The sequence below is a fragment of the Veillonellaceae bacterium genome, from assembly GCA_025992895.1.
Taxonomy (GTDB): Bacteria; Bacillota; Negativicutes; order Veillonellales; family Dialisteraceae; genus Dialister.
The window spans coordinates 1,187,843-1,418,528 of record DAJPGA010000001.1; the positions used below are offsets into that span (position 1 = coordinate 1,187,843).

Genomic DNA, 230,686 nt, shown 5'->3' on the forward strand with positions numbered 1-230,686 from the left:
ATTCAAGGTCATGGAAAATGTCCGTAAGGGCAAGGGGCTTGAAAAGGGCGGCTCCAATAACAAGGCAGAGCTTGATGCTGCCCATGTGCCGCAGTGGTTTATTGATTCCTGCCTGAAGATCGGCTACCTCTTCCCGAGAGCCCATGCCGTCGCTTACGTTATGATGGCATTCCGTATCGCATGGTTCAAAGTGTACCAGCCGCTTGCTTATTATGCGGCATACTTTACCATCCGCGCAGAAGGGTCTTTCAATGCACCGGTCATCCTGAAAGGGCTTGAATCGCAGAAGGCGGAACTCGCCCGCATTGCAGCGCTTGAACATCCGACCGCCGTCGAGAAGGGCAATGCCACTGTTATTGAAGTCGCTGCGGAAATGTATCTTCGCGGCATGGAATTCCTTCCCATCGATCTTGACCGCTCGGATGCATCCGAATTCAAGATGGTGGACGGAAAGCTCCTTCCTCCTTTCAACTGCATTCCTGCTTTAGGGGATGCCGTGGCAAAGGAAATCGTACGCGCCAGGGATGAGCATCTTTTCACATCGAAGGAAGATTTGAAGAAACGCGGCAAGGTCAGCCAGAGTATCATCGACACCATGGATTCCATGGGCATTCTGAAAAATATGCCTGATGAGGAACAGATCAGCCTGTTCTCCTTCTAAAACAGAGTACACAAAAGGGGCTTTAGCAAAATGAACAGTCATTCTGCTAAAGCCCTTTTCTGTTGAATTATTTTCCGGAATCTTTTTCTGTAAGATCCAGATTTCTAAGAAGCACTTTTCTTCCTCTCCATGCAAAAGCATATTCCCTCATTTCCTTGTCAAAGGAACGATTGGAATAGGATTCCAGTTTCTCACGGGTAAGGAAGGGAAGCCTGTTTTCCCTGATTTCGGGAAGAGGGGAGACGGCAGCGTTCTTATTGAACGGGCAGCAGAGCTGGCATTCGTCACAGCCGAAAATAAGAGGCGTCCTTGCAATGATTTTTTCCTCCTCTTCTGTCAGCGCTTCCTTTTTCTGCGTCAGGTAGGATTTGCAGTGCCATACATCGAAGGAATCCTCGCGGATGACATGGCCCGGGCAGTGATAGAGGCACTCCCTGCATTCGCCGCAGGAAAGGTCAAGCGGGGAATCAGGAGGAAGTTCAAGCGTCGTCAGTATGGATCCGATGGTGAAGAAGGAGCCGTACTTTGGATTGATGATGCAGTGATTCTTCCCGAAAAATCCAAGCCCTGCCGCATAGGCAAGCCAGCGGTCGACCATGGGGGAAGTATCGGCAAGTCCCCTGAATCTTGCTTCCGGATATGCATTTCTCATCACGCCGATGATACGGTCAAGGTAGGACTGGATCATTTTGTGATAATCAAGCCCTCTTGCATACAGCGCAATATTTCCTTCCTCCTTGTGGGATGGACGGTAGGGGAAAAGGATGACAAAAAAGGAGCGGCTCCCCGGAAGGAGGGCTTCCGTATCTATCCGTTCCTTTATGTCATCGGGCGCAAATGGTATGGTTCCCGCTTCAGTAAGCCTTTCTGAAAGTTTTTCAGAAAAATTCACCGATGCTGCGCCGCAGGCATCGAGCTGCAAAGACGCAGCCGTTTTGACTAAAAGTTCTTTTGCATTCATTCATAACCTCATGAAAAAGGGACGAAATACAATCATGCTGCCTGCCTTTTTTCAGGCCTTCAGCAATACAGGGACGTTCCCTTCTTCGTGTCATTCAATAAAAAGAAGGCTGTGAATAAATGATTGCACATTTTGTCACAGCCTCTGTGTTTATTTAACCATGCGCTTGGAAAGAAGCTCGCTGACTTTTTCCGTCGGCATGTCGTCACTGTCGTAAAGGAGCCCTTTCGGACTTTTTATGATGAGCCTGTCCATCAGATTCTGGGCAACAAGATCATTCGTTGCAGAAAGGAAGGAGAGGCATGCTTTATCATGGAATTCCTTGGTGATCAGGCGGGAGAGTCCAGGTGCTTTGAGTCTCTGCTGGAGGAAGAGCTGATGGATGGCCTTCCAGCTTTCCTTCTTGGGGCAGGCCCTTAGAAGAACGCAGATGGTATAGCCTTTTTCCTTCAGGTAGCTGATGTAATTCATCGTGTGCGATACATTTTCCAGCGATCCTTCCTGAAGGATGTTGTAGCCTTCTTCTGCCGCTTTCTTCATCGTAAGGTCAGACAGGTACTGGCCCTGGGCCATGGAGAAGCAGGCAGCGTACTGGCCGTATTTCTTCAGAAGCTGTTTGTAGCGCGGATGGAAACCGCGGAAGTTGTCGCTCATGGACTGGATGATATCGCCGTCATAGTCTTCAATGACCATGGATGACATGCGTGTTTTTCCTGATCCGGGCTGGCCTGCGATGATAAAGGCAGTGGGATGTTTTTTATGGCCCGTCTTTCCTTCAATGACAGAAGGCCAGACCGTCTTTTCAAAAAAATCATCCATTTCAGCAGGATCGAACCTGCTTTCCTTTTCAATGGCCTGACGCGTCAGCTTGGCGCTTGTCACAGGACGGAAAATCTGATCCTGCACGTATTTCGTTTCGATGGCATAAGCTTCCCTGAGCATGCCGACTTGCGCAGACATAGCAAGACCATGTCCCTTGCGGAGTTCGATCAGAGACATTTCATGGATGGTCATACGCCAGAGCTTATAAAGGCGCGCCTCATCTGCCGGCTGTATGGCCTTCTCACCTTTCAGAGTGCAGAGCAGGTTGTGAATGGTCTGGAATATTTCCGCATTCACCTCAAGCTGTATCCCCATAGGGGTAATTTCTGCCGATTCACTTAGTTCTTCGATGGTCCGCTCGTCATAGGGCATAGCCTTACCAACTCCTTTTATTCATTACATGGAATCATCTTTTCCAATCATAGCAAAGCATGGTGCTTTTGTCTAATATTACTTATGCTCTGTAAATGGAAGCCTGCCGGCTCAGCTTTTTTCAGAGAGTTTTCTCAAGCGGTCAATGTCCTGGGCAGGGGGCGTTCTTAGCAGAGGAGAAGCATTCCATGGATGGTCATATGTTTCTATGCAGTCTCTGACCGACTCATAGGCGGCCTTTGAAAGAAGAGAGCCCAGGAGGGAAAAAGATCCGGCATCCGTGTATTTTTTCCCTTTTGGATCACAGATGAGGGTAATGCCGTCCGTGCATGTTCCTGTTGCAGGAAGGCCGTTATTGACATCGGCGATCCCAAGGTCCTGAAGGGCTGCGGATTTTCCTTCTGTCAGTGTAATCAGGGCTCTTGCCATGACACCTTCAGGAAGGAAGCCGCTGGCAATGATCATCATGTTGATTGTTCCGACGGGGAAGAAACGCTCGTCTTCTTCCCGGTAAAGGGCAGGGGAAGAGGCGCGGCAGGCTGTCTTTTCAACACCGCCCGTTGTAATGGCCTCTATGGTCATGCCGCCTTTTGAAAGTACTTTATGGGAATAAAGACGGACTCGGGCAGCGGTCAGAAGGGAAGGACATTTCTCAGGGCTTTCTGCGACTTCTTCTGCGCAGATCTTGAGGTATGACTCAACCGACCCGCCAGGGAAATCCTGAAGGGATTCATAATACCCTGTCAGCTTTTGATTAAGAGCCGACCGGATGCTTCTGTATCCGCCTGCCCATAGGGCGGTGGAAAGGGAATTCATGTCCCTGTCAAATTCTATAAGCAGTTTCTCATCCGAGACAGAAAGGCTCGCGCCTTTGGAAACAAGAGTGATTTTATCCATAATGGGTCCTTTCTATTTTCTACCTTATATAATTTAATTATACCATTGAAAAAAGAATGAAAAGTCGTGACAGGTTTTCCTGATTTTCATCCCTTATTTGAAGTCAATGAAAAAGTATGATACCATGTAACTGAATTTTGTGTAATCGAATGTAATGGAAAATCAGGTGAATTCATGTTTATAATCCCGTATCTCGTACTGGCAGCTGTCGCGCTGCTTTTCTTCTTTATTTGCTACATGATGTTTTTCGGCGTGCCAGGCAGGAAGAAAATGGCTGATCACCGTGAAATAGAAAAGAAGGCATCCGAAGTTCCTCCGCGGGAAGGCATTGTAAAGAAGGCGCCTCTCCCCAAGAGTGAACCGCATAAGGAAAAGAAGCTCTATACGGATGAGAAGACGCAGATCCTTCCGCCAAGACTTGGAAAGACAAAGAAGGCAGAAGTTGATGAGGAGAAGACGAAAATTTTCTCCAGAGAAGAACTGGAAAAAACGGCAGAAAGAGATCCCGTGCCGCATGCCAAGGGACCGTTCCCGCCAGAACCCAATCCTGTCATTCTTAATGAAGAACCGGATGTGGATTCTCTCGAAGAATACTTTGTCAAACATTTCCTGAACCGCTACGGCGCCGTTTCCCGTACGGTTGAGCAGGATACAAGGAAAGTGACGCACCGCCTGATTGACGGGCTCCATATGAGAAGAAAAGAAGCAGTGGATACGCTGACGCATATCATGGTGCAGGAAGCACTCCAGAATGCACAGCGTACCTATGTCATGATGCCGACCGATACCGTTCTTGAAATGGTGAATGACGCATTCTTTGATGTAGCGCATGGCAGCCGTTCCGAAACGAAGACCATTCTTGCCTATGATGCTCTCCGTGCCATGCCGCGCATGGATGAGAGCGAATTCCATGCCCTTGCACTCCTTCTTCTTTTCCATTACTCCAGAAATACAGACAATTACGATGCAGGGCACCTCAAGTCCTACACAGAAAAGTATGTCGTTCCGTTTGTCGGAAAGCTTCCTGATGAATACAGCGGCTATCAGCAGCTTGAATACCTGCACTGCGTATCCCTTGAAAACAAGGATATCGCATTCGGACAGGTGCTGCATGATTCCTATCCGCTCATTTTCGCGTTCAGGGGCTGCATGAAGGCAGAGCTCCTTTCCGTATATCCGTCATGGCCGGAAGGATCCATCGTCTCCAGCTTGTATAATTCTTACTACAAGCCGGCTGCTGTTGATGAATCCATGCTTTCCGAACTGATGAATGATATGGGAATCGAAGATACGGGCCGCAGGGAAGGCATCCTGGCCATCGTGGAATCAAGACCGGTTCCTTATGACAAGAAAGAAATGGAATACACGCTTGGCAAAATTTCTCCTGAACTGGAAAAAATGCGCGAGGCCTGGGACAACAGCATGCTGAGACGCTCATCCCTGACACTCATGGGCATGTATATCGCAAAGATCTGCATCCGGGAAACCATCGGCGAAGATTTCGATTTAAGTCACTGGATGTAAATACCAAATGGAAATGAGAATATGTCATTTTCAGAAGAATATCGATGTAGTGAACAAGATCTATAACTTATATAGACAATTCAATGATAAAAATATATAATAGTGACAGCCTTAAACGATTTATGGTCGATGCAGGATCCCATAGAGGGCAGACTGTCATGAGGTCAAGGGAGATCTGCTGGAAACGGCAGATTTTTTCTTTTTAAAAAAGGGGGAAACATGGGTATTTTTGATATTATCGGACCAATTATGGTTGGTCCTTCGAGTTCTCACACGGCAGGGGCAGCGCGCATAGGCCTGATTGCCAGCCGCATCCTGGGAGAACCATTGAAGAAAGCGCACATTACTTTGTATGGCTCTTTTGCAAAGACAGGCAAGGGCCACGGTACGAACCGCGCTCTGGCGGCCGGCCTTATGGGCTATGCGCCTGATAGTGAAATAATAAGGACTGCGCTTGAAACAGCGAAGGAGAAGGGAATCGATATTGTATTCTCTCTTTCCAATGAGGATGCAGGGCATCCCAATGTAGCAAAAATTGACGCGGAAGGCGTGAACGGCACAAAGGTTTCCGTCGTGGGAAGATCTCTTGGCGGCGGCCGCGTCATGATTACTGAAATAGACGGTTATGATGTGGAAATCAACGGCGAGGAATATACATTCCTTACCCGCCACCATGATGTGCCGGGCATTGTAGCAGATGTATCCGCCATCATGGCTCAAGAAAACATCAATATTTCAACTATGCGCCTTTTCCGCAAGGGAAAGGGAACGGAAGCTGTCATGATCATTCATACCGACCAGTATGTACCAAAAGAGCTGGCCGCACGTATTGAAAAGGCAAATCCGAATATATCCTGCGCAATGACGCTTGAAATTATATAGAGGAGGTTATTGTGTATACTTATCATTCTCTGAAAGAATTGTTTGATTTGGCAGATAAAGCGGAATGCTCCCCGGGCATCATTGCCTGCCGGGCAGAAGCAGAAGAAAGCGGAAAAAGCTGTGAGGAAGTCTGGAACCGTATGAAAAAGACGATTCCTGTATTCAGGAATGCAATTCGTCAGGGACTGTCTGATACAGGAAAATCGGCAAGCGGCCTCGTAGGAGGAGATGCGAACCGTCTCTATCACGGGAAAATGCGTTTCTTAAGCCCGATCTGCCAGAGGGCTGCTTCTTATGCGCTGGCAACCGCGGAATCGAATGCGAAGATGCACAGAGTCGTTGCCTGCCCGACAGCAGGTGCCTGCGGCATACTCCCGGCTGTCATTGCTGCAGTTTCTGAAGAAGAAAACTCCGGTGAGGAAGATATTACAAGAGCCCTCTTTACGGCAGGCGCCGTGGGAAGGATCGTTGCCGAGAAAGCATCGATAGCCGGCGCTGTCGGTGGATGTCAGGCAGAGTGCGGAACGGCCTGCGGAATGGCGGCGGCGGCCGCTGTCGATCTGATCGGCGGTACGACTGAGGAAATGGGGCATGCCTTTGCCCTTGCTGTCAAGAACATTTTAGGCCTTGTCTGCGATCCGGTGGGCGGCCTTGTCGAAGTTCCCTGCGTGAAGAGGAATGCATTCCATGCCGTACATGCCTTGACATCGGTTGAAATGGTCATGAGCGGCATCAGGAGCGTCATACCTCCCGACGAAGTCATTGAAGCTTTGAATGATGTGGGAAGGAGACTTCCTGTTGAACTTCGTGAAACGAGTCTGGCGGGCCTTGCCATGACGCCGACCGGCAGAAGAATCAATAAGAAACTGGAAGAATGCGCCCGCAAGGTGTGATTATATAGTAATAAAAAGAAGCTGCGGAAAACGAACTAGCGTGGATCCGCAGCTTTTTTTCTGAAAATAGACGTTTTCTTTTACAAATCGCCAAAACTGTGCCAAAATAAGTGAAGAATATATTCCTCTTTGGAGGCTCACATGGACTTTTTAATGATATTTCTTGCTATAGGATTTCTGGAGACCATCTGGCTGTGGTCTGCTTCCAGGAAAAAATCACCGACTGTCATTTATCCGGCCTGGTACCGTCCTCTCCGGTTCGTTCTGATGGCGATTATTTTCCTGCCGTGCTTTCTGATTGCTTTCGATCTTTTTCCTTCCGAAGAATCTTTGCGCATGGCCGTTGCCGTTGAACTGGCTGCGCTTGTCCTCCTTTTCATGCTTGGCCGCGTGAAGGGGAAGAGGGTGGAAACGAGACCTGAAACGGAAGAAGAAAAAAGAGCCCGGTGGAGGGCGCAGCGCTCGCAGGCAGGAAGCCTCTGGCTCATTACTTTTGTCGCATCGCTTGCAGCAGTCTATTTCATTTATTTCCGATAAATCAATGGTGCAATCGATATTTCACTATTGGTTTCATCCATGCTAAAATAAAAGAGTCAATCTAATTTATTCGTTTACTATTGCATACAGCTTAAAAGGAGTTTTTATGCTGAGTCAGATTCAAGGCTTGTTCATGACGATGCGCCTGTGGGATGTCCTGGATATCCTGGTCGTTGCATTTTTCTTATACCGTATATATATCCTCATCCGCGATACGCGCGCGACAGCTCTTCTGAAAGGGCTCATTTTCCTGGGGATTTTCACTGTCCTGGCTGGATGGCTGCAGCTCCATGTCGTCAGCTGGATTCTGGACAAACTCATGACGGTCCTTATTGTCGCTCTTCCAGTCGTATTCCAGCCGGAACTCCGCCGTGCCCTTGAACAGATCGGCCGCGGCAAGTTCTACGTTTCCTCACGCATGATGAATGATGTAGAATGGGATCATGTTATCGGGGATGTCGTAGAAGCAGCCATGATCATGTCGGCCAATAAGATCGGTGCTCTTATCGTTTTTGAAAGAAGCGTCGGCCTTGATGACAGGATTGATACGGGCATCCGTATCGAGGGCCTTGTCTCCAAGGAACTTCTCGGAAATATTTTCATCGTCAATACACCGCTTCATGACGGAGCGGTCATCATCAGGGAAAACAGGGTCATGGCAGCAGGATGTCTTCTTCCTCTGACAAGAGATCACAGCCTTTCTTCCGAACTGGGCACGCGCCACCGCGCGGCTATCGGTATGTCCGAGCAGGCAGACTGCGTTGTCGTCGTCGTCAGTGAAGAAACAGGGATCGTTTCCTACACCTATGGCGGCAATATCCATCGCGGCCAGGATGCAGAGAGCCTCAGGAATGTCCTTAGAAATTACCTGATGCGCAGCAAGCCGAAGGGCGTCAGTGATGTGCTGCAGAAATGGAGTCCGCTTAAATGAAATATACAAGAACGCAGTGGTGGCTGCCTAAGCTTCTTTGTTTAATAGCAGCCTGTGCTTTTTGGGTTTATGTCATGAATGAACAGAACCCTGTCATGGAAAACACATATACGATTCCTGTCGAGGTCAGAAATCTGGACCGTTCGCTTGTTGCAACGAATGTGCCTTCGAAGGTACGCGTAAAAATCAGGATGTCCAGAAGCGACATGATATCTCTCCGTACGGATGATATCAAAGCGTACGTAGATCTTTCCGGCGTGACGGACGGCGATCATCCCAATACGCAGATCCATGTTTCCGTTCCGGGCGATGAGACGGTCCTCTCCGTATCCCCGCAGTTCTTCAATCTGAATGTGGATACGTACGCAGTGAAATCCCTGCCGGCTACGGTTGAGATCTTCGGCAATCCTGACCCGAACTTTACTGTGGGGGACAATAAGGTAACGCCTGGGTCCATTACGATTGCAGGCAGCTCTTCCAAGATTTCTGAAGCAAACAGAGCCGTTGTTTCTGTCAATATTGCAGGAAAAGACAAGAATTTCACTGAATTTGATTCCGTCAATATTCTGGATGCTGACGGAAATACCGTGACCGGCCTTGAAATCATGCCAAGCCAGGTCAAGGTTTCTGTGAACGTCAAGGAAAACCAGAAGGTCGGGAACCTTCAGGTAAAGGCATCAACGAAGGGTGAAGTGGCTAAAGGCTACCGTATTACGGATGTCATCGTTACGCCTCCGGTTGCAACGGTAACGGCTCCTATCAGTTACTTCGACAAGAACAAGGCCATCGAGCTCGACCCCATCGACGTGACGGGAGCAAGCAAGGATGTCGTGCAGACGGTGAATGTACCGGCTCCTCTGGGAGGAAGCGTGGCCGTACCGCAGGTCACTGTTACTATCAAGATAGAGAAGGATTGACAGGCAGTACCTTTCGGGCAGGTTTACCCTCCTTTACTGCAAAATAAAGTATGAATCGTACATCTTGACGAAATGATACTTTAGGGGTATGCTTGTTAGGTTATTTGTATGATTTTGGGAGGAACTTAAATGGTTACTTTATTTGGGACGGACGGCGTCCGCGGACTGGTCAATTCTACACTCATGCCGGAACTGGCATACCAGCTGGGACGCGCGGCTGGCGCTTATTTCTGTAAATCAGGCAAAAGTCATCGTTTCCTGATCGGCATGGACACACGTGTTTCCGGTCCGATGCTGACCGCTGCCATTTCTGCCGGATTATGCGCATCCGGAATCGATGTTGATATCGTCGGCGTGATTCCTACGCCTGGTGTTGCTTATCTGACAAAAACGGAAGGCTATGATGCAGGCGTCGTTATTTCTGCTTCACACAATCCGTTCCCGGATAATGGGATCAAGTTCTTTGACAAGAGAGGATACAAGCTGCCGGACCGTACGGAAGAAGAAATTGAAAATATTCTCCGTCATGATGAAGAAATCATCCGCCCGACAGGCGACGGCATCGGAACAATCCGCCAGAGACCTGAACTGGCTGCCAAGTACAGGGATTATGTCAAATCTACTGTCACCTGCAGCTTTGAAGGAATGAAGATCGTAACAGATTCCGCCAATGGCGCGGCCAGCGATTTCCTGCCGGAAATCTTAAGAGAGCTCGGCGCTGATGTGACTGCCATTTTCCGTGAACCCAACGGCGTGAATATCAATAACGGCTGCGGTTCCACGCATATGGAAACATTGCAGAAGACAGTCGTTGAACTCGGTGCTGACTGCGGCATTGCCAATGACGGCGATGCTGACCGCTGCCTTTTCGTTGATGAAAAGGGCGAAGTCCTGGACGGCGATCATCTGATGCTGATCAATGCCCTCGAGATGAAGGAAGAAGGAAGACTCAATGATTCCATGGTTGTCGGAACCGTCATGAGCAACCTTGGATTTGGCAAAGCGCTCAGAGAGCATGGATGCAGAACCGTATCCACACAGGTTGGCGACCGTTATGTTCTTGAAGAAATGATGAAGCATAATTACTCCATCGGCGGAGAACAGTCCGGCCACATCATTCTCCCGGAATTCAATACGACAGGCGACGGTCTCATTACGGCTGTACAGACACTTAAAGTCATGAAGAAGTGGAACAAGCCGCTTTCTGAAATGAATCATCTGATGGTGACCTATCCGCAGATCCTGAAAAATGTCAGGGTGTACAGCAAGAACGGCTGGCAGGATAATGAACTGATCAGCGATTCCATCAAGGCCGGCGAAGAGGAACTGGGAAGCGACGGACGCATCCTTGTCCGCGCATCCGGCACGGAACCATTGATCCGCGTCATGGGCGAAGGGAAAGAAATCAACCAGCTCGAAAGAATCATTGATGATATCGCATCCGTGATTGAACACGAACTCGGCGTTGAAAATAATTAATGGGGAAAGCTGCTTCGGCAGCTTTTTCTAATGGAATCCCCGATTTGCTTTTAGGAAACGAAATATCTTTGTCGCGCATAATGGGGATGTGGTATACTTTCAATGTGTATGGAAATGATTTTTCCGGCAGGTGCCGGCACATTGACGGAGGGGATTTATGGAATCGAATGCATTATTGCTGCCATTGTGTTTCTTTGGACTATATATGATATTGGAGGCAGCGGACTGGGGCCTTTGCCTTGCGGCTCCGATTGTCAGCAGGAACCGTGAAGAGAATAAAGCCATCATTGGTCTTTTAAGGCCTGGCCTTGATGGGAATGAACTTTGGTTTTTCCTTGGATTATTCATGCTGAGCGCCGCCATTCCGACGGCTTCGGAAACGCCGATCCATTCGGGAAATATCGTGCTCTGCGTGTTCGTCGTACTGGGGGCTTTGCTCCGCCTGGCTGCATCGTTCCTTCAGGATGCATTTTCGTCTCCCATTGTTGTGAAGGCATTCAGCATCTTCTCATTTCTGGGACTCGGCCTCATGGGGCTTTCCGGCTCATCCTTCATCATGGATGACGGATCCTTTGTGACAGTCCTTGGTATTTTCTGCGCATTGTGGATGATCCTTGCCGCTTTCCAGCTTGGATGCCTCTACGGCGCTGTCAAAGTGGTGAATCCTTTGGGCGAACGCTTCCGGGCTGCATTCCTTGTGGCAAGCATTCTGACAGTTGTCGTTTACATCATTCTGGCGATACTTCTCAAGTCTAACGTGGGAAGCTCCCATATGTACGGAAGCTTCTTCTGGATGGGCCTTGTTGCAACAGCCATCCTCTTCCTGGTTGCCTTCTTCTTTACAAGAAGCAGGCATGTGAAGGTAGGGCTTGCTGCTGCTTATTTATCTTCCTTCTTTGCTATTTCCATTTACCTTTCTGCGTATGCAGTGAAGATTCCGCTTCTTTATAAAGTAGAAGTGGGATCCCTGAAGAGTGCGATGGCGGCAGCACCTGGAACGGCACTGCTTGTTCTTGCCATCGTCTGGTCGCTTGGCGCATTTGTCTGGAGGCAGATCAGGAAAAAACAGGAATATGAATGGCGTGACCATATTTAAAGGGGAATCCCTGGAGGCATATTATGGGCGAATTATACAAAACACAGCATACCATCGATGAAATGCTTGACCACATGGGAGTCAAGATCGTTCTTGATTCGGAACATTTATCGGAAGAAGACAAGTTTGAGGCTGAGAAAAACGGGGCATCCGTCGTTCTGAAGAAAGTTTCAGACAAAGAGGACAAAAAAGACGGAAATAACGAGTAAGCATGAGGCTGCGGGGAAACCTGCAGCTTTTTCATGTCTTCTTTGAGGCGGCCTGCCTTTATGCATATGGTACAATGATAAAAACAGCTTTTTAAATTACCGAAAGTGAAGTGAAGAAATTGGATCCTTTCGTACATCTGCATTCGCATACTGAATACAGCCTCTTTGACGGAATCAGCCGTATCGGAGAGCTTGTTTCCCATGTGAAGGAAATGGGACAGACTGCGCTTGCCATTACCGATCACGGCGTGATGTACGGCGCCGTTTACTTATATAAGGAATGCATCAAGCAGGGAATCAAGCCGATTATCGGCTGCGAGATCTATGTCACGAGGGGAAGCCGCTTTGACAAGTCCGGAAACGGGAAGGAAAAACTGGCCCACCTGATTCTGCTTGCTGAAAATAATGAGGGATATCAGAATCTGATCAAGATATGCTCGAAGGCATGGACGGAAGGATATTACCACCGCCCGCGCGCCGATCATGAGCTCCTTGAAAAGTATCATGAAGGCCTTATCGTGACATCTGCCTGCGTAGGCGGGGAAGTGCCGCAGGCCATCCTGAACGGCGATATGGACGAAGCAAGGAAGGTCATTGAATTCTACATCAATACATTTGGCAAGGAGAACTACTTCCTTGAAATCCAGAATCATGGCCTTCCTGAAGAAGCGGCTGTCCGTCCCGTACTGGCAAATCTTGCCAAAGAATACGGGCTTGGGCTGGTTGCGACAAACGATTTCCATTATACAAAAAAGGAAGATGCAAGAAGTCAGGAAATCAAACTTTGCATTTCCACAGGAAAAACACTGGATGATCCGTATCATTTCCATTTTGCCAATGATGAATTCTACTGCAAGAGCGGAGATGAGATGCGCGCCATTTTGGGCAGTTTCCCCGGCGCTATTGAAAATACGAGGGTCATTGCGGACCGCTGCAATGTGGAGCTTACTTTCGGGGAACACAAACTCCCTTCCTTTGACGTGCCTGAAGGAGAGACTGCTGCATCGTATTTAAGGAAACTCTGTGAAAAAGCACTTCCCGAGCGGTACGCTGTCGTTACAGACAAGGAAAGAAGCCGCATGGATTATGAGCTTGGCGTCATTGACAAGATGGGATTTTCCGATTACTTCCTGATTGTCATGGATTTCATCCACTATGCAAAATCCCATGGCATTCCGATAGGCCCTGGAAGGGGAAGTGCGGCAGGAAGCATTGTTTCCTACCTCCTTCATATTACGGAAGTCGATCCGCTGCGTTTCGATCTCCTGTTTGAACGATTCCTGAATCCGGCCCGCGTTTCCATGCCTGATATTGATACGGACCTCTGCTACAGGAGAAGGGGCGAGGTCATTGAGTATCTTGCAAGGAAGTACGGCTCCGCTCAGGTGGCGCAGATCATTACATTCGGCACTCTGGCGGCAAGGGCCGTCATCAGGGATGTAGGCCGCGTAACGAATATGCCGCTTCGCGAAGTGGACAGGATTGCAAAGATGGTGCCGGTCGGCCCGGGTGTCACTTTAAAGAAGACGATGGAAGGATCCCGCGAGTTCAGGGATCTCTATGATTCTGATACGACAGTCCATCGCCTGATCGATCACTGCCTTGACCTGGAAGGGATTTCAAGGAACTCCGGCACGCATGCAGCCGGCGTCGTCATCTGTTCCAAGCCTGTAGAAGAATACGTGCCGATCCAGCTGACGCAGGACGGGTTCATCCAGACGCAGTATGAAAAGGACCAGGTCGAACAGCTGGGGCTTTTGAAAATGGATCTTCTGGGCCTCAGGAACCTGACAGTCATCCATGATGCACTCGAGATGATCAAGGAAAACAGGGGCATTGATCTTGATATCAACAAAATACCGAGCGAAGATGAAGCAACATGCAAAATGCTCTGCGACGGTGATACGATCGGCGTATTCCAGTCAGAATCCTCCGGTTTTACAAGTCTTCTCATGCAGCTTCATCCGGAGCGTTTCGAAGACTTGATCCCGATGGTTGCGCTTTACCGCCCGGGGCCTCTTGGAAGCGGCATGGCCGAAGATTTCATCAAGAGAAAACACGGCAAGATTCCTGTCGAATATCCGCATCCTTCACTGGAACCGATTCTGAAGGAAACGTACGGTGTCATCCTTTATCAGGAACAGGTCATGCAGATTGCATCCGTCATGGGCGGGTTCAGTCTTGGACAGGCAGATATGCTCCGCCGTGCCATGGGCCATAAGGAACCTGAAATCCTGCAGCAGAACAGGGAAACGTTCGTCGACGGCGCCGTTGCCAATGGCGTCGATGACCGCACAGCCAACTATGTCTTCGACCTCATGGTTCACTTTGCCGGTTACGGTTTCAATAAATCTCACAGTGTGTGCTATGGATGGATTGCCTGGCAGACCGCTTACCTGAAAGCGCTTTACCGTCCAGAATTCATGGCGGCCATGATGACCTGCTACAACGGAGACCGCGACAAGGTCAGCCGCTATATTTCAGACACCCGCCGTGCAGGCGTCGTGATTGCTGCGCCTGATGTCAATTTGTCAGAGGCTTATTTCTCCGTCAAAGGCGATAAGATTCTCTTTGGCCTTGACGGAATACAGAATGTGGGCGAAGGCGCTGTCCGTTCCATCATTGAGGCAAGGAAGCAGGGAGGCCCGTTCAAATCGCTTTCTGATTTCGTGGAAAGGGCAGACAACAGGGGACTTAACAGCCGCGCCTGTGAAAGCCTTATCCGCTGCGGGGCACTGGATTCTCTGGGAGCCAACCGCTCACAGCTTCTGGCGGCGCTTCCTGAAGCGCTTGGAGACGCGCAGTCGATCAGGAATGAACGCGCATCCGGGCAGCTCAACTTATTCGGCGGAGAAGAAACGCCGGAGACAATCGTCTATCCGGATCTACCTGACATGGATCCGAAAGAGAAAATCGAATGGGAAAGAAAACTCCTGGGATTTTATGTCAGCGGCCATCCGCTGGATTCCTATAAGGAACAGCTTAAATCCTGCACACCTCTTTACCACCTGACGACAGAGGGAAATCAGTACGACGGCAGGATGGTGACGATAGGCGGAACAATTTCCCGCATCAAAGGCACGATGACTAAGAAAGGCCAGCCTATGGGCTATGTCACGATTGAAGATTATGACGGCGAAGTGGAAACCGTCGTCTTCCCGTCGGTTTGGGAAACGGTAAGACCGATCCTCGCCGAAGATGCCGCTGTCGCTATCCGCGGGCGCGTGCAGGCCAATGAAAGAGATGTCAGGGTGCTGGCTGAAGAAATCATCCCGCTTGACAAGCTGCAGTCATCCGCACCGTCTTCGGCCGGAGTGCTTCATCTTTACATCGATGCCGCCCATGATTCCAATGAGGTCAGCCAGAGACTGGCAGGGCTCTTCCAGAAACACCATGGCAAAACGCCCGTCATCATGCATATGATGCGGACCGGTCAGGAAATCCATGCCGCTCCGAAGTTCTATGTGAACTATTCATCGGAGGCTGAAAGAGACTTCAAAATGCTTCTGGGGGAAAGGGCCGTTGTCCTTAGGACTTCCAGCGCAGGGAATATTTGAACGAAACTATAATTTCATGCGGATTTATGCGCCGTATGGTATACTAAGACGAATGATTATTTACAGATATAAGCTTGTTAAAGGGGGCTATTATGAGGTTTCTGGTTTGCGTAAAACAGGTTGTGGACACCTCCAAAATGGAAGTTGACCCGAATACGGGTCGTTTGAACAGGAATAATGCAAACAGCATTATCAACCCGCTGGACCTTCATGCATTGGAAGCGGCTCTCGCTCTTCGCGATCAGGTTGGCGGCACAGTAACGGTTCTGACGATGGGACCGCCGCAGGCTGAACATGTACTCCAGTATGCAGTTTCCATGGGTGCTGATGACGTATATCTGGCAACAGACCGCGCATTTGGCGGCGCTGATACGCTGGCTACGAGCTATACTCTTGCAGCAGCCATCCGCAAGTTGGGCAGCTTTGACCTGATTTTTTGCGGACAGGAGTCCCTGGACAGCAATACGGCCCAGATTGGACCGGAAGTTGCTGCAACACTTGGCATGCCCGATGTGAGCGGCGCTGTGGATATTTCTTATGAAAGAGAAGGATATATCACAGTCAGAAGGCAGCTGTCCGATGAGGATGAAGTGCTCGAAATGAAACTGCCGGCTCTCATTACCACATCTGAATCGCTGAATCGTCCCCGCTATCCAAGCGTTTTGGGAATCCTGAAGAAAGATCATGTCGAAATCCATAAACTGACATCTGCCGATCTGGACGTCGATCCTTCCCGTATCGGCCTTACAGGTTCTCCGACACGCGTAAAGCAGGTCCGCCCTGTTGTCCCGCCGAAGAAGGAAAACCTCCGTATTGAAGGAAAAACGACGGATGAAGCAGTTGATTTGCTCTGCACAGCTATGCAGAAAATACATGTTATTTAAGGAGGGCAGCTATGGATTTTTCTGATTATAAGGGCATTTATGTCGTTGGCGCCCTCTTTGATGGTCATATCCGCAAGTTTACCGGCGAATTCACCGGCGAAGCCAGAGTACTGGCAGACAAGAGCGGAGAAGAAGTATCCGTTGTTCTTCTGGGAAGCGATTTGAAAGATGATCCACAGTCTCTCATCGCATTAGGCGCTGATCATGTGTACGTGATGGACGATCCGCTCCTTGCACATTATGACGGACAGGCTTACCAGAAAGTTCTTGTAAAATTTTTCAGGGAAAAGAAACCAAGCACAGTCATTTTCGGTGCAACACCGAAAGGACGCGATCTGGCACCGCGTATTGCCGCTGATCTTGTCTGCGGTGTAACCGCTGATGTCACTGAGCTTGACATCGATCAGGATACGGGCCTTGTCATCTGCTCAAGACCGGCGATGTCCGGAAATATTCTGGCTGATATCATCAGCCCGGATTACCGTCCGCAGGTTTGCACAGTACGCCCCGGCATTTTCCGCTCACCGGCTCCCGATGCTTCCAGAAAAGGTGAAGTTGTCCATGTCAAAGTGGAACTTGAACAATCTGACATCGGAACCATTCTCAAGGAAATCCTTAAAGGCGAAAAGGATGAACATCCGATTGAAACGGCAAAGGTCATCGTAGCCGGAGGACGCGGTTTCCACAGCAAAGAAGAATGGGACAGACTCTATGAGCTTTCTGAACTTCTCGGCGGAAGTGTTGGATGCAGCCGCCCGATCTGCGAACTCGGCTGGGAGCCTAAATCCCACCAGATTGGACAGACAGGTAAGGGCGTAGCTCCAAAAGTATACTTTGCCTTCGGTATTTCCGGTGCCATGCAGCATATGTGCGCAGTCAATGCGGATATCATCATTGCTGTCAACAAAGACCCGAATGCGCCGATCATGGCTATGGCAGATTATGCCGTTGTAGCCGATATCAAGGAATTTATCCCGCGCTTCATCGATAAAATCAAGGAATTGAAAGCAGAAAAAGAATAATTGATGTTATAATAATAAAGAAACCAGTAATTATTTCTGTATGGAGGTGAAACGTATGGCAGATACCAAGACTACCATATACTACAACCACAATTTCTATTATGATTTTTCCAAAATTATCAGCGCTGACGACAGAGGACTCCAGTTCGGCGACGGCTGCTATGAATGGATCCGTATTTTCAACGGGCATCCATTTGCTCTGTCCTATCATACCGACCGCCTGTACCGTTCGATGAGACTCTTAGACATCCGTCCTGTTACAGCACCGGATGAATTTACTGAAATTGCCGAAGTTGTCATTGATGAATCCGGAATCAAGGAAGGATTCATGAAAATTATCGTAACGAGAGGCACTGGTGAACATGATTTCACCATTCCGGCCAGAAACAAACTTCAGCCGAATGTTCTTGTATACGCAAGACCGCTTGATGAAGCATCCATTGCAAAAGTTCAGGACGGCATCACCTGCATTACTGCGGAGGATGACCGCGGACATCACTGCGATATCCTTTCCCTGAACCAGCTGGATAATATGATGGCAAGAGCAGAAGCACAGAAAAAAGGATCTTATGATACGATTTTCATTAAGAACGGACTTCTGACTGAAGCATCCCATTCCAATGTCTGCATCGTCAAGGCAGGCGTCATATGGACACCGGCTACCAATGAGCATATGATCCGCGGAATTACACGCTCCCTTGTCCTGACAAGGGTTGCTCCTACCGCGGGCGTAACATCCATTGATGATGCAGCCGATCCGGTCAAGCTCGAAGATATGATGAATGCGGAAGAAGTATTCCTGACCAATACACAGGACGGCATCGTTCCCGTTCTTTCCATTGACGGCAAGAAGATCGGCAGAGGCGAAGTAGGACCTGTTACCAGAAAGATTCAGGAACACTACGCACATCTGATGAAAGACGGACTCGCATAAAGGCTTGTTGATAAGAACCGCGCGGCAATTAGGGCCGTGCGGTTTTTCATTGCAGAGTCCTTTCAGGGAAATCATGCGGCTTTGGAATCTATGTTCTTAAAAACTATGAATCATCTGGCAGTTTAGTATATAATAAGAAGAACTGTCATTTGATTCGCGAAGGATGAATCTGTCCAGGAGAAAGAAACGGGGGACCATGAGGGTACTTGGCATTGATCCCGGAACCGGAAGATGCGGTTTCGGAGTCGTTGAGAAACGGGGAAACCAGATTATTCCCATTAACTACGGAGTCATTGAAACGTACAAGGATCAAAGCGATCTGGAACGTCTGAATATCGTTTATGAAGGAATAGGCGAGCTCATCGCTGCATACCGTCCTGAATTCATGGGCGTGGAAACTCTTTATTTCAATACGAATATCACGACCGGTATCAAGGTAGCGCAGGCAAGGGGCGTCATCCTTCTTGCAGGATACCGGCAGAATGTGCCGATCATTCCCGTGACACCGCTGCAGGTCAAGCAGCAGATGGCGGGATACGGCAGGGCGACAAAGAAGCAGGTCATTGAAATGGTCATGCGGATGATGAATATTACTAAGAAAATCGATCCTGATGATGCTGCCGATGCGCTTGCCATCGGACTTACAGCCATTTATCATGTGGAACACCGCAGTTTGTTTGAGAGGGAAAAATGATCGGATATATAAAAGGAATTGTTTCCGGATTTCCAAAAGATGCATGCTTTCTTGAAACCGGAGGGATTGGATACAGGATTTTCATCTCGGAAAGAACAAGATCTCTTCTCCATATCGGGGAAGAGGCAAGACTTCTGACATACATGGCCGTCCGCGAGGATGCTATACTCTTATATGGATTTCCAGAGCAGGATGAATATGATTTGTTCCTGATCCTGATTTCCGTTTCCAAGATAGGCCCCAAGGTGGCAATAGGCATCCTTTCTTCCATGACGCCGGATGCATTTGTCCGCGCAATCGTATCGAGAAATGTGACAGCTCTTACGAAGCTTCCGGGAATCGGAAAGAAAACAGCAGAGCGCCTGGTTGTCGAGCTGAAGGACAAGGTGGCAAATCTTGAAACGGAAGGCGTTTCAATGGAAGGCGAAGATATCGCGGCAGCCGACAGCGGACTTATAGGACAGGCATCCCTGGCGCTTTCCGGTCTCGGTTATTCCAGTGAGGAAGTGCTGCCTCTTCTCAAGAAACTGGCGCCTGATCACCCGGCGCTTTCAGATTTGATCGGCGCTGTGCTTCGTGAATTTGGCAAAGCACAGGGGTAGGGGAGATGAATCATGAAGAATAAATACATTAAAAGCCTGGGCGGAGAAAAGGATGAAGAGGTGCTTGGAAGCACAGGACGCATCGTTTCTACAGAAGAATCTTCCAAAGATGCCTGGCAGACATCTCTCCGCCCTCAGCGTCTCGACGATTATATCGGACAGACTGCCTTCAAGAACAATTTGAAGGTTTATATTGAAGCAGCCAAAGGGAGAGGCGAATCCCTGGACCATGTTCTTCTCTACGGGCCTCCGGGGCTCGGGAAGACGACAATGGCCAAAATCATTGCCAATGAGCTGGGGTCCCAGTTCAAGGTGACAAGCGGCCCGGCGATTGCGCGTCCTGGCGAGCTTGCTGCCATTCTTACCACGCTGCAGGAACATGATGTCCTTTTCATTGACGAAATCCACCGCTTGAACAGGAGCGTCGAAGAAATCCTCTATTCTGCGATGGAAGACTTCGCGCTCGATCTGGTCATGGGAAAGGGAACAGGTGCGACTTCTGTCCGTATCAATCTGGCTCCGTTCACGCTGATCGGTGCTACGACGAGACCGGGGTCCCTTTCAGCACCTTTGCGGGACCGTTTCCTGATCAATCATCATATGGAATTCTATGAACCGGATGAATTGAAGCACATCATCACCCGCGCTGCCGGGATTCTTAATATCGAGATTGAAGAGAGCGGGGCAGCAGAGATTGCCCGCCGCTCAAGGGGTACGCCGCGTATCGCCAACAGGCTTCTGAAGAGAATCCGCGATTTTGCACAGATAAAAAACAGCGCCATTACAGCGGAAATCGCATCAGAAGCCATGGAAGCGCTCCATGTGGACGATATCGGCCTTGATGATCTGGACAATGAAATCCTGAAGTGCATCATTTACAAGTTCAATGGCGGTCCGGTCGGAGTGGATACGATTTCAGCCGCTGTCAGCGAGGAACGCAATACGATTGAAGATGTGTGCGAACCATACCTTATGCAGATCGGATTTATTTCCCGCACGCCCCGCGGCAGGATTGCCATGAAAGCGGCTTACGACCATATCGGAGCCGTCTGGGATAAGAAACCGGAAGAGGTTCTCAGGGAGGAAGCAGATGGGGATCGGTAAGACACTTGTTATCTTTGGAATTATTTGTATTGCAGCCGGGCTGTTTTTCATGGCAGGCGGAAAACTTTCTTTTCTGGGGCACCTTCCCGGCGATATTCATTTTTCCAAGGGCAATACGGATGTTTACTTCCCATGGGTATCCTGCCTTGTCGTCAGCATTGTTGGTACGGTTCTGTTGAACCTGTTTTTCAGAAGGTGAACGCTATGAGACGAAAAATCATTACGATTGCCCTGGCAGCGCTTATGGCAGCAAGTGCCGGTATAAGCGCAAAAGCCGAGTCTATTCCCATTCAGAGACGTCCTGTAACGATTACGCATATGTCAGTCCCGGCAGTGCCGGCTTCTCCTTCCGTGAAGAAAACGGCTTCCCAAAATGAAAAGACCATTTCAAAAGCCGGATCGAAAACGGAAAAGGAAGAGAGAAAGGACGAGAAGCCTAAAAGCACGAGTCCTCTGATTGAAGTAGGGCTCATTTCCGGCTCAGAACTTCGTCTGGCCGGTGCCTCCGACTTTAATGCAAAGGCCGGGGGAAAGACTATCGGAAAGTACAAGACAGGCTCTGTCGTAGTTCTTACGAGAAAAGGCAGCAATGTGTATGTGAACGGCAAAAAAGCAGGCCGGGAAGTTATTTTCATGCCCGGTCGTAATGTGCCCGGTTTTCTTGTCAAGGGAAACAAGTACAGGGGAGATATGAAAGCCATTCCCTCAAGCTGGGGAAATGGAATCACGCTCATCAATGTGCTTCCCATGGAAGATTACCTGAAAGGCGTCGTACCAAGTGAAATCGTTCCATCCTGGAGAATGGATGCGATTAAAGCACAGGCAGTTGCCGCGCGCACGTACGCCACTTATCACAGGAATGGATACCGGTCATCCGGCTACGATGTGACTGATGATACAAGGACCCAGGTCTACCGCGGCTTTTCAGCGGAAACAGCAGCTACAAACCGTGCAGTTTCTGAAACGGCCGGGGAAGTGATCACTTACGCAGGAAAACCGATTGATGCGCTTTTCCATTCAAGCGGCGGCGGTTTTACAGAAAACAGCGAAAATGTGTGGGGCTCCGTCATTCCTTACTTAAGGGGCGTCAAGGAGGAATCAAGCACTTATCTCATGACACCGTGGAAGAAAACGATGACGAAGGCATCTTTTACCAGGAGCCTCGAAAATGCCGGATACAAGATCGGTGACCTGAAGAGCATCAAATTATCCCATCTGAAAAAAGGCGAGGCCAATCATTCTTCTGACAGGGGAATTTCCGGCCGCGTCAAGTCAGTTGTTTTTGTCGGCAAGAAAGGGCGCGCGACAGTTTCAGGAGAAAGGCTGCAGAGGCTTTACGGCCTGGACAGCACGCTTTTCGATATTTCTGCCAAAGGAAAAGAACTGACGATTACAGGGTATGGATACGGCCACGGGCTCGGCCTTTCCCAGTGGGGAGCCGAGGCGATGGCTGAAAAGCATGGAGACGGGAAAAATTATTATAAAACAATTTTGTCCCATTATTTTACAGGCACAAAAATAGAGAAGATTTATTAATCGTGCCTTCAGCAGAAAAATGCTGAAACAATCAATTATAAAGAAACGGGAGTTAGATTAAGCAATGAAATTAGAAGAATTCAATTACGATCTGCCAAAAGAATTAATTGCACAGGAACCGGCTGAACCAAGAGATTCCTGCCGTCTGATGATGCTCGACAAGAATACAGGAGAGTGGGAGCATCATGGATTCAGGGATATTCTGAATGAAATCCGCGAAGGCGATATTTTCGTATTCAACAACACAAAGGTCATTCCGGCCAGACTCTATGGCAAGAAAAAAGATACCGGCGGAAAAGTGGAAATGCTTCTCCTGACTCCTAAGGGAAATGATGTATGGGAAGTCCTTGTCAACCCGGGAAGAAAAGCACTTCCGAGAACGGAAATTGAATTTTCCGATGACTGTTACTGCAAGGTCCTTGACAAGACAGAATTCGGCGGACGCCTTGTAGAATTTCATTACAACGGCAATTTTGACAGCCTTCTTGACCGGATCGGTGAAATGCCGACTCCTCCTTACATCCATAAGAAGCTGGATAACAATGATGAATACCAGACCGTTTATGCTAAGTACAAGGGATCAGCCGCAGCTCCTACAGCAGGACTTCATTTTACTCCGGAACTGATGGAAGAAATGAAGAAAAAGGGAGCAGAACTTCTCTTTGTAACACTTCATGTCGGCATCGGTACTTTCCGTCCGGTATCGGAAGAGAATATTGAAGACCATGAGATGCATAAGGAATGGTACACCGTCAGCGAAGAAACAGCTGAGAAGATCAATAAAGCCAAAGAAGAAGGCAGAAGGATCATTGCCGTAGGCACGACGTCAGTCCGCACACTGGAATCTGCCGGCCAGAGCGGAAAGCTCAAGAGCGGCAGCAACTGGACGCAGCTCTATATCTATCCGGGATACCAGTGGAAAATGGTCGATGCCATCGTCACCAACTTCCATCTCCCTGAATCCACACTCATTATGATGATGGCTTCCTTTGCAGGAAGAGAACATATCCTGGCCGCTTATGAAGAGGCCGTACGCCAGAAATACCGTTTCTTCAGCTTTGGCGATGCCATGTTTATCAGATAAGGAACGATTCCATGGTAATTAATTACGAACTGATTGCAGAAGACAAGAAGACAGGGGCGCGCGCAGGGCTCCTGCATACGCCGCACGGGACGTTCAAGACACCGATGTTCATGCCGGTAGGAACGCAGGCGACGGTCAAGACAGTGACGCCTGAAGAACTGGAAGATATGGGAGCGCAGATTATTTTATCCAATACCTACCATCTTTTCCTCCGCCCGGGAACAGACCTTATCAGGGAAGCCGGCGGCCTTCATTCCTTCATGAACTGGCCGAAGGGCATCCTGACGGACAGCGGCGGATTCCAGGTATTCAGCCTTGGCGCTATGAGAAAAATCACAGAGGAAGGCGTCCATTTCCGTTCCTTCCTTGACGGCTCCAAACAGTTCCTGTCTCCTGAAGTATCCATTCATGCGCAGGAAGATCTCGGAAGTGATATCGCAATGGCATTTGACGAATGCATCCCTTATCCGGCCGATTACAAGTATGCGGACCAGTCCACAGCAAGAACGACCCGCTGGGCAGAAAGGTGCATCAAGGCGCACACAAGAGAAGACCGCGGCATGTTCGGCATTGTGCAGGGCGGCATGTACAAGGATTTAAGAAAGAGAAGCGCACTGGAAATTTCCTCCATGCCCTTTGACGGCATAGCCATCGGCGGACTTTCCGTAGGAGAGCCGCATGATATTATGTACGATATCCTTGAATATACGACGCAGTGGCTTCCGACAGATAAAGCAAGATACCTGATGGGCGTAGGAACGCCGGACTGCCTTGTGGAAGGTGTGGCAAGAGGCATCGACATGTTCGACTGCGTATTCCCGACACGCGTGGCAAGAAACGGGATGGCCATGGTTCACAGCGGCCGCATGAACATGAAGAACAAGAAGTACGAAAGAGACTGGGCACCGCTTGAGGAAGGATGCCATTGCTATACATGCACGCATTACAGCCGTGCGTATATCCGCCATTTATACAAGTCCGAAGAGCTTCTGGCCTTCCGTCTGGTCACGATTCACAACCTGTACTTCCTTCTGCAGTTCATGGGAGATATGCGCCAGTCGATCATTGACGGGAATTTCAGCGAATTCCGTGAAAATTTCATGAGCGGCTACAAAAGATAAAGAAATTAAAGACAGAGCCCATTTTGTTGTGGTAAAATAAACGATATGAGTTTACGGAGGTGAATGAATTGGAACAAGCGATGAACTTTTTGAGTTTAGTATGGCCTTTCCTGATCCTGATTGCCATTTTCTACTTTTTCATGTATCGTCCGCAGAAGAAACTGCGTCTTGAAAGAGGAAGATTTTTGCTGTCCTTGAAGAGGGGAGATCATGTAGTTACTTCCGGCGGCGTGCACGGCGTGATCAAAGTTCTGTGTGATAAGTATGTAGAACTGGAAATTGCACCGAAGGTCGTCATCAAAGTTGAAAAATCTGCCATCCAGCATGGAGATGTCAAGCTGATTGATGAAGAAGCTGCCAAGAAGGCAGTTGCCGACGGCACAGTAAAGACCGTACAGAATCCTGACGGCAGCGAAACTCAGATCGTTGAAGAAGTCGTTGAAGTAGATGATCCGAAAGATGCGGGCACAGAGGTCATTGAGGAAGTTGTCGAAGAAGACGCTAAATCTACTGAAAAGACACCGGCGAAAGAGGAAAAGAAATGACAGAATCGAATCCTTCAATTTCCGAAAGGAAAAAGGGGCTTCGGCAGAAGATGCTCGCCATGAGGCGGGCTCTTTCTGCTAATGAAACGGAGAGCAGGAGTTCCTCTCTTAAAGAGAATATCCTTTTACTTCCGGAATATAAGAACGCGAAGAAGATCATGGCTTTCCTTGCCATGAAAGGGGAATCCAATCTGGATGAATTCATCAGGCAGGCTCTTCTTGATGGAAAAGAAGTCTACATTCCTGTGTGCCTTCCAAAGCGCCAGATGGAAGCAGGACGCCTGATTGATATGGAACACTTTGAAAAGGGCCCGCTGGGTCTTAGGAATCTTCCTTCCGGGTATGAAGTGACCGAACCTGAGTCGCTCGATCTCGTATTGGTCCCGGGACTTGCTGTCAGCAGGGAAGGAGTCCGTCTCGGTATGGGAGCCGGATATTATGACAGATACCTTTCCCGTGTCCCATTTGAGAAAAGGGTGGCTGCCCTGTGGGATTTCCAGGTGATTCCGGATATTCCGTCTGAACCGTTTGATCAGAAGATAGCGAAGATTGTAACCGACAAATTTGTCATCGTTACGAAAAGAGGTTGAAGTTTTGGAAAAGAAAAGTAAAAGCCCCGTGAGGAAGGGCGCTCTGCTTCGATTTTTCGTAGTCATTTTTGCGATTATCGGCATATTTGCATGTACTGTCGGATGGCTTGCCGGACATATCCGTCAGGGCCTTGACCTTCAGGGCGGGACCCATATTGTCATGCAGGCAGAAGATACAGATCAGAACAAGGTTACGCCGGAGGCCATTACCCAGGTCATCAATATCATGCAGAAGCGTGTCAATGAAATGGGTCTGACTGAACCAATCATCCAGCGTGAAGGCAGCAACCGTATCATCATTGAACTTCCGGGCGAGAAAGATCCGCAGAAGGCTATTGAAACGATCGGCAAGACGGCCGTCCTGCAGTTCAAGGATGAAGAGGGCAATGTCCGCCTGACCGGCGAAGATTTGAAAGATGCCAAGGAACAGCTCGGCCAGAACAAGCAGCCGCTCGTATCCCTGAAATTCAGTGATGAAGGCGGAAAGAAGTTTGCTGACCTGACTGCTGCCAATGTCGGAAGACATATCGGCATTTATCTTGATGGCGAAATGCTGACCAATCCGGTCGTCAATGAAGCCATTACGGGCGGCGCAGCCGTCATTACGGGCCAGAGAACACTTGAAGAAGCCAAAGATCTGGCTATCCTTCTTCGAAGCGGCGCACTGCCGGTCAAGATGTCTGTCCTTGAAGTAAGAACAGTAGGACCGTCTCTGGGACAGGATTCCAAAGACAAGTCCATTGTTGCGTTTACTCTCGGTCTCTCGCTTGTCGTACTGTTCATGCTGGCAGTTTACCGCGTATCCGGATTCGTGGCTGATATAGCGCTTCTGGTATATGTACTGATTCTTTTAGGCGTTTTGTACCTGCTCCATGCGACACTGACGCTTCCAAGCATAGCGGGCGTCATATTGTCCATAGGTATGGCGGTGGACGCGAACGTCCTCATATTTGAACGATTCAAGGAGGAAATACAGGAAGGCAAGATTCTCCGCCTTGCTGTACAGGCCGGTTTCAAGAGAGCTTTCGTAACGATTTTCGATGCGAACATGACAGTCATCATTACGTCTGCCATCCTCTTCTTCCTGGGGAGCGCAACAGTCAAGGGCTTTGCATTGACACTTGGTCTTGGCGTTGCCGTATCCATGTTTACAGCCATTACAGTCAGCCGCACGCTCCTGATGCTCCTGATTGATGCCAACTGGATCCATAACCCCTGGTGGTTTGGCGGGAAAAGGGGGTATGACAGATAATGTTTAATAACTTTGATTTCATTTCCAAAAGAAAGATCTGGTTCTCTTTCTCAGGGATTCTGATCGTACTCTCCATCATTTCCATCATTACCTTCGACTTTAACTGGGGCATTGATTTTACCGGCGGCACTATCCTTGAACTTGGATTTGGCAAACCGGTCACTGTCGAACAGGTCAGAGACGGTCTCCGCAAGGATGGTCTTGAGACAGCTGTCATTCAGCTTTCCGGCAAGAATGTCCAGGGCGAATCCGGTGATGATGTCATCATCAGGACAAAGAACCTGAGCCCGGAAGAAGCACAGACGGTCGTTTCTGATGTCAGCAGCGAAGTCGGACAGACAGACCTCAAGCGTATGGAAACTGTCGGCGCTGTCATTGGTTCCGAAGTAACGAAGAATACACTGCTCAACGTACTCATTTCCTTCGGCGCAATGATCCTTTACATGTCGATCCGTTTCGAACACAGAATTGCACTTTCAGCGATTGTCGCCATTACGCACGATATCCTGATGGTTCTGGGTATTTTTGCATTCTTCCATCTGGAAGTGGATGCATCGTTCCTGGCAGCTATCCTGACAGTTCTTGGCTATTCCATGAACGAATCTGTTGTCATATTCGACCGAATCCGCGAAGCGATGCATACGCATAAGCGTACGGACAGTTATGCTGTCCTGGCGAATGATTCCATTCACCAGACAATCCGCCGTTCGCTTTACACACTGACCACGACACTCTTCTGTGTAGCCTCCCTTTATTTCTTCGGCGGGGATACGACAAAGAACTTTGCTCTGGTTATGCTGATCGGCTTCATTTCCGGCGCTTATTCCTCTGTCTGCGTGGCTACGTCCATCTGGGTTACCTGGAATGAACATATTTCAAGCGACAGAAACCGCAAGGCCAAGGAAACGAAAGAAGCAAAAACAGGAAAGAAACTTAAGGCAGCCAAGGCCTAGAGCTTACTGTATGAAAAGAAGGGCGGAAGCCGGGCGCTTCCGCTTTTTTCTTACCTATCTGAATTTATATGCCTGATGAGATTGGATCAGACGCTCATCAGGGATTGACTCGTGATATAATAAAACCATGGAAAATAAAATTATGAACACAGAGAAAACCGTATCATTCATTACTCTTGGCTGCAAGGTCAACCAGTATGACAGTGATGCCATGAGAACCCTCTTTGTTGACGGGGGATACAGCCAGGTAGAAGACGATAAGGATGCAGATGTATATGTTATCAACACCTGCTCCGTCACAAGCATCGGCGACAGGAAATCAAGGCAGATGGTGCGCCGTATCAGACGACAGCACCCGGATGCCGTCATTGCCGTAGCCGGATGCTATGCGCAGCTTGCACCGGAAGTCTTTGAAAAAATGGGAGACGTCGATGTCATCGTAGGCCTTCATAACCGTTCCCACATTGTGGAATATGTGGAAGAGGCCAGAGGCGCAGGCAAGCCTTTGAATGAAGTCGTCGACATCATGAAAGTCAACACGTTTGAAAACATGTTTGTCCGTCCTGAAGGGGAAGTCAAGACCAGAGCTTTTATCAAGGTACAGGAAGGCTGTGACAATTACTGCACATTCTGCATCATTCCCTATGCAAGAGGAAGGTTGAAATCCAGAAAACAGGAAGACGCAGTCAAGGAAATCAGGAACCTGGTCGATACAGGCTACAGGGAAGTCGTCCTGACGGGAATCCACCTTGGAAACTACGGCAAGGATCTCCATGACGGCACGTCTCTTTCCAGTCTTGTATCAGAAATGGTCAAGATCCCGGACCTTCTCCGCATCCGTCTCGGTTCTATTGAATCCGTTGAACTTTCAGAAGAATTGATCGATATCATCAGGAATGAGCCGAAGGTATGCCGTCATCTTCATCTTCCTATCCAGTCCGGGTCAGACAGCGTCCTTCGCGGCATGAACCGTCATTACCGCCTGCCTGAATACAAGAGGCTCATTGCAGAACTACGTGAAAAAATTCCGGGTCTTGCGCTCACGACCGATCTCATTGTCGGTTTCCCGGGCGAGACGGAGGAACTGTTCCAGGAGACACTGGAAACGCTGAAGGAACTTAAATTCTCCGGAATCCATGTATTCCCGTATTCCAAGAGAACCGGAACACCGGCAGCCGGATACCCGAATCAGGTTCCGAATGAAATAAAGAAGCAGAGAGTTCACAGGGTACAGGAACTCGAAAAGGAAATTTCGCGTGAATACAGAGCCCGTTTTATGGGCAAAACTGTTTGCGTCTTGGCCGAAGAGGTCAAGGATGGATATTTTGAAGGGCTGACAGAAGAATACATCCGCGTATCAATCAGAAGCCAGGGAGTCGAAAGAGGCGGAATGTACAACGTACTCATTGATACGATGACGGATGACGGCCTTTCAGGGGTATTAGCGAAGGAGGAGTAAAATGGCTGACTGTATTTTCTGTAAAATTGCTGCCGGAGAAATTCCGAGCACAAAAGTGTATGAGGATGACCACTGGTTCGCATTCAGGGATATTGAACCCTGCGCACCTGTTCATATTCTGGTGATCCCCAAGAAGCATGTGGATAATATTCTTGCATTTGATGAAGAATACAATAAAAACTTTGCTGACTTTTTCCTTGTCATCAAAAAGATTGCCGAAGCAGAAGGACTGAAGGAAAACGGCTTCCGCCTTGTCATCAATACCGGTGAAAAGGCAGGCCAGTCCGTATTCCATTTCCACGCGCACATTATCGGTGGCAGAGAAATGGGATGGCCTCCATTCCCGGCAAATGATTGATTTCCTGCAGTAAATGAAACGCGCGATTGATAAATTAGAAAATAGGAATTGACATATAGTGGGTTCTAATTTATAATTTATAAGTGTGCAATAGCACCCCATCAGTCTTATTGGGAGGGAGGGATATAGATGTCTGAAATCAAAGTTCAAAAGGGCGAATCTCTTGATAGTGCTCTTCGCAGATTTAAACGTTCCTGCCAAAAAGCCGGGGTTCTTTCTGAAGTAAGAAAACGTGAACATTATGAAAAGCCCAGCGTTAGACGTAAACTGAAATCTGAAGCAGCAAGAAAACGTAAGTTTAAATAACAGGTTGCAAGGTGATACGTTTTGTCAATTAAGGAACAGCTGATGGCCGACATGAAAACGGCCATGAAAGCAAAAGAAGAAGGAAAGCTTGCTCTGAATACGATCCGTATGGCTCGTGCCCATATCAGACAGGCTGAGATCGATGACGGACACGCTGACTTCAATGATGATCAGGTTCTTGCTGTTCTCCGGAAAGAAGTCAAACAGAGAAAGGAAACTCTCGCTGAAATTGACGGATCCGGAAGAGAAGACCTGGTTGAGCAGACCAAAGCTGAGATTGCTGTACTGGAGAAATATCTGCCGGCGGAAATGCCTGAAGCAGAAATTGAATCCGTAGTAAAGGCAGTCGTAGATGCGATGGATCCAGAGCAGAGAAGCATGGGCCTTGTGATGAAGGCCGTCATGGCAAAGCTTAAAGGCAAGGCGGACGGTAAGGTAATTAACCAGATCGTGCGCAAGATTCTTGCTTGACTGTGCTTGACAGAAGCAGGATGCGTGGTGTATCCTTAGAACATAAGTTAATATGCTGCGTCAAAGGAGACTCATTCCGAAAGGGATGAGTCTCTTTATTTTATTTTTATCAAGGCGCAGTCTGGGAAAACAAAAATGGTGGATAGTCTTTCAGGAGGGCTAAGATGAACAAAGAATTGCTGTACTGCATCCCCGCTGGTCAATATGGAAAAGAAGGGGTTCTGTCTCTGTTAACACAGCATCCGGAAATCAGATTCGTATCTCTGGTAGGAATCGATCTGGCAGGCAACGATACCGATGAGAAAATTCCGATTGAAATTTTTATGAAAGATTATGAGGACTTCTTCGCAGGAAAAGCTGTGCAGACCGATGGATCTTCCGTTGTATTCATGAACATTGCAACACTCAATGATGCCAGAGTCGACATGGTAGCTGACAGCACCGTCAACTGGTACGTAGATTACAATGATGAAAATATTTCCGATGAAAACGGCCGCCCGGTCGGAACGCTGCGTATTCCATGCTTCCTGATCCATAACGGCAAGTTCATTGATTCCAGATCCGTATTGAAGAAATCCTGTGAATATGTATCTGAAAAGCTCAAGAAGCTTCTTTCCGATGCACAGGTTAAGGGAATGGAAAACTTCCCGTTCTCTGAAATTCAGGATATCGTATTTACAACCGGCACTGAACTTGAATTCTGGGTAAAGACGCCGAGCGAAAAAGAAACCGTTCAGCACCTTTCCATTTCTCAGAGACTGCAGGAACAGTATTGGCAGCGTATGCGCGGCAATGTCCGTACCGCTATGGAACAGGCCATTGAAGAACTGGATGCCCGCGGAATGCGTGTTGAAATGGGTCATAAGGAAGTCGGAGGCATCAAGCCGAAAATCGATGATGACGGTCACATTTTCGACGTATGCGAACAGCTTGAACTTGACTGGCTCTTCTCGACAAACCCGCTGCAGGCTGCAGATAACGAACTGGAAGCCCGCATCGTCATCCGTGAAGTATTCCGCAGAAACGGCCTTGACGTTTCCTTCCGTGCAAAGCCGATCATCGGTGTAGCAGGAAGCGGCGAACATACCCATGTAGGTATCGCAGCTCTTCTTAAGAACGGAAAGACCATCAACCTTCTTGCTCCGGAAGATATGAGCGCTGACTTCCTTTCTACCGTCGGCTATGGCTTCATCATGGGCATTCTCAACAACTATGAAGCAACCAATCCGTTTGTTTCTTCAACAACAGATGCGTTCAACAGACTGAAACCAGGCTTTGAAGCGCCGGTCTGCATCGTTACGTCCCTCGGACATTCTCCGGAAGTTCCGTCCAGAAACAGATCCATCCTGATGGGCCTGATTCGTGATACCGAAAACCCGAAGGCAACACGCTTCGAACTTCGTGCCCCGAACCCGTTCACCAATACATACATGGCTGTTTCCTGCCTTTACATGACAGCTCTCGACGGCATTGAATATGCAGTGAACTCCGGAAAAGGCCCGGATGAACTCCTGGCTGAACTTTCCAAGACAGCAGGAGAGGATGCTGATTACCTTTCCAAGGACAGAGAATATCGCTGTGAAAAGAACGTATTCGAAGATTACGATCAGGAACAGAGAGATGCTGTATTTGGCAAACCGCCGGCTACCGTCTGGGAAAATGTCCGCATCATGAGAGCAAATCCTGATAAAGTAGCATCCATTACAAGAGATGATGTCATTTCCAAGGATATTGTTGAATCCTTCATCGCTTCCATCCTTTACCGCTGGAAGAATGAACTGATCGATCGTATCATTCCTGGAACGGAAGCTGCCGTCAAAGGTTACAAGAAACTTGATAACGATGACAAACTTGACGAGAAGAGATGGAAAGCCATCAAAGCTGCCCGCATCGAACTTGCCAAGGATACTGAAGAAGAAAAGTGCATCTGCACCCGCCTGAAGGAAGCCCTTGAAGATGGAGATTATGATACTGCATCTGATCTCCAGATCGAAATGGCTAAAAAGTCACAGGCACTTGAAAAAGAATACCGTATTTACGCGTTGAATATTCTGGACTAAGGAATTCACCCCAGTAAATATACAATCAGGCCAAGGATGACCCATTCCATTACTAAGGATGGGTCATCCTTCTTTTTATATAAAGAACAGATAAAGAAGGGGATACTGTATCAGAAGTGAAATCCGGAATTTCAATCAAAGTTGAAATGTATCAAGTGGAATAAATTTTATTGATCTGGAGGAAAAAATTATGAACAAGGAATTACTGTATTACATCCCGTCTGGCGAATTTGGCAAGGAAGGCGTGCTTTCTCTTTTAAGGACACATCCTGAAATCCGCTTTGTTTCCCTTGTCGGTATCGATCTTGCCGGCAATGACACCGATGAAAAGATTCCGATTGAGATTTTCATGAAAGACTACGATGATTTCTTTGAAGGCAAGGCCGTGCAGACCGATGGCTCTTCTGTTGTCCTGATGGACATTGCGACACTGAATGATGCAAGGGTGGATATGGTCGCTGATGCAGGCGTAAACTGGTATGTCGATTACAATGAAGAAAATCTGTATACGAACGGACGCCCGGTTGGAACGCTCCGCATTCCGTGCTTCCTTCTGCATAATGGCAAATTCATTGATTCCCGTTCCATTTTGAGGGACTCCTGCAAGTATGTCGCTTCTGAGCTGAAGAAGCTTCTTGCTTCCGGTAAAAACGTCAGGGGCATGGAAGATATTCCTTTTGCCGATATTGATGATATCGGTTTCACCATTGGCACTGAACTTGAATTCTGGGTCAAGACACCAAGCGAAAATGAAACGATCCAGCACCTTTCCATTTCCCAGAGACTCCAGGAACAGTACTGGCAGCGCATGAGAGGCAATGTACGCACTGCCATGGAAGAAACCATTGAAGAACTCGATGCACGCGGCATGCATGTGGAAATGGGCCATAAGGAAGTCGGCGGCATAAAGCCGAAAGTCGATGATTCCGGCAAGACGACCGATGTCTGTGAACAGCTTGAACTCGACTGGCTATTCTCTTCCAGCCCGCTGCAGGCTGCGGATAATGAACTGGAAGCAAGAATTGTTGTCCGTGAAGTGTTCCGCAAGCACGGCCTTGACGTTTCCTTCAAAGCAAAGCCGATCATCGGGGTTGCCGGAAGCGGTGAACATACCCATGTCGGAATCTGCGCCAAATTGAAGAACGGGAAGACAATCAATCTTCTGGCACCGTCCGATATGAAGGCAGATTTCCTTTCTACCATCGGCTATGGATTCATCATGGGAATCCTTAAGAACTATGAAGCAACGAATCCGTTCGTTTCTTCTACAACGGATGCCTTCAACCGCCTGAAACCAGGTTTTGAAGCACCGGTCTGCATTGTTACATCCCTTGGACATGCGCCGGAGGTTCCTTCCAGAAACAGAACCATCCTGATCGGCCTTGTCAGGGATATCGATAATCCGAAGGCTACACGTTTTGAACTCCGTGCACCGAATCCGTTTACGAACACATACCTGGCAGCATCCTGCCTCTTCCTGACCTCTCTTGACGGTATTCTCTACGCAGTGCATTCCGGAAAGACGCCGGCTGAGCTCTTGGCCGAACTGTCCAAGAAGCCTGGCGATGATGCAGATTACCTTGAAAAGGGAAGAGCATACCGCTGCGAAGAAAACGTATTTGAGGACTTCACGCAGAAAGAAAGGGATGCAGCATTTGGCAAACCGCCGGCTACTGTCTGGGAAAATGTAAAGACCATGAGAGCCAATGCCGGCAAGGCCGCTGTCATCACTGCAGGCGGCAGCCTCAACAAGACAATTGTCGATTCCTTCCTGGCATCCATCGTATACCGCTGGAAGAATGAACTGATCGACAGGATCATCCCGACCACTGAAATGCTCGTCAAGGGTTTCAAAAAACTGCAGAGCGAGGATGACCTGGATGAAGAACGCTGGGATGATATCAGCGAAAAACGTTTTGCCTTGATCAAGGACACCAAGAGCGGAAAGTGCCTCTGCACGCTTCTCAAGGAAGCACTTGAAGCAGGGGATTATGATACAGCTTCCGACCTCCAGATTGAAATTTCCAGGAAGGGTGAAGCTCTCGAAAAAGAGTACTATGAATACGCTCTGAATATTGTTGGATGATCTCTGCATTATCCAAAATAAAAAACCCGTGCTAATGCACGGGTTTTTTATTTTTGGAATGGGGGGGAAGCAAAAAGCCAAAACCATCAAGGTTTCGGCTTTGTTTCATGGAGCCGGCAACAAGATTTGAACTTGCGACCTACGCATTACGAATGCGCCGCTCTACCAGCTGAGCTATACCGGCATCAATAATTGAACAAATATAATTTTACAGATAAAGCGCATATTTGTCAATATGTAAAAGGTTTCAATTGAAACAGTAAAGAAGGAAATAAAAAAGCCGCTGAAACTCAGCGGTTTTTGTCGTGGAGCGGGTGAAGGGAATCGAACCCTCGTAACCAGCTTGGAAGGCTGGCGCTCTACCATTGAGCTACACCCGCATGGTCGGAGCAGCAGGATTTGAACCTGCGACCCCTTGGTCCCGAACCAAGTGCGCTACCAAACTGCGCTATGCCCCGTCAACGTTGATTATTGTAACAGATGAAGTTATGTATGTCAATGGATTTTTTAGAAAATAAAATAGTTTTTTACAAAGTCTTTTCCTTAGGCCCGGACGGCTGTGATAATATAGGGAAAGGAGGATATCCATATGGAAGAGTATACAGAAAAACAAGTGCTGGAGCAAGTGGAGAAGGATCTTTCAGGCGGGGTCTTTTCTACTGAAAGCATATATATGAGGAAAGACCTTCTTGCGAAGGATACGGGACGCTCACTGGAGGACATAACAGCATCCTGTCTTCTTGCCCATAGCGAAATCCTGAAAAACAGCAGTTTTCTTACCTTACCGGAGACCTGCACGGCTGAAAGCCAAAGCGCTTCAGGCGGAACAAACAGGAATGTAGACCAGATCATCAGGCAGGGATACTTCTATCATAAGCATGTCATTGGGAGGAAAATTACGATTTCCTTCCCGGAAGAGAGGAAGGAGACCTTTGCTTTTGCCGCAGAGGATGATGATGGGAAGATGGCATCGCTTTTTTACATGATGCCCGCATCCGGCAAAGAGGGAATGCTTGCCGAAATTCTTAAGGTGCATGCGATGCTTTCGGTGGTAAGGAAAAGAGGCGCGCATGAGCTTATTCCGGAAATTCCATCTGATGCAGGCATCTCGGCGGTCATTCTGCTTCACGCAGGAGCTGGAGATACTTCCAGGGAGTGCCGCATGCTGGCCATAAAACTTGGCATATCCATTCTCCGCCTGTATCATGGCATTTATGCAGTTCCTATAAGCTCATCCCTTGCAATCGAAGGACAGTATACAAGGGACGGCCTCCTCTCAATGATCGAAAGGGACAGCAATGAGCCATGGTCACTCTTCCAAAGGGAATATATCAATCATGGGGGCGTTACAACGGATACGGGAGAGCCCTGCGTGAAGGTTCTATCTGAATGGCTCCTTGAAAGAAGGGAAATCTGGCTTAATGTGCCGCAGGGGCGGTATCGTCTTCTTGAAGGCAGCAGGATGGAGTATGAATCAAAAAGCAATGTTCTGCAGATGATCAGGCGGCAAAAGATCCTTCCTCCTTTTGGTGAAGTGCTTCCTTCAGGCATCGTATTTCTGGGAACAAGGGCGCAGCAGGTGGGCCGCCCGTCTCTTCTTCTTGAAACGAAGCTGAATTCACCCAAGGGAAGCTGCCATCTGATCCGTGCACTGGAGACGGCAGATCCCTCTGATATGCTTCTCAGGTGCGTATTAAGGGCTTTTACGCATATTTTATCTGTGGATACAGGAAAACTTGCCAGAGACCTCCATCTCGAAGGCAGTGCAGTATTTGAAGCAAAAATCCTGGTACCAAAGGGAAGCTCTCAGGAAGACCTCTTCCTCCGTGATCTCCCTTATGTGGAGCAGCTGATGAATGATATGGGCGTCGGCCTTGCGTTTCTCGAGGAAGGGTATCAGGCCGTGCTTTAATAAATTGGATGAAACTTTTGCCATAGCGTAAAAAATCATCTATAATAAAGAGCAATAATCAAGGCGGAATTCCGGAAGCGGTTATCCGGCATAGAGTATAAGGAGATACAATATTCATGGGTTTTTTCGATCATAAGCATGAAAAGGAAAGTCCAATCGGAAATCTGAGGGCGCATATCGGAACCTTCATGTATTTCGTGAAGGTGGGCAAATCCAAATTCAAAAACAAGGGAAGAGTTGGAGAAATTTTTGCTGATATGGACAATACACAGTATCTTTTCCAGCAGGCTACATCAGGAACGATGTACGATATGAAAAAGAAACTGGATTATGCCTTGTGGGACGCAGCTGTCCATAAATATACAGAAGACCTCGGCGAGCTCAAGAAGGAGCTTTTAAAAGCTGTCGATGAAGGCGCCGAAGCAGATACGGATGTCTTTGAAGAAAAAGAAGAAGAAGTCGTCGAGCAGCCTGTCCAGGAAGAGGAAGAGAGCGACTGGAAAGCCCATATCAAGGGCCAGATGGAAGAAGCGGAAGAAAAAGCCCGCCAGGAAGCTGAACGCAAGCGCCATGAAGAATCCACTCCTGCGTCGAATAAGTCCGATGACGATGAGCACATGACGGAAGCAGACTGCCGCGAGCTTTGGAGAATCATCCAGGGACTTGAAAGAGAGTTTAGAGAAATGAACGAAATTGCCGAAGACTGGTTCTCCGTTCACGGAAAAAAGGACGGCTGTCTGGGCGCTCTTGCTGCACTGGCACTGATTCCGGCAGGATTTGCATACGGGCTTTTCCATATTTTCTAAAGTATTTGTTTTTTATCGAAAGAAATTATCAGAGACGAACGAAATAAGATTTTTGTACGTTCCTTGTAAAATTTTCCATATGGCCTAAGGAAATGTACATGAAAACTTGTCATTTCCCTCTCCTGTATGGTATGATTAATGCAAGAAAGCATTCAGGGAGGTGACGTCATGTCCAGACATATCGTTACAATCAATCAGTCTTCTCTGCAGAACTCCATTAAATTTGAAGGATGCAGCGAATGCCAGACTTCCTGCCAGTCCGCTTGCAAGACAAGCTGCACTATCGGAAATCTGATCTGCACGGAACAGGAAGAGGCTGTAGAAGCCAAGAGAGCGTAAGCTTTTGAGCACGGCCAAGCCCCCGGCAAGCGCCGGGGGCTTTTAAATTCCCGTATCATAGAAGGATATGCCTGATCAGGACGGAGGAATCCGTTCTTTGAGTTTTCTAAAAAGGATAAAGGAGAAATTTTTCATGGATTATAATGTAAAGCCCATGATTCATCGTTTTCGTCAGAATAATATGAACATCGTCATGGATGTAAACAGCGGCATTGTTCATGTTGTCGATGATGTGACATATAAAGTTCTGGAATACTATAATGGAACGAACCGCGAGATGGTTCTTGCCAATATGGGCAGCGAATATGAAGAAAGTGAACTCAATGAGGTCATGGATGATCTTGACGAGCTGATCAAGAAGGAAGTTCTCTTTGCTCCGATGGATCCGAATTATAAAATGGCGATCGAAGACCGCCCGATCATCAAGGCTCTCTGCATCAATATCGCTCATGACTGCAACCTTCGCTGCAAGTACTGCTTTGCGGGCCAGGGCGGATACGGCCAGTGGCGCATGCTGATGAGCTTTGATGTAGCCAGAAGAGCTGTCGATTTCCTGATCGCCCACAGCGGTCCGAGAGAACACTGCGAACTTGATTTCTTTGGCGGAGAACCGCTGATGAACTGGCATGTCGTACAGCAGACCGTAGACTATGTCCATAACCAGGAAAAGAAGCATCATAAGAAGATCAAGATGTCTCTTACAACAAACGGCATGCTGCTTGATGAAGAAAAGACCAAGTATCTTACTGATAATCACATCAGCCTGATTCTTTCCCTCGACGGAAGAAAAGAAATGCATGACCGTATGAGACCTGACGTCAATAATGAAGGTACTTATGACCAGATCGTCAAGAATCTGCAGTACTGCATCGCTCACAGAAATGGCGAAGAATACTATGTACGCGGCACTTTCACCAGACATAACCTTGATTTCACGACCGATGTGGAAGATATGCTCGATCATGGATTCCCGGCTGTTTCCATGGAACCGGTTGTAGGCGATGACGACGCTGAATATTCCATTAAGGAATCCGATCTCCCGAGAGTCAAGGAAGAATACGACCGCCTCGCACAGCTCTTCATCCAGCGTGAAGAGGAAGGAAGACCGTTCTTCTTCTTCCACTTCAATATGGATCTCTGGAAAGGCCCGTGCCTGCCGAAGAGACTCAGAGGATGCGGGGCAGGCCACGAATACCTGGCCGTTGTTCCGAATGGCGACATTTACCCATGCCACCAGTTCGTAGGCCGTGAAGGCTATGTGGTAGGCAATGTATATGAAGGCTTGAAGAACATGAAGATGATGCATGATTTCCGTATGAATCATGTATTCAGCAAGCCGGAATGCGTTGACTGCTGGGCCAAGTTCTTCTGCTCTGGCGGATGCCATGCCAACAATGAGGCATATGCAGGAGATATTCACAAGCCGTACCAGATCACCTGCGAAATCCAGAAGAAGCGCGTGGAATGCGCAATGATGATCCAGGCATATAACAGCCTGCGCAAGCCGAAAGTTATGGCGCAGCCAGGAACAAGAGCTGCAAAGGCGGCTGCAGCCGCTCTCAGAAAAGAAGGCTGAGACGCGGAAATGACCGTATAAACCGGATTAAAAGAGGGTTTCTGTTTGCACAGAACCCTCTTTTAATTTATAATAATTGTTAAGTGTAATATATTCTGGAGTATTAGTTCATGCTGGTGATTTTCTGTTGATTTATAGCAGTGGCGCAAATGATTCAGCATGGCGTTTGGAATCGAATTGCTATCAGAAAAGTTTTCAAAAAGGAGGAATTTCTTATGAAAATGAAAAGATTGGCAGTATGCGCTCTTGCATCGGCAATGCTGTTTGCAGGTTCTGTAACAAATATATCCGCATTCAATCTCGGGAGCATTCTTGGCGGTGTCGTCAAGGTCGGCGGTATCGGCTTCCTCGTTGACAAGTATGGCGAATCCATCAATAGTGCCATCAACTCCGTCATGATGAAAGAAGGAGCAGGCACGAATTATGCTACGAAAGTTGTTCCTATCGTAAGTATTGGAAACAGCGGCTATATCGGTGCGGCCCAGGTTATCGGCGACGCTGATCAGGTTGCGAAGGTAGAAGCAGTAGGACAGCTTGAGATCAGCTGGAACGACAAGCTGTTCAGAATCAAGGGGCTCATTCCAATGGACAGCAAGAACCCCACTTCATTCAGCCGAGTTCAGGGCGTTGGCGTTTCCGCTGTCATTGATGTCAGAGTATAACGGGGGAATTGACTTATGAAAAAAACAGCTGTACTGGCCGCAGGAATCGCATTGATTCTTTCCGGCACGGCATTGGCGGCAGAACCGGTCACTTTATCAGACAGAATTGACCGTGTTGATGAAGTCATCTATGGAAGTGTGCAGACAGGATCCCTGATCGGACGTCTGGACAATGCAGATAATGTCATTTACGGAAATGGGAATACAACGGCAAGCGGTCTTGATGACAGAATTGATAACCTGTATACCGACGTCGTTAAGGGAAGCACAGATGCTGCTCCTTCCATGTCCACCAGGATCAATGCCATGGAGTATTACCTGACGGATGAAATTAAGAAGGGATCCCTTGAAAAGCGTGTCGGCGAACTTGAAACAAAGGTATTTGGCCAGGAACGCAAGGGGGCTCTCGACCAGAGAATTGCTGATCTTGAAAAAGCTGTATACGGTGACCAGCATGTGGAAATGAGAGACGTGGATCTTCCGGCCAATACTGTTTTCAAGATTTCCCTGAACGATGATGTCAACAGCAAGGTGAATAAGGTAGGCGACCCTGTGACATTTACCGTGCAGGAAGATGTCAAGGTCGGAGATGTTCTTGTCCTTCCGAGAGGTTCCCAGGGAAGCGGCCAGGTCACAAAGGTAACGAGGCCGAAGAGCTTTGGCAGAAGCGGATCTCTTGATATTTCCTTTGATCAGGTATTTTCTATCGATGATGAGGAAATTCCAACGGTACTCGGACCTGAAGCAAAAGACAAGCTTAAGATGGAAGCTGCTGCAGTCGGTGCTTCTGCCATAGGCGCACTGGCACTGGGGCCGATCGGGCTTGTCGGAGGCTTCTTTGTCAAAGGGAAAGACGTTGATCTTCCTGCTGGGACAGAGCTTTACATCCAGACACAGGAAACGGTTACAACCAAGGGTCTTGTCCTGACAAACGGAGCTCCGTCTGAAACATTAAGGAAGCACGTATCGCGCACAGCTGTTGCCGGAGAGAATACAGAAAGCGCAAAAACGGCTGAAACTTCCGCAGCTGCTGCAAGTGCAGAAACATCAGCTGTAAAGGAAACAGAAAAAACAGCGCAGGAAACAGTTCAGAACACAAATTCAAATACAAAGGAAACTGCGGAGAAAGCTGCAACATCAGCAAAAGATGAACCAAGCGCATCCGTAGTGATCGTGAGAAATGACTAATAAACGAACCTATGCTTTACTGCTTGCAGCCATACTTGCAGGAATGGCGGTTCCTGCCGCCGCAGAGGACGTGGAGGATACCACATCCACCCAGGCTGATGCAGAGGCAGCTGACAAGCTTCAGGATAATATGATGACAGACCTGCCGCCGGCAGACCGCGCAGGCACCATAGCTCTGGCGGATGAAGGGATTTTGTACCCTCCGTCTTCCGGAAGCTCGATCATCAGGGATACTACTGCGAAAAAAGCAGAAGAAAAGCCCAAAACAAAAACAAAAATGAAAGACGGAAAGCCGGTTCAGGACACGGGAATTTCAAAAGAGAACCCGATGTATGTAACGGCTGACTACATGCGTTATAACGATACGACTGGTGATGTCGATGCACTCGGCAAAGTCGATATCAGGCACATGATGGATACGTATCAGACAGAGTATCTCTACGGAAACATGATTACGAAGAAGTATGTCATTCCGGGAGAGCTTACTTGGACAAACCCTCAGACGAACCTCAAGGCCCAGCGCGGCGAATACGACGCTGAAAAGGGCATCGGCAAGTTCGAAGGCCTTACCGGCTGGCAGCAGGGGACGTATTACTACCAGGGCTCTGACGGCATCTATGACAGAAATGCCAATAAGATGATCGTCAACAATGGTTACTTCACCACGCGCCATGCCGTTGCAAAAGTGCCGGATTACCGTATTGAAGCTGATTCCATTGACATTTACCCGGGCGATCATTATACGGCTCATGATGTGAAGCTGATGGCGAAGAATACCATCCTTCTTACCTTGTCCAGCTATACCGGATCCCTTAAGGACAATTCGGGAGAAATCGGTCTCTGGTCATTGATTCCAAGGCCTGTTTTTGATAGTGATAACGGCATGGGTCTTCACAATTCGCTCGTTATTCCGATCAATGAGGATCCTGATTCCACTGTTTACATGGAAAACCGCTGGTATACGAAATCCGGATACAAGCCGGATATCGGTATCAAGTACTGTGTTCCTGTCGGCACATTCCGCCTCCATTATGCAGAAGAGGAAAGTACGACGAATGATGACGGCGGCATCTGGGTCAAGAAAAAGCCATCACTTGAATTTGATACGAATCATTTCTACCTGTTCAAGTCAAGGTTCTATGTAGGAGCCAGCGGCGAAATAGGAAAATGGGACGAAGAGCGCAATGGCCGTGATGTTGACGGGAACTACAAAGGATATGAACTTTATATTTCCGGCGACCCATGGCACTTAGGAAAGTTCATGAACTTTGGCTGGAAAGCCGGTTATGCCAAGGATTACTACGGCTACAGCAATAATATTCGCAGGAATTCCTACTACTCGATGGGTCTTTCCGGACATTACAAGATTTTTGACGGCTGGATCGGTTACACAGATCGTGATTTGAAGGGATACACTCCGTATTATTACGATTCTTACAGCAGCGAGAAGCCTGTTGATGCAGGATTCCGTATTCAGGCGACAAGCATGGATGCATTCAGTCTTTCCTGGTCTGTTGATACAGTCAATGGCATCCTGAATCACAGGTACTGGACATACTACAGGGATATGCACTCCTTCTATGCCTGGATCCGTTATGATGACATTGAAAAAGAAACAAAGTTCATGATTATGCCAAAAGACTTCAAATTCTGACATTTTCGGCAGGTCAATTGGGGGATTGGACCGGAAATCGTCTTTCTGATAAGTGGTTGGGGGATTTTCTATGTGTTTGACAATTCAAGACGCATTGTCGCTTGATATTGATTACTTGTATGGCCAGAGCTGGAGTGTCCGTGAAGATGACCTGAAAGCTCATGAAGAGGAGATCAATCGCGCTGCCAAAGAGGTAAGCGAAATCCGCAGGAATGGAACGGGACCGGATGGAAGCCATGTCTTCTTTCCACACCTCCCTTATTTATACGAAGAGAATCTGCTGATCGGCGATGATGAAAAGCAGCGGATCAAAACTCTTTCCGAAAAGGCGAAAGAGACAGACGCTGTCGTATCCATCGGGATTGGCGGTTCCTACCTTGGCAACCAGGTGCTTTTTGATCTTTTCTGCGGCCCTTACTGGAACATGAAAAGCAAAGAAGAAAGGCATGGGTTTCCAGCCGTATTCTTTGCCGGACAGAATGTAGATCCGGTCAGCCTTTTGAAACTGACGGAAGAACTGAAGAGAAGAAGCGGGGAAAAAGACAATTATAAAGTGACGCTTCTTGTGATTTCCAAGTCAGGAACAACGATTGAACCGACAACAGCCTTTCATGTGCTGATGAAAGAACTTTCTGGCTTCTGCGATGTATCTGTCATTGCAGTGACTGATGCGGAAAAAGGAGAACTTCACCGCCTTGCGTTGGAAAACAACTGGGAGACATTTACAGTTCCTGAGGGTATCGGCGGGAGGTTCAGCATATTCTCTCCGGTCGGTCTTGTTTTTGGAAGTCTGATCGGGTTTGATACCGAAGAATTCCTTCACGGCGCAAAGACTGTCGAAGAATTCTGCCAGTCAGAGAAATGGGATGAGAATCCTGCGCTTCTTCTGGCATCTTTAAAATATATCGGAACCAGCGAGTACGGGCTTGTTTCGGAGGTAATCATGCCATATGGAGATGCACTCCGCTCCCTTGGCTGGTGGTATGCGCAGCTTCTTGGCGAATCTCTTGGCAAGAAGTACAACAACGACGGGCAGATCGTGCATGCAGGAAGGACACCTGTTGCAGCCGTTGGAACGACGGATATGCATTCACTGACGCAGGAACATCAGCAGGGAAAGAAGAACAAGCTTTTCCAGTTCATTTCTGTTGACAGCCCTTCTCTGGATACAAAAGCATACTGCAGGGAAGGGGAAAGTGAAGGCTTTGTACAGATGAGCCGGATGCTGACAGCAGCGATGAAGTCTAATGCGGAAGCGCTGGCATCCGAGCAGCGTATGAGCTGCCGTATTTCTGTCAGCCGGATGACGCCTTACCATCTGGGCGCTCTCATGTATTTCTTCTTTTTGACGATTGCTTATGAAGGCTCCCTGCTTCAAATCAATGCTTTTGATCAGCCGGGTGTTGAAGCATATAAGAAAATACTTCATCAGTATTTAAGGAGTTTCTTGCAGTAATACAGGGGATTGCTATGGCTGTAAAAAAGAAATGGGCAATTCTTTTTGCAGGTATTGCGGGGATTCTTTCTGCCTGGGGATACTGGGGCGGAGGAACCGCAGCAGGCCTGCTTCCTGAAAAGAACAAGAATATCGAGGTTTCTTCCACCAGGGGAGAGGCCTCTGATGGATTCTCCGAGGGAAGAACGGACGGCGGGAGCCGCAAGGTCTATGATGCCGCGCTTCACCGGCGTGAAGGACCGATGAAGGATCCCTTCCATGCGGCCGGAATTGAGGCGGTCGCCGCAGAAACAGCAGCATCAGCGGCAGGGAAAACTCATGCAGCGCCTTTGGGGAATACAGCACCTTCAGCGAAGACTGATTCTGAATCAATTAAACAAACTCCGCTTTTGCCGGAATTAAAGGGAATCATCCATTTTGGCGAAGAGAAACGGGCAATTGCTGAACTTGGCGGAGTCGTTAAGACACTCAAAGAAGGAGAACAGATCGGAATATGGACGGTTTCCTCCATTCGAGAAAAGACGGTAAGCTTTTCAAGTGCCTCTGGAACGTTGGAAGTAAGCGCTCGCTAGTGAAAACGATGAGCGCTGCTTTTTGCTGTCTGGCCCTGCTTTCACTGCCGCTTCCTTCAAGTGCTGACAGCGGAATGGATAAGGAGGCAGCATCGGAAAAGATGCTTTCCCTTCATGTCAATAAGGCGCCGTGTACTGAAATTCTGAGATCCCTTGCGGAAATGACAGGAAAGAATATCGTATTTTCCGGAACGATTACAGAAACTGTTACAGCCGATCTTGACAAAGTAACGCCTGAAGAAGCGATTTCCTCTATTCTTGCCTCCTGCGGCCTTGCCGGAAGGACAGAAGGGAGTACCCTCATTGTCTTCAACAGCAAGATGGAAAAGAATGCAGGCGTCATGATGCGCCCGTTCCGGTTATCCTATGCTGATGCCAGGGAAGTGGCTGAAGGCATGAAGGCTGTGGCAGGCGATCACGTGACATATAATAAATCTGCCAATACAGTGATTGTGAAGGGGACTCCTTTCGAGCTGATGCAGGCTGAAAGCTTGATCCGCGAGCTCGATGTTCCTGAAAAGCAGGTCAAGGTAGAAGCAGAAGTCGTAGCCGTCAATAAAACGTACGCCAAAGAGCTTGGCATCGATTGGGACTTCAAGAGTCTGACAGGAAGCGCTTCTTATGACAGGACGAGCTGGACAGAACAGCATTATGTCACAGATTCTTCAGGCAATGTCCTTTATGATAGTGATGGCAACCCAAGAATCCGCAATGTAGAGCATGACGGATGGGATGTAAGCACACCAGAAGGCTATGCAGGAATCTCGTACGGGAAATCCCTCTCAGGGCATCCTTATACATTTTTCTTCCAGGCAAAACTGAATGCACTGATTTCTGAAGGAAAAGCCAAGGTCCTTGCAAAGCCGAATGTCGTCACGATGAATGGCAGAAAGGCAGAAATACTGATCGGAAGCAAGATTCCTGTCATTGTCGAGCATTTGGAAAACGGCGTCCAGACGACAGCGACTGAATATAAGGATGCAGGCATTAAATTGACTTATACTCCGCTGATCAGCCGGAAAAACGAAATAACCGCTGACGTGAACGCAGAAGTTTCAACTCCCTATCTTGTTCCCGAAATGAGGGCATACAGGATTATTACGCGCTCAGCCAATACGATGGTCAGGCTGAAATCAGGAGACATGATTACGATCGGCGGGCTCATTGACAAGGAGGAATCCCGTACCTTCAGAAAGGTACCGATTCTGGGAGATATCCCGATTCTGGGAAAACTTTTCCAGATCCGCGGAAAGTCGATCGACGAATCGGAAATCGTTGTTATGATCCGGGCTGAAATTCTTGAGTAACATTATTGATTCAAAATGGGCGGCTTCTGGAAACAGATCCGCTCATATTTCTTGATTTTTCATCAGAGGCAGGGAAATGGCAACTTTAAAAATTAACGGCTTATCAAAAGCATTCGGAATAAATACGGTATTTGAAAATGTAACATTTGATGTAAAATCAGGAGAAAGAATCGGACTTGTCGGTGCTAACGGGGCAGGGAAGACCACCCTTTTAAAATGCATCATGGGAACGGAAGAGTATGACAAGGGGTCAGTCAAAGCAAGTGATGGAGCCATTATCGGCTATCTTCGTCAGGATTTTGACTATGACAGCCATACGATCCGTGAAGAGATGGAACATGCATGGAAGGATGTCCTTTACTATAAGGATAAGATTGCTGAATATGCAAAGCTGCTGGAGGAAGGAAATCCTGATGAAGCGCTGATTGAACGGTACGGGAAACTGGAAGAGCGTTTTGAGTTCCTTGGCGGATACGATTATGAATCAAAAACAAGGAAGATCCTGACAGGACTGGGCTTCAAGGATGAAGACTGGGACCGCGATATCCATTCCTTCTCCGGCGGACAGAAGGTACGTATCAACCTGGCAGCGGCTTTTGTCCGTCATCCTGATTTCCTTCTTCTGGATGAACCGACGAACCATCTGGACATGGACATGCTGGAATGGCTCGAAGATTACCTTCGCTCCTACAAGGGCGGCATTCTGATGATTTCCCATGACCGCTACTTCCTTGATGCGGCTGCCACAGGGATCATCGATCTTGAAAATCACAAGATCCGTACATTCCGCGGCGGATATTCCAGATACCTTGAGACAAAGACGAACCAGGATGCTGCTTATGAAAAAGCATATAACAAGCAGCAGGAACATATCAAAGAGACAGAAGAATACATCAGGCGCTATAAGGCAGGCATCAAGGCCAAGCAGGCAAGGGGACGTCAGTCACAGCTGAACCGCCTTGAAAGACTGGACAAGCCGGTCCATCAGGCAACGCTTCGTTTCCATTTTGATCCGCCGGAAGACTGCGCAGAAAAAGTCCTTGATATTCTTCATGTTTCTGCTTCCTATGGGCCCCATGATATTTTCAAAGACCTGACGATGCATATCAAGAAGGGAGAAACAGTCGGCCTCATCGGACCAAACGGTGCCGGGAAAACAACGCTCCTGAAGCTTATTACCGGGGAGAAGCAGCCCGACAGCGGCATCGTGCAGATTGGGAATAATGTCAAAATCGGATATTATTCACAGGAGCAGGAAATGCTTCATCCCGAGTACCAGGTTATCGATGAAGTCCGAAACATGTTCAATTATGGGGAAGGAGAAGCCAGAAATATCTTAGGCATGTTCCTTTTCCGCGGAGATGATGTATTCAAGCAGGTCGGTATGCTTTCAGGGGGAGAAAAGGCAAGACTTTCCCTTCTCTGCCTTTTCCTTGAAAGGCCCAATTTCCTCATCCTGGATGAACCGACGAACCATCTGGATATACCGACGAGAGAAATCATGGAAGATGCCATCCTTGCCTTTGGCGGAACGTGCCTTGTCGTATCCCATGACCGTTACTTCCTCGATAAAACTGCGGGAAGAATCCTTGATATGGAAGGCGGAAAGCTGACTGAATATCTGGGCAACTACAGCTACTACCGCGAGAAGAAGAAGGATCTGGAAGAATACGAAAAGGACAGGAATGGAGCGGAAGACCATACTCCAAAGACTGAAGTGAAGAAGGAAGAGGAAGCAAAGCCGGCGCCGAAGAAACAAGAACTCTCTGCAGGGGATGAAGCCAAGATGGAACATCTCGAGATGGAAATAGGCCGACAGGAAGCCACTCTTGCCATGTATACAGCCCAGATGTCCATGAATCCGGATGATTACGAAAATCTTGCCCGTGAATATGAAGAAGCCAAGAGCAAACTGGACGAACTCTATGAAAAGTGGTCGGAAATTGCAGCAAAAGCAGAAGATTGAGCTTTTCAGAAGATGCAAAGTCAGAATTTATGCAGCAAAAAAGGACTGCGGATACGAGAAATCGTATTCACGGTCCTTTTTAATTTCCTTATTTCTTATTTAAGAATATCCAGGATGGCCAGGATCAATGTTCCTAAGGTGCCAAAGAGGGCAACGATGATGCCGTTCATGGTATCCCAGTTCATGTGGGTAATTCCCAGTGTATTCAGGAGCCAGAAGAGGACACCGCCCATAATGATATTTCCTATGATTTTCTTTGCAAACTTGGCGAAAAGCATAAAAGCAATGAAAATAACGATGATGCTTGTTATGCCGTATCCTCCAAGTCCTCCGAGTGTTTCCATCATTTTGGCCTCCTTAAAGCTCTTTACGATTCTGGACGGCGCCTGCCAGAGTCATTCCGTCAGTATAGCCGATGTCTCCGCCGGCAGGAATGCCGCGGCCGATACGGGTTACTTTGATGCCGGCCGGTTTGATGAGCCTTGACAAGTAGAAGGCAGTAGCTTCGCCTTCTGCATCAGGATCGGTGGCAAGGATGACTTCCTTGACCTCATCGCTTTCCAGACGATTCAGAAGTTCCTTGATCTTCAGCTGGTCAGGGCCGATTCCGTCGAGAGGGGAGAGCGCGCCGTGGAGTACATGGTAGAGGCCATGGTACTCATGGCTCTGTTCCATGGCCATGACATCCTGCGGCTGTTCTACGACACAGATGACAGAATGGTCCCTTCTTGTATCGTCGCAGATATCACAAGGATCCGAGGTTGCCAGATTGCAGCAGACTGAACAGTAGCAGATCTTTTCCCGCGCCGTTTTGATTGTGTCAAGAAATGCCTTGACTTCGCTTTCGGGACGCTCGAGCATGAAATAAGCAAGACGGCGGGCGCTTTTGACGCCTATGCCTGGGAGTTTTCTGAATTGTTCAGTGACATTCTCTAATTCCTGATTCATTAGAACATGCCGCCGGGAAGGCCGAGGCCGCCGGTTACTTCGCTCATGCTCTTCTGGACCATTTCATCGGCTTTCTTTCCAGCTTCGTTGACAGCAGTGGTAATCAGATCTTCCAGGATTTCCGGATCTTCCGGATCAATGGCATCCTTTGCGATTTTCAGGGCAACAATCTGCTTTTCGCCGTTCATGGTGAGGGAAACAGCGCCGCCGCCGACAGAAACGTCAACGGTCTGCTTCTTTAATTCTTCCTGCTTCTTCTGAAGATCTTCCTGCATTTTGCGTGCTTTTTTCAGCATGTTCTGCATCTGTGCTTTATTTCCAAACATAAGTAATTCCTCCTAAATGAATGTAAATGGATGGTCAGGCAAAACTATTAGAAGTTAGTCTTTTTCATATATATCATAGTCAGGGAGCATTTTCAAGGCTTCCTTGAAAGATGGGTCTTCCAGATCAGACTGGTCGATCTCGTCCTTATTGACAAGTTTGTAGCCGCCTTCGTTCTTAGCAGGTTCCTCTTTACCTGAAGGGGCCGGCGCAGCAGAAGATTCCATTTCCTTGGCAAGGAGAGCTTTTGTCTCTGCTTCTTCTCCGCTTCCTTCAAGAACGACATGAAGGAGTATTGGGGAGCCGACTATTTTCTGGAACGCTTCAGCGGCAATTGTCTGATAGGACTTGTTGTTTCCCATGATGACAAGGAACTGCTGCGGTGCCGTAATGACAGCTCTGGCATTATTGGCATAAATCAGGGTTCCTTTTCTGTAACAGGTGTAGATTTCCACCCTGTGGATTGCCTTGAAATAGGAAAGGACCTTTTCCCAGATGTCGCTGTAGGATGCAGGATTGATTAATGAAGACGGCGCATTTGCCGCGGGCGTACTTGGTGCCTTTGCCGGCTCGATGGAAGAAGACTTCCTTTTTGCTGCGCTCCTTGGCTTTTTCGTTTCCTTTGGCGTGGAAGCAGGCATGGCAGGCTTTGCTTTTGGCATTATGATTTCTTCCGGTTTTTCTTCTGCGGAAGGCGGAGAATATGGCGGGATTTCTGGAGGCGGGCCAAAGGATGGCTCTAAGGGAGCTGCCGGAGCAGGTGCGGAGGCGGGGGAAGGAGCAGGGGCAGGGAATGCATTCTTGAGGGAAATGATTTTCTTCAAGCTTTCCACTTCTTTCTCAAGCTGGCTGACTCTTTCCGCAAGGCTGTCCAACGCGCGGCTTCCCTTTACGCGGCAGAGACGGAGAATCCCCATTTCTGCGCTCATTTTAGGGAATGTGTTCCATTTAAGATCCTGCAGAGATTCATGCAGCGCTTCAAAGAGAGCATCCAGATAGGGCTCTGAGAGACTTTCCGCATCTTTCTTTATTTCATCAGCAAGTTTGCCATAAGCCAGAAGCTCGGGCGTATCAGGATCGATCCGGCAGACCATCAGATTTCTGAAATGCTCGAGGAGGTCTCTTAATATGGATGCCGGTTCCCTGCCGCTCTGAAGGATATCATAAAATACAGAAAGAGCTTCTCCGCTTTCTCCTTTGAAAATATGGCGTGACAGGGAAATCAGCTGCTCTTTTCCTGTAAGGCCCAGGAGGTCCTGGACGGACTCGGCATCAAGCGTGCTTCCTTCACAGGAAGAAACGCACTGGTCGAGAAGGGAAAGCGCATCTCTTAAGCCGCCGTCTGAGCGGACTGCTATAAGATCGGCTGCTTCTTTTGTAAGAGGGAATTTTGCCTGGCCGGCTATGTACATCAGGTGGTCGGAAATATCTTCCGTGGAGATTCTCCTGAAATCGTATGTCTGGCATCTGGAAAGGATTGTGAGGGGAATCTTACCCGGTTCCGTCGTTGCCAGGATGAAAAGGACATAGGACGGAGGTTCTTCGAGTGTTTTTAAAAGTGCATTGAATGCTTCATTGGAAAGCATGTGAACTTCGTCGATAATATAGACTTTCTTCCTGCAGGCAGAGGGAAGTGTCCTGACAGATTCCTTCAGCGCCCTGATTTCTTCAATACCGCGGTTGGAGGCGGCATCGATTTCATACACATCAAGAGAAGATCCGGAACTGATTTCAAGACAGTTCCTGCATTCATTACAGGGGTTGCCGTCATGGGGATGCTCGCAGTTTACCGCCTTGGCAAGGATTCTTGCCATACTCGTCTTTCCTGTGCCCCTCGGGCCGGAGAAGAGATAAGCGTGTGCGAGGCGGCCCTGCTCAAGCGCGCGCTGCAGTGTCGTCGAGACATGCTTCTGCCCGACGACATCTGAAAAAGTCTGTGGTCTCCATTGTCTATAAAGTGCTTGATAAGCCATTGCAGTCACCGTACCAGTAATATGAATTCAACTTTTGAACGTAGTCTAAGAGTATTATACCAAAAAAAATAAGCCGCGATAGAGATTGCGGCATCTGTATAATGAAACGCAGCAAAAAAGCCTTGCAATCCTCATTTATGACAGTCTCCAGGATGCACCGTGGCACATGGAAAGGACCACTTACTGCTGCTTCCTCTCGGACCTGACAGGGTTCATGGGATTCCATTGCACGGGGCCCGGAGGCTGCCATAAATCAACATTGCAAAGCTACGTGAATTATCATACATCATTTGCCCGGTTTTGTAAAATCCTTTTTGTAAATTTCAGCGGGAATCCATTTTGAAGTGTTTCCATATAACATATAAAAATGATAAAATAAGATAGTATTATTATATAGAAAATAGTTAGTATAGAAAGGGCTGTGGAATGATGGAATACCGTATTGAACATGATTCACTTGGCGAAGTCCGCGTACCGGCGGATCATATGTGGGGTGCTCAGACGCAGCGCTCCTTCGAAAATTTCAAAATCGGCAGAAAAATGCCGGAAGAAATTATTCATGCTTTTGCTGTATTGAAAAAATGTGCAGCAAAGGTCAATGAAGAAAATGGTGATCTCGATCCTGAAAAGGGTGCGGCAATCCGTGAAGCCTGCGATGAAATCATGGCAGGAAAATGGCCTGATGAATTCCCGCTCGTTGTGTACCAAACCGGTTCAGGCACACAGAGCAATATGAATATGAATGAAGTGGTTGCTCACATTGCCAATTTGAAACTGGCAGAAGCAAAGAGCGAAAAGAGAGTTCATCCGAATGATGATGTGAATATGTCGCAGTCATCCAATGATACATTCCCCACAGCCATGCATATAGCAGCTGTAACTGTCCTTCATAAATACCTCTATGACTCTATTGATGAACTGACAGCTACTTTTACTGCAAAGAGTGAAGAATACATGCATACCGTCAAAATCGGACGCACCCACGTGCAGGATGCAGTTCCGCTGACATTCGGCCAGGAAGTATCCGGCTGGACACAGATGCTGATCCAGAGCAAGAAAATGATTCAGGATGGGGAAAAGTATCTCCATGAACTTGCCATCGGCGGCACGGCCGTAGGAACCGGCCTTAACAGCCCGAAGGGATTCGGTGAACAGGTCTCCAGGGCAATTGCTGATGAAACAGGAATTCCGTTCACTTCAGCTCCCAATAAATTCTATGCCCTGACAGCCAGAGATGATATCGTCTTTACGCACGGTGCTTTGGATGCGCTGGCCGGCGACTGCATGAAATTTGCTGACGACCTCCGCCTTCTGGCAGGCGGCCCCAGAGCAGGACTTGGAGAACTGACAATCCCTGCCAATGAACCGGGTTCCTCCATCATGCCGGGCAAGGTGAATCCGACACAGTGCGAAGCGCTGACAATGGTTGCATGCCGCGTTCATGGCAATCAGGCAGCAGTTTCCATGGCATCCTCGCAGGGACGCTTTGAGCTTAACGTCTATGCCCCGATTCTTGCTGACAGCTTCATTGAATCCGTCAAACTCTTAGGCGAAGCCATCCATTCCTTTGATATTCACTGCGCACAGGGAATCCAGGTCAATGAAGACCGCATGGAAGAACTCGTAGAAAAATCCCTGATGCTCGTTACTGCATTATCCCCGCATATCGGCTATGAAAAGTCCGCTAAGATCGCAAAGAAGGCATTTGCTGACAACAGCTCCCTCAAGGAAGCGGCTCTTGATCTTGGCTACGTAACCGAAGAAGAATATGACCGCTGGGTTGATGCCAGAGAAATGACAAACGTTGACCGCTGATTGTTTCAGGTAATCATTAAGACTGGAGATTCCTCATCAGGGATCTCCGTTTTTTTGTTGGGCACAAGCTGCAGGAAATCCTTTTGAAAAGAAATCCAGGAATGCATAATGTCCTTAACGGGACAGGGAATTTCATATATAATAAGGAAAATACTATGCCTGCATAAAGGAAAATGAGATATGGATGCTGTTTTTACAGGCATAACAGCGCCGATTTAAGAGAATTTGCAAATAGGAGAGTTTTATTTCCTAAGAATTCTTTTTTCTCGGGTTCTTTTATGATAGAATAGTAGCGTTGACTTTACATTAAGTATATACATATCAGGGAGGTTATATGGGTCATATTTCTGTGATAGGCAGCTGTAACATGGATCTCATGATCGAGGCCGACAGAAGACCACAAGCCGGCGAAACAGTTATGGGAAAGAGACTGATCGTTTCTCCTGGAGGAAAAGGGGCCAATCAGGCAGTAGCAGCAGCCCGACTTGGGGAAAAGGTATATATGATTGGCTGTGTTGGCAATGACGCTTATGGCAGCATGATGCTCGATACGCTCAAAGAGAACGGCGTGAATACGGATTATGTGTCTGTCCTGGACAATGAAGCGACCGGCACGGCGCACATCATTCTGGCAGAAGGCGATAACAGCATCATCGTATTGAAGGGTGCCAATGACAAAGTGGATAAAAATGTAGTTGATTCTGCTTTTGATATTATCAAGACATCTTCGCTTGTCATGCTCCAGCATGAGATTCCCATGGATACTATTGGATATATCATTGACAGGTGCTATGAAGAAGGGATTCCGGTCATGCTGAATCCTGCACCTTACATGGATATCCCTGAAGAATGGATTGAAAAAGTTACATACCTGACTCCTAATGAACATGAAGCAGCGCTGATGTTTGAAGGAATGGACCGTGATGAAATTCTGAAAGCCCATGCCGGAAAGGTCATCATGACCGTAGGAAAAGAAGGCGTTGTTTACGGGGATGGCGATGATGTGGTTCATGTTTCCGGATTTACTGTCTCTGCAGTAGATACGACCGGGGCAGGGGATACATTCAACGGTGCTTTCGCAGCTGCAAGATGCGACGGGCTTCCGCTTAAGGAAGCAGTACGTTTTGCCAATGCGGCAGCGGCTTTGTCAGTTCAGAAGATTGGCGCTCAGGGCGGCATGCCTTGGCGCAGTGAAGTGGAGGAGATGCTTTCATGAACAAGTATGGAATCTTAAACAGCAGCATTGCTAAAGTTCTGGCAGATCTGGGCCATACAGATAAAATCTGCATTGGCGACTGCGGACTTCCTGTGCCAAGCGGCGTAGAGAAAATCGATCTGGCGCTTCGTTTCGGTGAACCGCTCTTTATCGAAGTTGTCAAAGAAGTGGCAAAGAACATGCAGATAGAGAAAATTTATCTGGCACCGGAAACAGCATCCAAGAATCCAAAGCAGTGGGAAGCACTGAAAGAAGTATTCCCGGAAGACAAAGTCGAATGGGTCATGCTGAAGGACCACGAACAGCTGAAAGCAATGGAGAAGGATTGCAAGACTGTCATCAGGACAGGAGAAGTTACTCCTTTCTCCAATATTATTCTCCAGTCCGGAGTCATCTTCTAAGAGAGGAATCTGAAGTACATGGATATAAATATGGTAGGGATTTGCAAATCCTTCGGTACGAACAAAGTACTCGGGGGAGTCAATCTCCATATTCGTCCCGGCGAAGTGCATGCTTTGATGGGCGAAAACGGGGCAGGCAAATCTACATTGATGAATATTTTAACAGGGATTCATAAAGCGGATGCCGGAACGATTCTTGTCGATGGAAAGGAAGTCACATTCCAGAACAATAAGGATGCAGAAGAGCATGGCATTGCTTTTATTCATCAGGAACTCAATATATGGCCGAACTTGTCAGTGCTTGAAAATCTCTTCCCGACAAACCAGCCCAGAACACGTCTGGGATTGATTGATTTCAAGGAAATGAGAAGACGCGCTGAAGCAAAGTGCAAGGAAATCGGAATTGAACTTCCTCTTGATGCAATTGCAGGAGAGTGCTCCGTAGGCCAGCAGCAGATGACTGAAATTACACGAAACCTGATGCTGGATGCCAAGACGGTCATCATGGACGAACCGACAGCTGCCTTGACAGAACGTGAAACCGACAGCCTTTTTGCCGTCATGAAGACATTGAAGAACAACGGCGTATCTGTCATTTATATTTCCCACCGCATGGAAGAAGTATTCAATAACTGTGATACGATCACCGTCATGCGTGACGGACAGACAATCAGCACGCGTCCTACGGAAGAAACAGGAATGGACCAGATCGTCAATGATATGGTTGGCCGTGTCATGAGCGAATATTATCCGGTTCGTACGAACGTTCCGGGCGATGAAGTATTCCGCGTGGAAAACTTCACACAGCCCGGCGTGTTCCGTGATGTTTCCTTCTCCGTCAGGAAGGGCGAGATCCTTGGCGTGGCAGGGCTCATGGGCGCAGGACGTACGGAAATCATGAGAGCCATTTTTGGCGTCGATCCGCATGAATCCGGCAAGCTGTACCTGGAAGGAAAGGAAATCACAATCAAGAAGCCGCTTGATGCAATCAATCATGGTTTCGGGTTCATTACAGAAAACAGAAAATCCGAAGGTCTGATCCTTGACTTCTCAATCGGAAAGAATATTGCGCTTCCCAGTGAAGAAAGACTGGCCAAGGGCCATGTCATCAATGCCAAAGCTGAACGGGATTTTTCCGAAGAACTTTCCCACCGTTTGGGGGTTAAAGCACAGAGCATTGATTTGGCAGCAAGCACACTCTCTGGCGGCAATCAGCAGAAGGTCGTCATTGCCAAGTGGGTAGGCATGCACCCCAAGCTTCTGATCCTCGACGAACCGACAAGAGGCATCGATATCGGTGCGAAGAAGGATATTTATGATTTGATGAATGAACTGACCGCCAAAGGCGTGTCCATCATCATGGTTTCTTCCGAACTTCCGGAAGTCATCGGGATGAGTGACAGAATCATGGTTATCCATGAAGGCCGTGTGGCTGGAATCGTTGATCATAAAGATGCAACACAGACAAGAATTATGACGCTTGCAACCGGAGGAGAGTAAAAAGAATGAATTCCGCTAAAGTAAAAAACATTGTAAGAGAAATGGGTCCGCTGATTGGGCTGATTCTTCTCTTTATTGTCATTTCTGTATTGAATGACAGTTTCATCGATCCATCTAACTTAAGAAACCTGGCCAGACAGATTTCCATCAATGCACTGATCGCCTTTGGCATGACCTTCGTCATCCTGACGGGCGGCATTGACCTGTCTGTCGGTTCCATTCTGGCTCTTTCCAGTGCACTTATGGCAAGCATGATTGCCAAAGGCACGAATCCGGAAATGGCAATCGTATTCTCTGCTTTCATCGGCATCCTTCTGGGAGCCGTGAACGGCATCATCATTTCTTATGGCAAGGTCGCACCTTTTATTGCTACACTGGCTACCATGACTATTTACCGCGGTGCTACCCTTGTTTATACAAACGGCAACCCGATCAGCGAATTGACAGATGATCCTCTCTTCACAGGTTGTGGTCAGGGATTTGTCCTTGGAATTCCGGTTCCTGCGATTGTCATGCTGATTGCATTCTTCATCCTGTACTTCATCCTGAAGAAGACTCCTCTTGGACGTCAGACTTATGCAGTAGGCGGCAATGAAAAGGTCTCCTACATTTCCGGGATTAAGATTGACAGAATCAAGATTTTTGCGTATGCTTTGACTGGATGCCTTTGTGCGGTGGCAGGCGCTATCCTGACTGCTCGTCTGAACAGTGCCCAGCCTACAGCCGGCATGGGTTATGAACTTGATGCTATCGCTGCAGTAGTACTTGGCGGTACATCTCTGGCCGGCGGTAAAGGCCGTATTTCCGGTACTTTGATCGGTGCTCTGATCATTGGTACATTGAATAACGGTCTTAACATACTGAACGTATCCAGCTTCTACCAGCAGGTTGTCAAAGGTATAGTTATTTTGCTCGCAGTACTTATGGATCGCAAGAAAAACTAAGGAGGAAGACAATTGTTAAAGAAAATCGCTTTGGCTGCAATGATCGGTGCAGCACTTATTTCTGTCGCAGGCTGCGGCTCTTCTGATAAGAAGTCCAACGGAGCAGCTTCTGGCTCCAAGAATGTTACGATCGGCTTCTCTGTTTCCACACAGAACAACCCGTTCTTCGTAACCATGGCTAACAGCGTAAAAGCCGCTGCTGATAAAGCCGGTGTCAATGTTAAAATCGTTGATGCTCAGAATGACCCTGCAAAGCAGGCTAATGATATCGCAGATCTGCTCCAGGGCAACATCAGCGTACTCATCGTAAACCCGGTTGACTCCGCTGCCATCTCCAACTCTGTCATCGCAGCAAATAAGGCAAAGATTCCGGTTATCACCATTGACCGCTCTTCCGATAAGGGCGAAGTTGCAGCTCATATCGCTTCCAACAACGTCAAAGGCGGCGAAATGGCAGCTAACTTCATCGTTTCTAAACTTGGCGAAGGTGTTCCGGTTGCTGAACTGGAAGGTATTCCAGGCGCATCTGCTACACGTGAACGCGGCCAGGGCTTCCATAACATTGCCGACAATAAACTGAAGGTTGTTGCAAAGCAGAGCGCAGACTTTGACAGAAGCAAGGGCCTGACAGTTACTGAAAATATTCTTCAGGCAAATCCTGAAATCAAGGCTATTTTCGCTCAGAATGACGAAATGGCTCTTGGCGCAGTCAGCGCAGCAAAAGCTGCTAACAAGCAGCTCCTGATTATCGGCTTCGACGGCACTGCTGACGGCATCAAAGCTGTCAACGACGGCGAAATGGCAGCTACCATTGCTCAGCAGCCAGATAAGATGGGCGAAATCGGCGTTGATACCGCTATTAAGCTCGCTAAGCATGAAAACGTAGAAAAGAATATTGCTGTTGACCTGAAACTGGTTGAAAAGAAATAATCTTTTCTAAAATGACAACCTGAATTAAAAACCGCGGCCTTCGTGCCGCGGTTTTTCTTTTTGATTTGATATCGGTAAGCTTTTTACGTGCATTTATTGAATATATTATTCGTTATTATTCATTGACGATGATGCCTGCTAAATTTATAATAGGAGAAGCATAAAAATTAATGGAAAAGGAATCTATATGAATTTAAATGACGCAAATCTTTTCTCCGGCGTTTTAGGAGAAAATCAAATAAAAGTGAACGAACCTATGAGCAGGCATACGACATTTGGTATTGGCGGGCCCGCTGATTTTTTTCTGCTGCCTGAAACGACAGAAGAATTATGCATCATTACCAAACTGGTCAGAAAGAATAATCTGCCGCTCTTCATCCTTGGCGGCGGCGCGAACCTTCTTGTCAGGGACAAGGGAATACGCGGTGTTGTCATCTGCACATCCCGTCTTCAGGGCATTGAAAAAATAGGAAATATGCTTAAAGTATCAAGCGGCATTCCGACAGCCGCTGTTGCCAGGAAGGCTCTTTCATACGGCCTCTCCGGGATGGAATTTGCAAGCGGCATCCCGGGTTCTATCGGCGGAGCTGCATTCATGAATGCGGGTGCTTATGGCGGGGAAATGTCAAAAATCATTTCCCAGGCGACGGTCTGCGATACGAGCGGCGACCTTGTTGTTTATGACAAGAAGGATCTCGGATATTCTTACCGCCAAAGCCGTTTCATGCAGAAAGGCGAGGTCATTGTAGATATTACACTCTCCCTCAAGGAAGGCAATGAAAACGATATCAAGGCGCTTATGGATGATTTGAACGGAAGACGCAGATCCAAGCAGCCGCTGGACAAGAAGAGCGCAGGAAGCACCTTTAAACGCCCTGAGGGCCATTTCGTAGGCCAGATGATAGAAGAATTAGGGCTTAAGGGATTTTCTGTCGGAGATGCCCAGGTGAGCGAAATGCATGCCGGATTCCTGATCAATAACGGCAACGCCAGCTGCGAAGATATGCTCCAGCTGATTCATGTAGTACAGGGAAAAGTGAAGGAAGCCTATGGAGTCGATCTGCATACGGAAGTACAGATTGTCGGAGAAGAATAATCCAGTAAATGCTCTTTTTATGAATTGATTGACTGTTTTTAAGAAAGAAGGCAGGCTGCAATGGAAGTCATAGCATTTTTTGGTCCACCCGGAACAGGAAAAAGTGACAGGGCTCTTGTTGTAGCCTATGAAAATAAAGCGTCCTGTATTATTGACGACGGAATCCTTATTTACCACAGCAGAATCGTGGCCGGCAAATCAGCCAAGCGCGAAGAAAGCCGCCTGAAGGCTGTCAGGCGAGCTATTTTCTGGGATGCGGAGCAGAGGGAAGAAGTCAGGCAGGCTCTTGAGAAAATCAATCCGAAGCGTGTCCTAATCCTTGGTACGTCGGACCGCATGGTAGAGACGATCTGCGAGGCACTGGGACTTCCAAAGCCATCCAAGTATATCAGGATTCAGGATGTCGCCCGTCCGGATGAGATGCTTAAGGCAAAAGAAGCAAGGAACAAGGAAGGAAAGCACGTTATTCCTGTCCCTACCATGGAACTGAAGCCTTACTTCAAAGGGTACCTCATTGATCCGCTCCGTTTCTTCCGTAACAGGAAGAAGGAAATGCCGAAGCGTTTCAGCGAGAATGAGGAAAGATCTGTGGTAAGGCCGGTTTTCAGCTATTACGGGAAGCTCTCGTTTTCTGACCGTGTCATTGAGTCGCTGGTGTATTATGCAGTCAGGGATATGAAAAAAATCCGCATTACGCATGTCAGAAGCGAGAAAAGCACGGGCCAGATGAATGGGATCATCCTTTTCATTGATGTCTCCGTAAAGCCCGGAACACCGCAGGAAATCAAGAAAATCATCCATACGATGAGAGACCGCATCCAAAGGGAAATCGAGCATACGACTGGCATGTCGCTCGATACGATCAAGGTCAATGTGACGACCGGAGTGACGCGGTAAAGAAAATCGTCAAATAATTTTCTTGACAGAGATTTGTCCATATGGTAAGTTAGATGCAACTCTAAACGATGAGGAAAAGAGTAAACAGATGGCGGCAGCCAAGCGAGTCCGGATAGTGGAAGCGGATATGTCAAAACTGTTGAAGTGCATTTCTGAGTTTGAAAGGCTGAAACCAAGTAGGCTTTCCCGGGTCCTCCCGATACAGAGGCACGGTATGCGGCACAGGCCAAGTACCTGTTAAGGCATGTATGGCGACATATATGCAAAATTAGGTGGAATCACGTAGCTCTCGTCCTAAACGGATGGGGGCTTTTTTGATTACATGAAGAGCAGTGCCTCTTCATGATCCGTTTTGAGTAAGCGCAAAGGAGAAGTCATTATGATGGAAAGGCGATGTCGTAGTTAAGAGACTGGGAAGCATAGAAGAAGCGTATTAAAAATGAGTGCAGAATGACCTGCACGTATAAACGGATTTCCAAGGGAGGAAAATAAGATGAGCGAAAAGAAACTTCATTTTGAAACATTACAACAGCATGCAGGCCAGGTGCCGGATCCGGTAACAGGGGCAAGAGCCGTTCCGATTTATCAGACGACATCCTATGTATTCAAGGATGCACAGGAAGCAGAAGACCGCTTCGCACTCCGCAATCCGGGTTACATTTATGGCCGCCTGACCAATCCGACGCAGGATGTACTGGAAAAGAGACTGGCAGCCCTTGAAGGCGGCACAGCAGGCCTTGCTGTAGCAAGCGGCGCAGCAGCAGTTACGTATTCCATTTTGAATATTGCAGGAGCCGGCGATGAAATCGTTGCCGCATCCACCCTTTACGGCGGCACCTATGAGCTCTTTACCGATACACTGCCGCAGCTCGGCATTACGACCCATTTCGTAGATCCTGATCATCCGGAAGAAATTGAAAAGGCGATTACTCCAAAGACAAAAGCAGTCTATATCGAAACATTGGGAAATCCGGCCATCAACATCCCGGACTTTGATCTGATCAGGGATATCGCTCATGCCAGGAATCTTCCTGTACTTGTTGATAATACATTTGCTACACCTTACTTATTCCGTCCTCTGGAACACGGGCTTGACGTATCCATCCATTCCACGACAAAATTCATCGGCGGACACGGCACGACACTGGGTGGTGCTATCATTGAAAACGGAGCATTCAACTGGAACCAGCCGGAAAGATATCCTCATTTCGCAAAACCGGATGCATCCTATCATGGAATCAATTTTGCAACAGACATCCCGGGAGCCGGCTTCGTAACAAGAATCCGTGCCAAAGTACTCAGAGATACCGGCGCAGCCATTTCCCCGATTTCCGCATGGTTCTTTATTCAGGGACTTGAAACACTGTCCCTCCGTGTAGAAAGACATGTTTACAACGCAACGAAAGTGGCTGAATACCTGGAAGCTCATCCGAAGGTAGCAAAGGTCAACTATCCGGGCCTCAAATCTTCTCCATATCATAAACTGCAGGAAAAATACCTGCCGAAGGGCGCGGGTTCCATTTTCTCCATCGAGCTGAAAGACGGGTTTGAAGCAGCCAGAAAATTCATTGACAACCTCGAAATCTTCTCCGACCTTGCCAATGTAGGCGACTCCAAATCTCTCGTCGTTCATCCGGCCTCCACTACCCATCAGCAGCTTGATGAAGCAGCACAGAAGGCAGCAGGAATCACACCGGGAACCGTACGTATTTCTGTAGGCATTGAAAATGTCGACGATCTCCTGAATGATCTGGAACAGGCTCTTGCCAAAATTTGATGAATAAAATCAGATATCTTCTGAATGCAGGGGAGATCCTGTTCTCTGGTGAAGATTGAAAATGAAAAGGCAGTGTGCGGTAATTTTGCACACTGCCTTTTATAGTGATGATTAAAAAATTCTAGCCGTTCCAGTGGTGGGGGATTTCAGGAAATTCTCCGATGACCATCATGTTGGCAAGGATATTGGACATAAGGCGTCCTTCCTCGTCGCGCATTTCAGCGGTAATGGCGATGGTAGAGCGGCCGCGGTGAGTGACCTTGCTCGTGACGCGGATTGTTTCTCCAGGCGTTACCGTACGGATGAAATTCATCGTCAGTGTAACTGTTGCAACGACGGCGCCTACGGTTGCGCTCGTCACACCTGTAACGGAATCAGCAAGCGCGGCAAAAACGCCTCCATGAATGACGCCTCTCTGGTTGTTATGCTTTTCGGGGTCGGTCTTAAGGCTGACCGTTGCGCTTCCGCAGTGAATTTCTTCAATGTTGATATGGAAGTAATCCATCATGAAATGATTGGGCTTGTATATATCTCTGATGTGCTGCCTGATTTGTTCTGGGTCTGTTAAAATTTCCATAAATAACCTCCCGCTGAAATAAGGAACTATATAAACAATCATAATCACGCACCGGGGGGAATTGCAAGAATGAATCATCCTGACAGGAGAAATCCGTTCCACTTTACGATGAGTTTCCAAACAACGTATAATAATTATATATAGTATAATAATTATATATACTCAATTGGATTTAAAAGGTATAAGGAGGTCATATGTTTCACGCAACGACAATATTGGCAGTCAAGAAAGATGGACATACAGCAGTAGCTGGTGACGGGCAGGTCACTATGGGCAATGCCGTCATCATGAAAAATACGGCGCGTAAAGTAAGACGCCTTTATCACGGCAAGGTAATAGCAGGCTTTGCAGGTTCAGTGGCAGATGCCTTTGCTCTTTTTGATAAATTCGAATCAAAACTGGTCGACTGCAACGGCAACCTGGTCAGGGCGGCTGTCGAGTTTGCCAAGGAATGGAGAAGCGACAGAGTTCTCCAGAAACTGGAAGCGCTCCTGATCATGACAGACGGGGAGCATCTTTTCCTTGTATCCGGAAGCGGGGAAGTCATAGAACCTGACGACGGAATCCTTGCTATCGGAAGCGGCGGGAATTATGCGCTCGCAGCTGCCAGGGCACTGGTATCCGTAACAGATCTTTCTGCCCGTGAAATTGCAGAGAAATCACTTCATATAGCGGCAGATATCTGTGTTTATACAAATCACAACGTCATCGTGGAGGAAATATAATGAATGATGAATTAACGCCAAGACGTATTGTAGAATACCTGAATCAGTATATCATCGGCCAGCAGGATGCCAAGAAATCCGTGGCCGTTGCCCTTCGGAACCGCTGGCGCGCCAGCAAACTTTCTCCTGAAATCGCAAAGGAAGTCAGCCCGAAGAATATTCTCCTGATCGGGCCTACCGGCGTAGGCAAGACGGAAATCGCAAGAAGGATTGCTTCCCTTACCAATGCGCCTTTTGTAAAAGTGGAAGCGACAAAGTACACGGAAGTCGGCTATGTCGGCAGAGATGTAGAATCCATGGTCCGTGATCTGGCGGAAGAATCGGTACGCCTTGTCAAGAAGACAGAAGCAGACCGCCACAAGAAGGATGCCGAAGAGGCTGCCCTGAAGAAAATTCAGGAAGCTATGTGGCCGTCAAAGAAAACGGAAACCAGAAGCCCGATGGATATCATCTTCGGAGAAAAGAAAGCAGAACCTGCCATTGATCAGGGAGAAAAGGAAAGAAGAAAGGACCTTCTGGAAAGAATCAGAAGCGGGGAACTTGATGACCGCATGATTGAAATCGAGGTTGAAGATAAATCAGGAACATCCGGAGATTCAGACAATGAGCAGGCCAACCAGATTTCCATGATGCTTTCCAACATGATGCCCAAGAAAACACGCAAGAAGAGAGTGACTGTCCGCCAGGCCAAGAGTATCCTGGCAGAAGAAGCCGCTGAAGAGATGGTCGACATGGAAGTCGTCAAAGAAAAGGCAATCCGTCTGGCTGAAGAGCGGGGCATTATCTTTATTGATGAAATTGATAAAATTGCCGGAAGAAACAATACGAGCGGGGCAGATGTATCAAGGGAAGGCGTGCAGAGAGATATTCTTCCAATCGTAGAAGGAGCGACCGTAAAGACGAAGTATGGCCAGATGAAAACAGACCATATTCTGTTCATTGCTGCCGGTGCCTTCCATGTGTCCAAGCCAAGTGACCTGATTCCTGAGCTTCAGGGCCGCTTCCCTGTCCGCGTGGAACTCTCGAGCCTGACGAAGGAAGATTTAAGGAAGATATTGACAGAACCGCGCCAGGCCCTGATCCGCCAGTATGAATCGCTTCTTGAGACAGAAGGTGTGACGATTACGTTTACGGAAAGCTCTCTTGATGCCATTGCCGAGATTGCCACTCACGTCAATGAGGAAACCGAGGATATCGGGGCCAGAAGGCTTTATACCATCCTGGAAAGAGTGCTCGAGGATATTTCCTTTGAGGCGCCTGACCTGGAGGACAAGAACGTGACGATTGACGGCGATTACATAAGAGAAAAAATGGGAAGGATTACGCAGGATATTGACGTATCCAACTATATCCTTTAATACAGATTTGTCATAACAAACCGGGATCTCAAACAGGGATCCCGGTTTTTCGCGCAGAGTATAATGAATAATGTCAATCGGGGAAATCTTATTGGTTGACCGATGGTTTACAACTGATTATAATGTAAGGAAATAAAATAGTCTTGAATAAAGTCCGTTTTATCTATAAAAATAAGGATATAAAGTACTTCACAGGATCGGAGGTTTATTATGCGAAATGAAATTCTGGATTATTTTCGCAAGGCGGATGGCAATTTCGTTTCCGGACAGCAGATTTCAAAAGACCTGCATGTCTCGCGTACAGCAATCTGGAAGCATATTAACGTCTTGAAAGAAAGAGGCTATATTTTTGAATCCAGTACAAGAAAGGGATACAGATTGATTTACGCACCGAATTTGCTGACACCGCTTGAAATTGACAGCGCACTCCATACAGAGACATTTGGAAGACATGTCGTCTATCTGGAATCCACACAGTCTACGAATGAAGAAGCAAAGAAGATAGCACGCGAAGGTGCTGAAGAAGGAACCATCGTCGTCGCTGAAGAACAGATTACAGGACACGGAAGACTCACGAGAGGATTTTTCAGTCCTTTTGCTAAGGGCATCTGGTTTTCTCTGATCCTCCGTCCTAAATTCTTCCCGATGGAAGCATCCAAGTGCACACTTCTGGCGGCAGTAGGCGTTTGCCGCGGCATCAGAAGGCTGGGGCTTGCTGATGCAGGCATCAAATGGCCAAATGATATCCTCGTCCATGGCAAGAAACTTGTCGGCATCCTGACACTGATGTCTGCATCCATGGAAAAGATCGACTATATTATCATGGGCATCGGCATCAATACAGGAATCAAGAAGAATGAATTCCCGGAAGATTTCCGTGAAGGCGCGACGTCCTTCCTTAATGAGGGCATCAACGTTTCACGAAAGGACCTCCTTGCAGCTATCCTTGGCGAGCTGGAAAAAGAATACAGCATCGCGCAGAATGAAGGCTTTGACAAAGTGCTTGATGACTGGAGAGCGCTTTCTGTTACTTTGGGACAGGAAGTCCGCGTAATCTTCGGCGATGACAGCTATACAGGGAAAGCAGTCGATATTGACCGCGATGGCTGCCTCCTGGTCAATACAGGAAGCGAAGTCAAGCGCGTCATTGCAGGGGACGTATCCATACGCCCTGTAGATGCGCCGATTCCCAAACGCTGATTCAATCTGGTTGACTTAAAGAACGGCAATGATAAAAATGAAATTTCAGAAAAGAGGAAAAGTATGAAAAATCATAATTTTATCAGTGCTGCATTATTTGCCGGTATCATGGCAATATTATCACAGTTTGCATTTCCGATAGGCGCCGTTCCGATTACGCTGCAGAGCTTTGTCTGTGCGCTGGCAGGGGGCGTCCTTGGCAAGAAATGGGGTGCCATTTCCATCGGGCTTTGGCTGATTCTTGGCATGATCGGGATTCCGGTCCTTACCATGGGGAAAGCCGGCATCGGCATATTCCTCTCCCCGGTAGGCGGTTATTATCTGGGATTCGTCCTGATGGCCTTTATCAGCGGATTCAGATCGGAAGAAAAGGTCAATATTTTCTGCTATATCGGATTTGCCATCCTTGGACTTATTTCCTGTTATGCATTGGGAACCATCTGGTTCATGGGATACTTCCAGTACGGCCTTGGAAAGGACATGCCTCTCTGGACAGCTTTGACCATGACGGTATTCCCGTTTGTTGTATTTGACCTGATCAAGGTGACTTTAGGTGTATTGAGCGGTGTCAGGATCAGAAGGGCATTGATTCAGGCAGGTTTCCGTCCGACGACACATTAAGGTACCATAAAGAGTTCCGGGGCTTCGGCCGGCTTCCGGGACTCTTTATTTATTGCAAAAATACGGTAAAACCGTTATTTTATCGATGACAGCAGAAAAGAAAATAGTTTGCAAGTCTTGACATTACGTTAACTTTGTTGCATTATACACTTGATATTAAATTTAGTCATAACCATAGGTTATCATTTGGAGGGGTATTCGAATGCTTCTTGCCTTTGATGTAGGTAATACGAATATTGTATGCGGTGTCTATAAGGACCGTAAGTTAATAAAGAATTGGCGCATAGCGACGGATACACTGCAGACAGCCGATGGTTATGCAGCACTTCTCGGCACGCTTTTCCATCTGAATCAGCTGGAATTTGATGATGTGGAAGATATCATTATTTCCACAGTCGTTCCGCCGATTATTCCTATTCTGGAAACGATGTCTCACCGCTATTTCCATGTAAAGCCGATTCTGGTCGGCCCCGGGATCAAGACGGGACTGAATATCCTGTATGACAATCCAAAAGAACTGGGCGCGGACAGGATTGTCAATGCGGTAGCAGCCATTGCTGAGTATGACTGTCCCCTGATCATCATTGATATGGGAACAGCAACGACATTCTGCGTGGTTGATACAAAGGGGAATTACCTTGGCGGCGCTGTTGCACCGGGCATCGGTATTTCTATGGAAGCTCTGTTCCAGAGAGCATCCAAACTCCCTCGCATCGAACTCGTCAAGACGCCGAACATCATTTGCCGCAATACTGTATCCGCCATGCAGGCAGGCATCTATTACGGATTTGTCGGACAGATTGATGAAATCGTAAAACGGATTAAAGAAGAACTGAATGAACAGAATGTCAAGGTCATTGCGACCGGCGGACTGGCAACCCTGATTGCCAAGTCATCCAGCACGATCGATATCGTTGATCCGATGCTGACATTGAAAGGCCTTCTGATCCTATATGAAAAGAATAAAAACGAAGGCGGACGCAAGTAAATAGAGAGGCGGATGGATGCCATCCGCCTTTTTGATTGGCTTGATAGACTTAAAAGGTCTTGAAATTTAACTGTACATCAGTTATAATTACAAGCACATGGCCGGTTAGTCAAACGGTTAAGACGCTGCGTTCTCAGCGCAGAGAGTATGGGTTCGAATCCCATACCGGTCACCAAAAAAAGAGGGAGATGCTGCTGCATCTCCTTTTTTGCTGTGGTTGAAATTGATTCGGTGTTTAAATGAAGACAAACTGGACGAGCCCCATGTAGCATAATGTACCGGCAGCCATGGACAGGAGCATCTGCCCCTTCCATAGATGAACGGCCGCAGTTACGGCAAGCCCTGCAATTTCAGGAATGCCGTAATTTCCACCTGTCCACTGGACATCCTTCAGGCAGTAAATGACAAGAAGCGCAAAGACGGCAGAGGGGAGGGCCTTTCCCAGAAAATTGACATAGGCGGGAAGCCGGCTTCCCGGTTTGAAGATGAGGAAGGGAAGAAGGCGGGTCAGGATTGTTGCTCCTGCGCAGATGGCTATAATGAGGACTTGTTCATAAAAGGGAAGTGAAGTCATAAGAGGCCTCCTGCTTTTTCAATACGTCTCCTGAATAAAGTAATGATGCCCAGCATGAGTGCCATGGACGGGATGATGAAGGAATTGCTGCCGAAAAAATAGAGGCAGATGGTGCTTGAGAAAAGACCGATCAATGCCGTATAATGTTTTTCCTCACGCTTCCATTGTTCAAGGAAAATGACAAGGAACATGGAAGTCATGACAAAGCTCAGTCCTTTTGTATTGAAGGTAACGATGTTTCCCAGAAGGCCTCCGATAGCCGCGCCGCTTACCCAGTATACATAATTCAAGAATGATACCCAGAACATGAACCAGTTTCTGTCGATGCCGCGGGGAATCGTTGCTGAGTAATTGAGAGCAAAGGTTTCATCGCACATCCAGTAAATAAGGAAAGGTTTCTTCCAACCGGTTCCTGCGTATTTTTCAAGCATGGCAAGGCCGTAGAAAAGATGCCTTGCCTGAACGGTGAAGGCGATGACGAATGTCTGCCACGGGGCAAATGGGGAAAGCAGCATAGTGACTGTGATGAATTCAAGCGATCCGCCAAATATGAACATGGCCATGAATAAAGGATACAGGAAACTGAATCCAAGGGTATACATATAAAATCCGTAGGCAAAGGCGATGAACCAGAAGCCGGCAAAAACCGGCAGCGTATAGGGAAGCGCTTCTTTGAAAGCAGAAAGCGCTGCATTTCTCTCTGTCATATTGAGTCCCTCCATATAAGAGATTTACATCCTATCGTATCAAAAATGATGGCGCAATGGAATATGAAGAGTATCCTTTTTTCTAAGATGATAATCATGAATGTGCTATAATTTAATTAAATGGAAATCAGGGAGGCAAATTATGGATACAAGCACCAAGAGAAAATGGGTCATAGCTGCAGTCATACTGCTTGTTGCAGCTGCTCTGGCGGCCGCCTGCATGAATGTCTGGCAGGACAGGAGCTTCCAGAACAAGGGAAAGGGATATGTGGCAGTTATCCGCATCGATGGTCCTATTTACGGCGGTGCCGGATCAGAATCCGTGCTGAATAGTTCCGAAGGCGTTTCCAGCGAGGATCTGATGAGACAATTCCAGGCCGCGCGCAAAGACCTGCAGGCCAAGGCCATTCTTGTAAGAATCAACAGCCCCGGTGGTTCAACCGGCGCGACACAGGAAATTGCCGAGGAAATGGACAAGGTCAGGAGCAGCGGCAAGCCGATTATCATATCCATGGGTGATATGTGCGCATCGGCAGGGTACTGGCTGGCAAGCAAGGGGAATTATATATTTGCTTCCCCTGCAACGATTACAGGCAGCATCGGCGTCTATATGGACTATAATAACATCGAGGATTTAATGAATAAGATCGGCGTCAAGAATGAAAAGATCAAAAGCGGCGCGCATAAGGATATCCTTTCCATGTACCGCCCGATGACGGGAGAGGAAAGACAGATGCTGCAGTCGATGGTAGATGATATCTACAACCAGTTCGTACAGACCGTTGCTGACGGCCGCAAAATGGATGAAAACAAGGTCAGAAGCATTGCGGACGGAAGAATCCTGACGGGCAAGGAAGCACAGGATTTAGGACTGGTCGATGCTATGGGAAATTACTATGATGCCCTGAACTATGCAGCAAGCAGCGGGGGAATTCCCGGGGAAAATGTACCTGTCAAAACGTATACGAATGGAATGTCACTTAAAGGCATCCTTGCCGGCGAGGCAGAGAATGTCAGCAGAATCATGGCCAGAGAAATGGCTGAAAATATGACTAAAGCGCTTTCGGAATCTTCTGTTCCGTCTGTTAAGTAAGGAGGAACTATGAATTCTTTTCTCGATCTTGCATTTTCATTGATTACATCACCCAGAAAAGCGATGGCAGTCATTACGAACAGCGAAAAGTTGAAGGAAGGGTTCTTCTTCTGGATTTTCGTCGTACTGCTGATGGCGATTTCTGCATTCAGGGAAGGGCCGGGACTCATCCTTCAGTTTGCACTCCTTTTCCTGGGGATGGGTATAGCCCTATTGTGCCACAGTGCCGTGATTGACTACATTTCAGGCTTGTGGGGAGGAATGGGGACCGCAAAGGGGATCACAGCCGGTTTCATGGCTTCCTCGCTGCCTCTGGGCTTTTCAGTATTCTTTATGCTGATCGGCGCCTCCGGCGTCAATGAAATCAGCAGCGCCGGTACCTTTATACTTTCACTGTGGGCTTTTTATCTCGACGTTCTGGCAATCAGTGAGAATTACCGTTTCAGCACGGCAAAAGCCTTTGTGGTAGCAATCATGCCATATGCGCTTCTTGTCCTTGTATTCGTGCTCCTTGCCGTTCTTGCCGTCCTGACGGCTGCTGCAGGGATCAGCTCCCTTGAGAGTATGGAAGGCATGGAGAATGTGCTGAGCCAGCTTTAAATGCAGAGTGGAAAAGATGCTGCCTTTCAGCGTCTTTTCTTTTTGTTTATTAATGTTAAAATGAATTGGAACCTGCCCGGACGGGTAATGTAAAAACTTATTTTGACAGTCTATGCGATTTAGTTTGCATAAATTTTAAAATCTTTGCTTTTGTGATATAATAAGCAGAATATGAGCATCTTTAGGGATGCATATAAAAACAAATAACAGTAAAATAAAATAGACATTAATAAGAAACTTGTAAGGAGGAATACCATTTATGTGCGGTATTGTAGGTTATGTCGGCAGCGGCGAAGCTTCTGAATTTTTAATTGACGGGCTCCGTCGTCTTGAATACAGAGGCTATGACTCTGCTGGTATCGCTGTGTATGAAAACGGAAAGATTCAGATCGAAAAGAAAAAGGGCGGTCTGGCTAATTTGGAAGCTGTTCTTAAGGAACATCCTCTCCATGGACATATCGGGATCGGACATACACGCTGGGCTACACATGGCCAGCCGTCTGATGTGAATGCCCATCCTCACGGCGACTGCCATAATCACTTTGTCATTGTCCACAACGGCATCATTGAAAATTACATGACGCTGAAAAAGGAATTGATTGAAAAAGGTCATGTTTTCAAGTCAGAAACGGATACCGAAGTTGTTGCACATCTCGCAGAAGAACTTGATGATGGCAATTTCCTTTCCACCGTCAGAAAAGTACTGGCAAAAATTGAAGGCTCCTACAGTCTGGTATTCATGGATGATTCTGATCCGGATACCATCATCTGCACGAAAAAGGACAACCCTCTGATTATCGGGCTGGGCAAGGGCGAAAACTTCATCGCTTCTGATATCCCGGCTGTCATCAACCGTACACGCCAGATTTACATCATGAATGATTATGAACTTGCTGTTGTCAAGAAAGACAGCATCACTTTCTATGACCATGATGATAAAGAAATCACAAAAGATATCCATGAAGTAACATGGAGCGCTGAAGCGGCAGAAAAGGGCGGCTATCCGCATTTCATGCTGAAGGAAATTTATGAACAGCCCAAGGCCATTCATGATACAGTCCAGATTTATCTGAATAAAGACGGATCCGTAAACTTTAAGGATCTCGGCTGGACAGAAGACTGCTTTGATGATATCGACCACATCCTGATTACAGCATGCGGAACTGCGTATCATGCAGGCCTTGTAGCAAAGCATTACATTGAACGCTTTGTCAGAATCCCGGTCTCCGTCGAAATTGCATCTGAATACAGATACAGCAATCCTCTGACGACAAACAAGACACTCTGTATCGTAGTCAGCCAGTCCGGTGAAACGATCGATACACTGGCAGCCCTGAAGGAAGCAAAACGTCTTGGCGCAAAGAGCCTTGCTGTTACCAACTCCATCAGCTCTTCCATTGCAAGAGAATCCGATAATGTCATTTACACGATGGCAGGCCCAGAAATTGCAGTCGCATCCACCAAGGCCTATACGACCCAGCTCGTAGCGCTCCTTCTCCTTGCTTTGTACATGGGACAGCTCAGGAAGACCATAAAGCCGGAACTTGTCAAGGAAATCACTGATGCCCTGAAAGATCTGCCGAAACAGATCGAAAAGGTACTGCAGGAAAATGATTACATGGCAGAAGTAGCTGAACGTCTGATCAAAGCTCACGATATCTTCTATCTGGGACGTTCCATCGACTATGCGATTGCCATGGAAGGCGCATTAAAACTGAAGGAAGTATCTTATATCCATGCAGAGGCTTATGCAGCCGGAGAATTAAAGCACGGCACTCTTGCCCTGATTACCGAAGATACACCTGTCATTGCTGTAGCTACACAGGATAATGTCAGCTCGAAGATGTACAGCAACATCGAAGAAGTCCGCGCCCGCGGAGCTGAAGTTCTTGGCATCGGCTATGAAGATGATGCAGAAATCGGTAAGTACACGACGGAAACTGTCAGAATCCCGAGAGTGGATCCTTTCATTGCGCCGATCCTTTCCGTTATCCCCATGCAGCTTCTGGCTTACTACACCAGCATCAAGAGAGGCAACAATGTAGATAAGCCCCGCAACCTTGCTAAGTCTGTAACGGTTGAATAATTGAAAATATGACTGGATTGCAAAGAGGCAGGCGAGTAACCCTGCTTCTGGCAATCTTTTCATTTATGGATCATTTTGTCAGTCACCCATTATAACCAAGTCGATCATCAAATATTATAAGGAGGCATCGTTATGGATGTTATTTTTTCTGGAATTCAGCCCAGCGGCGATCTTACACTGGGAAATTATCTTGGGGCATTGAAGAATTTTATTCCGTTCCAGGATAAGGCAGAATGCTTCTACTGCATTGTGAATCAGCATGCAATCACAGTGCCGCAGGACCCAAAGCTTCTTCATGAAAGAACAAGAAACCTGGCAGCATTATATATTGCAGCAGGACTGGATCCGAAAAAAGCAACGATTTTTGTTCAGTCTGAAGTGCCGGAACATGCCCTTCTCGGATGGATGATGATCTGCAGCGCCTATGTAGGCGAAATGGAAAGAATGACCCAGTATAAGTCCAAAGCGCAGAAACAGGAAAAGAAGAACGGCTTTATTCCTCTTGGCCTTTTGACCTATCCTCCGCTGATGGCAGCTGATATCCTGCTCTATCAGGCAACACTTGTCCCGGTAGGTGATGACCAGCGTCAGCATATGGAAATCACAAGAGACCTGGCAGAAAGATTCAACCGTAAATACGGTGAGGTCTTCACACTGCCGGAAATGTGGGCTCCTGAAGGAGGAGCACGCGTCATGAGCCTTCAGGAACCTACCAAGAAGATGAGCAAATCGGATGACAATGAATGGGCTACCATTCATATGCTTGATGAACCGGACGTTATCACAAAGAAAATCAAGAGAGCAGTGACCGACTCTATCGGACACGTTCATTATGATAAGGAAAACCAGCCCGGCGTTTCCAACCTGATGAGCATTCATTCTGCTTTCTCGGGCAAAAACTTCGAAGAAATAGAGAAGATGTATGAGGGACAGGGCTACGGTGTGTTCAAGAAAGACCTGATCGATCTGATTATCGATCAGATGAGCCCGATCCTGAGCCGCTATAAAGAACTGATGGGAAGCCCGGAACTGGATTCTATTCTTGATGAAGGCGCAGCCAAAGCGCATGCAAGAGCAAGCATTACCTATAACAAGGCCATTCATGCTATGGGCCTGTACCGCAAATAAGAAAAAAGGGTCTGTGACGAAATGAGCAATCATTTCGCCACAGACCCTTTTGCATATGCAGACCATCATATGAAAAAAGGAAGCATGCCGCCTGGTATGCTTCCTTTTTCTGTTATTTTGAAAGATCGATGGAACGGATCTGCTGGCGGAGCGGGAGGACAGAGTAGGGGGCAACAGAGAATTCATCGATGCCCATTCTGAGGAATGTTTCCGTGATGGAAAGGTCAGAACTCAATTCACCGCACATGCCTACCCAGATGCCTGCTTTATGGCCATTATCGATGGTCATCTGAATCAGCTTGAGGACAGCCGGATGATGGGGGTTGAAGAAATCAGAAAGGACACGGCTTGAACGGTCTACAACGAGCGTGTACTGGGAAAGGTCGTTAGTACCGATCGAGAAGAAGTCGACTTCCTTGGCCAGCTTGTCGCTGATGAGAGCAGCCGCCGGAGTTTCTATCATGATGCCGATCTGGATCTGATGGTCATAGGCAATGCCTTTCTTATCCAGGTCCAGTTTGACTTCATCCAGGATTTCCTTTGCCTTCCATACTTCCCATACCGAAGTGATGAGCGGGAACATGATTGCAATCTTGCCGAATGCGCTGGCACGGAGAATAGCGCGAAGCTGCGTCTTGAATATTTCCGGTCTTTTGAGGGAAATACGGATAGCTCTCATGCCCAGAGCCGGGTTTTCTTCTTTAGGAAGATGGAAGGCAGAGGCGTCCTTGTCGCCGCCGATATCAAGAGTACGGATAATGACGCGCTTACCGGTCATTGTTTCAACAGCAAGCTTGTAAACGTTGAACTGTTCTTCTTCACTTGGAAGGGTATCTCTTCCCATGTAAATGAATTCACTGCGGAAAAGACCGATGCCTTCAGCGTCGTTTTTAAGGACAGCAGCCAGATCGGCGGCAGAGGAGACGTTGGCAGCGACTTCAATCCTGCGTCCGTCTTTCGTTTCACTCGGGACGCCTTTGAGCTCCTGCAGGAGCTGTTTGAGTCTTATGCTCTGATCCTGCTTTTCTTTCATGACAGAAAGCACACCCGGTGTCGGTTCAAGATAAACAGTCCCGGAGAAGCCATCTATAACAGCGGTCTTTCCATCATAAGCATAGTCTACATCTTCGCCGGTAGCTACAATGGCAGGAACACCCAGAGCGCGGGCAAGGATGGCCGTATGAGATGTCGGTGTGCCTTCTTTTGTGACGAAGCCTAAGATCTTGCTGGTATCCATCTGTATGGTTTCACTTGGTGTCAGGTCGTCAGCATAGAGAATGCATGGTTCATCGGTGGAGAAAAGGACCTTCTTCTGGCGGAGCACGCGCAGAAGAATACGGGAAACTTCCTTCATGTCAGAAACATGAGCCTGCATGTAGGTGTCTGAGCCTGCGCTGTAAATCTGGATGAAGTTCTGCTCAGCCTGTCCGATCGCATATTCTGCGTTGACGCTCTGGTTTCTGATAATAGAGCGGATGGAATCAATAAAGGAAGAACTTGTCAGCATATGCTGATAGACCTTGAAAATGGAGGCGTTGTCCAGACCTACATGGGATACGGCTTCCTGATAGAACTGCTCCATTTTGGCACATGCTGTGTTTCTTGCAGAATCAAAACGAGCCACTTCAGTTTCAGGGCGGTCTACCGTGGTCTGAACGATATCAAATTCCTGATGACGGAAAATTTTCAAAGGTCCGATGGTTACCATTCCCGAAATACTTTTACCACTAATTTTTAACATACTTTTCAATCCTTTCTTTGGCAGAGCTGTTGTCAGTCCTCTATGCCTTCGCGTCCTATAACACCTTTATCGTAGTAATGCCTGATTTTTTTCATTTCAGTAATCAGGTCAGCAGAGTCCAGAATCAGTTTCGGAGCATTCCTTCCGGTAAAGACAAGCTCGACATTTGGCTTTCGTGCAGAAAGAATCCGCTTTGTATCTTCATCTGTGGCCAGGTCATACCAGCATGCCATATTGTATTCATCGAGGATGACAAGATCATAGCCATCAGAGACAGCTTTCACTGCTTCGTCAATGCCTTTCAGAATGAGCGCACGGTATTCAGCGGGCGGATTTCCTGCCGGATAAATCGTGACCTTGTCTCCCCATGCTTTAATTTCTTCTTCAGTCAGCATGCCTTCTTTTGCAATGAAATAAGGTTTGCCGAGAGTGATCAGTGTAATTCCGGGAAGCGATTTCAGAATTTTCTGTTCTGAATAGGCCAATGACTTCATGAACTGAATAATGCATACACGATGCCCGGCTCCGATGGAGCGGATTGCCAGGCCAATGGCAGCTGTCGTTTTTCCCTTGCCATCACCTGTATATACTTGAATGTAGCCTTTCATGAGAAGCCCTCCTTTTCAAGCAAATCTGGAAATCAGCCGTGCTTAGGCCAATCTGGCAGAGTAATATGATTCAACTATGATTTAAGCTTCTTGATCAAGCTTAATCCTATAAGTCTGATATGAATCTATGAATATTATACAATACCTATGAAAATTTTTCGTCTAATTTCTGAAAGATGCATTTTTATCCTTATCAGTAATTGGAGTGAAATATTTCATCGTCTAAAAAAAGGCCCGCAAAAAACAGCAGGCCTTTTTAATTAAACTTCGTCACAATGTCTTTTCTTATGCCAGCGGTGTACAGCACAAATACCGATAACAAGAAGCAGCATGAGTACAAATCTGACGCCATGTTTGGAGAAATAAATCAAGTCATGTCCCAGGAGAACTTCAATGAGGACAGAAGGAATCTTCCCGATCAGGGTTGCCTTTAAATGTTCTTTGATGGAGAGCTTGCTGAGAACAGCAAGCGCAGTAATCAGAATATTAGGAGAGTAAGGAATGGATCTTGCCAGAGCCATATTCTTCACGCTGCCGTATTTGTCCAGCTTGGTAAGCATATGCTTCTGTTCGATAAATTCACGTGCTTCTTTCCTGAAGAATACGCGTCCTATGTGGTAGCTCAGCTCTATTCCGATAACCTCGCCAAGATAAGAGACAAGAAGTCCTGGAATTAGTCCGAATAATGCACCGTTAATTGTCAAAAATGGGATGGTTGGGATGCAAAAAATGTTGCAAAAAACAAGCAGCCCCAGACTTACGGCAAATGCTCCGTAGCCAAAGGATGATATATATTCTGACAGGCCATTAATGTCACCAGCCATCGTTAGAGATACCGTATGATAGTAAAATTCGGGGTAGTAGGTTTTCACAATGAAAAACGATACCGCGCAGATTAGGATCAGTCCGATAAGTCCAAGAACCTTCTTAAGTTTATCGATCATGGTTTATCCTTATGCTGTATTTGTAGAGGACAGTTCTGATTTGCCAGTCTGATAAAATAAGGCGAATGCCATTTTGCCTGAAGCTTAACTTGAAAGCAGGGGGCTGTGATGCACCGGCATATGACTGGCAAGATATATAAAAACTTGTATTATTATTTTTAGCAGGAATAGTCAGTTATAGAAAAAGACTCTGCAAAACTATTACACCATTTATATATTATATTACATCTAAGACAGAGTTTCCAATTTACATAGATATCTATGTAAATGATTTTAAGCAGTATTTTTCTGATGATGCGGAAACATATCAATTGTCTTATCCCGCTTCTCATGGTAAGAATATTCTTGCATAAAGAAATAAATCCTGCTATTATATACCATATATAAAAGCTGTGAAGGGAAGAAGTCGTGGATTTCTTTACAGAGAGCCATTGGTGCTGGAAAATGGCAGGAAAGAATCGATAAGTCACCCCGGAGCTGACTCTAAGTCCGCCGCGCACGTTACGCGCTAATGAGAGATCATTTTTTAATGATTATTTAGGTGGTACCGCGGAAGCACTCTTTCGTCCTATAGATGGATGGAAGAGCTTTTTTATTTTAACAGGAGTTGAAAAACATGGCCGATTTAAAAGATCAAAAGCTGGACAAGTATGATCCAAGCGAAATTGAACAGGGTTGGTATCAGTATTGGGAAGATCATGGCGTTTTTCATGATGAACCGGATCCGGAGAAAGAACCGTACAGCATCGTTCTTCCGCCGCCGAACGTTACCGGCCAGCTTCACATGGGACATGCCCTTGATAACACACTGCAGGATATTCTTATCCGTTACAAGAGAATGCAGGGATATAACGTACTCTGGCTGCCGGGCAAGGATCATGCAGGCATAGCAACTCAGGTTAAGGTCGAAAAGCAGATCGCTGAAGAAGGCCTCAACAAGTATGATCTCGGCCGTGAAAAATTCCTGGAACGCGTCTGGCAGTGGAAAGAGAAGTTTGGAAACCGTATCGGCCTTCAGATCAGAAGACTGGGTTCTTCCTGCGACTGGCAGAGAGAACGTTTCACGATGGATGATGTCTGTGCGCGTGCAGTAAGGGAAGTTTTCGTATCCTTGTATGAAAAGGGCCTGATTTATCAGGGATTCAGGATTACCAACTGGTGCCCGAGATGCCAGACTGCCCTTTCTGATATCGAAGTAGAACATGAGGATGAAGTCGGACATCTCTGGTATTTCAATTACCCGATCGTCGGTGAAGACGGATATGTCCAGATTGCAACGACACGTCCTGAAACAATCCCGGGAGATACAGCCGTTGCTGTCAATCCAAGCGATGAAAGATATGCCCATCTTGTAGGCAAGAAGGTAAAACTTCCGACAACAGACCGTGAAATTCCGATCATTGCTGATGATTATGTAGATATGGCATACGGCACAGGCTGCGTCAAGATTACTCCGGCGCATGACCCGAACGACTTCGAAGTGGGAAGCCGCCACAATCTTGAGACCATCGTCATCATGAACAAAGACGGCACGATGAACGAGAAGTCCGGCAAGTACAACGGCATGGACCGTTATGAAGCAAGAAAAGCCATCGTTCAGGATCTGAAGGATGCCGGCCTCCTGGTAAAGATTGAAGAAACAAAGCATGCTGTCGGACACTGCTCCCGCTGCAAGACGATCGTAGAACCGATGACAACCAAGCAGTGGTTCGTCAAGATGAAACCGCTTGCCGGCCCGGCCATGGAAGCTGTTACATCCGGCAAGACTAAGTTTGTTCCGGAACGTTTCTCCAAAACATACATCCAGTGGCTTGAAAATATCCATGACTGGTGCATTTCCAGACAGCTCTGGTGGGGCCACAGAATTCCGGTATGGTACTGCGACGACTGCGGCGAAGTAAGCGCATCCCGCACGGATCTGACAAAGTGCCCGAAATGCGGAAGCGAACATATTCATCAGGACCCGGATGTCCTTGATACCTGGTTCTCCTCTGCACTCTGGCCGTTCTCGACAATGGGCTGGCCGGAACAGACACCGGTTCTCAAGCAGTGGTATCCGACATCCACAATGGTTACCGGCTATGACATCATTTTCTTCTGGGTTGCCAGAATGATGTTCATGTCTATGGAATTCATGCATGAGATTCCGTTCAAGTACGTATTCATTCACGGCCTCGTCAGGGATTCCCAGGGCAGAAAGATGTCCAAGTCCCTTGGCAACGGCATCGATCCGCTTGAAGTCATTGAAAAATACGGCGCTGATGCACTGCGCTTCACCCTCGTTACCGGAAACACACCGGGCAACGATATGCGCTTCTACTATGAGAGAGTAGAAGGAAACAGAAACTTTGCCAATAAGCTCTGGAACGCTACGAAGTTCACACTGATGAACCTGGATGACTATGACAAGGATTTCGTTCCGTCCAAAGATCAGCTGACACTGGCAGACAAGTGGATTCTTGACCGCCTTGCTTATACAGAAGATTATGTAAGCAATAACCTCGATAAATTCGAACTGGGTGAAGCTGCAGACAGCATTTACAATTTCGCATGGAACTATTTCTGCGACTGGTACATTGAAACCGCAAAAGCCCGTCTCTATGGCGAACACAATGATGACAGAAAAGTCACGCAGTATGTCCTTGTTTACACACTGACACGCATGCTCGCCCTGCTGCATCCGTTCATGCCGTTCATTACAGAACACCTCTGGCAGCATCTGCCGCATGAAGGAGAAACACTGGCAAGAGCTCCATGGCCGAAGGCTGATGAAAACTTAAGATTCCCGGTTGAATCTGAACAGTTTGACCGCATCATGGATGCCATCAAAGCAATCCGCAATATGCGTGCAGAAGCCAATGTAGCGCCAAACAAGCAGTGCCATATCCAGAATGTTGTTCTTCGTGATGACCTGAAGAAGTGCCTTGAAGAAAATAAGGGATACTTCGAAAAGCTGGCTCATGTTGAAAAGATGGATATCCTGCCGGCAGATGCAAACAAGCCTGAAAATGCGCTGACTGCAGTCGTTACAGGCATGGAAATCTATCTGGAACTGAAGGGCCTGATTGATACTGCCAAGGAAAAGGAAAGAATCGAGAAGAGCAAAGCCTCTCTTGAAAAGGAAATTGCCAGAACATCCGGCAAACTCAATAACAAGGGATTCCTTGCCAAAGCTCCGGAAGATGTTGTAAAGAAGGAACAGGACAAACTGGCAGAATTCGAAGAAAAGATGAAATCTTTGAATGAACGCCTTGCCTTCCTTGAAAACCTTTAATCAATGATTGACACTAACACTGCCTCTTGGGAATACCGACTGGCAGTGTTATGGTGTCTTATTCAGAGAGTATAAAGCATTACAGCAGGCAATGATTTTCTTTCGACTTTATTTATTTCAATCCGGAAGGGATGATTCAGATCCACGGCCGGAAAAGGAGAATCGATGAATTATCAGGAATCAGTAACTTACTTGGAACAGGCTGCTTCTTTCGGCATTAAGCCGGGCCTTGAGCGCATTCAGGCAATTCTGGAAAAGCTTGGACATCCGGAAACAGCTTACAGGACAATCCATGTAACAGGAACAAATGGCAAGGGCAGCGTTGTTGCCATGATTACCAGCGTTCTGGAAAACGCACAGCTGAAAATAGGAAGATATGTATCACCGCACCTGATCGACTACACGGAACGCATCTATGTAGGCGGCCACGACGTGACGAGGGAAACTTTTGCAAAAGCGGCGACTGTTGTCAAAGAAGCGGCCGATCAGGTTATTGCTGAAGGCGTTGAAACTCCGACTGAGTTTGAACTGCTGACAGCTATGGCCTTCTGGATCTTCCGTGAAGAAAAGGTAGATTATGCGGTTGTCGAAGTGGGTATGGGAGGACTTTATGACTCCACCAATGTCATTCTTCCCGTCGTCTCAATCATTACGAATGTGGCAATGGATCACATGAAATATCTGGGAAATACCTTGGAAGAAATCGCCCATCAGAAAGCCGGCATCATCAAGACGGGAATCCCCGTAGTCACTGCTGCGCAGCATGTTGCCTTGAAGAAACTCAAGAAAGAAGCTCATGAAAAAGGCTCCAGAATCTACTTCTACGGGAGAGACTTTGAAATTGATTCCAGAAGCAAATGGAAAAACGGACAGGTTGTTGTCGTCAAGAGAAAAGACATGCCGAAGGAACTGGAAAAGAGTCTGCTTTTCGTTCCTTTTGTCGGTGCGCATCAGGCCGTCAATGCAGCCGTTGCCACGATGGCACTTTCTGTTGTCATGAAGCAGGATGACCGCATCAATGAAAATGATTTGAGAGAAGGCCTGGCAAGAAGCCAGTGGAAGGGACGCTTTGAAATCCATGATGTCAATGGTGTTACCTATGTCATGGACGGTGCCCATAACCCGGCAGGCGCGGAAGCTCTTGGTGAAGCTTTGGATGAACAGTATCCTGGAAAACGCAGGATTTTCGTATTTGCCTCCCTGGCAGATAAAGATACGGAAACCGTTCTCCAGCTCCTGGTACGCAAGGGTGATATGGTATTTGCATGTGAAGCACCAACACCGAGAACACGCAAGGCAGAAGAAATCGGAACCATGCTTGAAGCACAGAAAATCAAAGCTGAGTTCAAGGCAGAACACAGTGTAAATGAAGCACTTTCCGATGCTGCCGCTGCCGCTGGCGAAAACGATATCGTCATGATCTGCGGATCCCTGTATATCCTGGGAGATGCAATCCGCTTTATTGAGGAAAAAGAAGCATCCGCGGCCGAAGAGACTAAATAACGACCGCAATAAAAAGCTGTGAATATGAACAATCATTTTTCACAGCTTTTTTATTGCATATCCATCAAAATACACATATTTGATTTAGTAATCATCAAATGATAAATAATCATCATTATTTTGCCGCTGATTCCCTTATGTGCTATAATACTTATATAAAAATAGTAAATAGTATACTCTTGTTATGATATGTCGAGTATTATTTCAAATAAAGGAGCTGTCAAATGATTACAGAACGTGAAATCTTCTTAACGAATCCAGATGAAAAGGCTGCAGTCATAGAATTTTTAAATGGATTTGGACTTACCTTTACAGGCAATATCGATTATACAATGGGACTTTTTGAGGACGGAAAGCTGATCGGGACAGGCTCACTCGGCGGCAGAGTCATGCGTGATATTGCCATCAGCAAAGATTACCAGAAGAAGGGGCTGACAAGAAGAATCATCCGCAACCTTCAGGGGGAATCATACCGCCGTGGAATTACAGGAAATCAGATTTTCACAAAACCTGCCAATGTACCGGTCTTTGAGCATATGGGATTCAAATGCGTCGCTGTCGCTGAACCATATGCAGCGCTTCTTGAACATGGCACGGATACACTGGAGGATTACCTGGGAAGAGTACGCGCTATCCTTGGCTCTGGCGAAGGCAAGAACCGCGGCGCTATTGTCATGAACTGCAATCCTTTCACATTAGGCCACAGGAGCCTTGTCGAATATGCTCATAACAACTGCGATGAAGTCATCATCTTTGCTGTCAGGGAAGACAGGAGCGTATTCCCGTTCTCCGACAGATTTTCCCTTCTTAAGCAGGGCGTAAGGGATATGAAGGGCGTAGAAGTCATCAGCGGCGGAGACTATATTATTTCCAATGCTACATTCCCGACATACTTCATTAAAGGTACCGATGAACTTGCTGCCCAGACAAAGCTGGATGCAACAGTCTTTGCAACCAGGATTGCCCCGGCCCTCAACATCAGCGTCAGATTTGTCGGGGAAGAACCTACAGATAAAACAACACTTGCTTATAATAAGGCAATGAAAGAAGTGTTCAACGAAAGCGGCATCGAGCTGAAGGAAATCCCCAGAGAGCAGAAGGGAAATCAGATCGTATCTGCTTCAACCGTCAGAAAGGCACTTGCTGAAGATGACTGGGAAACGGTATACCGCATGGTTCCGAAGACGACACTTGTTTACCTGAAGAGTGATGCAGGACAGGAAGTCATCCGCCGCATCAAGATGATGGACAAGATCAAGAAGATGGAAGCAGAAGAGGCGGCAAAGAAGACAGAACCGGAAAAAGAAAAGTAATATTGGTCAATAAAAAAGGAGGGCTCTTTCGGGCTCTCCTTTTTATTATTCATTCAGATTATTTCAATCCGAGTTCATCCTTGTGCTCAGTCATGCCGTCAATGCAGGCCTGCATGACAACATTCTGGTCAAGACCCAGCATCTCAAAGCCTTTCTTGATGACGTCACGATTGCATCCGGCAGCAAATCTTTTATCCTTGAATTTTTTCTTCAGGCCTTTGACATCCATGCCTGTAATGCCTTCAGGACGCATAAGGGCATATGCATGAACGACACCTGTCAATTCATCGACCGTAAAGAGACTTTTTTCAATGTCAGTCGTCGGAATGACTTCATCCGTGCATAATCCATATCCATGAGAAATGATTGTCTTGATATCATCCTCATCGACACCTTCGGGGGCCAGGAATTCTCTGACATGATGGCAGTGCTCATTCGGGTATTTTTCATAGTCTACGTCGTGAAGATAACCGATTGCTTCCCAGTGATCCTTGTCACCGCCGTAAATGGCAGCCATAGCGCCCATAGCAGCGCTGACGGCAGCTGCATGAGTGAAAAGATGATCCTCTGTCGTGTATTTCGGCAGTATTTCCTTTGCTTTTGCTAACGTTAACTGACCCATAAAGAACCCTCCTTAAAATGCAGGCTTTAAAATTTTGAATTATAATAAACAATAGAACAAAGAACGCTGTGTGTCAATGCTTTGAGACGTATAATCCAGGGGAAAGGCTGCCCGGATAAGACTTTCAAAATTATCATGTAAGAGAGGAGAGAGGAGAAATGGCTGAAGAGAATAGCAGTATTGAAAAGCTGGCGGAGATGATAAAAGATCACCAGCATATTGTCTTCTTTGGCGGAGCAGGTGTTTCTACGGAATCTGCAATCCCGGATTTTCGCGGCAAGAACGGATTGTATCATCAGAAGGTAAGCGAGAAATGGTCTCCGGAAGAAATGCTTTCCCACTATTTTTACAGGGAGCATCCGGAATTGTTTTTCACTATGTACAAGAAAATGGCGGAAACGATCAGCCGGGCAAAGCCTAATGCGGCGCACAGGGCATTGGCAGAGCTTGAGAAGATGGGAAAACTCTCCGGTGTCGTTACTCAGAATATTGACGGGCTCCATCAGAAAGCGGGGAGCAGGAATGTAGTGGAACTTCATGGCTCCACGCTTTACAATACCTGCGAAAAATGCAGAAAGCAGTATGATCTTCCTGAATTCATCTCCCGCTCAAATCCAGTGCCGCATTGTGACTGCGGCGGCATCATAAAGCCGGATATAGTGCTTTATGATGCCGCCGCTTGATATCAATGCCATCGATGATGCAGTATGGCTCATACGCGGCGCAGATATGCTGATCATCGGGGGAACCAGTCTTGCCGTCTATCCTGCTGCAGGATTTATCAATGAGTTCAGTGGGGATGCACTGGTCATTATCAACAGGGATGCTACATCCAAAGATAACGCTGCTGATCTTGTCTTCCGGGATAATATAGGGGAAGTCCTGGGAAATGCTGTCAGGATTCTCAAGGGAGAATGATTGCGGAAAGATATTGAATTTATGATATGGGCTTGTTTTTTGAAAAAAGGCAGGCTATAATAAGAAACATAATTTTACATATGGTGATGGGGCCCGCATACGATACGTATGCGGGCTTTTCGCTTTTGGGAGGTGGGAATTGTGATAACATTCATTTTGGGCGGAATTGGTTCTAAGAATGGAAGAAATTATAAAGCGTATGTGCATACGGGATATCGACAGTGAGTAAAATCCGGATAATGAATAATTTTATAGATGGCAAAGATGTCATGACGAAGACTGCGTCATGATTTTTTTATTGGAGGGAATCTATATATGAAAAAGTATCTTATACCCCTGGCACTTCTTTTAATGACACCAGGGGCTGCCCTGGCAGCAGATGGAGAAAGCGCCCTGAACGGGGCGGACACTGCTTACGTAGCAATAGCTGCGCTTCTGGTCCTGATCATGACGCCGGCGCTGGGATTTTTTTATGGCGGCCTCGTAAGAAGAAAGAATACAATCAATACAATCATGATGCCCATGATATGCCTGGCAATCTTCACAGTGCAGTGGTTCCTCTACGGGTATTCCCTGTCTTTCGGACCGGATGTTGGTGGCATTATCGGAAATCTTGACTGGGCATTCTTCAAGAATGTGGGCATGGCAGCCGAACCGGAGTATTCTGAAACGATTCCGCATATACTCTTCGCTTTGTTCCAGATGGCATTTGCTATCCTGACACCGGCAATCATAAGCGGCGGAATTGCTGAAAGAATGAGATTCCCTGCTTACTGCCTGTTCGTTCTTCTTTGGGGGACTCTGGTTTATGATCCGATGGCCCACATGGTCTGGGGCGTGGGCGGCCTGATCCGCAATATGGGAGGACTTGATTTTGCAGGTGGAACGGTTATCCATGTAACTTCCGGATTCTCCGCACTGGCTGCTGCTGTTATCATTGGAAAAAGAAGAGGATACGGAATCCTGACCATGCATCCCCATAATATCCCCTATGTATGCCTTGGAGGCAGTTTCTTATGGCTTGGCTGGTTTGGGTTCAACTCCGGTGCAGCTCTCAATGCTTCAGATGTCATGGCGCAAGCTCTGGCTAACACGGGCATTGCTTCCTGTTCGGCTGGATTGGTCTGGGTGCTGATTGAACAGATCCTTCATAAAAAGATGACGGCACTGGGTCTCATGACGGGCATCCTGACCGGGCTGGTAGGCATTACACCGGCAGCCGGATTCGTCGATGCTTCCGCCTCTTTCCTGATCGGTATAACAACTCCTCTTGTCTGCTACTTCTTTGTTTCCTATGTAAAGGCAAAACTTGGATATGATGATACGCTTGATGCATTTGGCTGCCATGGCGCAGGCGGCGTATGGGGTGCATTGATGACTGGCGTATTCTGCACGAAGGCAGTCAATCCTGCCGGGGCTGACGGACTTCTTTACGGAAATCCGGCCCAGATGATTCCGCAGATTACAGGAATTGTTACAGGTATTATCGTTGCCGTTGTCATGACTGTATTGATTCTGAAGATTCTTGGCGCATTCATGCAAATCCGCGCAACTGCTTCTGAAGAAGCACAGGGGCTTGACCTGATCGACCATGGTGAACGCGCTTATTTCAAGTTATAAGGAGCATGCTATGAGTGAAGAAAAGAAAATATACAAGGTGGATGCAGTGATTCGTCCGGAAAAACTGGAGGAATTAAAAGATAAACTTTACGAAATTGGTGTTACGGGAATTACAGTGACCGAAGTCTATGGGTGCGGCCTGACCAGAGGGCAGGAGGAAATTTACAGAGGAAGCGTACTCTATGTGAATCTTCTTCCCAAAATCAAAGTGGAAATCGTCATCTATGAAACGCCGCTTGATACATTGATCGATACCATCCGCGGCGTCTGCAATACAGGGCATGTTGGGGATGGAAAGATTTTCGTCTCTGAATTGTATACAGCGGTCAAAATACGTACAGGAGAAAGAGGCGGCGCAGCCATTATCGATGATAAGGCCTAGGAACGCGGACAAATTTATTTATTCCTCAACTGGCATATTTGATGTCATTTTCAGCACGGAAAAAGGGAATTGACGATTCGGCTGTATTGCCGTATCTTATCCCTCTTTTGCTGTTGACAGCTTTGGCGTATTGCATCTATAATGATAAATAAGCATCACAGGTCTGTGGCTGAAAATCGATGGCAGTCGCAGCCAAAACGATCCACGTAACGCAGAAAAAATTTCTGCTGAGCATGGTGCGGTTTAGAAGTAAGTCCTGCCGGTAAACCGAGAGGGTTAGTAGTGAGAGGGAACACCGGGTAGCGAAAGCTCCAGCAGGCGAGTGTGGGGTCAAAAGCCAGGTCAGCTGTGGATGCTTATTTAAAAAAGTCATATGGGCGATGAACAAAAGAAGTACCTCAGGTTTGTCATACAGAGAGGGCAGGAATCGGTGAAACTGTCTTGATTAAACGGAGCGAAATGCATTTGTGAGCTGAAAAGGGGAAACGTAGTATCCTTTTCCGTATGTTTGCGATAAAAACATTTTGAGCGGCTTATGCCGACAGAGTGGATAACGGGCTACCGTCTCTGTGAGGCGGTGGTTTTTTAATGGAAGCTGGCAGACAGTTCAATTAAAAGAAAGCAGTGTCTCACTGGTATTAAGGGCTGCGGATCCCAAATAGTCATTGGAGGAATTTTTATGGAAGAAATCAAAGTTTATAACACACTGACAAAGGAGAAAGAAGTTTTCAAGCCGATCACTCCTGGTGAAGTCAAGATTTATGTCTGCGGAGTAACGCCATACAATCATCCGCATATCGGAAATGCGCGTCCGGCAGTTACATGGGATATCATCCGCCGTTATCTTGAATACATCGGCTACAAAGTAAAATTCGTACAGAATTTCACGGATGTCGATGATAAGATCATCAATAAAGCGAATGCAGAAGGCACCGACTGGAAGACAATTTCCGACCGTTACATTGATGCATATTTCAAGGTCATGGATGCGCTGCATGTACGTCGTGCAGACGTTTATCCGAGAGTTTCCGATCATATGGATGATATCATTCATATGGTGGAAGAACTGATCAAGAACGGACATGCCTATGTTTTAGGCGGCGATGTTTATTATGACATTTCCACATTCAAGGACTATGGCAAATTGTCCGGAAGAAAAGTGGAAGATATGCTCGCCGGTGCCCGCATTGAAGTCAACGATGAAAAGAGAAACCCGGGCGACTTTGCCCTGTGGAAAGCAGCAAAACCGGGTGAACCGTTCTGGGAAAGCCCGTGGGGTAAGGGAAGACCGGGCTGGCATATTGAATGCTCTGCCATGTCTACCCACTATCTGGGAAACACCATCGACTTCCATGGCGGCGGATCCGATCTTATTTTCCCGCATCATGAAAATGAAATCGCCCAGTCCGAAGGATGCACAGGCTGCCATTTCGTCAATTACTGGCTGCACAATGGATTTATTACTATTAACTCTGAAAAGATGAGCAAGTCTCTCAATAACTTCTTCCTTGTGAAGGATGTCCTTGAAAAGTATTCCGGAGATGCCCTCCGTTTCTTCCTCCTGTCTACTCATTACAGAAGCCCGCTTGACTTCTCCGATGACCGTCTGGAAGAAGCAGAAAAGAACATGGACAAGCTGAAAGATGTCATTGCCCGCATCAAGGAAATGTCCTCCATGGAAGGCAGCGAAGAAACAGAAGCTTCCAGGAAACTTGCTGAAGCAGCAGATCATGCCATGAAGGTATTCCATGAAGCCATGGATGATGATTTCAATACAGGCCTCACAACCGGTGCCATGTTTGAACTGGCAAAGGCAATCAATGTATATTACAACGAAGTACATGCAGGCACTGCATTCAACAAGGAAGCTGCTGATAAAGCAGGACAGACATTCAAGACAATTCTCGACGTCCTTGGCATTCTGGAAAAGGAATGGAAGAAAGAAGAAGCCTATGACGACAAAGACTATAATGATCTCATGAATGTCCTTCTTGAAATCAGACAGTCGGCAAGAAAAGCCAAACAGTATCAGATTGCTGATGAAATCCGCGACAAGCTTGGCGAAATCGGTATTGTGATTGAAGATACTCCGACGGGAGCAAGGTGGAAAAAACGTGGAGTTTAAAAGAGTCCTCTTTTTAAAAAAACAGATGACGCGCAAAATAGGAAAGGCATCTCCTGCTCTTAGTGAGCAGGAGGTTTTTTCCATGGATGCGCTGACACTGGCCTATATCGGCGACGTATGCTGGTCTTTCTTCATCAGGAAAGCTTTGATTGATACAGGAATTTATAATGTTCAAATTTTAAACAGCCTGGCTTCTGAAATGGTATCGGCCAAATGGCAGAGCCGTATTCTCTTTGATATCATGGAACTTCTGTCAGACAGGGAGCTCAAGGTCTGCAAACGTGCAAGAAATACACATTCCAATGTGCCGAAGAGTGCAACTGTCGAGGAATATCGCGAATCGACAGCTTTTGAAGCTCTGATCGGTTATCTGTATCTTTCAGGCCAGACGGATCGACAGAATTTTATCATGGACAGGGGACTGCGCTTTTTAGCGGAGGAAATGAATGATGAAGGATAAAAGAGCATCTCATACAACCAGGGAAAAGAATTCCTCGTATAAGCAGAACAAAGACACCGGCAGAAACGAAAAGCGTCCGAAGAGCATGCAGGCTAAAAGGAGAAATCCCGTTCAGCACAGGGGAGAAAGGAAGCCTGATATTGATACTTCCCTTATGACATACGGAAGAAACAGTGTCATGGAATTTCTGCGTGCCGGAAAGGTCAGGCAGATTTATCTTAAAAGCGGCAGACATGATGAAAGGCTTCAGGAAATCCTTGAAGAAGCCAAGTTGCGTGCTGTCCCGATAAAGGAAGTGGAGGAAGAAGAACTTGACTCCATGTCCAGCGGTGTTGTCCATCAGGGAATCGCTGCACTTCTCTTCCCCTATGAGTATCAGGATATGAACGCTGTCATTAAGAAATGGGAAGGAAAAGATCCGATTTTCATTCTTCTTGACGGAGTGGAGGATGTCAGGAATTTAGGCGCCATTGTCCGCACGGCTGAATGCGCCGGTGCTGCCTGCGTGCTTCTGCCGAATCATAAAAGCTCTCCTGTCACAGCGGCCGCTATGAAAACAGCGGCAGGCGCTTTTGCCTATCTTCCTGTCTGCAGGATCGGAAACATACAGCAGACGCTGAAGTATCTGAAAGAACAGGGCTTCTGGGTTGTGGGAACAGACATGGACGGGGAAAGCTTGTATTACGAAGCCAACCTCAAAGGGCCTCTTGTCATTGTCATGGGTGCGGAAGGAAAAGGGATGAGCCCTCTTACACGCAGGATGTGTGATTTCTGTGTCCGTATCCCTATGAGAGGAAAGGTCTCGTCACTGAACGTTTCCGTGGCGGCGGCTTTATTGCTGTATGAGGCGGTAAAACAGAGGAATTAAATCATGAGAGATCTCTATCTGGTTGATGGATATAATGTGATATTCTGGGTGCCGGATGTATTTGGCAGAGATGATCTGGAATCCAGCCGGAAAAAGCTGATCGACCTTCTTCAGGATTACGGAGCCCATAACAATATAGAAATGATTGTTGTGTTTGATGGCATGGGCACATCGACAAAAGTGAAGAAGGAAGTATTGTCGGATTCTTTTACCATTATCTTTACTCCGAGCAGGATGACGGCAGACAGCTATATAGAAAAGGAATCGTATATCAGGCGGAATGAATACAGGTCTATTTACGTTGTCACTTCTGACGGGCCTGAACAAAGCCAGGTCCTGGGAAACGGATCCTACCGCGTGGCTGTTGATGACTTGATGTGGTCCTTGAAGCATGACAAGAAGGACCAGCATACATTCATCAAAAAGAATAATCAGACAAACCAAAGAAGCGAAATAGGACATTCACTTCCTCCATCCGTTCAGGAAAAACTTGATAAACTCAGAGGCAAAAAATAGACGGAAGTGCTTCCGGCTATGATCATGCACTATGGGAAACAATACGTTGTATTTTTAACCGGGATTATAGTGTTGGTATTGACCCGCATGCAAGAGTAGTATAAAATAAAAGTTAATGTTAGGTTTATTATCTTAAGAAGGGCCATGTCTGCTTTTAGGCAATGAAAAGCGGATATAGAGGAGGATTTACAGTGAAGTACTTTTTAATCGGAACTACATTATTGGTATCCATTTTATTGATTGTCGTTGTTGTTGCCCAGGAGTCCAAACAGCCGGGCATGGGTTCAGCTATCGGCGGCGGTGCTGAAGCAGTAGCAGGCGGCAAGACCAGAGGCAAGGATGCAGTTCTCTCTAAGTTTACTGTGGTATTTGGCATTATCTTTGCGGTGCTCTGCCTCGTACTTGGGAGATATATGAATACTTTCTGATTGATGAAAAGAGGCTTGCATAAACTGCAGGCCTTCTTTTTATTCACAGGAAAATATTCCGGCCTGGATAACGGATAAGCGAAGTATAAAGTGCGGTTTGGATAATTGGAGAGAAGAATGGAAAAGACAGAGAAATTAGTTTATAAGCCAGGTGTAACGCTTGAGGGGATTTATAAGGCATATAGTCCGCGTTTTGGTTTTCTCATTACAGATGATGAGCATGAAGACATTTATATCGGTGAAGATAATCATCTGAACGCTGTCAATAACGACAAAGTCGAAGTGAAGACGATCAAGGGCGAGACCGGAAGGCATAATACGGAAGGCCGCATTACCCGTGTCATTGAAAGAGCAAATGATACATTTGTATGCACGTATGAAATGCTGAAAGACGGCGGAGAGGCTGTACCGATTGATGAAAAGGTCGATATGGTCATTGAAATTCCAGAAGGCCAGGAAATGGAAGCAACAACTGGCGCAAGGGTCATCGTTGAAGTAACGGAATGGCCGGGAAAATGGACAGATGCAAAAGGCCATGTCACAGAAGTTATCGGCTATGAAGGGGACAAGGGCCTTGATATCGATATCATCATTGCCCAGCACAGGCTGCCGCATGTATTCTCCGATGAACTCATGAAGGAAGCCGATGCGCTGCCGCGTGAAGTTGTTCCGGAAAATGGCGTAGCAGATTTCAGGGACCTTCCTATCGTTACCATCGACGGACCAGATTCCAAGGATCTTGACGATGCGGTATACTGTATCCGCAAGGAAAACGGTCATTTTGAACTGGGCGTTCATATTGCCGATGTATCGCGGTACGTAAAAAAGGGAATGCTCCTTGATGAGGAAGCTTACAGACGCGGAAACAGCGTGTATCTGGCAGACCGCGTGATTCCTATGCTCCCGTTCCAGCTGTCCAATGATCTTTGCAGTCTGAATCATGACGAAGACCGCTATGCGATGTCCTGCGTCATGGATGTGGATCAGAACGGAAATGTTCACACAGAGAAAATCACGCCATCCATGGTCCGCGTGGCACGCCGCTGCAATTATCCTGAAATAAACAAAGCGTTTGAGGAAGGAATTGAACCGGATGATCTGAAACCGTTCCTTCCGATGCTGAAGGATCTTAAAGCCTGTGCTGACTGCCTGCGCAAAAACAGATCCGAGCGCGGCGCATTGAATTTTGACTTTCCTGAATACAAGGTAGTGCTCGATCTTGACGGAACGCCCCTGCGTATCGAAAAACGCATCAGAGGCGCTGCCAAGATGATGATTGAAGATGCTATGATTGCGGCTAACGAAGCTGTTGCGCGTTTCCTTGAAAAGACAGGAAACACATCAGTATACAGAGTCCATGACCATCCGGATGAAGAAAAGCTTAATGCACTGAAACGGCTGGTATCCATTATGGGACTTCCCATTCATATCCCGGAAGATCCCACGCCAAAGGATATACAGAAGCTTCTTGAAAGTGTAGAAGGCGAAGACATCGAGCCTGTCGTACAGGTAATGACGCTCCGCTCACTGCCGCAGGCATGCTATAAGACGGAGAATGCCGGCCATTTCGGTATCGCAAGCAAGTGCTATACCCATTTCACTTCACCGATCCGCAGATATCCTGACCTCATGGTTCACAGGCTGATCCGTCAGGCACTGAGCGAGCAGCTCAAGAAAAATCAGCTCAAAGCGCAGACAGATTTCCTGGTAAGAGCCTGCGATCACTGTTCTGAAACAGAGCAGAATGCAACACAGACCGAAAGAGATGTCGATGATCTGAAGATGACAGAATATATGATTCCTTTCGTAGGGGAACCATTCGATGCCCATATCACAGGCATTACACATTTCGGCATATTTGTAGGACTTGATAATGGTGTTGAAGGACTGATCCATATCGATACCATGGAAGATGATGAATACGTCTATCAGGAAGACAGCATGACGCTCAAAGGCCGTTTCTCCGGAAAGACATATTCCATGGGCATGCCCGTCAGGGTAACGCTGGTCAAGGCGGACAAGGAAAGAAAAGAAGTCGACTTCTTCATGGGAGAAATCCATTCACCGCTGAACCTTGAGAAAAAAGTCAGATCATCCTCAAAATCACATTCCAAAAAGGGAAAGAAAAACAAGAAATCCAAAGGAAGAAGGTAATCTCATAAGGATTGCCAGATAAAATATCCAGGAGGCGAGTATGGACGGAAGCAAGAATGCACCGCCTATTGTGAGTAATCGGCAGGCGTATCATAATTATTTCATTCATGATACTTATGAATGCGGAATCGCGTTGACTGGGACAGAAGTAAAATCGATCCGGGCCGGAAAAGTAAACCTGAGGGACAGTTTTGCAAGAATCCAGAATGATGAAGTATATTTATGGAATGCGCATATCAGTCCGTATGAACAGGGAAATATATTTAACCATGATCCGCTCAGGACCAGGAAGCTGCTTCTGCATAAGAAGGAAATCATGAAAATTGAAATGCAGCTTAAGACAAAGGGATATACACTGATACCGCTTAAAATGTACTTCAGGCATGGAAAGGTCAAAGTGGAGATCGGAACTGCTACAGGCAAAAAGCTGTATGACAAGCGGCAGGATATGGCGGCAAAAGCTGCAAAGCGGGATTTAGACAGAAGAATTAAAGAACAGAGATATGACTAGAAGGGATTAGAAAATGGACGAAAACAATAACCGCAAAGGACATTCCTATACATCGAAAGGCCCTCGCGGGAAGCGCGATTTTTCCAAGCGCGGCCATGGGAAGCCAGGATTCTCCGGCGGCAGGGGAGCAGGACACGGCAAGGACTTCAAGGACGGGAAACGGGAATTCCGCAGGAAACTGGAACCCGGTGTTGAATTCATAGACAGAAAACTTGGGGTCGGCATTGTACGCAAGGTTTCCGAGGATGGAATCACCGTAGTCTTTGGCGATCTTGAAAAAGTCATTCCCCGCAGAAAACCTGAAGACAGGAAGCCGGGAGGAAGATTTGCCGATAAGGACAGAAGAGGCGCTAGATTCGAAAAGAGCGGCAGACCTCAGCTGAAGAGAACAAATGCGAAGGGTGAACCGATTGAGAAGAAAATATTCTCATTCGATCCGGGCGAAATGAAGCCTGCTCCGGTGAAAAAGGAAGAAAAAGACCAGCAGCTTATTGGTCTCGTTGTCATTGACGATGTCCTGGGAAAGGGAACGGTCAGCCGTATTACTGAAAGAGGTACTTATGTGACCTATGAAGCCACGGGCGAACACGTTATGTATCCGACCGGACTTCCTCAGAAGCTCCTGCACTCTGCTTCTCCTTCCACTAAAAAATCGAAGAAAGATACAGTGCCCAAGGGCAAGGGAAGAACGTATACAGTACCGGAAGGGGAAACAAGGAAAGAGAAAGCTGCACCAAGCACAGGCTCTCCCAAGGAAACCAGACATGGAAATACCGTATACTTCGAACTTGGAATCGGAACACTTGTCCATTCTCCTGTTTATGGAAACGGAAAGATCTCTGAAATAGGAAGCGGCCGCCTGACTGTTGCCTTTGACAGCGGGGATCAGGAATTCAGATATCCGCAGGCATTTGCAGACGGTGAGATAGCAGTAATCACAGAAGAATAATAAAAAACTGGCGCCAGATCCGGACGCCAGTTTTTTTGCGAATTAGTAAAGGTTGTGAAGGCACTTAAAAATCAGGGCATCGATTAGAGATGCCCTGATTTTTAAGTCTTGGTCTGCTGGATGTAACTTTCGTCTCTCATGAACTGCTTGGTCATATCCATCTGGAACTGGAGCGGTTTTCCTTCTGCCCGGAATTCCACGCGTTTTATATTGGGGAATTCAGTCAGCGTATCAACCGTCATTGCAATGAAAAGGGATTCCGATGTTCCGCCTTTGATCTGGTTGACCTCACCCGTGAAGTTGGCGATAGCCGTTCCGTCCTGAATGGAGAGGTCTTTCAGATGAGTTCCGGCAGGGATGAACGGATACTTGGCTTTCCTGTCATACCTGATCATCTCCTCGACTGCATTCTTGGCTGTATGATCTTCCGCTTTCACTTTGATGGAAACAGGGAGGATATGAAGAGCATCTTCTGTCGGCCTGTAAAATACGAGTGTCGAAGATTCCTTGGCCGGAATAGATGACGAATTGGCCGATGCGGAAAGAGCTGATGCATTGGAAGCTGGTTTCGATCCGCTGTCAGGGGAACATCCGGCAAGAACCATGGATAAAATGAGCGCTGAAGCTAAGGCTATTTTTTTTCTCATGGGACCTCCTTTATTCTATAGCAGAGAAATAACTTACAAGGCCGTCAAACAGGCTCTGGGCAATGCTCTTTGGCGCCCAGCTCGAAGTCAGCATCTGGACTCTGTGATTGTTTGTAATGAAACCGACTTCCATCAGGACAGACGGCATGGCGGTATGGACATTGACATAAAAGTCATTGGAACGTACGCCTCTGTCCGGGATGGATAAAGAGTTGATGGTTGCCTGATGCATCATTTGCGCCAGAAGCAGATCGTTGGCGCTTTTTCCATTGTAGTAAGCAGTGATTCCGTCAATGCTGGAATTGGCAAAAGAATCAATGTGGATGGATACGAAGGCGTCTGCATGGGCTTCATTAGCGACATCGCAGCGAGCCTGAAGTTCTGTCGTTGCATCAGCCCATGGACCGTAGACATCTTTGTCTGTAGAACGTGTCATGACAACCTTGGCGCCAGCGGATGTCAGAAGATCTCTGAGCGGAAGGGCGATGGAAAGTGTGATGTCCTTCTCATAAATGTCCTTTTTGCCAAGGTGTCCGATAGCACCGGTATCTGTTCCGCCGTGTCCCGGGTCAAGACAAATAATTTTACCCTTCAGGACGCTTTTCGCTTTGTCAGAGACATCATATGTCTTGGCAGAAGGAGCAGCCACGGCAGGTGCTGAAATACCCTTGGCCGGTTTTGTGTAAGTCTGTTTTGCTCCCGGAATCGGTATATCTACGACTAAACGATGAGGCTTGTTCAATTTGCTGTCTGGACGAAGCGCAAACACACGGATGTCATCCATTTTCTGTGATTTGGATAAGGCGACATCCAGGTATGTGTCTCCATCCTTTTCGGACAATGTAGCAAAATCTACTGCCCTTTTATCCATATTGTCAAATTGGGAAGCCGTACCGCCTTTATTGGTATTTCTTAAGATGACCTCTAAGTTTTTGCCGGAATCATCCATTGCGGCTTCTGCATGAACCGCTTTGGATAAATCCATGACGATCCGGACGAATGGCGGATTTCCGTCATTCCTGGATGTCCAGCGGAAATCAGTCAATTGCGCATCCTTTGCCAAAGATGTGGATCCGAACGGTATCAGAAGAAGTACCAAGAGAGGAATAAGTAACTTAAACAGATTCTTCATATTTAATCCTTTCTGGTAATAAACCACGTTCCCGTCATCCGGGATTCATTACTTTCATTTGCGTGACATAATTTATTATAGCACGATTGATGTTGATTCCCAAAAACCAATCTTTAAAAAGAGCCCACGGCATATAGTATTTTACGATTAAATAAGAGTATCCAATATAAAAATATTTCCTGCAGAATCATGCAATTTAGGGAACCTGTTCTGGATTGATAAGGCTGAATATGCAGAGTTTATGGAAAATTTCATGAAAGAATTTTGTTTTATTATTGAATTCGTAGTAAAATGTACTATGTATTGTCAAAATAGGTGTAATGTAAGTTTCAATACCAGAAGGAGACTTAGAAATTGAAGATATCTTTGAAAAGCTGGCAAAAGGCAGCGCTCGTTGCCGCAGCAGCTTTGCTGTCTGTATCCTGTTTTGCTCTGGATGGTTTTAGTGGAAATGCTGCAGGAAAACCTGAAGCTGTCGCAGCATCTACAGTGCCGGCTGCTGCATCTAAAAGTACGGCGGCTTTAAAGCCTGGAGAAGCGGTTGTCCACAGAGGACCTGATGTCAAGTATACGGTTCCCGAAGGCGTCTCTATCCTGATGTACCATATGATCGGGAACCAGTCGGGAAACGCGGCCATTATGAGTGAAGCAAACCTGAGAATTCAAATGAATTATCTTCGTGATCATGGATATCACCCGATTACCATGCAGGAACTGTATGACTATGTCACAAAGGGCGCTCCGCTTCCGGAAAAACCGGTCTGCATCACTTTTGATGATGGATATCTGGACAGTTATACGGTTGTTTATCCTCTGATGAAAGAGTATGGATTCCCATGGACACTCTTCCTTGTTACTGATGACGTGGGCAAGCCTTATAACCGCATGACCTGGGATCAGCTTCGCGAAATGGCAAACAGCCACACCGTTACGATTGCCAACCATACGCTTTCTCATCCAAAACTGCATAATCTTAAGACAAGAGCAGAAAAGGAACGCGAAATCGTAGGTGCCAACCAGGCCCTGAAGTATCAGCTTGGGATAGATAATGTCTGGTTTGCGTATCCGTATGGCGATTATGATGATGAAGTCATTGATGTATGCAAGAAGGCAGGCATCAAGATGGCGGTTACTACAGATGCAGGGCGCGCACATGTAGGCAGCTACCCGTATGAATTAAAACGCGCTTATATCGGAAATGACATTTCACTGGCACGCTTCTCGGAACGCTTGAGTAAGGATAATTATTCTACTGTTTAATGGTTGCAGAAACGTTTAGGAGAGAGAATGAAACGTATTTTTAATAATATTGTTGTAAAGTTCGTCGTAATCACACTTCTGTTTTTCCTGATCACATCGCCGATCGTCGTACTGTTCGGTCCTTTCCCGAATCTGAAGAGAGCCGTAGTCGGTGCGATTATGCGTTCCCGTCATCCGCAGTATATTACCTGGCTGTATAACAAGGATGAACTGAACCAGATTCTCGGGACTGTGACAACGACAGACACGCAGAAGGTTTTCTCGTTCAAGCTTCGTACAGATCCCACTTTGAATTTGAAGAAAATTGAAACGTCAAGATTTGTCGGATACCTTCTTGAAATTCCGAATCCGACGCGCGTTCAGGTGGCGATGGCGGAAGATATCAACGAGAAGGGGGATACGACAAGCAATATTGCAAAGAAGAACAATGCCGTAGCAGCCATTAACGGCGGCGGATTCTATGATCCGAACGGCACGGGGACAGGCAGACTTCCTTACGGATTTATCCTTCATGAAGGAAAGTACCTTTTAGGTCAGCAGGTCGACGATAAGGAAAAGGTCGACTTTGTGGGCCTGACCAAGAGTGGAAACCTGATAGCCGGAAATTACAATAAGAAGCAGCTGCGTGATCTGGGAGCCGTTGAAGGGCTGACCTTCGGACCGCCGCTCATCATCAACGGCGAAAAAGTAATTAAGAATGGCGATGGCGGATGGGGTATTTCACCACGATCTGCTATCGGGCAGAAGAAAGACGGAACCATCATGTTCCTCGTCATTGATGGAAGACAGCCCGGATACAGCATTGGGGCAACACTCGTGGATGCGCAGAATATCATGTACGAAAACGGCGCTTATATTGCTGCCAACCTTGATGGTGGTTCTTCTACCACGCTTTACTATAATGGTAAGGTAGTCAATAAACCTGCCGATCTTTTAGGCGAAAGAATGATTCCTACTGCGTTTATCGTTAAATAAGGAGGAGCAGATTGAAAAATAAAATTACGAAATTCATGATTTGCTTTGCTCTTGGATTAACGGTTCAGGCAGGCGCCTATCTTTATATGGACAGGGTCTTATTTGCACCGCTTGCAAGCGGAGACTACGACATGTCCGATGTAAAGGATAAAGTAGCAGAAGCAGCAGAAAAAGAAGGGAAAAAGACTTTCTCCAAAGTAAACGTCAAGGGGAAAGCATATTATTCTTACGATTACAAGTGCATGGCTGATGTAACAGCTGACTCGGTAACTATTTATAAGGCTGAAGACCTCAGCAATCCACAGAAAGTGGACCTGAAGAATCAGGGAGTATCCTTCTTCGAATGGATGCCTGACCGCAATCTGGCGCTGATGGCATTGTATCCCATTCATTGGAATGGCGGACGATGGGACGTGACGCTGGCCCGTTACAATCCTGAGGGCACGACTCATGAGTCGGATGCACCGATCAGGGATCTTCCGCGTGACGCAAAAATCGTATCCGTTGCTTATTCTACGGCGACCAATGCCGTTTACATGAAGATGGAAGTCGGGAAAGGGCTGTACCGTATTTACCGTACGGATGCCAACTATGATACACGCCGTATTTACGTGCAGACCTCCCATATCGGAAAGATTGCTGTATTCTATGATGAAGACAGACTTTTCTACGACGACAGCCAGAAGGGGATTATGTATACGTTCAACGGCGATGACAGTTCCTGGCGCGTTATTTCTCCTCCGGGCGCCTTCCGCCTCGTAGGTCTTGGTGATGACAAGACAATTTACGCCGCCAAGATCAATTCAAAGGGAGAAGTCATTGCGTATTATACGGGCAAGCTCGGAGTTGGCTTCAAAGAAGTAAAGGCACTCCCGGCACCTGTTGATTTCAACTCTGTCACAGTGCATATGATCCATGAAGCAGCTCTCCAGGCGGCTTCCGCTTCAACAAAATAGTGAAATATGGGCCTCTCTCAGGCAGCAAAAACCGTACCGGCAAAAGTCAAAGCCGGTACGGTTTTTTATTGAGATCTTGTGAGGCAGTATGTGCGGAGAAAGAAAATATCAAAAGAAAATGAATTTATTTTATCAAGATTAAAAATGTGTGCAAAAGAAAATATCCGGAGAAAATTAAGTGTCATTACCGGGTTTAAATGGTATAATGAATCGGATATATATTTATAGTCAGGAAGGGAGAGCGAGCATGGAAGAAGAAAAGGAAATCTATAAAGCGGATGATCGTCTGATCGTAGCGCTTGACGTAGATTCTTTTGACAGTATGAAAGCGCTTGTTGATGAGTTAGGTGATCTGGTTTCCTATTATAAGGTAGGAATGGAACTCTATTACAGTGCCGGCAGCGCAACGATCCATTATTTGAAGGAACACGGGAAAAAGGTGTTCCTGGATCTGAAACTGCATGACATTCCGAATACGGTGGGACACAGCGTCGCTTCCGTTACCAGATTAGGCGTAAATCTTATTACGGTCCATGCTGGAGGCGGAAGAGCTATGATGCAGGCTGCTGCACGCTATGCCAAGATAACCGCCGATGAGTTAGGAGTGGAAAGACCAAAAATTCTGGCAGTAACAGTTCTTACCAGCTTTGATGATAAAGGCTGGCAGGAAATCGGAGGACATTTTCCGATCCAGGATCATGTACTTGAGCTGGCATCCCTTGCCAAAGAGGCAGGCGTTGACGGTGTCGTAGCATCCCCGATGGAAGCAACTTCCATCCGTGAGATGGCCGGAGATGATTTTCTCATCGTTACGCCGGGCATACGTCCTGCATTTGCCCAGACAGATGACCAGAAGCGTATAGCAACGCCATCCCAGGCATTTAAGGACGGAGCTTCAATGCTTGTCATTGGCCGTCCTATTACACAGGCAATTGATCCGAAGGCAGCAACCCGCCTGATTTTAAAAGAGATAAAGGAGAATGCATGATGAACGAGAAGGAAGTAGAAACTTTACTGAAGGAAACCAAAGCTATTTTAGAGGGACATTTTCTTCTGACCAGCGGCCTCCACAGCCCGCTTTATGTAGAAAAATTCAACGTTCTCCAGCATCCTGAATACACAGAAAAACTTTGCAGGGAAATTGCAGAACATTTCAAGGACAAGGGAATCGAAACAGTTATCGGACCGGCTACCGGCGGAATTATCCTCTCGCAGGTCACTGCAAGAATCCTTGGAGTCAGATCCATCTTTACAGAACGTGAAAATGGCAAGATGACACTCAGACGCGGATTTACCATTGCGCCAGGTGAAAAAGTGCTGATTGTTGAAGATATCGTTACCACCGGCAGCTCCATCAAGGAAGTCGTGGATGTAGTCAATAAGGCAGGCGGAGATATCGTAGGCATCGGCCTTCTGGTCAACCGTTCCGGCGGCAAGGCAGACTTTGGAGTTCCGCAGGAAAAAGTATTCCCGCTCCTGAATCTGACAGTTCCGACCTATGATCCAAAAGACTGCCCGCTGTGCAGGGCCGGAGTTCCTCTGACTGAACGCGGAAGCCATCATTTGAAAAAATAATCAGGACAGAAAATCAAAGCAATAAAAAAGCGCCCGGCTCATACCGGGCGTTTTTTATTTTCATTATGCTTGTTTCTTTACCTGTTCAACAGGGATTGTCTTATCAGAAGAATCCTTCGGGATTGTTTCATCAACCGGATCCTGGGTGAGTTCCTGGATCAGATCGTGGACGGTTGTGATTTTGTCAATCTTCCACGAATTAGCACCGGAAAATACCAGACCGTGATCGACATCTCCGCGGACGGCACGAATCAGCGCCATGGAGATGCAGTAGGGGGTAGTAGCCGGATCGCAGGTCTTCAGGCAGTGGAAGCAGTTGGTGACCGGAATTCTGTGCTGGCGGAAAGCTTTGACAAAAGGATTCAGCAGAGCGCGTCCCGGCATATGGACCGGACTCTGAACGATGGTAACATCGCCTTCCTTTGCTTTGACGTACATATTCTTAAAAGCATCAGAAGCATCGCATTCCTTTGTAGCGACAAAGCGTGTAGCCATCTGTACGCCGGAAAGACCCAGCGAGAGGTAGTGTTCGATGTCTTTCTTATCGAAAATGCCGCCGCCGAAAACAACGGGGATTTTCTTGTTGAATTTTTCTTCAAATTCCTTGACTACATCGAGAATTTCTTTGATTTCCTTTTCGTAGCCGTCACTCTCATGCATTTTCACCTGTTCGCGGGTATAGCCGAGATGGCCGCCGGCCTTAGGTCCTTCAATAACAATCATATCGGCTGTGCGATGATGATGTCTTTCCCAAAGACGGAGAATGACGCGTGCTGCCTTCGGGGAACCGATAATCGGTGCGATTTTGGTGGAAGTTCCTTCTACGTAGTCCGGAAGGTCAGATGGAAGGCCTGCACCGGAGAAAATGATATTGGCGCCGTTTTCAACAGCGCAGCGTGCATAGTCTTCGTAATGCTGTCCGCGCCACATGATGTTGACACCGATGATGCCGTCTCCGGCAATCTCGCGTGCTTTTTTCAGCTGCTTGGCGAGAGCTCTCTTGTTGGCCTCGACAGTATTGGTCATGAAGTCTGGTTCATTAAAACCGACCTGGGCAGCGGAAATGACACCAACGCCGCCTTCACGTGCGACTGCCCCGGCGAGACCGGAAAGGCTTACGCCGATTCCCATACCACCCTGGACGATCGGGACTCTGGCGGTTAATTCGCCAATGTGTAATGCGGGTAATTGCATATTATCACTCCTAAAAGATGCAAAAATACTTTCGAAATATATATACAATTAATAGAAATTGTTTAACTTGGTTCAGCGATTAAAACTTGTGTTTTATATTCCGTGTTTATTGTAGTTTATGATAAGAAACGAAATAAGTCAATCATGATATTGAGAAAGAGACTGACATAAAATTAAAACAAAATCAAATATTAGTTTTAATTATTAAAATAAAATTTTCCCTTGAACCGCAGTGGGGCAAGGGAATCTTCTTCCTCCGCTAAGGATGGCATGTCCTCTATATTCAGGAAATCCAGGCAGATGAAAAGCATGCTGCCTGATGACTGTATATCTATTATACAATGAACCCGTTAAAAATTCATCGCGTTATAGCGAGACTTTCTTTAATTCGGAAAAAGGATTTTTCAAGTCATGCAAAAACTATTGTAAAAATATGGATCAGAGGATAAAATCACCAGAGTATATCTTTGAGAAATGAGAGCGCATAGAGACGAAGAAAGCAGGATTTACGGGATTTGATGAGTGCAGATGCACGCTTGTTTTCAAAATAAGTTATACAGGGCTTGCGTGATTGTGGTATAGTATTATCGGCAGGTGATATAAGGTGGGTGAAAAACGTAAAATGGATAAAAATGCCAGAAGAGAAGAAATGCAGAAAATACTGCGTCAAAATCCGTGCCTGACAGATGAAGATCTGGCAAAGCATTTTTCTGTATCCTCAGCGACGATCCGTCTGGACCGGCAGACTCTGGGGATTCCGCAAATGCGCGAACGGATGGAACAGCTCGTTTTCGGACATCCTTCCGAGTACGTTGAAGGTGTTCACGTATTGGATCTCGATGTCGGTGTAAAGGGTGTAGGCCTTTTCCGGACAACATCTGAAATGGCAGATTCAACAGGAGCAGTGGCAGGTGACAAACTTTATGGTGCAGCCTCAAATTTTGCAGAGAAGCTGGCTGGTGTCCCTTTTGCACCCACACAGGTCGGAAATATTAAATACAAAGTTCCGGTAAAGCCGAATACCGTTCTGGCCGTCAAGGGCAGAATCGTAGTGATGAGAGGCAAGAAAAAGTACATATATATTGGATTTTTTGACGGCGACATAGAAGTTTACCGCGCAAAATTCATTATGGAGATTTTAAACTGATGGAGGCATTCCATGGAAAAAATAGCCGTTGACGCAATGGGCGGCGATTTTGCGCCGCTTGAAATTGTATTGGGCTCCATACAAGCCGTTAGAGAATTCAAGATTCCGGTTGTGCTTGTAGGGGACAAAGAACAGATTTTAACGATTCTGAAAAATAATCATGAAGAAAACAATCCTCTGATAGAAATTCACCATGCGTCTGAAGTCATTGAGATGGGAGAACATCCCGGACTGGCTTATCGTAAGAAGAAGGATGCGTCTGTATCAGTCGGAGCCCGTCTTGTGAGAGCCAAGGAATGCGGAGCCCTCGTTGCTCCGGGATCTACTGGTGCAGCTGTCACTGCCGGACTTCTTGGAATCGGACGAATCAAGGGAATTGAACGTCCTGCCATACTGACTCCAATTCCAAATGAAAAGGGAAGGTACACTTACCTGATTGATTCAGGCGCAAGTGCCCAGCCCAAGGTAGAAACGTATGTACAGAATGCAATATTGGGATACATTTATGCTTCTAAAGTGGCAGGCATCAAAAATCCGCGTATCGGTCTTTTGAATATCGGTGAAGAAGATACGAAGGGAAGCCCGCTTGTAACAGAAGCAAATAAAGTTCTTCAGAACCAGTCTATTATTCCTTTCTCGGGAAATGCAGAAGGAAGAGACATCATGACTGGAGAGTTTGATGTTGTCGTTACTGATGGTTTCACAGGAAATGTTGTCCTTAAATTCGGCGAAGGTGCAGGCAAGCTTGTCAAGACATTGCTGAAAGACGCTGTGACTAAAGGCGGGATCCGGGCAAAGATCGGAGCACTGCTTCTTGCTCCGGCTCTGAAGAAATATCTTGCCAAACCTATGGATTACGCTGAATATGGCGGAGCTCCACTTCTTGGCATCAACGGCGGACTGATTATCTGCCATGGTGCATCCAAAGCGAAGGCAATCAAAAATGCTATCCGCATGGCTGAAGATGTCTGCAAAGAGAATTTGGACAAGGTAGTCACTGAAACGCTGGCACAGCTGAACGAAAGCACAAGGACAGAAAGTGAAGAGGAAAAGTCAGTAACGGATAAGGAGATTTAATATATGGCTGAGCTACGATTTGCCGGTATTCTGGGAACCGGCCACTACGCGCCAGAGAAAATCCTGTCAAATGCCGACTTGGAAAAGATGGTAGACACATCTGACGAATGGATCCGGACGCGGACAGGGATCGCAACGAGGCACATTGCTTCTGCATCAGAAACCACATCGGATCTTTGCGTAAAAGCAGCTGAAAAAGCGTTGGAGGCTGCGGGAAAAACAATTGATGATATTGATTTTATACTGGTCGCAACAGCTTCTCCAGACTATGTCGTGCCATCTACAGCCTGTATGGTTCAGGACAAGATGGGTGCAGCACATGCAGGGGCCATGGATATCTCTGCAGGCTGCTCCGGATATATTTATGCGGTAGCATGCGCTTCCAACATGGTCAAGGCAGGCATGTATGATAATGTACTGGTCATAGGTGCTGAAATTCTTTCCAGGCTTGTTGACTGGCAGGACCGTTCTACATGTATTCTCTTCGGCGATGGTGCAGGAGCGGCGGTCATTGGACAGGTGGATGAAGGCTACGGCCTTCTGGCATCTGAACTTGGATCCGACGGAAGCCTTGGCAAAATTCTGAACATCCCGGCAAGCGGCGTGGCAGAACCTGCTACGCACAGAGCTATTGATTCGAAACGTATTTATATCCATATGGAAGGCTCGGAAGTGTTCAAGGCGGCTGTCCGTCATATGGGGCAGACGACACTCAGCACTTTGGAAAAAGCAGGCATTACCAAGGAAGATATCAATATGTTCATTGCCCATCAGGCCAATGACAGGATCATCCAGTCTCTTGCCAAGAAACTCTCGATCCCGTCTGACCGGATGTATGTCAATGTTGACCGCTACGGCAATACATCTGCAGCATCGGTCGGTATCGCTTTGGATGAGGCTGTCAGGGCAGGTCTGGTAAAACACGGAGACTATGTTGTTTTGACCGGCTTTGGAGCAGGCTTGACATGGGGCTGTGATGTCCTTCGCTGGATGTAACAGGGTTCATAGATCCATTCGCTGGACTGGTTGTCACGATAATAAGACAATATTATTTCTATATAATATATAGTATATAGTATATAGTAAAAAGTAAGCTGTATTTACATGAGGTGATACGATGAAAATTGCATTTCTTTTCCCAGGACAAGGTTCACAGAAGGTAGGAATGGTGCATGATCTTTATGAAAAGTACGATTCTGTAAAATCGCTGATTCATGAAGCTGATGATACCCTTGGATTCTCTATTTCCAAAATGATGTTTGAAGGTCCGGACACAGAACTGATGAAGACAGAATTTACACAGCCGGCCATTCTTACTGCCAGTGTCGCAGTATGGCAGGTACTTAAGGAAAACGGGATCAAAGCAGATATTGCTGCCGGACACAGTCTTGGCGAATACTCTGCCCTGGTAGCAGCAGGCGCACTTTCCTTTGCTGATGCCGTTCATACCGTTCATCTGCGCGGAAAATTCATGCAGGAAGCTGTACCGCTCGGAAAGGGCGCTATGGCAGCTGTCATCGGACTTACACCTGATGAAATCGTTAAGATCTGCGGAGATGTTTCTACCGAGGATGCTCCTGTGCAGGCGGTTAATTTCAACTGCCCGGGGCAGGTTGTTATTGCAGGCGAAGCAGGTGCCGTAGAAAAAGCCTGCGGGGCACTCAAGGAAGCCGGTGCAAGAAGAGCAGTCATGCTTAAAGTCAGCGCTCCATTCCATTCTACTTTGATGGAACCGGCTGCAAAACGTCTGAAGGAAGTACTTGACACAATCTCAATTCATGATACACTGATTCCTGTCTTTGCAAATGTAAATGCAAAGGAAGAAACAAAGGCAGATGAGATCAGAAAGAATCTGGTAGATCAAGCTGCTCATGCAGTACACTGGGAAGAATCTGTGAGAAATATGATTGCCGGCGGTGTTGACTGCACTGTTGAAGTAGGACCTGGCACTGTGCTGTCCGGATTCATGAGAAAAATTGACCGCTCCGTCACCAATCTGCATGCTGAAGATATAGATACAATAAATGAAGTCGTTTCAACATTGAAGGGAGAATAATGATGGAGAATCTGGGAAAGACAGCACTTGTAACAGGTGCATCACGCGGTATCGGCAGAGCAATTGCTCTTATGCTCGCATCAAGAGGATATGCAGTAGCTCTTAACTATGCGGGAAGCCGCGAAGCTGCAGAAGCAGTAAAGACTGAAATCGAAAACGCCGGCGGAAAAGCATTCACCATTCAGGGAGATGTTTCAGTCAGCGAAGATGTCGATCGTATTTTCAAAACGATCAAGACAGAATTCGGCGGTCTTGATGTTCTTGTAAACAATGCAGGCATCAACAGAGATGCTCTTTTGATCCGCATGAAGGAAGAAAACTGGGATGCAGTTATTGCAACAGACTTGAAGAGCGTATTCCTTACGACTAAAGCTGCTGCTGCAATGATGATGCGCAAGAAAAATGGTGCTATCGTAAATATTTCTTCCGTCGTTGGTCTGACAGGAAATATCGGCCAGGCCAACTACGCCGCAGCCAAAGCAGGCATTGTAGGATTTACGAAAGCCTGCGCAAAGGAACTGGCAGCAAGAAATATCCGTGTAAATGCTGTGGCTCCAGGCTTCATCGGTACAGATATGACCGACAAGATTCCTGAAGATCTCAAGGCTAATATGCTTCAGTCCATTCCACTGGGCCGTATGGGTCAGGCTGAAGACGTTGCAAAAGCGGTATGTTTCCTTGCATCTGATGAAGCAAGTTATATTACCGGACAAGTTTTGAATGTAGACGGCGGAATGGTTATGTAATATAATCTAAAAGATACGAATACTTTGAAAGGTGGTGAAATCTCAATGAGCACATTTGACAGAGTCAAGAAAATCGTAGTTGATCAGCTCGGCGTTAACGAAGCTGACGTTACTATCGATTCCACTTTTATTGACGACCTGGGCGCTGATTCCCTCGATATTGTTGAATTGATCATGGCATTCGAAGAAGAATTCGATATTGAAATTCCGGATGATGCTGCTGAAAAGATCAAGACAGTAAAGAACGCTGTAGACTATATCGACAGCCAGATTCAGTAATAAGTAGTGAATTTGATATTCATAATGGGGCCGGGGAAGTGTTTTGCTTCCCCGGTAAACCAATATGATAGGGAAATTGGGGAAAATGCCTCAAAAAAGCGGATTACGTATCTGCTGTCATCCGTTTTTTTGAGGTTTTGTCCTGGGATCGAATACATAATAATCATATTTTTTTAGTGAGGTGCTCCTTTATGGAAAAGAGAAGAGTCGTTATTACAGGGATGGGTGCAGTAACCCCTGTTGGTATTGGAACAGAAGAATTCTGGAATGCATTGCTGGCAGGAAAATCCGGCATCGCTCCGATTACCGAATTTGATGCTACAGATTTCCCTGTAAAGATCGCAGGCGAAGTCAAAGGCTTTGATCCTGAAAAATATGTTGGGGATAAAAAAGCTGTACGCCACATGGACAGAAATGCCCAGTTCGCTGTAGCAGCAGCTAAGATGGCAGTTAGCGATGCAAAGCTGGATATGGCCAACGAAGATCCAAACCGTGTAGGAACTATTATCGGAACGGGTATCGGCGGTATCAAGACGATGGAAGATACCGTACACCGCATCGATACCCGCGGTTCTGCAAAGGTCAACCCGTTTGCTGTACCGATGATGATTGCAAACATGGCTTCCGGCCAGATTTCCATTACCTTCGGCCTGATGGGACCGGTGCTTGCTGATGTAACAGCATGCGCTTCCGGCAACAATGCAATCGGAAGAGCAACAAGAATGATCCAGTACGGTGATGCTGACGTCATGTTTGCCGGCGGCACCGAAGCTGCAGTAGCAAAGACACCGATGGCTGGATTTGCTGCCATGAAAGCACTCTCTTCAAGAGACTGCCCTCCGGAAGAAGCATCCTGCCCGTTTGATATCAGACGTGACGGATTTGTTCTCAGTGAAGGCAGCGGCGTCCTGATTCTTGAAGAACTGGAACACGCTAAAAACAGAGGCGCACATATTTATGCTGAAGTTATCGGCTACGGCACAAATGGTGACGCATACCATATTACAGCTCCAAGACCGGATGGCGAACTTGCAGCACGCTGCATGCAGAAAGCTATCGATGATGCAGGAATTTCTCCAGAAGACATCGATTACATCAACGCACATGGCACATCCACAGGCCTTAACGACAAGAATGAAACCAAGGCAATCAAGAAAGTACTTGGAAAACATGCATATGATATCGTTGTCAATTCAACAAAATCCATGACAGGACATCTTCTTGGCGCTGCTGGCGCAGTTGAAGCAATCGTCTGCGTCATGTCCATTATGAACAATAAAGTTCATCAGACACTGAACCTGGTTACTCCGGATCCGGAATGTGATCTTGACTATGCTCCGGAAGGCCCGAGAGATATGAAGGTCGATGTAACCATGTCCAATGCATTTGGCTTTGGCGGACATAATGCTGTTGTTATACTGAGGCGCTATGAAGAATGAATCATTCGGAAATAAGACGGAAGGAACGTCTGGCAGAAGTGAGGGAATTTGCTGAAGAGAATCAGATTCCTGTGCAGAACATTCAGCTGCTAAATACTGCATTGACACATACGTCTTATGCGAATGAACATAAGAATGAAGTGATCCATGACAATGAGAGACTTGAGTTTTTAGGCGATGCAGTCCTGGATCTTGTTGTCGGTGAATATCTTTTTCTGCGTTTCCCCTCATGGCCGGAAGGCGAACTGACGAGAGCTAAAGCCAGTGCAGTATGCAAGCCGGCTTGTGCAGAATGTGCTGCCAAGTTTCAGGTAGGGAAGTACATGCGTCTTGGAAAGGGCGAAGAACTTTCCGGCGGGCGTACAAGGATTTCGATTCTTGGAGATGCCTTTGAAGCTGTTATCGGTGCCATTTATCTGGATAATAATTATGAGGTCGCTGCCCGCTTTATTCTGGGGCATCTGAAAAAATTCCTTGACCTGATTGATCAGGGTGATTATGACCATGATTACAAATCCGATCTTCAGGAACTGGCGCAGAAGCACGGAGACGTGGATATCCGCTATGACGTTGTCAGAGATGAAGGCCCCGATCATGACAAGACCATTTGGATGAAGATCATGATTAATGGCAAAGACTTCGGTACGGGCGTTGGAAAAAATAAAAAAGAAGCAGCGCAGAAAGCTGCTAAGGAAGCAATAGAGCGTATCCATAAGGGAGAACGCTTTTAACGAAAATAAAAAGCTGTGAAAACGAATCATCATTTTCACAGCTTTTTTGTTACATTAAACAACATTCATAAGAAACCGGAAGCAGATGGAATTTTAATAATTCTCAGCTTTGATTTCGAAGAAGGATCTTGGGTGACCGCAGACAGGACATTCAATAGGAGCTTCTACGGATTCAACCGTGTAACCGCAGTTAGAGCAAATCCAGAGCTTCTTTTCGCCTCTCTTGAACAGCTTTTCGTTTTCTACATTGGCAAGCAGAAGCTTGTAACGGGTTTCATGGGTCTTTTCAATCTCGCCGACCTTGGAGAAAAGGAATGCAATCTGCGGAAATCCTTCTTTTTTAGCGGTTTCAGCAAATTCAGGATACATGGAGGTCCATTCATCATGTTCGCCTTCGGCAGCCATCTTCAAATGTTCAGCGGTCGATTTTTTCAGATCTCCGACAAGCCAGAACCAGATCTTGGCATGTGCTCTTTCATTATTGGCTGTTTCTCTGAATAAGTCAGCAATCTGACGGGAGCAGTCCGGATCCTTTTCAGCTTCATTGGCAAAAAGATTATATTTCACGTGAGCCTGTGATTCACCGGCATATGCTGCACGCAGATTCTTTTCTGTCTCTGTACCCTTCAGGCGCGCCATTTCTTCCGCAATCTTTTCTCTGTTCATAATATACACTCCTTTACCCTAAAAAACGAGCGGCTTTGCATATCCGCTTCTTTTATTTTCAGTATAGTTTCATTAGATATTTATGTCAATTCGTATATGACTTGCAGCCGATTTGACAGGTTCATCGGCTATAAATTTACACTTTGGTGCTTTTAATTGAGACTTGATTACCACTATAGCTAAAAGGAATGGATGTATTGGTTCGTGATACAAAAAATATATAAAAACTTGACTTTGAAAGCACAAAATTTACATACATTTTACACAGGTAAGGTAACATTGGAAATAGGGTAAATTTTTCATAAAATTAAAAATTAATAATAATATTAAAAAATGGAGGATATCAGATATCATGTTTAGTCTGGTTAACAAGCATGAAGAGTTCTTTGATTTTCTTGTGACAAATGCGGAATATTTCCACAAGGGAACTGTCATGGCAAAAGAGGTTCTTCAGGATCCTTCCAAGCTGGAACGTTATTCCAAAGAAGTAAAGAATCTGGAGCATTCTGCAGATCGTGTAACTCATGAAATTACTACTAAGATGCGTCATGTTTTCATTACTCCGATTGACAGGGAAGACTTCTTCCTCCTGACCAGTACACTTGATGACTGCGTTGATGATGTACAGGATGTCGTATTGAGCCTGAAGCTTTATCATGCAGGAATTGGCTGGGAACTTCCGCTGCGTATGTCGGAAATTCTTATTGAAATATCCAATGAACTGATTATCCTCTTCCGTCTTCTGAAAGATATAGATAAGAATGAAACAGAAATAGGGGAACGTACAAGAAAGATCAATTCGCTGGAAAGTGAAGGCGATGCTGTTTACAGAAATGCGATTTCAGATCTTTTTGACGGCACTCATGAAGTCATGGAAATCATACGGTGGAAAGAGATCATGGAAGCAATGGAAGACACTGCCAATCGTGCAGAGAAGGTGGGGAACCTGATTAAAGAGGTGGTCATGAAATATGCCTGATATCTACATGATCGGAGTCGTTATTGTATTGGCACTGTGTTTCGATTTCATCAACGGATTTCATGATACGGCCAATGCAATTGCCACCTGTGTTGCAACGCGCGCGTTAAGCCCTCGTGTTGCAATCATCATGTCGGCTGTATTGAACTTTGTTGGTGCAATGATTTCAACGGGCGTCGCTAAAACTATTGGCGGAGAAATTGTTACATCTCCTCACATGGTCGATTCTGTTGTTCTGGCAGCTGCTCTGGCATCTGCCATTCTCTGGAATCTCTTTACCTGGAGAATCGGGATGCCTTCGAGCTCCTCTCACGCACTGATCGGCGGCGTTATAGGTGCAGTCATCATTTCTTATGGAACAGGTGCTATTCATCTGGCCGGCGTTCTGACCATCGTGCTTGGCCTCGTCTGCTCGCCTGTAGTAGCCTTGGTCATGGGTTATATCTTAATGACTCTCTTATACCTTATTTTCCGCAATGTAGGAAAGTCCAGAGTCAACTATGTCTCCACCCATATTCAGATCCTTTCTGCCGCACTTATGGCATTCTCCCATGGATCCAATGATGCACAGAAATCCATGGGCATCATCACACTGGCGCTTCTTTCTGGAGGCTATATCGGAGCACTTGAAGTTCCGTGGGAAGTAAAAGTTGCCTGTGCTCTTGCCATGTGCTTTGGAACGAGTATTGGCGGCTGGAAAATCATCCGTACTGTCGGCAATAAGATTTTCCGTATGCAGCCCGTCAACGGCCTCGCGGCGGACTTGAACTCTGCAACAATCATTTTCACAGCAACGATGCTTCATCTCCCGGTTTCTACAACTCATGTTGTTACCGGTTCCATTATGGGTGTCGGCTGGGCTAAAAGATTCCGTGCTGTTCATTGGAGCGTTGCTTACCAGATGGTATCTGCCTGGGTAATGACGATTCCATGTACGGCAGCAGTCGGGGCATTTGTTTATCTTGTAATCAGACATATTTATTAATGATAAAAGCGCTGATAATCAAAGCACCGGGGCATTCAAGCCACGGTGCTTTTTGTTTTCATTTTAGTTACAGAAACCTGATGGATATATTGCCATTATAATAGTGCTGTTTATGATAAAATAAGTATAAAAGTAAAATACGCAGGAGGAGATAAAGTGCTTATTCAGTGGTTCCCTGGTCATATGACCAAAACGAAGAGAATGATAGAAGAGCATTTGAAAGCAGTGGATGTCGTCGCCGAATTGCTCGATGCCAGAATCCCTATTTCAAGTGCCAATCCCATGGTAGAAGAGCTTGTAGCAGGAAAGCCCAGAATCATTATTTTAAACAAGGCGGATCTTGCCAACCCAAGAGCCACTGACCAGTGGATTTCATATTATGAAAAAAAGGGCATTCCCGTTTTGCCCATGAGTGTAGGAAACAGCAAGAATAAGAAAAAACTGCTGCAGGTTATCCGTGATACAGCGGAACCAATTCTTGCAAAATGGAAGAGGAGAGGAATGAAAAGCCGCTCTGTCCGTCTGATGATTTTGGGGATACCGAACGTAGGCAAGTCCTCATTGATTAATTTTCTTGCAGGAACAGCAGCGACAAGAACAGCCAATACACCAGGCCATACGAGAGGAAAGCAGTGGGTGCGCCTTTCTGAAGGGCTGGATCTCCTTGATACACCAGGCGTGCTCTGGCCAAAGTTTGATGATCAGACTGCTGCACTGAGGCTGGCAGCTACAGGAGCGATTGCCGGGGATGTGTTCAATGCCAGCGAAGTTGTGGCTGAACTCATGTCATCTCTGGCCAAGACTTCTCCGGAAATATTAAAGGAACAATATAATATAGAAAATCCGGATCAGGATCCGCAGGTTCTTCTTGAGCAGGCCGGACGAAGGAGAGGCTGCCTGCTCCCCGGAGGGAATATAGATTTTGACCGGGCAGAAATGGTCATTTTAAGAGATTTCCGAAATGGCAAGCTTGGAAGAATTACATTAGATCCAATACCGGAAGGGAAAGACGAATGACAATTCAGGAAATCAGGAACATCCTGAAAAATGATGATGTGCCGGCGTCATTGATGGAAGAAATTCTGTCTGATGAACGCAAAGGTGTCAAACAAGCCGTGGTTTCTTACATGAACAGGCTGAGACGCGAAAGCGAAGAACGCCTGCGCGTGGAATCCATGTATGAGAAGGAAAGCGAATTCTACAAAAAAGGAATCAACCTTATTGCAGGGATTGACGAAGTGGGAAGAGGCCCGCTTGCCGGGCCCGTTACCGTGGCAGCCGTCATATTGCCGGCGCACTGGTTTGCAGCCGGTCTCAATGATTCCAAAAAAGTAACGCCCAGGCACAGGGAAGAATTGTCCCGGAAAATCAGGGATGCAGCTGTTGACTATGCCATTGTAAGCATGTCTCCGGAAGAAATTGATTCGCTGAATATCTATGAAGCAACCATGCTTTGCATGTACCGTGCAGTCAAAGAACTCAAGGTAAAACCGGAAGCTGTCATCGTAGATGCCATGCCGCTCCACTTTTCAGTTCCTACGATTTCTTTGATTCATGGTGATGCCATCAGCGCCTCTGTTGCTGCGGCTTCGATTGTTGCCAAAGTATACAGGGATTCATTGATGGATGAATATGATGCCAGGTATCCGGGATATGGATTCAAGCAAAATAAGGGATATGGCACAGCCGATCATATTTCAGCAATCCATCAGCTTGGCATTACTCCGATTCATAGAAAGAGCTTTGAACCCATAAAAAGCATGATTTTAGAAGGCACTTGCATTGAGCAGAAGTAATAGGAACACATTGTTCATTATTTCGCGTAATATTGATAAGTTATCCATGCATCTTTGTTGTCATGAATGGCATTCAGTGTTACAATTTTAAAGATAGAATAATTATAATCAGCTTAATAAATAAAAAGTTCTCAATGAGCTTTTATCCTACTTATATTGAGGTGTATTTGTTTGTATCCTGTCAATCTAAAAGTGGAAGGTATTCCGTGTCTCGTAATCGGAGGAGGGCATATTGCACTTCGAAAGATTAGGAAACTGTTGAAGGAAAAAGCATTGATTACTGTACTGGCACCTGAAGTCTGCAGTGAAATTGGCGATATGGCCGTGAATAAAGATATTCAATGGAAAAAACGGAGCTATGCTGCCAATGACTGGAACGGGTATCAGATTGTAATCACTGCGGCAGGCCGGCGGGATGTAGCGGAAGACATAAGAAAGGAATCCATCGCGCATGGATTCCTTTATAATGCGGCAGACTTTCCAGAGCTTGGAAATTATACGATTCCAGCAAGCTTTAGGACGGGAGGAATACAGATAGCCGTTTCCACCGACGGCAGATCACCAGCTATGTCCAGGTATGTAAAAAAATGGCTTGAAAACAAAATACCTTCGGACTTTCCCCGATGGCTGGACAGGGTGGAGGCAATAAGGCTTGAAGTCCGGGCCGGCATTGCCGACAGCAAGGTACGCGAGGAATTTTGGCATGCTGCCTTTAACGATCAGATTATGGATCTCGTATTACAGGGAAATTTAGACGAAGCAGAGGAGTGTGTACGTCATGCGATTGGTAGTTTTGGGGTTAAATCATAAGACTGTGCCCGTAACTATTCGCGAGCAGTTTGCCGTTTCAGAGGAAAGCGCCAGAAGCGGCCTGCGTCATTTAGATGAGCAGTCAGGAATCAATGAGGCTGTTATCACTTCTACATGCAATAGAACTGAAATTTATGCAGTTCTCGGTGATGCAGGATCCAGGGAAGGATTAATGAAGTTTTTCCTGGCGTTGTCTGGAAATAGTGAATCTAAAGATGAATATTTCTTCTATTATGAAGGAGAGGAATGCATCCGTCATTTGTTTGAAGTTGCTTCCGGCCTTGATTCCATGGTCATTGGAGAAGGCGGAATATTAAATCAGATCAAGACTGCTTATACGCTGGCGTTGGCTGAAAAAGCAACAAAAACAATTCTGAATACTTTGTTCCACCGCGCAATTACAACCGGGAAGCGTGTAAGAACAGAGACACAGATTGCATACAGCGCTGTTTCAGTCAGTTATGCAGCGGTAAAACTCGCAGAGAAAATTTTAGGCGGCCTGGATGGCAGGAGCGCTATGGTATTTGGCGCAGGTGAAGCAGCTGAACTTCTGGTTAAGAACCTTCAGGGAAAGGGGCTCAGCCGCCTTGTCATCACAAATCGTCATTACGACAAAGCACTGGAACTTGCCGGCAAGTTCGACGGGGAAGCCGTTCCGTTTGCCAATGCGCTTTCGCATGCAGATGATATTGATATCATTGTAACTGCTACCGGTGCATCCCAGTATATTGTAAAAGCCTGGGATGTCAGGAACCTGATGATGAGAAGAAGCGTTAAGCCGCTCGTTGCTATCGATATTGCAGTACCAAGCGATATAGAACCTGAGGTTGGGAATATCCGTAATGTTTCCTTGTATAACATGGATGACCTTCAGGAAATCGTTGAAAAAAATATACGTTTCAGAGAGGGTGAAGCGGAAAGGGCGGAAATTATCGTTGAGGAAGAAATCCGTTCCATTGAAGAGAGATTTACTTATCTCAGCACCCGGCCTGTCATGGTTTCCCTGTCAGATAAGGCAGAGGAAATCAGGCAGAGGGAATTGAGAAAAGGAATGGCCAAAATTGATGGCCTTACCGATGAGGATAGAAGAGTACTGAATCATATGACTCATATGATCGTACGCAAAATACTAAGGGAACCAATGATCCATTTGAACGAGCATGCAGGGACAGAATGGGAAACTCCGGATAAAGTCGCTTTGACCCGCTTATTCAAACTGGACGTCAGAAAGGGGCAGGAACTTGAAAAATAGGATCGTCATTGCAACCCGTGAAAGTTTATTGGCACTTTGGCAGGCTCGTTATGTGGCTGGAAAAATTAAGGAAGCACATCCGGAAATCGATGTGGAGCTTCTTCCTGTAACGACCAAGGGGGATCAGATCCTCGACCGGCCGCTCGTTGAAATCGGAGGGAAAGGGCTCTTTATTAAAGAACTCGAAGTGATGCTTCTGGAGGGGCAGGCGGATCTGGCTGTTCATTCTTTGAAAGACATGACGGCAGAACTGGCTGATGGATTGACTCTGGCAGCTGTGACTGCCCGGGAAGACCCAAGAGATGCATTTGTATCAGGAAAGTATGCATCACTGGATGAACTTCCGCAGCACGCTGTTGTCGGTACATCAAGCTTGAGGAGACAAGCTCAGCTTCTTCATTACAGACCGGATCTCACTGTTAAATCCCTTCGCGGCAATGTTCAGACGAGACTGCGTCATCTTGATGAAGGAGAATATGATGCAGTCATACTGGCTGCCGCAGGCTTAAAGAGGCTGGGGCTGGATAGAAGGATCAAATCGTATATTGATACGAATGACAGCATACCGGCTGCCGGACAGGGCGTTATGGCCATAGAGGCAAGGACAGATGATACAGATACGCTGGAAGCAGTTTCTTTCCTGCATAATGCGAATATTGCCTCCTGTATTAAAGCGGAGAGAGCTTTTCTTGCCAAAGTTGGCGGCGACTGCAAAGTTCCGGCCGGAATATTCGTAGTTCCTGATGGAAGAAAGAAAATTGCAGCCAAGGCCTTTATCGCTTCGCCGGATGGAAAAGAATTGTACAGGGGCGAGGATGGAGCCTCAGATGCAGAAGCGGAAGCTCTTGGTGAAAGACTGGCCGAAAGACTGCTCAATGCTGGCGGCCGTGAAATTTTGAAAAATCTTCAGAAAATATAACAATACAAGTGAGGAGACATACATGAATAAGGGAAAAGTTTATCTGATCGGAGCTGGCCCAGGAGATCCGGAACTGCTGACTTTAAAAGGGAAACGGTGCCTGGGAGAGGCGGATGTCATTGTCGGTGATTACCTGGCAGATAAGAGAATACTGAAATTTGCCAAGCCTGGTGCTGAATATATTTATGTCGGCAAAAAAGTAGGCTGCCACACGATGAAACAGCATGAAATCAGTGAACTTCTGGCGGAAAAAGGAAAGGAAGGCAAAATAGTTGCCCGTTTAAAGGGCGGCGATCCCTTCGTTTTTGGGCGCGGCGGAGAAGAAATCGAAGTACTGCGCAAGGCGGGAGTTGTCTTTGAGGAAATTCCGGGCGTAACTAGTGCAATAGCTGCACTGGCTTATGCAGGCATTCCTGTAACTCACAGAGGCGTTGCAGCTTCTTTTACTGTTATTACCGGTCATGAAGATCCGACAAAAGACAAGTCTTCCATCCACTGGGACAAGCTTGCCTGCGGCTCTGATACATTGATTTTCCTGATGAGTGTCGGTCACACAGAACTGATTGCTTCCCAGCTGATGAAGTACGGAAGAAGCCCTGATACACCTGCAGCTTTTGTAAGATGGGGCACAAGGCCGTATCAGGAAACATATACAACGACACTGGAAAATGCAGCCAAAGATGTTGTCGAAAAAGGCATTGAACCACCGGTTGTATTTGTTGTCGGGAATGTTGTAAAACTGAGAGAAGAGATGCGCTGGTTCGATAACCGCCCGTTATTTGGCAAGCGTATCATTATTACAAGATCACGTACACAGGCATCCCGTCTTGCCAATGCATTGGAAGAAAGAAGCGCATGCTGCATTGAAATTCCTACCATTTCAATTGAGGCTCCTTCTGATGATTATGCAGGCATGGACGATGGCATTGAACATTTAGACGAATATAACTGGCTGATATTCACAAGCCAGAATGGCGTCAACTATTTCTTCAACCGCCTGTTTGAAAAAGGGAAGGATCTCAGATCTGTCGGTCATGTTAAACTGGCAGCCATTGGACCGGCTACTGCAAAAGAACTTAAAAAGTACAGGTTGGGCACTGATTTCGTTCCTAAACAGTATAAAGCAGAAGACCTCGTTGAGGGACTGAGGCCGCTTGTCAAAGCAGGAGATAAGATTTTGATTCCCCGTGCCAAAGTGGCAAGAAGCATCCTCCCGGAAGGACTAGAATCAATGGGCTGCGATGTGAACGTTGTGGAAGCGTATACAACGCATCCTGACCTGGGAGGGAAGGAAAAGCTTCTTGAAATACTTGAGAACAAGAAAGCAGACATTGTCACTTTCACAAGCTCATCAACGGTCTATAATTTCATGGATCAGCTTGATGGCCGCACCGAACTCCTGAAAGGGGTCCAGCTTGCATGCATTGGGCCTATTACAGCTGATACATGCAGAAAATATCATTTGGAGCCTGATATTGTCTCTGATGTTTACACAATTGACGGCCTTGTAGATGCTATTGAGAAGGGAGTTCATTAATATGAAATTAAATACACTTCGTCCGCGTCGTTTGAGAAGAACAAATGCAATTCGCAGCATGGTCAGAGAAAATTCTCTGGAAATCAATGATTTCGTATATCCGATTTTCGTTGTTCCCGGTACGAATGTTAAGGAAGAAATTCCAAGCATGCCCGGACAGTATCATCTGTCCGTAGACAATGCAGTCAAAATGGCTGAAGAAGTCTATAAACTCGGAATTCCGGCCGTTGAAGTATTCGGTCTTCCTGAATATAAGGATGAAATCGGTTCTTCTGCATGGGACATGACAAGCCCTGTACAGCGCGCAATCAAAGCTATCAAGGCGGCTGTCCCGGATCTTGTTATCGTTGGGGATGTCTGCCTTTGCCAGTACACATTAAGCGGCCACTGCGGAGTTCTTAAAGGACATGAAGTAGACAATGACCCGACACTGGAACTGATTGCGAAAGTTGCTCTTTCCCAGGCAGAAGCAGGTGCTGATATTGTAGCACCTTCCGATATGATGGACGGACGTATTGCGACCATTCGTGAAACACTGGACAAGAACGATCTCCAGAATGTAATCATCATGTCTTACGCTGTTAAATATGCATCCGGCTATTATGGCCCCTTCCGTGATGCTGCTGATTCTGCACCGCAGTTCGGTGACAGAAGAGGATACCAGATGGATCCGGCAAACAGCAGGGAAGCGATGAAGGAAGTGGATTTGGATATGGAAGAAGGCGCAGATATTATCATGGTAAAACCTGCACTCGCATATCTTGATATCGTCCGTCAGGTTCGCGACCGCGTAGACAGACCGGTTGCTGTGTACAATGTATCCGGCGAATATGCCATGGTGAAGGCTGCCGCAGCCAAGGGCTGGATTGATGAGAAGAGAATCGTTATGGAATCACTCCTCAGCATGAAACGCGCAGGATCGGATATCATCATTTCCTATCATGCTCCGGATGTAGCAAAATGGCTCAAGGAGGAATCCGGAAGATGATTGACCTTCAGAAATCCAAGGCTGCATTTGAAGAAGCAAGGAAGTTTATGCCTGGCGGCGTAAACAGCCCGGTCAGATCTTATCCGCATATGGGCTGCCCGCCTCCCTTCATTGCAAGCGCTAAAGGATCCCATATTACAGATATCGATGGAAATACATATATAGATTATGTCGGATCCTGGGGTCCGATGATTCTTGGCCACGCTCATCCGGCTGTCATTTCTGCTATCTGCAAGGCAGCGGAGAAGAGCACCAGTTATGGCGCACCGACACTTAAGGAAACTGAAATTGCAGAATTGATTCATTCCGTATATCCTTCCATTGAAAAAATGAGAATGGTCAATTCCGGAACGGAGGCAACCATGAGCGCCTTAAGGGCAGCAAGAGGCTACACGGGAAGAGATAAGATCCTCAAGTTCGAGGGATGCTACCACGGACATGGAGACAGCCTTCTTGTAAAGGCAGGTTCCGGTGCAGCTACCTTCGGAAAGCCTGACAGTGCAGGCGTTACAAAGGGGACTGCCCAAGATACCCTCGTTACGCCATACAATGATATCCCGGCGTTTAAAGCCATAATGGATGCTGAAGGTGACGAGATTGCAGCTGTCATTGTTGAACCGGTAGCAGGAAATATGGGATGTGTACTGCCGGTTCCCGGTTTCCTGGAAGCACTGAGAGAAGAGACGGCAAAACATGGCACAGTCCTGATTTTTGACGAAGTCATGTGCGGGTTCCGCACTTCATCAGACGGAGCGCAGAGCTTCTATCATATCCATCCGGATATGACCTGCCTTGGAAAGATCATCGGTGGGGGCCTTCCGGCTGCTGCTTATGGTGGCAGGAAGGAAATCATGGCCTGCATTGCTCCGGACGGATCTGTTTATCAGGCAGGAACCCTGTCCGGCAATCCACTCGCTGTCACAGCAGGGATTGAAACAATCAGGCAGATGATGAACATTCCGGATCTCGACAAGATGCTGGCCGAAAAGACACGTGCTCTTCTGGAAGGATGGAAGGAATCTGCAGACAAGGCAGGCGTTCCTCTCATCTGCCATCAGTCCGGGTCCATGTTCGGTATTTTCTTCTCCGAAAAGGATGTCCTTAATTATCAGGACTCCTGTGAAGCAAATGCAGATCAGTTCAAGGCATGGTTCCTTTCCATGCTTGACCAGCATGTTTACCTGGCACCGTCCCCGTTCGAAACATTGTTCATGTCCTGGGCACATACCGATGAAGATATCGAACGCTCCATTGCAGCATCCCGCAAGGCGATGGAGGAAGCTGCAAAAGCGTAGCCGGTACCTGCAAAGGGGTTTATTCAGGATGCTGTGAGAATGATAAAATAGTTTATAAACTATAGATATTTATAAATGAATAAGCGTATTTTCTCTTTACACTTTCAGCGTCCGGCGTTATAATATATATATCTATAAGGCTCGATAATGAGTCTTACCATTGGTTATTGGATACAAAGGAGAATGCCTTATGAAATTATCTGAAAAGCTTCTGAAGGCCCTTGTTGCACAGGTCAACATGGAATTCGCATCTGGCTATCTGTACCGCTCCATGTCTCATGACATGAAAAACCTGGCTCTGAACGGCTATGCTAAATGGCTCGACAAACAGTATGAAGAAGAAAGAACACATGCACTGAAACTGATCGGCTACATTGAAGACAGAGACGGCGTTGTTGATTTCACCGATATTGCCGGCGTAAAGAAACACTACACCAATCCTCTTGATGTTGCTAAAGATTCTCTTGCACATGAAGAAGCAGTATCTGCTTCCATCCGCAGCATTTTCAAACTTGCCCGCGAAGAAGGGGATCTGGAAACAGAAGTATTCCTGCAGTGGTATCTGACAGAACAGGTTGAAGAAGAAGTCAACGCCAGAGACAATGTTGCAGGCTTCGAAAAAGCAAAAGACTGCGATGGACTGCTCTACATGTTCGACGCTCATCTTGCTGATCGTTAATCGTATTATAGAAGAACGGCACCTTATTGGTGCCGTTTTTTTGTTTTTCAAAAAGGATAAATCTCCTTCAATCGTTTTATTTGCCGTGTCATCCTTCTTTACAGAATTTTTATACTTTGGCATTGACTATTATCCAAATGGGAATTTAAAATGAAAGATAAAGTATGTTCGTTATATACAGGACGGTATATAAATTTAAAATAAGTATAACAGAGCATGCGATTCTTCCTGCTCCCCTGCGCTTGTTCTTACGCGGTCATAAAATTGCAAATATTGTATTTTCATGTCATGGAGGACTCATGGGAACGACAACTTTTGGCCGGGAAGGTGAAACTTTAGCCAAGGTGTATCTGGAGAAAAAAGGGTACAAATTTCTGGAACGCAATTTTAAGCGGACACATGGCGAAATAGATTTAATTATGATGGATGGAGATGTTATTGTTTTTATAGAGGTGAAAAGCAGGCATAACAGAAAATATGGTGATCCGATTGAGGCGGTTAACAAATATAAGCAAAAGCATATCCGCTATTGCGCAAACTTATATCTGTCATCACATCGTATCAGTGATCAAAGTGTAAGATTTGATGTTGTGGAGGTACTGGCTTCAGCAGGAAGAGCAGTCCGGTACAGGCATACTCGAAACGCATTCTAGAACTTGGTATGGAAATTTAATTGTTGAGGGAGACAATTATGTATGCAGAAGTCTTAGGAACGACAACGTATGGGCTCAATGGGCATGTAATCGGTGTGGAAGTAGATATCAGGAGAGCGGCGGAAGCATTGGAAATAGTCGGACTTCCGGCTGCATCTGTCAAAGAATCTAAGGAAAGGGTCAATTCGGCAATCAGAAATTCCGGGTACCGCTTTCCTGGAAATAAAGTCATTGTCAATCTGGCACCGGCAGACTTGAAAAAGGACAGCTCGGGGCTTGACCTTCCGATTGCGATCGGACTTTTGGCTGCCAACGGGGGCATTCCGCTGGATCGTTTGAAAAACATGATTTTCATCGGGGAACTTTCTCTTCAGGGGGAAATAAGGCCTGTTCCCGGTGTACTTTCCATGGTATTGACCGGCAAGGCCGCAGGGATAACCAGATATTTCATGGCACCTGAAGTGACGAACGAAGCGTTGCTCTGTGATGATATTGAAGTGTATGGTCCGAAGACGCTGCGGGAACTGGTTGAATTTCTGGTTGGAGAAAGAGATCTCCCTCAGGCAGTGAGAAAAGAAGATACGGGGGTAAGAGCCAGTGATGTTGATTTTTCTGAAGTGCAGGGCCAGGTCATCGCTAAACGCGCGCTTGAGATTGCGGCCGCAGGTGCCCATAATGTTCTGATGACAGGTGCACCGGGATCGGGCAAGACGATGCTTGCCAGAAGGATTACGACCATTCTTCCTCCCATGACGAGGGAAGAAGCACTCGAAGTAACGAAGATTTATAGCGTGGCCGGACTGTATAAGGCGGATGACATTATCAGGGAAAGACCATTCAGAAGCCCGCATCATACGATTTCCATGGCAGGACTGATCGGAGGGGGAACAATTCCACGTCCGGGCGAAGTAACTCTTTCGCACAGGGGCGTCCTGTTTCTTGATGAACTTCCTGAATTTCCGCGTTCTGTCCTGGAGGTTTTAAGACAGCCGCTTGAGGACCGGGAAGTGCATATTTCAAGAGTGAATGCATCCTTTGTCTATCCCTCTGATTTCATTCTGATTGCGGCCATGAACCCCTGTCCCTGTGGGTATCTTGGGGATCCGCAGCATCAGTGTACCTGCACGGATGGGGAAATCAGGAGCTACGGGAGAAAGATATCGGGCCCGCTGCTTGACAGAATCGATCTTCATGTAACGGTACAGCGCCCTAAGTATAAAGAGCTCATTGCAACGACAAAGGGAGAGTCCTCTGCCGAAATTGCGGCCCGTGTCTCCGCGGCCAGAGCCATCCAAACATCAAGACTGTCCAAATGGCATATGCAGAACAATGCACAGATGGGGCATAGGCAGCTGAAGGAAACCTGCCAGCTTGATAAGGAAGGCACTGAACTGCTTCATGAAATATTCGAAAAGCTGCACCTGTCTGCCAGGAGCTACGACAGGATTATCAAAGTTTCCCGTACGATTGCCGATCTTGACGGGCAGCCGCAGATTCTTGCCAAGCATGTTGCTGAAGCGATAAGTTACAGGAATATGATTCCGCAGAGGTGATTATGGATATTTATGCTGCTGCTCTTCCCGGATGTCCGGGATTAGGTGCCAAAAATATCAGGGAACTGATTGACCACTTCAACACGCCTGAAGATGTATGGGATGCCTCTGAAAAAGATATCATCGATCTTCATGTGTTGACTCCTGCCAGAGAAAAGGCCTTCCTTAAGTACAGGCGCGAAACGGATCTGGAAAAACTGGAGAAAAAACTGCTGGGACTTGGAATCCGCTGGTGTACATGGGAAGACAGCACGTACCCTTCTCTTCTGGCAGAAACGTCCAACCCGCCGGCCGTGCTCTATTATATGGGAAATTCTCCGGTTTTTGAAAAGACGATAGGGATTGTGGGATCGAGAAAGGCAACCGCATACGGAATAGAAACAGCCGGACAATTTGCCAGAGTCCTTTCAAAGGAAGGCGTTACAGTTGTCTCTGGCGGGGCAAGAGGGATTGACAGTGCTGCGCACAGCGGCGTCTTGCAGGAAAAAGGGAGTACGGTTGTCGTGATGGCATGCGGACTTGATAAAGTCTATCCGCCGGAAAACAGGAATTTGTTCCAGCAGGTCATTGATAACGGAGGTACGCTGCTTTCTGAATACCCGCCGGGAACGCCGCCTCTTGGACGGCAGTTTCCCGCCAGAAACAGGATTATTGCCGGAATGAGCCGGGGAGTTATCGTAGTGGAGGCTGCTGAGCGCAGCGGTTCATTGATTACTTCTGATTTCGCATTGGAAGAAGGAAGGGATGTCTTCTCCGTACCGGGAAGCATCTGGATAGATTCCTGCAAAGGAACCAATCAATTGATCAGGAATGGCGCTATATGCTGCACCTCGGCAGAAGATGTACTTTCTGAATACAATTGGAAGGAAGAAAAAGGGAAGCCTGAGAGCAAGTACTTGGAGCCTTTAACGATTGAAGAGGAGTATGTATTCCATTTCTGCCAGACTGAAGGAGAAGTCAATTCTGAAGATATATTGCAGCATTCTGGATTTTCTGTGGTAAAATTGACTATGATTTTGCTCCAGCTCCAGCTGAAAGGATATATCCAGGAGACTGAACAGGGCAGATATATAATAAAAACAGGATTGTAACATTCTTTCATCAGCCCTTTAAATCGGCGGATCTTCGCATCATTTTAGAGCAGTTCGATTTTATTCTTTTTAGAAACTGTTCTGAAAGTGTATAATAAAAGAATTGATAAAAGTATTTAAATCATGTATCATTCTTGTTCATAGATCTGAAAGATGAAAGAACTTGTACTTTAATTAAGTAAGTGGAGGAAGATTTTGCCAATTACAAGAACAATCACAATAGGAAGCAAACGCAAGACAAGAACAAAGGCTCCTGCTGAACCATCTTTTAAACGTAAACCAAATCCCAAGGGAAAGCATCTTGTTGTCGTAGAATCTCCGGCTAAAGCAAAAACCATAGAGAAAATTCTCGGACCGGATTACAAGGTCCTTGCTTCGAAGGGGCATTTGAGAGATCTGCCGCAAAAGACACTTGGCGTTGATATCGATGATAATTTCAAGCCTGAATACGTCAATTCCAAGGACAAAGAAGACGTTATCAAGACACTCCAGAAGGAAGCAAACCATTGCAGGGATATTTATCTGGCAACGGACCCTGATCGCGAAGGGGAAGCCATTTCCTGGCATTTAGCGAAGCTTCTTGATGTGAATCCGGAAGATAATGTAAGAATCGCGTTCCATGAAATCACGGCTCCTGCCATCAAAGAAGCCATTAAGCATCCGGGACCGATCGATTTGAACCGTGTCGATGCACAGCAGGCACGCCGCGTCCTTGACAGGCTGGTCGGCTACAAGCTTTCTCCCTGGCTCTGGAAACAGGTGTACCGCGGCCTTTCTGCAGGACGAGTGCAGTCTGTGGCAACGCGTCTGATCTGCGAACGCGAGGAAGAAATACGCGCCTTCAAACAGGAAGAATACTGGACAATCGAATGTGTCTATACGACTCCGGAAGGGAATGCGTTTAACGCAAAGCTGTCACAGATCAGCGGAAAACCTGCAGAGCTTCACAATGAAGAAGAAGCAGAAAAAGCAGCAGCAGGCGTCAGGAATAAGAATGCAGATGTAGTTTCCGTAACAAAGACAAAGAAGCAGCGCAAGACGAAGCCGCCTTATACGACGTCCACGATGCAGCGGGATGCTGTCAATAAATTGAACTTCGGATCCAAGAAAACCATGCTTCTTGCGCAGGAACTCTATGAAGGCATCGAGCTTCCTGAACAGGGGCATGTAGGTCTGATCACTTATATGCGTACGGACTCCACGCGTATTTCCGATGAAATGGTCAAGCAGGCCAGAGAATATATTGGAAGGCTTTACGGAGATAAGTACCTGCCGGAAAAGCCGAATGTTTTTGCCAAGTCCAAAGAAGCACAGGATGCCCACGAAGCCATAAGACCGACAAGTCTTGCACTTCCGCCGTCCGCATTGAAAGGTGTTCTGAAAAGAGACCAGCTGCGTCTTTACACACTGATCTGGAACCGTTTCATTGCATCACAAATGGCACCGCAAATTGCCCAGAGCACGAATGTCACCCTTCAGTGCGGTGAATTCACTTTGAAGGCAAGCGGACTGCACATTCTCTTTGATGGTTTTACAATCATGCAGCCAGCTAAGGACGAGAAGAAAGATGAAGAAGAAGCAGCAATTATTCCGCCGCTTAAAAAGGGTGATTCTGTCCTCAATGTCAAAGCAGACGGGAATCAGCATTTTACTTCTCCACCCCCAAGATATACAGAAGCAAGTCTGATCAAAGTACTTGAAGAAAAGGGAATCGGCCGCCCGTCCACGTACGCTCCGATCCTTGATACCATACAGAAACGCCGCTACGTGACAAAGGAAGGCAAGCAGTTTGTTCCAACGGAAATCGGTTTCAAGGTAACAGATCTTCTTAAAAAGTATTTTGATGGAGTCATCAATGTAGACTTTACGGCCAACCTTGAAAACTGGCTGGATAAGATTGCTGACGGCCATGCGACTTATACAAAAGTCATCACTGACTTCTACAAGGTCTTTTCAGAGGAGCTGAACGCAGCCAATGTGGAAGCTGCCAAAAGCAAGAAGGAAGAGGCAGAGGTCTCTGATGTCGTTTGCGAAAAATGCGGCGCAAAGATGATTGTAAAGTTCGGGCGCTACGGAAAGTATCTTGCCTGCCCGAACTATCCGGACTGCAAGAACATCAAGCCGTACAGCCTGGTCAACGGGCCTGAAGAGGTTTCTGATGTCCACTGCGATAAGTGCGGTACACTGATGGTATACCGTATGGGACCGTATGGAAGGTATTTGAAATGTCCCAACTGCAATGCGAATAAGGCCATTGTCATTGATACTTCCATCGTCTGCCCGAAGTGCCATGAAGGACATATGATCCAGAGAAGAACCAAGAGGGGGCGTACCTTCTACGGATGCAGCAGGTATCCGGCATGTGATATGGCACTCTGGAACGAGCCGGTAGACCAGTTCTGCAAAGTCTGCGGATCAATCATGGTCAAGAAGGTATCCAGAGACGGGACAGAGAAGATTGTCTGCTCGAACCCGGAATGTCCGACAGCTCCCAAGAAGAGCACCACTAAAGGAAGAAGGACGACAAAGAGAAAAACAACATCGAAAGATGAAACATGACAGGAGAAATAAATTGACTGATAAAGTAACCGTAATAGGAGCCGGACTTGCAGGCAGCGAGGCTGCGTTTCAGCTTGCTGAACTTGGAATCCCGGTAGAATTGGTAGAGATGCGTCCTCTTAAGCAGACACCGGCGCACCATACCGGCTATTTTGCTGAACTTGTCTGCAGTAATTCGCTTCGCGCCGCTTCCGTGACAAATGCAGTAGGCCTGCTGAAGGAAGAGATGCGCCGCCTTCATTCAGTCATCATGGATGCTGCCGATCATCACTCTGTACCAGCTGGCGGAGCTTTGGCCGTCGATCGCATGGGATACGCAGAAGCCGTGACTGAAATCGTAAAGAACCATCCGCTGATTACATTTACGGAAAAAGAAGTGACTGAAATCCCGGAAGATGGCATTACGATCATTGCTACTGGTCCTCTGACAGAGGGAAAACTGGCAGAAGCGATTGAAGATTTCTGCGGCGGAGAGGGCTTTCATTTCTATGACGCAGCAGCCCCGATCGTAACGAAAGAATCACTGGATCTGGACGTAGTTTATGCGATGTCACGCTACGGAAAAGGGGAAGCAGCTTATCTGAACTGCCCTATGAATGAAGAAGAGTATGCGGCATTCCAGGAAGCGCTCTGTCATGCAGAAATGGCTCCGGTCCATGGGTTTGAAAACAAGAAGGTTTTTGAAGGATGCATGCCGATTGAAGTCATGGCGCAGCGCGGAGTAGATACCATGCGCTTCGGCCCGTTAAAACCGGTCGGGCTTCCTGATCCGAGAACCGGGGAAACTCCATATGCAGTCGTCCAGCTTCGAAGAGACAATGGTATGATTCAACAAGAAAGACAGAATAATATCATAAATATATTAGGAGGTCATTCTTATGCCATGTAAAACCAAAGCGTCCCCGGAGGAAATGTTAGACCAGATTGCTTCATATCTCTATCAGGGTGTTACGATTACCCAGGCAGCTGAAAATCTTCATATGAGCCGCATAACATTCAGGAAATGGGTCCTCCGGTATAAAGAGGAGGGCTTTAAGGGATTGCGGCCCAGGCAGCATTTGTCTTACTACTCCAATCAGATGAAGATCCAGGCCGTAAAGGAATATCTTAAAGGCGGTGTTTCCATGCTTTCCGTCTGTGCCAAATACAGAATTTCCGGCACACTCTCCCTTAAAACATGGATTGAGGCGTATAATGAGCATAAGTTGACAGACCTCGTTTCTGAAGGAGGAGATCTTATGGGCAAACGCCAGCAATCGGTCAAGGAAGAGCGAGTCAGAATCGTTCAGGAGTGCATCGCCAGTGGATGCGATTATAACAAGATAGCCAAGAAGTACAACATGTCCTACCAAACGCTCTACACATGGGTAAAAAAGTTCAAGGAAATGGGCGAAGTTGGTCTTGAGGATTACAGAGGAAAGCCGATCAGGCTCCAAACACCCCGGACCGAAGAAGAACAGCTGCGTCAGGAGAATGCCAGACTTCTTGAAGAACAGAAGGATCTTATAGCAGAGATTGCCCTGCTAAAAAAAAAGATGGAGATAGAGGAAAGGTTGCGTTCCTCGAAGGATTCAGCCTTACTCACCTTCTCAGAGATTTTAAAGCCATAAAAGAAGTCCATGAAGAAACCAACATCTCCATAGAAAGTCTCTGCCGACTCTCAAAGGTCTCCCGGGCAGCTTATTACGGATGGCTGAATCATATTAAGAGCGGCCGTGAACTGCTGAGAGAAAAGGTCGCACAGGAGGTCATGAAAACCCATCAGGAATATCCGGATATGGGATACCGCCGGATTAACGATTGGATCAAGAAGGATGACAACATCAATATAAATGTAAGCGACAGTCTGGTTCTTCGTATCATGCGGATACTTAATATTAAGTCCGTGATCAAGTACAAGACCGATGGTTGCACTCGTAACGCAAAGGATCCAAAGTACATTTTTGAAAACCTGCTGAACCGTGACTTTGATGCCGGCGTGTCCAATGCAAGATGGATGACGGATGTCACTGAATTCAAGTACACAACTGCTGATGGAGTTTTGCACAAGTTATATTTAAGCGCGATTATTGACGGCCATGATCGCCGGATTGTCTCTTATGTCATCGGCGACAGGAACAATACTGCACTGGCTTTTGAGACAATGGAAAAGGCACTTAAAGAGAATCCTGGAGAACATCCAATGATTCATACCGACCGCGGATTCCAGTATACAAGCAACGGATTCCATAAGATTGTTGAAAAAGCAGGACTGGTTCACAGCATGTCCCGTGTAGGCTGCTGTGCAGACAACGGTCTGATGGAAGGGTTCTGGGGAATGCTGAAGCGCGAACGTTACTACACACGTAAATTCACCAGCCGTAAAGCAGTGGTAAGCATGATCAACGGCTACATCTACTTCTACAACAACAAACGCATTCAGCGCAAATTACATCTTTTAGCTCCAATGGAAGTATTCAACGCAGCTCCAATGGCTGCATGATTAAGATTAAAGTACGATTAGATTTTTTATGATATTTATTTGTCTGTATTAACAAATCCGCACCACAATGAAGACGATACGATGTACAATATTGTCGGCTTCCAGACTCATCTGAAGTGGGGTGAACAAAAGCGGGTCTTTGGCATGATTCCTGGCTTATCGCATGCGGAATTTGTCCGTTATGGCGTTATGCACAGGAATACATACATCGATTCACCCGATCTTTTGAACGAAACCATGGAAACGAGAAAAAGGAAAGGGCTCTTCTTTGCAGGACAAATGACCGGCGTCGAAGGGTATGTCGAATCCGCTGCATCAGGGATTGTTGCCGCTTACAGCGCAGCTGCAAGATTCCGCGGTGAAGAACCGGAAGCATTTCCGAGAGAAACCGCCATTGGCTCTCTTTGCTACTACATCGCTCACTTTGATGGCAAGAATTTCCAGCCGATGAATGTAAATTTCGGGCTTATGCCGCAGCTGGAGAAAAGGGTACCCAAGAAAGAAAAGAACCAGCACATTGCTGACCGTGCATTAGAAGCAATAGACAAATTTATAGAAAACCACTAAGAGGACTGGGCAGTCATATATGGCTGCTCTTTTCTTTTGCTGAAATGAAAACCTTTTGGTACATTGATTCATTAATGGAATGTGAATATGATAAAATAAGGGTAAATTATGAAAATGTTCCATTTCATGGAGGAAAAATGAAAAAAGTCATATTTGACGTCGATGGCGTACTTCTTAGTGAAGAAAGATATTTTGATATAGCGGCACTGACTGTCTGGGAAATTTTATACAGCCCAAAGTATATGGGCATGCCGGCAGAAAAGGATAATTTTATTGCAGGCACAGTCAATGAAGGACGCATTGCAGAATGCAGGAAAAGCGTGTGGGGAAATGGCACGCTCATATCCTGGCTGAAGGCAAGAGGGATCAACTCGAACTGGGATATGGTTCATGCTGCGCTGATTACGATTTTCTGGGTCATGGCGGAAGTTTATTCTGCCCGCTCCGGCGGAGAAAAAGTGGCATTCCGCCTGGAATCAGAGAAAGATGTACAGGAGACAGGGAAAATATTGATGGGGATTCCTGTCCCGCCTGCGGATAAGATATTAGAGAAATGGGAGGAGACAGTGCCGGAGGGAATTTACGGAGAAGATGTCATTCATACACTGGCAGCAGCAATGGCTCCGTCTTTTGCCAATCCGGATGCATGGGCAGAATTGAGATCTCCCTTTTGGAAAATCCATACGTCAGCTTTTCAGGAATGGTACCTGGGGGATGATAATTATATCCGTTACCTCCATAAAGCGCCATACAGCGGCGGAAAGCCGGGATTTCTGGACAGGGAAACACCGCTTGCTCCGCCCTCTGGCATAAAGAATATGTTTAAAAGATTAAAAGAAAGCGGTTATGAGCTCGGGGTTGCGACAGGACGTGCCCGGATTGAAATGGAAGTCCCTTTTAAAACCTATGGCTGGTATGAAGAGTTTGAATCAAACTATTTAGCGACTGCATCTGATGCGGTAGATGAATCAAAAATGTACGGAGGAAGTGTTCCTGATAAACCGCATCCTTTTATCTATTTGTGCGCTGCTTACGGCAGAAATAAGGAAAATTATCCTGCATATATGGCAGGAACGAACATGCGCAGCAGCGAAGATGAGATTTATGTCTGCGGGGATTCCTTCTCAGACCTGCTGGGAAGCAGAGCTGCAGGCTTCAGGTTCATAGGAGTGCTGTACGGAGCAGAGAAAGATAAGACTGCCAGCCTTTTTGAAAAAGAAGGCGTTCCTTACGTGCAGAACGTACTCGAAATCCCGGATTTATTATCCGGAATCTGACATGCATTTTGGCGGAAGTGCCAACTTTTGCAGTCATTCTTCATGCATGGTAGAATTAAAGTGTATTACTTAACTAACAGCGTATATGGAGGTACCAGGTGTCACTCTTTCTTCCGCATATTTATGGACAGGAAAAAGTTCAGAAGGAATGGAAATCCCTGCTGAAAAACAACAGGTTTCCTCATACCCTGATCCTATATGGGGATGACGGGCTGGGCAAGACAACAGCAGCATTTGATCTGGCGGGAATTCTTACAGGAGAATCTGAAAAGATTTCCGGAGAGTTTGATGAATTGCACATATCATCCGCCAGAGAAGAGATGACGCTCCCGATGGCTGGAAACCAGCTGTGGTATCTTCGCCCCGGAAAGATGGAATTGAAAGTAGAGCAGTTCCGTACATTTCTTGAAAGCATGGCGTCCTTTGATGAAAAGGCTCATGTCTGCATTATCGATGAATGCCAGTTCATGAGAGCGGCTGCTGCAAATATTATGCTCAAAACCTTTGAGGAGCCTCAAAGCAATGTTTATTTTATTCTGATTTCTACTGATCTGAATTCCATTCTTCCGACAGTTATTTCCAGAAGCGAGAAATTTGCCTTTACGCCGCTTGGAAGGAAAGAATATCTTGCACTTCTCCAAAGGGAAAGCAGCAAATATACAGTGCCGGTGAATATGACTCCTGATGTACTTTACCAGCTTTCAGAAGGAAACCCGGGCATTACTTTGGAGATCTGCAGTGAAAAAGATAATGCACAACCTGATGCAGCCATGTCGTTCTGGGAAACCGTTACGGATAATCCCCGTTCATTTTCTGCATTAAGCGGGCATAAATGGAAAGACAGAGATGAATTTCATCAAATGCTTCGCTGGATCATCCTCGTCGGGCGGGATATACTCGTGCTGGCGGAAACCGGTGACCAGGACCGGGCAAGGTGCATGTCAGTCATGGGACGTGAGATGGCTGTTTCCCGGAAGTGGAATGGCAAAGTCATGCAGGTGATGGAAGTTTTCCGCGATGCGGAGCTGGCATATACGCATTATATTAATATAAAAAATATTTGGGATATGATTCTTATCCAATTGAAGAATATACAGAGAGGCAGAAAAGAATGAATCAAGTTATAGGTGTCAGATTTAAGCCTGCGGGTAAAATATATTACTTTGATTCCAACAATCTTGATTTGCATATAGATGATGGAGTTATTGTCGAAACATCCAGGGGACTGGAATACGGTTATGTTGTCCTTATGCCTGATAAAGTCAGTGAAGAGGATATGCCGCAGAAACCGGTCATCCGCAAAGCTACGATTAAAGATATGGCGCAGCTGGAAAGAAACAAAGAGCGCGAGCAGTCAGCTTACGAAATCTGTCTGAAGAAAATAGAGAAATTCAAGTGTCCTATGAAGCTTCTCCGTGCTGAATATACGTTTGACAGAAATAAGATCGTTTTCTTCTTTACGTCGGATGGACGAGTCGACTTCAGGGATCTTGTCAAAGAGCTGGCGTCTGTGTTCCATACGAGAATTGAGCTGAGGCAGGTAGGCGTAAGGGATGAGGCTAAACAGGTGTCCGGGATCGGCCCCTGCGGGAGACCTTTATGCTGCGCAACATTTCTGGGGGATTTTGCACCGGTTTCCATTAAGATGGCAAAGAATCAGGGGCTCTCCCTGAATCCGACGAAAATATCTGGTGTATGCGGACGCCTGATGTGCTGCCTGCGTTATGAAAACGACCAGTATGTACATGACGGATGCAAGAAGAAGGGCTGCTGCCATAGAGATAAAGGGAACGAGAAAATGTTCCGGGTCGGCATGAAGGCGATTACGGAAGAAGGTGCGGGACAGATTCTCTATGTCAATACACAAAAACATACAGTTAAAGTGCAGTTGGAGGGGCAGAAGACAAAGACTTTCCCCTGGGACGAGGTAGAGCAGGCTGAAAATGGCTGATGAATGGGTATTGAATGAGGGAGAAAGACTTGACGACTTAGTCAGGGATGATATGAAGCTCATCCAGAGGCCGGATCATTTCTGCTTCTCTGTAGATTCTGTATTACTGGCTCACTATGTAGAGCCTAAGAAAAATGATGTCATCGCAGATCTTGGAACAGGCACCGGTGTTATCGCACTGCTTGTTTCTTCATTGGGCGGCAATCATATTGCGGCTTTTGAACTGGATCCTGTGATGGCGGATCTGGCGAGAAGAAATATAGAAGGAAATCATAAAGAAGCGCAGATCAAAGTCATTGAAGGAGATTATAGGGAATCTTCCCGGCAGTTCCATTCCGGAAAATTCTCTCTGGTACTGGCTAATCCTCCCTATCGGGAAGTGGGGACAGGAAGGATGAGTGCCAAAAGCGGGGTGGCCAGCGCCAGTTATGAAATGAATGCGACGATGGATGACGTATTCAAGACAGCGCAGTATCTTCTGAAATACGGCGGACGTCTGGCTATGGTACACAGAGCGGACAGGACGGCTGATCTTATCACTATAGGAAGAAAGTATCATATGGAGCCCAAGCGCATGCGCTTTGTCTATGCAAGAAAGGGCCATACGGCGGTCAGGGTCCTGATAGAATGGAGATACGGAGGGCATGCAGAGCTTGTCGTAGAACCGCCGCTTCTTCTTCATAATGATGATGGTTCTTACACAGATGAAGTCTGTGAGATATATGGGAGGAAAAGTCATGAGTGAAGTGGAGAAGGGGACACTTTATCTGGTACCGACGCCAATCGGCAATCTGCAGGATATAACCTATCGTGCCGTTGATATACTGAAGAATGCAGATATCATAGCGGCTGAAGATACAAGGCATACACGGATTCTTTTAGAACATCTGGGGATACAGGGACACCCGGTATCCTATCATGAACATAATAAAAAAGAAGCCGGTCCCAAACTGATTGAGGCTTTGAAGGAAGGACACTCCGTTGCACAGGTCAGCGATGCGGGGATGCCTGTCATATCCGATCCGGGAGCTGATTTAGTCCGCCTGGCGCTGGACGAGGGGATTCCCGTTGTCCCGCTTCCAGGTCCCAATGCTGCTTTGACAGCCCTTGTTGCATCCGGACTTGATGCCCGTCAGTTTGCTTTTATTGGGTTTCTGCCTAAAATTACGGCCAAACGTAAAAAGCTTCTGGCAGACATTTCAAAAGTGCCGCTGACGCTCATTTTCTATGAAGCGCCTCACCGTATTAAAGAGACCATGGACGTACTCATTCAGTCTCTCGGAGACAGAAATGCGGTAACAGCGAGGGAACTGACGAAAAAATTCGAAACATTTGAACGAGGGACTCTCGCGGAACTCAGAAGCGGGATGAACGAGAATGATCCCCGCGGCGAGTATGTCATTCTGGTCGAAGGCTGGAATGAATCCATGGAAAAAGAGGATGAAGAAGAGACATCCTGGCAGGATGCCGCCGTGACTTTGGCCGAAGGGATGCCGCTCAAGGAAGCTGCACGCAAAGTCTCCGGCCGCTACAATGTTTCGCGAAGAGAGGTTTACCAGTATCTTCTGAAGCATAACGATCATTAATCTAATCAGATGCCTGCATTTACCTTTTTTTGACTTTTATCTTTTTAGTAGAATGGTATAATAAAAAGACATTAATAGAATATGAATAAGATTTCCCAGCCAATATAAATTATAAAAAGAGGGATCGGGAGGAAACATTTATGAGTGAAAAACCGAAATATTATATTACGACACCGATTTATTATCCTAGTGCAAAACTCCATATCGGGCACACGTACTGCACATCGATAGCCGATGCTGTAGCACGTTTCAAGCGCCTTGACGGGTATGATGTGTTCTTTTTGACCGGTTCTGACGAACATGGACAGAAAATTGAACAGAAAGCAGAAGAAGCCGGAGTAACGCCTATCCAGTACGTTGACGGCATTGTTGCTTTATTCAAACAGCTTTGGAAAGAACTCAATATTACCAATGATGACTTCATCAGGACAACCGAGGAAAGACATAAGAAGGTCGTACAGATGCTTTTCCAGCGCGCTTACGACAAGGGTGACATCTATTTGGGCAAGTATGAAGGATGGTACTGCATTCCTGATGAAACATTCTGGCCTGAAAACAAATTGACGCCGGAACACATTTGTCCTGACTGCGGCCGCCCGCTGCAGAGAGTAAGCGAAGATGCTTACTTCTTTAAGATGTCAAAATATGCTGATCAGTGGCTTAAATACATTGATGAACATCCGGACTTCATTCAGCCGGAATCCCGCAAGAATGAAATGGTGCAGTTTGTTAAAAGTGGACTAGAAGATCTCTGCGTGTCCCGTACAAGCTTTACGTGGGGCATCCCTGTTCCCTTTGATCCCAAGCATGTCGTATATGTCTGGTTTGATGCACTCGTCAATTACTTGACAGCGGCAGGCATTGTTGACGATCCTGAAAAATTCCACAAATTCTGGCCGGCAGATGTTCACCTGGTCGGGAAAGAAATTGTCCGCTTCCACAGTATTATCTGGCCGATCATGCTGATGAGCCTTGGCATTGAAATTCCGAAAAAGATTTACGGGCATGGATGGCTCATTGTCGATGGCGAAAAGATGTCCAAATCCAAGGGCAATGTCATCGATCCGATTCCTCTTCTTCAGGAATTTGGTTCAGATGCGATCCGCTATTATCTCCTCAATGATATCCAGCTTGGACAGGATGGCAACTTCAGCCGTGACCGCTTAATTGGAAGAATCAATTCCGACCTGTCGAATGATTTGGGAAATCTCTTGTACAGAACGCTTTCCATGGTTGAAAAATACAGAGGCGGCGTCCTGACAAATGGTGATGCCTCCGGTGATCAGGCTGTTGCTGATGCATCTGCAGACATCGAAGAAAAAGCTAAGCAGACACTGGAGGAATTCCGCAGCGGAATGAGCAACTGGAAAATCAATGATGCAATCAAGGCAGTATGGACTTTTATCCGTGCCCTGAATAAATACATTGACGTAACCGCACCCTGGATTCTGGCAAAGGATGAATCCAAAGCGGGGGCACTCGATGCTGTACTTTATCATCTCTGCGAAGGACTCCGTTTTGTTTCCCTTATGGCAGAACCGGTGATTCCGATTGCGTCTGAAAAGATCTGGAATCAGCTCGGGCTGAAAGATTTCAAGGGTGCTGATTACAAAGATCTCGTATGGGGCGGAATTGCTGACGGTACCGTGGTTCACAAAGGCGACCAGATCTTCCCGAGAATTGAAATAGAAGAAGACGAAGAAGAAAAGGCTGAACCAGTCAAGAAATCCAAGAATAACAAGAAAGCAGAAAAATCATCTTCTTCCAAAAAAGAAGCAGAAGAGAAAACTGAAGAAATTGATATTTCCGAATTCTTTAAGACCGACCTTAGAGTAGCGGAAATTATGACAGCGGAAAAGGTTGAAAAATCCAACAAGTTGATCAAGATGACAGTATCGCTTGGCGGCGATGATACAAGAACAGTGGTCAGCGGAATTTCCCAGTACTACAAACCGGAAGATCTTGTTGGCAAACATGTCATTTTTGTTTCCAACCTCAAGCCTGCCAAACTGATGGGAATCGAATCGCAGGGAATGATTCTGGCAGCTTCCAAGGACGGAGAGCTGCAGGTGCCTTTTGTGGACATGCCTGCTGGAAGCAAAGTCAAATGACCGGACTTTTTGATACGCACGCCCATCTCTACGACAAAGCGTTTGACCAGGATCGTGAAGACGTCATTGCCCGGATTTTCAAGACACTGGATTATGTCGTCGTTCCATCAGAGGACCTGGAGACAAGCCGGAAGGCAGTCCGTCTCGCGGATACGCATGAAGGAATTTATGCCGCTGTCGGCATTCACCCTCAGGTGACAAACGGCGCATCAGACGAAGTGCTCGCTGAGATTGCCCGCCTGGCAAAGATTCATGATAAGGTCAGGGCAATCGGGGAAATCGGCCTCGATTATCACTATCTCTATACGGATAAGGATACCCAGAAGTATTGGTTTGAGAAACAGATCCAGATGGCAAAGGAACTGGATCTTCCTATCCTCATTCATGACAGGGAAGCTCACGGAGATGTTCTGGAAATATTGAAGCGCAATGCGGACAGCCGCCTTCGCGGCATTCTGCACTGTTTTTCAGGAAGCATAGAAACGGCAAGGGAACTGATGAAGCTTGGCTTCTACATCTCTTTTGCGGGGCCTGTGGTCTTTCCAAAGAGCATAAAGCTCAAAGAAGTTGCTGCAGATATTCCCCTGGACAGGCTGCTGATTGAAACTGACAGCCCGTACCTGACACCGCCTCCTTATAGGGGAAAGAGAAATGATCCGTCCAACGTACTCCTGGTTGCTGAGGAGCTGGCAAGGATCAAGAATATGGACGTTCAGGAACTGATTGATATTACGCGTGAAAATGCCATGAAAATTTATCAGATTCATCAATAAAAAGGGTGCACCGTTTGAGGTGCATCCTTTTCACTTATAGAATATTCGCGAAGATTGATGCATTTATTTTATTCTCTTCGATGAACATGATAGAATAAAGAAAATCAAGTTGATAACTTGCCCGAGTGCTGTCCATAAAGCACTCAAAAAAAGGTTTAAATCGCAGTTTCCCGCATTTAGAGGTATATAGATGAAAATTAGTACAGCTTTAGACTTATTGATGGATAAAGGCTTGCTGTCGGAGGAAGATACATTCACCATTGTACGAGATAATGAGGCCGGGAGTGTATCACTTCAGCTCAAGCATCCCTTGATTGTATTATTTTCAAATGCTCAGAATCTTAAATCATTTTCTGCCAGATTAAAAAGATTGTACACAAAAGATTCTTCTGTATTGGCAATTGATCCGTTTGGAACCATTTTAAGGCTTTCCGTGGAAGAATTTTCCAATCATACAATGGATTCTGATTTTATTTTCTTCTTCGACAGCAGGAAGGCCAAAACGCAGCCGCTTCATCCCTTTTCGTTGAAACGGATTGATGATGTTGTTGGACGGCTTCTTGCTCCTGGAGGATGCCCATGGGACAGGAGCCAGGATCATATGTCCCTCAGGACGTACTTCCTTCAGGAAGTGTATGAAGTCATCGATGCAATCGATAAAAACGATATCCCTAATTTAAAAGAGGAGCTTGGGGATGTACTGTTTCAGGTCGTCATTCATGCAAAGCTTTGTGAAGAAGAAGGCCAGTTTTCCATGCAGGATGTAGTCGATGGCATATCCGAGAAAATGATAAGAAGACATCCCTTCGTTTTCGGAAATTCATCCTCTGAAGAGCTCGATCAGGCTTTTGAAACATGGGAAAAACGTAAGAGAATTGAAAAAAACAGGCAATATCTGTTATCCGGAGTGCCTAGGAGCTTGCCAAGTCTGCTTCTAGCGTGTATAATTCAAAAGAAAGTTAGTTCCAACGGACTGGAAGAAGTGTTCTTTTCAGAAAGTTTCCCAGAGGATGTACGAAGGAAAATCTGCGATATTCTTGACGCAGAAGACCAACGAACCGGAGAATTCAGCGCGGGTGCTTTTCTTTTCGCTTTAGACCGTGTACTTTGCGAAAGAGGGATCGATCCGGAGCTGGCATTACACAGTTATACTGTGAATTTTATGGATCGGTTGAGATCATTTGAGTCGGATCTTCAGAAATCCGGCAAAACCCTTGCTGACATGACTCCTGAGGATGCTCAGAAATCCTGGAAAAAATTCAACGGAAATAGTTGATTACTTCTGTCCGAAAGAACTAAGGGCGAGGATTTCGCCAATTATTAAAGGAGGATGTTTAGTTATGAACAAAACAGAACTCATCGCAGCAGTTGCCGAAGAAGCAGAAATGACTAAGAAAGATGCGGAAAAGGCAGTCAAAGCCGTTATTGATGTCATCTCTGACGCTCTTGTTCAGGGAGATAAGGTTCAGCTCATCGGTTTTGGTACTTTCGAAGTTCGTGAACGTGGTGCACGTGTTGGTCACAATCCTTCCACTCAGAAGGAAATCAAGATTCCTGCATCCAAAGCTCCGGCTTTCCGCGTATCCAAACAGCTGAAAGAAAAAGTAAACGTAGTAAAAGCAAAAAAAGCAAAGAAAGCAAAGAAATAAGAATGAATTAAAGGGCCACCTCAGAAATGAGGTGGTTTTTTAATTTATCATACTTCCTGACTATGTTATAATTTGAACAAGACGAATGAAAAGGGGAAGTATAATGGCGAATCAAGGGCGAAAGCTTTTTATTTTAACAGCAAGTATAGGAACCGGACACAGCCAGGCGGCCCGGGCTATCGCAGAGGCTGTTAAACGACTTCATCCGGAAGACTCTGTCAGTGTTCTGGATTTTGTTTCGAGCAATATGTTCTCTATTGACCATATCATCAAGGATACATATCTGAAAATGATTGATGTATTCCCCGAATTATATGATCATCTGTACAGTGATTCCCAGAGCAGCAAGTTTGGGCAGCTCTCGCAGAAAATGCTTTCACTTACTTTCAAGCGCAGGATGAAGAGCCTGATAGAAACTCTAAAACCGGATGCCATGATCTTCACGCATCCATTTCCTGCTGGTGCGGCAGATCTTCTAAAACAGGACCAGGATATTTCGTTTCCCATGCTTGGCGTAATCACGGATTTTGATATTCATCAGCTTTGGGTAGACCATTACCTGGACGGCTATTGTGTTGCAACCCCGGATTTGAAAACTCTTTTGGAAAGCTACCATATTCCGCCGGAAATCATTCATGTGACAGGAATTCCTGTGCGCCGTGCCTTCTATGAAAAGGCCGCAGAGGGAAAGCCTTTCGAAAAGGGCACGGTTCTTGTTATGGGCGGAGGCCTCGGGCTTGGAAATGTCATCGATAATATAACCCGCCTGGATGAAGTGAAGGAAATTTCAAAATTTATCGTCATTACAGGGAAAAATATTAACTTGTATGAGAAAGTTGCCATGCTTTCTGAAAAGCTTCATCATCCAGTAGAACTCCACAGCTATACCAACAAGGTTGCAGAAATTATGGCAAGAAGCGAACTGCTGGTTACGAAGCCAGGAGCACTGACCTGCACGGAAGCATTGGTTATGCATCTTCCGATGGTTCTGGTAAATACACTTCCCGGACAGGAACGGGCCAATGCGATGCATATGAAAAATCAGGGATGCGCTGAATGGGTCAAGAGGGATGAACTGCCGTCTACGGTTAAACATATTCTTACCAACCCTGATTTGAGACTCCGCATGTCTAAAGCATGCGGTGAATCGCTTCCTGACAGCGCAAGTGATGTTGTCAGGATTCTCTATGATATGATGAACAAATAATGTCCTGTCGACGGATCAATAGCATGATGTGATAAAACCGGTTTAATAAGCTGCATGGAGAGCTTATTGGACCGGTTTTATCCATAAGTCATATTTGCATAAGATATGAATATGGCAAAGAGCTTTTTCATGTACAAAACAAATATTCTTTTACGTGATATAATATAGAAATAGAGAATATTCGATTATTGAACTGGATACGAGGAAACTTATGGATAGATCAAGAATAGAACGAGAATATATCGAGCCGATGATTCCATTCAAGCTGAAAGCACCCTTTCAGCCGACGGGGGATCAGCCGAAGGCAGTGAAGTCACTGGTCAATGGATTGAATGAAGGGCAATGGGCTCAGGTACTGCTTGGTGCAACAGGCACAGGCAAGACTTTTACCATGGCCAAGGTCATTGAAGAAGTACAGCGGCCTACATTGATTATTTCTCCTAATAAGACACTTGCGGCCCAGACGGCCAGCGAGTTCAAGGATTTCTTCCCGGATAATGCTGTCTACTATTTCGTATCCTATTACGATTATTATCAGCCGGAATCCTATGTGCCGCAGACGGATACCTATATTGAAAAGGACTCGTCTCGAAACGAGGAAATCGACCGTTTGCGCCATTCTGCGACTATGGCGCTTTTTGAGAGAAGGGATGTCATTATCGTGGCGTCTGTCTCCTGCATCTACGGCCTCGGCGATCCGGAAGACTACAGCACGATGGGATTGTCACTCCGTCCGGGTGAAGAAATAGAGCGCGATAAGATTATCGAAAAATTAGTGAACATGCAGTATATGCGCAATGATATGAATTTTACGCGCGATACGTTCAGGGTGAGAGGGGATACGATTGATGTATTTCCTGCATCTGAAAACAATATAGCTGTCCGTATTGAGATGTTTGGCGATGAAATCGATTCATTAACCGAATTTGACGTGCTGACAGGCGAAACAGTGGCAGAGAGAAACCATATAGGCATATTCCCTGCGTCGCACTATGTAACAAGCTCGGACAAGCTCAGGAAGGCAATTACTTCTATTGAAGCCGAGCTGGATCAAAGACTGAAAGAATTAAGATCGCAGGATAAACTTCTGGAAGCACAGCGTCTCGAGCAGAGGACAAATTATGACTTGGAAATGATGCAGGAAGTCGGCTATTGCTCCGGAATAGAAAATTACTCCAGGCATATGTCCAACAGGAAACCCGGAGAACCGCCATTTACCCTGCTTGATTATTTCCCTGAAGATTTTCTGATCATGATTGATGAATCTCACGTAACCGTTCCTCAGCTGCGTGCTATGTACAATGGCGACCAGTCACGCAAAAAGACATTGGTGGACTATGGTTTCCGTCTTCCAAGCGCACTGGATAACCGCCCGCTTACTTTTGATGAATTCACAGAAAGAATTAATCAGATCATTTATGTATCGGCAACTCCCGGTCCTTATGAAATGGGGGTTCAGACAAATCTGGCGGAGCAGATCATAAGACCGACCGGACTTTTGGATCCAAGCATCGAAGTGCGGCCTATAGAGGGGCAGATGGATGATCTCCTTGGGGAAATACACAAGAGGGAAGAAGTCCATGAAAGAGTCCTGATCACTACATTGACTAAAAAGATGGCAGAGGATCTGACGGATTTTCTGACAGAAGCCGGCGTAAAAGTCAGGTACCTCCATTCTGATGTCGCCACAATTGAAAGAGCCGAGATTATCAGAGATCTTCGTGCCGGTGTGTTTGATGTGCTTGTTGGCATCAATCTTCTCCGCGAGGGCCTTGATATGCCTGAAGTATCGCTGGTTGCCATTCTGGATGCTGATAAGGAAGGATTCCTTCGCTCAGAGACCTCAATGATCCAGGTCATCGGACGCGCTGCCCGAAACGAACACGGGCATGTCATCATGTATGCAGACAGAATTACCAAGTCGATGAAATATGCTATCGATGAAACCAACAGGAGAAGGCAGATACAGGATGCGTATAATAAGGAGCATCATATTACGCCGCATACAGTACAGAAAAGAGTCAAGGACCTGATTGATTTGACGAAGGTCGAAGAAAAGCCGTCTGATTATGGCAGTGAAAATACTAAGACAGAAAAGACGACAGATGAAGAGTTATACGCCCAGATGAAGGAAACTGAGAAAAACATGAAGAAAGCTGCCAAGTCACTGGAGTTCGAAGAGGCAGCCATGCTTCGTGACCGTTTAAGCAAGCTTCGCCAGGAATGGACGAATAGATATGGTTCAAGGGCAGATGCCGCATTAAAAAGACAGGAATCTGCTAAGAAACGTATCAACAGGCCTATGAAAAAGAGAATCTAACCTGATGACAGCCTGATACGCATCTGCGGATCAGCGCACTGGAAAATCTTGTCATGTTATGAGGAGAATGTATGGAAAAAGGAATTGTTATACAAGGGGCCCGTCAGAATAACCTGAAGAATATTAATCTGACACTCCCCAGAAATCAATTGATAGTATTTACCGGACTTTCCGGATCCGGGAAGTCTTCACTTGCTTTTGATACGATTTATGCGGAAGGACAGAGAAAATATGTAGAATCTCTCTCTGCCTATGCCCGTCAGTTTCTCGGACAGATGAATAAGCCGGATATTGATAAGATTTCCGGCCTGTCTCCTGCCATATCCATCGATCAGAAATCAACGAGCCATAATCCAAGATCCACTGTAGGCACGGTTACCGAGATTCATGATTATCTGCGTATGCTGTATGCGCACGCCAGCAGAGCTTTCTGCCCGAATTGCGGAAAGCCGATACAGCGCCAGACCATCGACCAGATCGTGGATGCACTGGAGGCATTGGGCGACCGCACAAAGCTTCTTATTTTAGGGCCGGTAGCTGTCGGGAAAAAGGGGACACATAAGAAGCTGCTGGAAGAGCTCAGGAAAGAAGGGTATGTCAGGGTACGAATCGACGGCGAAGTCGTCGTCCTGAATGATGACATTGATCTGGAGAAGAATAAGAAGCATACCATTGAAGTGGTAGTAGACAGGATCATCATCAAAGAGGGAATTACACAGCGCCTGACTGATTCTGTTGAGGCAGCTCTTAAGCTGGGAGACGGAATGATGGTTGCCGGGGTGATTGGCGGTAAAGACCACATTTTCAGTACGCATTTTGCATGTCCGGAATGCAGGATTTCACTGCCTAAGCCTGAACCCAGGATTTTCTCATTCAACAATCCTCTTGGCGCATGTCCTGCATGCACGGGACTCGGAGCTTCCCTGGAAGCTGATTTCAGCCGTATTCTTCCAGAACACGGTCTGTCATTCCGTCTGGGTGCCATCAAGCCATTTCCATACAATAAGGAAAGCTGGCTCTATAAGCAGCTGGATGCATTCCTTAAATCGTATGGGCTGGGGATGGACAACTGCTTTGATGATCTGCCGGAAAAGGCACAGATGGAATTTGAGTTCGGCGGTACAGAGCTCCTGACATTCCAATATACGAATCAGGACGGTGAAACGAAGACATATCAGCGGACATTTGAAGGAATTGTCCCCATGACGAAACGGCGCTATGAGGAAGCATGGACGGAGAAGATGAAGGAAACTCTGTCCAACTATCTCATTGAAAAACCGTGTCCTGTCTGCCATGGCGCACGTCTCAGGCCTGAAAGCCTTGCGTTCCGTGTCGGAAATAAGAATATTGCCGAACTGTCCGCTATGCCGGTTGCCGATTTGATTCCTTTCCTAGAAAATCTTGATTTGACGGAAAAGGAGAAGGTCATTGCAGATCAGATCCTCCGGGAGGTAAAAGGCCGCTTAAGCTTCTTATCCAATGTCGGTCTGGAATACCTCACGCTCTCAAGAAATGCGATGACACTTTCCGGCGGGGAAGCGCAGCGCATCCGTCTTGCTACGCAGATAGGGTCCGGACTTGTGGGTGTCCTGTATATATTGGATGAACCGTCCATCGGACTCCATCAAAGGGATAACGACCGGCTTCTTGCTACTCTTAAAGGAATGCGTGACCTGGGAAATACCCTGATCGTAGTAGAGCATGATGAGGATACGATCCGTACGGCAGACTGGGTCGTTGATATCGGGCCTGGGGCAGGAGAAAAAGGCGGATATGTTGTTGCTGAGGGCACGCCAGAAGATGTAAAGAATACACCTGGTTCCATAACCGGGGCTTATCTGAGAGGCGAAAAATATATACCGCTTCCTGAAAGCAGGAGGAAGGGAAACGGACTGTACCTTACAATTCGCGGGGCAACAGAACACAACCTGAAAAATATAGATGTAAAAATCCCGCTTGGAGAGATGACGGTTGTCACAGGCGAATCAGGATCAGGCAAAAGTACCCTGATCAACGAGATCCTCTACCAGGGACTGTCAAATATCAAAAACCATACATCATATGGAACCGGTGCCTACAAGAGTATGGAGGGAACCGAATATATTGATAAAGTCATTGACATAGATCAGCAGCCGATCGGGCGTACACCCCGGTCGAATCCGGCAACTTATACGGGAATCTTTACAGATATCAGGGAACTATTCAGCCAGACTTCAGAAGCCAAAATGAGAGGGTATAAGCCTGGAAGATTCAGCTTCAACATCAAGGGCGGACGATGCGAAGCTTGTCATGGCGACGGCATCATCAAAATTGAAATGCAGTTCCTTTCGGATGTCTATGTTCCCTGTGAAGTCTGTCACGGGGCAAGGTATAACAGAGAAACTCTTGAAGTACGGTATAAAGGGAAAAATATCTCAGACGTACTGAACATGACAGTTGATGAAGCCATTCCGTTTTTTGAGAATCATGACAAGATTCTTCGCAAGCTCTTAACGCTGCAGGAAGTCGGACTGGGTTATATCCGTCTTGGACAGCCGGCTACCACGATGTCCGGCGGCGAGGCGCAGCGTGTAAAGCTGGCTACGGAACTGATGAGAAGAGGAACGGGTGATACCCTTTACATCCTCGATGAGCCGACTACAGGACTTCATAGTGAAGATATACGCAAACTGCTTATCGTACTGCAGAAGCTGGTCGATCAGGGGAATACGGTTGTCATTATCGAACATAATCTCGATGTGGCAAAGGTAGCTGACTATATTATCGATCTCGGCCCTGAGGGTGGCGATAAAGGCGGTGAAGTTGTTGCAGAAGGAACTCCTGAGGAAATCTGTCAGGTTCCCAGATCTTATACCGGCCAATATTTGAAGCCTGTCATCGACCGGACCATAGAAATAATGAAGGGGCATAAGGATGATAGAAGTCAATGATAAAATCCGGGCTAAAGTCGAAGCACTTCCTGACTCGCCCGGTGTATATAGATGGAAAGATAAGGACGGCCGTATCATCTATGTCGGGAAAGCAAAGAACTTAAAGAACAGGGTTCGTTCCTATGTCAGAGAGGACAAGAACCGTTCGCCTAAAGTTGCAGCGATGATACGGCATGCTGATGATCTGGATATCACCATGACTGGATCTGAAATGGAAGCACTGATCCTGGAATGCAATCTGATCAAGGAAATACATCCTAAATATAATATTTCCTTGAGAGATGACAAGTCATATCCATACGTCAAAATCACGACGGGGGATGAATGGCCGCGTGTCTTCGTAACAAGGAATATACGAAGAGATGATCATGCTAAATATTACGGTCCGTTTACGGATGTAGGCAGCCTTCGAAAGACGCTGAGTGTTTTGCGGAGATACTATCCTATCCGTACATGCCGTTCTATGAAGGTGCCGCGCCCCTGCCTTCAGTACCACCTGCATCTTTGCTGCGCTCCGTGCTTCAATTACTGCACGAAGGAAGAATATCAGAGGTACGTAAAGACCATCTGTGACCTGTTTGAAGGCAAGAGCACAGAACTGGTAAAGGAATTGCAGCAGAAGATGGAGCAGGCATCCGAATCACTGGAATATGAGAAAGCTGCAGAATTCAGGAATCAGATCAGAGCAATTCAGAGCGTTCAGCAGAGACAGAACATCATCTCCAACGAAGGTGACTTTGATGTTGTCGGAATGGCAAGAGATGGAAGCCATACCGGTCTTGAAGTCTTTTATATCCGCTATGGCAGAATGGTTGGAAAAGAAAATTTCAGTATTCCGGAAAGTGCTGATGAGCAGGATCAGGACATTATTACAGCTTTTATCAAAGATTTCTATGCCGGGAATCCGATGTCCGTTCCAAAGGAAATTATTCTTCCCATGATGCCTAAGGACTCTGAGCTTCTGCTGGAATGGCTGAAGCAGATCAAAGGGACAGAAGTGAAGATGATTGTTCCTGAAAGAGGCTTCAAGAGGAAGCTGAAAGACATGGCTATGGCAAATGCCAAAAAATATCTTTCTGATAAGAAACTGCAGTGGGAATATCAGGATGCCAGAGAACAGGGCGCTGTTAAGAAGCTGAAGGAACTGCTGAATCTGCCTCGTCTTCCTGAGCGAATGGAATGTTTTGATATATCTCATAATCAGGGGGCCGAAACAACCGGCTCAATGGCTGTTTTCGAGCATGGACGTCCCGCAAAAAGTGAGTATCGCAAATTCAAACTGGTAACCACGCAGGGACATGCAGATGATTTCAAATCCATGGCAGAAGTGATGCAGCGAAGATATGGAAATAGAAAAGACTGGCCTGAACCGGATCTCATTGTTCTCGACGGCGGTCTTGGCCAGCTGCATGCGGCCCTTCCTGTAATCAGAAATGCAGGCTGCAATGCACCGGTCATCGGACTTGCGAAAAGAATAGAGGAAATCTATGTGGAAGGCAGTGATGTTCCTGTTGTGCTTGATCATCACGAACCTGCGCTGCAGCTTCTTCAGTTCATCCGCGATGAAGCGCACCGCTTCGTAATTACATATCATAGAAACTGGACGAATAAACGCAATACAGAGTCTATCCTTGATCATGTGGAGGGAATCGGACCAACACGAAGGAATGCCCTTTGGCATGCTTTTCGTTCCCTGGATGAGATGAAAAAGGCGACAGAAGAAGAACTGGCAAGCGTTCCCGGAATGAATAAGAAAGCAGCGGCCAACCTGTATCGCTTTTTCCGCTTGAGAAAAGATGAGAAGCAGATGGTGATTGCGGGGATACAGGCGGATCCTTCCGGGGCCAATCAGCCATGAGGAATATTCTGCTAGCCTGAAGCAAAAGGATTGTTATGCTTTTCATTGATATGGTATACTGATAAACAGCATTACAACGGAATTCTTTGTATGAAGATTTCTTCTCAGGACGCCTTGTTGGCGTTCCGCAATATGTCATGGAAAATACCGTATAGAATGAATGTTATCCTTGACAAATGACATAACTCTTCGTATAATGATGAAGTTGATAATTTACTCTAAGTTGATTAGAGCAGTGCACCGAAATCGTAATTGAAGTGCAGCGAAGACGAATAAAACGGCATAACGGCCGATAGGTAAGGAGGTGCTAGAAATGCCGGTTCCGAAGACAAAAAGTTCTAGATCCCGTCGTGATAAAAGACGTGCTAATTGGAAGCTGACTGTTCCGGGTCTTGTGGAATGCCCACAGTGCCACGCAATGAAAAAACCTCATCATGTATGCCCGGTATGCGGTTTCTATAAAGGCAAACAAGTCATTACAAAAACTGTAGAAGGTTAATAAGAAGACGTCTCTCCTGTAGAGGCGTTTTTTATTGTGTTATTTTGTATATTACATGGTGAAAAATGCCTTTATATGCTATAATTATCGAAAGTCATCACTAAAACAGCATATCGGTTCCATAATTGTTCTTATTGATTGTGGAAATCTGATTTGTTTTAGATTTAAGAATGGAGGAATAGTAGAATGGTAGGAAAAAGTTGGAAGAAAATCTTAGCTGTCGGGATTTGCGGATTAATGGCAGCAGGTGTAATCGCAGGCTGTGGAAACAACTCCGGGAGCTCTGGAAACAGCGGTAAAATGAAGGTTGGCGTTGTACAGATCGTGCAGCATCCTGCACTGGATGAATCCAACAAGGGCTTTGTCGATGCATTAAATGAAAGCGGACTGAAGGACAAAATCGAAATAGACCAGCAGAATGCGCAGGGAGATCAGTCGAACCTCAGATCGATTGCTAACAGATTTGTATCTGGCGACTACAAGCTTATTGCGGCCATTTCAACGCCTGCAGCACAGGCTATGGCCAATGCAACAAATAAAATTCCGATCATCTGCACCGCAATTGCAGATTTTGAAAATGCAAAACTGATGAAGTCTGAAAAACAGCCTGACAGCAATGTGACCGGGACTCATGACAGAGGTCCGCTCGATAAGCAGGTTGCTTTGATCAAGGAAATTCAGCCGAATATCAAGAAATTAGGAATCATCTATAATTCAAGTGAAATCAATTCAGTGATTCAGGCTCAGAAACTTAAAGATGCCTGCAAGCCATTAGGCATTGATGTTGTTGAACTGACCGTAAATAGTGTCAATGATGTGCAGCAGGTTGCCGAAGGCTTCCTGGGCGGAAAAGTAGATGCAATTTTCGTGCCAACGGATAATATTATTGCTTCTTCTATTCCGACACTCATGTCAGTTGCCAATAAGGAAAAGATTCCGGTATACGGCGCTGAGCAGGGACATGTAAAATCTGGTGTTCTGGCTTCTGAATCAATCAGCTTCTATGATATCGGGCACCGTGCCGGTGAAATGGCTGCTGAAATCCTCAAGGGAAACAAGACGGTGAAAGACTTCCCTGTTGAAGGTGCCGACAAATCTAAGTTATACATCAATAAGAATGAAATGGACACGCTCGGGATCAAGATTCCTCAATCGGTTCTTGACAGAGCTGAAATGGTCTGATTTAAGAAGGGATTCAGGAAGTGGCCTCGAAACTTAAAAAGCTCTGGTGGCTTATGCTTGTTTTTGCACTTTGCAATATAGCAATAGCCTTAATTCTATTTTTGGGCAATAAGCAAAAATCTCCGGAGGAAAGTATAAAAACTATACCGCAGAAAAGCGTATACAGTATTGGTATTCTTCAATCCGAAAACCTGCCTGAACAGGATAAAATGGTAGCCGGGGCTTTAGCAGGATTGGAATCCAGCGGTTACGCGAACGGGGAGAGACTTCATATCGAAGTAATCAATGCCAATGGGGACGACAAGAAGCTTGAACGGGGCGCCAAGAAATTTTCCTCGAATAAAAAAGATCTTATTATAGCTGTCGGTACGGATTCGGCCAAGGCTCTTGCCAAAGTGACCAAAAACATACCGGTTGTAGGTGTTGGCGTATATCTTTTCAAAAGTGACGAGGTTTTCAAATCCCACGAAAACTTTACAGGCATATCGGATACCCCGCTGGTACTGACGCAAATAAGAACGGCAGCGCAGTGTTTTCCTGTGAATAAGCTTGGAATCCTGTACGATCCCACAGATGAGGATTCAGTGCTCCAGCTTAAGATTTTGAGGGCAGTTTCGGAACAGAAAAATATCAGTCTCTTTGAGGTTGCTTTTAACCCGGACCAGAGACCGGATATCCAGATCCGTAAATTTTTGGGCAATGTGAATGCTGTTTATATTCCGGAGGATCCTGCCGTACTTAAGAATTTTGATGCAGTTGTAAAAATTTTGACACCCGCGGGAATTCCTATTATCGGGGAACAGATAGAAATGGTGAAGGAAGGTGCTCTGATATCGGTCTCACCGTCCTATTACCGCATGGGATTCAGCGGGGGCAGAATTGCTGCCAGACTCTTAAGCGGGAATTTCCTGCCCGAGAACATTCCGATTACCCGTCAAATTGATCCTGATATGGTTATCAATATGAAACAGGCGGATCTGCTCCATATCAAGCTGCCCAGCGACGTATGGCAGCGGGCAAGAAAACTGTACTTGTATGATAACCAGCCAGCAAGACCTTGATTTAAATCCGGAGACTGCTGTTCTCGCATTTTACAGGTGATTAACAGGCGGCAGCGGTAGAACAGCGCTTGCCGCCTTTATTGATTGACAGGCAATTCGCTTGATTAAAGGAGATTGTTTCTATGGTAGATTTAGCAATATCCACAGTGGCACAAGGGCTCATGTGGTCAATTCTGGCAATCGGTGTATTTCTTTCCTTCAGGGTGCTTGATGTGCCTGATATGACTTGCGAAGGCAGTTTCCCTTTGGGCGGAGCCATTGCGGCTTCAATGATTGCAGCAGGTGTTTCACCCTGGGCCGGACTGGCCGCAGGTGCATTGGGCGGACTCATCGCAGGTGTTGTTACCGGCGTTCTTTACACGAAGCTTAAGATTCCTGCCATTCTGGCCGGGATCCTGACAATGATTGCTTTATATTCCATTAACCTTCACGTGATGGGGAAAGCAAATATTTCGCTGCTCCGTGCCGATACGGTATTCTCGACAACCTCTGAAATGCTTCACATCAGCATGTCTGCAGCTGCTTTTGTTGTCCCGCTTATTATGATGGCCGTGATTATCGGTTTTATTTACTGGTTCTTCGGAACAGAACTTGGCATGTGCATTCGTGCTACAGGTTTTAATCCGCAGATGGTTCGTGCACAGGGCGTCAATACGGACACGATGACAATCATCGGATTATTCATCAGCAACGCGCTCATCGGACTCTGCGGTGCAGTTGTTGCGCAGAATAATGGATTCGCTGATGTCGGGATGGGGATTGGTACAATCGTTATAGGCCTTGCATCCGTTATCATCGGCGAAGTTATTTTAGGCGCTGACAGCTTCTCTGCTTCACTTGCTGCTGTCGTTCTGGGGTCCGTTCTTTACAGAGTAGTTATTGCAGGTGTACTCTACCTTGGAATGCCGCCAAATGATTTGAAACTGTTTACTGCGATTATTGTCATGCTGGCACTTGCAGCACCGATGATCAAAGATAAAGTGAATATGGGAAAGGCAGGCTGAAAAGATGTTAAACGTTTCTCATATTAGCAAGACCTTTTTTAAGGGAACCATTAACGAGAAGAAAGCTTTGAACGATCTTTCTCTGACACTCAATGACGGGGATTTCTGTACTGTCATTGGAGGCAACGGAGCCGGCAAGAGCACGCTCCTGAACTCTATTGCAGGTGCGTATCTTCCAGATTCGGGAACCATTGAAATCAATGGCAAAGATGTCACGAAAATGAGTGAATATAAAAGGGCCAAGTTCATCGGCCGCGTATTCCAGGATCCGCTGAAAGGAACAGCGGCAGGAATGCAGGTGGAAGAAAATCTTCTGCTGGCATCCAGGCGAGGGGAAAGCCGCCGTCTGCGCTGGGCATTCTCTGCGGGTGATCATGACAAGTACAAGGCAATGGTAGCCCGGCTTGATCTGGGACTGGAAGATCGTCTCTCTACGCGCATCGGACTGCTTTCAGGCGGGCAAAGACAGGCACTGACACTTCTCATGGCTACGATTAAAAGGCCGGAAGTACTGCTTCTTGATGAGCCGACCGCCGCACTTGACCCGAAAACAGCAGCGAAGGTTTTGAAAATTACGGATGAAATCGTGCATGAACAGCACTTAACGACCTTGATGATCACTCATAATATGAAAGATGCCCTGAAGTATGGCAACAGGCTTATCATGATGAACAATGGCAGTATTATTGCGGATTATTCTGAAGATGAGAAGAAAAATCTGACCATTGATGATCTTCTCAAGAAGTTTGAGGAAACGGCAGATGCTGTAAGCGATCGTATCGTTTTAGGCTGACGAATCATCAATTCATTTGCTTATTCTCTTGCAAAATTCACGCATGGCAGGTATAATAACTAGCGTGTGAACTGTATCCCGGTTTTTCGCATCTCCGGCGATGACTTAGATACAGCAATTTATATTTTTTAGGAGGCTATTATGCTTACAAACGAAGTAAAGAAAGAAATTATCGAACAGTATGCTGTTCATGAAGGCGACACCGGATCTCCGGAAGTACAGATCGCAATTCTCTCCAAGAGAATCGCTCTTCTGACCGAACATCTGAAGATGCACAAGAAAGATCATCATTCCCGCCGCGGACTGCTGAAAATGGTTGGTCAGCGTAGAAACATGCTTGACTACCTCCGCCGCAAGGATATTGAACGTTACAGAACTCTTGGACAGAAACTCGGATTACGTCTGAAATGAGAAATGAAAGAAATCCCTCCTGCTGTATCCAGCAGAAGGGATTTTTCTATATGTGTAAAAATTTTTCATAGAACTTCTAAAAGATTAATCATTATGCTGTCTTAAAACTGTTTCAGCAGACTTGTTAAAATTTTAGATTTTATTATATAATAAAGAGTACATAAAATTATTCGTATAACAGGAGGAATAGGGATGTTTAAGACATTTCAAATGGAACTTGCCGGCCGACAGTTAGTTGTTGAAACTGGTAAAATGGCAAAACAAGCAAATGGAGCTGCGTTAATTCGCTATGGTGATACAGTCGTACTCGTAACTTCTACAGGAAGCAAAGAAGCACGTGAAGGAACAGATTTCTTCCCTCTGACCGTAGACTATGAAGAAAAGATGTATGCTGTAGGTAAAATGCCGGGAGGATTCCTGCGCAGAGAAGGAAGACCAGGAAATTCTGCGATTTTGAACGCACGCCTGATCGACCGCCCTATTCGTCCGCTTTTTGATAAAAGATGCCGCAATGATGTGCATGTAGTTGCGACTGTACTCTCTGTTGATTATGACAATGCGCCGGAGCTTTGCGGTATGCTTGGCGCATCCGTTTCCCTGGGAATTTCTGATATTCCGTGGGATGGACCTATTGCAGGTGTCAGAGTTGGCAAAGTTAACGGTGAATATGTCATCAACCCGACTCAGGAACAGATGGAAGCATCTACTATGAATGTAACTGTTGCCGGTTCCGAAGAAGCTATCATGATGGTTGAAGGCGGCGCTAAGGAAGCTCCGGAAGAAGAAGTTCTGGATGCCATCATGTTCGGACATGAAAGCATAAAGGAACTTTGCCGCTTCCAGAAGCAGATTATTGCTGAAGTCGGCAAACCGAAACGTACTCTTGTATTTGCTGATATCCCGGCAGAAATTGAAGAAGCAGTAGAAGCTTATGCAGCTGATGCTCTCAAAAAGGCTGTTTTTGATGCAGATAAATTGAGACGTGATGGCAATATCGATGCTGTCAAGAAAGATGCAAAGGAACACTTTGCTGAAATTTATCCGGACAATGGCGCAGACGTTGCAGAAAGTCTCGATCATTTGACAAAGAAGATCGTCCGCAAGATGATTTCCAACGAACATATCCGTCCGGATGGAAGAAAGCTGGATGAAATCCGTCATATTACCTGCGAAGTAGGACTTCTTCCACGTGTTCATGGCTCTGCACTCTTTACCCGCGGCCAGACACAGGCCCTGTCCATTACCACACTGGCTCCTATGTCTGAAACACAGACTATTGATGATCTGACACCTGTTACAGAAAAGAGATATATTCATCAGTATAACTTCCCGTCTTACAGCGTAGGCGAGACAAAGGGCTCCCGCGGTCCTGGCCGTCGTGAAATCGGTCATGGCGCTCTTGCTGAAAGAGCTCTGCTTCCGGTTATTCCTTCTGTAGATGAATTCCCATATGCAATCCGTGTCGTTTCTGAAATTCTTGAATCCAACGGCTCCTCTTCCCAGGCTTCCGTCTGCGGAAGCACCATGTCCCTGCTGAATGCAGGCGTACCGCTGAAAGCTCCGGTTGCAGGCATTGCTATGGGTCTGATCGAAGATGGCGGCAACTTCAGCATCCTTTCCGATATCCAGGGCATGGAAGATGCTCTTGGTGATATGGACTTCAAGGTAGCAGGAACAGCAAAGGGCATTACCGCTATTCAGATGGATATCAAGGTACATGGCCTGTCCCGCGACATTCTTCTGGCAGCATTGAAGCAGGCTCATGAAGGACGTCTCTTTATCCTTGGCAAGATTGCTGAATGCATTGATAAGCCTGCAGAACATCTTTCTGCATATGCTCCCAAAATTATTACTATCACAATTCCAGTTGAAAAGATTCGTGATGTTATCGGAAGCGGCGGAAAGACAATCAACAAAATCATCGCTGAAACCGGTGTCAAGATGGATGTTGAAGAAGATGGAAGAATTTACATCGCTTCTCCGGATGAGGACGCTGCCAACAAGGCGAGAAAGATCGTTGAATCCCTGACCAAGGAAGTCCAGGTGGGAGAAACATACCTGGGCAAAGTAACAAAGCTGATGAAATTTGGCGCATTTGTTGAAATTCTTCCGGGCAAAGAGGGCCTGGTTCATGTTTCCCAGCTCGCACTGCATCGTGTAGAGAAGCCGGAAGACGTCGTTAAAGAAGGCGATGAAATTATGGTTAAGGTAACTGAAATTGATGACAAAGGACGCATCAACCTTTCCAGAAAAGCACTCCTTCTGGAGAAAAAACAATGAGCCGTATCCGCGGATTTGAAATTGTAAAAGCTTGGGAAATGAAGGGAATCCACCTCCCTGAAAGAAAAACAAGCAAATCTTCCGGGTATGATTTGGAAAGTGCCGAGGACGTGATCCTTCCCTCGCACAAAACCACTGTTTTGTCTACCGGCCTGAAGGCATATATGCAGGAGGATGAATATCTCGCTGTCCATATCAGATCAAGCCTGGCTATCAAGCACGGAATTGTTCTTATTAACAGTACAGGAATTATAGACGCAGATTATTATAATAACCCTGACAATGAAGGGCATATTATGATTGCCGTATATAATACGACGGATAATGCGTTTACCGTCAATAAAGGCGATCGTATAGCGCAGGGAATATTTGTAAAGTATTATAAAGCAGACAATGACAGCGCAGATGGAACAAGAACTGGTGGAGTAGGAAGCACTGGAACTTAAAAGGAAGCTGGTCAATGGTGGTATTTTATACCACCATTGATTTTTTATAGGGGAGGAAATCTTATGAGTGTGGAAATAGAAAAACAGCTCTCACGTAAAGAAATTTATGATGGACATATCATCCACGTATGTGTGGATGAAATCGATTTAGCCGGGAAGAAGAAAATCCGGGAGGTTGTCCTCCACTCAGGCGCATCTGCCATTGTTCCTGTAACACAAAATGGCGGAATTATTTTTGTTAAACAATACCGCTACCCGGTGCAGCAGGCGCTTCTGGAAATTCCTGCAGGCAAAATGGATCCCGGTGAAACCCCGGAGGACTGTGCTTCCCGTGAAATGGAAGAAGAAATAGGATATCAGGGATCGTTGACAAAGCTTGGAATGGTATATACGACACCTGGTTTCAGTAATGAGGCTATACATCTTTACTTGGCGAGAGATCTTGTTAAAACACATCAGCATCTCGATGAAGGCGAATATCTTGATATTATTGAAATTCCGGTCAAAACCGTCTGGGAATATGTAAACAAGGGATTGATACAGGATGCCAAAACGCTTTCTGCTTTGGCAATTGCCTGCCAATATCTGAAGTAAAAAAAGCTGTGAAAAATGAGAAATCGTTTTTCACAGCTTTTTTATTTTTATAATGACATTCTGCTAATAAAATAATGATGAGATAAAATATAATAGCACCAAAATATCATATAAAAATTGAATAAGATGATGATATCTTATCTAATAATATACCGAATAACATTTTAATATGTTTAAAGTAAGATTGGAATAGTATAATAAAAAAGATAAAAATCGAATCATTTGATTTTTTTTAGTCATATAGAATGATATATTTATATAATATTAATGAGGGATGAAAGATGAGAAGCGGCGTTATATATGTAACTAACCATGATCGTAAGTATTCATCAATGAAGAATGCTTGTGATGAACTAAAGACCGAAGGCCAAATATCAGAAAACTGCCAGGCATTATTTATTGGAGACGGAGAGGAATGGAATTTCTCACTGGCTGCTAAACTGCAAAACGCTGGTTTAGTTATAGTCCATTTGATGAAAAATGCCATGAATACGCCTCTATGGAGTGAATGCAAGAATTTTTTATGTGATAATAAGATTCCTTTTTTTATTGATGCTAATGATGGAGACGTACAGGACAGCCAGTTTATAGATGAAGATAAGCTGGAACGGTTTAAACTCTATTGCATGTATGGCGGTCATGAAAACTATAAGAATCTTTGGCTTTATGCAGAATCATATAATGATAAAAGTAAAAAGGATCCACCTGCACCTAAAATATCTCCGGAATCAGGTATCTATGCACCTTTTAACGAAGATGGTTTTATAGCGAAAACAGAAGATTACTTAAAAGCATGTGTCAAACCAGATCAGGTTGTTATAGGTCTCTTATTTTACAGGGACGAATGGATTGGTGATGATTTAAAGTACCAGAATGATTTCATCGAGGAAGCAATGAGACAGGGATGTTCTGTAATTCCTGTTTTTGCTAACAGCCAGATGGGGGCCTCTAAAAATGAAAAATCCTTATCAAAGGCGATTCATACTTTCTTCATGAAAGACGGGAAACCATTAATTGACGTTTTAGTGAGCACAATGAAGTTTTCTTTGACTGGAACTGGGAAGACAGATGTAAGTACATTAAAGGAACTGAATGTTCCTATTATTGATGCTTATACACTCCTAACACCTGAAGCGGATTGGAAATCAAATCCGGAAGGAATGAATGCTGTCGAAGTATCTATTTCGGCTGCTCTGCCTGAACTTGATGGCATTATCCACGGAGTGCCTATTGCAGGAAGAATCAAGGAAAATGGACTTATCGAATATCGCCCAATTGGTGAACGCATAAAGAAAATCGTATCAAAGGTATACAAATGGGGTCATCTTCACAGGATGAAGAACAGCGATAAAAAAGTCGCTTTGATTTTTCATAATTTCCCTGCGGGTAATGCGAATATCGGCAGTGCTTCCGGGCTGGATACTATGGAAAGTGCCGTCCTTCTGCTTCAGAAAATGCAAAGCGAGGGATATTGTGTGCAACAGGTTCCCCGCTCGGGCGCAGATCTTCTGAAGTTAGTAAACGCTCATGTAACGAATGATATTTCGATGATGACGGATAAGCAGTATGAAAATTCTTTGAAACTTTCCGGTGAAAATTATCGTGCTTTTTTCTCTAAACTTCCAGATGCAGTACAGAAGGACATGGAACATATATGGGGAAAAGCACCCGGGGACGTCATGCTGGATGATGAAGGTAATTTCCTGATTCCCGGATTTGAAAATGGAAATATATTCATAACAGTCCAGCCATCGAGGCAGTATGGGATGGATGCGGTCAAACTGTATCATGATCCTAAAATACCCCCGACGCATCAGTATCTGGCATTTTATCATTGGTTAAGTGAAGTTTGGAAGGCTGATGCGGTCATTCATTTGGGAACTCATGGAAATCTTGAGTGGCTTCCAGGGAAGAGTGTAGGTTTGGATGATGAAAGTTATCCTGATATTGCGCAGAATGATCTTCCTAATGTATATCCTTACTTAATGACCATTACTGGTGAAGGAATTATTGCCAAAAGGCGTTCCTCAGCATGCTTGATTGGACATCTCCCTGCTCCTATTGCAGAAGCAGGAACTTATGATGAATTGTCCGAATTGGAAAAGGCTTTAGATGAATATGCTCAGCTTAAAAAAGGAAATTCGGATTTAAGTGGTATTGAATCTCGAATAAGAAAACTGTCTGCAGCCGCTAAACTTGATGAAGAGGTATCCTATAACGAAACCGAACCATTCTCTGATTATGCTGCCCGTTTGCATGCGTATATTGAGGATCTGAAAGACAGCGAAATCCACGTGGGACTCCATGTGCTTGGGAAAGCTCCGGAGGGAGATTTACTAGTTGACTGCGTATTGCAGATATTGAGATTGTCTAACGGAGAGATTCCATCTATTTTTGACTTATGGGCAGAAAAATATGATTTGACGCTGGATGAGATTCAGGTACATCCAAATGAAATTTACAAACCTCTGAACATTACTCAAAGCCAGTTAATGGAGAAAATCCGCCTGGAAACAAGAAAAGTCATTTCCTGTGTAATAGAATCCATAGATCAAGAGAAATGCATTGAAAAAGCTATGAGCCTGCCAGGTGCACAAGGCAGCGATGTATGGATGCAGAAACTCGAGAAGCTGCTTAAGTTTGTCATCAATGAGCTTATTCCGGCAATTCGCAGGACTTCAGATGAAATGACGAATACGATTTCCGCATTATCCGGAAAATATATTAATCCAGGACCTTCCGGCTCGCCTAATACAGGAGGAGCAGGACTGCTCCCTTCAGGAAGAAATTTCTATGGCGCTGATCCGCAGACGCTCCCTTCTCCTTCCGGATGGAATTTAGGCGTGAAGCTCGGGGATAGGACCATTGCAAAGTATATTGCAGAAAAAGGACATTATCCGGAAAACATAGGGATGGTTTTGTGGTCCGGTCCAAATATGAGAACATTCGGTCAGGATATTGCTGAATTCTTGTACTTGTTGGGGATTAAGCCCGTCTGGCAGAAAGGCAGCTTAACGGTTACAGGTTTAGAGGTTATACCTATTGCTGATTTGAAGAGACCTAGAATAGATGTTACTGCGAGAATCAGTGGTCTTTTCCGGGATACGCTTCCACAAATTTCAAAACTGCTTGATCAGGCAGTTATGATGGCAGCAGAACAAAATGAAGGAAATGATGAAAATTTCGTAAGAAAGCATATAAGTAATGATGCCGGGATTCTTAAAGAGAAAGGGGAAAACGAGACTGACGCATGGAGAGCGGCATCCTATAGAATATTCGGAAATGCTCCGGGTACGTATGGTGCAGGCGTTAATGTAATTCTTGATACCCGTGAATGGGAAAATACAAAAGATCTCGCAGATGTATATGTCAGGTGGGGAGGACATGCTTTCGGAAAAGGAGCTGACGGCTGTTTTGAGCCTGAACTTTTTAAAAAGCAGCTTGCACGGATAGATCTGACTGTTAAAAATGAAGAGAATCCTGACAGCAATATTATGAGTTCAGACGATTACAATGCGTTCCATGGAGGTATGATTGCTGCCGTGAAAAATCTTTCCGGCGCAGCACCAGAGTCATATGTGGGCGACAGTACCAATCGCGGCAATGTCAAGATCCGTACAGTCAATGAAGAGGTCAAACGTATTTTCAGAAGTGAATCCATGAATCCTAAGTATATCAAGGGACTCATGGAACATGGATATAAAGGTGCATCGGACCTTGCCAACAGAATGGCAATCAGCTTCCAGTGGGATGCTACCAGTGATGTAATGGATGACTGGATGTATGAGGAATATGCCGAAAAGTATGCTTTAGATCCAGAAATGAAAAAGTGGATGGAACAGGTAAATCCCTGGGCATTGAAAAACATAGCAGAGACACTTTTAGAGGCAGAAAAACGTAAAATGTGGAACGCTAAAGATAGTACGAAAAAAGAGCTGGAAAAATTGTACTTGTCAATTGAAGGAACTCTTGAAGAAGATGACGATGATGAGGATTAATATTAGGAATTTCATGTAAAGAAAATGGAAATTATTATTTACCTAAAGGAGTTAATATGAAAAGAAGAGATGTATTTCCTTTTACTGCCATTATCGGGCAGGATATGATGAAGCTGGCTTTGGAACTGAACGTGATTAATCCAAGACTGGGAGGCGTATTGGTTCAGGGGGAAAAAGGGACAGCAAAATCCACAGCTGTCAGAGCTTTGGCGGATTTGCTTCCACCCAGGAAGTGCATAGATGGATGCCGATACAATGATGATCCTGACGATAGATCCAATTGGTGTGATGATTGCACTGAAAAATATGCGGATATGGAACCACCGGTGAAAATGCAGTCAATGAAAGTCATTGAACTTCCTGTGAGTGCCACAGAAGACAGAGTTGTAGGTACTTTGGATATTGAAGCTGCTATTAAAACAGGAAATAAATCATTCGAACCGGGGATTCTTGCCGATGCAAACCGTAATATTTTATATGTTGATGAAATTAATTTGCTGGATGACCATGTAGTTGATGTTCTTCTTGATTCTGCAGCTATGGGAATTAATACAATTGAAAGAGAAGGCATTTCCTATTCTCATCCTGCACGTTTCTCTTTAGTTGGTACGATGAATCCGGAAGAAGGCGATATTCGTCCACAGCTCCTTGACCGTTTTGCGCTATCTGTAAAAGTTGCTGGTGAACAGGATCCGGAGAAGAGAGCTGAAATTATAAAACGACGTCTTTCTTACGAGAACAATCCGGAAGAATTCGTTAACAATTGGAAAGAAGAGCAGGAAAAAGAAGTAAATCGTATTGAACGAGCTATGGATCTTCTTCCGCGTATTTCAACCCCGGATGACATGCTGCTGGTTGCAGCGAAAATAGCCATTATCTTAAAGGTAGATGGACACAGAGCTGACATTACGTTAATTAAAACTGCAGAGACCATAGCTGCTTTAGAAGGGCATCTAGAAGTTACAAAGGATGATATAAGAAAAGCATCACGTCTGGCATTGCCGCACCGCATGAGGAGACGTCCATTTGAGGAACAAGAGCTTGATTGGTCAGAAGTAGATAAGGTTATAGATGATGAAGCGTAATGTATATCCTTTTTCTGCCATAATCGGTATGGAAAAGGCTAAGAAAGCTATTTTGATTACCCTGGTAAATCCTCATGCCGGAGGACTTATTATATCTGGGAAAAGTGGATCAGGGAAATCCACTTTGATGCGCGGGGCAAGAGATCTGATTGATGATCCCTGGGTTGAACTGCCTGTCAGCGCAACGGAAGACCGTATTCTGGGGTCTGTAGATACAGAAAAGGCGGTTAAAACAGGAGACCGGGTTCTTCTCCCCGGCTTGATTGATGAAGCGGATCAGGGAATTCTTTATATAGATGATGTAAATCTCCTGCAATCGGATTTATTGTCAATTGTTTTGGATATTCAACAAAATGGCAGTTATAAACTGGAACGGGATGGATTGTCTATAGAGAGGAGATCCCGCTTTACTATCTTGTCAGTCATGAATCCTGATGGGGGATCCATCGCTTCATCAGCTTTAGATCGTTTTGGGCTTTTCGTAAGCATTGAAGAGACTGAAGAAATCAAGGAACGGGAAGAGATTATACGCCGTGTCTTGGAGTTTGAAAATAATGGAATTGAATTTAGAAATAAATGGTCTGATGAAAACGATGAGCGGAGAGAAAGAATAAAGCATGCAAGGGTAATTTTGCCAGAGGTTGAGTGTCCGGATGCTATGATTCAGCTTGCTGCCGTATATTCCTTGAAAGCGAATGTGTCCGGCCATAGAGCTGATATCTATTTGATTGAAGCGGCTAAAGCAATTGCCGCTATGTATGGCCGTAAATTTATTATTCCTAAGGATATTGAAGAAGCCGCCGAATTTGTTTTGCCTCATAGAATGAGAAAAAGTACAGATCCAGAAAAAGACAGCACCCCGGAGACAAAGCAAAATGAGAACCAAACACAGGACGAGCCAGATAAACCTAAGAATAATGAACCGCTTCCCCCAAAAGAAAATGATATAAATCCAGATCAGTTAAGTGACATGCGGGATGAACTAAATAGTGATGATAGTGAATCAGAAGATAATACAGCAAATGCCCCTGCACCTCAGGATGATCAGGTTGACCAGGCAGATCTGAGTGTGGCACTGCCTCCTATATGGATTCAGCCCCAGAGGTTGAAGCTTAAGAAAAGCGGGGATGGGAAACGCGAATTTGTATTAACGGATAAGAAACAAGGAAGATACGTAAGATCGAAACTCCCCAGAGGGAAAGTCTCTGACATCGCTTTTGACGCCACCCTTAGAGCAGCGGCACCCTATCAAAAGGCGCGGCATCTGTCAAATAAGGATCTGGCATTTGTCATCACTGGAAAAGATCTTAGAGATAAGGTAAGAGAAAAACGTACGGGACATGTATTTTTATTCGTTGTTGACGCCAGTGGTTCAATGGGTGCCAAAAAGCGGATGAGCATCGTTAAGGGTGTTATCTTCAAGATGCTGCTTGAGGCATATCAGAAGAGAGACAGAGTGGGCATGATCGCTTTCCGGAAACGCAAAGCTGAAGTCCTGCTTCCCATAACCAGAAGTGTTGAATTCGCACAGAAAAAATTAGCCGATCTTCCTACAGGCGGGAAAACTCCCCTGGCAAGCGGTATTCAGAAAGCAGAAGATGTATTGGACCTGCTCTACCGTCAGGAACCTTCACAGGAGCCTGTAGTGATTTTTATAACAGATGGAAGGGCGACAGTTGGTTTGAACGCTGATTCAGATCCTGTAGCAGATGCATTGAAGGAAGGAGCACGTTTAAGAAAGAGAAATTTGCCAATTGCTGTCATAGATACAGAAAGTGGTTATATCAGGCTTGGGCTGGCTGAAAAATTAGCAGATATCATGGGAGCCACTTATTTTCATGTAGATAAGCTGTCTGAAGATTCCCTGCTGCATATCTGGAGAACGACAACAGAGGATTGATTATTTAAAGATTTTCTAATATAATGATATAATTTTAGAAATAAGAGATTTGTCTTATCCTTTACCTACAGAATACATGAAATTCTTCTCTAAAATTGTATGAAGCTCCAGAGGTATATTTTTATGGTAAAAAGTTTCTTGAAGTATTATAAGCCTTATATGACAATACTTATTGGTGTCATTATAGGGACATTTGTCATGGCCGGTCTTGACCTTATCTTTCCTATTGTTGTCAGACATCTGATAAATGAGATACTGCCGACAAAGGACATGTATCAGCTTTTTATAGGATCAGGAGTGCTGCTATTCTTATATATCGTCAATTTCATCGTGCAGTACGCAGTACAGTATTATGGGCATATTATGAGTGCTTCTATAGAACACGATATGCGGTCAGCGTTGTTCAAACATATAGAGAAACTGTCTTTCCATTATTTTGATAATGAGAAGACAGGGCAGCTCCTTTCCAGAATTACGAGCGATATAACAGAGATTAGTGACTTGGCATTTAGAGGCCCTAATGATGTGCTTCTTTGCGGCGTTATTATGGCAGGTACTTTGGTTGTTATGCTGCTCATGAACTGGAGACTGGCGATTATCATAGGCACATTGTTGATTGCTAAAAGCATTCATACAGTTAAAGTGAATCGCGCCATGAAACAATCATTCCGCAAGAATCGTGTGAAAGCGGGAGAAGTAAGTGCCCGTGCAGAGGAGAGTCTTTCCGGGATCCGTCTGGTTAAAGCCTTCGCGCAAGAAGCATTTGAGCTCAAGCGTTTCACTGAAAAGAGCCGGGAATTAAGAGATACAAAATTTGAATCATACCGACTCGTTGCCTATTTTTCCAGCGGTATTAATTTCTTTACCAATATAATTAATGTCGTCGTCTTGTTAGTCGGCGGAATGATGATTGCCGGCGGTACATTGACAGTCAGCGACTTCGTTGCTTTTTTGCTTTATGTTAATATTTTTATGCGCCCTGTATTCCGCTTAACAATTCTGGCTGAAGTTTATCAGCGAGGAATGGCGGGTTTTCATCGTTTTGAGGAAATTATGCATACAGAGCCGCTGATTAAGGACAGCATTAAGCCAGCCAGTGTGAAGGACATCCGGGGGGATATACTGTTTGAAGATCTATCATTTGGCTACGATCCGAATCATCTGGTTCTGCATGATCTCAATCTTTCGATTCCTGCGGGTCAGACAGTGGCTTTTGTCGGAGAGACCGGGGCAGGAAAGAGTACGCTGGTCAACTTGCTCCTTAGGTTTTATGAACCGACAAAAGGTCGGATTACTTTGGATGGCAGGGATCTGAAGGATTTCAGTCAGCAGGATTTACGAAGGCAGATTGGCATTGTGCAGCAAGACGTCTTTCTGTTTAGTGATACAATCGCCGATAATATCAGCTATGGCAAGGAAAATGCAAATAGTTGGGAAATCGAAGAGGCTGCTAAACTTGCGGCGGCAGATGGTTTTATTAATAATCTTCCTGAAGGCTACGATACCAAAGTCGGCGAACGAGGAGTCAAACTCTCGGGCGGCCAGAAGCAGAGAATTGCAATCGCACGTGTTTTCTTGAAGAATCCACCCGTCGTTGTTCTTGACGAAGCAACATCCGCACTGGACACACAGACCGAAAAAGTAATTCAGGAAGCACTTGACAGGCTTGCCGCTGACAGAACGACAATTATTATTGCACACCGTCTTTCTACGGTAAGGAATGCAGACTGCATTTGCGTTCTTGATCATGGAAAAATTATAGAAAAGGGAACACATGACGAATTGATTGCTAATAAAGGCAAATACTTTGAGCTTTATCAAGCCCAGCAGAAGAAAATACGTCATGAGGAACCCTTTGAGGAGACATAATCATTTATGGTATTTCATAACAAAGAGGAGCCGGTTAATCCGGCTCCTCTTTGTTGTTAAATGTTAAATTTTATTGTCCAAGAGCAATGACTTCAGATATTGACGGAATTCAGGACCGATATCGTCCCTTCTCAGGGCAAATTCCACGGTTGCCTTTAGATATCCAAGCTTATTCCCGGTATCGTAGCGCTTTCCTTTAAAGTTATAGGCATAGACGTTTCCGTTTTTTGCCATGACACGCAGGGCATCTGTCAATTGAATTTCCCCGCCTTTTCCAGGTTTGGTCTGTTCCAGTATTTTGAAAACCTCAGGGGTGATGACATAACGGCCCAGTGCTGCAAATCTGCTGGGCGCTTCTTCAATGGAAGGCTTTTCAATCATATCCTTAACTTTGAGGAGATCGGGATTGTCCGTTGGTGTTCCGTTAATAATGCCATAAGAAGATACCTGCTCCGGACGTACGAGCTGGCAGCCGATGATTGTTCCGCCTGTTTTGTCATATTGGGAAATCAATTGTTTAAGCGCAGGCTCACCGGATCCGCTATAGACAACATCGTCACCTAAAATGACACCAAATGGTTCTCCATCCATAAATTCCTTAGCGCAGAGAATCGCGTCCCCAAGACCTCGCATATATTGCTGGCGTGTGTAATGAATTTTGACAGAAGCAACCTGACGGACTTCTTTCAATAAGTCCATCTTTCCGGATTCATAGAGATGCTGTTCAAGTTCAGGGGAAGAATCAAAATGATCCTCAATAGCTCTTTTGGCATGTCCTGAAATGATTAAAATCTGTTCAATGCCGCTGGCCTTTATTTCTTCAACGATATATTGAATGGTAGGCTTATCAACGATAGGAAGCATTTCTTTAGGCATGGCTTTCGTTTCCGGAAGGAAGCGTGTCCCGAATCCTGCTGCCGGAATGACAGCTTTTCTGATTTTTTGCATAACTTTTCACCTCAAATAGTTTAGAGACTCCTGCTGCTTGAAGAGTCTGGAACCTGAAACTATATTTATGTCTTATTCAATTAGTATAGCATAATCGGTTTTATTTTGAATTTCTGGATTTGATACATGTCTCTCTTAAACATCCAGTTCATGAAAACCTTGGGTCTAGAAGATGAAAAATAATAATTTATACGATTTATGCAGAATTTAATTGACTTAATTGTATAATTATGCTATATTCAGATGCATAGAAAGGCGTGAGAATAATGACTGATAAAAAGCAGATTATATACGAAGTCAAGCACCTGCAAAAATCTTTCGGCAATGTCGAAGTACTTAAGGATATAAATATGAAAATAGAGAACGGGGAAGTTTGTACGATCATAGGACCATCCGGATCCGGAAAAAGTACACTTCTTCGCTGCCTGAATTTACTTGAAAAGCCGACGGGCGGTGAGCTTTGGTTTGAAGGCAAGAGGGTCAATGAAAAGACGGATGTAAAAATGCTGAGAAGAGATGTCGGCATGGTATTCCAGTCATTCAATCTTTTTCCTATGTTTACAGCGCTTGAGAATGTTATGTATGCGCCAATCCATATAAAAAAGATGTCCAAAAGCCAGGCTCGTGAAGAGGGAATGGAACTGTTGGCCAAGGTCGGTCTGGAAAACAGAGCTGATTATTACCCGGGAGAGCTTTCCGGAGGCCAGCAGCAGCGTGTCGCTATTGCACGCGCTCTCGCAATGAAACCGAAGATGCTTTTATTTGATGAACCGACATCCGCATTGGATCCTGAATTGGTAGGGGACGTCCTTTCGGTCATGAAAGAGGTTGCCCTGGCTGGAATGACGATGGCAGTCGTTACCCATGAAATGCAGTTTGCAAGATCCGTTTCCAGCCATGTTGTGTTTATGGATCAGGGGTATATCGTAGAAGAAGGGAATCCGGAGGATATATTTACTCATCCGAAGGAAGAAAGAACGCAGACATTCCTTAAACGGTTGCTGCATGCAGATATATAGGAGATGACATTATTATGGATTTGGTAATTGATACAGCGGTTAAATATAATGACATCTTTATGTCCGGCGCTAAAATTACGATTATTATTTCATTGCTTTCCTGCTTTTTCGGCCTTTTGCTGGGTATTATTCTTGCATTCATGAAAATCTCCGGCATTAAAATTCTGCAGGCAATTGCTACTGTTTATGTTGAAATTATCAGAGGTACTCCAGTACTCGTACAGATTTCACTCGTGTTCTTCGGGCTTCCGTTCCTTGGGATCCATTTCCCGAGTTTCCAGATCCTGGGTGTTGATTTTGAACGCTTATCGGCGGGTGTATTGGCACTTATTATCAATTCCGGTGCTTATGAATGTGAAATTGTAAGATCAGGAATTCAGTCCATTCCAAAGGGGCAGCTCGAAGGTGCAATGTCACTCGGGTTTTCCAAATGGGAATCAATGATCCGGATTATCATTCCGCAGGCGATTCGTAATATTCTGCCGGTCATCGGAAACGAATTTGTTACACTGATCAAGGAATCCTCCCAGGTTTCCGTCATCGGTATGGCAGATCTGATGTATACGGCAACCACGATTCAGGGAATCAGCTTCCAGCCGTTCCCGCCGCTGGTTATTGTTGCAGTATATTACTTCATCATGACATTCTTCGTATCTATGTGTCTTAAGGTTCTTGAAAGACGTTTAAAGGTTAAGAGCGTCAGATAATTGAGTTTAAAGCTTCTATCTGGAAGGATTCATATTCCGGATAGAGGCTTTTTGATTAGGATGAAATTTTCAGGCATATGCAAAAGGCACCAGGTATTAAGGGAAATAAATAAAAAATGTAATATTCTAAAACGTTTTCATGAAGTTGGGTGGTATTATATTTATAGGGAAAAGAATTGGAATTTGTATTTCGATGTGAGTTGAGGTGGTGACTTTGGATACATTAGATGCCCTTTTTAAAGAATGGAGTATTTGGGGAATAGGCTTCCGCCTGCTGATGGCAACCGTGGCTGGCGTTATCATAGGAATGGACAGAGAATATAAAAACAAGGGCGCCGGTGTAAAAACTCATGCGCTTGTCTGTATCGGAGCCGCTATGGCAATGATATTAAATGAGTATGTCTTGAGAAATTATCCTGCGTCCAATACGGATTTGACACGTCTTGGAGCGCAGGTTATCAGCGGTATCGGCTTTCTTGGTGTAGGTACGATTATTGTTACGGGCAGAAATGAAGTCAAAGGGCTGACAACGGCAGCCGGATTGTGGGCATGTGCTATCATAGGACTCTCGGCAGGGATCGGTTTTTTTGAAGGGACTATTATTGCACAGATTTTTGTTATCTTTGTATTAAGAGTGCTGGAGCCCGTAGATAAGCATCTGCGGCGGCAGGCTAAGGATTTTGACCTTTATGTGGAGTTCAGCGATATCCAGTCAATCAAAGCATTTCTGATGGATGTAAGAAAGAAGGGCGTGGAGATCACAAACTTCAATGTATTTAAAGAAAAGCATGGAGCGGCTGCTCTTGCTGCAACTATGACTATGAAGGTGCCGCATCATGGCGAGAAGGTGAAGTATATTTCTTATTTGCAGACCGTTGAGGGAATCTCTTATGTTCATGAAATTTGAAATATTTTAAATCTTTGCCTTGATTGCAATTAAGTTCTGATAATTTCTTGACAAACTAATTTTATAAGGTTATAGTGTTTATATTAAATGTAGTGCAAGAGACATGACATTTCAGACAGGCATGCCAAGAGAGTCTATGGCTGGTGTGAATAGACGATGCGGTTGAACTGTTACCACTCTTAAACAGAAAGATCCGAAATCTTTCCGGTGAACACCGTTATATGTCAGAGAGAAGCTTAGGCTTTAATTTGGGTGGAACCACGGAATAAAACTTTCGTCCCTTACGGGACGGAAGTTTTTTATTTTGATGGATGTATCCCGAAACAAATTTTATAGAAAGGGTGAAATTGTTATGGTTACAATTCATTTGAAAGATGGAAAGGAAAAGCAGTTTGAAAGCAATGTTGCACTTTCCGAAGCTGCAAAAGCTATTTCCAACAGTTTGGGAAAAGAGGCCATTGTAGCTAAAGTTGATGGCGAATTGACAGATCTTCGTGATCCGATTGTAGATGGAACCACTGTAGAATTCTTCACAAAAAAGGATCCGGAAGGACTTTTCACACTCAGACATACTGCAGCACATGTAATGGCTCAGGCAATTCAGCATTTATATCCAGGCGTAAAATTTGCAATTGGCCCGGCTATTGATGATGGATTCTATTATGATATCGACTCTGAACATGTTTTCAGCCAGGAAGACTTTGATGCCATCGAAAGAGAAATGGCAAAGATCAGCAAGGAAAATATTCCGCTGGTTAAAAAGGTTTTGCCGAGAGCAGAAGCATTGGAATTCTTCAAAGAAAAGAATCAGGACTATAAAGTCATGCTGATTGAAGATCTTCCGGAGGATGCTGTTATTTCCTTGTACGAACAGGGAGATTTCACAGACCTTTGCGCAGGCCCGCATATGAAAGCAACTGGCAAAGTTAAGGTATTTAAGCTGATGACCGTTGCAGGTGCTTACTGGCGAGGCGATGAACATAACAAGATGCTTCAGCGTATTTACGCAACTGCATTCTTCAACAAAGAAGATCTTGAACATTTCCTCTTTGTACGTGCAGAAGCAGAAAAACGTGATCACAGAAAACTCGGAAAACAGCTTGACCTCTTTTCCTTCCACGAAGAAGGTCCTGGTTTCCCGTTCTTCCATCCAAAGGGAATGGTTCTCCGCAATCAGCTGATGGAATATGAAAGACAGCTGTTCAAGGAATTCGGCTATGTTGAAATCATGACACCAGTCATCCTCTCCAAGAAGCTGTGGATCCAGTCCGGCCATTGGGATCATTATAAGGAAAATATGTACTTCACCAAGATTGATGATGAAGACTATGCAATTAAGCCGATGAACTGCCCGGGAGGAATTCTTTACTTCAAGAGCCAGCAGCGTTCCTATCGCGATCTTCCGATGCGCGTCGGTGAATTCGGCCTTGTACACAGACATGAGCTGCACGGAGCCCTTCATGGATTATTCCGCGTCCGCTGCTTCACACAGGATGATGCGCATATCTTCATGACTCAGGATCAGATGAAGGACGAAGTTATCAAGTGCATGTCCATGTATAAGAAGATGTATGGAGTTTTCGGTCTTGAATATCATGTAGAACTGTCCACCCGTCCTGAAAACTCAATGGGCAGTGATGAACTTTGGGAAATTTCGACAAATGCACTTCGTGAAGCCATTGAAATTGCCGGCGTTCCGTATCAGATCAATGAGGGCGACGGTGCATTCTATGGACCTAAGCTGGATTTCCATGTACAGGATTCCCTGGGAAGAACATGGCAGTGCGGCACGATTCAGATGGATATGCAGCTGCCGGAAAGATTTGACGTCAATTATGTCGGCGAAGATGGAAACAAGCATCGCGCTGTCATGCTGCATCGTGCAGGATACGGTTCTCTTGAACGTTTCATCGGCATCCTGATTGAACATTATGCCGGCGCCTTTCCGACCTGGATTGCTCCTGTACAGGTTAAGGTTATCCCGGTAACTGAAAAGAATCTGGAATATGCAAAGGCTGTTGCAGACGCTATGTCCGAATCTGATATCCGTGTAGAAGTCGAAGAAGCCAATGAAACACTCGGATACAAGATCCGCAAGGCACAGATGGAAAAGGTTCCTTATATGCTGATTGTCGGCGACAAGGAAATGAAGACGCATACGGTTTCTATCAGAAGCAGAAAAAATGGTGATGAAGGTTCAACACCAGTTGCGATGTTCGTTGCCAACCTGATTCGTGAAATTAAAACCAGAGAAGGTTGATTATGTATAAAGAATTCCAGAGCGCTGATGTAGCCAGAGCAGCCATCAGGATGGCACTCTCTGAAAACAGAAGCGATGAAAACGAGCTTCGTGAAAAACTGGCAAAAAGTGGAATTCGTGCTGTTGCAGTCAACTTTGGCGGCAAGTTCCTGGATATCATTCCTAAAATTTATGAGTCTGCCATTGTTGCAGCCCAGCGCCAGCATGTTATTTCTGATACACATGTTGGTGATGGATCCGTTGTCGGGGCTATGGAATCCGCTATCGAACAGATCAAACTTATGGCGATGGGGATGAATGTAGGCGGCAAGATCGGAATTGCCAGATGGAAGGAACATCTTTGCGTTGCTGTATTTGTTGAAGTAGGTGTTTTACATTTCAACGAAGTAACTTTAGGAATGGCACATCGAGTTCTTAGAAATGACTTGACAGATGAAGATGATTGAGGTATTATAGCAAAAGTGATTTATTAAAGCAGAAGTGATCCGCTTCTCACCTTACAAGGCTATGAGCTACTAGGGTTTAAACAATGATTTAAAAGCGGACAGCTCATGCTGCCCGCTTTTATTATTAAATGATTTCATTTCGGGGGTGAAAAGAATAGGTAAGGAACTCAGTATCAATGAAGAAATACGGGCCAGAGAGGTTCGTGTTGTCAGCGATGCAAACGAACAGTTGGGGATCATGACGCTTCATGAAGCGATCAGTCTGGCTGAAGAAAAAGGCCTTGATCTCGTGGAAGTTGCTCCAAACGGGCATCCTCCAGTATGCCGTATCATGAATTACGGCAAATACAGATATGAACAGCAGAAACGTGATAAGGAAGCAAAAAAGAAACAGAAAGTTTTCCAGATAAAGGAAGTTAAGCTTCGTCCGAATATCGAAGACCATGATTTCTTTGTCAAATTAAAAAATGCACAACGCTTTTTGTTGGATGGTAATAAGGTTAAAGTTACCATTATGTTTCGGGGTAGAGAAATGACTCATCCTGAATTAGGTCAGGATGTTCTCGATCGCTTTGCAAAAGAGTTGGGAGACTCAATTGTTCGAGAAAAACCACCGAAAATGGAAGGGCGCAATATGACTATGATTATCGCCCCGAAAGCATAATAAAGGAGAGAATAAAATGCCGAAAATGAAAACCCGTCGCGCTGCGGCAAAACGTTTTACAGAAACCGGATCCGGTCAGTTCAAGAGAAATAAAGCTTTCAAGAGCCACATTCTCGAAAAGAAGTCCCCGAAGAGAAAGAGAAATTTCAGAAAAGCAGCACTGGTTTCTAAGTCTGATTACAAACGTGTAGCAAAACTGCTGCCGAACGGCTAATAAGGAGGATTTAAGAGAATGGCAAGAGTAAAAAGCGGCGTTACCGCACATGCAAGACATAAGAAAATTCTGAAACTGGCTAAGGGTTATAGAGGTGCACGTCATACTCAGTTCAGAAAAGCAAATGAACTAGTTATGAAGGCTCTCTACTACGCAAGAAGAGACCGCAGATCCAAGAAGAGAGAATTCCGTAAGCTTTGGATCGTTCGTATCAATGCAGCAGCTCGTCTTAACGGCCTGACCTACAGCAAACTGATTGCCGGACTTACAAAAGCTGGCATTGAAGTAAACCGCAAGATGCTGTCTGAACTCGCTATCAATGATCCTGCAGGCTTTGCAAAGATCTGCGATGCAGCTAAGAATGCTTAATAAGGACTGATTCAAAACTGTGGACTAAAAAATCAGTTATCAATATCCGGGAAAATCCTGGTATTGATAACTGATTTTTCATTATAGTATAAAAAAGGCGATATAATTATCACATTGATAACTATACCGCTTTTTTATTTGCAAACAGTGATTAAATCGTATTTGCGGAACCGAGGACAGCTTCAATCTTATGCATGACCATCTGCTTGACAGCTTCACGTGCTGGCTTCAGGTATCCGCGCGGGTCAAAGTTAGACGGGTCTTCGGCAAGTGCTTTCCTGATGGCACTTGTCATCGCAAGACGAATGTCTGTGTCGATATTAATTTTGCATACAGCCATAGTAGCAGCTTTTCTCAGCATATCTTCAGGAACACCCTTAGCGCCAAGCACTTTTCCGCCGTAAGCATTGCACTGTTCAACAAATTCTGGAATAACTGTGGATGCACCGTGAAGAACGATCGGATAATTCGGCAGAAGTTTTCCAACCTTTTCCAGGCGGTCATAATCCAGATAGGGGTCGCCCTTGTATTTATACGCGCCATGGCTTGTACCGATTGCAATAGCAAGGGAATCACATCCGGTCAGTTCAACGAATTCAGCTGCCTGATCCGGATCAGTGAAAATTGCATCTTTGGCATCTACACTTACCAGGTCTTCTACGCCTGCCAGTCTTCCTAATTCTGCTTCAACAACAACACCTTTATCGTGAGCATATTCCACGATTTGTTTTGTGATTTTAACATTTTCCTCATATGGATGTTTTGAACCATCATACATGACAGAAGAGAATCCGCCATCAATGCAAGCTTTGCAAATTTCAAAGGAAGAACCATGATCCAGATGAAGTGCAGTCGGGATCTCAGGATAATCCTGAAGGGCAATTTTTACAAGGCCGACAATATATTCCTGGCCAGCATAATTACGTGCTCCTTCAGAAGCCTGAAGAATGACTGGTGAATTCTCCGCTTTAGCGGCTTCCATAATTCCCTGGATGATTTCCATGTTGTTGACGTTAAAAGCGCCTATTGCATAGTGTCCTTCATATGCTTTTTTGAACATTTCAGTTGTTCCTACGAGCGGCATATTTTTTCCTCCATTTCAAATAATGTAAGAATAATTCTATCAGTACATGGCTTTCGGAAAAGTCATGTAATCATTCTTCTTTATTATACTGAAAGAATCAATATATTTCCATGGTATTTAAATAAAGATCTAACTATTAAGAGGATTGAATCAGTCTTCTTTTCGGTCATCTCAATAGGATTGCTATTGATTAAAATATCGGAAATACTTCAGGAAATGTGATTTTGTATTTTATCTAACGTCATAAAGATAATAAATTTTAGTATATTAAAATAGATAAGAAAAATATTTTATACAAATGAGATGAAATATTAAAAGTTGCCAACGCATGAGAAAGGGTTTAAAATTTAATTAAAACCTCTATTTTCAATTGAAGCATATGGAAAAAAGAAGTATGCCAAAATTAATTGCATTTTAGCTAAAAATATAAATACCGATGACGTTGGATATGGTAAAATAAAAAGGTATGGTTTTCTTTTATTATAAGGCAAACTTTACAAGCGTAACAAACTTTCACAATATACAGACAGGAGGTTGCTATGGCAAAGGATTATTCATTCGATGTTGTTTGCCGCACAGATATGCAGGAAGTTGCTAATGCGGTCAATCAGGCATCCAAGGAAATAGGTACAAGGTACGATTTCAAGGGGAGCAAAAGCTCAGTCACTTTAGATGACGGCCATATTACTTTGATCGGTGATGATGATTTCAAGTTGAGATTAGTCAGGGAAATCATTAATGGCAAACTTGTTAAGAGAGGCATTTCTCTGAAAAATTTAAAGGAACAGAAAAAGGAAGCTGCTGCCGGGGGAACTGTACGTCAAGTACTTGAACTCCAAAATGGAATCTCATCAGAGCTTGCGAAAGAAATCGTCAAAGAGGTCAAAGGTTCTAAAATTAAAGTCGCTGCTAAAATTAACGGTGATGAAGTACGTGTAACCGGGAAGGATAAAGACGATCTCCAGGCATGCATTGCCTTTTTGAAGAAGCTGGATCTTCCGGCTGATTTGCAGTTTGTTAACTATAGATAATCGAGGAATTTATAATGACGCCAGAGGAAATGATAGGTAGAACGTTAAGGGAAGGCCATACGACAGGAGCTACAGCTGCTGGAGCGATGAAGGCCGCGATTCTTGCCATCAGAGGAGAATTTCCGAAGCAAGTATCAGTATTATCCCCACAAAGGAAAGAAATAGTAATTCCTGTTGAATCTGCATCCGCAGAGGGAACTGTCGGCACGGCTACTTGTCTCAAGGATGCCGGAGATGATCTGGACTGCACGAATGGCACTCCCATTGTTGTTACTGTTGAACTGACTGACACCAAGGGTATGGAACTGAAGGCAGGAAAAGGAGTCGGTATAGTAACAAGACCTGGTCTCCAGGTAAAGATAGGAAAGCCTGCAATCAATCCGGGCCCCCAGATCATGCTCCGCTATGTTTTCGAAGAATTAATCGGAAAAGATAAGGGATGCATAGTTACTGTATCTATCCCGAAAGGGGAAGAACTGGCAAAGCAGACTTTAAACCCTGCCATCGGCATTAAGGGTGGAATCTCTGTGCTCGGAACAACAGGGATTGTAAAACCGATGAGTGAAGATGCGTATAAGAGATCTTTAGCTCCGCAAATACCTGTTGTCTGGGCAGATGGATACAGGACGGCTGTGCTCTGTCCGGGACGCATTGGTGAAAATGCTGCTAAAATAATGGGGATTCCGGAAGGTGCTATTGTTGAAACCAGCAACTTCATTGGATTTATGATGGAGCAGTGCATTGCACGAGGCTTTGAAAAGATGATCCTTGTGGGTCATATGGGAAAATTGGTCAAGGTCGCATCAGGCAGTTTCCACACATATAATCGAAACAGTGACGGAAGAATGGAAACGATGGCTGCATATGCAGCTGCAAACGGGGCATCAAAAGAAGTCGTACGTGAAATTTTAGACTGCAATACAACGGATGGTGCAGCAATTATTATTCACAGAGAACATCTTGATATGATTTATTCACAGATGGCAGAAAGAGCTCAGGTAAGATCCGAACGCTATATTTTTGGGAAATCAAGAGTGGGTGTCATATTCGCCGCGATGGATGGAACCATTCAGGCAGTCAGCTCGCATGCTAAAGATATATTGGAGGAAGAGGGATGGAACATACATTGATTGTTGCAGGTATAGGGCCGGGGGGAAAAGATTTTATTCTTCCCAAAGCTTTGACTGCAATAAAACGTGCTCATTACCTCGTCGGAGGTCACAGGGCACTTTCTGATTATGCATCTGCCAATCAGGAAACTTATGCTGTTACGGGTAAACTCGCGCCTCTTGCGCAGTGGATTAAAAATGCCCTTAGCAAGGATGATGTAGTTGTTATGGTCAGTGGTGATCCGGGATACTATAGTCTCCTGCCCTGGCTGAAGAAACAGTTTCCGGATTGCCCGGTAACTGTTATTCCTGGAATATCTTCTGTGCAGGCTGCCTATTGCGCCTTGGCGCAGTCTTGGCAGGGGGGTGAATGGCTGAGCTTTCATGGCCGTGTTCCGGATGATGACAAGCTGGTGTTCTCGAAAGGTAAAAAATTATCCTTTTTGACGGATGGGGTACATAATCCTGCTTTTATAGCCAGGTACCTTATGGATAAAGGCTGGCCGGGTGACACGCCCTCGTCTGCCTGCGAACATCTATCTTATGATAATCAGCACATTGTTACATCAACTTTGTCTGAAATTGCAAAGCTTGATGGATTTGAAGAATCTGTAATGGTGGTGGGATAATGGCGACTTTTGGAATTGATGATTCAGAATTTATACGTGGGAAAGTACCTATGACAAAAGCTGAAATCAGGGCAATGGTCATGGTTAAAGCTGCTATTCAGAATGAGGATATTGTTGCTGATATTGGAGCAGGAACCGGCTCACTTACCATAGAAGCAGCTTTATGCGCAAAGTCCGGCAAGGTCTTTGCGATTGAAAAGAATCCTGAAGGAATTCAGTTAATTAAGCAGAATGCAGAAAAATTCGGCTGCTCAAATATCGTCGCGATTGAAGGCAGCGCACCTGATGCGATGGATGGACTTCCAGCTCTTGATGTAATTATCATAGGCGGAACCAGCGGAAACATGCATAAAATATTGGATAATGCGGAAGCCCTGTTGAAAAAGAGTGGAAGAATTGTACTGACCGCGGTCACAGCTGAAACTACGGGTGAAGTTGTCAGAGAGTTCAAAGACCGCCCCTTTAAGTTTGAAGGGTTCCAGATGCAGATTAATCGTCTGCGCAAGTTAGGGAGATATCATCTGTTTGATCCGCAGAGTCCAGTTTTTATATTTACAGCAACTAAAATTTGAGGAGGATTTATGTTAGGGAAACTTTACTTTATCGGTGCCGGTCCGGGAGATCCGGAATTAATTACGGTTAAGGGAAAAAGAATCATTTCTGAAGCAGATGTTATCATCTATGCAGGTTCTCTGGTTAATCCGGAAGTATTGAACTGCAGGAAAAATGATGCTGCTGTTTATAACAGTGCAGAAATGAATCTGGACGAAGTATTGAAAGTTGAATTGGAATCTTTGGCTAAGGGACTCGAAGTAGCTCGTGTCCATACAGGTGATCCGGCTATTTATGGCGCAATCCAGGAGCAGATGGATGGTCTTCGTGCTGCCGGTATCAAAGAAGAGCAGTTTGAAGTCATTCCCGGAGTCAGCTCCTTCCTTGCAACGGCAGCTGCCTTAAAGCAGGAATATACACTGCCTTCCATTTCCCAGACGGTTATTATTACCCGTATGGAAGGAAGAACACCAGTGCCGCCAAAGGAGAAATTAGCTTCTTTGGCGGCCCATCAGGCAACAATGTGCATTTTCCTTTCTGTTCAGGCAATTGATAAAGTAATGAGTACTCTTAAAGAAGGCGGCTACCCGGGAGATACACCTGTGGCTATCGTATCCAGAGCCAGCTGGCCTGACCAGAGAATTTTCCGTGGTACGATTGATACAATTGCTGATATCCTTCATAAAGCAGGGGTTGTCAGACAGGCAATGATTGTCGTTGGCAAAGTTCTCGACACGGACTATGAACTTTCCAAATTGTATGACAGCAAATTTACCACGATGTTCCGCAAAGGGACTGAAGACTAATGAAATATGCAATTGTTTCTGTTTCACGGACTGGTGCCCAATTAGGTGTAAAAGTCAAAGCAGGGATCTCCGGTGATGGAACTCTGTACGAAAGAGCAGGATCAGAAAGCGGCCAGGAAGCTGTTTATTTCAAGAGGACAATGGATCTCATTACTGAAATATTCGCGCTTTATGATGGCATCATTTTCATCATGGCATCTGGGATTGCAGTGAGAGCCATAGCGCCCCATGTGGTCAGCAAAGCGAGTGACCCTGCAGTCCTGGTTATGGATGAGTGTGGAATTCACTGCATTTCATTATTGTCCGGTCATTTAGGCGGAGCCAATGAGTGGGCAAGAGAAATAGCTGCAGCAACTGGTGCTGAAGCTGTCATAACTACGGCAACTGATGTTCACGGACATAAGGCTCCAGATGATATTTCCCGCGAATTAATGATGAGAGTCGAGCCATTGCAGGCATTAAAGCCTGTGAATAGTTTAATTGCCGAAGGGAAAGAATTTGCATGGTTCCTGGGCACAGAAATAACGAATGCAGATATTATTCAGGATAAATTAGCAAAGCTTGGAATAAAGTGCTCAAGTACAAATAGTCTCTCTGAAACAAACTATGAAGGCTGTGCGGTTATATCTGAGCAAAATTTCGATATATCCAAGCCGCATGTTTATTTGCGCCCCAAGAACTTATTCATTGGGATAGGGTGTAAACGCGGTACGCCTGAGAAGAATATATACGATGCCTATCAAGATTGCTTGAAAAAGATAGGAGCTTGTGAATATCAGGTGGTTTCTCTTGCCAGTGTAGATGTAAAATCAGACGAAAAGGGACTGCTTGACTTTGCCGGGCACATGAATTTACCTATACATTTTTATAGACCAGAAGAATTAAAAATAATCGCAGATGAATATCAGTTAGAAAAATCATCATTCGTAGAAAAAACAATAGGAGTTGGAAACGTATGTCAATCAGCAGCACTAATGGAATCAGCAAGGGGCCGAACAATTCTTCCGAAAACAAAGTATGCGGGAGTAACAATGGCAGTGGCCATGGGATTATCTACGTTATCGGAATAGGTCCCGGGCATAAGGATGAAATGACACCAAGAGCTGTCGAAGCACTTGAGCAGTCGGACATCATTGTCGGGTACAATACTTATATTGCTCTTATAAAAGATCTCATCGGTGACAAAGAAGTAGTTGGCAATGGCATGCGCCAGGAAGTAGACCGCTGCCAGAAAGCTGTTGATCTGGCCGTTGAAGGTAATAAAGTTGCAGTTGTTTCTTCCGGAGATCCGGGCGTTTATGGTATGGCCGGACTGGTTTTGGAACTTATTCAGAAAGTAGATGCACAGAAGAGACCAGAGTGCATTGTCATTCCAGGCCTTACTGCTGCGAATACTTCTGCAGCTGCCTTAGGTGCTCCTCTCATGCACGATTATGCTGTTATCAGTCTTTCTGATCTTATGACACCATGGGAACAGATTAAAAAGAGAGCTGATTTAGCTGCTCAGGGTGATTTTGTTATTGCCCTTTACAATCCTAAGAGCCGTGGCCGTGCGACCTACCTGGATCAGATCAGAGATATTGTTATGAAATATCGCAAACCTGAAACTCCTGTAGGTATTGTCCGCAAGGCAGGCCGTCCGGGAATGAATTGGACAATTACGAATCTTGAGAAGCTTCCCAATGAAGATGTAGATATGCAGTCGACTGTTATTATTGGAAACAGCAATACCTACGTAGCTGATGGCAAAATGATTACTCCAAGGGGGTATAAGCTTTGATTTGGATTATTTCCGGAACTCAGGACGGACGAGAGATTGGCGCCGAACTTGCGGATCGCGAAAATTTAAAGAAACCAGATGAACGAAAGGGTATCCTTATGACGGTTGTAAGCCAGTATGGTAAAGTTCTGGCCGAACATACCGGAATCGATATAGAAGTTGGACGTTTCACGAAGCCTGATATGATCCGTATTATTCATGATAAAGATATCGAATTGATTATAGATGCCAGCCATCCTTATGCAGCCATTGTCTCTGAAACTGCTTTCAACGCATGCAAGGAAACTGGTATCCAGTATGTTCGTTACGAAAGACCTGAAATTCCTCTGCCGGATTACGATAAACTTTATGTAGTAAAAGACGAAAATGAGGCAGCCGAACTGGCCGGACGTTTGGGAAACAGCATTCTTCTTACGACAGGTTCCAAGACACTCAGCACATTTATTAAATCCAAAGCCCTTGAAGGCAAAGAAATATGGGCGAGAGTACTTCCTACTTCCGGTGTAGTCAAAATGTGCGAAGAACTCGGAATGAAAGCTAAAAATATCCTGGCTGTGCAGGGGCCTTTCTCCTACGAAATGAACATGGCAATGATTCATGATTATAAAGCGGATGTTCTGATTACCAAGAATAGCGGATTGGTGGGTGGCAGTGATAAAAAACTTGAAGCTGCTATGAGTGCAGGCATTGCCGTTATTGTTATCGAAAAACCGAAATCTGTGCTGACAGGGGTGCCTGTTTTTAACAATGCACAGGATGTGTTAAGTTATATGGAGGATCACTATGGATTTTATAAAGAACCCAAGAGCAATTGAAGAAAAGAGTATGGATTTGATTGATCCGTTTATCTCTGATATTGATTTAACCGAGGAAGAGGTTACTGTTTATTCCCGTATGATTCATGCATCTGGAGATGTAGACTACGGCCATCTTATTCGTACAAGCGAAAATGCTGTAGAAGAGGGGATCAAAGCTTTAGCTAAAGGATGCAATATCTATTGCGATGTTAATATGGTCAAAGCAGGTATTAATAAGAATGCGCTGAAAGTTTTGGGTAGTGAAGTTTTCTGCCGCATTTCAGATCCGGAAATCGCTAAAATCGCAAAAGAAAAGAACATTGCCCGCTCCATGGCTGCAATGAATTCTTTCGGAACTGATTTGAATGGTGCTATTATTGCTGTTGGCAATGCTCCGACGGCACTTTATGAAGCAATCCGAATGACACTGGAAGATGGAATTAAACCAGCGCTGATTATCGGCATCCCGGTTGGCTTTGTGGGAGCTGCTGATTCCAAGGAACAGTTAATCAGGAAAGCTCCGTGTCCCTATATTACAGTAAGAGGCACAAAAGGCGGAAGTTCTATCGTAGCTTCCTGCGTCAATGCTCTTATGTACAATCTGGTAAAACGCGATAATATGCTTTATGTAGAAGGCAAAAAGAAATAATTCTGGAGAAGCACTGATGCATATTGCAGAATCAGTGCTTCTTTATATAACTGTACTAATGCCTTCTAAATCATGTGGTTCAATATAATGATTTGTCCTACTTTTGTATCTAAGAGCCAATAGCTTTTTAGGAGGAAAATTATTTGAGCGAAATTCAAAGCGTTGAAACTACCAAAAGTAAAAGCCTCAAAATTCTAATCATTCTTTTTTTTACAGGGTTTACCGTATTTGCGATGATAGCAAGCCTTGCATGGGGTTCGGTAGATATTTCTTTCTCAACCATTGTTCACACTCTTTTGGGAAACGTTCAGACTACTGACGAAATGGTAATATGGAATATCCGATTTCCTCGGAATATTGTCGGAGCTCTTGTTGGTGCAAATTTAGCTGTCTCCGGGGCGATATTACAGGCTGTTATGAAAAACCCCCTTGCTGACCCTGGTATTGTCGGTGTTTCAAGCGGCGCTGGGTTAGCAGGTGTCATCATGCTGATATTTATGCCAGAGGCCTCTATGCTTTTAACCCCGGTCGCTTTTGTCGGAGCGATGCTTTCAGCTGCTGCCGTGTATGCACTGGCCTGGAAAAATGGAATCCGTCCGACACGAATTATATTGGCTGGTGTTGCGGTTAGTGCTTTCTTGGGAAGTGGAATATCTGCATTATTAGTTTTTTATTCTGATAAAGTACAGGGAGCGCTTCTATGGATGGTTGGCGGTTTATCTGCAAGAAGCTGGCCTCAGGTGGAGACACTCTTCCCTTACACGATACTAGGTCTTGTTCTTGCCTTGGCAGGATGCAAAGCTTTGACAATCCTGAGCCTCGGTGATGAAACAGCCAGAGGACTTGGAGTGCCTGTAGAGCGTGTGCGTTTTTCTATGACTGCGGTTGCAGCCCTTCTGGCAGCAGGTGCGGTCAGTGTAGCCGGCCTGATTGGCTTTGTTGGTCTGGTGGTTCCGCACATTGTCAGATTAATCATCGGGACTGATTATAAGTATGTTATTCTAGGCTCGGCAATCTTAGGAGCCGGTGTCTTAGTATTCTGTGATACTCTTGGACGTGTTGCCTTCTCTCCGATAGAGATACCCGCCGGAATTATTATGGCCTTTTTGGGAGCTCCATTTTTCCTGTACCTGCTTAGGAGGAGTTCATGATGAGTGAAGATACTGCAATTAAGATATCCGATGTGCATGTGTCATTCGGAAATCATCATGTACTGAAAGGGGCAAGCGGTGAGATAAAAAAGGGAAGCATTGTTACCTTTTTGGGAAGAAATGGCTGCGGCAAATCTACATTATTGAAAGTTGTAACTGGCAACTTGAAGCCAGACCAGGGCATGATAGAGATTGAGAACAGAGCGTTATCCAGTTTCTCTACATCTGAAATGGCACAGAAAGTTGCCTTCCTCCCGCAAGTCCATGAAATCCCCCGGGATATGACAACGGAAGAATTAGTGGCATGCGGCAGATATCCTTATCAGCATTGGTGGACCGGAGTCTCAGCGCATGATCGTGAGATCATTGAACTTGCCATGGAAAAGACAAATACAATACATTTAAAGAATCGTATTGCAGCCAATCTTTCCGGTGGTGAAAGGCAGAGGGTCTGGATTGCCATGGCTCTGGCGCAGGAACCTGAAATTTTAATTCTGGATGAACCTACAACATATCTGGATATCTGCCACCAGCTTGAAGTACTGGAACTGATAGAAAAACTGAATCAGGATGAGAAATTGACTGTGGTTATGGTTCTTCATGATATTAACCAGGCAATACGTTATTCGCAGGACATACTCGTACTTGAAGATGGTATTATCAAATATCATGGAAACCCTGTGGAAATTATGACTCATCAGACGATTGGGGAAATATTTCAAGTGGACGCTGATGTAGAAATCAGGCAAGGCCGGCCCAGCGTTATTGTCAACGGACTGCTTTGATAATTATTCTGTTTAAATGAAAAGTCCGGAAGCTTCTGCATTAATAAATGCGGAAACTTCCGGACTTTCTTTATTATGAAGCCGGACGCAGCCCTTTAGCTGTTATAGGCCAGATCATACAGCTTCTCCATGGCTTCAGGAGTTCTTACCCCAGGATTTAACAGAAAGAGATCCGAGGGGAGGAAAAAGACTTTATGATTTTCTACAGCTTTCAAGTGATTCCATGCAGGATTTGAACGCATGTCTTCATCCATCTTCTTGTTGATTTCGTCAGCATTTCCCATCGTCACAACAAAGATGACATCCGGGTCGTCTGCAGTCAGCTGTTCAAGAGAATAAGGAACGGTTTTCCCAGTCAGATTAATATTCTTATGGGAAACGACGACATTGTTCATTTTCAGCAACTCTACCATAGATGCACAAATCGATTCAGGAGTTTCGGCAGTAATTGATTTGCCGGTAGCTCTTAATACGGTGACTCTGGCTGGTGTCTTTTCAGATGCCTTTTTTTCTATCTCGGACATTTTGTTATTATAATCAGCAACAATCTTTTTCGCTGCATCTTCCTTGCCATAAACCTGTCCCATAAATTCCAGCAAAGGAACGTTATCCTTGATTCCATCATAATTAATGAGGATATAGGGAATTTTGTTGCTTTGAAGCAGCGATTCAAGTTTTGCATCATGACTCTTTTCACCAATAACAAAATCAGGCTTTAGTCCAACCAGAGCTTCCATATTGATATGCTGAACTGTACCAATAAGTGGAAGGGATTTTGTTTCGGCCGGAATAGGACTTGTTGTTACAGGTCGCCCAACAGATGTGCCGCCAACACTATAAGCCATATTCAGAAGGGGAGCAGTCAGTGTGACAACTCTCTTCGGGTGAGCTTTCATTGTGATAGTCTGTTCTTCGTATTTGTATTGAATAGAACCTTTTTCGGCATTTGTGCCTGACGTTCCACATCCCGCCAATGTAAAGCATAGTGCAGCTGATACGAGAAGTGTACAAATTTTTTTTGGAGACATTTTTCCTCTTTCCGCGATCCAATAAATGGTCTGCCAGTAGAATAAGTTTAAGTCTGAATATCTATTATCAGATTGTTAAAAGAACCTCCTCGGCATAAAATGACGGAGAGGTTCTTCTAATCATATCACAAATAAAATTATTTCTGCAGTGCAGAAAGGGCTTCGTTAGCTCTGTTTACATAAATCTGGCGAACATTTTTGTTTTCACCAAGTCCATGGATATAAGTCTTTACAGTAAATCCATCTTTTTCAAGGATGCTCTTATGAGAATCCGGATCACTGCCAGCCATATCATTATTTGCATGATCACCAGCGACCATCATGATAGGCATCAGAGTAACTGTCGTATAACCGCCAGCTTTCAGTTTTGGAATGACATCTTCAAGATTCGGACGGCCTTCTACGGAATATACGAATACATTATTCATACCGAGCTGCTGCAGACGATCCTGAATAACAGAATAGTAAGCATTGCCCGGATGCGGGGTGCCATGAGCCATAATCAGAGTAGCTTCATGCGGGCCCATCTTCGGAATCTGGCTCTTGAGAGCATTTAAGAATTCTACGATCTGATCTGGTTCACCTTCGGTGCCCTGGAAATACATAAGAGGCATTGCAAGAGAAAGTTTCTTGAAGTTGTTAGCCTGCATCTTTGTAATGATAGAGTCATAGCTGTATTCCATGCCAGGGATTACATCCAGAGAAACAACAGCAACACGTGTATAACCGTCTGCTTTCAGCTTAGCGAATGCTTCTTCTGGTGTTAATTTCTGGACACCTTCTTTTGCCTTTACTCGATCGATAATGATATGTGAGGTATAGGCTTCATAAACAGGTACTCCGGGATTGGCTTCCTGAATAGCTTTTTCAACAGCATCAATTGTCTTTGCACGTGTGTCCTTGAATGTTGTTCCAAAGGTCATTACGAGGATAGCATCTTTGTTTGGCGCATTCTTCATTGCTGGGTTTTCAGATGTCCAAACACCTACGGTAGAAGCTTCGCGCAGAGCTGGTGTAACGTCTTTGACTTCTGGATTCAACTCATAGGCACTTGTCGAAAAACTGGCACCAAATGCACAAAGTGCAGCTACAGAGGCAACCACCATACGTCTAACTCCTTTTTTCATTAGAAAATCACTCCTTTTGCTAAAATTCTGGCTAAAATAGAATTATAAGCAACTCGAGAGGGAATCTGAGTATTTCCCAAGTACTTGATTACAGTCTTGAGTTGTTTTCTACACTAACTTTAATACATGATTATTCTAAAGTCAATAAAAAACGTTGAAATAATTAACATAGAAATAGAAATGCATTAAAAGAGTTTCTACATTTGAGAATATGTGAGAATATGATTAAACCTGGATTTAAGTCACGACGGGAAATACTAAGAAATAAAATAAAGATTAAAATAAAAATGCCTTTTTGGAGAAATAACAGTCCGGCCTTTATAAAAATTAATTCCATGAGTCCGGACTTGCAGGATGAATTGTAAGGTATGTGTATTTTACATCGGTCAAGTTTGTTTTGGGTGATAGTTATACCACAAACATGATATAATAAATTGTATTACTATAGAAAGGTATAAAAATGTATGAAAGCATTTTCCGCATTAACGAATAAATTAGGAATCGATCTGGGCTCCTCTCAAGTTCGTATTTTTCGTGATGACAGAGTGGTATTAGAAGAATCCAGTGTCGCCGTAGTGGATAATATCAATGGCAGAGTTCTGGGATTTGGTACAGATGCATTGATCCGATACCATAAAGAGCCAGAAAATCATTACTTGGCATGGCCGGTAAAAAACGGTTCTATTGCTGATTATAACATTGCCAAATCAATGCTTCGCTACTTTATCAATAAGGCTCTTCATCATTCGGTTAGCCGTCCGTCTGTCATGATAGCGGTTCCCTGTGAGACAAGTTCAGTAGCGCGGCATGCATTAGTGGACGCCTTGATGCATGCAGGCGCGAGGCAGGTTTATTTAATTGCCTCTCCGGCTGCAGCAGCTATCGGGGCTGATTTCAATCTTGAGAATTCCTCAACGATTTTATCCATGGTCATAGGCCGGGATGTAACAAATGTCGGATTATATTGCTGCGGCGGCATCGTCTCGCAGGTGGGAGATGCCTTTGGCGGACATAATATTGATGTTGGAATCTGTCAGTATCTTCAGGATAAATATAATGTCCTGATAGGAATAGAGCAGGCTGAAAAATTAAAGAGTGAAGTGATTTCTTTAACCCGTGGCGGGAATCAGGATACTTTTACTATTCGAGGCAGAAGAATTAGTGACGGAGTAGAAGTTGTCATTGAACTGTCCCTCGAAGAACTGAGCCCTGTTATGAAAAAAATCATGAAGCCTGTCTTATCGTCTGTTAAAAGGGCTATAGCAGAAGCAACACCAGATATGGCAGGTGATCTGCTGAAGAATGGACTGCTCCTCTCTGGCGGCAGTGCACTATTGTCCGGATTAAAGGACTGGCTTTCTTTTGAATTGGGAATTCCTGTGCTCGTTCCGGATAACCCGGCAGATATTATTTCAGAAGGCTGCCTGAAAGCTTTTGACAAGCAGAAGCATCTTTCTCTCTTGGTAGAGAATGGTGAAAAATATTATGGAGGCGCTTAATCGTGATATTTTTTGATAGGAAGAAGATAGTATTTGCCATTCTTCTTTTTATATTTGCAGGAGCTTGCGGCTGGTTCTGGAGACACAGAGAATATATTCCCTTTGTTTCTCAGCCTCTTTCCACAGGAGCAGCACCCTTTGAATACGGGGTAAGCCGCGCGGCCTGGGATACAAGGGATGGATTAGGAATCATTTCTCAGGTTCTGAATAACTGGAAAGAATTGGATTCTCTCAAAAAAGAAAATGAGAGCCTGAAAGCTGAGCAGTCAGGTTATAGTGAAATATTGGCTGAAAATATAAGGCTCAGGAGTCTCTTGCAATTCAAGCAGGGCTATAAGCAGTACAATATGCTTGGAACATCAGTTATTACGAGAGATTATGGCGGATGGACACAGACCATGGTGATTGACCGCGGCGAAGACAGCGGTTTAAAGAAGTATATGCCGGTTATTGTCCCGTCCGGCCTTGTTGGATTCATCAGCGAAGTCTATGCAAATTCAGCCCGTGTTCAGCTTCTTCTTGATCCAAGGACTACAGTTGGCGGAATCGTAGAAAGGCCGGCTTCCCGTGTTGTTTCTATGGTATCGGGAAACAGCGGCAGTCCTGACAAGCTTGCTTTTATAAATCTTGCAAGAGAGGCTGACGTCTTAAAGGGAGATGTTATCATCACTTCGGGCTATGGCGGAGTTTATCCGAAGGGTCTGGTTATTGGAACAGTTTCTAATGTTGATGTGGATACGATAGGCGGGAGTCAGGTCGCATATATAACGCCGGCTGCTGATTTTTCTCATTTAGAAGAGGTATTCGTTATTACGGATCAGGTACAAAAAACAGCACCCGGGAGTGTTACGGCTAATGCACCAAAGCGTGAACCGCCAATGAACCCCAACAAGGTGCAGGCAGGTGAGAAATAATGAGTTCTTTTTCGATAACGATTTTCATACTCGTCGTTATTTTTGTTCAGGCTTCATTTGCCCCAATGCTTTTTCATGGATTGGTCCAGCCAGATTTGATTCTGACCAGTATTGCCATTGCAGCACTTCTTTTTGATAAGAGAAAGGCGTTTGCCCTGGCAATGGCCGGAGGACTCGTTCAGGATATTATCATTGGCAACTTTTTTGGTCTACATTTACTGCCATACTTATTGATAACAGCGCTTTTGGTTAGATTTGGAAGAGGAAGATATACGCGTCACTGGTATATATCTTTGCTTGCTGTTGTTATGGCAACGATTGTGTACTTGTTATTCTCCAGTTTGATTCTGTGGTGGAGTTTGATTCTGTGGTGGGGAGGAAGTCATTATCCCTCCTATTCCTACTTCTTGAGTCTAGGTATTCCGCTGACTTTCTTAAATGGTCTTTCGTCTATAGTCCTTTATAATTTATTGTGGAGGATGAAGCGTGAAAGTGAGCCCAAATGGTGAAAAGAAAAAATATACCAACTTTTTTGACAAGCTTATTGAAAAATAAAGAAGAATCCAGATATGCCCGGATGATTTATGCTGCCATCATTCTCTTGTTCATATTGTCAGCCAGATTATTCTATATGCAGGTGGTCGAGGGCAGTTACTATAAAGAAGAAGCAGATGGAAACAGAATCCGCAGTATTCCTGTTCAGGCTACCCGCGGAGTCATGTATGACAGGAACGGAGTCATTCTGGCAGGTTCAAGGCCTGCATACAGCGTCATCATGCCTGTTGACAGGAAGGGAAATACCTTAAGTGATGACGAACTGCAGAAATTATCAGTCCTGCTAAAAATGCCTGTTGCTGATCTGAAGAAAAAGATAGAAGACAATAAGAGAGCTTTTGGCGCTATTTATCTTGCCAATGATGTCGGCGTAGATGTTGCAACACAGATTGAAGAAAAGAAAGATGATTTCCCGGGAATCCAGATCGAGGTCAATCCCCTTAGAGTGTATCCTTTAGGAGCGGCCGGAGCGCAGGTACTTGGATACGTTGGTGAAGCCGGTCCGGATGACAAGGATGCTGATGGAAATCCATATACAACAGCAACTTTGATCGGAAGAGCCGGAATCGAAAGGAAATATAATCAATACCTTGAAGGGAAAAACGGATCAAAAACAATTGAAGTCAATGCTTCAGGTCAGCCGGTCGGTTATGTCGGCGGGACACCTGCCGTTTCCGGAAACAATATCCGATTGACACTTGATGCCAACCTGCAGAAAGCTGCAGAGGATGCGATTGATTCCCAGGTTAAGATTCTGGCAAAATCAGGTATCTATGCAACGGGAGCTTCTGCTGTGGCGATTGATCCTAACAGCGGCGCGGTACTGGCTATGGTCAGCGAACCAAGTTATGATCCGAACCGCTTCAGCAAGGGAATTTCGACTGCTGATTGGAATCAAATCATTAATAATAAAAATCATCCTATGCAGAACCGTACCATTGCATCCATGTATCCTCCCGGATCCCTGTTCAAGGTCGTTACGGGGGCGGCTGCGCTGGAAGCAAAAGTCATGTCGCCGACAGAGAGGATTTTTGACAGTGGCAAGCACTGGCTTGTAGATAAAAGAAATGCGCAGGGTGAAGCCTTTGGGTGGATTGATTTTTATGAAGCCCTGGAAAAATCAGATAATGTATATTTCTATGAAATGGGCCGCCGCCTTGGAATCGATAAGTTATCCCAGATGGCGCGCGAATTTGGATTAGGCAAGCCAACCGGCATAGATCTTGCAGGCGAAGCTGACGGGAACGTCGCCAGTGAAGAGTATAAGAAGAAAGTCTTCGATCAGGACTGGTATCTGGGCGAGACGATGGATGCTGCTATAGGGCAAAGTTATACATTGACTACACCAATCCAGATGGCCATGGTCTATTCGTCTATTGCAAACGGCGGATTCAAATATCAGCCGTATCTTGTAAACCGTATTGATAAGCTGGATGGTTCTCCTTTAAAGATTTATTCTCCTAAGCGTATCGGATCGCTTCCTGTATCCAAAGCAACTTTGGATGATATCCATACTGGTTTAAGGATGGTTATGTCCAAAGACGGTACCGGCGGGATGCTGTTCCATGACTATCCGGTAAGCATTGCCGGCAAGTCGGGTACCGCGGAAACGAATGGTCTGGATAATGGCTGGTTTGTAGCATATGCTCCATTTGACAAACCGGAAATTGTCGTTTTATGTATGTTTGAACACAGCGGATTTGGTGCAGATTCTGCAGCACCTGTGGTTAAGGAAATCATGGATGCATACTTCCATCTTGGAAAATATGCTAAGTCAGCTGCATCTAAGGATTCCGGGACAGGAGGTAAATCCTAATGGCTAAAGTCTTATCTATAGCTTCCGGAAAGGGCGGGGTAGGCAAGACGCTTTTGACGGCCTCATTGGGGATAGTCATGGCCCATAAAGGCTACAGAGTCCTGCTCATAGATGGAGACATGGGCTTAAGGAATATGGATTTGATCCTTGGTTTGGAAAATGAATGCTTCTATAATATTTTAGATTTGGCTGAAGGCAGATGCTTCATGAATGACGTAAAGCTTTCTGTCGGCAAAAATCTTGACTTTATTCCCGCAGCACAGGCAGAAACATGGGATGAAATATTCCCTGCAGCTATCAGTGTCATACTTGATGATGCCGGCGATGATTATGATTTCATTTTATTGGACTGCCCTGCTGGAGTAGGGAGCGGAATCCAGTTCGCAGCAGATGTTTCAGATAAGTTTATGATTGTTGTGGCTCCTTCGTGGGCATCCAGAAGAACGGCTGACCAGGCCGCTCAAATGATTAAGCCCAAAGTTGATTTCTCTTATGTGATGAATCAATTTTCGTTCTCCAATCAGAATCAGGCATCCTTTCAGGAAATGCTCGAAACAATCGATTCGGAGTATTTCGGCGGAGTGATTCCTTTTTCTGTAGAAGCAGCTCGTCTTGCAGGTCATGGAAATTTGAAGGATTTAAAACTGAACGGACCTTTTGGAAAAGCCATCGATTACGTATACAGATCGGTCATTGAAGGAAAGGAATTTCCATTAAGTGTCTGGTCAAAACTTATCCGGGGCTGTGACAATGAAGTTGATGAGATCTTGAATAAGAGTGCTGGTTCGGTTCCTGTTATTAACAAGCCTGGGCTTTCCTGGAACTCAGGAAGCCAGTTTTACAAATGGCGGAGAAGGAGATGAACCGTATTGAATTTGATTCATTATTGGCGCCGTATTGACAGTACGCTTTTATTGACGGTTCTTGGACTGGGCATCATCTGCCTCTTGATCATTGCAAGTGCTACACATGCAAACATTCCTGATTATCCCGGCAGATATGATTTTGTCCTGAAACAGGGCGTTTTTCTTATAGGCGGAATCTGTATTGCCGCAGGAACGCTTTATTTCGACTACAGGAAATTATATAGATTGGTTCCTGCGTTATATATCATTAATGCAGTCATGCTTTTAATCGTAAAATTTGCCGGAACAAGTGCCCTGGGGGCGCAGCGCTGGATCCAGATCGGACCTTTTACACTTCAGCCTTCGGAATTTGCCAAGCTGATTATGATTATCTGTCTGGCCCGCCTGCTTTCCACCAACCATACAGGGTTTAAAACATGGAAGAGTCTGATCCCGGTTGCCGGCATGATGTTTTTGCCGACAATACTGATATTTATCCAGCCGGATCTGGGAACGAGTCTCGTCTTTGCCGCGATTGCTTTCGGCATGCTTTACATTTGCGGACTCCGGATGGAGCTTGTAAAAAGAGCGCTCATTGCTTTAGTAGTCATGTTTCCGGTAATTTGGTTCTTCGTCCTTCACAGCTATCAGAAGATGAGAATCCTGGTTCTCTTCAATCCAAGTGTTGATCCGTATGGATCTGGGTATCATGTTATCCAGTCGAAAATATCTATCGGCAGCGGCGGATTCTTGGGGCAGGGACTTTTTGAAGGAACGCAAAGCCAGCTGAACTTCCTCCCAGAAAATCATACGGATTTTATTTTCTCTGTTATTGGGGAAGAGCTTGGATTTATCGGTGCCATCTTTGTCATATTCCTGTATTTTGTACTGCTTTACAGGACGATTATGATTTCCCGTTCATCAGGAGATTCCTTTGGCAGCCTTCTGGCATGCGGAATCTTTTCGATGTGGCTGTTCCAGGTATTTATTAATGTGGGAATGACATTGGGAATCATGCCTGTTACAGGCATTCCTCTGCCCTTTATGAGTTACGGCGGCAGTGCATTAGTTATGAATCTGCTGTGCGTTGGTATTTTGATGAACATTTATTTAAGACGTAAGAAGTTAATGTTTGACTAGGAGAAGAAAATGAATCGAGTAGAAATAGATCCAGTTTGGTTAATGCATGTCCAGAAACCAGCCAGATATGTCGGCGGCGAATGGAACAGTGTTATGAAAGATCATGCAGACGTGGATGTAAAGGTCGCTCTCGCGTTTCCTGATGTTTATGAAGTCGGAATGAGCCATTTAGGGCTGAAAATCATTTACAGCGTCATCAACTCCAGAAAAGATGCTCTGGCTGAACGAGTCTATGCACCATGGGTTGATATGGAAAAAATGATGAGAGAAAGAAATATACCTCTCTATGCACTGGAATCCAAAGCGCCGATTAAAGACTTTGACGTTCTTGGTTTTACCATGCCCTATGAAATGTGTTACACCAACATCCTCAATATGATCGATCTGTCCGGAATCCCAGTGCTTTCCAAAGACCGCACAGATGAGGATCCTATTGTTGTTTCCGGAGGCCCCTGTGTCTATAATGCTGAGCCGATGACTGATTTTATCGATGTATTCTTTATCGGAGAGTCAGAAGAAGCCATTCAGGAAATGGTTGAAGTCATAAAAAAATGGAAAGCGGAAAATAAACCCGGCGGAAGATGGGAAGCCATTCATAGACTGGCTGAAATCAAGGGATGCTATGTTCCTTCTCTGTATGAAACTTCTTACTACGAAAATGGCATATTCAGAGCCATAAAGCCGGTTGATCCGTTTGCACAATTTCCTATTGAAAAGAGAGTCATAAAAGACGTCGATCATGTTATCGTAGACGATAAGCCGATACTTCCTCATATCGAGATTGTCCATGACCGTGCTGTGCTTGAGATGTTCAGAGGCTGCAGCAGAGGCTGCCGTTTCTGTCAGGCGGGCATGATTTACAGGCCGGTTAGGGAAAAGAGTGAGGAAAAGCTTCAGGAAATTGCTGATACTTTGATCAAGAATACCGGATATAATGAAATTTCCTTAATGTCCCTTTCCTCGGCAGATTATTCCTGCCTTCCGGAACTGGTCGATCATTTGATGGAAAATTTCAAGGACAAGAGAGTCAGTGTAAGCCTTCCGTCCCTTCGTGTCGACAGTTTCTCCGTCGATATTGCCAAGAAGGTGCAGCAGGTCAGGAAGAGCGGTCTTACCTTAGCACCGGAAGCCGGTACACAGAGGCTTCGCGATGTAATTAATAAAGGCATTACCGAAGACGACATCATGGGAGCATGTTCAAACGCATTCAGAAATGGATGGGACCGCGTTAAGCTGTACTTTATGATGGGTCTTCCTACAGAAACTGATGAAGACCTGAAGGGGATTGCTGATTTAGCAAACAGGATCAATGAACTGTATCATGAGATACGCGGCAAGTATGGGTGCAGAATCACTGTCAGCGTTGCAAGCTTTGTACCAAAGCCTTTTACTCCGTTCCAGTGGATGCCTCAGTGCAGCGTAGAAGAAATAGAAAGAAAGCAGAAATATTTAGAGAGCCTGTTTACCAACAGACATATTAAGTTTGCATACCATGACGCACGGACCGGCTATATGGAAGCCGTTCTTGCAAGAGGTGACAGGAAGCTTAATCAGGTTATCCTCAAGGCCTGGCAGAAGGGCTGTGAATATGACAGCTGGACAGAATTCTTTGATTTCGATAAATGGATGTCATGTTTTGAAGAGTGCGGAGTCGATCCGGATCAGTACGCTGCCAGAGACAGGGATGAATATGAAGCTGAACCCTGGGACCATATTGACTGCGGAGTAACAAAAGATTATCTTCGCAAGGAATGGAAGCTTGCACAGAAGGGCATTCTCACACACGACTGCAGGCATCTGGCATGCAATGGCTGTGCAGTCTGCCCGATACTTGACGTAGCATTGATTGATCATAAAGAGGAGAATTGGAATGATAAGGCTGTTTTTATCTATAAGCAAAGGTGAGGAACTGAGATTTCTGGGGCATTTGGATTACTTAAGAACTATGGAAAGAGCCATCATGAGATCCGGCCTTCCGGTAGCATTTTCAGAAGGATTCAATCCGCACATGAAAATATCAATGGACTCTGCGCTGGGCGTAGGGGTTACTGCGGATCCTCTTTATATGGAAATGGATCTTGAAAGAGAAGTTCCTCTTGATGAAGTTAAGTCAAGCCTGACAAACCAGCTGCCTGGAGGAATCTCTATTAATGGAATCATTGCCGTCGTAAAAGAATGCCCCAAGCTTTCCGCGATTTTCAACGAAGATGTATATCAGATGGAAGGCCCTGTTTATGAAGATTATGATGCTGCCAAGGCCGAAGAGGGCATCCAGAAATTCAATGATTTATCTTCCTTTATTTATAAAAGAGTAACTCCTAAGAAAGTCAGGGAGATGGATGTAAAACCCATGATTCTTGAACCGCTCCGCTTAAGCATCAGGAATAACAGGGCGTACCTTACCTTTTCCCTGGTCAGGAGCACTACGGGAACCGTGCAGCCTAAGGATATCTGGAAAATGCTGTCGGACTCCTTTGGCCTTCCCTGGGTCAATGATGAATTTATATGCTCAAGGGCAGGTACCTATCAGCGTGAAGGGGAGAAGAGAAAGACACCATTCGATCCTGAGTTTATTGAAGTTTATTCGAAAGGGTAATATAAATGAGACAGATTCTTCTTCATGTCGAGCCGGATGAAAAGATATTTGCCGCGCTTGATGATGGTATCTTAAATGATCTTGAGATCGAACGTAATAATAATTTGGATATAGTCGGAAGAGTCTATAAAGGAATCGTCAGAAATTCAGTTCCTTCTATAAGCGGATATTTTATTGATATCGGTATTGGAAGGAATGCGTTTCTGAGGAAGAGAGATTTGCCTGCGGATACAAATATTACCGAAGGAAGCACTGTCCTGGTGCAGGTCGAAAAAGACAGCACGGAAACAAAAGGCCCCTTAGTAACTGGCAAAATCGGCATACAGGGCAAGTATTTTGTTATGCTTGGAAATAGCAGCTATGTTGGCGTATCCAAGAAGATTGTAGATACAAAACGCAGAAACAGCCTGAGGAGCTGGGTAAAATCTGTGCGTCCGGATGGCAAGGGTATCATTATACGAACTGCGGCTGCAAACGCCGAAGAGGCTGTACTTAAAGAGGAAATCGAGTATCTGGATCATATATTCGACATTATTTCCAAACGATCCAAAGTGGAAAGGGGACCGGTGCTTTTATACAGAGGAAGCGATCTTATCGTCAAGGGGATAAGAGATTACATGAATGATGATGTGGAATCGTTCTTTATTGATGATGAGGAGTCCTTTGACCGTGCTTCTGAATTAGAAAAGAAGAAACCCAACAGTCTTGAAGACAGGCTGCATTATTACCATGGACCGGAGCTTTTACTTGAAAAATTTCATGTCGAAGAACAGATAGAGCAGCTATTTGACCGAAAAGTCGAGCTGAAATCCGGGGCTTACTTTGTTATTGATTACACCGAAGCTTTGACCGTCATTGATGTTAATTCAGGATCCTTTAAAGGGAATGGAATCCCTCACAGCGAGTTGGCTTTCCTGATCAACAAGGAAGCCGCTGTTGAGATTGCAAGACAAATCAAACTTAGGGAAATCGGAGGAATCATTCTCGTTGATTTCATTGATATGGATAAGAAATCGCAGAAGGATGAACTGCTTGATACGCTGAAGCGGGCATTTCAGAAAGATCATAACAAAGCCGTTGTATGCGGAATCACATCGCTTGGCCTTGTTGAAATAACAAGGAAGAGAACCAATCAGAGACTTTGGCAAAATTATTTTGATGCGTGTCCGGTGTGCCATGGTACGGGGATAGTACTTTCTCCTGAATCGATTGCCCGTTCTATCTACCATGATCTTCAAAAAAGGAAATCAGGGACTGGAATTAAGACAGGAATTACAATAGTATGTAATAAAGAAGTTGCAGATTTTATAAGTATAAAGGATAATATAACTAAATTTGAGACACTTGTTAATAAGCCGGTTAGACTGGAAGCAGATGATAGTCTCAAATGGGGGGGTATATAGTATATTGTCAGAAAGATAAGAGGGGAAAACTATGGCTGTAGATATTCACTCAAAACAAAATCTGGAAGATGAAGTTTATCAGAAGGACGGATATGTCCTTTTGAACCTATGGGCTGCATGGTGCCGTCCTTGTCAGGTCATGGAACCAACCTTGAAATTTGCTGAAGAAAAGTTTAAAGACAAAATTTCCTTTTGCAGATTAGAAGTAGAAGAACAGGAAGCACTGGCTGATTTATTCCAGACTGTCGGCATTCCGACTTTTGTCTTGTTTAAAGACGGGAAGGAAATCGGCAGGATCATTGGATATCGTCAGAAGGCCAAGTTCGTTGATGAAATAGCTAATATCATTGGGGACGGCCAGTAAACGAAGAACCGGTCTTACAAGCTGATTTTATTGCAGAAATGGAATATTATTTTATTTCCTTTCCTTGCATTACCAGATTTCTTCTGATATAATAACAAAGAATTATCTATGTATTTGAAGTGAGGTGCAATTAAGTGAAGAAGGACATCCATCCGGATTATCATCCTGTCGTTTTCCGCGATATCGGTGCTGACTATTCCTTCCTGACTCGTTCTACAGCTGTTTCCAACCAGACTGTTAAATGGGAAGATGGAAATGAATACCCGCTGATCAATATTGATATCAGCAGCAAATCTCATCCGTTCTATACGGGACAGCAGCGTTTCGGTAAGGCTCGCGGCCGTATCGAAAAGTTCAACAAACGTTACGGAAAAACATCAGACTAAGAAACAGGGCTATGAGGCCCTGTTTTTTAATTTCATTTTTTAGGGATGGAATGCCTGCACACTTTGTTATTCATAGTGATATTCTGTTATACTGTACAATATAGTTTATTAATATAATGGGATGAAATGGACTGTCATCATCCTGATATGAATTTATTTTTATAGTTTGAAGGAGCGTTTTGAAATATGCAGATCAATAAGTTGGATAAAATGGAAGCCAGGTTTATTTCACTGGAAGACCAGCTGAGTGATCCTTCTGTTATAGCCGACCAAAATAAATGGAGAGAACTTTCAAAAGAGCATTCTGAGCTGGCAGAAGTCGTCTCTAAATATAGAGAATATAAAGAAGTGCTGGATCAGGCGAAAGAGGCTTTGGAAATTCTTGGAGATAAATCACAATCAGACCTGCATGAGCTTGCCAAGGAAGAGCTGAAGGAAAGCGAAAAACGCAGGGATGAACTGGATTTGGAAATACATAAATTGCTGATTCCAAAGGATCCTAATGACAGCAAGAATGTCATTCTTGAAATCAGAGCCGGTACAGGCGGTGAGGAAGCAGCGCTTTTTGCTGCCGATCTCTTAAAGATGTATCTGAAGTTTGCCGAGAGAAAGGGCTGGAAGGCAGAAATTGCAAGTGCTAACGAAACCGATCTGGGCGGATTTAAGGAAGTAACATGCACGATTGAAGGAAAGAACGCTTACTCCATTCTTAAATTTGAAAGCGGTGTTCACAGAGTACAGAGAATTCCTGAGACGGAAAGCCAGGGGAGAGTGCATACTTCTGCTGTCACCGTGGCAGTTCTTCCAGAAGCTGAGGATGTAGATATCGACATAAAACGTGATGATTTAAGGATAGATGTATATCGTTCTTCAGGTGCAGGCGGACAGCATATCAATAAGACATCTTCGGCTATCCGTATTACGCATATTCCTTCCGGCATGGTTGTTACCTGTCAGAATGAGCGAAGCCAGAGACAGAATAAGGAAAAGGCGCTCCAGATTCTTAAGTCCAGGTTATATGACCAGGCATTGCAGAACAGCCAGAGCAAAGAGGCAGAAGACAGGAAGAATCAGGTTGGATCAGGAGACCGCTCCGAACGAATCCGTACATATAATTTCCCGCAGGGACGTGTTACCGATCACAGAATCAATATGAGCATCTATCAGCTGGATGATTTTTTAAATGGTGACATGGACGCGATACTTGACAGGCTCATCGAGGAAGACCTGTCGCGAAGAATGAAGGAAGGGGATTCCAGTGGCCGGTAATACAATATGGACGATTAATAAATTAATAACATGGACAACGCATTATTTTAAAGACCATCATATAGAATCGCCGCGTCTTGATGCGGAAATCCTTCTTGCCCATGTGCTGAATAAATCACGCATTTATCTCTATACTAATTTTGATTTAATCGTCAATCCGGATGAGCTGGCCATGTATCGCGGATATATCAAAAAGCGCATTGAAGGATATTCGGTAGCAGCCATAACGGGTGAAAAGGAGTTTATGGGGCTCACCTTCAAGCTGAGTGAAAATACATTGATTCCAAGGCAGGATACGGAAACCTGGCTTGAAAAGGTCATACAGTATCATAGAAATGATCCTGAATTGTTTGTCGCTGATCTTGGGACGGGGAGCGGAGCTATTCTTCTTAGCTTCCTCTACTATTGCGAAGGTGCGCATGCTGTCGGTATTGATATATCTGAAGATGCGCTTGCAATTGCCAAAGAAAACGGAATTCATCTGAAAATGGAAGACCGCGTGGAATGGCGTTTGGGCAATTACCTGACAATGCTCAAAGAAGGAGAGCTGTTTGACGGCATATTGAGCAATCCTCCGTATATTCCGTCAAAGGATATTTCCACGCTGGCTCCTGAAGTACAGAGAGAACCCAGGATTGCATTAGACGGCGGAGAAGACGGTCTTGATTTTTACAGGGAGCTTGCCAAGGAAGCGGCAAATCATCTGAAAGAAGGCGGTTTTCTGGCTGTTGAATATGGCATCGGGCAGACTCAGCCGATACTGGATATGCTGAAAGACAGCGGTTCATTTGATGATTTCGAAGTCATAAAGGATTACGGCGGTATAGAAAGAGCTATATATTGCAGAAAGAAGTTTTAAAAATGAATACAAAACGAATTCATGTAAATGAGTCGTATTATAAAGAAGAAGTTTTCAAGTTAGGCAAAATATTAAGAGAGGGCGGACTTGTTGCGTTTCCAACGGAAACAGTATACGGTCTTGGCGGCAATGCGCTGGATGCAGATGCTGCGAAAAAAATATATGCGGCAAAAGGGCGGCCGTCCGATAATCCGCTGATTGTACATGTTTCCGGCAGGAATGAAGTAGAAAAATATGTAAAGCATGTAGGCAGCATAGAAAACAAATTAATGGAGAAGTTCTGGCCCGGACCGCTTACGATTGTTTTTCCAAAGAAAGATATCATTCCGAAAGAAACCAGCGGAGGTCTTGATACAGTTGCTTTAAGGTGCCCGCAGAATGCTGCGACGAGAGCCCTTATTCAGGCAGCCGGTGTTCCTATTGCGGGTCCCAGTGCAAATATTTCAGGAAGGCCCAGTCCGACAACAGCAGATGATGTGCTTCATGATATGAACGGGAGAATCAGTGCTGTAGTCGATGACGGCCCATGCAACATAGGACTGGAGTCTACCATTATCGGTGTAGAAAATGGAGAAATCGTCGTTTACAGGCCAGGCGGCATCACGCTTGAAATGCTACAGGAAATAGGACCCGCCAGAATGGACAGCAATCTGATTGTTGATACAGGTCATCCTAAAGCACCGGGCATGAAGTACAGGCACTATGCACCGAAAGCGCCTTTGACCGTATACACAGGAGACAGAGATTCTGCAGCCGCTAAAATCCTTGAAAAGGCTCATGAAGGAGATATAAGTAAAATCGGATTTTTTGTCAGTGAAGAAACGGCCGAGATGCTTCCTGAAGATGCGATCTGCTATATCTGGGGCAAGAGAGAGGATAAGGACAGTTTCGCACATAACTTATTCACAGGGCTTTTATATTTCAATGAGCAGCCTGTTGAGCAGATATACGGTGAAGGGACAGATCAGGCAGGTATAGGCCGCGCCATCATGAACAGACTGAAAAAAGCATCAGGCGGGCATATCGTGGTCGAGGAAAAAGAAACTTAATGTAAAGTTATTATGTGTATACTTAATAGACAGTTGAATGATGCCTTAAGTGTAGCAGGTGCAATTGATACCATTAAACTGTACATAGTGCATATTTGTTTGCAATAAATTCCAATAAGGCGTATACTTTATATAAAAGTTTATGTATTTTGACGAAAGGGAAAAACATGAAAATAGCTATTGCAAGTGACCATGGCGGAGTGGGATTAAAATCAGTTTTGATTAAACATTTATCCGACAAGAACATTGATTATGTTGATTGTGGCACATATACAGAAGAATCCTGTGATTACCCTGATTATGCTGAAAAAGCGTGCAAACTGGTGCAGAATGGCGAGGCAACGTATGCTGTCCTTGTTTGTGGTACCGGTATCGGCATGTGCATCGCAGCTAATAAAATGAAGGGAATCAGAGCTGCACTGTGCGGTGATGAATTTTCAGCACACTTTACTCGTGCCCATAATGATGCCAATGTATTGACGCTTGGCGCAAGGGTTATTGGGCCAGGACTTGCTGAATCTATTCTCGACACTTTTTTATCCAGTGAATTTGAGGGCGGACGTCATGCCCGTCGTTTGGAGAAAATAAAAAAGATAGAAAACGAGGAATTGTAAGATGTATGAAGATCTCAAGGAACAAACAAGAAATTCCTTTAATGAGCTTTGTGAAACAGCCCAGTTTAAATCCGGCAGTTTAATTGTGGTCGGAGGATCTTCCAGTGAAGTAAGGGGAGGCGTGATTGGAAAGGACAGCTCTTATGAAGTTGGCAAGGCTGTTACAAGTACAATTATCGAGGAAGCAGGCAAAAGACATTTGAGGCTTGCTTTCCAGTGCTGTGAACATTTAAACCGTGCTCTCATTATGGAAAGGGAAGATGCTGAATTCTTTGGGTATGATGAAGTTACAGTCGTTCCATGGCTTCACGCCGGCGGGGCATTTTCTACAAGTGCCTTCTATCAGTTCAAGGATCCTGTTGCAGTTGAAAGAATAGCTGCCAGCGGAGGTATTGATATAGGTTTGACTATGATTGGAATGCATCTTAAGAGAGTGGCTGTACCCATCCGGCTGAAAGCGAACAGAATCGGACAGGCTTATGTTTCCGGTGCAAAAACTAGGCCGCCTCTTATAGGTGGTGAACGTGCCCACTATAAAAGAGAGGATGGAATGGATTAAGATTTCAGAATCTCTTTATGGAATGATAATTGGAAATAGTTAAATTCGTGGGGATTTCAAGGAGGAAGGGAATATGGAGCATTTAAAAGCTGATCAGGCAGTATATGAAGCAATCCAGAAGGAATTAGGCCGCCAGAGGGATAAACTGGAAATGATTGCCTCTGAAAATATTGTCAGCTATGCCGTTATGGAAGCTCAGGGAAGCGTATTGACCAATAAATATGCAGAAGGATATCCGGGTAAGAGATATTATGGCGGATGTGAATATGTTGATATCGTTGAGCAATTGGCTATCGACCGTGCCAAAGAACTTTTTGGTGCAGAACATGTCAATGTTCAGCCACATTCCGGCTCTCAGGCAAATTTTGCCGTTTATTATGGGCTGCTGAATCCTGGTGATACCGTCATGGGTATGAACCTTACAGACGGTGGTCATCTGACACACGGAAGTCCGGTCAATATCTCCGGAAACTATTTCAATGTCGTTCCTTACGGCGTCAGAAAAGAAGATGAACTTCTTGATTATGAAGCCATGGAAAAGATTGCCAAGGAAGTACAGCCAAAATTAATTATCGGCGGCACCAGCGCGTATTCCCGTATTATCGACTTTGAACGTATTGCAGCAATTGCAAAAGAAGTTGGCGCATTATTCATGGTCGATATGGCTCATTTTGCAGGTCTGGTTGCAGGCGGCGAATATCCAAGTCCGATTCCGTGGGCAGATATCGTAACGACAACTACACATAAGACACTTCGCGGACCAAGAGGTGGTGTCATCATGTGCAAGGAACAGTATGCAAAAGCCATTGATAAGGCCGTTTTCCCTGGCATGCAGGGTGGACCTCTGATGCATATCATTGCAGCAAAAGCGGTTGCTTTCGGTGAAGCACTCTCTGATGACTTCAAACAATATGCTAAACAGATCAAACGCAATGAGAAGGTTCTTTCTGATGAACTGCAGCGTGTCGGGATCCGTGTTGTTTCCGGCGGTACGGATACTCACGTACTCTTAGCCGATATGCAGGCCGTAGGCACAACTGGCAAAGCAGCACAGAATGCTTTGGATGAAGTTGGCATTACTGTCAATAAGAACACAATTCCATTCGAAACGCTCAGCCCATTTGTTACAAGCGGCATTCGTCTGGGATCTCCGGCCTTAACGACCAGAGGGCTTGTTGAGGAAGATTTTGTTGAAATTGCTGATATCATTGCATCTGTAGTCAAGAATCCTGAAGATGCAGCTGTTAAATCAGCATGTGCTGAAAGAGTCAAAAAACTTTGTGAAAAGTATCCGCTCTATCAGGATCTCTAATTGAACGAATATAATTTCAAAAAAGGGTGAGTACGCAATGCAGGTGCAGGCGTACCCGCCCTTTTTTTGATTCGGTAATATTGGGGGCAGTGCATCATGTGTGCTATAATTTAAACCATAGGGAATGGAATTCAAACACTCGATAAGGAGTTGGTGTATATGACAAAGAAAAAAGGCATAATAGCAATTATTGTTATCATCTTGATTATTATTTCAGGTGGATACTACTGGTATACCAAATCAAATGAAACCAAAAAGGATGATTACACACTGGGAACTGTTGCAAGGAGCAATATAGGTTTATCTATTGATGCAACAGGAACCATTGAACCGGTAAACAGCGTTGATTTGTCTGCGACAGCATCCGGCACATTGGAAAAGGTCTATGTCAAGCAGAATGAGAAAGTCACTAAGGGCGAGACGCTGGCAACCATCGAATCGAAAGCACTGACTTCCACAATGAAACAGGCTCAGAATACATTGTCGAATAAGGAATCCTATTACGATAGATTGAATAACCTTTATAAACAGGGAGCGATATCTTATCAGGAAATGGACAATGCCAGACTTGATTATTTGAATGCACAGGCATCCTATGACAAAGCACAGGCAGATGTCAATGATACAGTCATCGTTTCTCCAATGGACGGGGTTGTCATTGGCGAACCAATGAAGGAAGGGGAAACCGTCTCCCAGGGGCTGTCCAGCCAGATGGTCATTGTGAGCGTTGCTGATCTTTCTTCCATGCGTATTGAGCTCCTGGTAGATGAAACAGATATTGGCGAAGTAGCTGTCGGACAGGGTGTAGAATTCACCGTTGATGCGTATCCGAATAAGACATTCCATGGTGTTGTTACTGATATTTCCAAGAAGCAGTATTCTTCTTCCGGATCGTCCTCCAGCTCTTCCAGCTCTGTCGTATATTATACGGTTTATGTTGGAATCAATAAGGACGAATTGGACGGGCTGTATCCCTCTATGACTGCCCGCGCAACAATCAAGGGACGTCAGGATGATGATGTCTTGACTGTTCCGGTAACTGCAGTCAGGACGGATTCAAATGGATCTTACGTATATGTAAAGGATGGAGACGGGATCAAGAAGTCCTATATAAAGACAGGAATTACAACAGATAAGGCCGTAGAGGTGATTTCTGGCGTAAGCGAAGGCGATCAAATCGTCGTAAGCGGTACTGTATCTCAGGAAAAAACTGCGGCTCCGACGACAAAGAATACGCGGAGAGGACCGGGGTTCTAATGGCAATAAAAACAGACAAGCAAGCTGAAGAAGTTATCCGGCTCCAGGGAATAGGAAAGAGTTACTACATCGGTGATCAGGAAGTGCCTGTTTTGACGCATATAGATCTTTCCATCACTAAGGGGGAATTTGTGTCAATTATGGGGCCTTCCGGGGCTGGCAAGTCCACACTGATGAATATCTTAGGCTGTCTTGACCGGCCGACAAAAGGATCCTATAAATTAGATGGAAAAGAAGTCGCTAATCTGACAGACAAGGAATTGGCATATACCAGAAACAAGAAGATCGGATTCGTTTTCCAGAGCTTCAATCTGCTGCCGCGCCTGTCAGCTCTTGATAACGTCATTCTTCCTATGATATACGGAAATGTCTTTAAAAAAGAGCGCAAAGAACGTGCAGTGAAAATGCTGGAATCAGTAGGTCTGGGCGACCGCATAGATCATATGCCGGCAGAGATGTCAGGTGGTCAGAGGCAACGTGTTGCCATCGCCAGAGCATTGGTCAATGATCCAGCCATTATCATGGCAGATGAACCTACAGGCAATCTTGACAGCCACTCGACCAAGGAAGTCATGGAGATATTTGCCGACCTTTATAAAATGGGGAAGACGGTTATACTGGTTACTCACGAAACGGATGTAGCCAATTATGCCAACCGCCATGTCGTATTGTCTGATGGCCATATTAGCAAAGACTTTAAGGGGCGTTTGCTATGACAAATATATATTTTGAAAGTGTATTGATGGCCTGGAGTTCTATCATCAGCAATAAAATGCGGTCACTGTTGACAATGCTCGGTATTATTATCGGTGTTGCTGCAGTCATCGCATTGATGTCCATAGGTTATGGTGTCCAGTCATCAATCGAAAGCAATATCTCAAGTCTGGGAACGAATACAATCACTATTACTCCTGGCACAGGCAGAAAGCCTGGCATAAGACCGGCTGCCGGTTCTATGCAGACTTTGACATACAAGGATTATGAAGCAATAAAGAATCTTCCTAATATCTCATATGCAGCACCGCTGGTTAATACAAGCTATGTCGTTGTCAATGGCAATAAGAACTGGACAACCCGTATCTATGGATGTACAGAAGACTATGCCAAGCTTTCAGATCTGAATGTTTCAGAGGGACGCTTCTGGACGGCAAGGGAATACAATGAAAGGGCAAGAGTGGCTGTCATCGGCCAGACGGTAGCAACAAGCCTATTTGGAGAGGAGTCCCCGATCGGGCAGAAGATACGTATTAATGGTGATCCGTTTACCGTTATCGGACTGCTTGAGGCAAAAGGGTATTCCTTTATGGATCAGGATGACCGTATTCTCATTCCGTTTACTACCGTACAGGAAAGAATGCTCCATATAACATATGTCAATAATATTGCCATCTCTTCGGAGAACAGCAGTGATTTGAATCAGATAGAAACGGATGTTACGAACCTGCTGAGACTCAGGCATCATATAGCAACCGGGGCTGATGATGATTTTTCTATTCAGAATTCTCAGGATCTTCTGAAGACAATGGAATCAACGACCAGAACATTGACCATTTTCCTGGGAAGTATCGCTGCTATTTCCCTTTTGGTAGGCGGTATCGGCATCATGAATATCATGCTCGTTTCCGTTACGGAGCGTACAAAAGAAATCGGTATCAGGAAGGCGCTTGGAGCAACTTATGAAATGATTATTGTCCAGTTCTTGATTGAATCTGTGACAGTCAGTGTCGCCGGCGGGCTGATCGGGGTCATCCTTGGAATTATTATTTCAAAGATCATTCCATATATTTCTACCTTAACAACTGTTTTGACAGTAACCCCGATTTTGGGATCTTTCTTGTTCTCTGTGCTTATTGGTTTGATTTTTGGCATATATCCAGCACAAAAGGCTGCAAAATTAAACCCAATTGACGCCCTTCATTATGAATAAGTCAGATAATTGATTTCCTGTTTTATTGAACTGATTATTTCTTTATTAAGGCTGATATGCTAAAATTTTACAGAGATCAGTATTAATTGCACTTGATGATTTTTCAGACTATTCTTTCTCAGCATAAGCAAAATAGAGAAGAAACCGTTGAATCGCTGTATTGTTAATTTTTATGTACCTAATGGAGGTAAAGTATGGATTTTTCGCTGACAGCCAAACAGCAGGAGCTAATCGGATTAGCTAGAGAAATTAGTGAGAAGGAAATAGCTCCCAGAGCTTTGGATATTGATAAAAGCGGAGTTATGGATGAAGATCTTCTTAATATCCTGAAACAGTCAGGAATGACTACACTGGCTGTGCCAGCTGAGTATGGCGGACCAGGACTGGATCTTATGACGGTTGCTCTGGTGACAGAAGAAATCGCAAAGGGATGCGCTGGTGTTGCTACGGTCTGTGCTGCTAACTCCTTAGCTTCTTTCCCGGTTGTTGTAGCAGGCTCTGAAGAACAGAAAAAGGAATACTTCGACTGCCTGAACAAGGGCGGCATGGCTTGTTTTGCTCTTACCGAACCGGGGGCAGGATCTGATGCCGGGGCTGTTGCATGCAAAGCCAAAAAAGTAGAAGGCGGATATCTGCTTAATGGTACGAAATGCTTCATAACCAATGCACCGATTGCTGATAAGATTACTCTTTTTGCAAATACAAGAGAATCCGGCGGTATTCGCGGGCTGACTGTATTTATGGTAGATAGAAACACACCGGGCGTTACAATTGGCAAAGAAGAAGACAAGATGGGTATCAGAGCATCTGCTACATCTGAAATCATTCTTGATGACTGCTTCGTGCCGGCAACAGCTCTGGTAGGCAGAAATGGTATGGGATTCCGTATTGCGATGGAAACTTTAGAGAAGTCCCGTCCCATTGTAGGCGCTATTTCTGTCGGCATTGCACAGGCGGCTCTTGAACATGCTATTCACTATGCCCATCAGCGCCAGCAGTTCGGACAGAAGATTGCATCGTTCGAAATGGTTCAGGAAATGATTGCCGATATGGTCATGAAGACAGAAGCTGCAAGAGCTCTTGTTTATAAAGCCTGCTGGCTTGAAATGAATAATGACAAACAGGCTTCTCTGTATTCTTCCATGTCCAAGTGCTATGCATCTGATGTGGCAATGGAAGTAACCACGACTGCCGTGCAGGTGATGGGCGGCAATGGATATTCCCGTGAAAATCCGAATGAGAAGTACATGCGCGACGCCAAGATCATGCAGATTTATGAAGGGACCAATCAGGTACAGAGACTGGTTATCGCCAATGCTGCATTATATTAATTGGAAATTTTAATTGACATTTCCGTCTGGAATGTTAAAATATTTTTATCATTATAGCAATGACGAAGACAGAACTCCTAAGTTCTCTCATAGGGATCCGATGATAGTGGAACATTGGAAGAGTACCGGAGTTTATTCACTTCAGAGCTTTTGGCTGAACGGAGTAGGCCAGACGTAGGGACTGCGTTAAGGTTTTCAAGATATAAATTAGGGTGGTACCGCGAGTAAGAGAACCTCGCCCCTTTGCCGGGGCTGGGTTCTTTTTTTATTCCATTATTTGATTGTTCACTTTTCTGATTACATCATAAAAGTATTTTTACAGGAGGGGACTGGAACATGGACAAGGATTTAGAAGAGCTTAAGGTAAAAGCTCAGCAAATGCTTAAAAAATGCAGGGAGGGTGACTTAAGCGTAGAAAACCTGCCTGACGTCCGCAAATCTTTAAACATTCTGCTGAATGATATCAAATCCCACAAATTGCTCGAGGATGTCGAATTCATGAAAATTGCAAAGGAACTTGGCAATGAGGTTGTTAATTTCATCAATACTGATTTAGCTGAATTACAGAAATCTGCCGAAGAAAAGATCAGTGCAGCAGTTGATGAAAGAGAACTGCAGGATGCCAAAGTATTTTATCTTGGCAAGAAAGGAAAGCTGACCGCAATCCTTAAAAACATGAAAGACGTTCCCGCTGACCAGCGTCCGGTTATCGGTGCTGCAGCAAATACAGTCAGGGCTGCTGTTGAATCTTTCATCGGTGAAAAGCAGGCACAGCTTAAGGCTAAGCGCCTGGAAAGCCAGATTAAAAATGAGACCGTTGATATTACACTGCCCGCCAGACACCATAAGGCCGGTCATGTTCATCCATTAGACAAAGCTTTGAGAAAGATCATGGAATCCTTTGTCCGTATGGGTTACTCTGTCGAAGAAGGACCGGAAATCGAATCAGATTATTATAACTTTGAATGCCTCAACCTGCCGAAAGATCATCCTGCCAGAGATATGCAGGATTCATTCTACATAACAAATGAAATTCTTTTAAGAACACACACTTCTCCGGTTCAGGCCCGCACCCTTAGAAGACATGAACCAAACTCTCCAATCAGAATGATTGCTCCCGGCAAAGTTTTCCGCTGGGATAATGATGCTACACATTCTCCTGTATTCCATCAGGTAGAAGGCTTAGTCGTTGATAAAGGTATCAGTTTTGCTGATTTGAAAGGAACACTGGAAATTTTCTTAAAGGATCTGTTTGGTTCCGATACAAAGATCAGATTCAGAGCCAGCTACTTCCCGTTCACAGAACCATCTGCCGAAGTCGACATCTCCTTTGCTTCCAGAACTCATGATGAGGGCGGAGATCCTGACTGGCTGGAAATCCTTGGCTGCGGCATGGTGCATCCTCAGGTATTGAGCCTTAACGGGTATGATCCGCAGCAGGTCAGCGGCTTTGCCTTCGGTATGGGTATTGAACGTATTGCCATGCTGCTTTACGGAATTGATGATCTTAGAAACTTCTATGAAAATGATGTAAGATTTTTGGAACAGTTCTAAGACAGAGAGGGGATATTAGAATGAATGTATCTTTAAAATGGCTGAGTACATTAGTTGATATAAAGGGCCTCGATGCTGAAGAAATGGCCGAAACTCTGACCATAGACGGAATACCGGTTGAACATGTCATTTATCCGGGAAAGAACCTCAGGGGCGTTGTAACCGGGGAAATCCTCAGCGTTGACAAGCATCCTGATGCAGACCGCCTTTTAGTCTGCAAGGTCAATGTTGGAAGCGGCAAAACCGTTCAGATCGTTACCAGTGCGCATAATGTTGAACCAGGACAGATTGTACCGGTCGCTCTGGATGGTGCGCATGTGCCGGCAACTCATGATGCAAGCCAGCCTTCAGGTCTCAAGTTTGGTGATACACTGATCAAGGCAGGAAAGCTCAGAGGTGTTGAATCTGACGGAATGATGTGTTCCGCTGGCGAACTGGGCCTTGATTTGAACCTTTATCCTGAACTTAATAAGGAAGGTATTCTGATTCTTCCAAAGGATACACCGGTAGGGAATGATATTCATACCTTATTTGATTTGGATGACGTTGTTTATGAAATGGAATTGACTGCCAACAGAGCCGACTGCTTCAGCATGATAGGTATGGCGCTTGAAGTTGGCGCAATATTCAACCGCAAGGTAACCTTGCCGGAAATCGAAGTCAGGGAAACGGGTCTCCCGATTGCTGGACGTGCTTCTGTTCATATCAGCGATCCCAAATACTGCAAGCGTTTTTGCGGACGTCTCCTGGAAAATGTCACCATTACACGTTCTCCTGTGTGGATTGAAAACCGCCTGAGAAGCAATGGAATCAGGCCGATCAATAATGTGGTTGATGCAGCCAATTACGTTATGCTTGAAATCGGGCAGCCTCTTCATACGTATGATTATGACAAGATTGCCGGCCATTCATTGACATGCCGTCATGCAGAAGAGGGAGAAAAGATAGTAACCCTTGATGAAAACGAAAGAATCTTATCCTCTTCCGATCTTGTTATTGCTGATGGAAGCAATACTGCTGCATGTATAGCCGGTGTCATGGGAGGACTGAATTCTGAAGTTACGGAATCGACGAAGAATGTCCTCTTGGAAGCAGCTGTTTTCGACAGCGCATCCATAAGACGTACTTCACGCCGCCTGGGCCTTCGTTCCGAAGCTTCCGGACGTTACGAAAAAGGGATCAATCCAGCAAGAACGGAAATGGCCATCAATAGAATCTGCCAGCTTCTTGAAGAACAGGGAGCCTGCCAGGTTGCATCCGGAATGGTTGATGAATATCCGGTCAAGGCAGAATCTCAGGTCATCGTTACTTCTGTAAGAAAAATCAATGATTATATCGGCATTGAAATTCCTGCTGAAAGAATCATTAACATTCTGACCAGCCTTCATTTCGATGTTAAGGAATCGGAAGGAACGCTTACAGTCACTGTCCCGGATTTCAGGCTTGATCTTGAAGGAATGCCTGATTTGGCAGAAGAAGTGGCAAGAGTATACGGATATGCGAATATTCCAAATAAAACCCCATGGAGTGCTATTAAGAAGGGCAGCATCTCAGATGAGCAGAAGGTTCTCTTCAATATCAGCGATACATTGATTGCTGATGGAATGTCACAGGTTGTAAATTACAGCTTCATGGATAAGAAGGAACTGAAAAAGCTCAACTATCCTGAAACGGATAAGGTTTACAACGCAATCAAGATCATGAATCCTATTTCAGAAGAATATCCTGATATGAGAACAACGCTGCTGCCAGGACTTCTTCATACTCTGGCTTACAATCTGGCGCAGCATAATGAACAGATTTCTATTTTTGAACATGGACATGTTTATCAGCCAAAGTCGCTTCCATTAACAGAACTTCCTTATGAATATGCGCTGGTTTCCGGCCTGCTTTGCGGCGGCCCTGAAGAAAAAGGCTATCCAAACAGCGACAGGGAATATGATTTCTTTGATGTTAAGGGAATCATGGAAGATGTATTCAAGGCACTGAACATCAAGGGGTATGAAACTGTTAGGTCCACATATCCTGTATTCCATCCAGGTATTTCTGCAGATTTTGTCAGAAATGGAAAGGTAATCGCTTCTTTTGGCGCATTGCATCCTTCCGTGCTGGATCAGATGAATATAAAGAAAAAGGTCTTCGGTTTCGTCATTTCCATTCCGGAAGTCCTTGGTATTGTCGATGAGGTCATAGATTATCATAAGATTCCTAAATTCCCATCCTCAACAAGAGATCTGTCAATGATGGTTCCGACGCAGTACATGAATATTGATGTAGAAAAGATCATTCATGATGCAGCAGGAGATAATCTGGAATCCCTGTATCTGTTCGACTTGTATCAGGGGGAACAGGTTAAGGAAGGCTTCAAGAGTATGGCCTACAAGCTGTCTTTCCGTGCAGCAGACAGAACCCTTACCGATGCAGAAGTAGATCAGTGGGTGAACAATATTGTCAATGCACTTGCAAAGGCAGGAATTAATTTAAGAGCGTAACACCAATAAAAAATGAGCACATGCCGAAAAGGCAGTGCTCTTTTTTTAATTAGTATTGATCCTGATAAACGAATATATTGGGCTGCAAAAGTTATTCCGGTCCAAGGCCGTCTCTCTTTTCATTTCTGTGGACAATGTAGCTGGCTACTTTCTTTCCGGCAGCCGACATCTGATGTCCTGTATTTTTGAATTTATGCATTGTGGTCGATTTTGAATGGATATTAGGCTTCATATCAGGATTTATATTTCCTCTCTTGACCGAGGTTGCCCTGATTTTTTCCGGATGGAAATAGTTTCGCAGCATCACCATGGTACGGGTTGGTTTTAAATCTGCATCAAAGCTGTAAATATCCACGGCTGCATAACAAAGCTGCGGGTAGGCATGTACGCAGATATGAGATTTATCTCCGTAAGCAGCAATGATTACCTCATCTTCGCTTTCATGGCAGAAATTTTCTTTTAATGTCATTCCGATTTTTTCAGCAGCATCAATCATGGCTGCAAGCAGGTCTGGTGACGAATCTATAGAAGAAGGTCTGCATCCATAGCAGTCAACCAGCAAATGCTTTCCGATATATTTATCCATATACATATCCCTCTATACAATGAATTGATTTTCTTTATTAAATTATAACAGAATATCTGATTTCATGCATTTATTTTGTAATTGTTTGCATTATCAAGAGCGTTAAACGGACAATAGCAGAAAATCCTGACTGAAAACTTAATAAAATTTCAGGAAAGTAATCCGTAAAAAGAATTTTTATACAGAAATCATTGACCTTATTCACTAAATGCTTTAAAATTTATAATAAATATTCATAGGATTTAAAGTATGTCTATTCATTTGTAAGGATCTCATCGTGAACCGGTGATCGAAGACTCTTGTAAAGGAAGCAATAGGAAAGGTAGATATAATGAAAAGATATAGAATAATGAAGATAAAGGAAATCATACAGAATCAGGTCATTGAGACACAGGAAGAATTGGCTGCCGCTTTGAAAAAAGAGGGGATCGTAGTTACACAGGCAACTGTATCCAGGGATATCAAGGAGCTTATGCTGATTAAGGTTCCCTACAAGGACAGGCATTATAGATACGCCTTATCTGATGAAAAGCAAAATGTCATGCCCAAGAACCACACAGCCATGTTGTTCCAGCAGGCAGTCACAAAGATTGACAGCAGCATGAACCTTGTCGTTTTACACACGATTCCCGGTTCCGCATCGGCAGTTGCATTTGCTATCGATCATGCCAAGTCTGATGTGGTTATAGGAACGCTGGCCGGGGACGATACGATTCTGATCATTTTGAAGAGCCCGGAAGACGTTCCTGTCTTTCTTGAACATATTCAAGGACTTTTAAAGTCATAAAAGTGAGGCGGTGAATAATGCTTCAAAGTCTTCATATCATTAACTTTGCAATCATTAAAGATACTGTTCTTGATCTGGCATCCGGCGTGACAATCTGCACGGGCGAGACCGGATCGGGGAAGTCTATCGTTATTGATGCACTGGCAGTTTTAATGGGAAGGCGTGCAAAGACTGATTTCATACGTACGGGAGCTGATTACTTCAAAATCGAAGGCGTGTTTTATGTAGATGACATTATCATTGAAGATCTTCAGAAGGAAGGTATCGATACCGACGGCAATCAGCTTATCTTATCCAGAAGACTCAATAGAAATGGAAGAGGCATATGCACGATTAACGGCAATTTCTGTACGGTCCGCCAGCTGCAAAGTCTTGGAAGCAAACTTGTGAGGCTTTATGAGCAGAATGATAATATGGAACTTCTGTCAATCCCGTTTTGCGAAAGAATGGTGGATACGGGTACTCCGGATGTCATAGCAGCGTATAAGAAATATCGGGAACTGTACAAAGAATGGAAAAAATTAAAAGATGATCTCGATGATTATAAGTTAAGGAAACAGGAGAGAGAACGCAGGCTTGATACCCTGGAATGGGAACTCAACCAAATCAATGCAGCAGATCTCCATGAGGGAGAAGATGAGGAAGTAAGCAGCAAGCTGAATATCCTTCAAAATCATGAGAAGATCCTGAGGGCATTGCAGGAAGCACTGGATATTATCACAGCTGATAACGGGGTACAGGATAGTATAGCAAAGGCAGTCAAGGAGGTATCCATTGCCTCTTCCTATGACAACTCCATTGCATCACTCTCGGAATCTTTGGATTCAGCAGCATATTCTCTGGAAGACACAATCACGGGAATTGAATCATACTTGTCGGGCAGCGATTTCTCGGAGGAAGAACTTAGCGGGCTTCAGGAAAGAAATGAAGTTATTCTTGAAATGAAGAAAAAATTTGGTCCTGCCATTAAGGACGTAATCGCATATGAAGCCAATGCAAAGGCAGAGTATGATTCCCTTAAGGAAATCATTTATGATAATGACAGTATGCGGGAAAAATTCAACGTATTGACGAAGACGGTTATGCAGGCAGCAGAATCGTTGAATCACTTAAGACAGGTTTCTTCCGCCAGAATCCTGAACCGTGTAGTCGATATCTTGAAAGATATGGGGATGAATAATGCCAGGATGGAGCTGCACCTCGTACCTGCGAAAGACCCTGTTCCCAACGGTGCTCTTGAAATGGAATTTTATTTTTCCGCCAATACGGGCGAACCTTTAAGAAGCATGAAGGATACTGCATCCGGCGGCGAAATTTCCAGAATTGCGTTAGCCATTGAAATGGTCATTTCCAACCTCTTGAAAAGACAGACACTGATATTTGATGAAATTGATGTGGGCATCAGCGGCCGTGTTGCTATTCAGGTTGCGAAGAAAATCGGAATCCTGTCCAAATCTTTGCAGATTTTATGTATTACGCATCTTCCTCAGACCGCATGCATTGCTGACAGGCATTATAAAATTGCAAAGAAAGTCATTGATGGGCATACGTTTGCTGAGGCAGATCTTCTTAACGAAAGCCAGCATCTGAATGCCATTGCGCTGATGATTTCCGGCACCGATGATTCGGCAAGCGCCTTAGAGTCTGCAAAAGAAATGGAAAAAAGCGTCAAAAACGGTTAATAAAAAAGGAGACCAGTTTCAAATGCTGGTCTCCTTTTTGCTGCGGATTTTTATTTATTTATATAGACGGTCGAGATATCCGTACCTTCAGATGCAGTGCTTTCCTTAGCCTGCACGGGGGAGGAAGCGGATACTGCTTTTGCCTTCTGCTGTTCCTGCGCTTCTTTCAACTTTCTGGCAGCTTCCTGCTCTTCTTTGAGTCTCTTGGCTGCCTGCGTCATATAGACGGGATATATAGGTGTCGGAGAGACTTTTGCATCGATTTCGAACAGGCGGTTCCATGGAAAATCTGCTGAAACGGTGGCCGGATTCAATCCTAATTTTCTCTTCGCAAAATCCTGGACTTCAGCTATCATTTCTTCCTTGATGGCCGGGGTTGGGATATAGTTTGTATGCTGAGATTCACACATTCTGGTAATATCTTTGCGGATATTTGCCTGATAAGCCCAGTTGTCGAGATATTGCTCGGTAAGCATATCTTTATGATCCTGCGCGGACATGTCAGGAGCCAGTATAGCCTGTGCGATGGCGAAACCGATTGTATTCGATGCAGTATTCCATCCGTCATAGGCAGCTACTTTGTAGAGAATGTCATGCTTCTGCATTAGCTTCATCAGAGTATTATCGGAGCCGTTTGCAAAGTAAACATCAACCATGGCAACCGGAATTCCCCGATCGATAATGCTGTCGACCTGATTCATGAAATCAGTCGTGCTTTGCTTCATCATGCCATAGTTGCTGAATGTTCCGGATTCTCCAGTCGAAACAAGAGGCGTATTAACAGCAAGCATAATATCCGGGGTATTCTTCTTGATAATCGTTCCGCCTGCTGCAATGACGTGTTCTTCTATTGTTTTACCTATTGGCTGATTTTCATAGCTTGGAACTGTATCTTCTTCACGGCCTAAAGGATAGATCACAGAAAATGTCGGTTTCAGGTGATTAGCATCATTGTGGTATCTGGCAATCAAAAGCAGAGCCAGCTGATCGGCGCCTGGGAAGGAACCGTAAATTTTAGGGGAGAGGCCCTTCGCATCCTTGGTCAGGTACCTGGACTCCAAAGCAGACTGAGAGTTTTTGCTGTTATCATCGTGCCCTTCACAGAAGTACGCAAAAACACCTTCGCGTGTGTCTTCAATCAGCTTCTTGTTGATGATCATATTTTTAGTTCTTCTTTTATACCAGTCCTGAAGGTATTCCGAAGGGATAGACAGCTTTAAAGAGAGCAGCTCAGCGGTTTCAGCATTGGAGATCGTCCCGATATCCATTTTATCCTGCAGGGCAGAAATTCTGTATAATGATGTACCGTAGCTGCTGTAGTAATAGGGCTCTACTCCGCCGCTGGAAGCATAAGGAGTTCTCATAATTGTACCGAATGCATAAATCGGTACATTCGGGAACCTCCTGTGAAGTGTACGGATACGGTCAGCTCTGTTCTCCAAAGTCTCAAGCGATTCATTATGCTTTCTTGAATCAACGAGTCCTCCGTAAATCAGGGTGTCAGTGGAGAGGATAGCAGCATCTGCTTTGCCTATGTTCCTGTCTACCCATTGCCAGATAAGATCGGGGCTGCCCTGATAATTTTTTCCAGACAGATATGCGTCCGGGGGTGTAAGAACCGTATAGCCTGCTTTTGTTGCTGTCGAAACTGTATAGGATAAGCTTACGGGACGGTTATCTTGAGGAACCAGAAGCAGCGTCTTGGCGTCGGAAGAGAGAATCCCGCCTGCAATGAAAAGAGCAGAGGCCAATACGAATAGTTTTCTTTTCAGTATCAAGTTAAAATCCTCCATAGTTAAAAGTTATTTTAAATATTATATCACGTACAGGTTAAGTTAATAAATTTTCCGTGCAATAGAAAAAGCAGAATTTTCTAAAAAAGATAATTCTGCTTTTATTTCTGGCGGAGCAGGTGGGATTCGAACCCACGGGCCGCGAACGGCTAACGGATTTCGAGTCCGCTTCGTTATGACCACTTCGATACTGCTCCATATTAAGTTAATGGCGCTCCCGGCTCAATAAAAAGAACTTGTCCATCAGTTCCTTGCACTCATTGAATCTGACTCCGGCGGTAATGGAGAGATTATGGTTGAGTGCCTGAGACTGCCCGATCTGAAAGGTGGAATTAATACCACTATACTGCATATTGGGAGCCCCGTACACAAGTCTTGATATACGGGAACCCATAATTGCACCGGCGCACATAGGGCATGGCTCTATGGTAACATAAAGAGTACAACCCGTCAAACGCCAGCGGGACAGGAATTTTGAGGCACTTTTTATTACCTGTATCTCGGCATGGCCCGAGGGATCATTCATCGTTTCCTTGGTGTTATGGCCTATGGCAATGACAAGATCATCAAGGGTCAGAACAGCGCCGATTGGAACTTCTCCTGTGGCCAGCCCCTTCAGCCCTTCTTTAATAGCCAGGTCCATATATTTTGCGTCATCCATTATAACCTCTGACATAGAGCATTCGTAAATAACAATACATTCTATATTTTGCTAATCATAATTCTATAGTATGTAATATGGAAATAAATTACAAGTTAGTGTAGAATAAAAAAAGAGATTTATATTTTAATTGGAGGGTGATTATAAATGGCAGAAGAAATCAGAGTGAACGGAAAAGCTGGCAAATTTGAACAGTATACACAGGAAAAGAACATGAATTTCTTCAATAAGAATGAACTTCATGATGAAGCAGGCACTGTTGTTTTCCAGTCTAACATTAAAGTTGAAGGCCAGACAATCCCTGTAGGAATCATTACCGATAACACGATTTACACGATTATCCGTGTCCAGGTAGGAAGCGGACTTGTAAAGGAAGGAAATAAGGCAAAATTCCTGGAATACATCAACAATCTGAACAGGAGCTATAAAGTTTTCAAGTATGTGGCAGCTGAAGATGGTTCCTTGTTCCTTGATGCATGCCTGCCGAGTACAAATGAAAGCTTTGATGCTGACATCGTACGCGTTGTCCTTGATGTTATTGTTGACCATCTGACACAGGAATACAAGAACATCATGAAGGAAGCTTGGGAATAATAGAATAAGCTTATCAATGAAGGACCCCGGGGGAAGCGGGGTCTTTTATTATGCCTTTTTAATTTTGAGAATGATAATAAAAAATAGAAATTGAGAATAAAAGGTGATAGAATAAAAAAGAATATACTTGAACTGAGGAAATCATATGAATACGGATAAATACAAATGGCATTTTCTAAATTCCTTAAATAAGACGGAAACAGGAGTGCCTGAATTTTTCAAAAAATATAATATAACTGAAGAATTAGCTAAGATACTGATGAATCGCGGGATAGATGATGAGTCTAAGTTATCACATTATCTATTTGATTCTGCTGCAGATCTGGGAGATCCATTCCTGATGAAGGGAATGCCCGAAGCAGTCGACAGGATTTTGCGTGCGATAGATGGTAAAGAAAAAATCGTTATTTATGGTGATTATGATGTGGACGGGATCACCTCGACATCAATTCTTTACCGGGGACTTAAGAGCCTGAGGGCCGATGTCGGCTTTTATATCCCGCATAGGGAATCTGAAGGATACGGACTCAACGCGAAAGCTGTCGAAAAATTAGCCAATGATGGCTTTAAGCTGTTAATTACAGTGGACTGCGGGATCAGCTCGGCTGACCTGATCAAGGAATTTCAGGGAAAGATAGATATCATAGTTACCGATCATCACACACCTCCGGAAAATCTTCCGCAGTGCATTGCAGTTTTGAATCCTCACCAGTCTGACTGCGGCTATCCATATAAAGAATTGGCAGGATGCGGCGTCGCATTTACTCTGTGCAGAGGACTCATGCTGAAAAAATATGGAGTCAGTTATACAGATAATATAGAGCTGGCCGCTCTTGGCACTATAGCCGATGTAGTATCCCTGACAGGGGAGAATCGGATTATAGTTAAAGAAGGCATGAAAAGGTTCTTGTCAACCCCGGTAAAAGGACTTTTTGCTCTAATCCAGGCTGCCGGACTTATAAAGGATACGACACAAAGTATTACTCATGCGGATCAGATTTCTTTTGGTCTTGCGCCACGCCTCAATGCAGCCGGAAGAATATCGCATGCCAAAGAAGGTGTCGAACTCATGATTACAGATTCGACGCAGGAAGCACAGCAGCTTGCGGAAAGGCTGTGCAGCACAAACGTCACGAGGCGGGAAATAGAAAAAGACATCTGCACGCAGGCTGAAGAGCGCATAAAACAATTAGGCATTGAAAAGGACATGGCCATCGTTGTAGACGGTCCTAATTGGCATCCGGGCGTTATCGGAATTGTAGCTTCCCGTATCCTGGATGAACTCCACCGCCCGGTTCTGGTGATTACTGTTAATGACGGGATTGGTAAAGGTTCCTGCAGAAGCATACCTGCATTTAATATTTATGAAGCCCTTGCTGCGCAGTCTGACCTTCTGATTCAATTCGGAGGCCATAAAATGGCAGCCGGCTTTTCTATCAAGGCTGAAAACATAGAAGAGTTCAGGAAGCAGATGAATGAGTATGCAAGGGAACATCTGACGGAAGAAGACTGCATACCAGTTTTGGATATTGAGGAAGTCATTCCGGTAGAAAAATTAACGGTAGATTTCGTTAAGTCATTAGACTTACTGGAACCCTGCGGATGCGACAACCCCAAGCCTCTGTTTGCTTCGAATAACATTTTTGTTGAGACCGCCAGATACATCGGTGCGGATAAGCGGCATTTCAAATGTCAGCTGGGGAAAAATTCCGATCTTATTGATGCTATATTCTGGGGAGCCGGGGAACCGCAGCCATGCAGAGCCGGAGACAATATTGATATAGTTTTTGAGCCGGAAATTCATGAATGGTATGGTGAACACGTCCAGCTCATCTGCAAAGATATACGGGTAGACAAGAAAAGGATAATAACAAGGGATTTTCTGGCGGACGTGTATCGCAAAATCAGGAGTATACTAAAAGAACCCCGTCCGGCAGAAGACGTTAAGCGGTTCCTTTCAGAAGGGACCCAATTCGATGCCGCTGATATTGATATAGCGCTGGCGGTATTTGAAGAATTGCGGTTAATATCCAGATATAATTTCAATGGTGAAGAATTCTATCAGTTCCAGATGGTAAATAGAAAGATGGATTTGCTCTCATCTTCGGTATACAGAAGGCATATGCGCTAAGGAGAGGATATTATGGATAAAAATATCGAAAAAGACGGAACGCAGGCAGTGACGGAGCAAGAGAAGGCACGCACTCCGGTCAGCAAGAACGTTAATACCAAAGCGGCAGTCTTCAATAAGAACCTGAATGAAGAGACGATACATACAGATGCGTCTGCCTCGACTCTGGCAGAGTTCCTGATTCATCAGGATGAATATGTACAAAAGCAGCATGAAAAGAGAGATTTCGCCGGAGAAAAGGAAGCAGAGTATCAGAAGCTGATTGATAAGGTCAAGACGTATATTACTGACAAAAAAAGCCTTGAAGCCATCAGGGAGGCATATGAACTTGCGGACAAAGCGCACAGCGGACAGATCCGGGCTACGGGAGAACCTTATATCGTCCATCCTCTTGCAGTCGCATATATTCTGTCTGAACTGGAAATTGATACGCAGGGAATCATTGCGGCGCTCCTTCATGATGTATTGGAAGATACGGATTACACACTCGATGATATAAAAATGCTCTTCGGAGATGAAGTTGCGTTTCTTGTAGACGGTGTCACGAAACTTTCTCAATTCCATTACAAGGATAAGGAAGATCAGCAGCTGGAAAACTTCAGGAAAATGTTCCTGGCGATGGCTAAGGATATCAGGGTTGTCGTTATAAAACTGGCTGACAGACTTCACAACATGCGTACACTTGGAGTATTCCGCAAGGATAAGCAGCAGCGCATAGCAAGAGAAACGATAGAAATATATGCTCCTCTGGCTCACCGTCTTGGGATTTACAATATCAAATGGGAACTGGAAGATCTGTGCTTCCATTATCTGCATCCGGATGAATATTATGATCTTGTCCGCCAGATGAAACAGAAGAGGAAAGCCCGTGAAGAAATCGTCAATGATACGATGAGAGTCCTTCACGAAAACATAGAGAAGGCCGGAATCCAGGCAACAATAACGGGAAGGCCGAAGCATTTTTACAGCATATATAAGAAAATGAAGAGGGATGGCAAGGACTTATCCCAGATTTATGATCTGTATGCAGTCAGGGTTATTGTCGACACGATTCCGCAGTGTTATGCCATCTTGGGAATCGTACATACGCTTTGGAAACCGCTGCCTAACAGGTTCAAAGATTATATAGCTGTTCCTAAGCCTAATATGTATCAGTCCCTCCATACAACAGTCATCGGCACCAAGGGACAGCCTGTTGAAATCCAGATAAGGACATGGGAAATGCATCATATTTCTGAATATGGTGTAGCAGCCCACTGGCGCTATAAGGAAGGGAAGCAGGCCGGGTCAAAGGACTTTGATACGAAAATCAGCTGGCTCCGCAGGATTCTCGAATGGCAGGATACCAGTAATCCGAAAGAGTTCATGAATGCATTGAAACTCGATGTATTTTCGGATGAGGTATTCGTATTCACACCTAAAGGTGATGTCATCAATCTGCCTAAAGGGTCAATCCCGATCGATTTCGCATACAGGATTCATACAGAGGTCGGCAACAGGTGCGTAGGGGCAAAAATAAATAATAAGATTGTCCCTCTCGATACAAAACTCAAGAATGGCGATATTGTTTCGATCATAACATCAAAGACGGGAAAACCGAGTTATGACTGGATCAATATGGTCGGGGCAGCTGACAGTAAAGCTAAAATCAGGAGCTGGTTCAAGAAAGAAAACAAACCGGAGAATATTGCTCGCGGCCAGGAGCTTCTGATCCAGGAAGCAGACTGTCTTGGGTATGAATGGAAGAAACTGACACAGAAGAACAGGCTTGAAGATATTGCCAAGACTTTCAATAATATTACGGAAGAGGATCTTCTTGCATCGGTAGGATATGGCGGAATCCCATCCAAGAGCGTCATACTCAAGCTTGCCGAAGTATACAAAAAAGAACTGAATGCCCAGAAGAACATAGCCCAGAAAACGGCAAAAGATCTTGAAAATCTGAAAATGCGCAGCGTAAAGACCAGATCTAACAGCGGCATTCTCGTAAAAGGGGAAGAAGGTCTTGTCGTACATCTGGCCAAGTGCTGCAATCCGGTACCTGGTGATAACATAGTAGGTTTTGTTACAAGAGGAAGGGGCGTATCTGTACATTGCGTGGACTGCCCGAATGCAGTCAATTTCCCTGACAAGGACCGGATGATCGATGTTTCCTGGGAAGATCAGTCTGGCGGTGTTTTCCTTGTAACCATTGAAGTTATCAGTTATGACCGTACAGGTTTGATGGCAGATATTCTGGCGGCACTGACCGAAATGAAGCTGTCAGTTTCTTCTGCCAATGTAAAAGTAGAAAATAACGGTATGGCTGTAATGAATCTTGGAATCCAGATCAAGGATCTCCAGCAGCTTGATTACATTATGACGAAAGTCAGACGAATCAAGGGAGTTCATTCTGTACGCCGTATGAGATCAGCACAGCAGGGAGAGGCCTGAATTATGAGAGCAGTCGTACAACGGTGCAATTGGTGCAAAATCACTCTTGAAAACGGAGAAGTCTCCGAAACAGGAAAGGGGCTTGTCGTTCTTCTTGGGGTCGGTAAAGAAGATAATGATAATGATGTAAATTATATTGCCGATAAAGTTATGAATATGAGAGTCTTTGAAGATGAAAACCAGAAAATGAATCTTTCTCTCAAAGATGTGAATGGGGAGCTTGCCATTGTATCGCAGTTCACTTTATATGGTGATATGAGAAAAGGGAGACGTCCCAGTTTCTTTGAAGCAGAAGCTCCGGAACGTGCCAATGAATTATATAATCTGCTCGTGGAGAGGTGCAGAGATTCCGGAGTGCATGTCAAGACGGGAGAGTTTCAGACCTATATGAAAATCAATCTGGAGAACGACGGACCTGTTACGATTCTCCTAGACAGCAAAAGGAATTTCTAATATTCCTTTGAAAGGAGAATATCAGTGAAAATTGAATATATGACTCTTGGGCCGTTTGCGACAAACACATATATTGTTTATGATGAAAAAACTTTACATGGTGTTGTAATAGACCCCTCTTTTTCACCAGATAAATATATCAGCGAATTGAATGACAAGAAAATAACCTTGGAATCCATTCTCCTGACGCATGCACATGTGGATCATCTGGCAGGGTTGAATCAGCTGCGGGAAGCTTTTCCTGATGCCAAGTTTTACATGGATAAGAGAGATGAGGAGCTTCTCCGTGATCCGCATATGAATTTATCGGATTTTCTGGCGGAACCTATTGTCTGCAAACCTGCAGATGTATGGGTCAAAGACAAAGATATAATCAGAACCTGCGGGCTGGAATTTACAGTGCTTGATACAGCCGGCCATACGCCAGGGGGGATTTCCTTCTATCTGAAAAATGAGGGAATTGTTTTTACCGGGGACTCGCTGTTTCAGGGTTCCATTGGACGAACTGATTTCCCCGGCGGTAATTTGAAAGAATTATTGACAAATATCAGGCAAAACCTGTTCCAACTGCCCGATTCGGTCCGCGTGCTTTCGGGGCATGGCGAGATAACAACAGTAGGCCATGAAAAAGAAAGCAATCCTTTTTTTCAGGAGGGATATTAAATGAGGTGGGGCGCTGAGTTCTGGCTTCGTGTTGTTATTGTAGCCATGTTTTGCGTTTTAATAATTAAAGCACCTATAGTTTTATTCCCGTTCATCACTTCTTTAATTATTACTATTCTTTTGACGCCTCTAGCCCGTTTTATTTATAAAGGAGCAGGGCGCTTAGGAATTAAACGCTTTCCCTACGATGCAGCTATCCTGATATCATTTGCGGTTTTTGTTGCAGTCATATATCTTATTGCCGTCCATGTGTTTGTTCCGTTCATCAAGGAATTCAGGGAATTTATAAAAAGTGTTCCGGGAATGCTTGATACGGCACAGCTTGCCATACCGGAAATCGAGCGTCAGTATCAATTGGATTTACTACCGCCAGAGGCAAAAAATCTGATATCAAGATTTGTTCAGGATGTAGGGGAATACACATTAAAGCTTGCACAATTCAGCCTTTCCGCGATTTTCAGTTTTGCAAGCACGATTATTGAACTGATCGTCGTACCATTTGTCACATTTTATATGATGAAAAAGGGAGGAGCTTTTATTACTTCTTTCATCGGTATATTTCCTGATAGATATCATGCGCACCTGACACAATTATTCAGAGAAATCCATTTTGTGCTGAATGCGTATATAAGGGGGCAACTCCTTCTTTCTATATTGATGTCCATCGTTGTTTTCCTTGGCATGTGGTCTATGAACATACCGTACCCGCTTGTGATTGGTTTCCTTGCCGGAATTGTTGAAATGATTCCGCTGATAGGCCCAATTATTGGAGCGGTACCCCCGGTGCTCCTCGGACTTCTGCAGGGGACGGGAGTCATGTTCCAGGTTATAATTTTTTATATCATTGTTCAGCAGCTTGACGGACACTTTGTAATGCCGAAATTAATGGGCAGCATTATTGATGTACATCCAGTCGCTATCATCGCCGGTGTGCTTGTGGGTGGGCATTTATTCGGTGTTGTTGGAATGATGATATCGGTTCCTCTTGTTGCAGTACTTCAGGTTTTGCTGCGGCATATGTGGTTCTATGATAGATACAGAACGATGAGGTAGGAGACAGGTTATGAAAAAAGCAACCGTAATGAGCACGCTTAAGAAGAAAATAAAAGAGCATCAGTATAAATTCACGACCCAGAGAAAGATTGTGCTTCAGGCGTTTCTGGACAGCAAAGAAAATCATATGAGTGCTGAGGACGTGTATGAAATCGTACATGAAGAAAATCCTGCGATTGGTTTGGCAACTGTATATCGTTCTCTGGAACTGTTTACGTCTTTGGAATTGCTCAAGAAACTGGACTTTGGTGACGGCAGAAGCCGGTATGAATTGAACGATAAAACTATTACGCATTCCCATCATCATCTGATTTGTCTGGGATGCGGAAAAGTTGTAGAATTTTCGTATGATTTCCTGAATGATGTCAAAGATAAAATACAGAAAGAAAATGGTTTTAATATAGTAGATTACCAGTTGAAATTTTATGGCTATTGCAAGGATTGCATAAAAAAGGCAAATAATAATAAAGGATAACTGCTTAATGAGCAGTTAAGATTTGCCAATGAAGTGTAGAAAATGATACAATTCAAATGTTAATCTCTAACGAATAGATCTTAGTCGTAATATTTTCGTAATATTTTAAAGAGGTGTCGTGCAAAGATGCAGGCGTTAAAAGGAACCCATGACATTTTACCCAGTGAAGTGTATAAATGGGATTATATGGAAAGCGTTATACGAGATGTATGTGCTCGCTATGGATACAAAGAGATTAGAACACCTATCATTGAAGCGACTGAACTTTTTCAGCGTGGAATTGGAGACTCAACTGATGTCGTATCTAAAGAGATGTACACATTTCTTGACAGAGGCAACAGATCTGTAACACTGAGGCCTGAAAATACAGCTTCTGCAGTCCGTGCATTCCTGGAACATAAACTGTATGCTGATCAGCAGGTCCATAAGATGTTTTATATTGGCTCAATGTTCAGATATGACAGGCCGCAGGCAGGGAGATACAGAGAATTCCATCAATTTGGACTGGAAGTACTGGGCGCATCTTCTCCGCTGGCTGATGCTGAAGTTATTTCCATGGCTTGTGAAATATTCCATAAGCTTGGATTAAAAGACCTTGATCTTCATATAAATTCAATCGGGGATAAGAATTGCCGTCCTGCATACAGGCAGAAGTTAATTGATTTCTTCATGCCTAAAGTCGATCAGTTATGTGCTGACTGCAAAGAGAGGCTTCTGAAGAATCCGCTCCGCATATTAGACTGCAAGGAAGAAGGCTGCAAGGCCGCATCTGTTGGAGCTCCTGTTATTACCGATTATCTTTGTGAAGACTGCAATACCAAATTTGAAGCGGTCAAAAAGTATCTGACTGCTTTAGGAATCAATTATACGGTGGACCCCAAGCTTGTCAGGGGATTGGATTATTATACCAACACCGCTTTTGAAATTCAGTATCCGCCTCTTGGCGCCCAGAGCGCTGTTTGCGGCGGAGGCAGATATGATGGGCTGGTTGAAGAAATGGGCGGGCCGTCCACTCCTGGAATCGGATTCGCCATCGGCCTTGAAAGACTGCTGCTCGCTCTGGAAATGCAGAACCTGATTCCTGCGCCTCAAAGTGCACATAAAGTTTATATTGCTTCTTTAGGCCAGGATGCAGTTATTGAAGGAATAAAAATCCAGCATCTGCTCCGCTCTGAAGGAGTGATTGCGGAAATGGATCTTCAGGACAAGAGCCTGAAGGGACAGATGAAGCAGGCAGGCAAATCAAAAGCTGATTTTGCCATTATCATTGGCAGCAATGAATTGGAAGAAAAAGCTGCAACCGTTAAAAACATGAATAATGGGGAACAAAAACAGGTTCCTTTCGACAATGTTGCTGAATATATCCTTTCAGCTTTGAAAAACAATTGATAAATCTGGCCTAAGCCATCATTTATATATTATTAATGGAGAGGTGTTTGAATATGGAAACAATGGCAGGTATGCATCGATCCTGCGGATGCGGTCATGTAACAGAACTTGACTATGGCAAAGAACTTATATTAGCTGGATGGGTTAATACACGAAGAGATCATGGCGGATTGATCTTTATTGATCTTCGTGATCGCAGCGGGATTGTACAGCTGGTCATGAGTCCACAGTATGGTGAGGAAGCTTTTCATAAGGCGGAATCCGTACGCAGTGAATATGTTCTTGCAATTAAGGGAAAAGTAAGAGCAAGGAGCGAAGATACAATCAACCCGAAGATGAAAACGGGCAAAGTTGAGGTTGTAGTAACTGAACTTCGCATTTTGAATAAATCCAAGACTCCTCCATTCTATGTTGAGGATGGAATCGATGTAGATGAAAACGTTCGTCTGAAGTACAGATACATTGATTTAAGACGTCCGGAAATGCAGAAGAACCTAATCATGCGTCATAAGATTGTTCATGAAATGAGAACATTCCTTGACAAGAATGACTTCCTTGAAATTGAGACCCCGATGCTTACAAAGAGCACACCGGAAGGTGCACGTGACTATCTGGTTCCGAGCCGTGTCAACTTAGGCAAGTTCTATGCACTTCCTCAGTCACCACAGCTCTTCAAACAGCTTCTGATGGTGTCTGGATTTGAAAGATATTTCCAGGTTGCACGCTGCTTCAGAGATGAAGATCTGCGCGCTGACAGACAGCCGGAATTCACTCAGCTGGATATGGAACTTTCCTTTGAAGATCAGGACTTCATCCTTGATCTGATGGAACATATGATGCAGACGGTTTTCAAGAATGTTTTAGACATTGATATCCAGATTCCGTTTAAACGTATTAAATGGGATGATGCAATGAATCTTTATGGATCTGATAAACCGGATCTGAGATTTGATATGCATTTTTATGATGTATCCTCTTTATTGGTCGATACAGGATTCAAGGTATTCCGTTCTGTTCTCGATAATGGCGGCGTAGTCAAAGCTATTAACGTTAAGGGCTATGCAGGCATTCCGCGCCGTGAATTGGATGGACTTGTCGATTATGTTGGCAGATATGGCGCAAAGGGCCTTGCATGGATCGGATTCAATAACGACGGCAGCCTGAAATGCCAGATTACCAAATTCCTCGGCGAAGAAAAGATCAGGGAAATTGGCAAGGCCTGCGAAGCAGAACTTGGCGATTTGATTCTTATTATTGCTGATAAGCCGAAGGTAGTAGCTCAGGCTTTGGGCGGACTGCGCCTTGAAATGGGTCGCAGAATGAATCTGATAGATCCGAATGAATTCTGCTTCCGCTGGGTTACAGATTTCCCGATGTTTGAATACAGCGAAGAAGAACATAGATATGTAGCAGAACATCATCCTTTCACTGCACCGCGTGATGAAGATATCCAGTATCTCTCCACTGATCCGTCCAAGGTATATGCAAAAGCTTACGACATGGTTCTTAACGGTGTCGAAGCCGGTGGCGGAAGCCTCCGTATTTATCAGGAAGATCTGCAGGAGAAGGTATTTAAGGCAATTGGAATCACCGAAGAAGAAGCTCAGCAGAAATTCGGATTCCTTCTTGATGCATTCAAGTACGGTGCACCGCCGCATGCAGGCATTGCACTTGGCCTTGACAGACTCGTTATGCTGATGCTTCATCTGGAATCTATCCGTGATGTAATTGCATTCCCGAAGACACAGAGCGCTATTGATCCATTGACACAGGCTCCATCTTATGTCGCTGACAAGCAGCTGAAAGAACTGCACATTAAAGTTGAAACGAAGAAAGATAAAGAAAAAGATCTTTTTGAAAACGATTAAGACTGAATGTGCTCATCTTGTAAAATCACAGATGATTTGTTAAACTATATGTAAGTAAAGAACCCTGCTGTGCACGTGCAGCTTTATATTTTGAACCAACACCTTTACCTAGGGAGTTCGGATTTGGATGGAAATAGTCTACGCCCCTTTTGGGGGACAGATGAAACTCTTCAAGAGAACACCCACCTGCAATTATGCAGACTCAAAATACGGCAATTAACGACATGGTGGGGTATGGATACTAATACCGCCAAGATTATCTTGGCGGTATTTTTATTTTGCATTTTACTCTCAATAATGGCATACTATACTAAACAGATGTTTTCTCACGAATGGATGTTTTAACTTCCTTTCGTTAACGGTATGAACAGTCTTGAATGTTGAGGCATTATAATGGATTCACTATTTGATCTAGACCAGAATGACCACATGAAATTTGCACCTCTCGCAGAGAGGATGCGGCCTAAGAAGCTGTCTGATGTCGTAGGACAGGAGCTTGCTGTCGGTCCAAACTCATTTCTAGCTAAGATGATTCAAAAGGACATGGTTCCTTCCATTCTGCTATTTGGACCTCCCGGGTGCGGAAAGACCACGATTGCTACAGTTATAGCCAATATAACTAAAAGCAAGTTTGTGAAATTGAATGCGACTGCCAGCGGCATAAAGGAAATCAGGGATCTGGCCAAAAGCGCGAAGGATGAGCTTCAGTTTTATCAGAGACGCACTATTGTTTTCGTCGATGAAATTCATCGTTTCAATAAAGGACAGCAGGATATTCTACTGCCATATGTTGAGGATGGCACGTTTATATTAATCGGCGCTACGACCGAAAATCCTTATTTTGAGATCAATGCACCGCTTTTATCAAGACTAAGACTGATCCGCTTAAAGGCACTGGCTGAGGAAAGCATTGTTGAAATACTTGAACGGGCACTCAATGACAGGGAGCGGGGACTTGGAAAACATGGATACCATGTTTCAAAACCCATATTAAAAATGGTAGCTTCCTATGCTTCAGGGGATTCACGTGCAGCGCTCAACTTATTAGAGCAGGCAACGGCACTTCTTGAGGACAACGGAACGCTTACAGAAAAGGAACTTAAGGACCTGGCGGGCGAAAAGATACTCAACTATGATAAGAACGGGGATTATCATTACGATGTTGTCTCAGCCTTTATAAAAAGCATGCGCGGCAGTGATCCGGATGCGGCACTCCATTATCTGGCAAGAATGATCAACAGCGGGGAGAAACCTTCATTCATTTCAAGAAGGATCATCATCTGTGCTGCTGAAGATGTGGGTCTGGCCGATCCCAATGCATTGACCGTTGCAGTAGAAGCTGCGAAAGCGGCTGAATTTGTTGGATTTCCAGAGGCACAGATTCCTTTGGCAGAAGCTGTTTTATACATATGTCTTGCGCCTAAGAGCAACAGTGCTGTTATGGGGATCATGGCAGCTTCTGCAGAGGCAGGGAAAAGGTCCGACTGGTCGATTCCTGATTATCTGAGAGATGCTCATTATGCGGGCGCCTCGAAATTAGGTCATGGCAATGGATATTTATATCCACATGATTTTGGCGGATGGGTGGAGCAGGAATATATGCCCAGCGAACTTAAGGGGCATGTTTATTATTCACCGGGAAAGAACGGTATGGAGTCTTCGCTTGAAAGCAGATGGAACAATTTTAGACGGAAAAACAAATAATGATTAGGAGCGGATTTTTTCTATTATGCGAAATAAAACTCAGAAAAAGAAAGATGTACAGTTAAAACAAAATAATAGAAATTACGAGATAACCGGAATTATAATGCTTCTTTTTGGTGTCTTTTCTTTTGTGAGCCTGGCTGATTACAATACAGGGATCCTCGGGAGCTGGGCAAATAATGGACTCCATTTCTTATTTGGCATGGGAGCTTTTTTATCTGTTCTCGTGATCATATTCATGGGGGGTTATTATGTCTTAACAGCAAAGCCATTTCATTCAAACCGGTATTTTTACTACTTTGGGGTTTTATTTTGCTTATGTCTGTCGCTGATTCATCATTTCTTTGTGCCGATGGGAGAGGAATTTGGTATTTCGAATCTCCTTGAGTATGGCGGTGCCATTGGCTCTGCCATTTCCTGGGCGCTTCATATCTCGGTCGGGGAAATGGGTACGTCTATCATTCTTGTCGGAGCCATAGTGATTGATATTTTACTCCTGACACAATGGTCGGTATCCAATGGAGCCAGGAAGGTGGGCGTGAAAGCACAGAAAATAGGCTTGAAAACAGAGCAGAAGCTGGAAGATGCTGCCTCTTACTGGAAACTGAAAAGGGCACAGATCAATGCAGAGAAATCTGCTGCCAGACTGGAACCTCTGGAAGAAAGCAGGGGTGAATTCATTTACAAGAAACCAGGAAATGAAACACCAGATGATGAAGAAAAGAACGGAGATCTTTCAGATAAAGCTGACGAGTCTATACCAGACGATATTGCAGAACTGCTTAATTCCGAAGAAAGCAATTCTGAAGTACAAGCTGAACAAAATGGTTCTGATTTGAAGCCTGCAGATGAAGAAAATACGCCTTTCGGGAAAAGTCCGATAGAGCCTGCAGAAACAGAAGAGGAAGCTGAAGAAGCGTCCGCAGGACAAGAAAGTCAGGAATCTGATGCTGCGGAGAATCAAAAACCAGGCAATGGATTGAATGCCGGTGAGCAGCTTCCGGATAAGGCAAAAGCCATCAGCAGTTCTGATCAAAAGAATACGGATGAACCGGCTGCTCAGGAATATGTATTCCCGCCGCTGTCTTTGCTGCATACGGATGGTCCGGTGCATGCCAAACAGGATGATATCCAGCATAAGGCCAAAATCA

Annotated in this window: 209 protein-coding genes, 5 tRNA genes, 2 other RNA genes, 3 pseudogenes and 2 other annotated features (2 of these 221 cut by a window edge); of the genes and pseudogenes, 189 read left to right on the top strand and 30 right to left on the bottom strand. The window is 45.4% G+C overall.

The features are described 5' to 3' along the window. On the top strand, nucleotides 1-661 hold the 3' end of the coding sequence (locus OIM03_04945; protein HJI73625.1) for a PolC-type DNA polymerase III. It extends 3,059 nt beyond the left edge of the window; the window shows 661 of its 3,720 coding nt (coding positions 3,060-3,720); its start codon lies off the left edge, out of view; the stop codon is at nucleotides 659-661. 67 nt (nucleotides 662-728) lie between these two features. Here the strand turns inward: OIM03_04945 and queG are convergent, their stop codons facing one another. The 3 genes from queG to OIM03_04960 all read right to left on the bottom strand — a co-directional run bounded on the left by queG (nucleotide 729) and on the right by OIM03_04960 (nucleotide 3,713). Next, nucleotides 729-1,622, bottom strand: a complete 894-nt coding sequence (queG, locus tag OIM03_04950; GenBank protein HJI73626.1) for a tRNA epoxyqueuosine(34) reductase QueG — start codon at nucleotides 1,620-1,622, stop codon at nucleotides 729-731. Nucleotides 1,623-1,772: 150 nt separating this feature from the next. Continuing rightward, on the bottom strand, nucleotides 1,773-2,816 hold the full coding sequence (locus OIM03_04955) for a zeta toxin family protein (protein HJI73627.1): 1,044 nt from the start codon (nucleotides 2,814-2,816) through the stop codon (nucleotides 1,773-1,775). A 111-nt stretch (nucleotides 2,817-2,927) separates the two neighbouring features. Further along, nucleotides 2,928-3,713, bottom strand: coding sequence for an adenosylcobinamide amidohydrolase (locus OIM03_04960; GenBank protein HJI73628.1), 786 nt, complete (start codon nucleotides 3,711-3,713; stop codon nucleotides 2,928-2,930). A 174-nt stretch (nucleotides 3,714-3,887) separates the two neighbouring features. Between OIM03_04960 and OIM03_04965 the strand changes: the two genes are divergently transcribed. The 30 genes from OIM03_04965 to OIM03_05110 all read left to right on the top strand — a co-directional run bounded on the left by OIM03_04965 (nucleotide 3,888) and on the right by OIM03_05110 (nucleotide 34,799). Further along, nucleotides 3,888-5,237 (top strand): hypothetical protein, encoded by a 1,350-nt coding sequence (locus tag OIM03_04965; protein ID HJI73629.1) that lies wholly within the window; start codon nucleotides 3,888-3,890, stop codon nucleotides 5,235-5,237. A gap of 219 nt (nucleotides 5,238-5,456) precedes the next feature. Then, the gene (sdaAB, locus tag OIM03_04970) at nucleotides 5,457-6,119 is read left to right on the top strand and encodes an L-serine ammonia-lyase, iron-sulfur-dependent subunit beta (GenBank protein ID HJI73630.1); all 663 of its coding nucleotides are present in this window, start codon (nucleotides 5,457-5,459) and stop codon (nucleotides 6,117-6,119) included. A gap of 11 nt (nucleotides 6,120-6,130) precedes the next feature. Continuing rightward, nucleotides 6,131-7,012: an L-serine ammonia-lyase, iron-sulfur-dependent, subunit alpha gene (sdaAA, locus tag OIM03_04975; GenBank protein ID HJI73631.1), complete on the top strand. Its 882-nt coding sequence runs from the start codon at nucleotides 6,131-6,133 to the stop codon at nucleotides 7,010-7,012. 141 nt (nucleotides 7,013-7,153) lie between these two features. Further along, nucleotides 7,154-7,549, top strand: a complete 396-nt coding sequence (locus OIM03_04980; GenBank protein HJI73632.1) for a hypothetical protein — start codon at nucleotides 7,154-7,156, stop codon at nucleotides 7,547-7,549. A 106-nt stretch (nucleotides 7,550-7,655) separates the two neighbouring features. Then, nucleotides 7,656-8,480 carry a diadenylate cyclase CdaA gene (gene cdaA, locus OIM03_04985; protein ID HJI73633.1) on the top strand — a complete coding sequence of 275 codons (825 nt, stop codon included), beginning with the start codon at nucleotides 7,656-7,658 and terminating at the stop codon, nucleotides 8,478-8,480. After that, entirely contained in the window at nucleotides 8,477-9,397 is a 921-nt protein-coding gene (locus OIM03_04990) for a CdaR family protein (protein ID HJI73634.1), read from the top strand. Before cdaA ends, OIM03_04990 begins: the two co-directional genes overlap by 4 nt. 129 nt (nucleotides 9,398-9,526) lie before the next feature. After that, nucleotides 9,527-10,876 (top strand): phosphoglucosamine mutase, encoded by a 1,350-nt coding sequence (glmM, locus tag OIM03_04995; GenBank protein HJI73635.1) that lies wholly within the window; start codon nucleotides 9,527-9,529, stop codon nucleotides 10,874-10,876. A 157-nt stretch (nucleotides 10,877-11,033) separates the two neighbouring features. Next, a complete protein-coding gene (locus OIM03_05000; protein HJI73636.1) occupies nucleotides 11,034-11,972 on the top strand; it encodes a cytochrome d ubiquinol oxidase subunit II in 939 nt (312 codons plus the stop codon). Between the two features lie 23 nt (nucleotides 11,973-11,995). Further along, nucleotides 11,996-12,181 (top strand): tryptophanyl-tRNA synthetase, encoded by a 186-nt coding sequence (locus OIM03_05005; protein HJI73637.1) that lies wholly within the window; start codon nucleotides 11,996-11,998, stop codon nucleotides 12,179-12,181. A 110-nt stretch (nucleotides 12,182-12,291) separates the two neighbouring features. After that, nucleotides 12,292-15,738 carry a DNA polymerase III subunit alpha gene (locus OIM03_05010; GenBank protein HJI73638.1) on the top strand — a complete coding sequence of 1,149 codons (3,447 nt, stop codon included), beginning with the start codon at nucleotides 12,292-12,294 and terminating at the stop codon, nucleotides 15,736-15,738. Nucleotides 15,739-15,830: 92 nt separating this feature from the next. After that, nucleotides 15,831-16,622 (top strand): electron transfer flavoprotein subunit beta/FixA family protein, encoded by a 792-nt coding sequence (locus tag OIM03_05015; protein ID HJI73639.1) that lies wholly within the window; start codon nucleotides 15,831-15,833, stop codon nucleotides 16,620-16,622. A gap of 11 nt (nucleotides 16,623-16,633) precedes the next feature. Further along, complete coding sequence (locus tag OIM03_05020; GenBank protein HJI73640.1) at nucleotides 16,634-17,644, top strand: electron transfer flavoprotein subunit alpha/FixB family protein; 1,011 nt, start codon at nucleotides 16,634-16,636, stop codon at nucleotides 17,642-17,644. A gap of 55 nt (nucleotides 17,645-17,699) precedes the next feature. After that, complete coding sequence (locus OIM03_05025) at nucleotides 17,700-18,578, top strand: aminotransferase class IV (GenBank protein HJI73641.1); 879 nt, start codon at nucleotides 17,700-17,702, stop codon at nucleotides 18,576-18,578. A gap of 196 nt (nucleotides 18,579-18,774) precedes the next feature. Continuing rightward, on the top strand, nucleotides 18,775-19,272 hold the full coding sequence (ruvC, locus tag OIM03_05030) for a crossover junction endodeoxyribonuclease RuvC (protein ID HJI73642.1): 498 nt from the start codon (nucleotides 18,775-18,777) through the stop codon (nucleotides 19,270-19,272). Next, the gene (ruvA, locus tag OIM03_05035; GenBank protein HJI73643.1) at nucleotides 19,269-19,874 is read left to right on the top strand and encodes a Holliday junction branch migration protein RuvA; all 606 of its coding nucleotides are present in this window, start codon (nucleotides 19,269-19,271) and stop codon (nucleotides 19,872-19,874) included. Before ruvC ends, ruvA begins: the two co-directional genes overlap by 4 nt. 12 nt (nucleotides 19,875-19,886) lie before the next feature. Next, nucleotides 19,887-20,978 (top strand): Holliday junction branch migration DNA helicase RuvB, encoded by a 1,092-nt coding sequence (ruvB, locus tag OIM03_05040; GenBank protein ID HJI73644.1) that lies wholly within the window; start codon nucleotides 19,887-19,889, stop codon nucleotides 20,976-20,978. Then, nucleotides 20,965-21,177: a DUF2905 domain-containing protein gene (locus tag OIM03_05045; GenBank protein HJI73645.1), complete on the top strand. Its 213-nt coding sequence runs from the start codon at nucleotides 20,965-20,967 to the stop codon at nucleotides 21,175-21,177. The genes ruvB and OIM03_05045 overlap by 14 nt, the downstream gene beginning before the upstream one ends. Before the next feature lie 5 nt (nucleotides 21,178-21,182). Continuing rightward, entirely contained in the window at nucleotides 21,183-22,514 is a 1,332-nt protein-coding gene (locus OIM03_05050) for a SpoIID/LytB domain-containing protein (protein HJI73646.1), read from the top strand. Nucleotides 22,515-22,578: 64 nt separating this feature from the next. Continuing rightward, nucleotides 22,579-23,598: a tRNA preQ1(34) S-adenosylmethionine ribosyltransferase-isomerase QueA gene (gene queA / locus OIM03_05055; GenBank protein ID HJI73647.1), complete on the top strand. Its 1,020-nt coding sequence runs from the start codon at nucleotides 22,579-22,581 to the stop codon at nucleotides 23,596-23,598. A gap of 11 nt (nucleotides 23,599-23,609) precedes the next feature. Further along, the gene (gene tgt / locus OIM03_05060) at nucleotides 23,610-24,719 is read left to right on the top strand and encodes a tRNA guanosine(34) transglycosylase Tgt (GenBank protein HJI73648.1); all 1,110 of its coding nucleotides are present in this window, start codon (nucleotides 23,610-23,612) and stop codon (nucleotides 24,717-24,719) included. Between the two features lie 80 nt (nucleotides 24,720-24,799). After that, entirely contained in the window at nucleotides 24,800-25,264 is a 465-nt protein-coding gene (yajC, locus tag OIM03_05065) for a preprotein translocase subunit YajC (GenBank protein HJI73649.1), read from the top strand. Then, nucleotides 25,261-25,854, top strand: coding sequence for a 5-formyltetrahydrofolate cyclo-ligase (locus OIM03_05070; GenBank protein ID HJI73650.1), 594 nt, complete (start codon nucleotides 25,261-25,263; stop codon nucleotides 25,852-25,854). Before yajC ends, OIM03_05070 begins: the two co-directional genes overlap by 4 nt. A gap of 28 nt (nucleotides 25,855-25,882) precedes the next feature. After that, entirely contained in the window at nucleotides 25,883-27,106 is a 1,224-nt protein-coding gene (secD, locus tag OIM03_05075) for a protein translocase subunit SecD (GenBank protein ID HJI73651.1), read from the top strand. Next, nucleotides 27,106-28,059 (top strand): protein translocase subunit SecF, encoded by a 954-nt coding sequence (secF, locus tag OIM03_05080; protein ID HJI73652.1) that lies wholly within the window; start codon nucleotides 27,106-27,108, stop codon nucleotides 28,057-28,059. The genes secD and secF overlap by 1 nt, the downstream gene beginning before the upstream one ends. Before the next feature lie 142 nt (nucleotides 28,060-28,201). Then, nucleotides 28,202-29,518, top strand: a complete 1,317-nt coding sequence (gene mtaB, locus OIM03_05085) for a tRNA (N(6)-L-threonylcarbamoyladenosine(37)-C(2))-methylthiotransferase MtaB (protein ID HJI73653.1) — start codon at nucleotides 28,202-28,204, stop codon at nucleotides 29,516-29,518. Nucleotide 29,519: 1 nt separating this feature from the next. Continuing rightward, the gene (locus OIM03_05090; GenBank protein ID HJI73654.1) at nucleotides 29,520-29,876 is read left to right on the top strand and encodes a histidine triad nucleotide-binding protein; all 357 of its coding nucleotides are present in this window, start codon (nucleotides 29,520-29,522) and stop codon (nucleotides 29,874-29,876) included. A gap of 129 nt (nucleotides 29,877-30,005) precedes the next feature. Then, the gene (rpsU, locus tag OIM03_05095; GenBank protein ID HJI73655.1) at nucleotides 30,006-30,182 is read left to right on the top strand and encodes a 30S ribosomal protein S21; all 177 of its coding nucleotides are present in this window, start codon (nucleotides 30,006-30,008) and stop codon (nucleotides 30,180-30,182) included. 21 nt (nucleotides 30,183-30,203) lie between these two features. Further along, nucleotides 30,204-30,653, top strand: a complete 450-nt coding sequence (locus OIM03_05100) for a GatB/YqeY domain-containing protein (GenBank protein ID HJI73656.1) — start codon at nucleotides 30,204-30,206, stop codon at nucleotides 30,651-30,653. A 164-nt stretch (nucleotides 30,654-30,817) separates the two neighbouring features. Then, nucleotides 30,818-32,713 carry a glutamine synthetase gene (locus OIM03_05105; protein HJI73657.1) on the top strand — a complete coding sequence of 632 codons (1,896 nt, stop codon included), beginning with the start codon at nucleotides 30,818-30,820 and terminating at the stop codon, nucleotides 32,711-32,713. A 190-nt stretch (nucleotides 32,714-32,903) separates the two neighbouring features. Further along, nucleotides 32,904-34,799 carry a glutamine synthetase gene (locus tag OIM03_05110; GenBank protein HJI73658.1) on the top strand — a complete coding sequence of 632 codons (1,896 nt, stop codon included), beginning with the start codon at nucleotides 32,904-32,906 and terminating at the stop codon, nucleotides 34,797-34,799. 108 nt (nucleotides 34,800-34,907) lie between these two features. Here the strand turns inward: OIM03_05110 and OIM03_05115 are convergent. The 3 genes from OIM03_05115 to OIM03_05125 form a co-directional block, all read right to left on the bottom strand. Continuing rightward, nucleotides 34,908-34,983 (bottom strand) — tRNA-Thr (locus OIM03_05115). Between the two features lie 122 nt (nucleotides 34,984-35,105). Then, nucleotides 35,106-35,179, bottom strand: a tRNA-Gly gene (locus OIM03_05120). A gap of 1 nt (nucleotide 35,180) precedes the next feature. Further along, a tRNA-Pro gene (locus tag OIM03_05125) sits at nucleotides 35,181-35,257 on the bottom strand. A gap of 131 nt (nucleotides 35,258-35,388) precedes the next feature. Between OIM03_05125 and OIM03_05130 the strand changes: the two genes are divergently transcribed. The 11 genes from OIM03_05130 to OIM03_05180 all read left to right on the top strand — a co-directional run bounded on the left by OIM03_05130 (nucleotide 35,389) and on the right by OIM03_05180 (nucleotide 48,237). Further along, nucleotides 35,389-36,711, top strand: a complete 1,323-nt coding sequence (locus OIM03_05130) for a hypothetical protein (GenBank protein HJI73659.1) — start codon at nucleotides 35,389-35,391, stop codon at nucleotides 36,709-36,711. A 116-nt stretch (nucleotides 36,712-36,827) separates the two neighbouring features. Next, a complete protein-coding gene (locus OIM03_05135; protein HJI73660.1) occupies nucleotides 36,828-37,517 on the top strand; it encodes a hypothetical protein in 690 nt (229 codons plus the stop codon). 168 nt (nucleotides 37,518-37,685) lie between these two features. Further along, nucleotides 37,686-37,856: a six-cysteine ranthipeptide SCIFF gene (gene scfA, locus OIM03_05140; GenBank protein ID HJI73661.1), complete on the top strand. Its 171-nt coding sequence runs from the start codon at nucleotides 37,686-37,688 to the stop codon at nucleotides 37,854-37,856. A gap of 133 nt (nucleotides 37,857-37,989) precedes the next feature. Continuing rightward, a complete protein-coding gene (scfB, locus tag OIM03_05145) occupies nucleotides 37,990-39,432 on the top strand; it encodes a thioether cross-link-forming SCIFF peptide maturase (protein ID HJI73662.1) in 1,443 nt (480 codons plus the stop codon). 215 nt (nucleotides 39,433-39,647) lie between these two features. Beyond that, a complete protein-coding gene (locus tag OIM03_05150; protein ID HJI73663.1) occupies nucleotides 39,648-40,094 on the top strand; it encodes a hypothetical protein in 447 nt (148 codons plus the stop codon). A gap of 15 nt (nucleotides 40,095-40,109) precedes the next feature. Next, the gene (locus OIM03_05155) at nucleotides 40,110-41,282 is read left to right on the top strand and encodes a hypothetical protein (GenBank protein ID HJI73664.1); all 1,173 of its coding nucleotides are present in this window, start codon (nucleotides 40,110-40,112) and stop codon (nucleotides 41,280-41,282) included. After that, nucleotides 41,275-42,936 carry a hypothetical protein gene (locus OIM03_05160; GenBank protein ID HJI73665.1) on the top strand — a complete coding sequence of 554 codons (1,662 nt, stop codon included), beginning with the start codon at nucleotides 41,275-41,277 and terminating at the stop codon, nucleotides 42,934-42,936. The genes OIM03_05155 and OIM03_05160 overlap by 8 nt, the downstream gene beginning before the upstream one ends. A gap of 70 nt (nucleotides 42,937-43,006) precedes the next feature. Beyond that, nucleotides 43,007-44,392 (top strand): glucose-6-phosphate isomerase, encoded by a 1,386-nt coding sequence (locus tag OIM03_05165; GenBank protein HJI73666.1) that lies wholly within the window; start codon nucleotides 43,007-43,009, stop codon nucleotides 44,390-44,392. 14 nt (nucleotides 44,393-44,406) lie between these two features. Then, nucleotides 44,407-44,964, top strand: a complete 558-nt coding sequence (locus OIM03_05170) for a hypothetical protein (GenBank protein ID HJI73667.1) — start codon at nucleotides 44,407-44,409, stop codon at nucleotides 44,962-44,964. Between the two features lie 8 nt (nucleotides 44,965-44,972). Beyond that, entirely contained in the window at nucleotides 44,973-46,271 is a 1,299-nt protein-coding gene (locus OIM03_05175; protein ID HJI73668.1) for a bacterial type II/III secretion system short domain protein, read from the top strand. Nucleotides 46,272-46,347: 76 nt separating this feature from the next. Further along, nucleotides 46,348-48,237 carry an ATP-binding cassette domain-containing protein gene (locus tag OIM03_05180; GenBank protein HJI73669.1) on the top strand — a complete coding sequence of 630 codons (1,890 nt, stop codon included), beginning with the start codon at nucleotides 46,348-46,350 and terminating at the stop codon, nucleotides 48,235-48,237. 95 nt (nucleotides 48,238-48,332) lie between these two features. On the opposite strand, the gene OIM03_05185 is transcribed toward OIM03_05180, so the two are convergent. The 5 genes from OIM03_05185 to ffs form a co-directional block, all read right to left on the bottom strand. Then, nucleotides 48,333-48,584 carry an ABC transporter permease gene (locus OIM03_05185; GenBank protein HJI73670.1) on the bottom strand — a complete coding sequence of 84 codons (252 nt, stop codon included), beginning with the start codon at nucleotides 48,582-48,584 and terminating at the stop codon, nucleotides 48,333-48,335. 10 nt (nucleotides 48,585-48,594) lie between these two features. Next, a complete protein-coding gene (gene recR / locus OIM03_05190) occupies nucleotides 48,595-49,185 on the bottom strand; it encodes a recombination mediator RecR (protein ID HJI73671.1) in 591 nt (196 codons plus the stop codon). Continuing rightward, complete coding sequence (locus OIM03_05195) at nucleotides 49,185-49,511, bottom strand: YbaB/EbfC family nucleoid-associated protein (protein ID HJI73672.1); 327 nt, start codon at nucleotides 49,509-49,511, stop codon at nucleotides 49,185-49,187. Before OIM03_05195 ends, recR begins: the two co-directional genes overlap by 1 nt. Before the next feature lie 54 nt (nucleotides 49,512-49,565). Further along, on the bottom strand, nucleotides 49,566-51,482 hold the full coding sequence (gene dnaX, locus OIM03_05200) for a DNA polymerase III subunit gamma/tau (protein ID HJI73673.1): 1,917 nt from the start codon (nucleotides 51,480-51,482) through the stop codon (nucleotides 49,566-49,568). Between the two features lie 142 nt (nucleotides 51,483-51,624). Beyond that, nucleotides 51,625-51,724, bottom strand: an RNA gene (ffs, locus tag OIM03_05205) — signal recognition particle sRNA small type. Between the two features lie 187 nt (nucleotides 51,725-51,911). On the opposite strand from ffs, the gene fumC reads away from it, so the two are divergent. The 9 genes from fumC to OIM03_05250 all read left to right on the top strand — a co-directional run bounded on the left by fumC (nucleotide 51,912) and on the right by OIM03_05250 (nucleotide 62,058). Then, nucleotides 51,912-53,297: a class II fumarate hydratase gene (gene fumC / locus OIM03_05210; GenBank protein ID HJI73674.1), complete on the top strand. Its 1,386-nt coding sequence runs from the start codon at nucleotides 51,912-51,914 to the stop codon at nucleotides 53,295-53,297. Nucleotides 53,298-53,631: 334 nt separating this feature from the next. Then, complete coding sequence (rbsK, locus tag OIM03_05215; GenBank protein HJI73675.1) at nucleotides 53,632-54,513, top strand: ribokinase; 882 nt, start codon at nucleotides 53,632-53,634, stop codon at nucleotides 54,511-54,513. Continuing rightward, nucleotides 54,510-54,914 (top strand): D-ribose pyranase, encoded by a 405-nt coding sequence (rbsD, locus tag OIM03_05220; protein HJI73676.1) that lies wholly within the window; start codon nucleotides 54,510-54,512, stop codon nucleotides 54,912-54,914. Before rbsK ends, rbsD begins: the two co-directional genes overlap by 4 nt. Before the next feature lie 18 nt (nucleotides 54,915-54,932). Then, nucleotides 54,933-56,414, top strand: coding sequence for a sugar ABC transporter ATP-binding protein (locus OIM03_05225; protein HJI73677.1), 1,482 nt, complete (start codon nucleotides 54,933-54,935; stop codon nucleotides 56,412-56,414). A 5-nt stretch (nucleotides 56,415-56,419) separates the two neighbouring features. Next, nucleotides 56,420-57,358 carry a ribose ABC transporter permease gene (rbsC, locus tag OIM03_05230; GenBank protein ID HJI73678.1) on the top strand — a complete coding sequence of 313 codons (939 nt, stop codon included), beginning with the start codon at nucleotides 56,420-56,422 and terminating at the stop codon, nucleotides 57,356-57,358. 12 nt (nucleotides 57,359-57,370) lie between these two features. Then, nucleotides 57,371-58,288, top strand: a complete 918-nt coding sequence (gene rbsB, locus OIM03_05235) for a ribose ABC transporter substrate-binding protein RbsB (GenBank protein HJI73679.1) — start codon at nucleotides 57,371-57,373, stop codon at nucleotides 58,286-58,288. 187 nt (nucleotides 58,289-58,475) lie between these two features. Next, entirely contained in the window at nucleotides 58,476-59,384 is a 909-nt protein-coding gene (murB, locus tag OIM03_05240; protein HJI73680.1) for a UDP-N-acetylmuramate dehydrogenase, read from the top strand. Nucleotides 59,385-59,444: 60 nt separating this feature from the next. Further along, nucleotides 59,445-60,281: a hypothetical protein gene (locus OIM03_05245; GenBank protein ID HJI73681.1), complete on the top strand. Its 837-nt coding sequence runs from the start codon at nucleotides 59,445-59,447 to the stop codon at nucleotides 60,279-60,281. A 493-nt stretch (nucleotides 60,282-60,774) separates the two neighbouring features. Next, nucleotides 60,775-62,058: an O-acetylhomoserine aminocarboxypropyltransferase/cysteine synthase gene (locus OIM03_05250; GenBank protein HJI73682.1), complete on the top strand. Its 1,284-nt coding sequence runs from the start codon at nucleotides 60,775-60,777 to the stop codon at nucleotides 62,056-62,058. A gap of 121 nt (nucleotides 62,059-62,179) precedes the next feature. Here OIM03_05250 and OIM03_05255 read toward each other — a convergent pair whose 3' ends face one another. Then, nucleotides 62,180-62,635 (bottom strand): PaaI family thioesterase, encoded by a 456-nt coding sequence (locus OIM03_05255; protein ID HJI73683.1) that lies wholly within the window; start codon nucleotides 62,633-62,635, stop codon nucleotides 62,180-62,182. A 194-nt stretch (nucleotides 62,636-62,829) separates the two neighbouring features. Between OIM03_05255 and hslV the strand changes: the two genes are divergently transcribed. From hslV to OIM03_05285, 6 genes are all read left to right on the top strand, one after another. Further along, nucleotides 62,830-63,360, top strand: a complete 531-nt coding sequence (gene hslV / locus OIM03_05260) for an ATP-dependent protease subunit HslV (protein ID HJI73684.1) — start codon at nucleotides 62,830-62,832, stop codon at nucleotides 63,358-63,360. Beyond that, the gene (gene hslU, locus OIM03_05265) at nucleotides 63,360-64,718 is read left to right on the top strand and encodes an ATP-dependent protease ATPase subunit HslU (protein HJI73685.1); all 1,359 of its coding nucleotides are present in this window, start codon (nucleotides 63,360-63,362) and stop codon (nucleotides 64,716-64,718) included. Before hslV ends, hslU begins: the two co-directional genes overlap by 1 nt. Nucleotides 64,719-64,928: 210 nt before the next feature. Beyond that, the gene (locus OIM03_05270; protein HJI73686.1) at nucleotides 64,929-65,918 is read left to right on the top strand and encodes a biotin--[acetyl-CoA-carboxylase] ligase; all 990 of its coding nucleotides are present in this window, start codon (nucleotides 64,929-64,931) and stop codon (nucleotides 65,916-65,918) included. 63 nt (nucleotides 65,919-65,981) lie between these two features. After that, nucleotides 65,982-66,539, top strand: coding sequence for a biotin transporter BioY (locus OIM03_05275; protein ID HJI73687.1), 558 nt, complete (start codon nucleotides 65,982-65,984; stop codon nucleotides 66,537-66,539). Nucleotides 66,540-66,741: 202 nt separating this feature from the next. Further along, complete coding sequence (locus OIM03_05280; protein ID HJI73688.1) at nucleotides 66,742-67,527, top strand: type III pantothenate kinase; 786 nt, start codon at nucleotides 66,742-66,744, stop codon at nucleotides 67,525-67,527. A gap of 99 nt (nucleotides 67,528-67,626) precedes the next feature. Further along, a tRNA-Glu gene (locus OIM03_05285) sits at nucleotides 67,627-67,702 on the top strand. Nucleotides 67,703-67,762: 60 nt separating this feature from the next. On the opposite strand, the gene OIM03_05290 is transcribed toward OIM03_05285, so the two are convergent. Beyond that, nucleotides 67,763-68,101 (bottom strand): branched-chain amino acid transporter permease, encoded by a 339-nt coding sequence (locus tag OIM03_05290; GenBank protein ID HJI73689.1) that lies wholly within the window; start codon nucleotides 68,099-68,101, stop codon nucleotides 67,763-67,765. Next, complete coding sequence (locus OIM03_05295) at nucleotides 68,098-68,808, bottom strand: AzlC family ABC transporter permease (protein ID HJI73690.1); 711 nt, start codon at nucleotides 68,806-68,808, stop codon at nucleotides 68,098-68,100. The genes OIM03_05290 and OIM03_05295 overlap by 4 nt, the downstream gene beginning before the upstream one ends. Before the next feature lie 142 nt (nucleotides 68,809-68,950). On the opposite strand from OIM03_05295, the gene sppA reads away from it, so the two are divergent. From sppA to trpS, 4 genes are all read left to right on the top strand, one after another. Continuing rightward, the gene (gene sppA / locus OIM03_05300) at nucleotides 68,951-69,901 is read left to right on the top strand and encodes a signal peptide peptidase SppA (protein ID HJI73691.1); all 951 of its coding nucleotides are present in this window, start codon (nucleotides 68,951-68,953) and stop codon (nucleotides 69,899-69,901) included. 9 nt (nucleotides 69,902-69,910) lie between these two features. Then, nucleotides 69,911-70,501: a YIP1 family protein gene (locus OIM03_05305; GenBank protein HJI73692.1), complete on the top strand. Its 591-nt coding sequence runs from the start codon at nucleotides 69,911-69,913 to the stop codon at nucleotides 70,499-70,501. A 259-nt stretch (nucleotides 70,502-70,760) separates the two neighbouring features. Continuing rightward, nucleotides 70,761-72,587, top strand: coding sequence for a glutamine--fructose-6-phosphate transaminase (isomerizing) (glmS, locus tag OIM03_05310; protein ID HJI73693.1), 1,827 nt, complete (start codon nucleotides 70,761-70,763; stop codon nucleotides 72,585-72,587). 132 nt (nucleotides 72,588-72,719) lie between these two features. Next, the gene (trpS, locus tag OIM03_05315) at nucleotides 72,720-73,715 is read left to right on the top strand and encodes a tryptophan--tRNA ligase (protein HJI73694.1); all 996 of its coding nucleotides are present in this window, start codon (nucleotides 72,720-72,722) and stop codon (nucleotides 73,713-73,715) included. A 112-nt stretch (nucleotides 73,716-73,827) separates the two neighbouring features. On the opposite strand, the gene ptsP is transcribed toward trpS, so the two are convergent. The 3 genes from ptsP to OIM03_05330 form a co-directional block, all read right to left on the bottom strand. Further along, entirely contained in the window at nucleotides 73,828-75,456 is a 1,629-nt protein-coding gene (gene ptsP / locus OIM03_05320) for a phosphoenolpyruvate--protein phosphotransferase (GenBank protein ID HJI73695.1), read from the bottom strand. Nucleotides 75,457-75,488: 32 nt separating this feature from the next. After that, nucleotides 75,489-76,064, bottom strand: a complete 576-nt coding sequence (locus tag OIM03_05325) for a cob(I)yrinic acid a,c-diamide adenosyltransferase (protein HJI73696.1) — start codon at nucleotides 76,062-76,064, stop codon at nucleotides 75,489-75,491. A 260-nt stretch (nucleotides 76,065-76,324) separates the two neighbouring features. After that, complete coding sequence (locus OIM03_05330; GenBank protein HJI73697.1) at nucleotides 76,325-77,008, bottom strand: VTT domain-containing protein; 684 nt, start codon at nucleotides 77,006-77,008, stop codon at nucleotides 76,325-76,327. Nucleotides 77,009-77,391: 383 nt separating this feature from the next. Next, nucleotides 77,392-77,582 (top strand) — a binding site (T-box leader). A gap of 42 nt (nucleotides 77,583-77,624) precedes the next feature. On the opposite strand from OIM03_05330, the gene OIM03_05335 reads away from it, so the two are divergent. From OIM03_05335 to citC, 3 genes are all read left to right on the top strand, one after another. Beyond that, complete coding sequence (locus OIM03_05335; GenBank protein ID HJI73698.1) at nucleotides 77,625-80,282, top strand: valine--tRNA ligase; 2,658 nt, start codon at nucleotides 77,625-77,627, stop codon at nucleotides 80,280-80,282. A gap of 165 nt (nucleotides 80,283-80,447) precedes the next feature. Next, nucleotides 80,448-81,785: a bifunctional folylpolyglutamate synthase/dihydrofolate synthase gene (locus OIM03_05340; GenBank protein ID HJI73699.1), complete on the top strand. Its 1,338-nt coding sequence runs from the start codon at nucleotides 80,448-80,450 to the stop codon at nucleotides 81,783-81,785. Between the two features lie 224 nt (nucleotides 81,786-82,009). Continuing rightward, complete coding sequence (citC, locus tag OIM03_05345) at nucleotides 82,010-83,098, top strand: [citrate (pro-3S)-lyase] ligase (protein ID HJI73700.1); 1,089 nt, start codon at nucleotides 82,010-82,012, stop codon at nucleotides 83,096-83,098. 58 nt (nucleotides 83,099-83,156) lie between these two features. Here citC and OIM03_05350 read toward each other — a convergent pair whose 3' ends face one another. Then, a complete protein-coding gene (locus OIM03_05350; GenBank protein HJI73701.1) occupies nucleotides 83,157-83,720 on the bottom strand; it encodes a hypothetical protein in 564 nt (187 codons plus the stop codon). Between the two features lie 158 nt (nucleotides 83,721-83,878). Here OIM03_05350 and OIM03_05355 point away from each other — a divergent pair. The 11 genes and pseudogenes from OIM03_05355 to OIM03_05405 all read left to right on the top strand — a co-directional run bounded on the left by OIM03_05355 (nucleotide 83,879) and on the right by OIM03_05405 (nucleotide 94,651). Continuing rightward, a pseudogene (locus OIM03_05355) lies at nucleotides 83,879-84,638 on the top strand (NAD-dependent protein deacylase). 315 nt (nucleotides 84,639-84,953) lie between these two features. Continuing rightward, complete coding sequence (locus OIM03_05360; GenBank protein HJI73702.1) at nucleotides 84,954-86,258, top strand: ammonium transporter; 1,305 nt, start codon at nucleotides 84,954-84,956, stop codon at nucleotides 86,256-86,258. 10 nt (nucleotides 86,259-86,268) lie between these two features. Continuing rightward, complete coding sequence (locus tag OIM03_05365) at nucleotides 86,269-86,640, top strand: P-II family nitrogen regulator (GenBank protein HJI73703.1); 372 nt, start codon at nucleotides 86,269-86,271, stop codon at nucleotides 86,638-86,640. Between the two features lie 679 nt (nucleotides 86,641-87,319). Beyond that, nucleotides 87,320-88,765: a cysteine--tRNA ligase gene (gene cysS, locus OIM03_05370; GenBank protein HJI73704.1), complete on the top strand. Its 1,446-nt coding sequence runs from the start codon at nucleotides 87,320-87,322 to the stop codon at nucleotides 88,763-88,765. 82 nt (nucleotides 88,766-88,847) lie between these two features. Next, the gene (locus tag OIM03_05375; GenBank protein ID HJI73705.1) at nucleotides 88,848-89,225 is read left to right on the top strand and encodes a ribonuclease III; all 378 of its coding nucleotides are present in this window, start codon (nucleotides 88,848-88,850) and stop codon (nucleotides 89,223-89,225) included. Continuing rightward, entirely contained in the window at nucleotides 89,212-90,093 is an 882-nt protein-coding gene (gene rlmB, locus OIM03_05380) for a 23S rRNA (guanosine(2251)-2'-O)-methyltransferase RlmB (GenBank protein HJI73706.1), read from the top strand. Before OIM03_05375 ends, rlmB begins: the two co-directional genes overlap by 14 nt. A 3-nt stretch (nucleotides 90,094-90,096) precedes the next feature. Continuing rightward, complete coding sequence (locus OIM03_05385; protein ID HJI73707.1) at nucleotides 90,097-90,609, top strand: NYN domain-containing protein; 513 nt, start codon at nucleotides 90,097-90,099, stop codon at nucleotides 90,607-90,609. A 191-nt stretch (nucleotides 90,610-90,800) separates the two neighbouring features. Beyond that, entirely contained in the window at nucleotides 90,801-91,037 is a 237-nt protein-coding gene (gene secG / locus OIM03_05390; protein ID HJI73708.1) for a preprotein translocase subunit SecG, read from the top strand. Between the two features lie 117 nt (nucleotides 91,038-91,154). Continuing rightward, a complete protein-coding gene (gene rnr / locus OIM03_05395; protein HJI73709.1) occupies nucleotides 91,155-93,191 on the top strand; it encodes a ribonuclease R in 2,037 nt (678 codons plus the stop codon). A gap of 40 nt (nucleotides 93,192-93,231) precedes the next feature. Further along, on the top strand, nucleotides 93,232-93,702 hold the full coding sequence (gene smpB, locus OIM03_05400; GenBank protein ID HJI73710.1) for an SsrA-binding protein SmpB: 471 nt from the start codon (nucleotides 93,232-93,234) through the stop codon (nucleotides 93,700-93,702). 13 nt (nucleotides 93,703-93,715) lie between these two features. Beyond that, the gene (locus tag OIM03_05405; GenBank protein HJI73711.1) at nucleotides 93,716-94,651 is read left to right on the top strand and encodes a hypothetical protein; all 936 of its coding nucleotides are present in this window, start codon (nucleotides 93,716-93,718) and stop codon (nucleotides 94,649-94,651) included. Nucleotides 94,652-94,752: 101 nt separating this feature from the next. Here OIM03_05405 and OIM03_05410 read toward each other — a convergent pair whose 3' ends face one another. Further along, nucleotides 94,753-95,298 (bottom strand): GerMN domain-containing protein, encoded by a 546-nt coding sequence (locus tag OIM03_05410; protein ID HJI73712.1) that lies wholly within the window; start codon nucleotides 95,296-95,298, stop codon nucleotides 94,753-94,755. A 10-nt stretch (nucleotides 95,299-95,308) separates the two neighbouring features. Next, nucleotides 95,309-96,430 (bottom strand): N-acetylmuramoyl-L-alanine amidase, encoded by a 1,122-nt coding sequence (locus OIM03_05415; GenBank protein HJI73713.1) that lies wholly within the window; start codon nucleotides 96,428-96,430, stop codon nucleotides 95,309-95,311. Nucleotides 96,431-96,796: 366 nt separating this feature from the next. On the opposite strand from OIM03_05415, the gene OIM03_05420 reads away from it, so the two are divergent. The 5 genes from OIM03_05420 to pyrE all read left to right on the top strand — a co-directional run bounded on the left by OIM03_05420 (nucleotide 96,797) and on the right by pyrE (nucleotide 101,196). Next, nucleotides 96,797-97,690: a polysaccharide deacetylase family protein gene (locus tag OIM03_05420; protein ID HJI73714.1), complete on the top strand. Its 894-nt coding sequence runs from the start codon at nucleotides 96,797-96,799 to the stop codon at nucleotides 97,688-97,690. Between the two features lie 27 nt (nucleotides 97,691-97,717). Further along, a complete protein-coding gene (locus tag OIM03_05425; protein HJI73715.1) occupies nucleotides 97,718-98,665 on the top strand; it encodes a phosphodiester glycosidase family protein in 948 nt (315 codons plus the stop codon). 11 nt (nucleotides 98,666-98,676) lie between these two features. Further along, nucleotides 98,677-99,621 carry a hypothetical protein gene (locus tag OIM03_05430; GenBank protein ID HJI73716.1) on the top strand — a complete coding sequence of 315 codons (945 nt, stop codon included), beginning with the start codon at nucleotides 98,677-98,679 and terminating at the stop codon, nucleotides 99,619-99,621. 247 nt (nucleotides 99,622-99,868) lie between these two features. Beyond that, complete coding sequence (pyrF, locus tag OIM03_05435) at nucleotides 99,869-100,609, top strand: orotidine-5'-phosphate decarboxylase (protein HJI73717.1); 741 nt, start codon at nucleotides 99,869-99,871, stop codon at nucleotides 100,607-100,609. After that, a complete protein-coding gene (gene pyrE / locus OIM03_05440) occupies nucleotides 100,606-101,196 on the top strand; it encodes an orotate phosphoribosyltransferase (GenBank protein HJI73718.1) in 591 nt (196 codons plus the stop codon). The genes pyrF and pyrE overlap by 4 nt, the downstream gene beginning before the upstream one ends. A gap of 63 nt (nucleotides 101,197-101,259) precedes the next feature. Here pyrE and OIM03_05445 read toward each other — a convergent pair whose 3' ends face one another. Then, nucleotides 101,260-102,390, bottom strand: a complete 1,131-nt coding sequence (locus tag OIM03_05445; protein HJI73719.1) for a nitronate monooxygenase family protein — start codon at nucleotides 102,388-102,390, stop codon at nucleotides 101,260-101,262. 622 nt (nucleotides 102,391-103,012) lie between these two features. On the opposite strand from OIM03_05445, the gene OIM03_05450 reads away from it, so the two are divergent. The 8 genes from OIM03_05450 (at nucleotide 103,013) to rnc (ending at nucleotide 109,865) form a co-directional block, all read left to right on the top strand. After that, nucleotides 103,013-103,537 carry a DeoR family transcriptional regulator gene (locus OIM03_05450; GenBank protein ID HJI73720.1) on the top strand — a complete coding sequence of 175 codons (525 nt, stop codon included), beginning with the start codon at nucleotides 103,013-103,015 and terminating at the stop codon, nucleotides 103,535-103,537. Nucleotides 103,538-103,549: 12 nt separating this feature from the next. Continuing rightward, complete coding sequence (gene plsX / locus OIM03_05455; GenBank protein HJI73721.1) at nucleotides 103,550-104,614, top strand: phosphate acyltransferase PlsX; 1,065 nt, start codon at nucleotides 103,550-103,552, stop codon at nucleotides 104,612-104,614. A gap of 3 nt (nucleotides 104,615-104,617) precedes the next feature. Continuing rightward, a complete protein-coding gene (locus tag OIM03_05460; protein HJI73722.1) occupies nucleotides 104,618-105,610 on the top strand; it encodes a ketoacyl-ACP synthase III in 993 nt (330 codons plus the stop codon). Nucleotides 105,611-105,731: 121 nt separating this feature from the next. Then, nucleotides 105,732-106,670: an ACP S-malonyltransferase gene (gene fabD / locus OIM03_05465; protein ID HJI73723.1), complete on the top strand. Its 939-nt coding sequence runs from the start codon at nucleotides 105,732-105,734 to the stop codon at nucleotides 106,668-106,670. A 2-nt stretch (nucleotides 106,671-106,672) separates the two neighbouring features. Next, a complete protein-coding gene (fabG, locus tag OIM03_05470; GenBank protein ID HJI73724.1) occupies nucleotides 106,673-107,416 on the top strand; it encodes a 3-oxoacyl-[acyl-carrier-protein] reductase in 744 nt (247 codons plus the stop codon). A 45-nt stretch (nucleotides 107,417-107,461) separates the two neighbouring features. Then, nucleotides 107,462-107,695, top strand: a complete 234-nt coding sequence (locus tag OIM03_05475) for an acyl carrier protein (GenBank protein ID HJI73725.1) — start codon at nucleotides 107,462-107,464, stop codon at nucleotides 107,693-107,695. 191 nt (nucleotides 107,696-107,886) lie between these two features. Further along, nucleotides 107,887-109,134 (top strand): beta-ketoacyl-ACP synthase II, encoded by a 1,248-nt coding sequence (gene fabF / locus OIM03_05480; protein HJI73726.1) that lies wholly within the window; start codon nucleotides 107,887-107,889, stop codon nucleotides 109,132-109,134. Next, nucleotides 109,131-109,865 (top strand): ribonuclease III, encoded by a 735-nt coding sequence (gene rnc, locus OIM03_05485; GenBank protein ID HJI73727.1) that lies wholly within the window; start codon nucleotides 109,131-109,133, stop codon nucleotides 109,863-109,865. Before fabF ends, rnc begins: the two co-directional genes overlap by 4 nt. 93 nt (nucleotides 109,866-109,958) lie before the next feature. Here the strand turns inward: rnc and OIM03_05490 are convergent, their stop codons facing one another. Further along, complete coding sequence (locus tag OIM03_05490) at nucleotides 109,959-110,504, bottom strand: rubrerythrin family protein (protein HJI73728.1); 546 nt, start codon at nucleotides 110,502-110,504, stop codon at nucleotides 109,959-109,961. Nucleotides 110,505-110,883: 379 nt separating this feature from the next. Here OIM03_05490 and OIM03_05495 point away from each other — a divergent pair, with 379 nt between their 5' ends. From OIM03_05495 to OIM03_05715, 45 genes and pseudogenes are all read left to right on the top strand, one after another. After that, the gene (locus OIM03_05495) at nucleotides 110,884-111,510 is read left to right on the top strand and encodes a DUF47 family protein (protein ID HJI73729.1); all 627 of its coding nucleotides are present in this window, start codon (nucleotides 110,884-110,886) and stop codon (nucleotides 111,508-111,510) included. Continuing rightward, nucleotides 111,503-112,495 (top strand): inorganic phosphate transporter, encoded by a 993-nt coding sequence (locus OIM03_05500; GenBank protein ID HJI73730.1) that lies wholly within the window; start codon nucleotides 111,503-111,505, stop codon nucleotides 112,493-112,495. The genes OIM03_05495 and OIM03_05500 overlap by 8 nt, the downstream gene beginning before the upstream one ends. Nucleotides 112,496-112,651: 156 nt before the next feature. Then, nucleotides 112,652-113,512: a ribosome biogenesis GTPase YlqF gene (gene ylqF, locus OIM03_05505; GenBank protein ID HJI73731.1), complete on the top strand. Its 861-nt coding sequence runs from the start codon at nucleotides 112,652-112,654 to the stop codon at nucleotides 113,510-113,512. Beyond that, nucleotides 113,509-114,291: a ribonuclease HII gene (locus OIM03_05510; GenBank protein ID HJI73732.1), complete on the top strand. Its 783-nt coding sequence runs from the start codon at nucleotides 113,509-113,511 to the stop codon at nucleotides 114,289-114,291. The genes ylqF and OIM03_05510 overlap by 4 nt, the downstream gene beginning before the upstream one ends. Before the next feature lie 192 nt (nucleotides 114,292-114,483). Then, entirely contained in the window at nucleotides 114,484-115,101 is a 618-nt protein-coding gene (locus OIM03_05515) for a bifunctional precorrin-2 dehydrogenase/sirohydrochlorin ferrochelatase (GenBank protein ID HJI73733.1), read from the top strand. After that, the gene (gene hemA / locus OIM03_05520; GenBank protein HJI73734.1) at nucleotides 115,085-116,353 is read left to right on the top strand and encodes a glutamyl-tRNA reductase; all 1,269 of its coding nucleotides are present in this window, start codon (nucleotides 115,085-115,087) and stop codon (nucleotides 116,351-116,353) included. The genes OIM03_05515 and hemA overlap by 17 nt, the downstream gene beginning before the upstream one ends. Further along, the gene (gene hemC, locus OIM03_05525; protein ID HJI73735.1) at nucleotides 116,343-117,272 is read left to right on the top strand and encodes a hydroxymethylbilane synthase; all 930 of its coding nucleotides are present in this window, start codon (nucleotides 116,343-116,345) and stop codon (nucleotides 117,270-117,272) included. The genes hemA and hemC overlap by 11 nt, the downstream gene beginning before the upstream one ends. A gap of 22 nt (nucleotides 117,273-117,294) precedes the next feature. Further along, nucleotides 117,295-118,809 (top strand): uroporphyrinogen-III C-methyltransferase, encoded by a 1,515-nt coding sequence (cobA, locus tag OIM03_05530; GenBank protein HJI73736.1) that lies wholly within the window; start codon nucleotides 117,295-117,297, stop codon nucleotides 118,807-118,809. Between the two features lies 1 nt (nucleotide 118,810). Then, nucleotides 118,811-119,797 carry a porphobilinogen synthase gene (gene hemB, locus OIM03_05535; protein HJI73737.1) on the top strand — a complete coding sequence of 329 codons (987 nt, stop codon included), beginning with the start codon at nucleotides 118,811-118,813 and terminating at the stop codon, nucleotides 119,795-119,797. Continuing rightward, a complete protein-coding gene (hemL, locus tag OIM03_05540; protein HJI73738.1) occupies nucleotides 119,794-121,092 on the top strand; it encodes a glutamate-1-semialdehyde 2,1-aminomutase in 1,299 nt (432 codons plus the stop codon). The genes hemB and hemL overlap by 4 nt, the downstream gene beginning before the upstream one ends. Before the next feature lie 190 nt (nucleotides 121,093-121,282). Continuing rightward, a complete protein-coding gene (locus OIM03_05545; GenBank protein HJI73739.1) occupies nucleotides 121,283-121,771 on the top strand; it encodes a ferritin in 489 nt (162 codons plus the stop codon). Nucleotides 121,772-122,070: 299 nt separating this feature from the next. Beyond that, entirely contained in the window at nucleotides 122,071-122,424 is a 354-nt protein-coding gene (locus OIM03_05550; GenBank protein HJI73740.1) for a YraN family protein, read from the top strand. 38 nt (nucleotides 122,425-122,462) lie between these two features. After that, on the top strand, nucleotides 122,463-123,977 hold the full coding sequence (locus OIM03_05555) for a YifB family Mg chelatase-like AAA ATPase (GenBank protein HJI73741.1): 1,515 nt from the start codon (nucleotides 122,463-122,465) through the stop codon (nucleotides 123,975-123,977). 2 nt (nucleotides 123,978-123,979) lie between these two features. Next, a complete protein-coding gene (dprA, locus tag OIM03_05560) occupies nucleotides 123,980-125,068 on the top strand; it encodes a DNA-processing protein DprA (GenBank protein HJI73742.1) in 1,089 nt (362 codons plus the stop codon). A gap of 195 nt (nucleotides 125,069-125,263) precedes the next feature. After that, nucleotides 125,264-127,627, top strand: a complete 2,364-nt coding sequence (topA, locus tag OIM03_05565; protein HJI73743.1) for a type I DNA topoisomerase — start codon at nucleotides 125,264-125,266, stop codon at nucleotides 127,625-127,627. After that, a pseudogene (gene trmFO / locus OIM03_05570) lies at nucleotides 127,617-128,447 on the top strand (methylenetetrahydrofolate--tRNA-(uracil(54)-C(5))-methyltransferase (FADH(2)-oxidizing) TrmFO). The gene topA and the pseudogene trmFO overlap by 11 nt, the downstream one beginning before the upstream one ends. 91 nt (nucleotides 128,448-128,538) lie before the next feature. After that, on the top strand, nucleotides 128,539-129,237 hold the full coding sequence (locus tag OIM03_05575; protein HJI73744.1) for a helix-turn-helix domain-containing protein: 699 nt from the start codon (nucleotides 128,539-128,541) through the stop codon (nucleotides 129,235-129,237). A 29-nt stretch (nucleotides 129,238-129,266) separates the two neighbouring features. Then, nucleotides 129,267-130,109, top strand: a complete 843-nt coding sequence (locus tag OIM03_05580; GenBank protein HJI73745.1) for an IS3 family transposase — start codon at nucleotides 129,267-129,269, stop codon at nucleotides 130,107-130,109. 66 nt (nucleotides 130,110-130,175) lie between these two features. Beyond that, a pseudogene (locus OIM03_05585) lies at nucleotides 130,176-130,676 on the top strand (FAD-dependent oxidoreductase). Between the two features lie 137 nt (nucleotides 130,677-130,813). Then, nucleotides 130,814-131,953 (top strand): HAD hydrolase-like protein, encoded by a 1,140-nt coding sequence (locus tag OIM03_05590; GenBank protein ID HJI73746.1) that lies wholly within the window; start codon nucleotides 130,814-130,816, stop codon nucleotides 131,951-131,953. A gap of 98 nt (nucleotides 131,954-132,051) precedes the next feature. Beyond that, entirely contained in the window at nucleotides 132,052-133,068 is a 1,017-nt protein-coding gene (locus OIM03_05595) for an AAA family ATPase (GenBank protein ID HJI73747.1), read from the top strand. Then, entirely contained in the window at nucleotides 133,065-133,904 is an 840-nt protein-coding gene (locus OIM03_05600) for a stage 0 sporulation family protein (protein ID HJI73748.1), read from the top strand. Before OIM03_05595 ends, OIM03_05600 begins: the two co-directional genes overlap by 4 nt. Beyond that, nucleotides 133,897-134,649, top strand: coding sequence for a tRNA1(Val) (adenine(37)-N6)-methyltransferase (locus OIM03_05605; protein ID HJI73749.1), 753 nt, complete (start codon nucleotides 133,897-133,899; stop codon nucleotides 134,647-134,649). Before OIM03_05600 ends, OIM03_05605 begins: the two co-directional genes overlap by 8 nt. Then, complete coding sequence (rsmI, locus tag OIM03_05610) at nucleotides 134,642-135,490, top strand: 16S rRNA (cytidine(1402)-2'-O)-methyltransferase (protein ID HJI73750.1); 849 nt, start codon at nucleotides 134,642-134,644, stop codon at nucleotides 135,488-135,490. The genes OIM03_05605 and rsmI overlap by 8 nt, the downstream gene beginning before the upstream one ends. Before the next feature lie 140 nt (nucleotides 135,491-135,630). After that, complete coding sequence (gene metG, locus OIM03_05615; GenBank protein HJI73751.1) at nucleotides 135,631-137,601, top strand: methionine--tRNA ligase; 1,971 nt, start codon at nucleotides 135,631-135,633, stop codon at nucleotides 137,599-137,601. Further along, nucleotides 137,598-138,374, top strand: coding sequence for a TatD family hydrolase (locus tag OIM03_05620; protein ID HJI73752.1), 777 nt, complete (start codon nucleotides 137,598-137,600; stop codon nucleotides 138,372-138,374). The genes metG and OIM03_05620 overlap by 4 nt, the downstream gene beginning before the upstream one ends. A 190-nt stretch (nucleotides 138,375-138,564) precedes the next feature. After that, nucleotides 138,565-139,650, top strand: a complete 1,086-nt coding sequence (gene mazG / locus OIM03_05625; protein ID HJI73753.1) for a nucleoside triphosphate pyrophosphohydrolase — start codon at nucleotides 138,565-138,567, stop codon at nucleotides 139,648-139,650. Nucleotides 139,651-139,714: 64 nt separating this feature from the next. Beyond that, nucleotides 139,715-140,023, top strand: a complete 309-nt coding sequence (locus OIM03_05630) for an HU family DNA-binding protein (protein HJI73754.1) — start codon at nucleotides 139,715-139,717, stop codon at nucleotides 140,021-140,023. A gap of 103 nt (nucleotides 140,024-140,126) precedes the next feature. Then, nucleotides 140,127-141,230 (top strand): glycosyl transferase, encoded by a 1,104-nt coding sequence (locus OIM03_05635; protein HJI73755.1) that lies wholly within the window; start codon nucleotides 140,127-140,129, stop codon nucleotides 141,228-141,230. Between the two features lie 211 nt (nucleotides 141,231-141,441). Further along, the gene (uvrB, locus tag OIM03_05640) at nucleotides 141,442-143,550 is read left to right on the top strand and encodes an excinuclease ABC subunit UvrB (GenBank protein ID HJI73756.1); all 2,109 of its coding nucleotides are present in this window, start codon (nucleotides 141,442-141,444) and stop codon (nucleotides 143,548-143,550) included. Between the two features lie 71 nt (nucleotides 143,551-143,621). Further along, entirely contained in the window at nucleotides 143,622-146,480 is a 2,859-nt protein-coding gene (uvrA, locus tag OIM03_05645) for an excinuclease ABC subunit UvrA (protein HJI73757.1), read from the top strand. After that, nucleotides 146,464-148,338, top strand: a complete 1,875-nt coding sequence (gene uvrC / locus OIM03_05650; protein ID HJI73758.1) for an excinuclease ABC subunit UvrC — start codon at nucleotides 146,464-146,466, stop codon at nucleotides 148,336-148,338. The genes uvrA and uvrC overlap by 17 nt, the downstream gene beginning before the upstream one ends. Nucleotides 148,339-148,651: 313 nt before the next feature. After that, nucleotides 148,652-148,837, top strand: a complete 186-nt coding sequence (gene rpmF / locus OIM03_05655) for a 50S ribosomal protein L32 (protein HJI73759.1) — start codon at nucleotides 148,652-148,654, stop codon at nucleotides 148,835-148,837. Between the two features lie 186 nt (nucleotides 148,838-149,023). Further along, on the top strand, nucleotides 149,024-150,019 hold the full coding sequence (locus tag OIM03_05660; protein HJI73760.1) for an ABC transporter substrate-binding protein: 996 nt from the start codon (nucleotides 149,024-149,026) through the stop codon (nucleotides 150,017-150,019). Nucleotides 150,020-150,039: 20 nt separating this feature from the next. Then, on the top strand, nucleotides 150,040-151,080 hold the full coding sequence (locus tag OIM03_05665) for an ABC transporter substrate-binding protein (protein HJI73761.1): 1,041 nt from the start codon (nucleotides 150,040-150,042) through the stop codon (nucleotides 151,078-151,080). 122 nt (nucleotides 151,081-151,202) lie between these two features. Then, the gene (locus OIM03_05670; protein ID HJI73762.1) at nucleotides 151,203-152,084 is read left to right on the top strand and encodes an ABC transporter permease; all 882 of its coding nucleotides are present in this window, start codon (nucleotides 151,203-151,205) and stop codon (nucleotides 152,082-152,084) included. A gap of 4 nt (nucleotides 152,085-152,088) precedes the next feature. Next, complete coding sequence (locus OIM03_05675) at nucleotides 152,089-152,877, top strand: ABC transporter ATP-binding protein (protein HJI73763.1); 789 nt, start codon at nucleotides 152,089-152,091, stop codon at nucleotides 152,875-152,877. A gap of 138 nt (nucleotides 152,878-153,015) precedes the next feature. Continuing rightward, entirely contained in the window at nucleotides 153,016-153,288 is a 273-nt protein-coding gene (gene rpsO, locus OIM03_05680) for a 30S ribosomal protein S15 (protein HJI73764.1), read from the top strand. 192 nt (nucleotides 153,289-153,480) lie between these two features. Beyond that, nucleotides 153,481-155,568, top strand: coding sequence for a polyribonucleotide nucleotidyltransferase (locus OIM03_05685; GenBank protein ID HJI73765.1), 2,088 nt, complete (start codon nucleotides 153,481-153,483; stop codon nucleotides 155,566-155,568). Next, nucleotides 155,565-156,014 (top strand): dUTP diphosphatase, encoded by a 450-nt coding sequence (gene dut / locus OIM03_05690; protein ID HJI73766.1) that lies wholly within the window; start codon nucleotides 155,565-155,567, stop codon nucleotides 156,012-156,014. The genes OIM03_05685 and dut overlap by 4 nt, the downstream gene beginning before the upstream one ends. A 63-nt stretch (nucleotides 156,015-156,077) precedes the next feature. Next, nucleotides 156,078-156,608, top strand: coding sequence for an NUDIX hydrolase (locus OIM03_05695; protein ID HJI73767.1), 531 nt, complete (start codon nucleotides 156,078-156,080; stop codon nucleotides 156,606-156,608). Nucleotides 156,609-156,889: 281 nt separating this feature from the next. Next, nucleotides 156,890-160,606: a cobaltochelatase subunit CobN gene (gene cobN / locus OIM03_05700; GenBank protein ID HJI73768.1), complete on the top strand. Its 3,717-nt coding sequence runs from the start codon at nucleotides 156,890-156,892 to the stop codon at nucleotides 160,604-160,606. Nucleotides 160,607-160,662: 56 nt separating this feature from the next. Then, nucleotides 160,663-161,691: an ATP-binding protein gene (locus OIM03_05705; GenBank protein HJI73769.1), complete on the top strand. Its 1,029-nt coding sequence runs from the start codon at nucleotides 160,663-160,665 to the stop codon at nucleotides 161,689-161,691. Continuing rightward, complete coding sequence (locus OIM03_05710; GenBank protein ID HJI73770.1) at nucleotides 161,678-163,591, top strand: VWA domain-containing protein; 1,914 nt, start codon at nucleotides 161,678-161,680, stop codon at nucleotides 163,589-163,591. Before OIM03_05705 ends, OIM03_05710 begins: the two co-directional genes overlap by 14 nt. Before the next feature lie 159 nt (nucleotides 163,592-163,750). Next, nucleotides 163,751-165,460 (top strand): ABC transporter ATP-binding protein/permease, encoded by a 1,710-nt coding sequence (locus tag OIM03_05715; protein ID HJI73771.1) that lies wholly within the window; start codon nucleotides 163,751-163,753, stop codon nucleotides 165,458-165,460. Nucleotides 165,461-165,523: 63 nt separating this feature from the next. On the opposite strand, the gene galU is transcribed toward OIM03_05715, so the two are convergent. Beyond that, nucleotides 165,524-166,408: a UTP--glucose-1-phosphate uridylyltransferase GalU gene (galU, locus tag OIM03_05720; protein HJI73772.1), complete on the bottom strand. Its 885-nt coding sequence runs from the start codon at nucleotides 166,406-166,408 to the stop codon at nucleotides 165,524-165,526. A gap of 287 nt (nucleotides 166,409-166,695) precedes the next feature. Between galU and OIM03_05725 the strand changes: the two genes are divergently transcribed. The 8 genes from OIM03_05725 to rplT all read left to right on the top strand — a co-directional run bounded on the left by OIM03_05725 (nucleotide 166,696) and on the right by rplT (nucleotide 172,994). Further along, entirely contained in the window at nucleotides 166,696-167,427 is a 732-nt protein-coding gene (locus OIM03_05725; GenBank protein ID HJI73773.1) for an amino acid ABC transporter ATP-binding protein, read from the top strand. Nucleotides 167,428-167,441: 14 nt separating this feature from the next. After that, nucleotides 167,442-168,134 (top strand): amino acid ABC transporter permease, encoded by a 693-nt coding sequence (locus tag OIM03_05730; GenBank protein ID HJI73774.1) that lies wholly within the window; start codon nucleotides 167,442-167,444, stop codon nucleotides 168,132-168,134. A 214-nt stretch (nucleotides 168,135-168,348) separates the two neighbouring features. Further along, complete coding sequence (locus OIM03_05735; protein ID HJI73775.1) at nucleotides 168,349-169,041, top strand: MgtC/SapB family protein; 693 nt, start codon at nucleotides 168,349-168,351, stop codon at nucleotides 169,039-169,041. A 352-nt stretch (nucleotides 169,042-169,393) separates the two neighbouring features. Then, nucleotides 169,394-171,301, top strand: coding sequence for a threonine--tRNA ligase (thrS, locus tag OIM03_05740; GenBank protein ID HJI73776.1), 1,908 nt, complete (start codon nucleotides 169,394-169,396; stop codon nucleotides 171,299-171,301). Between the two features lie 2 nt (nucleotides 171,302-171,303). Beyond that, entirely contained in the window at nucleotides 171,304-171,747 is a 444-nt protein-coding gene (locus OIM03_05745) for a HutP family protein (protein ID HJI73777.1), read from the top strand. A 20-nt stretch (nucleotides 171,748-171,767) separates the two neighbouring features. Further along, nucleotides 171,768-171,877, top strand: a sequence feature (ribosomal protein L20 leader region). 15 nt (nucleotides 171,878-171,892) lie between these two features. Continuing rightward, nucleotides 171,893-172,411, top strand: a complete 519-nt coding sequence (gene infC, locus OIM03_05750; GenBank protein HJI73778.1) for a translation initiation factor IF-3 — start codon at nucleotides 171,893-171,895, stop codon at nucleotides 172,409-172,411. Between the two features lie 16 nt (nucleotides 172,412-172,427). Continuing rightward, nucleotides 172,428-172,625 carry a 50S ribosomal protein L35 gene (rpmI, locus tag OIM03_05755; protein HJI73779.1) on the top strand — a complete coding sequence of 66 codons (198 nt, stop codon included), beginning with the start codon at nucleotides 172,428-172,430 and terminating at the stop codon, nucleotides 172,623-172,625. An 18-nt stretch (nucleotides 172,626-172,643) separates the two neighbouring features. Next, nucleotides 172,644-172,994: a 50S ribosomal protein L20 gene (rplT, locus tag OIM03_05760; GenBank protein HJI73780.1), complete on the top strand. Its 351-nt coding sequence runs from the start codon at nucleotides 172,644-172,646 to the stop codon at nucleotides 172,992-172,994. A 151-nt stretch (nucleotides 172,995-173,145) separates the two neighbouring features. On the opposite strand, the gene fba is transcribed toward rplT, so the two are convergent. Beyond that, on the bottom strand, nucleotides 173,146-174,078 hold the full coding sequence (gene fba, locus OIM03_05765; GenBank protein ID HJI73781.1) for a class II fructose-1,6-bisphosphate aldolase: 933 nt from the start codon (nucleotides 174,076-174,078) through the stop codon (nucleotides 173,146-173,148). A 539-nt stretch (nucleotides 174,079-174,617) separates the two neighbouring features. Between fba and OIM03_05770 the strand changes: the two genes are divergently transcribed. The 11 genes from OIM03_05770 to OIM03_05820 all read left to right on the top strand — a co-directional run bounded on the left by OIM03_05770 (nucleotide 174,618) and on the right by OIM03_05820 (nucleotide 183,367). After that, nucleotides 174,618-175,109, top strand: a complete 492-nt coding sequence (locus OIM03_05770; protein ID HJI73782.1) for a YajQ family cyclic di-GMP-binding protein — start codon at nucleotides 174,618-174,620, stop codon at nucleotides 175,107-175,109. A gap of 14 nt (nucleotides 175,110-175,123) precedes the next feature. Then, on the top strand, nucleotides 175,124-176,239 hold the full coding sequence (cbiD, locus tag OIM03_05775) for a cobalt-precorrin-5B (C(1))-methyltransferase CbiD (protein HJI73783.1): 1,116 nt from the start codon (nucleotides 175,124-175,126) through the stop codon (nucleotides 176,237-176,239). Next, the gene (cbiE, locus tag OIM03_05780) at nucleotides 176,224-176,847 is read left to right on the top strand and encodes a precorrin-6y C5,15-methyltransferase (decarboxylating) subunit CbiE (GenBank protein ID HJI73784.1); all 624 of its coding nucleotides are present in this window, start codon (nucleotides 176,224-176,226) and stop codon (nucleotides 176,845-176,847) included. The genes cbiD and cbiE overlap by 16 nt, the downstream gene beginning before the upstream one ends. Further along, the gene (cbiT, locus tag OIM03_05785) at nucleotides 176,847-177,419 is read left to right on the top strand and encodes a precorrin-6Y C5,15-methyltransferase (decarboxylating) subunit CbiT (GenBank protein HJI73785.1); all 573 of its coding nucleotides are present in this window, start codon (nucleotides 176,847-176,849) and stop codon (nucleotides 177,417-177,419) included. The genes cbiE and cbiT overlap by 1 nt, the downstream gene beginning before the upstream one ends. A gap of 9 nt (nucleotides 177,420-177,428) precedes the next feature. Further along, on the top strand, nucleotides 177,429-178,205 hold the full coding sequence (gene cobM, locus OIM03_05790; GenBank protein HJI73786.1) for a precorrin-4 C(11)-methyltransferase: 777 nt from the start codon (nucleotides 177,429-177,431) through the stop codon (nucleotides 178,203-178,205). Further along, nucleotides 178,205-179,275 (top strand): cobalt-precorrin 5A hydrolase, encoded by a 1,071-nt coding sequence (locus OIM03_05795; protein ID HJI73787.1) that lies wholly within the window; start codon nucleotides 178,205-178,207, stop codon nucleotides 179,273-179,275. The genes cobM and OIM03_05795 overlap by 1 nt, the downstream gene beginning before the upstream one ends. A gap of 20 nt (nucleotides 179,276-179,295) precedes the next feature. Next, nucleotides 179,296-179,985, top strand: a complete 690-nt coding sequence (gene cobJ / locus OIM03_05800) for a precorrin-3B C(17)-methyltransferase (GenBank protein ID HJI73788.1) — start codon at nucleotides 179,296-179,298, stop codon at nucleotides 179,983-179,985. Beyond that, entirely contained in the window at nucleotides 179,982-180,800 is an 819-nt protein-coding gene (gene cobK, locus OIM03_05805; GenBank protein HJI73789.1) for a precorrin-6A reductase, read from the top strand. Before cobJ ends, cobK begins: the two co-directional genes overlap by 4 nt. Continuing rightward, the gene (locus OIM03_05810; protein ID HJI73790.1) at nucleotides 180,769-181,431 is read left to right on the top strand and encodes a precorrin-8X methylmutase; all 663 of its coding nucleotides are present in this window, start codon (nucleotides 180,769-180,771) and stop codon (nucleotides 181,429-181,431) included. Before cobK ends, OIM03_05810 begins: the two co-directional genes overlap by 32 nt. A 191-nt stretch (nucleotides 181,432-181,622) precedes the next feature. Then, nucleotides 181,623-182,582, top strand: coding sequence for an iron ABC transporter permease (locus OIM03_05815; GenBank protein ID HJI73791.1), 960 nt, complete (start codon nucleotides 181,623-181,625; stop codon nucleotides 182,580-182,582). After that, the gene (locus tag OIM03_05820; GenBank protein HJI73792.1) at nucleotides 182,579-183,367 is read left to right on the top strand and encodes an ABC transporter ATP-binding protein; all 789 of its coding nucleotides are present in this window, start codon (nucleotides 182,579-182,581) and stop codon (nucleotides 183,365-183,367) included. The genes OIM03_05815 and OIM03_05820 overlap by 4 nt, the downstream gene beginning before the upstream one ends. Nucleotides 183,368-183,462: 95 nt before the next feature. Here OIM03_05820 and OIM03_05825 read toward each other — a convergent pair whose 3' ends face one another. Both OIM03_05825 and OIM03_05830 read right to left on the bottom strand, forming a co-directional pair. Continuing rightward, nucleotides 183,463-184,395, bottom strand: coding sequence for an ABC transporter substrate-binding protein (locus tag OIM03_05825; GenBank protein ID HJI73793.1), 933 nt, complete (start codon nucleotides 184,393-184,395; stop codon nucleotides 183,463-183,465). 137 nt (nucleotides 184,396-184,532) lie between these two features. Next, nucleotides 184,533-185,522: a sirohydrochlorin cobaltochelatase gene (locus OIM03_05830; GenBank protein ID HJI73794.1), complete on the bottom strand. Its 990-nt coding sequence runs from the start codon at nucleotides 185,520-185,522 to the stop codon at nucleotides 184,533-184,535. Nucleotides 185,523-185,986: 464 nt separating this feature from the next. Here OIM03_05830 and OIM03_05835 point away from each other — a divergent pair, with 464 nt between their 5' ends. The 23 genes from OIM03_05835 to pheT all read left to right on the top strand — a co-directional run bounded on the left by OIM03_05835 (nucleotide 185,987) and on the right by pheT (nucleotide 211,263). Then, nucleotides 185,987-187,021 carry a rod shape-determining protein gene (locus OIM03_05835; GenBank protein ID HJI73795.1) on the top strand — a complete coding sequence of 345 codons (1,035 nt, stop codon included), beginning with the start codon at nucleotides 185,987-185,989 and terminating at the stop codon, nucleotides 187,019-187,021. A 2-nt stretch (nucleotides 187,022-187,023) separates the two neighbouring features. Next, on the top strand, nucleotides 187,024-187,935 hold the full coding sequence (mreC, locus tag OIM03_05840; protein HJI73796.1) for a rod shape-determining protein MreC: 912 nt from the start codon (nucleotides 187,024-187,026) through the stop codon (nucleotides 187,933-187,935). Further along, nucleotides 187,935-188,444: a rod shape-determining protein MreD gene (mreD, locus tag OIM03_05845; protein HJI73797.1), complete on the top strand. Its 510-nt coding sequence runs from the start codon at nucleotides 187,935-187,937 to the stop codon at nucleotides 188,442-188,444. The genes mreC and mreD overlap by 1 nt, the downstream gene beginning before the upstream one ends. A 35-nt stretch (nucleotides 188,445-188,479) precedes the next feature. Beyond that, on the top strand, nucleotides 188,480-190,306 hold the full coding sequence (gene mrdA / locus OIM03_05850) for a penicillin-binding protein 2 (protein HJI73798.1): 1,827 nt from the start codon (nucleotides 188,480-188,482) through the stop codon (nucleotides 190,304-190,306). Continuing rightward, entirely contained in the window at nucleotides 190,306-191,169 is an 864-nt protein-coding gene (locus OIM03_05855; protein ID HJI73799.1) for an AAA family ATPase, read from the top strand. Before mrdA ends, OIM03_05855 begins: the two co-directional genes overlap by 1 nt. A gap of 6 nt (nucleotides 191,170-191,175) precedes the next feature. Then, the gene (gene rodA / locus OIM03_05860; GenBank protein HJI73800.1) at nucleotides 191,176-192,291 is read left to right on the top strand and encodes a rod shape-determining protein RodA; all 1,116 of its coding nucleotides are present in this window, start codon (nucleotides 191,176-191,178) and stop codon (nucleotides 192,289-192,291) included. Nucleotides 192,292-192,300: 9 nt separating this feature from the next. Then, nucleotides 192,301-194,196, top strand: coding sequence for a TIGR03960 family B12-binding radical SAM protein (locus OIM03_05865; protein HJI73801.1), 1,896 nt, complete (start codon nucleotides 192,301-192,303; stop codon nucleotides 194,194-194,196). Between the two features lie 22 nt (nucleotides 194,197-194,218). Next, nucleotides 194,219-194,887, top strand: coding sequence for a TIGR03936 family radical SAM-associated protein (locus OIM03_05870; protein HJI73802.1), 669 nt, complete (start codon nucleotides 194,219-194,221; stop codon nucleotides 194,885-194,887). A gap of 5 nt (nucleotides 194,888-194,892) precedes the next feature. Continuing rightward, nucleotides 194,893-196,290, top strand: a complete 1,398-nt coding sequence (locus OIM03_05875) for an Rne/Rng family ribonuclease (GenBank protein ID HJI73803.1) — start codon at nucleotides 194,893-194,895, stop codon at nucleotides 196,288-196,290. A 31-nt stretch (nucleotides 196,291-196,321) separates the two neighbouring features. Further along, a complete protein-coding gene (locus OIM03_05880) occupies nucleotides 196,322-196,654 on the top strand; it encodes a thioredoxin family protein (protein HJI73804.1) in 333 nt (110 codons plus the stop codon). A gap of 134 nt (nucleotides 196,655-196,788) precedes the next feature. After that, on the top strand, nucleotides 196,789-197,040 hold the full coding sequence (locus OIM03_05885) for a type B 50S ribosomal protein L31 (GenBank protein ID HJI73805.1): 252 nt from the start codon (nucleotides 196,789-196,791) through the stop codon (nucleotides 197,038-197,040). A 186-nt stretch (nucleotides 197,041-197,226) separates the two neighbouring features. Further along, on the top strand, nucleotides 197,227-198,309 hold the full coding sequence (prfA, locus tag OIM03_05890) for a peptide chain release factor 1 (protein ID HJI73806.1): 1,083 nt from the start codon (nucleotides 197,227-197,229) through the stop codon (nucleotides 198,307-198,309). Beyond that, nucleotides 198,299-199,168: a peptide chain release factor N(5)-glutamine methyltransferase gene (prmC, locus tag OIM03_05895; GenBank protein ID HJI73807.1), complete on the top strand. Its 870-nt coding sequence runs from the start codon at nucleotides 198,299-198,301 to the stop codon at nucleotides 199,166-199,168. Before prfA ends, prmC begins: the two co-directional genes overlap by 11 nt. A 2-nt stretch (nucleotides 199,169-199,170) precedes the next feature. Then, nucleotides 199,171-200,217 carry an L-threonylcarbamoyladenylate synthase gene (locus OIM03_05900; GenBank protein HJI73808.1) on the top strand — a complete coding sequence of 349 codons (1,047 nt, stop codon included), beginning with the start codon at nucleotides 199,171-199,173 and terminating at the stop codon, nucleotides 200,215-200,217. Nucleotides 200,218-200,384: 167 nt separating this feature from the next. Beyond that, nucleotides 200,385-200,831: a ribose 5-phosphate isomerase B gene (gene rpiB, locus OIM03_05905; protein HJI73809.1), complete on the top strand. Its 447-nt coding sequence runs from the start codon at nucleotides 200,385-200,387 to the stop codon at nucleotides 200,829-200,831. Between the two features lies 1 nt (nucleotide 200,832). Then, the gene (locus tag OIM03_05910) at nucleotides 200,833-201,390 is read left to right on the top strand and encodes a TIGR01440 family protein (protein ID HJI73810.1); all 558 of its coding nucleotides are present in this window, start codon (nucleotides 200,833-200,835) and stop codon (nucleotides 201,388-201,390) included. A 73-nt stretch (nucleotides 201,391-201,463) separates the two neighbouring features. Further along, nucleotides 201,464-202,702, top strand: a complete 1,239-nt coding sequence (locus OIM03_05915; GenBank protein HJI73811.1) for a serine hydroxymethyltransferase — start codon at nucleotides 201,464-201,466, stop codon at nucleotides 202,700-202,702. 159 nt (nucleotides 202,703-202,861) lie between these two features. Further along, nucleotides 202,862-203,959 (top strand): efflux RND transporter periplasmic adaptor subunit, encoded by a 1,098-nt coding sequence (locus OIM03_05920; protein ID HJI73812.1) that lies wholly within the window; start codon nucleotides 202,862-202,864, stop codon nucleotides 203,957-203,959. Beyond that, complete coding sequence (locus OIM03_05925; GenBank protein HJI73813.1) at nucleotides 203,959-204,675, top strand: ABC transporter ATP-binding protein; 717 nt, start codon at nucleotides 203,959-203,961, stop codon at nucleotides 204,673-204,675. The genes OIM03_05920 and OIM03_05925 overlap by 1 nt, the downstream gene beginning before the upstream one ends. Then, the gene (locus OIM03_05930; protein HJI73814.1) at nucleotides 204,672-205,886 is read left to right on the top strand and encodes an ABC transporter permease; all 1,215 of its coding nucleotides are present in this window, start codon (nucleotides 204,672-204,674) and stop codon (nucleotides 205,884-205,886) included. The genes OIM03_05925 and OIM03_05930 overlap by 4 nt, the downstream gene beginning before the upstream one ends. Before the next feature lie 194 nt (nucleotides 205,887-206,080). Then, complete coding sequence (locus tag OIM03_05935; GenBank protein HJI73815.1) at nucleotides 206,081-207,217, top strand: acyl-CoA dehydrogenase family protein; 1,137 nt, start codon at nucleotides 206,081-206,083, stop codon at nucleotides 207,215-207,217. A gap of 540 nt (nucleotides 207,218-207,757) precedes the next feature. Then, on the top strand, nucleotides 207,758-208,771 hold the full coding sequence (pheS, locus tag OIM03_05940; protein ID HJI73816.1) for a phenylalanine--tRNA ligase subunit alpha: 1,014 nt from the start codon (nucleotides 207,758-207,760) through the stop codon (nucleotides 208,769-208,771). A 20-nt stretch (nucleotides 208,772-208,791) separates the two neighbouring features. Continuing rightward, nucleotides 208,792-211,263 (top strand): phenylalanine--tRNA ligase subunit beta, encoded by a 2,472-nt coding sequence (gene pheT, locus OIM03_05945; protein HJI73817.1) that lies wholly within the window; start codon nucleotides 208,792-208,794, stop codon nucleotides 211,261-211,263. Nucleotides 211,264-211,354: 91 nt separating this feature from the next. On the opposite strand, the gene OIM03_05950 is transcribed toward pheT, so the two are convergent. Then, nucleotides 211,355-211,849 carry an S-adenosylmethionine decarboxylase gene (locus tag OIM03_05950; GenBank protein ID HJI73818.1) on the bottom strand — a complete coding sequence of 165 codons (495 nt, stop codon included), beginning with the start codon at nucleotides 211,847-211,849 and terminating at the stop codon, nucleotides 211,355-211,357. A gap of 331 nt (nucleotides 211,850-212,180) precedes the next feature. Between OIM03_05950 and argR the strand changes: the two genes are divergently transcribed. Together argR and recN are read left to right on the top strand one after the other, a co-directional pair. Beyond that, nucleotides 212,181-212,636 carry an arginine repressor gene (argR, locus tag OIM03_05955; GenBank protein ID HJI73819.1) on the top strand — a complete coding sequence of 152 codons (456 nt, stop codon included), beginning with the start codon at nucleotides 212,181-212,183 and terminating at the stop codon, nucleotides 212,634-212,636. 17 nt (nucleotides 212,637-212,653) lie between these two features. After that, on the top strand, nucleotides 212,654-214,318 hold the full coding sequence (recN, locus tag OIM03_05960; protein ID HJI73820.1) for a DNA repair protein RecN: 1,665 nt from the start codon (nucleotides 212,654-212,656) through the stop codon (nucleotides 214,316-214,318). A 50-nt stretch (nucleotides 214,319-214,368) separates the two neighbouring features. On the opposite strand, the gene OIM03_05965 is transcribed toward recN, so the two are convergent. From OIM03_05965 to OIM03_05975, 3 genes are all read right to left on the bottom strand, one after another. Continuing rightward, entirely contained in the window at nucleotides 214,369-216,096 is a 1,728-nt protein-coding gene (locus OIM03_05965) for a DUF4127 family protein (GenBank protein HJI73821.1), read from the bottom strand. 123 nt (nucleotides 216,097-216,219) lie between these two features. Further along, nucleotides 216,220-216,308 (bottom strand) — tRNA-Ser (locus OIM03_05970). An 8-nt stretch (nucleotides 216,309-216,316) separates the two neighbouring features. Continuing rightward, nucleotides 216,317-216,772, bottom strand: a complete 456-nt coding sequence (locus OIM03_05975; GenBank protein HJI73822.1) for a nucleoside deaminase — start codon at nucleotides 216,770-216,772, stop codon at nucleotides 216,317-216,319. A gap of 147 nt (nucleotides 216,773-216,919) precedes the next feature. Between OIM03_05975 and OIM03_05980 the strand changes: the two genes are divergently transcribed. From OIM03_05980 to OIM03_06035, 12 genes are all read left to right on the top strand, one after another. Further along, nucleotides 216,920-217,366: a histidine kinase gene (locus OIM03_05980; GenBank protein HJI73823.1), complete on the top strand. Its 447-nt coding sequence runs from the start codon at nucleotides 216,920-216,922 to the stop codon at nucleotides 217,364-217,366. Between the two features lie 145 nt (nucleotides 217,367-217,511). Further along, entirely contained in the window at nucleotides 217,512-219,497 is a 1,986-nt protein-coding gene (gene recJ / locus OIM03_05985) for a single-stranded-DNA-specific exonuclease RecJ (GenBank protein ID HJI73824.1), read from the top strand. A gap of 12 nt (nucleotides 219,498-219,509) precedes the next feature. Continuing rightward, nucleotides 219,510-221,930 carry a bifunctional (p)ppGpp synthetase/guanosine-3',5'-bis(diphosphate) 3'-pyrophosphohydrolase gene (locus OIM03_05990; GenBank protein ID HJI73825.1) on the top strand — a complete coding sequence of 807 codons (2,421 nt, stop codon included), beginning with the start codon at nucleotides 219,510-219,512 and terminating at the stop codon, nucleotides 221,928-221,930. A 3-nt stretch (nucleotides 221,931-221,933) separates the two neighbouring features. After that, nucleotides 221,934-222,383: a D-aminoacyl-tRNA deacylase gene (dtd, locus tag OIM03_05995; GenBank protein ID HJI73826.1), complete on the top strand. Its 450-nt coding sequence runs from the start codon at nucleotides 221,934-221,936 to the stop codon at nucleotides 222,381-222,383. Between the two features lie 24 nt (nucleotides 222,384-222,407). Continuing rightward, the gene (locus tag OIM03_06000) at nucleotides 222,408-223,046 is read left to right on the top strand and encodes an MBL fold metallo-hydrolase (protein HJI73827.1); all 639 of its coding nucleotides are present in this window, start codon (nucleotides 222,408-222,410) and stop codon (nucleotides 223,044-223,046) included. Continuing rightward, nucleotides 223,047-224,099, top strand: a complete 1,053-nt coding sequence (locus tag OIM03_06005) for an AI-2E family transporter (protein ID HJI73828.1) — start codon at nucleotides 223,047-223,049, stop codon at nucleotides 224,097-224,099. Nucleotides 224,100-224,109: 10 nt separating this feature from the next. Continuing rightward, on the top strand, nucleotides 224,110-224,574 hold the full coding sequence (locus tag OIM03_06010; protein ID HJI73829.1) for a transcriptional repressor: 465 nt from the start codon (nucleotides 224,110-224,112) through the stop codon (nucleotides 224,572-224,574). Nucleotides 224,575-224,700: 126 nt separating this feature from the next. Further along, nucleotides 224,701-225,963: a histidine--tRNA ligase gene (gene hisS / locus OIM03_06015; protein HJI73830.1), complete on the top strand. Its 1,263-nt coding sequence runs from the start codon at nucleotides 224,701-224,703 to the stop codon at nucleotides 225,961-225,963. Between the two features lie 53 nt (nucleotides 225,964-226,016). Continuing rightward, nucleotides 226,017-227,831 (top strand): aspartate--tRNA ligase, encoded by a 1,815-nt coding sequence (aspS, locus tag OIM03_06020; protein HJI73831.1) that lies wholly within the window; start codon nucleotides 226,017-226,019, stop codon nucleotides 227,829-227,831. Between the two features lie 58 nt (nucleotides 227,832-227,889). Beyond that, nucleotides 227,890-228,069, top strand: a non-coding RNA gene (ssrS, locus tag OIM03_06025) — 6S RNA. A gap of 191 nt (nucleotides 228,070-228,260) precedes the next feature. Continuing rightward, nucleotides 228,261-229,535: a replication-associated recombination protein A gene (locus OIM03_06030; GenBank protein HJI73832.1), complete on the top strand. Its 1,275-nt coding sequence runs from the start codon at nucleotides 228,261-228,263 to the stop codon at nucleotides 229,533-229,535. A 25-nt stretch (nucleotides 229,536-229,560) separates the two neighbouring features. After that, nucleotides 229,561-230,686 carry the 5' portion of a DNA translocase FtsK gene (locus tag OIM03_06035; protein ID HJI73833.1) on the top strand. 1,370 nt of this gene lie beyond the right edge of the window, so 1,126 of the gene's 2,496 nt are visible here — the first part of the coding sequence; the start codon lies at nucleotides 229,561-229,563; the stop codon falls past the right edge of the window.

Excerpts from the sequence above, each read along its gene's own strand:
- cobN (HJI73768.1), top strand. The coding sequence starts at position 156,890 with ATGAGAAGCGGCGTTATATATGTAACTAACCATGATCGTAAGTATTCA.
- OIM03_05550 (HJI73740.1), top strand. The coding sequence starts at position 122,071 with ATGGGAACGACAACTTTTGGCCGGGAAGGTGAAACTTTAGCCAAGGTG.
- rlmB (HJI73706.1), top strand. The coding sequence starts at position 89,212 with ATGATGAAGGATAAAAGAGCATCTCATACAACCAGGGAAAAGAATTCC.
- OIM03_05930 (HJI73814.1), top strand. The coding sequence starts at position 204,672 with ATGACAAATATATATTTTGAAAGTGTATTGATGGCCTGGAGTTCTATC.
- pyrF (HJI73717.1), top strand. The coding sequence starts at position 99,869 with ATGGAAGAAGAAAAGGAAATCTATAAAGCGGATGATCGTCTGATCGTA.
- galU (HJI73772.1), bottom strand. The coding sequence starts at position 166,408 with ATGCAAAAAATCAGAAAAGCTGTCATTCCGGCAGCAGGATTCGGGACA.
- OIM03_05660 (HJI73760.1), top strand. The coding sequence starts at position 149,024 with ATGGTAGGAAAAAGTTGGAAGAAAATCTTAGCTGTCGGGATTTGCGGA.
- hslU (HJI73685.1), top strand. The coding sequence starts at position 63,360 with ATGAATGATGAATTAACGCCAAGACGTATTGTAGAATACCTGAATCAG.
- OIM03_05770 (HJI73782.1), top strand. The coding sequence starts at position 174,618 with ATGGCAAAGGATTATTCATTCGATGTTGTTTGCCGCACAGATATGCAG.
- OIM03_05090 (HJI73654.1), top strand. The coding sequence starts at position 29,520 with ATGGCTGACTGTATTTTCTGTAAAATTGCTGCCGGAGAAATTCCGAGC.
- OIM03_04965 (HJI73629.1), top strand. The coding sequence starts at position 3,888 with ATGTTTATAATCCCGTATCTCGTACTGGCAGCTGTCGCGCTGCTTTTC.
- OIM03_05685 (HJI73765.1), top strand. The coding sequence starts at position 153,481 with ATGTTTAAGACATTTCAAATGGAACTTGCCGGCCGACAGTTAGTTGTT.
- OIM03_05005 (HJI73637.1), top strand. The coding sequence starts at position 11,996 with ATGGGCGAATTATACAAAACACAGCATACCATCGATGAAATGCTTGAC.
- OIM03_05155 (HJI73664.1), top strand. The coding sequence starts at position 40,110 with ATGAAAAAAACAGCTGTACTGGCCGCAGGAATCGCATTGATTCTTTCC.
- OIM03_05590 (HJI73746.1), top strand. The coding sequence starts at position 130,814 with ATGAAAAAAGTCATATTTGACGTCGATGGCGTACTTCTTAGTGAAGAA.
- OIM03_05620 (HJI73752.1), top strand. The coding sequence starts at position 137,598 with ATGACCGGACTTTTTGATACGCACGCCCATCTCTACGACAAAGCGTTT.
- smpB (HJI73710.1), top strand. The coding sequence starts at position 93,232 with ATGGACGGAAGCAAGAATGCACCGCCTATTGTGAGTAATCGGCAGGCG.
- OIM03_05835 (HJI73795.1), top strand. The coding sequence starts at position 185,987 with ATGAAAGCATTTTCCGCATTAACGAATAAATTAGGAATCGATCTGGGC.
- OIM03_05855 (HJI73799.1), top strand. The coding sequence starts at position 190,306 with ATGGCTAAAGTCTTATCTATAGCTTCCGGAAAGGGCGGGGTAGGCAAG.
- OIM03_05830 (HJI73794.1), bottom strand. The coding sequence starts at position 185,522 with ATGAAAAAAGGAGTTAGACGTATGGTGGTTGCCTCTGTAGCTGCACTT.
- OIM03_05165 (HJI73666.1), top strand. The coding sequence starts at position 43,007 with ATGTGTTTGACAATTCAAGACGCATTGTCGCTTGATATTGATTACTTG.
- OIM03_05900 (HJI73808.1), top strand. The coding sequence starts at position 199,171 with ATGAATACAAAACGAATTCATGTAAATGAGTCGTATTATAAAGAAGAA.
- OIM03_05730 (HJI73774.1), top strand. The coding sequence starts at position 167,442 with ATGGATTTGGTAATTGATACAGCGGTTAAATATAATGACATCTTTATG.
- OIM03_05365 (HJI73703.1), top strand. The coding sequence starts at position 86,269 with ATGAGTGAAGAAAAGAAAATATACAAGGTGGATGCAGTGATTCGTCCG.
- OIM03_05820 (HJI73792.1), top strand. The coding sequence starts at position 182,579 with ATGATGAGTGAAGATACTGCAATTAAGATATCCGATGTGCATGTGTCA.
- rbsD (HJI73676.1), top strand. The coding sequence starts at position 54,510 with ATGAACAAGTATGGAATCTTAAACAGCAGCATTGCTAAAGTTCTGGCA.
- OIM03_05015 (HJI73639.1), top strand. The coding sequence starts at position 15,831 with ATGAGGTTTCTGGTTTGCGTAAAACAGGTTGTGGACACCTCCAAAATG.
- OIM03_05150 (HJI73663.1), top strand. The coding sequence starts at position 39,648 with ATGAAAATGAAAAGATTGGCAGTATGCGCTCTTGCATCGGCAATGCTG.
- OIM03_05175 (HJI73668.1), top strand. The coding sequence starts at position 44,973 with ATGAGCGCTGCTTTTTGCTGTCTGGCCCTGCTTTCACTGCCGCTTCCT.
- tgt (HJI73648.1), top strand. The coding sequence starts at position 23,610 with ATGGTAATTAATTACGAACTGATTGCAGAAGACAAGAAGACAGGGGCG.
- OIM03_05135 (HJI73660.1), top strand. The coding sequence starts at position 36,828 with ATGGGTTTTTTCGATCATAAGCATGAAAAGGAAAGTCCAATCGGAAAT.
- uvrC (HJI73758.1), top strand. The coding sequence starts at position 146,464 with ATGATAGAAGTCAATGATAAAATCCGGGCTAAAGTCGAAGCACTTCCT.
- pheT (HJI73817.1), top strand. The coding sequence starts at position 208,792 with ATGAATGTATCTTTAAAATGGCTGAGTACATTAGTTGATATAAAGGGC.
- OIM03_05705 (HJI73769.1), top strand. The coding sequence starts at position 160,663 with ATGAAAAGAAGAGATGTATTTCCTTTTACTGCCATTATCGGGCAGGAT.
- OIM03_05975 (HJI73822.1), bottom strand. The coding sequence starts at position 216,772 with ATGGATGACGCAAAATATATGGACCTGGCTATTAAAGAAGGGCTGAAG.
- OIM03_05050 (HJI73646.1), top strand. The coding sequence starts at position 21,183 with ATGAGACGAAAAATCATTACGATTGCCCTGGCAGCGCTTATGGCAGCA.
- queG (HJI73626.1), bottom strand. The coding sequence starts at position 1,622 with ATGAATGCAAAAGAACTTTTAGTCAAAACGGCTGCGTCTTTGCAGCTC.
- trpS (HJI73694.1), top strand. The coding sequence starts at position 72,720 with ATGGATGTTATTTTTTCTGGAATTCAGCCCAGCGGCGATCTTACACTG.
- OIM03_05295 (HJI73690.1), bottom strand. The coding sequence starts at position 68,808 with ATGACAGAGAGAAATGCAGCGCTTTCTGCTTTCAAAGAAGCGCTTCCC.
- OIM03_05350 (HJI73701.1), bottom strand. The coding sequence starts at position 83,720 with ATGGGTCAGTTAACGTTAGCAAAAGCAAAGGAAATACTGCCGAAATAC.
- OIM03_05325 (HJI73696.1), bottom strand. The coding sequence starts at position 76,064 with ATGAAAGGCTACATTCAAGTATATACAGGTGATGGCAAGGGAAAAACG.
- yajC (HJI73649.1), top strand. The coding sequence starts at position 24,800 with ATGAACTTTTTGAGTTTAGTATGGCCTTTCCTGATCCTGATTGCCATT.
- OIM03_05490 (HJI73728.1), bottom strand. The coding sequence starts at position 110,504 with ATGGCGCGCCTGAAGGGTACAGAGACAGAAAAGAATCTGCGTGCAGCA.
- sdaAB (HJI73630.1), top strand. The coding sequence starts at position 5,457 with ATGGGTATTTTTGATATTATCGGACCAATTATGGTTGGTCCTTCGAGT.
- hemB (HJI73737.1), top strand. The coding sequence starts at position 118,811 with ATGAAATTAAATACACTTCGTCCGCGTCGTTTGAGAAGAACAAATGCA.
- OIM03_05695 (HJI73767.1), top strand. The coding sequence starts at position 156,078 with ATGAGTGTGGAAATAGAAAAACAGCTCTCACGTAAAGAAATTTATGAT.
- OIM03_05450 (HJI73720.1), top strand. The coding sequence starts at position 103,013 with ATGGATAAAAATGCCAGAAGAGAAGAAATGCAGAAAATACTGCGTCAA.
- OIM03_06030 (HJI73832.1), top strand. The coding sequence starts at position 228,261 with ATGAAATTTGCACCTCTCGCAGAGAGGATGCGGCCTAAGAAGCTGTCT.
- thrS (HJI73776.1), top strand. The coding sequence starts at position 169,394 with ATGGTTACAATTCATTTGAAAGATGGAAAGGAAAAGCAGTTTGAAAGC.
- OIM03_05410 (HJI73712.1), bottom strand. The coding sequence starts at position 95,298 with ATGAGAAAAAAAATAGCCTTAGCTTCAGCGCTCATTTTATCCATGGTT.
- fba (HJI73781.1), bottom strand. The coding sequence starts at position 174,078 with ATGCCGCTCGTAGGAACAACTGAAATGTTCAAAAAAGCATATGAAGGA.
- OIM03_05910 (HJI73810.1), top strand. The coding sequence starts at position 200,833 with ATGTATGAAGATCTCAAGGAACAAACAAGAAATTCCTTTAATGAGCTT.
- OIM03_05160 (HJI73665.1), top strand. The coding sequence starts at position 41,275 with ATGACTAATAAACGAACCTATGCTTTACTGCTTGCAGCCATACTTGCA.
- OIM03_05605 (HJI73749.1), top strand. The coding sequence starts at position 133,897 with ATGGCTGATGAATGGGTATTGAATGAGGGAGAAAGACTTGACGACTTA.
- OIM03_05875 (HJI73803.1), top strand. The coding sequence starts at position 194,893 with ATGAGACAGATTCTTCTTCATGTCGAGCCGGATGAAAAGATATTTGCC.
- OIM03_05510 (HJI73732.1), top strand. The coding sequence starts at position 113,509 with ATGACAATTCAGGAAATCAGGAACATCCTGAAAAATGATGATGTGCCG.
- rnc (HJI73727.1), top strand. The coding sequence starts at position 109,131 with ATGAATCATTCGGAAATAAGACGGAAGGAACGTCTGGCAGAAGTGAGG.
- scfB (HJI73662.1), top strand. The coding sequence starts at position 37,990 with ATGGATTATAATGTAAAGCCCATGATTCATCGTTTTCGTCAGAATAAT.
- OIM03_05670 (HJI73762.1), top strand. The coding sequence starts at position 151,203 with ATGGTAGATTTAGCAATATCCACAGTGGCACAAGGGCTCATGTGGTCA.
- glmM (HJI73635.1), top strand. The coding sequence starts at position 9,527 with ATGGTTACTTTATTTGGGACGGACGGCGTCCGCGGACTGGTCAATTCT.
- rplT (HJI73780.1), top strand. The coding sequence starts at position 172,644 with ATGGCAAGAGTAAAAAGCGGCGTTACCGCACATGCAAGACATAAGAAA.
- OIM03_05255 (HJI73683.1), bottom strand. The coding sequence starts at position 62,635 with ATGGAAATTTTAACAGACCCAGAACAAATCAGGCAGCACATCAGAGAT.
- ruvC (HJI73642.1), top strand. The coding sequence starts at position 18,775 with ATGAGGGTACTTGGCATTGATCCCGGAACCGGAAGATGCGGTTTCGGA.
- OIM03_05630 (HJI73754.1), top strand. The coding sequence starts at position 139,715 with ATGAACAAAACAGAACTCATCGCAGCAGTTGCCGAAGAAGCAGAAATG.
- OIM03_05385 (HJI73707.1), top strand. The coding sequence starts at position 90,097 with ATGAGAGATCTCTATCTGGTTGATGGATATAATGTGATATTCTGGGTG.
- OIM03_04960 (HJI73628.1), bottom strand. The coding sequence starts at position 3,713 with ATGGATAAAATCACTCTTGTTTCCAAAGGCGCGAGCCTTTCTGTCTCG.
- OIM03_05185 (HJI73670.1), bottom strand. The coding sequence starts at position 48,584 with ATGATGGAAACACTCGGAGGACTTGGAGGATACGGCATAACAAGCATC.
- cbiT (HJI73785.1), top strand. The coding sequence starts at position 176,847 with ATGGCGACTTTTGGAATTGATGATTCAGAATTTATACGTGGGAAAGTA.
- fabD (HJI73723.1), top strand. The coding sequence starts at position 105,732 with ATGAAAATTGCATTTCTTTTCCCAGGACAAGGTTCACAGAAGGTAGGA.
- mreD (HJI73797.1), top strand. The coding sequence starts at position 187,935 with ATGAGTTCTTTTTCGATAACGATTTTCATACTCGTCGTTATTTTTGTT.
- murB (HJI73680.1), top strand. The coding sequence starts at position 58,476 with ATGAATTTAAATGACGCAAATCTTTTCTCCGGCGTTTTAGGAGAAAAT.
- cobJ (HJI73788.1), top strand. The coding sequence starts at position 179,296 with ATGACACCAAGAGCTGTCGAAGCACTTGAGCAGTCGGACATCATTGTC.
- cobM (HJI73786.1), top strand. The coding sequence starts at position 177,429 with ATGTTAGGGAAACTTTACTTTATCGGTGCCGGTCCGGGAGATCCGGAA.
- dtd (HJI73826.1), top strand. The coding sequence starts at position 221,934 with ATGAGAGCAGTCGTACAACGGTGCAATTGGTGCAAAATCACTCTTGAA.
- rbsK (HJI73675.1), top strand. The coding sequence starts at position 53,632 with ATGGGTCATATTTCTGTGATAGGCAGCTGTAACATGGATCTCATGATC.
- aspS (HJI73831.1), top strand. The coding sequence starts at position 226,017 with ATGGAAACAATGGCAGGTATGCATCGATCCTGCGGATGCGGTCATGTA.
- OIM03_05445 (HJI73719.1), bottom strand. The coding sequence starts at position 102,390 with ATGCAATTACCCGCATTACACATTGGCGAATTAACCGCCAGAGTCCCG.
- OIM03_06005 (HJI73828.1), top strand. The coding sequence starts at position 223,047 with ATGAGGTGGGGCGCTGAGTTCTGGCTTCGTGTTGTTATTGTAGCCATG.
- OIM03_05415 (HJI73713.1), bottom strand. The coding sequence starts at position 96,430 with ATGAAGAATCTGTTTAAGTTACTTATTCCTCTCTTGGTACTTCTTCTG.
- OIM03_06010 (HJI73829.1), top strand. The coding sequence starts at position 224,110 with ATGAAAAAAGCAACCGTAATGAGCACGCTTAAGAAGAAAATAAAAGAG.
- OIM03_05360 (HJI73702.1), top strand. The coding sequence starts at position 84,954 with ATGAAAAAGTATCTTATACCCCTGGCACTTCTTTTAATGACACCAGGG.
- cobA (HJI73736.1), top strand. The coding sequence starts at position 117,295 with ATGAATAAGGGAAAAGTTTATCTGATCGGAGCTGGCCCAGGAGATCCG.
- OIM03_05555 (HJI73741.1), top strand. The coding sequence starts at position 122,463 with ATGTATGCAGAAGTCTTAGGAACGACAACGTATGGGCTCAATGGGCAT.
- ptsP (HJI73695.1), bottom strand. The coding sequence starts at position 75,456 with ATGTTAAAAATTAGTGGTAAAAGTATTTCGGGAATGGTAACCATCGGA.
- dprA (HJI73742.1), top strand. The coding sequence starts at position 123,980 with ATGGATATTTATGCTGCTGCTCTTCCCGGATGTCCGGGATTAGGTGCC.
- OIM03_05280 (HJI73688.1), top strand. The coding sequence starts at position 66,742 with ATGCTTCTTGCCTTTGATGTAGGTAATACGAATATTGTATGCGGTGTC.
- OIM03_05825 (HJI73793.1), bottom strand. The coding sequence starts at position 184,395 with ATGTCTCCAAAAAAAATTTGTACACTTCTCGTATCAGCTGCACTATGC.
- OIM03_05275 (HJI73687.1), top strand. The coding sequence starts at position 65,982 with ATGAAAAATCATAATTTTATCAGTGCTGCATTATTTGCCGGTATCATG.
- OIM03_05920 (HJI73812.1), top strand. The coding sequence starts at position 202,862 with ATGACAAAGAAAAAAGGCATAATAGCAATTATTGTTATCATCTTGATT.
- OIM03_05110 (HJI73658.1), top strand. The coding sequence starts at position 32,904 with ATGAACAAGGAATTACTGTATTACATCCCGTCTGGCGAATTTGGCAAG.
- OIM03_05865 (HJI73801.1), top strand. The coding sequence starts at position 192,301 with ATGAATCGAGTAGAAATAGATCCAGTTTGGTTAATGCATGTCCAGAAA.
- OIM03_05290 (HJI73689.1), bottom strand. The coding sequence starts at position 68,101 with ATGACTTCACTTCCCTTTTATGAACAAGTCCTCATTATAGCCATCTGC.
- hemL (HJI73738.1), top strand. The coding sequence starts at position 119,794 with ATGATTGACCTTCAGAAATCCAAGGCTGCATTTGAAGAAGCAAGGAAG.
- OIM03_05795 (HJI73787.1), top strand. The coding sequence starts at position 178,205 with ATGAAATATGCAATTGTTTCTGTTTCACGGACTGGTGCCCAATTAGGT.
- OIM03_05340 (HJI73699.1), top strand. The coding sequence starts at position 80,448 with ATGAATTATCAGGAATCAGTAACTTACTTGGAACAGGCTGCTTCTTTC.
- cdaA (HJI73633.1), top strand. The coding sequence starts at position 7,656 with ATGCTGAGTCAGATTCAAGGCTTGTTCATGACGATGCGCCTGTGGGAT.
- OIM03_05170 (HJI73667.1), top strand. The coding sequence starts at position 44,407 with ATGGCTGTAAAAAAGAAATGGGCAATTCTTTTTGCAGGTATTGCGGGG.
- fumC (HJI73674.1), top strand. The coding sequence starts at position 51,912 with ATGGAATACCGTATTGAACATGATTCACTTGGCGAAGTCCGCGTACCG.
- OIM03_05250 (HJI73682.1), top strand. The coding sequence starts at position 60,775 with ATGAGCGAAAAGAAACTTCATTTTGAAACATTACAACAGCATGCAGGC.
- OIM03_05600 (HJI73748.1), top strand. The coding sequence starts at position 133,065 with ATGAATCAAGTTATAGGTGTCAGATTTAAGCCTGCGGGTAAAATATAT.
- hslV (HJI73684.1), top strand. The coding sequence starts at position 62,830 with ATGTTTCACGCAACGACAATATTGGCAGTCAAGAAAGATGGACATACA.
- fabG (HJI73724.1), top strand. The coding sequence starts at position 106,673 with ATGGAGAATCTGGGAAAGACAGCACTTGTAACAGGTGCATCACGCGGT.
- OIM03_05335 (HJI73698.1), top strand. The coding sequence starts at position 77,625 with ATGGCCGATTTAAAAGATCAAAAGCTGGACAAGTATGATCCAAGCGAA.
- OIM03_05980 (HJI73823.1), top strand. The coding sequence starts at position 216,920 with ATGGCAGAAGAAATCAGAGTGAACGGAAAAGCTGGCAAATTTGAACAG.
- rpmF (HJI73759.1), top strand. The coding sequence starts at position 148,652 with ATGCCGGTTCCGAAGACAAAAAGTTCTAGATCCCGTCGTGATAAAAGA.
- OIM03_05990 (HJI73825.1), top strand. The coding sequence starts at position 219,510 with ATGGATAAAAATATCGAAAAAGACGGAACGCAGGCAGTGACGGAGCAA.
- OIM03_05305 (HJI73692.1), top strand. The coding sequence starts at position 69,911 with ATGAATTCTTTTCTCGATCTTGCATTTTCATTGATTACATCACCCAGA.
- OIM03_05810 (HJI73790.1), top strand. The coding sequence starts at position 180,769 with ATGGATTTTATAAAGAACCCAAGAGCAATTGAAGAAAAGAGTATGGAT.
- OIM03_04980 (HJI73632.1), top strand. The coding sequence starts at position 7,154 with ATGGACTTTTTAATGATATTTCTTGCTATAGGATTTCTGGAGACCATC.
- rpmI (HJI73779.1), top strand. The coding sequence starts at position 172,428 with ATGCCGAAAATGAAAACCCGTCGCGCTGCGGCAAAACGTTTTACAGAA.
- pyrE (HJI73718.1), top strand. The coding sequence starts at position 100,606 with ATGATGAACGAGAAGGAAGTAGAAACTTTACTGAAGGAAACCAAAGCT.
- OIM03_05915 (HJI73811.1), top strand. The coding sequence starts at position 201,464 with ATGGAGCATTTAAAAGCTGATCAGGCAGTATATGAAGCAATCCAGAAG.
- uvrB (HJI73756.1), top strand. The coding sequence starts at position 141,442 with ATGGATAGATCAAGAATAGAACGAGAATATATCGAGCCGATGATTCCA.
- rpiB (HJI73809.1), top strand. The coding sequence starts at position 200,385 with ATGAAAATAGCTATTGCAAGTGACCATGGCGGAGTGGGATTAAAATCA.
- OIM03_05130 (HJI73659.1), top strand. The coding sequence starts at position 35,389 with ATGGAAGAGTATACAGAAAAACAAGTGCTGGAGCAAGTGGAGAAGGAT.
- cbiD (HJI73783.1), top strand. The coding sequence starts at position 175,124 with ATGACGCCAGAGGAAATGATAGGTAGAACGTTAAGGGAAGGCCATACG.
- OIM03_05425 (HJI73715.1), top strand. The coding sequence starts at position 97,718 with ATGAAACGTATTTTTAATAATATTGTTGTAAAGTTCGTCGTAATCACA.
- rnr (HJI73709.1), top strand. The coding sequence starts at position 91,155 with ATGGAAAAGACAGAGAAATTAGTTTATAAGCCAGGTGTAACGCTTGAG.
- OIM03_05020 (HJI73640.1), top strand. The coding sequence starts at position 16,634 with ATGGATTTTTCTGATTATAAGGGCATTTATGTCGTTGGCGCCCTCTTT.
- OIM03_05225 (HJI73677.1), top strand. The coding sequence starts at position 54,933 with ATGGATATAAATATGGTAGGGATTTGCAAATCCTTCGGTACGAACAAA.
- OIM03_04955 (HJI73627.1), bottom strand. The coding sequence starts at position 2,816 with ATGCCCTATGACGAGCGGACCATCGAAGAACTAAGTGAATCGGCAGAA.
- secF (HJI73652.1), top strand. The coding sequence starts at position 27,106 with ATGTTTAATAACTTTGATTTCATTTCCAAAAGAAAGATCTGGTTCTCT.
- queA (HJI73647.1), top strand. The coding sequence starts at position 22,579 with ATGAAATTAGAAGAATTCAATTACGATCTGCCAAAAGAATTAATTGCA.
- OIM03_05105 (HJI73657.1), top strand. The coding sequence starts at position 30,818 with ATGAACAAAGAATTGCTGTACTGCATCCCCGCTGGTCAATATGGAAAA.
- cysS (HJI73704.1), top strand. The coding sequence starts at position 87,320 with ATGGAAGAAATCAAAGTTTATAACACACTGACAAAGGAGAAAGAAGTT.
- OIM03_04990 (HJI73634.1), top strand. The coding sequence starts at position 8,477 with ATGAAATATACAAGAACGCAGTGGTGGCTGCCTAAGCTTCTTTGTTTA.
- dut (HJI73766.1), top strand. The coding sequence starts at position 155,565 with ATGAGCCGTATCCGCGGATTTGAAATTGTAAAAGCTTGGGAAATGAAG.
- OIM03_05245 (HJI73681.1), top strand. The coding sequence starts at position 59,445 with ATGGAAGTCATAGCATTTTTTGGTCCACCCGGAACAGGAAAAAGTGAC.
- mtaB (HJI73653.1), top strand. The coding sequence starts at position 28,202 with ATGAACACAGAGAAAACCGTATCATTCATTACTCTTGGCTGCAAGGTC.
- OIM03_05405 (HJI73711.1), top strand. The coding sequence starts at position 93,716 with ATGGACGAAAACAATAACCGCAAAGGACATTCCTATACATCGAAAGGC.
- OIM03_05925 (HJI73813.1), top strand. The coding sequence starts at position 203,959 with ATGGCAATAAAAACAGACAAGCAAGCTGAAGAAGTTATCCGGCTCCAG.
- ruvA (HJI73643.1), top strand. The coding sequence starts at position 19,269 with ATGATCGGATATATAAAAGGAATTGTTTCCGGATTTCCAAAAGATGCA.
- OIM03_05000 (HJI73636.1), top strand. The coding sequence starts at position 11,034 with ATGGAATCGAATGCATTATTGCTGCCATTGTGTTTCTTTGGACTATAT.
- glmS (HJI73693.1), top strand. The coding sequence starts at position 70,761 with ATGTGCGGTATTGTAGGTTATGTCGGCAGCGGCGAAGCTTCTGAATTT.
- uvrA (HJI73757.1), top strand. The coding sequence starts at position 143,622 with ATGGAAAAAGGAATTGTTATACAAGGGGCCCGTCAGAATAACCTGAAG.
- OIM03_05475 (HJI73725.1), top strand. The coding sequence starts at position 107,462 with ATGAGCACATTTGACAGAGTCAAGAAAATCGTAGTTGATCAGCTCGGC.
- metG (HJI73751.1), top strand. The coding sequence starts at position 135,631 with ATGAGTGAAAAACCGAAATATTATATTACGACACCGATTTATTATCCT.
- ruvB (HJI73644.1), top strand. The coding sequence starts at position 19,887 with ATGAAGAATAAATACATTAAAAGCCTGGGCGGAGAAAAGGATGAAGAG.
- OIM03_05950 (HJI73818.1), bottom strand. The coding sequence starts at position 211,849 with ATGGATAAATATATCGGAAAGCATTTGCTGGTTGACTGCTATGGATGC.
- OIM03_05545 (HJI73739.1), top strand. The coding sequence starts at position 121,283 with ATGAAATTATCTGAAAAGCTTCTGAAGGCCCTTGTTGCACAGGTCAAC.
- recN (HJI73820.1), top strand. The coding sequence starts at position 212,654 with ATGCTTCAAAGTCTTCATATCATTAACTTTGCAATCATTAAAGATACT.
- OIM03_05880 (HJI73804.1), top strand. The coding sequence starts at position 196,322 with ATGGCTGTAGATATTCACTCAAAACAAAATCTGGAAGATGAAGTTTAT.
- cbiE (HJI73784.1), top strand. The coding sequence starts at position 176,224 with ATGGAACATACATTGATTGTTGCAGGTATAGGGCCGGGGGGAAAAGAT.
- OIM03_05675 (HJI73763.1), top strand. The coding sequence starts at position 152,089 with ATGTTAAACGTTTCTCATATTAGCAAGACCTTTTTTAAGGGAACCATT.
- rbsC (HJI73678.1), top strand. The coding sequence starts at position 56,420 with ATGAATTCCGCTAAAGTAAAAAACATTGTAAGAGAAATGGGTCCGCTG.
- OIM03_05710 (HJI73770.1), top strand. The coding sequence starts at position 161,678 with ATGATGAAGCGTAATGTATATCCTTTTTCTGCCATAATCGGTATGGAA.
- hisS (HJI73830.1), top strand. The coding sequence starts at position 224,701 with ATGCAGGCGTTAAAAGGAACCCATGACATTTTACCCAGTGAAGTGTAT.
- OIM03_05635 (HJI73755.1), top strand. The coding sequence starts at position 140,127 with ATGGCGAATCAAGGGCGAAAGCTTTTTATTTTAACAGCAAGTATAGGA.
- sppA (HJI73691.1), top strand. The coding sequence starts at position 68,951 with ATGGATACAAGCACCAAGAGAAAATGGGTCATAGCTGCAGTCATACTG.
- plsX (HJI73721.1), top strand. The coding sequence starts at position 103,550 with ATGGAAAAAATAGCCGTTGACGCAATGGGCGGCGATTTTGCGCCGCTT.
- OIM03_05270 (HJI73686.1), top strand. The coding sequence starts at position 64,929 with ATGCGAAATGAAATTCTGGATTATTTTCGCAAGGCGGATGGCAATTTC.
- OIM03_05575 (HJI73744.1), top strand. The coding sequence starts at position 128,539 with ATGTTAGACCAGATTGCTTCATATCTCTATCAGGGTGTTACGATTACC.
- OIM03_05715 (HJI73771.1), top strand. The coding sequence starts at position 163,751 with ATGACAATACTTATTGGTGTCATTATAGGGACATTTGTCATGGCCGGT.
- OIM03_05500 (HJI73730.1), top strand. The coding sequence starts at position 111,503 with ATGCCTGATATCTACATGATCGGAGTCGTTATTGTATTGGCACTGTGT.
- OIM03_05745 (HJI73777.1), top strand. The coding sequence starts at position 171,304 with ATGTATAAAGAATTCCAGAGCGCTGATGTAGCCAGAGCAGCCATCAGG.
- OIM03_05195 (HJI73672.1), bottom strand. The coding sequence starts at position 49,511 with ATGTTTGGAAATAAAGCACAGATGCAGAACATGCTGAAAAAAGCACGC.
- scfA (HJI73661.1), top strand. The coding sequence starts at position 37,686 with ATGTCCAGACATATCGTTACAATCAATCAGTCTTCTCTGCAGAACTCC.
- recR (HJI73671.1), bottom strand. The coding sequence starts at position 49,185 with ATGAATCAGGAATTAGAGAATGTCACTGAACAATTCAGAAAACTCCCA.
- OIM03_05375 (HJI73705.1), top strand. The coding sequence starts at position 88,848 with ATGGATGCGCTGACACTGGCCTATATCGGCGACGTATGCTGGTCTTTC.
- OIM03_05025 (HJI73641.1), top strand. The coding sequence starts at position 17,700 with ATGGCAGATACCAAGACTACCATATACTACAACCACAATTTCTATTAT.
- OIM03_05330 (HJI73697.1), bottom strand. The coding sequence starts at position 77,008 with ATGATCGATAAACTTAAGAAGGTTCTTGGACTTATCGGACTGATCCTA.
- fabF (HJI73726.1), top strand. The coding sequence starts at position 107,887 with ATGGAAAAGAGAAGAGTCGTTATTACAGGGATGGGTGCAGTAACCCCT.
- citC (HJI73700.1), top strand. The coding sequence starts at position 82,010 with ATGATTACAGAACGTGAAATCTTCTTAACGAATCCAGATGAAAAGGCT.
- mazG (HJI73753.1), top strand. The coding sequence starts at position 138,565 with ATGAAAATTAGTACAGCTTTAGACTTATTGATGGATAAAGGCTTGCTG.
- OIM03_05180 (HJI73669.1), top strand. The coding sequence starts at position 46,348 with ATGGCAACTTTAAAAATTAACGGCTTATCAAAAGCATTCGGAATAAAT.
- rpsU (HJI73655.1), top strand. The coding sequence starts at position 30,006 with ATGTCTGAAATCAAAGTTCAAAAGGGCGAATCTCTTGATAGTGCTCTT.
- OIM03_05045 (HJI73645.1), top strand. The coding sequence starts at position 20,965 with ATGGGGATCGGTAAGACACTTGTTATCTTTGGAATTATTTGTATTGCA.
- prfA (HJI73806.1), top strand. The coding sequence starts at position 197,227 with ATGCAGATCAATAAGTTGGATAAAATGGAAGCCAGGTTTATTTCACTG.
- rsmI (HJI73750.1), top strand. The coding sequence starts at position 134,642 with ATGAGTGAAGTGGAGAAGGGGACACTTTATCTGGTACCGACGCCAATC.
- dnaX (HJI73673.1), bottom strand. The coding sequence starts at position 51,482 with ATGGCTTATCAAGCACTTTATAGACAATGGAGACCACAGACTTTTTCA.
- OIM03_05460 (HJI73722.1), top strand. The coding sequence starts at position 104,618 with ATGGCTGAGCTACGATTTGCCGGTATTCTGGGAACCGGCCACTACGCG.
- OIM03_05935 (HJI73815.1), top strand. The coding sequence starts at position 206,081 with ATGGATTTTTCGCTGACAGCCAAACAGCAGGAGCTAATCGGATTAGCT.
- OIM03_05070 (HJI73650.1), top strand. The coding sequence starts at position 25,261 with ATGACAGAATCGAATCCTTCAATTTCCGAAAGGAAAAAGGGGCTTCGG.
- argR (HJI73819.1), top strand. The coding sequence starts at position 212,181 with ATGAAAAGATATAGAATAATGAAGATAAAGGAAATCATACAGAATCAG.
- OIM03_05495 (HJI73729.1), top strand. The coding sequence starts at position 110,884 with ATGTTTAGTCTGGTTAACAAGCATGAAGAGTTCTTTGATTTTCTTGTG.
- recJ (HJI73824.1), top strand. The coding sequence starts at position 217,512 with ATGAATACGGATAAATACAAATGGCATTTTCTAAATTCCTTAAATAAG.